The 226423-nt window shown below is 68.1% G+C and carries 207 protein-coding genes, 1 tRNA gene and 1 pseudogene (1 of these 209 cut by a window edge); 95 read left to right on the forward strand and 114 right to left on the reverse strand.

The window, feature by feature from the left end:
* Window positions 1-373: 373 nt before the first annotated feature.
* Together phaP and U4Z64_RS04205 are read right to left on the reverse strand one after the other, a co-directional pair.
* Window positions 374-955 carry a TIGR01841 family phasin gene (gene phaP, locus U4Z64_RS04200; protein ID WP_044847447.1) on the reverse strand — a complete coding sequence of 194 codons (582 nt, stop codon included), beginning with the start codon at window positions 953-955 and terminating at the stop codon, window positions 374-376.
* Between the two features lie 461 nt (window positions 956-1416).
* Window positions 1417-2181 carry a ParA family protein gene (locus tag U4Z64_RS04205; protein ID WP_321819331.1) on the reverse strand — a complete coding sequence of 255 codons (765 nt, stop codon included), beginning with the start codon at window positions 2179-2181 and terminating at the stop codon, window positions 1417-1419.
* 240 nt (window positions 2182-2421) lie between these two features.
* Between U4Z64_RS04205 and U4Z64_RS04210 the strand changes: the two genes are divergently transcribed.
* Window positions 2422-2646, forward strand: a complete 225-nt coding sequence (locus tag U4Z64_RS04210; RefSeq protein ID WP_321819332.1) for a hypothetical protein — start codon at window positions 2422-2424, stop codon at window positions 2644-2646.
* Window positions 2647-3105: 459 nt separating this feature from the next.
* Here the strand turns inward: U4Z64_RS04210 and U4Z64_RS04215 are convergent, their stop codons facing one another.
* Entirely contained in the window at window positions 3106-3654 is a 549-nt protein-coding gene (locus U4Z64_RS04215; protein ID WP_059464499.1) for a single-stranded DNA-binding protein, read from the reverse strand.
* 103 nt (window positions 3655-3757) lie between these two features.
* A complete protein-coding gene (locus U4Z64_RS04220; RefSeq protein WP_044847451.1) occupies window positions 3758-4945 on the reverse strand; it encodes an MFS transporter in 1188 nt (395 codons plus the stop codon).
* A 276-nt stretch (window positions 4946-5221) separates the two neighbouring features.
* Here U4Z64_RS04220 and uvrA point away from each other — a divergent pair, with 276 nt between their 5' ends.
* Together uvrA and U4Z64_RS04230 are read left to right on the forward strand one after the other, a co-directional pair.
* Entirely contained in the window at window positions 5222-8107 is a 2886-nt protein-coding gene (gene uvrA, locus U4Z64_RS04225; RefSeq protein ID WP_044847452.1) for an excinuclease ABC subunit UvrA, read from the forward strand.
* A gap of 255 nt (window positions 8108-8362) precedes the next feature.
* Complete coding sequence (locus U4Z64_RS04230) at window positions 8363-9445, forward strand: AI-2E family transporter (RefSeq protein WP_044847453.1); 1083 nt, start codon at window positions 8363-8365, stop codon at window positions 9443-9445.
* 138 nt (window positions 9446-9583) lie between these two features.
* Here the strand turns inward: U4Z64_RS04230 and purU are convergent, their stop codons facing one another.
* From purU to U4Z64_RS04255, 5 genes are all read right to left on the reverse strand, one after another.
* Window positions 9584-10468, reverse strand: coding sequence for a formyltetrahydrofolate deformylase (purU, locus tag U4Z64_RS04235; RefSeq protein ID WP_044847454.1), 885 nt, complete (start codon window positions 10466-10468; stop codon window positions 9584-9586).
* A 115-nt stretch (window positions 10469-10583) separates the two neighbouring features.
* Window positions 10584-11441, reverse strand: a complete 858-nt coding sequence (locus tag U4Z64_RS04240) for an NUDIX hydrolase (protein WP_044847455.1) — start codon at window positions 11439-11441, stop codon at window positions 10584-10586.
* Window positions 11442-11446: 5 nt separating this feature from the next.
* On the reverse strand, window positions 11447-12061 hold the full coding sequence (locus tag U4Z64_RS04245) for a LysE family translocator (RefSeq protein ID WP_044847456.1): 615 nt from the start codon (window positions 12059-12061) through the stop codon (window positions 11447-11449).
* Between the two features lie 33 nt (window positions 12062-12094).
* Window positions 12095-12661 carry an adenine phosphoribosyltransferase gene (locus U4Z64_RS04250; RefSeq protein WP_011657958.1) on the reverse strand — a complete coding sequence of 189 codons (567 nt, stop codon included), beginning with the start codon at window positions 12659-12661 and terminating at the stop codon, window positions 12095-12097.
* Window positions 12662-12739: 78 nt separating this feature from the next.
* Complete coding sequence (locus U4Z64_RS04255; protein ID WP_044847457.1) at window positions 12740-14746, reverse strand: monovalent cation:proton antiporter family protein; 2007 nt, start codon at window positions 14744-14746, stop codon at window positions 12740-12742.
* 125 nt (window positions 14747-14871) lie between these two features.
* On the opposite strand from U4Z64_RS04255, the gene kdsD reads away from it, so the two are divergent.
* The 11 genes from kdsD (at window position 14872) to U4Z64_RS04310 (ending at window position 24103) form a co-directional block, all read left to right on the forward strand.
* Window positions 14872-15855 carry an arabinose 5-phosphate isomerase KdsD gene (kdsD, locus tag U4Z64_RS04260; protein WP_044847458.1) on the forward strand — a complete coding sequence of 328 codons (984 nt, stop codon included), beginning with the start codon at window positions 14872-14874 and terminating at the stop codon, window positions 15853-15855.
* Window positions 15855-16391 (forward strand): KdsC family phosphatase, encoded by a 537-nt coding sequence (locus tag U4Z64_RS04265; RefSeq protein ID WP_044847459.1) that lies wholly within the window; start codon window positions 15855-15857, stop codon window positions 16389-16391. Before kdsD ends, U4Z64_RS04265 begins: the two co-directional genes overlap by 1 nt.
* Window positions 16392-16394: 3 nt before the next feature.
* Window positions 16395-17009, forward strand: a complete 615-nt coding sequence (gene lptC / locus U4Z64_RS04270) for an LPS export ABC transporter periplasmic protein LptC (RefSeq protein ID WP_044847460.1) — start codon at window positions 16395-16397, stop codon at window positions 17007-17009.
* A gap of 20 nt (window positions 17010-17029) precedes the next feature.
* Window positions 17030-17695, forward strand: a complete 666-nt coding sequence (gene lptA / locus U4Z64_RS04275; protein ID WP_059464489.1) for a lipopolysaccharide transport periplasmic protein LptA — start codon at window positions 17030-17032, stop codon at window positions 17693-17695.
* Complete coding sequence (lptB, locus tag U4Z64_RS04280) at window positions 17692-18468, forward strand: LPS export ABC transporter ATP-binding protein (RefSeq protein WP_044847462.1); 777 nt, start codon at window positions 17692-17694, stop codon at window positions 18466-18468. Before lptA ends, lptB begins: the two co-directional genes overlap by 4 nt.
* Before the next feature lie 157 nt (window positions 18469-18625).
* Window positions 18626-20131, forward strand: coding sequence for an RNA polymerase factor sigma-54 (locus U4Z64_RS04285; protein ID WP_044847463.1), 1506 nt, complete (start codon window positions 18626-18628; stop codon window positions 20129-20131).
* A 159-nt stretch (window positions 20132-20290) separates the two neighbouring features.
* Window positions 20291-20650, forward strand: a complete 360-nt coding sequence (hpf, locus tag U4Z64_RS04290; protein ID WP_006477786.1) for a ribosome hibernation-promoting factor, HPF/YfiA family — start codon at window positions 20291-20293, stop codon at window positions 20648-20650.
* 169 nt (window positions 20651-20819) lie between these two features.
* Entirely contained in the window at window positions 20820-21359 is a 540-nt protein-coding gene (locus tag U4Z64_RS04295) for a PTS sugar transporter subunit IIA (protein WP_044847464.1), read from the forward strand.
* Window positions 21360-21488: 129 nt separating this feature from the next.
* Window positions 21489-22457 (forward strand): HPr(Ser) kinase/phosphatase, encoded by a 969-nt coding sequence (hprK, locus tag U4Z64_RS04300; RefSeq protein WP_006483133.1) that lies wholly within the window; start codon window positions 21489-21491, stop codon window positions 22455-22457.
* Window positions 22458-22532: 75 nt separating this feature from the next.
* Window positions 22533-23441 (forward strand): RNase adapter RapZ, encoded by a 909-nt coding sequence (rapZ, locus tag U4Z64_RS04305; RefSeq protein ID WP_044847465.1) that lies wholly within the window; start codon window positions 22533-22535, stop codon window positions 23439-23441.
* Between the two features lie 26 nt (window positions 23442-23467).
* On the forward strand, window positions 23468-24103 hold the full coding sequence (locus tag U4Z64_RS04310; RefSeq protein WP_124486506.1) for an LON peptidase substrate-binding domain-containing protein: 636 nt from the start codon (window positions 23468-23470) through the stop codon (window positions 24101-24103).
* 120 nt (window positions 24104-24223) lie between these two features.
* Here the strand turns inward: U4Z64_RS04310 and mutY are convergent, their stop codons facing one another.
* Window positions 24224-25330 carry an A/G-specific adenine glycosylase gene (mutY, locus tag U4Z64_RS04315; protein ID WP_321819333.1) on the reverse strand — a complete coding sequence of 369 codons (1107 nt, stop codon included), beginning with the start codon at window positions 25328-25330 and terminating at the stop codon, window positions 24224-24226.
* Between the two features lie 37 nt (window positions 25331-25367).
* A complete protein-coding gene (gene mutM, locus U4Z64_RS04320; protein ID WP_044847468.1) occupies window positions 25368-26195 on the reverse strand; it encodes a bifunctional DNA-formamidopyrimidine glycosylase/DNA-(apurinic or apyrimidinic site) lyase in 828 nt (275 codons plus the stop codon).
* A gap of 86 nt (window positions 26196-26281) precedes the next feature.
* Here mutM and U4Z64_RS04325 point away from each other — a divergent pair, with 86 nt between their 5' ends.
* From U4Z64_RS04325 to hisC (U4Z64_RS04360), 8 genes are all read left to right on the forward strand, one after another.
* Window positions 26282-28105 carry a tetratricopeptide repeat protein gene (locus U4Z64_RS04325; RefSeq protein ID WP_321819334.1) on the forward strand — a complete coding sequence of 608 codons (1824 nt, stop codon included), beginning with the start codon at window positions 26282-26284 and terminating at the stop codon, window positions 28103-28105.
* Entirely contained in the window at window positions 28105-28725 is a 621-nt protein-coding gene (gene lolB / locus U4Z64_RS04330; RefSeq protein WP_321819335.1) for a lipoprotein insertase outer membrane protein LolB, read from the forward strand. The genes U4Z64_RS04325 and lolB overlap by 1 nt, the downstream gene beginning before the upstream one ends.
* Before the next feature lie 27 nt (window positions 28726-28752).
* The gene (ispE, locus tag U4Z64_RS04335; RefSeq protein ID WP_321800753.1) at window positions 28753-29634 is read left to right on the forward strand and encodes a 4-(cytidine 5'-diphospho)-2-C-methyl-D-erythritol kinase; all 882 of its coding nucleotides are present in this window, start codon (window positions 28753-28755) and stop codon (window positions 29632-29634) included.
* Between the two features lie 53 nt (window positions 29635-29687).
* Window positions 29688-29764 (forward strand) — tRNA-Gln (locus tag U4Z64_RS04340).
* Between the two features lie 44 nt (window positions 29765-29808).
* Window positions 29809-30771, forward strand: a complete 963-nt coding sequence (locus tag U4Z64_RS04345; protein ID WP_044847472.1) for a ribose-phosphate pyrophosphokinase — start codon at window positions 29809-29811, stop codon at window positions 30769-30771.
* Window positions 30772-30933: 162 nt separating this feature from the next.
* Entirely contained in the window at window positions 30934-31542 is a 609-nt protein-coding gene (locus tag U4Z64_RS04350; protein WP_044847489.1) for a 50S ribosomal protein L25/general stress protein Ctc, read from the forward strand.
* A gap of 119 nt (window positions 31543-31661) precedes the next feature.
* Window positions 31662-32261, forward strand: coding sequence for an aminoacyl-tRNA hydrolase (pth, locus tag U4Z64_RS04355; protein WP_044847473.1), 600 nt, complete (start codon window positions 31662-31664; stop codon window positions 32259-32261).
* Window positions 32262-32390: 129 nt separating this feature from the next.
* Entirely contained in the window at window positions 32391-33458 is a 1068-nt protein-coding gene (gene hisC, locus U4Z64_RS04360) for a histidinol-phosphate transaminase (RefSeq protein WP_321819336.1), read from the forward strand.
* A 90-nt stretch (window positions 33459-33548) separates the two neighbouring features.
* On the opposite strand, the gene U4Z64_RS04365 is transcribed toward hisC (U4Z64_RS04360), so the two are convergent.
* From U4Z64_RS04365 to rsmD, 3 genes are all read right to left on the reverse strand, one after another.
* Window positions 33549-33815, reverse strand: a complete 267-nt coding sequence (locus U4Z64_RS04365) for a YfhL family 4Fe-4S dicluster ferredoxin (protein WP_044847475.1) — start codon at window positions 33813-33815, stop codon at window positions 33549-33551.
* Window positions 33816-33874: 59 nt separating this feature from the next.
* Window positions 33875-34372, reverse strand: a complete 498-nt coding sequence (gene coaD / locus U4Z64_RS04370) for a pantetheine-phosphate adenylyltransferase (RefSeq protein WP_044847476.1) — start codon at window positions 34370-34372, stop codon at window positions 33875-33877.
* A 111-nt stretch (window positions 34373-34483) separates the two neighbouring features.
* A complete protein-coding gene (rsmD, locus tag U4Z64_RS04375; RefSeq protein WP_044847477.1) occupies window positions 34484-35098 on the reverse strand; it encodes a 16S rRNA (guanine(966)-N(2))-methyltransferase RsmD in 615 nt (204 codons plus the stop codon).
* 202 nt (window positions 35099-35300) lie between these two features.
* On the opposite strand from rsmD, the gene ftsY reads away from it, so the two are divergent.
* Window positions 35301-36467 carry a signal recognition particle-docking protein FtsY gene (gene ftsY, locus U4Z64_RS04380; protein WP_124486514.1) on the forward strand — a complete coding sequence of 389 codons (1167 nt, stop codon included), beginning with the start codon at window positions 35301-35303 and terminating at the stop codon, window positions 36465-36467.
* Between the two features lie 104 nt (window positions 36468-36571).
* Here the strand turns inward: ftsY and maiA are convergent, their stop codons facing one another.
* On the reverse strand, window positions 36572-37216 hold the full coding sequence (gene maiA, locus U4Z64_RS04385; RefSeq protein WP_044847479.1) for a maleylacetoacetate isomerase: 645 nt from the start codon (window positions 37214-37216) through the stop codon (window positions 36572-36574).
* Window positions 37217-37419: 203 nt separating this feature from the next.
* Between maiA and ybiB the strand changes: the two genes are divergently transcribed.
* On the forward strand, window positions 37420-38394 hold the full coding sequence (ybiB, locus tag U4Z64_RS04390; RefSeq protein WP_321819337.1) for a DNA-binding protein YbiB: 975 nt from the start codon (window positions 37420-37422) through the stop codon (window positions 38392-38394).
* Window positions 38395-38788: 394 nt separating this feature from the next.
* A complete protein-coding gene (gene leuA, locus U4Z64_RS04395; protein ID WP_321819338.1) occupies window positions 38789-40435 on the forward strand; it encodes a 2-isopropylmalate synthase in 1647 nt (548 codons plus the stop codon).
* A 142-nt stretch (window positions 40436-40577) separates the two neighbouring features.
* Here leuA and U4Z64_RS04400 read toward each other — a convergent pair whose 3' ends face one another.
* Window positions 40578-40961, reverse strand: a complete 384-nt coding sequence (locus tag U4Z64_RS04400) for a nuclear transport factor 2 family protein (RefSeq protein WP_057926513.1) — start codon at window positions 40959-40961, stop codon at window positions 40578-40580.
* Between the two features lie 45 nt (window positions 40962-41006).
* On the reverse strand, window positions 41007-41576 hold the full coding sequence (locus tag U4Z64_RS04405) for an acyloxyacyl hydrolase (protein ID WP_257773600.1): 570 nt from the start codon (window positions 41574-41576) through the stop codon (window positions 41007-41009).
* A 361-nt stretch (window positions 41577-41937) separates the two neighbouring features.
* On the opposite strand from U4Z64_RS04405, the gene rpoH reads away from it, so the two are divergent.
* From rpoH to cydX, 5 genes are all read left to right on the forward strand, one after another.
* Window positions 41938-42873 carry an RNA polymerase sigma factor RpoH gene (rpoH, locus tag U4Z64_RS04410; protein ID WP_044847484.1) on the forward strand — a complete coding sequence of 312 codons (936 nt, stop codon included), beginning with the start codon at window positions 41938-41940 and terminating at the stop codon, window positions 42871-42873.
* A 330-nt stretch (window positions 42874-43203) separates the two neighbouring features.
* Window positions 43204-43479: a cytochrome oxidase putative small subunit CydP gene (gene cydP / locus U4Z64_RS04415; RefSeq protein ID WP_044847485.1), complete on the forward strand. Its 276-nt coding sequence runs from the start codon at window positions 43204-43206 to the stop codon at window positions 43477-43479.
* Window positions 43469-45049, forward strand: coding sequence for a cytochrome ubiquinol oxidase subunit I (locus U4Z64_RS04420; protein WP_321800743.1), 1581 nt, complete (start codon window positions 43469-43471; stop codon window positions 45047-45049). The genes cydP and U4Z64_RS04420 overlap by 11 nt, the downstream gene beginning before the upstream one ends.
* 31 nt (window positions 45050-45080) lie before the next feature.
* Window positions 45081-46217, forward strand: a complete 1137-nt coding sequence (gene cydB / locus U4Z64_RS04425; RefSeq protein ID WP_044847487.1) for a cytochrome d ubiquinol oxidase subunit II — start codon at window positions 45081-45083, stop codon at window positions 46215-46217.
* Between the two features lie 54 nt (window positions 46218-46271).
* A complete protein-coding gene (gene cydX / locus U4Z64_RS04430) occupies window positions 46272-46394 on the forward strand; it encodes a cytochrome bd-I oxidase subunit CydX (protein WP_006483737.1) in 123 nt (40 codons plus the stop codon).
* 258 nt (window positions 46395-46652) lie between these two features.
* Here cydX and nagE read toward each other — a convergent pair whose 3' ends face one another.
* The 13 genes from nagE to U4Z64_RS04495 form a co-directional block, all read right to left on the reverse strand.
* Complete coding sequence (nagE, locus tag U4Z64_RS04435; RefSeq protein ID WP_321819339.1) at window positions 46653-48416, reverse strand: N-acetylglucosamine-specific PTS transporter subunit IIBC; 1764 nt, start codon at window positions 48414-48416, stop codon at window positions 46653-46655.
* A gap of 87 nt (window positions 48417-48503) precedes the next feature.
* Window positions 48504-51086 carry a phosphoenolpyruvate--protein phosphotransferase gene (gene ptsP, locus U4Z64_RS04440; RefSeq protein ID WP_321819340.1) on the reverse strand — a complete coding sequence of 861 codons (2583 nt, stop codon included), beginning with the start codon at window positions 51084-51086 and terminating at the stop codon, window positions 48504-48506.
* A gap of 15 nt (window positions 51087-51101) precedes the next feature.
* Window positions 51102-52109, reverse strand: a complete 1008-nt coding sequence (locus U4Z64_RS04445; RefSeq protein WP_321800779.1) for an SIS domain-containing protein — start codon at window positions 52107-52109, stop codon at window positions 51102-51104.
* Window positions 52102-53205, reverse strand: a complete 1104-nt coding sequence (gene nagA / locus U4Z64_RS04450) for an N-acetylglucosamine-6-phosphate deacetylase (RefSeq protein ID WP_044849197.1) — start codon at window positions 53203-53205, stop codon at window positions 52102-52104. The genes U4Z64_RS04445 and nagA overlap by 8 nt, the downstream gene beginning before the upstream one ends.
* A 97-nt stretch (window positions 53206-53302) precedes the next feature.
* A complete protein-coding gene (locus U4Z64_RS04455) occupies window positions 53303-54037 on the reverse strand; it encodes a GntR family transcriptional regulator (RefSeq protein WP_321819341.1) in 735 nt (244 codons plus the stop codon).
* A gap of 306 nt (window positions 54038-54343) precedes the next feature.
* Complete coding sequence (locus U4Z64_RS04460) at window positions 54344-57559, reverse strand: error-prone DNA polymerase (protein WP_321819342.1); 3216 nt, start codon at window positions 57557-57559, stop codon at window positions 54344-54346.
* A gap of 6 nt (window positions 57560-57565) precedes the next feature.
* Window positions 57566-59071: a DNA polymerase Y family protein gene (locus U4Z64_RS04465; protein ID WP_321819343.1), complete on the reverse strand. Its 1506-nt coding sequence runs from the start codon at window positions 59069-59071 to the stop codon at window positions 57566-57568.
* Window positions 59004-59711: a translesion DNA synthesis-associated protein ImuA gene (imuA, locus tag U4Z64_RS04470; protein WP_124571326.1), complete on the reverse strand. Its 708-nt coding sequence runs from the start codon at window positions 59709-59711 to the stop codon at window positions 59004-59006. Before imuA ends, U4Z64_RS04465 begins: the two co-directional genes overlap by 68 nt.
* A gap of 252 nt (window positions 59712-59963) precedes the next feature.
* Window positions 59964-60731, reverse strand: coding sequence for a histidine utilization repressor (gene hutC, locus U4Z64_RS04475; RefSeq protein WP_321811429.1), 768 nt, complete (start codon window positions 60729-60731; stop codon window positions 59964-59966).
* An 84-nt stretch (window positions 60732-60815) separates the two neighbouring features.
* A complete protein-coding gene (hisC, locus tag U4Z64_RS04480) occupies window positions 60816-61952 on the reverse strand; it encodes a histidinol-phosphate transaminase (RefSeq protein ID WP_321819344.1) in 1137 nt (378 codons plus the stop codon).
* 134 nt (window positions 61953-62086) lie between these two features.
* A complete protein-coding gene (locus tag U4Z64_RS04485) occupies window positions 62087-62875 on the reverse strand; it encodes an amino acid ABC transporter ATP-binding protein (RefSeq protein WP_321811411.1) in 789 nt (262 codons plus the stop codon).
* Entirely contained in the window at window positions 62868-63620 is a 753-nt protein-coding gene (locus tag U4Z64_RS04490; protein ID WP_063927872.1) for an amino acid ABC transporter permease, read from the reverse strand. The genes U4Z64_RS04485 and U4Z64_RS04490 overlap by 8 nt, the downstream gene beginning before the upstream one ends.
* A gap of 9 nt (window positions 63621-63629) precedes the next feature.
* Window positions 63630-64490: a substrate-binding periplasmic protein gene (locus U4Z64_RS04495; protein WP_044848205.1), complete on the reverse strand. Its 861-nt coding sequence runs from the start codon at window positions 64488-64490 to the stop codon at window positions 63630-63632.
* A gap of 385 nt (window positions 64491-64875) precedes the next feature.
* Between U4Z64_RS04495 and U4Z64_RS04500 the strand changes: the two genes are divergently transcribed.
* Complete coding sequence (locus U4Z64_RS04500; RefSeq protein ID WP_321819345.1) at window positions 64876-66255, forward strand: FAD-binding oxidoreductase; 1380 nt, start codon at window positions 64876-64878, stop codon at window positions 66253-66255.
* Window positions 66256-66334: 79 nt separating this feature from the next.
* Here U4Z64_RS04500 and U4Z64_RS04505 read toward each other — a convergent pair.
* Window positions 66335-66655: pseudogene (locus U4Z64_RS04505) on the reverse strand (ABC transporter ATP-binding protein); the annotation flags it as partial.
* A gap of 131 nt (window positions 66656-66786) precedes the next feature.
* Between U4Z64_RS04505 and U4Z64_RS04510 the strand changes: the two are divergent.
* Window positions 66787-67095 carry a VF_A0006 family four-cysteine protein gene (locus U4Z64_RS04510; protein ID WP_321819346.1) on the forward strand — a complete coding sequence of 103 codons (309 nt, stop codon included), beginning with the start codon at window positions 66787-66789 and terminating at the stop codon, window positions 67093-67095.
* 109 nt (window positions 67096-67204) lie between these two features.
* Here the strand turns inward: U4Z64_RS04510 and U4Z64_RS04515 are convergent, their stop codons facing one another.
* Window positions 67205-68020 (reverse strand): MetQ/NlpA family ABC transporter substrate-binding protein, encoded by an 816-nt coding sequence (locus U4Z64_RS04515; protein ID WP_044848208.1) that lies wholly within the window; start codon window positions 68018-68020, stop codon window positions 67205-67207.
* 245 nt (window positions 68021-68265) lie between these two features.
* Here U4Z64_RS04515 and U4Z64_RS04520 point away from each other — a divergent pair, with 245 nt between their 5' ends.
* Window positions 68266-68556, forward strand: coding sequence for a YciI family protein (locus U4Z64_RS04520; protein WP_044848209.1), 291 nt, complete (start codon window positions 68266-68268; stop codon window positions 68554-68556).
* Window positions 68557-68714: 158 nt separating this feature from the next.
* Here the strand turns inward: U4Z64_RS04520 and U4Z64_RS04525 are convergent, their stop codons facing one another.
* From U4Z64_RS04525 to U4Z64_RS04545, 5 genes are read right to left on the reverse strand one after another with little or no spacing between them, the layout of a single operon-like run.
* Window positions 68715-69332, reverse strand: coding sequence for an SCO family protein (locus U4Z64_RS04525; RefSeq protein WP_044848210.1), 618 nt, complete (start codon window positions 69330-69332; stop codon window positions 68715-68717).
* Window positions 69333-69350: 18 nt separating this feature from the next.
* Window positions 69351-70253 carry a heme o synthase gene (cyoE, locus tag U4Z64_RS04530; protein ID WP_006477738.1) on the reverse strand — a complete coding sequence of 301 codons (903 nt, stop codon included), beginning with the start codon at window positions 70251-70253 and terminating at the stop codon, window positions 69351-69353.
* Window positions 70254-70261: 8 nt separating this feature from the next.
* Window positions 70262-71374 (reverse strand): COX15/CtaA family protein, encoded by a 1113-nt coding sequence (locus U4Z64_RS04535; RefSeq protein ID WP_321819347.1) that lies wholly within the window; start codon window positions 71372-71374, stop codon window positions 70262-70264.
* A gap of 25 nt (window positions 71375-71399) precedes the next feature.
* Complete coding sequence (locus tag U4Z64_RS04540) at window positions 71400-72026, reverse strand: SCO family protein (RefSeq protein WP_124571330.1); 627 nt, start codon at window positions 72024-72026, stop codon at window positions 71400-71402.
* A gap of 60 nt (window positions 72027-72086) precedes the next feature.
* Window positions 72087-72797 (reverse strand): SURF1 family protein, encoded by a 711-nt coding sequence (locus tag U4Z64_RS04545; protein WP_257773562.1) that lies wholly within the window; start codon window positions 72795-72797, stop codon window positions 72087-72089.
* A gap of 84 nt (window positions 72798-72881) precedes the next feature.
* Here U4Z64_RS04545 and U4Z64_RS04550 point away from each other — a divergent pair, with 84 nt between their 5' ends.
* Window positions 72882-73091, forward strand: a complete 210-nt coding sequence (locus tag U4Z64_RS04550) for a twin transmembrane helix small protein (protein ID WP_044848213.1) — start codon at window positions 72882-72884, stop codon at window positions 73089-73091.
* Between the two features lie 186 nt (window positions 73092-73277).
* Here U4Z64_RS04550 and U4Z64_RS04555 read toward each other — a convergent pair whose 3' ends face one another.
* The 8 genes from U4Z64_RS04555 to U4Z64_RS04590 all read right to left on the reverse strand — a co-directional run bounded on the left by U4Z64_RS04555 (window position 73278) and on the right by U4Z64_RS04590 (window position 80354).
* Window positions 73278-74135, reverse strand: a complete 858-nt coding sequence (locus U4Z64_RS04555; RefSeq protein ID WP_044848214.1) for a cytochrome c oxidase subunit 3 — start codon at window positions 74133-74135, stop codon at window positions 73278-73280.
* Between the two features lie 138 nt (window positions 74136-74273).
* The gene (locus U4Z64_RS04560; protein WP_006760730.1) at window positions 74274-74474 is read right to left on the reverse strand and encodes a DUF2970 domain-containing protein; all 201 of its coding nucleotides are present in this window, start codon (window positions 74472-74474) and stop codon (window positions 74274-74276) included.
* 16 nt (window positions 74475-74490) lie between these two features.
* Window positions 74491-75099, reverse strand: a complete 609-nt coding sequence (locus U4Z64_RS04565; RefSeq protein WP_321819348.1) for a cytochrome c oxidase assembly protein — start codon at window positions 75097-75099, stop codon at window positions 74491-74493.
* A gap of 37 nt (window positions 75100-75136) precedes the next feature.
* Window positions 75137-75277 carry a cytochrome oxidase small assembly protein gene (locus U4Z64_RS04570; protein ID WP_027789063.1) on the reverse strand — a complete coding sequence of 47 codons (141 nt, stop codon included), beginning with the start codon at window positions 75275-75277 and terminating at the stop codon, window positions 75137-75139.
* Window positions 75278-75368: 91 nt separating this feature from the next.
* Window positions 75369-76976 carry a cytochrome c oxidase subunit I gene (gene ctaD / locus U4Z64_RS04575; RefSeq protein WP_044848217.1) on the reverse strand — a complete coding sequence of 536 codons (1608 nt, stop codon included), beginning with the start codon at window positions 76974-76976 and terminating at the stop codon, window positions 75369-75371.
* A 43-nt stretch (window positions 76977-77019) separates the two neighbouring features.
* Window positions 77020-78615: a cytochrome c oxidase subunit II gene (gene coxB / locus U4Z64_RS04580; protein WP_321819349.1), complete on the reverse strand. Its 1596-nt coding sequence runs from the start codon at window positions 78613-78615 to the stop codon at window positions 77020-77022.
* Between the two features lie 56 nt (window positions 78616-78671).
* Window positions 78672-79193 carry a DUF2244 domain-containing protein gene (locus U4Z64_RS04585; protein ID WP_044848219.1) on the reverse strand — a complete coding sequence of 174 codons (522 nt, stop codon included), beginning with the start codon at window positions 79191-79193 and terminating at the stop codon, window positions 78672-78674.
* Window positions 79194-79388: 195 nt separating this feature from the next.
* The gene (locus U4Z64_RS04590) at window positions 79389-80354 is read right to left on the reverse strand and encodes a methyltransferase domain-containing protein (protein ID WP_044848220.1); all 966 of its coding nucleotides are present in this window, start codon (window positions 80352-80354) and stop codon (window positions 79389-79391) included.
* 83 nt (window positions 80355-80437) lie between these two features.
* Here U4Z64_RS04590 and U4Z64_RS04595 point away from each other — a divergent pair, with 83 nt between their 5' ends.
* Entirely contained in the window at window positions 80438-81250 is an 813-nt protein-coding gene (locus tag U4Z64_RS04595) for a ComF family protein (protein ID WP_321819471.1), read from the forward strand.
* Between the two features lie 106 nt (window positions 81251-81356).
* Complete coding sequence (trmL, locus tag U4Z64_RS04600; protein ID WP_321819350.1) at window positions 81357-81827, forward strand: tRNA (uridine(34)/cytosine(34)/5-carboxymethylaminomethyluridine(34)-2'-O)-methyltransferase TrmL; 471 nt, start codon at window positions 81357-81359, stop codon at window positions 81825-81827.
* Window positions 81828-81871: 44 nt separating this feature from the next.
* Here the strand turns inward: trmL and U4Z64_RS04605 are convergent, their stop codons facing one another.
* The 5 genes from U4Z64_RS04605 to U4Z64_RS04625 all read right to left on the reverse strand — a co-directional run bounded on the left by U4Z64_RS04605 (window position 81872) and on the right by U4Z64_RS04625 (window position 84797).
* Window positions 81872-82396, reverse strand: a complete 525-nt coding sequence (locus tag U4Z64_RS04605) for an O-acetyl-ADP-ribose deacetylase (protein ID WP_124486536.1) — start codon at window positions 82394-82396, stop codon at window positions 81872-81874.
* 106 nt (window positions 82397-82502) lie between these two features.
* Window positions 82503-83501, reverse strand: coding sequence for an NAD(P)H-dependent glycerol-3-phosphate dehydrogenase (locus U4Z64_RS04610; RefSeq protein WP_257773557.1), 999 nt, complete (start codon window positions 83499-83501; stop codon window positions 82503-82505).
* A gap of 26 nt (window positions 83502-83527) precedes the next feature.
* Complete coding sequence (gene secB / locus U4Z64_RS04615; protein ID WP_017334323.1) at window positions 83528-84010, reverse strand: protein-export chaperone SecB; 483 nt, start codon at window positions 84008-84010, stop codon at window positions 83528-83530.
* A 107-nt stretch (window positions 84011-84117) separates the two neighbouring features.
* Window positions 84118-84378 carry a glutaredoxin 3 gene (gene grxC / locus U4Z64_RS04620; RefSeq protein ID WP_044848224.1) on the reverse strand — a complete coding sequence of 87 codons (261 nt, stop codon included), beginning with the start codon at window positions 84376-84378 and terminating at the stop codon, window positions 84118-84120.
* The gene (locus U4Z64_RS04625; protein WP_044848225.1) at window positions 84375-84797 is read right to left on the reverse strand and encodes a rhodanese-like domain-containing protein; all 423 of its coding nucleotides are present in this window, start codon (window positions 84795-84797) and stop codon (window positions 84375-84377) included. Before U4Z64_RS04625 ends, grxC begins: the two co-directional genes overlap by 4 nt.
* 136 nt (window positions 84798-84933) lie before the next feature.
* Between U4Z64_RS04625 and gpmA the strand changes: the two genes are divergently transcribed.
* The 3 genes from gpmA (at window position 84934) to U4Z64_RS04640 (ending at window position 88353) form a co-directional block, all read left to right on the forward strand.
* Window positions 84934-85680, forward strand: coding sequence for a 2,3-diphosphoglycerate-dependent phosphoglycerate mutase (gene gpmA / locus U4Z64_RS04630; RefSeq protein ID WP_044848226.1), 747 nt, complete (start codon window positions 84934-84936; stop codon window positions 85678-85680).
* A 246-nt stretch (window positions 85681-85926) separates the two neighbouring features.
* Complete coding sequence (locus tag U4Z64_RS04635) at window positions 85927-87468, forward strand: S41 family peptidase (RefSeq protein ID WP_044848227.1); 1542 nt, start codon at window positions 85927-85929, stop codon at window positions 87466-87468.
* 132 nt (window positions 87469-87600) lie between these two features.
* Window positions 87601-88353: a HesA/MoeB/ThiF family protein gene (locus tag U4Z64_RS04640; protein WP_044848228.1), complete on the forward strand. Its 753-nt coding sequence runs from the start codon at window positions 87601-87603 to the stop codon at window positions 88351-88353.
* A 100-nt stretch (window positions 88354-88453) separates the two neighbouring features.
* On the opposite strand, the gene ptsP (U4Z64_RS04645) is transcribed toward U4Z64_RS04640, so the two are convergent.
* The 7 genes from ptsP (U4Z64_RS04645) to U4Z64_RS04675 all read right to left on the reverse strand — a co-directional run bounded on the left by ptsP (U4Z64_RS04645) (window position 88454) and on the right by U4Z64_RS04675 (window position 95879).
* On the reverse strand, window positions 88454-90226 hold the full coding sequence (gene ptsP / locus U4Z64_RS04645) for a phosphoenolpyruvate--protein phosphotransferase (RefSeq protein WP_321819351.1): 1773 nt from the start codon (window positions 90224-90226) through the stop codon (window positions 88454-88456).
* A gap of 207 nt (window positions 90227-90433) precedes the next feature.
* Complete coding sequence (locus U4Z64_RS04650; protein WP_006752075.1) at window positions 90434-90703, reverse strand: HPr family phosphocarrier protein; 270 nt, start codon at window positions 90701-90703, stop codon at window positions 90434-90436.
* 74 nt (window positions 90704-90777) lie between these two features.
* Window positions 90778-91248: a PTS sugar transporter subunit IIA gene (locus tag U4Z64_RS04655; protein WP_044848229.1), complete on the reverse strand. Its 471-nt coding sequence runs from the start codon at window positions 91246-91248 to the stop codon at window positions 90778-90780.
* Window positions 91249-91479: 231 nt separating this feature from the next.
* Complete coding sequence (gene gshB, locus U4Z64_RS04660; protein ID WP_044848230.1) at window positions 91480-92436, reverse strand: glutathione synthase; 957 nt, start codon at window positions 92434-92436, stop codon at window positions 91480-91482.
* Window positions 92437-92461: 25 nt separating this feature from the next.
* Window positions 92462-93751, reverse strand: coding sequence for a glutamate--cysteine ligase (gene gshA, locus U4Z64_RS04665; RefSeq protein WP_044848231.1), 1290 nt, complete (start codon window positions 93749-93751; stop codon window positions 92462-92464).
* 241 nt (window positions 93752-93992) lie between these two features.
* A complete protein-coding gene (locus U4Z64_RS04670) occupies window positions 93993-95507 on the reverse strand; it encodes an ammonium transporter (protein WP_321819352.1) in 1515 nt (504 codons plus the stop codon).
* A gap of 33 nt (window positions 95508-95540) precedes the next feature.
* Window positions 95541-95879, reverse strand: a complete 339-nt coding sequence (locus tag U4Z64_RS04675) for a P-II family nitrogen regulator (protein ID WP_006398175.1) — start codon at window positions 95877-95879, stop codon at window positions 95541-95543.
* 365 nt (window positions 95880-96244) lie between these two features.
* On the opposite strand from U4Z64_RS04675, the gene U4Z64_RS04680 reads away from it, so the two are divergent.
* Window positions 96245-96496, forward strand: coding sequence for an accessory factor UbiK family protein (locus U4Z64_RS04680; protein WP_006398174.1), 252 nt, complete (start codon window positions 96245-96247; stop codon window positions 96494-96496).
* A 349-nt stretch (window positions 96497-96845) separates the two neighbouring features.
* Entirely contained in the window at window positions 96846-98576 is a 1731-nt protein-coding gene (locus tag U4Z64_RS04685; protein WP_321819353.1) for a YifB family Mg chelatase-like AAA ATPase, read from the forward strand.
* Between the two features lie 334 nt (window positions 98577-98910).
* Here the strand turns inward: U4Z64_RS04685 and U4Z64_RS04690 are convergent, their stop codons facing one another.
* Window positions 98911-99483: a hypothetical protein gene (locus U4Z64_RS04690; protein WP_321819354.1), complete on the reverse strand. Its 573-nt coding sequence runs from the start codon at window positions 99481-99483 to the stop codon at window positions 98911-98913.
* A 163-nt stretch (window positions 99484-99646) separates the two neighbouring features.
* Between U4Z64_RS04690 and U4Z64_RS04695 the strand changes: the two genes are divergently transcribed.
* Window positions 99647-100183: a peroxiredoxin family protein gene (locus U4Z64_RS04695; protein WP_044846739.1), complete on the forward strand. Its 537-nt coding sequence runs from the start codon at window positions 99647-99649 to the stop codon at window positions 100181-100183.
* A gap of 109 nt (window positions 100184-100292) precedes the next feature.
* Here U4Z64_RS04695 and U4Z64_RS04700 read toward each other — a convergent pair whose 3' ends face one another.
* The 9 genes from U4Z64_RS04700 to U4Z64_RS04740 form a co-directional block, all read right to left on the reverse strand.
* Entirely contained in the window at window positions 100293-101648 is a 1356-nt protein-coding gene (locus U4Z64_RS04700; RefSeq protein ID WP_321819355.1) for a sigma-54 dependent transcriptional regulator, read from the reverse strand.
* Between the two features lie 72 nt (window positions 101649-101720).
* Entirely contained in the window at window positions 101721-103745 is a 2025-nt protein-coding gene (locus tag U4Z64_RS04705; RefSeq protein WP_044846741.1) for a sensor histidine kinase, read from the reverse strand.
* A gap of 4 nt (window positions 103746-103749) precedes the next feature.
* The gene (locus U4Z64_RS04710; protein WP_321819356.1) at window positions 103750-105039 is read right to left on the reverse strand and encodes a dicarboxylate/amino acid:cation symporter; all 1290 of its coding nucleotides are present in this window, start codon (window positions 105037-105039) and stop codon (window positions 103750-103752) included.
* 358 nt (window positions 105040-105397) lie between these two features.
* Complete coding sequence (locus U4Z64_RS04715) at window positions 105398-107083, reverse strand: cation acetate symporter (protein WP_321819357.1); 1686 nt, start codon at window positions 107081-107083, stop codon at window positions 105398-105400.
* Between the two features lie 11 nt (window positions 107084-107094).
* Window positions 107095-107400 (reverse strand): DUF485 domain-containing protein, encoded by a 306-nt coding sequence (locus U4Z64_RS04720; protein ID WP_014895931.1) that lies wholly within the window; start codon window positions 107398-107400, stop codon window positions 107095-107097.
* Between the two features lie 97 nt (window positions 107401-107497).
* Complete coding sequence (locus U4Z64_RS04725; RefSeq protein WP_321819358.1) at window positions 107498-108703, reverse strand: CaiB/BaiF CoA-transferase family protein; 1206 nt, start codon at window positions 108701-108703, stop codon at window positions 107498-107500.
* Window positions 108704-108733: 30 nt separating this feature from the next.
* Entirely contained in the window at window positions 108734-109879 is a 1146-nt protein-coding gene (locus tag U4Z64_RS04730; protein ID WP_321819359.1) for an acyl-CoA dehydrogenase, read from the reverse strand.
* Between the two features lie 14 nt (window positions 109880-109893).
* Entirely contained in the window at window positions 109894-111090 is a 1197-nt protein-coding gene (locus tag U4Z64_RS04735) for an acyl-CoA dehydrogenase family protein (protein ID WP_044846745.1), read from the reverse strand.
* A gap of 29 nt (window positions 111091-111119) precedes the next feature.
* Window positions 111120-113255, reverse strand: a complete 2136-nt coding sequence (locus U4Z64_RS04740; RefSeq protein ID WP_321819360.1) for a 3-hydroxyacyl-CoA dehydrogenase NAD-binding domain-containing protein — start codon at window positions 113253-113255, stop codon at window positions 111120-111122.
* Between the two features lie 244 nt (window positions 113256-113499).
* Between U4Z64_RS04740 and U4Z64_RS04745 the strand changes: the two genes are divergently transcribed.
* Both U4Z64_RS04745 and ggt read left to right on the forward strand, forming a co-directional pair.
* On the forward strand, window positions 113500-114462 hold the full coding sequence (locus U4Z64_RS04745; RefSeq protein ID WP_124486547.1) for a LysR family transcriptional regulator: 963 nt from the start codon (window positions 113500-113502) through the stop codon (window positions 114460-114462).
* A gap of 71 nt (window positions 114463-114533) precedes the next feature.
* On the forward strand, window positions 114534-116417 hold the full coding sequence (gene ggt, locus U4Z64_RS04750) for a gamma-glutamyltransferase (protein WP_321800686.1): 1884 nt from the start codon (window positions 114534-114536) through the stop codon (window positions 116415-116417).
* 61 nt (window positions 116418-116478) lie between these two features.
* Here the strand turns inward: ggt and U4Z64_RS04755 are convergent, their stop codons facing one another.
* The 6 genes from U4Z64_RS04755 to U4Z64_RS04780 form a co-directional block, all read right to left on the reverse strand.
* Window positions 116479-117444: an ABC transporter permease subunit gene (locus U4Z64_RS04755; RefSeq protein ID WP_321819361.1), complete on the reverse strand. Its 966-nt coding sequence runs from the start codon at window positions 117442-117444 to the stop codon at window positions 116479-116481.
* Entirely contained in the window at window positions 117444-118241 is a 798-nt protein-coding gene (locus U4Z64_RS04760) for an ABC transporter ATP-binding protein (protein ID WP_321819362.1), read from the reverse strand. Before U4Z64_RS04760 ends, U4Z64_RS04755 begins: the two co-directional genes overlap by 1 nt.
* A 28-nt stretch (window positions 118242-118269) precedes the next feature.
* Window positions 118270-119286: a taurine ABC transporter substrate-binding protein gene (gene tauA, locus U4Z64_RS04765; RefSeq protein WP_321800682.1), complete on the reverse strand. Its 1017-nt coding sequence runs from the start codon at window positions 119284-119286 to the stop codon at window positions 118270-118272.
* Between the two features lie 252 nt (window positions 119287-119538).
* On the reverse strand, window positions 119539-120531 hold the full coding sequence (gene lipA, locus U4Z64_RS04770; RefSeq protein ID WP_321819363.1) for a lipoyl synthase: 993 nt from the start codon (window positions 120529-120531) through the stop codon (window positions 119539-119541).
* Window positions 120524-121279: a lipoyl(octanoyl) transferase LipB gene (gene lipB, locus U4Z64_RS04775; protein WP_321819364.1), complete on the reverse strand. Its 756-nt coding sequence runs from the start codon at window positions 121277-121279 to the stop codon at window positions 120524-120526. Before lipB ends, lipA begins: the two co-directional genes overlap by 8 nt.
* Window positions 121280-121362: 83 nt before the next feature.
* Complete coding sequence (locus U4Z64_RS04780; protein ID WP_044846777.1) at window positions 121363-121689, reverse strand: DUF2917 domain-containing protein; 327 nt, start codon at window positions 121687-121689, stop codon at window positions 121363-121365.
* A gap of 102 nt (window positions 121690-121791) precedes the next feature.
* Here U4Z64_RS04780 and U4Z64_RS04785 point away from each other — a divergent pair, with 102 nt between their 5' ends.
* Window positions 121792-122781: a transcriptional regulator GcvA gene (locus U4Z64_RS04785; RefSeq protein ID WP_044846754.1), complete on the forward strand. Its 990-nt coding sequence runs from the start codon at window positions 121792-121794 to the stop codon at window positions 122779-122781.
* Here the strand turns inward: U4Z64_RS04785 and U4Z64_RS04790 are convergent.
* The 10 genes from U4Z64_RS04790 to U4Z64_RS04835 all read right to left on the reverse strand — a co-directional run bounded on the left by U4Z64_RS04790 (window position 122765) and on the right by U4Z64_RS04835 (window position 131869).
* Window positions 122765-123073 (reverse strand): YbeD family protein, encoded by a 309-nt coding sequence (locus tag U4Z64_RS04790; RefSeq protein WP_044846755.1) that lies wholly within the window; start codon window positions 123071-123073, stop codon window positions 122765-122767. The two genes, U4Z64_RS04785 and U4Z64_RS04790, sit on opposite strands and share 17 nt — an antisense overlap.
* A complete protein-coding gene (locus U4Z64_RS04795) occupies window positions 123073-123999 on the reverse strand; it encodes a D-amino acid aminotransferase (protein WP_321800673.1) in 927 nt (308 codons plus the stop codon). Before U4Z64_RS04795 ends, U4Z64_RS04790 begins: the two co-directional genes overlap by 1 nt.
* 48 nt (window positions 124000-124047) lie before the next feature.
* Window positions 124048-125364 (reverse strand): D-alanyl-D-alanine carboxypeptidase family protein, encoded by a 1317-nt coding sequence (locus U4Z64_RS04800; RefSeq protein WP_044846757.1) that lies wholly within the window; start codon window positions 125362-125364, stop codon window positions 124048-124050.
* A 485-nt stretch (window positions 125365-125849) separates the two neighbouring features.
* On the reverse strand, window positions 125850-126494 hold the full coding sequence (locus U4Z64_RS04805; RefSeq protein WP_321819365.1) for an alpha/beta hydrolase: 645 nt from the start codon (window positions 126492-126494) through the stop codon (window positions 125850-125852).
* 13 nt (window positions 126495-126507) lie between these two features.
* Window positions 126508-126825: a (2Fe-2S) ferredoxin domain-containing protein gene (locus U4Z64_RS04810; protein ID WP_006485233.1), complete on the reverse strand. Its 318-nt coding sequence runs from the start codon at window positions 126823-126825 to the stop codon at window positions 126508-126510.
* Between the two features lie 146 nt (window positions 126826-126971).
* The gene (locus tag U4Z64_RS04815; protein ID WP_321819366.1) at window positions 126972-128123 is read right to left on the reverse strand and encodes a VanZ family protein; all 1152 of its coding nucleotides are present in this window, start codon (window positions 128121-128123) and stop codon (window positions 126972-126974) included.
* A gap of 19 nt (window positions 128124-128142) precedes the next feature.
* Complete coding sequence (locus U4Z64_RS04820) at window positions 128143-128766, reverse strand: ABC-type transport auxiliary lipoprotein family protein (RefSeq protein WP_321800666.1); 624 nt, start codon at window positions 128764-128766, stop codon at window positions 128143-128145.
* A gap of 89 nt (window positions 128767-128855) precedes the next feature.
* Complete coding sequence (locus tag U4Z64_RS04825; RefSeq protein WP_321819367.1) at window positions 128856-129791, reverse strand: MlaD family protein; 936 nt, start codon at window positions 129789-129791, stop codon at window positions 128856-128858.
* Between the two features lie 27 nt (window positions 129792-129818).
* Window positions 129819-130748, reverse strand: coding sequence for an ABC transporter ATP-binding protein (locus U4Z64_RS04830; RefSeq protein ID WP_321800663.1), 930 nt, complete (start codon window positions 130746-130748; stop codon window positions 129819-129821).
* Window positions 130745-131869, reverse strand: a complete 1125-nt coding sequence (locus tag U4Z64_RS04835; protein ID WP_321819368.1) for an ABC transporter permease — start codon at window positions 131867-131869, stop codon at window positions 130745-130747. Before U4Z64_RS04835 ends, U4Z64_RS04830 begins: the two co-directional genes overlap by 4 nt.
* Window positions 131870-132188: 319 nt before the next feature.
* On the opposite strand from U4Z64_RS04835, the gene U4Z64_RS04840 reads away from it, so the two are divergent.
* Window positions 132189-134258 (forward strand): bifunctional 2',3'-cyclic-nucleotide 2'-phosphodiesterase/3'-nucleotidase, encoded by a 2070-nt coding sequence (locus U4Z64_RS04840; protein ID WP_321819369.1) that lies wholly within the window; start codon window positions 132189-132191, stop codon window positions 134256-134258.
* A gap of 14 nt (window positions 134259-134272) precedes the next feature.
* Window positions 134273-135118: a tetratricopeptide repeat protein gene (locus tag U4Z64_RS04845; protein ID WP_321819370.1), complete on the forward strand. Its 846-nt coding sequence runs from the start codon at window positions 134273-134275 to the stop codon at window positions 135116-135118.
* Window positions 135119-135161: 43 nt separating this feature from the next.
* On the opposite strand, the gene U4Z64_RS04850 is transcribed toward U4Z64_RS04845, so the two are convergent.
* Window positions 135162-136241 (reverse strand): hypothetical protein, encoded by a 1080-nt coding sequence (locus tag U4Z64_RS04850; protein ID WP_321819371.1) that lies wholly within the window; start codon window positions 136239-136241, stop codon window positions 135162-135164.
* Here U4Z64_RS04850 and U4Z64_RS04855 point away from each other — a divergent pair.
* The 3 genes from U4Z64_RS04855 (at window position 136240) to U4Z64_RS04865 (ending at window position 138272) form a co-directional block, all read left to right on the forward strand.
* A complete protein-coding gene (locus U4Z64_RS04855; protein WP_044846767.1) occupies window positions 136240-137160 on the forward strand; it encodes a biotin--[acetyl-CoA-carboxylase] ligase in 921 nt (306 codons plus the stop codon). The genes U4Z64_RS04850 and U4Z64_RS04855 overlap by 2 nt on opposite strands.
* Entirely contained in the window at window positions 137157-137945 is a 789-nt protein-coding gene (locus U4Z64_RS04860) for a type III pantothenate kinase (RefSeq protein WP_321819372.1), read from the forward strand. Before U4Z64_RS04855 ends, U4Z64_RS04860 begins: the two co-directional genes overlap by 4 nt.
* Before the next feature lie 84 nt (window positions 137946-138029).
* On the forward strand, window positions 138030-138272 hold the full coding sequence (locus tag U4Z64_RS04865) for a hypothetical protein (RefSeq protein WP_044846779.1): 243 nt from the start codon (window positions 138030-138032) through the stop codon (window positions 138270-138272).
* Window positions 138273-138288: 16 nt separating this feature from the next.
* Here U4Z64_RS04865 and rfaE2 read toward each other — a convergent pair whose 3' ends face one another.
* The 6 genes from rfaE2 to U4Z64_RS04895 all read right to left on the reverse strand — a co-directional run bounded on the left by rfaE2 (window position 138289) and on the right by U4Z64_RS04895 (window position 144335).
* Entirely contained in the window at window positions 138289-138774 is a 486-nt protein-coding gene (gene rfaE2 / locus U4Z64_RS04870; protein WP_044846769.1) for a D-glycero-beta-D-manno-heptose 1-phosphate adenylyltransferase, read from the reverse strand.
* Between the two features lie 162 nt (window positions 138775-138936).
* Complete coding sequence (locus U4Z64_RS04875; protein WP_321800651.1) at window positions 138937-139815, reverse strand: ferritin-like domain-containing protein; 879 nt, start codon at window positions 139813-139815, stop codon at window positions 138937-138939.
* Between the two features lie 486 nt (window positions 139816-140301).
* The gene (locus tag U4Z64_RS04880; RefSeq protein ID WP_044846772.1) at window positions 140302-141528 is read right to left on the reverse strand and encodes a patatin-like phospholipase family protein; all 1227 of its coding nucleotides are present in this window, start codon (window positions 141526-141528) and stop codon (window positions 140302-140304) included.
* A gap of 24 nt (window positions 141529-141552) precedes the next feature.
* Window positions 141553-142305, reverse strand: coding sequence for a PhaM family polyhydroxyalkanoate granule multifunctional regulatory protein (locus U4Z64_RS04885; RefSeq protein WP_321800650.1), 753 nt, complete (start codon window positions 142303-142305; stop codon window positions 141553-141555).
* A gap of 79 nt (window positions 142306-142384) precedes the next feature.
* Complete coding sequence (locus U4Z64_RS04890; RefSeq protein WP_321819373.1) at window positions 142385-143212, reverse strand: enoyl-CoA hydratase/isomerase family protein; 828 nt, start codon at window positions 143210-143212, stop codon at window positions 142385-142387.
* 130 nt (window positions 143213-143342) lie between these two features.
* Window positions 143343-144335: a fumarylacetoacetate hydrolase family protein gene (locus U4Z64_RS04895; protein WP_044846197.1), complete on the reverse strand. Its 993-nt coding sequence runs from the start codon at window positions 144333-144335 to the stop codon at window positions 143343-143345.
* A 127-nt stretch (window positions 144336-144462) separates the two neighbouring features.
* On the opposite strand from U4Z64_RS04895, the gene U4Z64_RS04900 reads away from it, so the two are divergent.
* The 6 genes from U4Z64_RS04900 (at window position 144463) to U4Z64_RS04925 (ending at window position 152194) form a co-directional block, all read left to right on the forward strand.
* A complete protein-coding gene (locus U4Z64_RS04900) occupies window positions 144463-145338 on the forward strand; it encodes an IclR family transcriptional regulator (RefSeq protein ID WP_321819374.1) in 876 nt (291 codons plus the stop codon).
* Between the two features lie 147 nt (window positions 145339-145485).
* Window positions 145486-146757 (forward strand): DUF3108 domain-containing protein, encoded by a 1272-nt coding sequence (locus U4Z64_RS04905; RefSeq protein WP_321819375.1) that lies wholly within the window; start codon window positions 145486-145488, stop codon window positions 146755-146757.
* 244 nt (window positions 146758-147001) lie between these two features.
* Window positions 147002-147259, forward strand: a complete 258-nt coding sequence (locus U4Z64_RS04910) for a DUF3567 domain-containing protein (RefSeq protein WP_006477667.1) — start codon at window positions 147002-147004, stop codon at window positions 147257-147259.
* Between the two features lie 328 nt (window positions 147260-147587).
* On the forward strand, window positions 147588-148655 hold the full coding sequence (locus U4Z64_RS04915) for a homocysteine S-methyltransferase family protein (protein ID WP_044846194.1): 1068 nt from the start codon (window positions 147588-147590) through the stop codon (window positions 148653-148655).
* A 46-nt stretch (window positions 148656-148701) separates the two neighbouring features.
* Window positions 148702-151419 carry a methionine synthase gene (metH, locus tag U4Z64_RS04920; RefSeq protein ID WP_321819376.1) on the forward strand — a complete coding sequence of 906 codons (2718 nt, stop codon included), beginning with the start codon at window positions 148702-148704 and terminating at the stop codon, window positions 151417-151419.
* Between the two features lie 148 nt (window positions 151420-151567).
* Window positions 151568-152194: a hypothetical protein gene (locus U4Z64_RS04925; RefSeq protein ID WP_321819377.1), complete on the forward strand. Its 627-nt coding sequence runs from the start codon at window positions 151568-151570 to the stop codon at window positions 152192-152194.
* 283 nt (window positions 152195-152477) lie between these two features.
* On the opposite strand, the gene U4Z64_RS04930 is transcribed toward U4Z64_RS04925, so the two are convergent.
* Entirely contained in the window at window positions 152478-152801 is a 324-nt protein-coding gene (locus U4Z64_RS04930) for a DUF1840 domain-containing protein (protein WP_044846191.1), read from the reverse strand.
* A gap of 200 nt (window positions 152802-153001) precedes the next feature.
* On the opposite strand from U4Z64_RS04930, the gene argS reads away from it, so the two are divergent.
* The 6 genes from argS (at window position 153002) to U4Z64_RS04960 (ending at window position 161137) form a co-directional block, all read left to right on the forward strand.
* Entirely contained in the window at window positions 153002-154783 is a 1782-nt protein-coding gene (argS, locus tag U4Z64_RS04935; RefSeq protein WP_044846190.1) for an arginine--tRNA ligase, read from the forward strand.
* Between the two features lie 114 nt (window positions 154784-154897).
* Complete coding sequence (locus U4Z64_RS04940; RefSeq protein WP_321819378.1) at window positions 154898-155800, forward strand: SPOR domain-containing protein; 903 nt, start codon at window positions 154898-154900, stop codon at window positions 155798-155800.
* Window positions 155801-155869: 69 nt separating this feature from the next.
* Complete coding sequence (locus U4Z64_RS04945; protein WP_044846188.1) at window positions 155870-156511, forward strand: thiol:disulfide interchange protein DsbA/DsbL; 642 nt, start codon at window positions 155870-155872, stop codon at window positions 156509-156511.
* Between the two features lie 19 nt (window positions 156512-156530).
* Window positions 156531-157304: an SDR family oxidoreductase gene (locus U4Z64_RS04950; RefSeq protein ID WP_044846187.1), complete on the forward strand. Its 774-nt coding sequence runs from the start codon at window positions 156531-156533 to the stop codon at window positions 157302-157304.
* A gap of 405 nt (window positions 157305-157709) precedes the next feature.
* Window positions 157710-159305, forward strand: coding sequence for an ABC transporter substrate-binding protein (locus tag U4Z64_RS04955; RefSeq protein ID WP_321819379.1), 1596 nt, complete (start codon window positions 157710-157712; stop codon window positions 159303-159305).
* Window positions 159306-159496: 191 nt separating this feature from the next.
* On the forward strand, window positions 159497-161137 hold the full coding sequence (locus tag U4Z64_RS04960; protein ID WP_321819380.1) for an ABC-F family ATP-binding cassette domain-containing protein: 1641 nt from the start codon (window positions 159497-159499) through the stop codon (window positions 161135-161137).
* Between the two features lie 175 nt (window positions 161138-161312).
* Here the strand turns inward: U4Z64_RS04960 and U4Z64_RS04965 are convergent, their stop codons facing one another.
* A complete protein-coding gene (locus tag U4Z64_RS04965) occupies window positions 161313-162389 on the reverse strand; it encodes an MBL fold metallo-hydrolase (protein WP_044846184.1) in 1077 nt (358 codons plus the stop codon).
* A 331-nt stretch (window positions 162390-162720) separates the two neighbouring features.
* On the opposite strand from U4Z64_RS04965, the gene aceK reads away from it, so the two are divergent.
* The 9 genes from aceK (at window position 162721) to bioB (ending at window position 173159) form a co-directional block, all read left to right on the forward strand.
* Entirely contained in the window at window positions 162721-164541 is a 1821-nt protein-coding gene (aceK, locus tag U4Z64_RS04970; protein WP_321819381.1) for a bifunctional isocitrate dehydrogenase kinase/phosphatase, read from the forward strand.
* 62 nt (window positions 164542-164603) lie between these two features.
* The gene (gene can / locus U4Z64_RS04975) at window positions 164604-165371 is read left to right on the forward strand and encodes a carbonate dehydratase (protein ID WP_321800628.1); all 768 of its coding nucleotides are present in this window, start codon (window positions 164604-164606) and stop codon (window positions 165369-165371) included.
* Window positions 165372-165614: 243 nt separating this feature from the next.
* A complete protein-coding gene (locus tag U4Z64_RS04980) occupies window positions 165615-166292 on the forward strand; it encodes an SDR family oxidoreductase (protein ID WP_044846181.1) in 678 nt (225 codons plus the stop codon).
* 39 nt (window positions 166293-166331) lie between these two features.
* Window positions 166332-166769 carry a YchJ family protein gene (locus U4Z64_RS04985; protein ID WP_321819382.1) on the forward strand — a complete coding sequence of 146 codons (438 nt, stop codon included), beginning with the start codon at window positions 166332-166334 and terminating at the stop codon, window positions 166767-166769.
* Between the two features lie 107 nt (window positions 166770-166876).
* Entirely contained in the window at window positions 166877-168136 is a 1260-nt protein-coding gene (locus U4Z64_RS04990; RefSeq protein WP_321819383.1) for a dienelactone hydrolase family protein, read from the forward strand.
* Window positions 168137-168832: 696 nt separating this feature from the next.
* Window positions 168833-170176 carry an adenosylmethionine--8-amino-7-oxononanoate transaminase gene (gene bioA, locus U4Z64_RS04995; protein WP_321819384.1) on the forward strand — a complete coding sequence of 448 codons (1344 nt, stop codon included), beginning with the start codon at window positions 168833-168835 and terminating at the stop codon, window positions 170174-170176.
* Window positions 170176-171387, forward strand: coding sequence for an 8-amino-7-oxononanoate synthase (bioF, locus tag U4Z64_RS05000; protein WP_321819385.1), 1212 nt, complete (start codon window positions 170176-170178; stop codon window positions 171385-171387). Before bioA ends, bioF begins: the two co-directional genes overlap by 1 nt.
* On the forward strand, window positions 171384-172103 hold the full coding sequence (gene bioD / locus U4Z64_RS05005) for a dethiobiotin synthase (RefSeq protein WP_321819386.1): 720 nt from the start codon (window positions 171384-171386) through the stop codon (window positions 172101-172103). Before bioF ends, bioD begins: the two co-directional genes overlap by 4 nt.
* 36 nt (window positions 172104-172139) lie before the next feature.
* Window positions 172140-173159 carry a biotin synthase BioB gene (bioB, locus tag U4Z64_RS05010; protein ID WP_321806758.1) on the forward strand — a complete coding sequence of 340 codons (1020 nt, stop codon included), beginning with the start codon at window positions 172140-172142 and terminating at the stop codon, window positions 173157-173159.
* A 187-nt stretch (window positions 173160-173346) separates the two neighbouring features.
* Here the strand turns inward: bioB and U4Z64_RS05015 are convergent, their stop codons facing one another.
* Together U4Z64_RS05015 and U4Z64_RS05020 are read right to left on the reverse strand one after the other, a co-directional pair.
* Window positions 173347-174072, reverse strand: a complete 726-nt coding sequence (locus tag U4Z64_RS05015) for a copper homeostasis protein CutC (RefSeq protein WP_044846174.1) — start codon at window positions 174070-174072, stop codon at window positions 173347-173349.
* 77 nt (window positions 174073-174149) lie between these two features.
* A complete protein-coding gene (locus U4Z64_RS05020) occupies window positions 174150-175436 on the reverse strand; it encodes an EAL domain-containing protein (RefSeq protein ID WP_321819387.1) in 1287 nt (428 codons plus the stop codon).
* 291 nt (window positions 175437-175727) lie between these two features.
* On the opposite strand from U4Z64_RS05020, the gene U4Z64_RS05025 reads away from it, so the two are divergent.
* The gene (locus U4Z64_RS05025; RefSeq protein ID WP_044846172.1) at window positions 175728-177395 is read left to right on the forward strand and encodes a Na+/H+ antiporter; all 1668 of its coding nucleotides are present in this window, start codon (window positions 175728-175730) and stop codon (window positions 177393-177395) included.
* An 88-nt stretch (window positions 177396-177483) separates the two neighbouring features.
* Here the strand turns inward: U4Z64_RS05025 and U4Z64_RS05030 are convergent, their stop codons facing one another.
* Window positions 177484-181056 carry an indolepyruvate ferredoxin oxidoreductase family protein gene (locus U4Z64_RS05030; RefSeq protein WP_321819388.1) on the reverse strand — a complete coding sequence of 1191 codons (3573 nt, stop codon included), beginning with the start codon at window positions 181054-181056 and terminating at the stop codon, window positions 177484-177486.
* A 2178-nt stretch (window positions 181057-183234) separates the two neighbouring features.
* Window positions 183235-183792 carry a sugar O-acetyltransferase gene (locus tag U4Z64_RS05035; protein ID WP_321819389.1) on the reverse strand — a complete coding sequence of 186 codons (558 nt, stop codon included), beginning with the start codon at window positions 183790-183792 and terminating at the stop codon, window positions 183235-183237.
* Between the two features lie 463 nt (window positions 183793-184255).
* Here U4Z64_RS05035 and U4Z64_RS05040 point away from each other — a divergent pair, with 463 nt between their 5' ends.
* Entirely contained in the window at window positions 184256-184870 is a 615-nt protein-coding gene (locus U4Z64_RS05040) for a glutathione S-transferase (protein ID WP_321819390.1), read from the forward strand.
* A 74-nt stretch (window positions 184871-184944) separates the two neighbouring features.
* Here U4Z64_RS05040 and U4Z64_RS05045 read toward each other — a convergent pair whose 3' ends face one another.
* Window positions 184945-185913, reverse strand: coding sequence for an ion channel (locus tag U4Z64_RS05045; RefSeq protein ID WP_124893697.1), 969 nt, complete (start codon window positions 185911-185913; stop codon window positions 184945-184947).
* A 192-nt stretch (window positions 185914-186105) separates the two neighbouring features.
* The gene (locus U4Z64_RS05050) at window positions 186106-187125 is read right to left on the reverse strand and encodes a sulfate ABC transporter substrate-binding protein (protein WP_321819391.1); all 1020 of its coding nucleotides are present in this window, start codon (window positions 187123-187125) and stop codon (window positions 186106-186108) included.
* A gap of 452 nt (window positions 187126-187577) precedes the next feature.
* Between U4Z64_RS05050 and dapA the strand changes: the two genes are divergently transcribed.
* On the forward strand, window positions 187578-188471 hold the full coding sequence (dapA, locus tag U4Z64_RS05055; RefSeq protein WP_321819392.1) for a 4-hydroxy-tetrahydrodipicolinate synthase: 894 nt from the start codon (window positions 187578-187580) through the stop codon (window positions 188469-188471).
* Window positions 188472-188492: 21 nt separating this feature from the next.
* Here the strand turns inward: dapA and U4Z64_RS05060 are convergent, their stop codons facing one another.
* The 3 genes from U4Z64_RS05060 to U4Z64_RS05070 form a co-directional block, all read right to left on the reverse strand.
* Window positions 188493-188873: a type II toxin-antitoxin system VapC family toxin gene (locus U4Z64_RS05060; RefSeq protein ID WP_044846165.1), complete on the reverse strand. Its 381-nt coding sequence runs from the start codon at window positions 188871-188873 to the stop codon at window positions 188493-188495.
* The gene (locus tag U4Z64_RS05065; RefSeq protein ID WP_044846164.1) at window positions 188873-189100 is read right to left on the reverse strand and encodes a type II toxin-antitoxin system Phd/YefM family antitoxin; all 228 of its coding nucleotides are present in this window, start codon (window positions 189098-189100) and stop codon (window positions 188873-188875) included. The genes U4Z64_RS05060 and U4Z64_RS05065 overlap by 1 nt, the downstream gene beginning before the upstream one ends.
* Window positions 189101-189196: 96 nt before the next feature.
* A complete protein-coding gene (locus tag U4Z64_RS05070; protein ID WP_321819393.1) occupies window positions 189197-190243 on the reverse strand; it encodes a LysR substrate-binding domain-containing protein in 1047 nt (348 codons plus the stop codon).
* A 107-nt stretch (window positions 190244-190350) separates the two neighbouring features.
* Between U4Z64_RS05070 and U4Z64_RS05075 the strand changes: the two genes are divergently transcribed.
* Window positions 190351-191625: an MFS transporter gene (locus tag U4Z64_RS05075; RefSeq protein WP_321819394.1), complete on the forward strand. Its 1275-nt coding sequence runs from the start codon at window positions 190351-190353 to the stop codon at window positions 191623-191625.
* Window positions 191626-191680: 55 nt separating this feature from the next.
* Here the strand turns inward: U4Z64_RS05075 and U4Z64_RS05080 are convergent, their stop codons facing one another.
* Entirely contained in the window at window positions 191681-193882 is a 2202-nt protein-coding gene (locus tag U4Z64_RS05080; protein WP_321819395.1) for a TonB-dependent siderophore receptor, read from the reverse strand.
* A gap of 305 nt (window positions 193883-194187) precedes the next feature.
* Window positions 194188-194826, reverse strand: a complete 639-nt coding sequence (locus tag U4Z64_RS05085) for a glutathione S-transferase family protein (protein ID WP_124571777.1) — start codon at window positions 194824-194826, stop codon at window positions 194188-194190.
* A gap of 111 nt (window positions 194827-194937) precedes the next feature.
* On the opposite strand from U4Z64_RS05085, the gene U4Z64_RS05090 reads away from it, so the two are divergent.
* Window positions 194938-195858, forward strand: a complete 921-nt coding sequence (locus tag U4Z64_RS05090; protein WP_321800587.1) for a LysR substrate-binding domain-containing protein — start codon at window positions 194938-194940, stop codon at window positions 195856-195858.
* Between the two features lie 15 nt (window positions 195859-195873).
* On the opposite strand, the gene U4Z64_RS05095 is transcribed toward U4Z64_RS05090, so the two are convergent.
* The 3 genes from U4Z64_RS05095 to U4Z64_RS05105 are packed head-to-tail and all read right to left on the reverse strand — an operon-like array spanning window position 195874 to window position 199870.
* Window positions 195874-198099, reverse strand: coding sequence for a xanthine dehydrogenase family protein molybdopterin-binding subunit (locus tag U4Z64_RS05095; protein ID WP_321819396.1), 2226 nt, complete (start codon window positions 198097-198099; stop codon window positions 195874-195876).
* Entirely contained in the window at window positions 198096-199097 is a 1002-nt protein-coding gene (locus U4Z64_RS05100; protein ID WP_321819397.1) for a xanthine dehydrogenase family protein subunit M, read from the reverse strand. The genes U4Z64_RS05095 and U4Z64_RS05100 overlap by 4 nt, the downstream gene beginning before the upstream one ends.
* A gap of 17 nt (window positions 199098-199114) precedes the next feature.
* The gene (locus tag U4Z64_RS05105; RefSeq protein ID WP_321819398.1) at window positions 199115-199870 is read right to left on the reverse strand and encodes a (2Fe-2S)-binding protein; all 756 of its coding nucleotides are present in this window, start codon (window positions 199868-199870) and stop codon (window positions 199115-199117) included.
* A gap of 559 nt (window positions 199871-200429) precedes the next feature.
* On the opposite strand from U4Z64_RS05105, the gene U4Z64_RS05110 reads away from it, so the two are divergent.
* Together U4Z64_RS05110 and U4Z64_RS05115 are read left to right on the forward strand one after the other, a co-directional pair.
* Window positions 200430-200714 carry a hypothetical protein gene (locus U4Z64_RS05110; protein ID WP_321819399.1) on the forward strand — a complete coding sequence of 95 codons (285 nt, stop codon included), beginning with the start codon at window positions 200430-200432 and terminating at the stop codon, window positions 200712-200714.
* Between the two features lie 54 nt (window positions 200715-200768).
* Entirely contained in the window at window positions 200769-202889 is a 2121-nt protein-coding gene (locus tag U4Z64_RS05115; protein WP_321819400.1) for a phosphocholine-specific phospholipase C, read from the forward strand.
* Window positions 202890-202943: 54 nt separating this feature from the next.
* Here the strand turns inward: U4Z64_RS05115 and U4Z64_RS05120 are convergent, their stop codons facing one another.
* Window positions 202944-203567 (reverse strand): RBBP9/YdeN family alpha/beta hydrolase, encoded by a 624-nt coding sequence (locus tag U4Z64_RS05120; RefSeq protein WP_044846156.1) that lies wholly within the window; start codon window positions 203565-203567, stop codon window positions 202944-202946.
* Between the two features lie 257 nt (window positions 203568-203824).
* Between U4Z64_RS05120 and U4Z64_RS05125 the strand changes: the two genes are divergently transcribed.
* From U4Z64_RS05125 to U4Z64_RS05145, 5 genes are read left to right on the forward strand one after another with little or no spacing between them, the layout of a single operon-like run.
* A complete protein-coding gene (locus tag U4Z64_RS05125) occupies window positions 203825-204262 on the forward strand; it encodes a VOC family protein (RefSeq protein WP_044846155.1) in 438 nt (145 codons plus the stop codon).
* A 4-nt stretch (window positions 204263-204266) separates the two neighbouring features.
* Window positions 204267-205208, forward strand: coding sequence for a 2-hydroxyacid dehydrogenase (locus U4Z64_RS05130; RefSeq protein WP_124666486.1), 942 nt, complete (start codon window positions 204267-204269; stop codon window positions 205206-205208).
* 29 nt (window positions 205209-205237) lie between these two features.
* The gene (locus U4Z64_RS05135) at window positions 205238-206170 is read left to right on the forward strand and encodes a hydroxymethylglutaryl-CoA lyase (RefSeq protein ID WP_321819401.1); all 933 of its coding nucleotides are present in this window, start codon (window positions 205238-205240) and stop codon (window positions 206168-206170) included.
* Between the two features lie 23 nt (window positions 206171-206193).
* The gene (locus U4Z64_RS05140) at window positions 206194-206700 is read left to right on the forward strand and encodes a YbaK/EbsC family protein (RefSeq protein WP_044846152.1); all 507 of its coding nucleotides are present in this window, start codon (window positions 206194-206196) and stop codon (window positions 206698-206700) included.
* Window positions 206697-206903 carry a DUF1289 domain-containing protein gene (locus U4Z64_RS05145; protein ID WP_321819402.1) on the forward strand — a complete coding sequence of 69 codons (207 nt, stop codon included), beginning with the start codon at window positions 206697-206699 and terminating at the stop codon, window positions 206901-206903. Before U4Z64_RS05140 ends, U4Z64_RS05145 begins: the two co-directional genes overlap by 4 nt.
* 218 nt (window positions 206904-207121) lie before the next feature.
* Here U4Z64_RS05145 and U4Z64_RS05150 read toward each other — a convergent pair whose 3' ends face one another.
* Window positions 207122-208024, reverse strand: coding sequence for a DMT family transporter (locus tag U4Z64_RS05150; protein WP_044846201.1), 903 nt, complete (start codon window positions 208022-208024; stop codon window positions 207122-207124).
* A gap of 113 nt (window positions 208025-208137) precedes the next feature.
* On the opposite strand from U4Z64_RS05150, the gene U4Z64_RS05155 reads away from it, so the two are divergent.
* The gene (locus U4Z64_RS05155; protein ID WP_321819403.1) at window positions 208138-208629 is read left to right on the forward strand and encodes an Lrp/AsnC family transcriptional regulator; all 492 of its coding nucleotides are present in this window, start codon (window positions 208138-208140) and stop codon (window positions 208627-208629) included.
* A gap of 57 nt (window positions 208630-208686) precedes the next feature.
* Here U4Z64_RS05155 and U4Z64_RS05160 read toward each other — a convergent pair whose 3' ends face one another.
* Window positions 208687-209583 (reverse strand): alpha/beta hydrolase, encoded by an 897-nt coding sequence (locus U4Z64_RS05160; protein WP_321819404.1) that lies wholly within the window; start codon window positions 209581-209583, stop codon window positions 208687-208689.
* A 279-nt stretch (window positions 209584-209862) separates the two neighbouring features.
* Between U4Z64_RS05160 and U4Z64_RS05165 the strand changes: the two genes are divergently transcribed.
* Complete coding sequence (locus tag U4Z64_RS05165; protein ID WP_321819405.1) at window positions 209863-210822, forward strand: nitronate monooxygenase family protein; 960 nt, start codon at window positions 209863-209865, stop codon at window positions 210820-210822.
* Window positions 210823-210934: 112 nt separating this feature from the next.
* On the opposite strand, the gene U4Z64_RS05170 is transcribed toward U4Z64_RS05165, so the two are convergent.
* From U4Z64_RS05170 to U4Z64_RS05180, 3 genes are all read right to left on the reverse strand, one after another.
* The gene (locus U4Z64_RS05170; RefSeq protein WP_044846148.1) at window positions 210935-211897 is read right to left on the reverse strand and encodes a LysR family transcriptional regulator; all 963 of its coding nucleotides are present in this window, start codon (window positions 211895-211897) and stop codon (window positions 210935-210937) included.
* 175 nt (window positions 211898-212072) lie between these two features.
* Window positions 212073-213149, reverse strand: a complete 1077-nt coding sequence (locus U4Z64_RS05175) for a porin (RefSeq protein WP_044846147.1) — start codon at window positions 213147-213149, stop codon at window positions 212073-212075.
* A 369-nt stretch (window positions 213150-213518) separates the two neighbouring features.
* Window positions 213519-214016, reverse strand: coding sequence for a hypothetical protein (locus tag U4Z64_RS05180; RefSeq protein ID WP_044846200.1), 498 nt, complete (start codon window positions 214014-214016; stop codon window positions 213519-213521).
* 358 nt (window positions 214017-214374) lie between these two features.
* On the opposite strand from U4Z64_RS05180, the gene U4Z64_RS05185 reads away from it, so the two are divergent.
* From U4Z64_RS05185 to U4Z64_RS05210, 6 genes are all read left to right on the forward strand, one after another.
* Window positions 214375-215418 carry a bile acid:sodium symporter family protein gene (locus tag U4Z64_RS05185; protein ID WP_321819406.1) on the forward strand — a complete coding sequence of 348 codons (1044 nt, stop codon included), beginning with the start codon at window positions 214375-214377 and terminating at the stop codon, window positions 215416-215418.
* Window positions 215419-215747: 329 nt separating this feature from the next.
* Window positions 215748-217586, forward strand: a complete 1839-nt coding sequence (locus tag U4Z64_RS05190; protein WP_321819407.1) for a phosphodiesterase — start codon at window positions 215748-215750, stop codon at window positions 217584-217586.
* 352 nt (window positions 217587-217938) lie between these two features.
* Window positions 217939-218958, forward strand: a complete 1020-nt coding sequence (locus U4Z64_RS05195) for a LacI family DNA-binding transcriptional regulator (protein WP_044846144.1) — start codon at window positions 217939-217941, stop codon at window positions 218956-218958.
* Window positions 218955-220235 (forward strand): AGE family epimerase/isomerase, encoded by a 1281-nt coding sequence (locus tag U4Z64_RS05200; protein WP_321819408.1) that lies wholly within the window; start codon window positions 218955-218957, stop codon window positions 220233-220235. Before U4Z64_RS05195 ends, U4Z64_RS05200 begins: the two co-directional genes overlap by 4 nt.
* The gene (locus U4Z64_RS05205) at window positions 220232-221140 is read left to right on the forward strand and encodes a carbohydrate kinase (protein ID WP_321800559.1); all 909 of its coding nucleotides are present in this window, start codon (window positions 220232-220234) and stop codon (window positions 221138-221140) included. The genes U4Z64_RS05200 and U4Z64_RS05205 overlap by 4 nt, the downstream gene beginning before the upstream one ends.
* 98 nt (window positions 221141-221238) lie before the next feature.
* Entirely contained in the window at window positions 221239-221460 is a 222-nt protein-coding gene (locus U4Z64_RS05210) for a hypothetical protein (RefSeq protein ID WP_044849082.1), read from the forward strand.
* Between the two features lie 103 nt (window positions 221461-221563).
* Here U4Z64_RS05210 and U4Z64_RS05215 read toward each other — a convergent pair whose 3' ends face one another.
* Together U4Z64_RS05215 and U4Z64_RS05220 are read right to left on the reverse strand one after the other, a co-directional pair.
* Window positions 221564-221758 (reverse strand): DUF2905 domain-containing protein, encoded by a 195-nt coding sequence (locus tag U4Z64_RS05215; protein ID WP_044849083.1) that lies wholly within the window; start codon window positions 221756-221758, stop codon window positions 221564-221566.
* 12 nt (window positions 221759-221770) lie between these two features.
* A complete protein-coding gene (locus tag U4Z64_RS05220) occupies window positions 221771-222961 on the reverse strand; it encodes a class I SAM-dependent methyltransferase (protein WP_124520617.1) in 1191 nt (396 codons plus the stop codon).
* A 13-nt stretch (window positions 222962-222974) separates the two neighbouring features.
* Here U4Z64_RS05220 and U4Z64_RS05225 point away from each other — a divergent pair, with 13 nt between their 5' ends.
* The 4 genes from U4Z64_RS05225 to glmU all read left to right on the forward strand — a co-directional run.
* Window positions 222975-223718: an SDR family oxidoreductase gene (locus U4Z64_RS05225; protein WP_321819409.1), complete on the forward strand. Its 744-nt coding sequence runs from the start codon at window positions 222975-222977 to the stop codon at window positions 223716-223718.
* Window positions 223719-223796: 78 nt separating this feature from the next.
* Entirely contained in the window at window positions 223797-224201 is a 405-nt protein-coding gene (locus U4Z64_RS05230) for a dihydroneopterin aldolase (RefSeq protein WP_044849086.1), read from the forward strand.
* Window positions 224198-225193, forward strand: coding sequence for a tRNA 2-thiocytidine(32) synthetase TtcA (ttcA, locus tag U4Z64_RS05235; protein ID WP_124486623.1), 996 nt, complete (start codon window positions 224198-224200; stop codon window positions 225191-225193). Before U4Z64_RS05230 ends, ttcA begins: the two co-directional genes overlap by 4 nt.
* Window positions 225194-225328: 135 nt before the next feature.
* On the forward strand, window positions 225329-226423 hold the 5' portion of the coding sequence (gene glmU / locus U4Z64_RS05240; RefSeq protein ID WP_321819410.1) for a bifunctional UDP-N-acetylglucosamine diphosphorylase/glucosamine-1-phosphate N-acetyltransferase GlmU. It continues 267 nt past the right edge of the window; 1095 of the gene's 1362 nt are visible here — the first part of the coding sequence; its start codon is at window positions 225329-225331; its stop codon lies beyond the right edge, outside the window.

Genomic DNA, 226423 nt, shown 5'->3' on the forward strand with positions numbered 1-226423 from the left:
GCCCAGCTCCGGTGCCGCGATCTTCGCGAGCGAGCCGCCGAATTTGCCGACCGCGGTCCGCGCGGCCGATACGATCACTACGTCCGTCATGTTTTGTTCCTGCATCGAAATCAGTGGGTCGATCCGTGTTGCATGCTGTATCGCGTGCCGGGGCCGGGCGGCACGGCGGCCGACGTCGGCGCTTGAGCGCCATACGGCCCGCGATGCGGCTCAGGGCTCGCGCCTTCATGCGCGCCACCCGTTCGCCCGCTCCAGCCGGGCCCGGACACGCTGCGGCGAGCCGGACGCCGCCGGCCACCACGCGGCACACGCGGCGGCCGGCGCCCGCCGGCGCCGTTCGATCAATGGTGTCGCGCCTGCGCGCGACACGCGCTCATGCAGCCGATTCGCGCGAAGCGGCTTCCTTGCGTGCGGCAGCCGCCGTCTGCTTGGCACCGCGCGTCGCCGTTTCGCTGACCGCGTCGAAACCGCTTTGTGCGGCTTCGATTGCCTGCCCCGTCGCTGCGCGCACGGAGTCTGCCGCGGCAGTCGCCGCGGACAGCGCCGAATTCAGCGCGGCGACCACCGCGCCCGAACCGGCCGGCGCATGCTTCGTCAGCTCGCCGACCACCTCCTTCACGCGCTTGTCGTTCTGCTCGTATTGCGCCTGCGCGACCTTCGCCCACTCGGCCTGCGTCGACACCGCGATGTCGAACAGATGGCGACCGTACGCGACGGCCTTGCCGGCCGCTTCCTGCGGTGCGGCGACTTGCTGCGCGAAGCCCGCAGCCGGGTTGCTCGCGTTGAACGCGTTCTTCAGCTTGTCCTCGTATTCCTCGAGCGCCGTCTTGGCCGCTTGCAGGTTGAGTTCGACGACGGCCTCGAAACCATTAATTGCCGGACGGGCAATCGCGAACCAGGCGGCAATTCCGGACTGATAATCGGCGGCGAATTTTTCGGGGGCAAATACGGACATCGGGCACGCTCCTGTTAGCAATGCGAGAGACGAACGAAAAAAATGGAAGCCAGATCAAGGTCCGCTTCCTTATTCACAACCCGCAGGCACGATTGACTGCGGGGAGTTGAAGATTGCCATTCTAGATGGATTAATTGTCAATTAAATGGCATTAATACTAGGTGAAAACCCTGATCGATCGGGTTGATCTCCTCGCAATCTGCGCCCGCACACAATGGGGCCGCGTCGCAACGCCTTGTCCCGAAATGATTTTTACTTTTTTACGGCATGGCGCACCGCGACGTCCGTAACATTTACCCCGTTATTATTCCGGTTATATGAAAAACAGGTGCGCATTGGAAAATAGGGCGGATTCCCCTGTAATCGTTTTTCCAGATTTATTTTGAAATCGTTACCGGGATTATTAATGACGAATTCAATGATCGTATATAAACCGCCGGGCCGGGCCAGCGGCGACACTCTCACCCGACCAGTTCGCGATGCAGCGCGCGAAACTCGTGCGCGAGCTTGTGTGCCGGCTCGAGATGGATCACCGGCGTCGACTGCTGATGCGACTCGCGGATCTTCACCGATGCCGAGAGCCGCGACGCCAGCACCGGCAGCCCTTCCTCGACGAGTTCGTCGACCAGCCGCTGCGGCAGGCTCGCGCGCGGCTGGAACTGGTTGATGACGATCCCTTCGACCTCGAGCGCCGCGTTGTGGTCCTGCTGGATTTCCTTCACGTTCTCGAGCAGCGTGTACAGCGCGCGGCGCGAGAAGTCGTCGCAGTCGAACGGAATCAGGCAGCGCTCGACCGCGATCAGCGCCGAGCGCGTGTAGAAGTTCAGTGCGGGCGGCGTGTCGATGTAGACGGCATCGTACGTGTCGAGCTCGTTGAGCGCGTCGCGCAGCTTGTAGATCTTGTAGCGCGACTCGAGCTTGCCGTGCAGCGTGTCGAGGTCCGGATGCGCGGGCATCACGTCAAGCCCGTCGAACGGCGTCGGATGGATGAACGATGCGACGTCGACCGGCCGGAAGTTGAACGTCAGCGCGGTCTCGAAGAATTCGGCGACGCCGGGATGCGCGTCGGTCGCCCGGTCGCCGAGCAGGTAGTGCGTGGAATTCGCCTGCGCGTCGAGGTCGATGACGAGCGTGCGCAGCCCTTCGCTCGCGCTGATCGCCGCCAGGTTGCAGACGATCGTCGACTTGCCCACCCCGCCCTTCTGGTTGAATACGACCCGCCGCATTGTGTCTCCTTCGATCGAAACGTCGAAAAATCGAGCTTAGCCGGTCAATCGTGGCGGCCGCGTGACATCGATCAGATACACGCGCCGCCCGGGAGATTTGCTGAGCGGCGCGACGAACGACTGGAAATCACGACGGAAGACGCGCGCACGAGGAACGGGCACAAGGGCTAATGTTGCGACGCAACATCCGAACTGTTAAACTAGGGAAAACCCGTAGTTCAAGCTTGCGAAGGAGCAGTCGTGTACCCCGTATTTTCGTTCCTGATGGATCTGCTGCCGGGCCGCAGCGCGGCGTCGTTTTCGCCGTCGGCAAAAGTAAACCGTGTCACGTTCACGGGTGCCGTGGACCGCAGCGATGGCGTGATCCTGTCGATCAACGGTAGCGACGCGCTGGTCCGTTGGCCGCAGGGTGGGAAATCCGTCGAGCGCGTCAGCAATCTGGTCGCGATCGTCACGGAAGCGTAAGCGGTTCTGTTCTGCGGCGGCCACGGCGCCGCTCTTGTCATGGTTCGCACCGTCCGAAGCAGGTGACTCGGGTGTGAATGCCACGGCCCCCATGTCGGGAATGCGCCGTTGCAGGGCTTCAGGAAACCTGCTCACCGGCGCGGTTGCGTCGGTTGAAGTTTGCGGTCGGCATGCTCGCCACGTAAGCACAACAGACGTCAGGGCCATCGCGCCCGCGACGACGAACGTCCGCTGACGGGGAGTCCATTCTCAAGTCTCGCCCATCCGACGCGGCCGGCGCCAGCGGCTTCTCCCCGCCTTGCACGACGCCACCACGACGCTCCTCACGCCCGATCGGGCACGTTCCGCCCAAACCCCAAAAAAACGCGTAAACGAAAAAAGGACCCGAAGATCCAGGCTGAACCAGTGATTCAGCGTGGAGATTCGGGCCCCTCTTTACATCGGGAACCGGCGTTCTGCTTAGAACGGAATATCGTCGTCCATCTCGTCGAAGCCGCCGCCTGCCGGCGCGCTCGGACGGCTCTGGCCACCGCCTGCACCGCCGCGCGGCGCGCCGCCGGCACGACCGCCGCCGCCGCCGCGTTCCATCTGTTCGCCGCCGCGGCCGCCGCCACCACCGTAGCCGCCGCCGTAACCGCCTTCGTCACCGCCGCCACCGCCGCCGCCCGAACCGCCGCGGCCGCCGAGCATCTGCATCTGGTCGGCGACGATTTCGGTCGAGTAGCGATCCTGGCCGTCCTGGCCCTGCCACTTGCGCGTGCGGATGCGGCCTTCGATATAGACCGACGACCCCTTCTTCAGGTACTCGCTGACGATTTCGGCGAGACGGCCGAAGAACGCGACGCGGTGCCACTCGGTCATTTCCTTGAAATCGCCGCTTGCCTTGTCCTTGTAGCGATCGGTCGTCGCGAGACGGATGTTCGCAACCGCGTCGCCGCTCGGCAGGTAACGGACTTCAGGATCGGCGCCGAGATTGCCGACGAGGATGACCTTGTTGACGGATGCCATGTGTTTCTCCAGTAAATTCGATGCCGGGCCGCCCGCGAATGTCGTCGGAGCGGCCCGCCGGGCAAGCCGGCGAGCGCCGCCGGTGCCTGCCCGAAAAGAAGGTTCAGGCCTTGCGCGGCGGCGCTTTCATGCTGGCCGCGATTATAAGCCACGCCGCCACGAGCCCCGAGCACGCGTAGAAGACGGTGTTCGCGCCGCCGTGCTTCAGCAGCCAGCCGCCCACGATGCCGCCGAGCGCGAGCCCGATCGATTGCGTGGTGTTGTAGACGCCCGTGGCCGCGCCCTTGCGCGACCCGGGCGCGAGCTTCGACACGAGCGACGGCTGCGACGCTTCCAGGATGTTGAAACCCAGGAAGTACACGAACAGGATCGCCGCCACAATCAGGATGGTATGCGGAGCGCTGCCGAGCAACAATTGGCCGATCAGGATAGCCAGAATGCCGCCGAGCAGCACCGGCTTCATCTTGCCCCGTTTTTCCGCGACGATGATCGCCGGGACCATCATCACGAACGCGAGCCCCATCACCGGCAGGTAGACCTTCCAGTGCGCGGCGACCGGCAGCCCGCCGTCGACCAAGAGGCGCGGCACGACGAGGAACAGCGCCGTCTGCGTCGCGTGCAGCACGAGCACGCCGAAGTTCAGGCGCAGCAGCTCGCCGTTGTGCAGCACCTCGCCGAACGGCGCCGGCACGTGCACGGGCTTCGCCGCGTCCGGCACGATCCACACGACGACCCCGATCGCGAGGATCGACAGCACGCCGACGATCGCGAACAGCCCGCTCATCCCGACCCAGTGGAACACGATCGGCGCGCCGACGATCGCGACCGCGAACGACACGCCGATCGAGCCGCCGACCATCGCCATCGCCTTCGTGCGGTTCTGCTCGGAGGTCAGGTCGGCGATGAACGCGAGCACCGCGGACGACACGGCGCCCATCCCCTGGATCACGCGGCCGACGATGATCCACGTGATGTCGTGCGCGAACGCGGCGACGAAGCTGCCGAGCGCGAAGATCAGCAGGCCGGTGGCGATCACGGGCTTGCGGCCGAACTTGTCCGACGCCCACCCGTAGAAGATGTACAGCAGCGACTGCGTGACGCCGTACGCCCCGAGCGCGATGCCGACGAGCAGCACGTTGTCGCCGCCCGGGATGGTTTTCGCGTAGACCGAGAACACCGGCATGATCATGAACAGGCCGAGCATGCGCAGCGCGAAGATCGCCGCGAGCGACGTGGTCGCGCGCAGTTCGGGCGCACTCATGCGGGAAGACGTGGCGGACGGATTGGACATCGGGAATGAATTTCGAATGATCGGAATGTCCGCCCGGCGGCGGGCGGCGGAAGATCAGGGCCACCGGCCCGGCAGGCCTGGCAGGCGCTTTCCGGGGCCGCTTTCCGGGACGTCGGGCAGGCAGCCTGCGGGCCGCCTCGCGCCGTGCGGCGCGGCCGCCTTCCCGGCGTGGACACCGCCTTGCTGCCAGCTGCTGCAAAGGCTGGGGGCCCCCAACGACGGCCTCGAAAAGCCGTTATAGTAGCAGGTTTGGTTCCCTCCATTTTCGCCAGGTTCATGGAACAGATCCGTATCCGTGGGGCACGCACCCACAACCTGAAAAACGTCAATCTCGACCTGCCGCGCCACAAGCTGATCGTGATTACCGGGTTGTCCGGGTCGGGCAAGTCGTCGCTCGCGTTCGACACCCTTTATGCCGAAGGCCAGCGCCGCTACGTCGAGAGCCTGTCCGCGTACGCCCGCCAGTTCCTGCAGCTGATGGAGAAACCCGACGTCGACCTGATCGAGGGCCTGTCGCCCGCGATCTCGATCGAGCAGAAGGCGACGTCCCACAACCCGCGTTCGACCGTCGGCACGGTCACCGAAATCCACGACTACCTGCGACTTTTGTTCGCACGGGTCGGCACCCCGTACTGCCCCGACCACGACATCCCGCTCGAGGCGCAGAGCGTGTCGCAGATGGTCGACGCGGCGCTCGCGCTGCCCGAGGAAACCAAGCTGATGATCCTCGCGCCGGTCGTCGCGAACCGCAAGGGCGAGCACGCCGAGCTGTTCGAGGACATGCAGGCGCAGGGCTTCGTGCGCTTTCGCGTGCGCTCGGGCGGCGGCACCGCGAACGAAGGCGTCGCGAAGATCTACGAGGTCGAGTCGCTGCCGAAGCTCAAGAAGAACGACAAGCACACGATCGACGTCGTCGTCGATCGTCTCAAGGTGCGCCCGGACATGAAGCAGCGCCTCGCGGAATCGTTCGAGACCGCGCTGCGCCTCGCCGACGGCCGCGCGATCGCGCTGGAGATGGATACCGACCACGAACACCTGTTCAGCTCGAAGTTCGCGTGCCCGATCTGCTCGTACTCGCTGCAGGAGCTCGAGCCGCGCCTGTTCTCGTTCAACAACCCGATGGGCGCGTGCCCGGAATGCGACGGCCTCGGCCAGATCACGTTCTTCGACCCGAAGCGGGTCGTCGCGCACCCGTCGCTGTCGCTCGCCGCGGGCGCCGTGAAGGGCTGGGATCGCCGCAACCAGTTCTACTTCCAGATGCTGCAGAGCCTCGCGGCGTTCTACGAATTCGACATCGACGCCGCGTTCGAGGACCTGCCGGAAAAGATCCGCAAGGTGCTGCTGTTCGGCTCGGGCAAGCAGACGATCCCGTTTTCGTACATCAACGAGCGTGGCCGCACGACGATCCGCGAGCACGTGTTCGAAGGGATCATCCCGAACCTCGAGCGCCGCTACCGCGAGACCGATTCGGTCGCGGTGCGCGAAGAGCTCGCGAAATACCAGAACAACCAGCCGTGCCCGTCGTGCGACGGCACGCGGCTGCGCCGCGAGGCGCGCCACGTGCGGGTCGGCACCGGCGACTACGCGCGCGGCATCTATGAAATCAGCGGCTGGCCGCTGCGCGACGCGCTCGGCTATTTCGACGGCCTGTCGCTCGACGGCGCGAAGCGCGAGATCGCCGACAAGGTGATCAAGGAAATCGTCGCGCGCCTGACCTTCCTGAACAACGTCGGCCTCGACTACCTGTCGCTCGAGCGCAGCGCCGAAACGCTGTCCGGCGGCGAGGCGCAGCGGATCCGGCTCGCGTCGCAGATCGGCTCGGGCCTGACCGGCGTGATGTACGTGCTCGACGAGCCGTCGATCGGCCTGCACCAGCGCGACAACGACCGCCTGATCGCGACGCTCAAGCACCTGCGCGACCTCGGCAACTCGGTGATCGTCGTCGAGCACGACGAGGACATGATCCGCACGGCCGACTACGTCGTCGACATGGGCCCGGGCGCCGGCGAGCACGGCGGCGTGATCGTGGCCGAAGGCACGCCGAAGCAGGTGCAGTCGAACCCGCAGTCGCTGACGGGCCAGTATCTGGTCGGCAAGCGCACGATCGAGTATCCGGACGAGCGGCTCGCGCCCGATCCCGAGCGGATGCTGCGCATCGTCGACGCGCACGGCAACAACCTGAAGCACGTCGATCTCGAACTGCCGGTCGGCCTGCTGACCTGCATCACCGGCGTGTCGGGCTCCGGCAAGTCGACGCTGATCAACGACACGCTGTATCACGCGGTCGCGCGCCACCTGTACGGCTCGTCGGCCGAGCCGGCGCCGCACGAGGCGATCGAGGGCCTCGAGCACTTCGACAAGGTGATCAACGTCGACCAGTCGCCGATCGGCCGCACGCCGCGCTCGAACCCGGCCACCTACACGGGCCTGTTCACGCCGATCCGCGAGTTGTTCTCGGGCGTGCCGACCGCGAAGGAGCGCGGCTACGATCCGGGCCGCTTCTCGTTCAACGTGAAGGGCGGCCGTTGCGAGTCGTGCCAGGGCGACGGCGTGCTGAAGGTCGAGATGCACTTCCTGCCGGACGTCTACGTGCCGTGCGACGTGTGCCACGGCAAGCGCTACAACCGCGAAACGCTCGAAGTGCAGTACAAGGGCAAGAACATCAGCGAAGTGCTCGACATGACGGTCGAACACGCGTACGAATTCTTCAGCGCGGTGCCGGTGATCGCCCGCAAGCTGAAGACGCTGCTCGACGTCGGCCTCGGCTACATCCGCCTCGGCCAGTCGGCCACGACGCTGTCGGGCGGCGAGGCGCAGCGCGTGAAGCTGTCGCTGGAGCTGTCGAAGCGCGACACGGGCCGCACGCTGTACATCCTCGACGAGCCGACCACCGGCCTGCACTTCCACGACATCGCGCTGCTGCTCGAGGTGATCCACCGGCTGCGCGACCAGGGCAACACGGTCGTGATCATCGAGCACAACCTCGACGTGATCAAGACGGCCGACTGGGTGATCGACCTCGGCCCCGAAGGCGGTGCCGGCGGCGGCCAGATCATCGCGCAGGGCACGCCCGAGCAGGTCGCGAAGACCAAGGCGAGCTTCACCGGCAAGTACCTCGCGCCGCTGCTCAAGCGCCCGGCCCGCAAGGCGGCGGCCGGCTGACACTTTCCGTTCCCGCGCGCGGCTGCCCGGCCGCGCGCGCCCGGCAGCGGGGCGGCGCCGGCCTCCTCGTTTTCCCTTCTGCGGTTTTCCCCTCTGCGTTTACACCACGAGCCAAACAGCCCCGTGGCGGACCATAATGGCAGCTATACTTTACGGTCGTAAGGTTCGCCATCCGCACCAATCCGGTGCGGCGCCGGGCGATCGCCGCCGTGTCGCCCACCGCGCGGCACGGCACACGAACGACAGGAATCCATGATGGAGAAGCAACAAGAGTCGCGCGACGCGCAGAACCGCGAGCCGCACCTGCGCAGCGTGCGGCTGACGAGCGACTTCAGCCTGCCGAAGCTGTCGGCGATCGAGATCGGCAGCTACCTGTTCGCCCTCGTCGCGATGGTGCTCGTCATCGAACTCAAGCTGCTGGGCGGGCTGCTGGCCGGCATGCTGGTCTATCAGCTGATCCACACGATCGCCCCGGTGATCGAACGCCACACCACGAGCATGCGCGCGCGCTGGGTCGCCGTCGTGCTGCTGTCGATCGCGATCGTCGGCGGGCTCACGGGCCTCACGATCGGCATCATCGACCACTTCGAGCACACGGTGCCGAACCTGCAGAGCCTCCTTGGCCAGCTGATGCAGATCGTCGAGCAGACGCGCGCCCGCACGCCGGCCTGGATCGCGAACCTGCTGCCGGTCGACGTCGAACAGATGAAGACCAAGGCGGCGCTGCTGATGCACTCGCACATGGACCAGCTCCAGCAAGGCGGCAAGAGCGTCGCGCGCGGCTTCGGCCACGTGGTGTTCGGGATGATCATCGGCGCGATGATCGCGATCGGCGTCGAGCACGGCAAGGTGCGCCGGCCGCTGTCGACCGCGCTCGTCACGCGCGTGTCGCGCTTCGCCGAATCGTTCCGCCGGATCGTGTTCGCGCAGATCAAGATCTCGGCGATCAACGCGACCTTTACCGGCATCTACCTGCTCGTCGCGCTGCCGATCTTCCACCAGCGGCTGCCGCTGTCGAAAACACTGGTGCTCGTCACGTTCATCGTCGGCCTGCTGCCGGTGATCGGCAACCTGATCTCGAACACGCTGATCGTCGCGGTGTCGCTGTCGGTCAGCATGGGCACCGCGATCGCGTCGCTCGCGTTCCTCGTCGTGATCCACAAGCTCGAATACTTCCTGAATGCAAAGATCATCGGCGGCCAGATCGAGTCGCGCGCGTGGGAGCTGCTGCTCGCGATGCTGATCATGGAAGCCGCGTTCGGGCTGCCGGGCGTGATCGCCGCGCCGATCTTCTATGCGTACATGAAGCGCGAGCTGTACATGCTGCGGCTGATCTGACGCGCCGTACCCGACGCAACCCGATCCCCGCGCATCACGCGATAAAAAAACGCCGCGCCCCGTCAAGGGCGCGGCGTTCTTGTTTGCGGCAACCGACGGCCTGCGCAGGCCGGCCGGCGCGCGTCACCGATCAGCCGATCAGCGGAACACGACGGTCTTCGTCCCGTTCAGCACGATCCGGTGCTCGACGTGCCACTTCACCGCACGCGCGAGCGTCACGCACTCGACGTCGCGGCCGATCGCGGTGAGCTGGTCGGGCGTCATGCTGTGGTCGACGCGCTCGACTTCCTGCTCGATGATCGGGCCTTCGTCGAGGTCGGTCGTCACGTAGTGCGCGGTCGCGCCGATCAGCTTCACGCCGCGGTCGAACGCCTGGTAGTACGGCTTCGCGCCCTTGAAGCTCGGCAGGAACGAATGGTGGATGTTGATCGCGCGGCCGGCGAGCTGCTGGCACATGTTCGGCGACAGGATCTGCATGTAGCGCGCGAGCACGACGAGATCGGCCTGGTGTTCGTCGATCACTTCCAGCACCCGCGCTTCCTGCGCGGCCTTCGCCGCATCGGACGAACCGCCGACGAGCGGGAAATGATGGAACGGGATGTTGTAGCTGGCGGCGAGCTGGTAGAACTCCTTGTGGTTCGACACGATCGCCGGAATCTCGATCGGCAGCTGGCCGGTGCGGTAGCGGAACAGCAGGTCGTTCAGGCAGTGGCCGATCTTCGACACCATGATCACGACGCGCGGCTTCACGGCCGCGTCGTGCATTTCCCAGCGCATCCCGAACTGCTCGGCGAGCGGCGCGAATTCCTCGCGCAGCGTGTCGAGCGCCGACGCGGCATCCGCACCGTCGCCGTCCTGCACGAAGTGCACGCGCATGAAGAACTCGCCGGTGCGGCTGTCGCCGAACTGCGCCGAATCGAGGATGTTGTTGGCGCGCTCGAACAGGAAGCCCGAGACCGCGTGGACGATGCCATGCCGGTCGGGGCACGACAGTTTCAAGATAAAGCTGTGATCGGTCGACATGACCGCTACTCCCTTCGTTTCGGTATTCGTCAAATAGGCCGTTCGTCCGGCCTCACCCTGGGGCCCGAGCCCGGGCAGGCAGGCGGCGCCTTCAGGTGGCTCGCCAGGTGGCGCGTCAGGCGGCCGGCGCGAACAGCGCGTCGATGCCCGCGGCGTCCGCCGCCGATAGCCAGCGGTGGCGCAGCAGCGTGTCGAGCATCGCGAGGCTCGCATCCATCGTCGCGCGGCCTTCGCGCAGCCAGCCGATCACCTCGGGCACGCCGGCCAGCAGGTGCTCGGCCACTTCGCCGTCCTGGTTGTGCGGCGCGAAGTCGCGCGGCAGCGGCAGGTCGTACACGAAGATCAGTTCGGACTGCGTGCCTTCCGGCAGCGAACACAGTACCTGCACCGCGCGGCCCGCGATCGCGCGTGCCGCCAGTTCGGCCGGCATGCCGGCCTCTTCCCAGCATTCCTTCGTGAGCGTCTCGTGAACGCCCAGGCCCCAGCCGATGCCGCCCGCGACGACGTTGTCGAGCATGCCGGGGTCGGTGGCCTTGGTCGCGCTGCGGCGGCCGAGCCACATCTGCGGCGCGGCGGGCGAACCCGGCGCAGCCGCATATTCTACGATGCCGTTCAGGTGCACCGCATAAGTCTGCGTGCCGAAGAAGCGCGACGCGGCGCGCTCGATGTACGCGAGCGGCGGATCGTCGAAGCGGTTGCGGATCGCATAGATCTCGTCGCGCCAGCCGGGAATCGCGCCTTCGGCCGCCAGCGCGCCGATCGCGCTCGCGAGCGCCATGCTGCGCGCGTCGACCGTGTCATAGCGCGCCGACAGCACGACGCGCGCGTCCGTCAGCTCGAACACGTCGGGCCAGCGCGCGAGCTTCGCGATGTCCTGGCGGCGCACCCAGCCCACGGCCACGCCGGCGATCTCGAAACGCAGGTGCGCGGCCGGATCGAAGCGGCGCGCGGCCGCAATGCACGGAAACGTCATCGGGCTCAGTCCTTCAGCGCGACGCGGATGCCGATCGCGATGAAGGTCGCGCCGGCGATCCGGTCGAGCCACACACCGGCCTTCGGGCGGCGCTTCAGCCATGTGCCGATCGCGCCCGCGCCGACGCCGAACAGCGAGAAGATCGCGGCCGTCTGCAGCATGAACAGCGCGCCGAGCTCGAACATCTGCAGCGTCACGCCCTGCACGCCGTGCGGATCGACGAACTGCGGCAGGAACACGACGAAGAACAACGTGACCTTCGGGTTCATCAGGTTGCCGATCACGCTCTGCCGGAAGATCGCGCCAAGCGGCTGCGGCGGGCGCTCGTGCGCGTTCGCGAGGCCCTGGCTGCGCAGCGCCTTGATGCCGATCCACACGAGGTACGCGGCGCCCGCGAGCTTCAGCGTCTGGAACGCGACCGGCGACGAGCGCAGCACCGCCGCGACGCCGAGCGCCGCGAGCGTCGTATGGAACAGGATTCCGGCCGTGAAGCCGAGCGCGGCGACGAAGCCGGCCGCGCGGCCCTGCGAGATGCCGCGCGCGAGCACCTGCAGGTTGTCGGGACCCGGCGCGAACGTGATCGCGATCGACGTGGCGAGAAACAGCATGAAGTTGGGCATCGTGACCTCGCGGCGTGGGCCGGCTCCGGTGGTTCAGTGGCCGGCGAATTCGGTGACGGTATAGACGGGCAGCCCCGCGTTGCGCAGCAGCGTCGAGCCGCCGAGATCGGGCAGGTCGATGATCGCCGCGCCTTCGACGACGACCGCGCCGAGCCGCTGCAGCAGGTTGCGCCCCGCCATCATCGTGCCGCCGGTCGCGATCAGGTCGTCCATGATGATCACGCGGTCGCCGGGGCGGCACGCGTCTTCATGGATCTCGACGGTCGCGCTGCCGTATTCGAGGTCGTACGATTCCGAGCGCGTCTTGTACGGCAGCTTGCCGACCTTGCGGATCGGCACGAAGCCGACGCTCAGCTCGTACGCGACGATCGGCGCGATGATGAAGCCGCGCGCGTCGAGCCCCGCGACGTAGTCGAGCTTCGCATCGACATAGCGTTCGACGAACAGGTCGACGAGGATGCGCAGCGCCTTCGGGCTCTGCAGCAGCGTCGTGATGTCGCGGAACTGCACGCCCGGCTGCGGCCAGTCGGGCACGGTGCGGATCTGGCTGTGGATGAAGGCGACCGGATCGAGCGGTGCGCCCGGCGACGAATGCGGCATGAAACTCTCCGAAAAAAACGGTGCGCGAAGATCGGGCACCGTTTCGAATAAATACGGGTCAGGTTATCGAAGCGCGACTCAGGCGAGCGCGGCCGGCGGCTCGCGCCGATGCCGCGACAGCCGTTCCTCCGCGAGCGCGAGCGCTTCGGGCAGCCCGCGCAGCACGACGATGTCGCTCGCGCGCAGCTTGGTCTGCGGGTCGGGTTCGACGCCGCGGATGCCGTGCCGGCGGATCGCCGTGACTTCCAGCCCGAGCGCATACAGCCCGAGTTCCTCCAGCGAGCGCCCGACCGCATCCGCGCGTGCGTCGACCGGCACCGATTGTAGCCGCACCTGCTCGTGATCGTCGTCGTCCGTGTCGTCGGCGCCGCGGAAATAGCCGCGCAGCAGGCTGTAGCGCTCGTCGCGCATTTCCTCGACGCGCCGCACGACCTTGCGCATCGGCACGCCGACCAGCACCAGCGTGTGCGACGCGAGCATCAGGCTGCCCTCGACGATCTCCGGAATCACCTCGGTCGCGCCGGCCGCGAGCAGCTTCTCGAGATCGGCATCGTCGACCGTGCGCACGATCGCCGGCAGCGTCGGCTCGAGCTCGTGCACGTGGTGCAGCACGCGCAGCGCCGACGGCGTGTTCGCATACGTGATCGCGACGGCCGCCGCGCGATGGATACCGGCGGCGAGCAGCGACTCGCGGCGCGCCGCGTCGCCGAACACGACCGATTCGCCGGCCGTCGCGGCCGCGCTCACGCGATCGGGGTCGAGGTCGAGCGCGACGTACGAAATGCCTTCCTGCTCGAGCATGCGCGCGAGGTTCTGCCCCGCGCGGCCGTAGCCGCAGATGATCACGTGGCCGCGCTGCTTGAGGCTTTGCGTCGCGATCCGCGTCATCTGCAGCGACTGCTGCATCCATTCCGTCGACGACAGCCGCATCACGATCCGGTCGGCGTTCTGGATCAGGAACGGCGCGGCGAGCATCGACAGCAGCATCGACGCGAGGATCGCCTGCAGCAGCGTCGAATCGACGAGATGCCGGTCGAGGATCAGGTTCAGCAGCACGAAGCCGAATTCGCCGGCCTGCGCGAGGCCGATGCCGGTGCGCATCGCGACGCCCGGCGTCGCGCCGAACAGCCGCGCGAGCCCCGCGATCATCGTCCCCTTGAACAGGATCTGCCCGACGAAGAAGCCGAGCACCAGCAACGGATGCTCCCAGATCACGCGCGGATCGAGCAGCATCCCGGTCGTCACGAAGAACAGGCCGAGCAGCACGTCGCGGAACGGCTTGATGTCCTCTTCCACCTGATGCCGGAACGGCGTCTCGGAGATCAGCATCCCCGCGATGAACGCGCCGAGCGCGAGCGACAGGCCGAAGCGGTCGGTGATGAACGCAGCGCCGAGCGTGACGAGCAGCAGGTTCAGCACGAACAGTTCCTGCGAGCGGCGCCGCGCGACGACGTTGAGCCAGCGCGTCATGAAACGCTGGCCGACGATCAGCAGCAGTGCGAGCGCGATCACGATCTTGACGGCCGCGAACCCGAGCGTGAGCGCGAGATCCTTCGACGACTCGGCGCCGAACGCGGCGATCACGATCAGCAGCGGCACCACCGCGAGATCCTGGAACAGCAGCACGCCGAAGATGTTGCGGCCGTGCGCGGTCTCGATCTCGAGCCGCTCGGCGAGCATCTTCGACACGATCGCCGTCGACGACATCGCGAGCGCGCCGCCGAGCGCGACGCTGCCCTGCCACGTGATGTGCACCCAGCGCTCGAACAACGCCCCGAGCACGACCGCGAGCGCGAGGGTCGCGACCACCTGCAGCAGCCCGAGCCCGAACACGAGCCGCTGCATCGCCCGCAGCTTCGCGAGCGAGAATTCGAGGCCGATCGAGAACATCAGGAACACCACGCCGAATTCCGCGAGATGCTCGGCCCGTTCGAGGTCCGCGGCGATGCCGAACGCGTGCGGGCCGACCAGGATGCCGACGGTCAGGTAGCCGAGCATCGGCGGCAGGTTCAGCGAGCGAAATACGACGACACCCACTACCGAGGCCAGCAGCAGCAGCAGGGTCATTTCGAGCGGGGAAATCACGGGCGAAGCGTCCTCGTTCGTCGGGGCCACGGCAAGGCGGGCGCGGGTGGTGGCGGTGGGCAAGCGGCATCGGACGTGTCCGAAGGCGCGGCGCGGCGAACAAACGCCTTTGCTATACTCCGCGCATGATAGCGAAAATCAATGATGACCGGGCGCTCGCGCTCGCCCGCGACGTGCTCGACATCGAGGCGGACGCCGTGCGCGCGCTGCGCGACCAGCTCGACGGCGACTTCGTCCAGGCCGTCGCGCTGCTGCTCGGCTGCCGCGGCCGCGTCGTAGTATCCGGCATCGGCAAATCGGGGCATATCGCCCGCAAGATCGCGGCCACGCTCGCCAGCACCGGCACGCCGGCCTTCTTCGTCCATCCGGCCGAGGCCAGCCACGGCGACCTCGGCATGGTCACGTCGGACGACGTCTTCATCGGCATCTCCTATTCCGGCGAGTCGGAAGAACTCGTCGCGATCCTGCCGCTCGTGAAGCGGATCGGCGCGAAGCTGATCGCGATCACGGGCCGTGCGGAATCGAGCCTCGGCACGCTCGCCGACGTGAACCTGAACGCCGCGGTGTCGAAGGAAGCCTGCCCGCTGAATCTCGCCCCCACCGCGAGCACGACCGCCGCGCTCGCGCTCGGCGACGCACTCGCCGTCGCGGTGCTCGACGCGCGCGGCTTCGGCTCCGAGGATTTCGCGCGCTCGCATCCGGGCGGCGCGCTCGGCCGGCGCCTGCTCACCCACGTGCGCGACGTGATGCGCTCGGGCGACGACGTGCCGCGCGTCGGGCTCGACGCGACGCTGTCGGACGCGCTGTTCCAGATCACCGCGAAGCGGCTGGGCATGACCGCCGTGGTCGAGCCCGACGGCCGCGTGGCCGGCATCTTCACCGACGGCGACCTGCGCCGCGTGCTCGCGCGCGACGGCGATTTCCGCACGCTGCCGATCGTCGACGTGATGACGCGCGAGCCGCGCACGATCGGCCCCGACCATCTCGCGGTCGAGGCCGTGGAACTGATGGAGCGCCACCGGATCAACCAGATGCTGGTGGTCGATGCCGACGGCGCGCTGATCGGCGCGCTGAACATGCACGACCTGTTTTCGAAGAAGGTGATCTGATGAGCGCAGCGCTGACTGCGGCCGAACGCGCGAGCCGCGTGAAGCTGATGATTTTCGACGTCGACGGCGTGCTGACCGACGGCGGCCTGCTGTTTACCGCGGCCGGCGACGCGATGAAGTCGTTCAATTCGCTCGACGGCCACGGCGTGAAGCTGCTCGGCGAGGCCGGCATCGCGACCGCGATCATCACCGGCCGCCGCTCGGAAATCGTCGCGGCGCGCGCGAAGGAAATGAAGATCGCGCACCTGTTCCAGGGCGTCGAGAACAAGCTCGCCGTGTTCGCCGACCTGATCGCATCGCTCGGCATCACCGCCGACGCCTGCGGCTACATGGGCGACGACTGGCCCGACCTGCCGGTGATGCTGCGCTGCGGCTTCGCGACGGCACCGGCCAACGCGCACCCCGAGGTGATCGCGCGTGCGCACTGGGTGGCCGAGGCCCGCGGCGGCCACGGCGCGGTGCGCGAGGTCTGCGACGCGATCCTGCGCGCGCAGCGCCGCTACGACGCGCTGCTCGCGGCTGCCTGCGGAGCCTGACGGATGAACACGCATTTCCGCTGGACCCAGCTGCTGCCGCTCGTCGCGGTCGCCGCGCTCGCGGGCATCACGTGGTGGCTGCTGCAGGCGACGCTGCCGCCGCCCGGCGAAGGCGCCGTACGGCCGAAGCGCCACACGCCCGATTATTTCGCGGACAACTTTTCCGTCACCGAGCTCGACCAGTCCGGCTCGACGCAATACCGGCTGACGGCCGCGAAGCTGATCCACTACGAAGACACCGACAACAGCGACCTGACCGATCCGGCCATGCGCGCGTTCCAGCCCGGCAAGCCGGTCGTGACGACCACCGCGAAGCGCGGCACCGTCAACGGCGACGTGTCGATCGTCGACTTGTACGACGATGCGCGCATCCTGCGCGTGGCCGGCGGCGGCGATCCGCAGATGCAGGCCGATTCCCAGCATTTCCGGATCTTCGTCAATGACGATGTGATCCAGACCGAAAAGCCGGTTAAACTTCAGCGCGGCCTGTCGCTCGTCAACGCGACCGACGGCATGAAGTACAACAACGTCACCCGGGTCATCGAGCTTTACGGCAACGTGCGCGGCACGATCGCCGCGGCGGACACGTCCGGCGGCTCGAAAGGTCAATCCAGGTGACGCATCCCTCACGTGACTGCATGAACGAACCGTTCCCTCGACAGAATTCCGGCGGCGCTGCGCGCGCCGTCCGCGCCGCGCTCGCCGCGACGCTCGTGGCGCTCCCGCTCGTCGGGCTGGCGCCGCTCGCCCATGCCGAGAAGGCCGACCAGAACAAGCCGATCAACGTCGAGGCGGACAACCTGACCTATGACGACCTGAAGCAGGTGACGGTCGCGACCGGCAACGTCGTGATCACGAAGGGCACGATCATCATCAAGGGCGACCGCGTCGAAGTGCGCCAGGATCCAGAAGGCTATCAGTACGCGACGTCGTTCGGCAGCGGCAAGAAGCACGCGACGTTCCGCCAGAAGCGCGAAGGCCTCGACGAATACATCGACGGCGACGCCGAGCGCATCGACTACGACGGCAAGCAGGACCTGACGACGCTGACGACCGCCGCGACCGTGCGGCGCCTGCAGGGCACGTCGACGATCGCCGACACCGTGCACGGCAGCGTGATCACGTACGACGGCCAGCGCGACTTCTACACCGCGAAGGGCGGCAAGGACGTCGCGGCGCCGGGCAACCCGAACGGCCGCGTGCGCGCGATGCTGTCGCCGAAGAACGGCGGCCCCGGGCAGCTGAACGGCGCGCCGGCGAAGCTGTCGCCGTCGACCACGATCCAGGGAGCGCCGGGCCAATGAACGCGCTTCCGAACCGCCAGCCGGCCGGCACGACGAGCTCGCTCGTCGTGCGCAACCTGAAGAAACGCTACGGCTCGCGCACCGTCGTCAAGGACGTGTCGCTCGACGTGAAGAGCGGCGAGGTCGTCGGCCTGCTCGGCCCGAACGGCGCCGGCAAGACGACGTCGTTCTACATGATCGTCGGCCTCGTGCCGACGGATGCCGGCGAAATCTCGCTGAACGGCAGCTCGATCAGCCTGCTGCCGATCCACAAGCGCGCGTCGCTCGGCCTGTCGTACCTGCCGCAGGAAGCGTCGGTGTTCCGCAAGCTGACCGTCGAGGAAAACATCCGCGCGGTGCTCGAGCTGCAGCACGGCGAAGACGGCAAGCGGCTGTCGAAGGACGCGATCGCGTCGCGCACCGAGGCGCTGCTCGACGAACTGCAGATCGGCCACCTGCGCGAGAACCCGGCGCTGTCGCTGTCGGGCGGCGAACGCCGTCGCGTCGAGATCGCGCGCGCGCTCGCGACCAATCCGAACTTCATCCTGCTCGACGAGCCGTTCGCCGGCGTCGACCCGATCGCGGTGCTCGAGATCCAGAAGATCGTCAAGTTCCTGAAGCAGCGCAACATCGGCGTGTTGATTACCGATCACAACGTCCGCGAAACGCTCGGCATCTGCGACCACGCTTACATCATCAGCGACGGTTCGGTGCTCGCCGCCGGCGCGCCGAGCGAAATCATCGAAAACGAAAGCGTGCGCCGCGTGTACCTCGGCGAACACTTCCGCATGTAAATCCCCCGTGGCTGGCCGCCCCCGCCCGGCATCGCCGCGCGGGGCGCGCCCGCGTGTCCTGCGGCCCTGCCGCGGCCGGGCGCCGCGCCGCGCGTAATCGCGGATGGCTCAAGGCGCCTGGGTCGTGGCAAACTGCCGGTATGACTCCCTCTCTGCCATGAAAGCCAGCCTTCAACTCCGCCTGTCGCAACACCTGGCGCTGACACCGCAACTGCAGCAGTCGATCCGGCTCCTGCAGCTGTCGACGCTCGAACTGCAGCAGGAAGTCGCGATGGCCGTCGCGCAGAATCCGCTGCTCGAGAACGATGACGAATGGATCGCGAGCCCGCTGCGCGTCGCGGCGGACGGATCGCTGATCGCGCAGACGCCGCCCGGACAGAACACCGAACCGGGCATCACGAACGGCAGCAGCCAGTCGAGCGAACGCGCCGAGCGCGACGAGCCGGCCGGCGCCGACGAATACGACGGATACGCATCGGGCGACGCCGGCGACGGCCCGCAGTGGAATCTCGACGAGTTCGGCCGCTCGAGCGGCGCCTCGGACGATGACGATCTCCCGCCGCTGCAGGTGCAGGAAGCCGCGACGTCGCTGCGCGACCACCTGTCCGCGCAATTGCGCGTCACGCAGGCCGGGCCGCGCGACCGCGCGCTCGTGATGTTCCTGATCGAATCGCTCGACGACGACGGCTACCTGACCGCCACGCTCGACGAAGTGCTCGCCGACCTGCCGCCCGAACTGGAAATCGACTGCGACGAACTGAATGCGGCGCTCGCGCTGCTGCACAGTTTCGATCCGGCCGGGGTCGGGGCCCGCTCGGCGTCCGAATGCCTGAAGCTGCAGTTGCTGCGCCTCGATCCGTCCCCCACCCGCACGCTCGCGCTGGAGATCGTGTCGCAGCACCTCGAACTGCTCGCCGCGCGCGACTTCACGCGGCTGCGCAAGCAGCTGAAGGCGAGCGACGACGCGCTGCGCGACGCGCACGCGCTGATCCGCTCGCTGGAGCCGTTCCCCGGCGCTGCCTACGGCAAGGCCGAGGCCGACTACGTCGTGCCCGACATCATCGTGAAGAAGGCTGGCCAGGGCTGGCTCGCGGAACTCAATCCGGAAGTGATGCCGCGCCTGCGGATCAACAACCTGTACGCGAACATCCTGCGCAACAGCCGCGGCGACCCGTCGGCCGGATCGTTGAAACAACAGCTCCAGGAAGCACGCTGGCTGATCAAGAACATCCAGCAGCGATTCGACACGATCCTGCGTGTCGCGCAGGCTATTGTCGAACGTCAGAAGAACTTCTTTGCGCATGGCGAAATTGCCATGCGCCCCTTGGTTTTGCGGGAAATAGCTGATACGCTGGGCCTACACGAGTCGACTGTCAGCCGTGTGACAACCGGGAAGTACATGCTGACCCCGTTCGGGACGCTGGAATTTAAGTACTTCTTCGGATCACACGTTTCGACCGACACCGGAGGCGCCGCATCGTCGACCGCCATCCGAGCCCTGATCAAGCAACTGATAGGAGCTGAAGACCCAAAATCGCCACTTTCGGACAGCCGCATTGCCGAGCTGCTGGCAGAACAGGGATTCGTGGTTGCGCGCCGCACGGTTGCCAAGTACCGCGAAGCCCTCAAGATCCCGGCAGTGAATCTGCGCAAGTCTCTTTAAGCCTGCTGCCTGCCCGGCGGCAGGCGTGTTCCGGCCACCGCGCACTCGGGGAACAGGCCGGGCGACTTGTCCGCGAATTTGCCGCGCCATGCGGCAGGGGCAAGTCGACCGGAGCGCCGCCTCGATGCGGCCGCGTGGTCACTCGCTTGGAGAAGCACTATGAACCTGAAGATCAGTGGACATCATCTCGAAGTCACGCCTGCAATTCGCGAATACGTGATCACCAAGCTGGACCGGGTGCTACGGCATAGCGATCAGGTGATCGATGGCACTGTGATCCTCTCGGTCGACAATCACAAGGAAAAGGACAAGCAGCAGCGCGCGGAAATCAACCTGCATCTGAAGGGCAAGGACATCTTCGTCGAAAGCGCAAACGGCAACCTGTACGCTGCGATCGATCTGCTGATCGACAAGCTGGATCGCCAGGTCGTCAAGCACATGGAGCGTCTGCAGACCCATGCGCACGACCCGATCAAGCTGCAGCCGTCGATCGACCAGATCGAACTGCCGCCGCAATAACGTTCACCGCAACACACACGCCGCCCGGTTCGCCGGGCGTTTTTTTTGCGTCCACGCGGCAGTGGTGCGACCGGTCCGTCCATGCCGCGCCACGCACGCGGCTGTGCTCTATAATGTTCCGGTTATCGCCGGGGGGCGTTGGGTGCGGTAGCTGTCGTGCAGGTTTCCGATGCCGAACGCCTTGATATCGCCGAACATGGAAAATCAGTCTGCCGCCGCAAGGAGACCCCAGGCCGCCCAATCGCCTGCCAACATGAATCGCCTAGCCAAAATCCTGCCCATAGAGAACGTCGTCATCGACCTCTCCGTCACCAGCAAGAAACGCGTCTTCGAACAAGCCGGGCTGATGTTCGAGAATCAGAACGGCATCGCCCGCAGCACCGTCACGGACAACCTGTTCGCGCGCGAGCGCCTCGGCTCGACCGGGCTCGGCGAAGGCGTCGCGATTCCGCACGGGCGCATCAAGGGGCTCAAGCATCCGCTCGCCGCCTTCGTGCGGCTCGCCGACGCGATCCCGTTCGAAGCGCCCGACGGCCAGCCGGTCGGTCTCCTGATTTTCCTGCTCGTCCCCGAGCAAGCCACCCAGCAGCACCTCGAGATCCTGTCGGAAATCGCGCAACTGCTGTCCGATCGCGACGCGCGGGAGCGTCTGCACAACGAAACGGATCTCGCCGAGTTGCATCGCCTGCTCACTCAGTGGCAACCTTGAGTTGATCCGGGCGGATTATTTTCCCGAACGAGGCGGCACACGCCGCCGACCAGGGCCGCCCGGCGCCGGTCCGGCATGGCGACGCCCGTCGCCGCGCGCATGCACCGGCTCATTGGAGTGACGAGAGTCATGGATACGTCCAGCATCAACGCCCAGAGCATCTTCGACGACAACGCGGCCACGCTGAAGCTGAGCTGGCTGACGGGGCATGAAGGCTGGGAGCGCGGTTTTTCGGCCGACACCGTCGGCAACGCGACGTCGAGCGCCGACCTCGTCGGCCACCTGAACCTGATCCACCCGAACCGGATCCAGGTGCTCGGCGAAGCCGAAATCGACTACTACCAGCGGCAGACCGACGAAGACCGTTCGCGCCACATGGCCGAGCTGATCGCGCTCGAACCGCCGTTCCTCGTCGTCGCCGGCGGCGCCGCCGCGCCGCCCGAGCTCGTGCTGCGCTGCACGCGCTCGTCCACGCCGCTGTTCACGACGCCGATGTCGGCCGCCGCCGTGATCGACAGCCTGCGGCTCTACATGTCGCGCATCCTCGCGCCGCGCGCGACACTACACGGCGTGTTCCTCGACATCCTCGGAATGGGCGTGCTGCTCACCGGCGACTCCGGGCTCGGCAAGAGCGAACTCGGCCTCGAACTCATCAGCCGCGGCCACGGCCTCGTCGCCGACGACGCCGTCGACTTCGTCCGACTTGGCCCCGATTTCGTCGAAGGCCGCTGCCCGCCGCTGCTGCAGAACCTGCTCGAAGTGCGCGGCCTCGGCCTGCTCGACATCAAGACGATCTTCGGTGAAACCGCGGTGCGCCGGAAAATGAAGCTGAAGCTGATCGTCCAGCTCGTGCGTCGCCCGGACGGCGAATTCCAGCGGCTGCCGCTGGAAAGCCAGACGGTCGACGTGCTCGGTTTGCCGATCAGCAAGGTCACGATCCAGGTCGCGGCCGGCCGCAACCTCGCGGTGCTGGTCGAGGCGGCCGTGCGGAACACGATCCTGCAGTTGCGCGGCATCGACACGTTGCGCGATTTCATGGATCGGCAACGACTCGCGATGCAGGATCCCGACAGCCAGTTCCCCGGCAAGCTCGTGTAACCGCCCCGCGCCGGCCTCGCAGCGCCGACGCGTCGAGCCGGTGCTATGATGAAACGTCAGGATTCTCTGCTTCCCATGCGCATCGTCCTCATCACCGGCATCTCCGGCTCAGGCAAGTCCGTCGCGCTGAACGCGCTCGAAGACGCAGGCTACTACTGCGTCGACAACCTGCCGCCGCACGTGCTCCCCGAACTCGCCCGCTACCTGGCCGACGGCGGCCAGCACCGGCTCGCGGTCGCGATCGATGCGCGTTCGAGCGCATCGCTGGACGAAATGCCCGGCCTGATCCGCTCGCTGTCGCTCGAGCACGATGTCCGCGTGCTGTTCCTCAACGCAAGCACGCAGGCGCTGATCCAGCGCTTCTCCGAAACGCGCCGGCGCCACCCGCTGTCCGGCTCGCCGTCGCACGACGCGAACGTCGGGCTGCTGTCGTCGCTCGAGGAAGCGATCGAGCGCGAACGCGAGCTGGTCGCGCCGCTCGCCGAATTCGGCCACCAGATCGATACGAGCACGCTGCGCGCGAACGTGCTGCGCACGTGGGTCAAGCGCTTCATCGAGCAGAAGAACAACGACCTGATGGTGATGTTCGAGTCATTCGGCTTCAAGCGCGGCGTGCCGCTCGATGCCGACCTGATGTTCGACGTGCGCGCGCTGCCCAATCCGTACTACGACCATGAGCTGCGCCCGCTCACCGGGCTGGACCAGCCGGTCATCGCCTTTCTCGACGCACTGCCGATCGTCCACCAGATGATCGACGACATCCATGCGTTCCTGATGAAATGGCTGCCGCACTTTCGTGAAGACAACCGCAGCTACCTGACCGTCGCCATCGGCTGCACGGGCGGTCAGCATCGCTCGGTGTTCATCGCGGAAACGCTCGCCGCGCGCCTCGTGCACGATGCGAACGTGATCGTGCGGCATCGTGACGCGCCGGTGGATGTCGACGCGTCGTCGCGGCTCGTCACCGAGGTCGAACGACCTTAGCGACACCGCCCTCTCGCCGGCGCGCCATGTCCACCCTATCGACCACCCTGATCGACCTGCCGCTGTTTCCGCTGCATACGGTGCTGTTCCCCGGTGGCTTGCTGCCGCTCAAGGTATTCGAGGCGCGCTATCTCGACATGTCGCGCGCGTGCCTGCGCGACGACGCACCGTTCGGCGTGTGCCTCCTGAAGAGCGGGCCCGAAGTCGCGCAGGACGGCGCCGTGTCGGTGCCCGAGACGATCGGCTGCATGGCGCGCATCACCGAGTGCGACACCGGCGAATTCGGGATGCTGTACCTGCAGGCGATCGGCACGCAGCGATTCGAGTTGCTGTCGTATCGCGTCGAAAGCAACGGGCTGCTGGTCGGGATCGCGGAGCCGCTGCCCGACGACATCCCGCTCGAAGGCGAACAGGCGCTCGCGCAATTCGGCTCGTGCGCCGAGGTGCTCGAGCGCATCATCGAAGCGCTGAAGAAGTCCGAACCGGACAAGATGCCGTTCGGCGAACCGTTCCGCCTCGACGACCCGAGCTGGGTGTCGAACCGCCTCGCGGAACTGCTGCCGCTCGACCTGCGCGCACGGCAGAAGCTGATGGAGTTTCCGGATGTCGGCGCGCGGATCGACGCCGTGCACCACGTGCTCGACCGGCACGGCTGGCTGTAAGGCGCGGCCGGCCAGCCGCGTCGCACCGGCGTCGCCGGGCGGATCATCCTGACGGGCGAGCCGACCGCGTCGGCGCGGCACTTCCGTAAGCACGGCCCGCGCCGCGCCCTTTCCCCATCGTTACAGCAGCGACCCGCTCAGCGCATCGAGCAGCTTGCGCACGGGCGCCGGTACGCCGTACGCATCGAGCCCGGCGAGCGGCACCCACGCCGTCTCGGCATCCCGTGCATGCGCGAGCGGAAGGCCGCCGTTCGTCATGTCGCTCAGCCGCGGCTCGATCTCGAGCCGGAAATGCGTGAACGTGTGCGTGAACGGCGCGAGCGGCACCGGGCCGCCGCCGCCGAAGCCACGCGCGAGTTCCGCGAGCGCCGCATCGCCGTCCGCCTGCGGCAGGCACCACAGGCCGCCCCAGATGCCGGCCGGCGGACGCCGTTCGAGCAGCACGGCGTCGCCGTCGCGCAGCACGAGCATCCAGGTCTTGCGCGTCGGCACGGCCTTCTTCGGCCGCGCGGCCGGCAGTTCGCGCTGGCGGCCCGTCGATTGCGCGACGCAGTCGCCCGCGAACGGGCAGCGCGCGCAATCCGGCTTGCCGCGCACGCACAGCGTCGCGCCGAGATCCATCAGCCCCTGCGTATAGGCACTCACGTCGGCCGCGTTCGCGGCATCCGGCAGCAGCGATTCGGCCAGCGCCCACATGTCGTTCTCGACGCGCTTCTCGCCCGGAAAGCCTTCGACGCCGAACACGCGCGCCAGCACGCGCTTCACGTTGCCGTCGAGGATCGTCGCGCGTGCACCGTATGCGAACGACGCGATCGCCGCGGCTGTCGAACGGCCGATGCCGGGCAGTTCGGCGAGCGCTTCCGGCGTCGACGGGAATACGCCGCCATGCTCGGCGACGACGACCTGCGCGCAGCGGTGCAGATTGCGCGCGCGCGAGTAGTAGCCGAGCCCGGCCCACAGCGCCATCACGTCGTCGGACGGCGCGGCCGCGAGCGCGGCGACGTCGGGAAAGCGCTCGAGAAAGCGCGTGTAATAGGGGACGACGGTCGAGACCTGCGTCTGCTGCAGCATGATTTCCGACAGCCAGATCCAGTAGGGATCGCGGGTGTTCTGCCACGGCAGGTCGTGGCGGCCGTGCACGCGCTGCCAGGCGATCAGGCGCGTGGCGAACGTGCGATGCAGCGGCGTGACTGGGAACGGAGCGGGGGCGATGCGGGGCGGCTTCAAGTGTTCGAATCTTCGGAAAAAGGTTGCAACGCGGGGCTCAACGCTGGCAGGTCGGGCAGTAATAGGTCGAACGCTGACCCTGCACGATCTGGCGGATCGGCGTGCCGCAGACGCGGCAAGGCAGCCCCGCACGGTCGTAGACGAAGCAGTCGAGCTGGAAATAGCCGCTTTCGCCGTTGCTGCCGACGAAATCGCGCAGCGTGCTGCCGCCGCGCTCGATCGCGTCGGCGAGCGTCGCGCGCACCGCGTCGGCCAGCCGCTCATAGCGTGGCAGCGACACCTTGCCGGCGGCGGTCGTCGGCCGGATGCCCGCGCGAAACAGGCTCTCCGACGCATAGATGTTGCCGACGCCGACGACCATGTCGCCCGCGAGCAGCGCCTGCTTGACCGACACCGTGCGGCCGCGCGTGCGTGCGTGCAGCAGCGCGCCGGTGAACGCCGGCGAGAACGGCTCGACGCCGAGGCTCGCGAGCAGCGGATGCGCATGCACGTCGCCGGCTTCGCGCGGGTGCCACAGCACGGCGCCGAAACGGCGCGGATCGCGGAACCGCAGCACGAATTCGTCGAAGATCCAGTCGATGTGGTCGTGTTTCGCAGCCACCGGCACGCCGGCCGCGGGCAGCACGCGCAGCGTGCCCGTCATCCCAAGATGGACAATGAACCAGCCTGCGTCGACCTCGAACAGCAGATACTTGCCGCGACGCTCGACGGCGAGCACCTCGCGCGCGCGCAACTGCTCGGCGAGCCCCGCCGGCACGGGCCAGCGCAGCATCGCGGTACGGACGTCGACACGCTCGACGCGGCGGCCCGCGACAAAGGGCTCGATGCCCCGGCGCGTGACTTCGACTTCTGGCAACTCTGGCATGTTCTACGGGTCTGAAACTGGATTCACGATCGTGCGTGTATTGTAGCGAGCGCGTTACAATCGGTTGAAACATCGAACGGATTTCCATGACCCTGCCCTCGAAGCTGCTTCTGAAGCGCCCCGCCGCCGAGCGCGGCGTGCGTGCCTTCCCGGTCCGCCGTGCGCTCGGCGCCGCGCTGTTCGCCGCCTGGACCCTCACCGCCATCCCGGCTCACGCGCAGGATCCGGCATCGGACGACGCGGAGCCGCAGGGCGCGTTCGAGCACGTGATGCCGGACGAGCAGAAGAATCTCCCGGGCGTCCCGCTGACGAGCCAGATCGTCTACCAGGTACTGGCCGCCGAAGTCGCGCTTCAGCGCAACCAGCCGGCGCCTGCCTACCAGACCTACCTCGCGCTCGCCCGCGACACGCGCGATCCGCGCATGGCGCAGCGTGCGACCGAGATCGCGCTCGGCGCGCAAAGCCCGGCCGACGCGCTGTCCGCGGCCAATCTCTGGCGCCAGTACGCACCGGATTCGAACCGCGCATCGCAAGTCGACGCCGCGCTGCTGGTGCTCGCCGGCAAGCCGGCCGACGCGCAGCCGATGCTCGCGCGCGAACTGGCCCGCGCGACCGGCGAAACGCGCGGCCCCGCGATCCTCGCGCTGCAGGCGCTGCTGGTGCGCGGCGCGGACCGCGTCGGCGGCCTCGCGGTGCTGAAGGACATGCTGAAGAACGACATGAGCCGTCCCGAGGCGCAGCTCGCGATCGCGCGGCAGCAGCTCGCGGTCGACGACAAGGAAGGCGCCGCGCAGTCGCTGAAGCAGGCGCTGCAGATCCGCCCCGACTATCTGCCGGCGGCGCTGATGCTGTCGCAGATGGGGCCTGCCGAGCGCGCGGCCGGCATCACGTCGTTCGAGAAATATGTTCAGCAGAATCCGAAGTCGCGCGATGCGCGCCTCGCACTGTCGCAGCTCTACCTCGCCGACGACCGCCTCGACGACGCGCAGAAGCAGTTCGAGACGATGCGCAAGCTCGACGCGAAGGACCCGACGCCGCTGATGGCGCTCGCGCTGATCAAGATCCAGCAGAAGAAACTCGACGACGCGAACGCGTACCTGAAGCAGTACGTGCAGCTCGGCAACAAGCAGCCGAACCTCGACGTCGGCCAGGGCTACATCTACCTCGCGCAGATCTCGATCGAACAGGGCAATGACGCGCAGGCGTCGCAATGGCTCGACAAGGTCGACCAGACGAGCCAGCACTACCTGCCCGCGCAGATCACGCGCGCGCAGCTCCTGCAGAAACAGGGCAAGACCGACGAGGCCCGCAAGGTGCTCGACGACCTGCCGATCAGCGATCCGCGCGATGCGGCCGTGGTCGCACGCACCGACGCGTCGATCCTGTTCACCGCGAAGCGCTATCCGGAAGCCGAGGCGCGACTCGCGCAGGCAGTCCAGGACTTCCCGGACGATCCCGACCTGCGCTACGACTACGCGATGGCAGCCGAGAAGACGGGCCACTACGCTGCAATGGAAAAGCAGCTGCGCGAGCTGATGCGCACGCAGCCCGACAACCCGCAGGCGTACAACGCGCTCGGCTATTCGCTGGCCGATCGCAACCAGCGCCTGCCCGAAGCCAGCAAGCTGATCGACAAGGCGCTGTCGCTCGCGCCGAACGACGCGTACATCATGGACAGCCTCGGCTGGGTGAAGTACCGGATGGGCGACGCGGCCGGCGCGGCGAAGGTGCTGCGGCGCGCGTACGAGCTGCAGCCGAACGCCGAAATCGGCGCGCACCTCGGCGAAGTGCTGTGGAAGAGCGGCGCGCAGGACGACGCGCGCACCGCGTGGCGTGCCGCACAGAAGCTCGAGCCCGACAACGACACGCTCGTGCAGACACTCAAGCGCCTGCAGATCAACGGCCTCTGATGCGAATGTTCCCGATGCTTTCCCTGTCTTCCCGCGCGCTGCGCACGCTGGCCGCGGCCGGCGCCGCGCTCGCGCTCGCCGGCTGCGCGAGCACGCCGCCGTCGGCGAATGCGCCGGCGGGCGCGGTGCTGCAGACGGCCGCGACGCACGCGTACCACGGCCGTTTCGCGGTGCAGTACAACGATCGCCTCGGCCGACCGCAGAACGTGTACGGCAACTTCGACTGGCAGGAGTACGGCGACGACGTGTCGCTGGAGCTGCGCAGCCCGCTCGGCCAGACGCTCGCGGTCGTGAAATCGACACCGCAGGCCGCGTCGCTCGAACTGCCGAACCGTCAGCCGCAATACGCGACGGACGTCGGCGAGCTGATGCAGAACACGCTCGGCTTCTCGCTGCCGCTGGCGGGCCTGCGCTACTGGCTGCTGCCGACGCCCGCGCCCGCGACGCCCGCGCAGACGGTGCGCGACCCGGCCGACGCGACGCACGTCAAGCAGATCCGCCAGGACGGCTGGACGATCGACTATCTCGCCTACGCGGACGCACCGGCCACGGGCGTCAAACGCGTCAACCTCGTGCGCGCGACGCCGCCGCTCGACATCAAGCTCGTGCTCGACCAGTAAGCACGTGAACCTAGCCCCGACATACGCATGACCGATTCGACCCGCTCGCTGCGCAACTGCCTTGCGCCCGCGAAACTCAACCTGTTCCTGCACATCACCGGCCGCCGCCCGAACGGCTATCACGATCTGCAGAGCGTGTTCCAGCTGCTGAACTGGGGCGACACGCTGCATTTCACGCTGCGCGACGACGGTCGCGTCGCACGCGTCACCGACGTGCCGGGCGTGCCCGAGGAAAGCGATCTCGTCGTGCGCGCGGCCAACCTGCTGAAAACGCACACGGGCACCGCGGCCGGCGTCGACATCGAGATCGACAAGCGCCTGCCGATGGGCGCGGGCCTCGGCGGCGGCAGCTCGGATGCGGCAACGACGCTGCTCGCGCTGAACCGCCTGTGGCAACTGAACCTGCCGCGCGCGGAACTGCAGTCGCTCGCTGTGAAACTCGGTGCCGATGTTCCGTTTTTTGTTTTTGGAAAAAATGCGTTCGCAGAGGGTATCGGAGAAGAATTAGCTGAGGTAGAATTGCCGACTCGCTGGTTTTTGGTTGTGACGCCGCGAGTTCATGTCCCCACCGCTGAAATTTTTTCAGATGAGTTGTTGACAAGAGATACAAAGCGAGTCACAATTACAGACTTTCTTGCACAGCAAAACAGCGATGCGGGATGGCCAGACAGCTTCGGCCGGAACGATATGCAGCAAGTTGTGACAAGTAAGTACGCGGAAGTTGCGCAGGTGGTCAAATGGTTGTATAATGTGACCCCCGCGAGGATGACCGGCTCCGGAGCAAGCGTGTTTGCAGCGTTTCATAGCAAGCATGAGGCAGAAGCGGCGCAAGCCAAGCTGCCCACCGGTTGGAACGGTGCAGTTGCCGAGAGCCTGAACGAGCATCCGCTCTTCGCTTTCGCGTCATGAAGTTTTGCTTTGCCGGATGGCCTACAAGTCCGGTGAAGTTATCAGTTGAGTGTAGGGGAGTCGCCAAGTTGGTCAAGGCACCGGATTTTGATTCCGGCATGCGAGGGTTCGAGTCCTTCCTCCCCTGCCAAAAATTTTCCCGCATTTCCCGCCTAAGCCTGAAGCAGGTGCACGATGAGCAGCCACAGCCATGATGGCTTGATGGTCTTTACTGGCAACGCGAATCCCGCGCTCGCCCAGGAAGTCGTCAATATCCTTGGAATCCCCCTCGGCAAAGCAATGGTCAGCCGTTTCTCCGACGGTGAGATCCAGGTCGAGATCCAGGAAAACGTGCGCGGCAAGGACGTCTTCGTCCTGCAATCCACGTGCGCGCCGGCCAACGACAACCTGATGGAACTGATGATCATGGTCGATGCGCTCAAGCGCGCATCCGCCGGCCGGATCACCGCTGCCATCCCCTACTTCGGCTATGCCCGCCAGGACCGACGCCCGCGTTCGGCGCGCGTCGCGATCTCGGCGAAGATCGTCGCGAACATGCTGGAAATCGCCGGCGTCGAGCGGATCATCACGATGGATCTGCACGCCGACCAGATTCAAGGCTTCTTCGACATCCCGGTCGACAACATCTACGCAACGCCGATCCTGCTGGGTGACCTGCGCAAGCAGAACTACTCGGATCTGCTCGTCGTGTCGCCGGACGTCGGCGGCGTGGTCCGCGCCCGGGCACTCGCGAAGCAACTCAACTGCGATCTCGCGATCATCGACAAGCGTCGCCCGAAGGCGAACGTCGCCGAAGTGATGAACATCATCGGTGAAGTCGAAGGCCGCACCTGCGTGATCATGGACGACATGGTCGATACGGCCGGCACGCTCTGCAAGGCCGCGCAAGTGCTGAAGGATCGCGGTGCGAAGCAGGTGTTCGCGTACGCGACGCACCCGGTTCTGTCGGGTGGCGCCGCCGAGCGTATCGCCGCATCGGCACTCGACGAGCTGGTCGTCACCGATACGATCCCGCTGTCGGCCGAGTCGCTGTCCTGCTCGAAGATCCGCTCGCTGACGAGCGCGAGCCTGCTGGCAGAAACGTTCTCGCGGATTCGCCGCGGCGACTCGGTGATGTCGCTGTTCGCCGAATCCTGATCGCGGAACGACACGATATAGCATGCGCAGAAAGCGAAGCGGCAACGCTTCGCTTTTTGCACAATCGGACGGGATAGACGAAACCCCGTCCGTTTCATCGGGGGCCGCCATTTCGCCGGCCCCGTTTTACTGCCTGGTCGCGGGCAGCAAATGGAGAATCACATGAAAGTCGTCGCTTTCGAGCGCCAACAGCAAGGTACGGGTGCGAGCCGCCGCCTGCGCAACGCCGGTAAGACCACGGGTATCGTCTACGGTGGCGAAGCAGCCCCGCAAAAGATCGAACTGGATCACAACGCGCTGTGGCACGCCCTGAAGAAGGAAGCCTTCCACTCGTCGATCCTCGACCTGGAAGTCGCTGGCCAGTCGCAACAGGTTCTGCTGCGCGACGTGCAATACCACCCGTTCAAGCAACTCGTGCTGCACGTGGACTTCCAGCGCGTCGACGCGAAGAAGAAGCTGCACACGAAGGTGCCGCTGCACTTCCTGAACGCTGAAGTCAGCCCGGCAGTGAAGCTGTCGAGCGCAATCGTCTCGCACGTCGCGACGGAAATCGAAGTCGAGTGCCTGCCGTCGGCTCTGCCGGAATTCCTCGAAGTCGATCTGTCGAAGATCGAAGCAGGTCAGTCGCTGCACGCGAAGGACATCGCACTGCCGAAGGGCGTGACGCTGGTCGCGCACGTCGACGCGGAAAACCCGGTTGTCGCATCGGCGACGGTCCCGGCCGGTGCCGTGTCGGACGCAGCAGGCGAAGGCGAAACGCCGGCTGCCTAAGCGGCTGCCCACGCGCCATTCGATCCGTTTCGCGAAACGGTCGATGCAACCCGCCGCGGCTTGCCCGGCGGGTTTTTCTTTTTCTGCGCCCAGGCGGGCGCTGCCGCCTACGAAACGTCATGATCAAACTGATCGTCGGCCTCGGCAATCCCGGGGCGGAATACACCGCGACGCGCCACAACGCCGGCTTCTGGCTGATCGACCAGCTCGCCCGCGAAGCCGGCACGACGCTGCGCGACGAGCGCCGCTTTCACGGCTTCTACGCAAAAGCGCGCCTGCACGGCGAGGAAGTCCACCTGCTGGAGCCGCAAACCTACATGAACCGCTCCGGCCAGTCGGTCGTCGCGCTCGCGAATTTCTTCAAGATCCTGCCCGACCAGATCCTCGTCGCCCACGACGAACTCGATCTGCCGCCCGGCACGGTGAAGCTGAAGCTCGGCGGCGGCAGCGGCGGCCACAACGGCCTGAAGGACATCTCCGCGCATCTGTCGTCGCAACAGTACTGGCGCCTGCGCATCGGCATCGGCCATCCGCGCGACCTGATTCCGGAAGGCGCGCGCGCCGGCGCGAAACCCGACGTCGCGAACTTCGTGCTGAAGCCGCCGCGCCGCGAGGAGCAGGACGTGATCGACGCATCGATCGAACGCGCGCTCGCCGTGATGCCGATGGTCGTCAAGGGCGAACTCGACCGCGCGACGATGCAGCTGCATCGCAACTGAACCCGCGCTGCACCGGTGCGGTGCAATGTGCCGCCGGTTGCGCCGGCCAGCGCCGCCCTGCCGCGCAATTGCGCACTGCAACGCCCACATGCGGTAATCTGGTCGCTTTTGCCCGTCAGGAGCCAAGCGGTGAGCCGTTACTGGAGCGACGTCGTTCAGCAACTCGTGCCTTACGTGCCGGGCGAACAGCCCGCGCTCGCACACCCCGTCAAGCTGAACACCAACGAGAATCCCTATCCGCCTTCGCCGCGCGTCGTCGCGGCGATCGCACGCGAACTCGGCGATACCGGCGACACGCTGCGCCGCTATCCCGATCCGCTCGCGCGCGCACTGCGCGAGACGGTCGCGGCCCATCACCGCATCAAGCCCGAACAGGTCTTCGTCGGCAACGGCTCCGACGAAGTCCTCGCGCACGCATTCCAGGCCCTGCTCAAGCATGACCGGCCGCTGCGCTTTCCCGACATCTCGTACAGCTTCTACCCGACCTACGCGCGCCTGTATGGCGTAGAAACTTCGATCGTGCCGCTCGCCGACGACTTCTCGATCCGGGTCGAAGACTATCTCGACGACGCGGGCGGCGTGCTGTTCCCGAACCCGAACGCGCCGACCGGGCGCGCGCTGCCGCTCGCGGACATCGAGCGGATCGCGGCCGCGAACCCGTCGTCGGTCGTGCTGATCGACGAGGCGTATGTCGATTTCGGCGCGCAATCCGCGATCGCGCTGATCGACCGCCATCCGAACCTGCTCGTCGTGCACACGACGTCGAAGGCGCGCTCGCTCGCTGGCATGCGCGTCGGCTTCGCGTTTGGCGATGCCGCGTTGATCGACGCACTGAACCGCGTGAAGGACAGCTTCAATTCCTATCCGCTCGACCGGCTCGCGCAGGCCGCGGCGCAGGCGGCATACGAAGATACCGACTATTTCGGCGCGACCTGCCGGCGCGTGATCGACAGCCGCACGCGGCTCACGCACGCGCTCGAGGCGCTCGGTTTCGAGGTCGTGCCGTCGGCCGCGAACTTCGTGTTCGCGCGCCATCCCGCGCACGATGCGGGGACGATCGCGGCAAGGCTGAAGGATCGGGAAATTTTCGTGCGGCACTTCCGGGCGCCGCGCATCGACCAGCACTTGCGCATCACCGTCGGTACCGACGCCGAATGCGACGCGCTCGTCGCGGCATTGCGCGCGCTGATCGGCTGAAACGGTAGCGGAAGCTGAAATGGAACCGGCGCCGAACGGCGCCGGCCAAGGAAATCGTGACGTCGTGACGCGCGCGACGTCACCAGCGCGTCACTGCGCGTCGTCGCCCTTCGCGGCGGTCAACGCGTGATACTTCGCCATCAACTGCGCGTGCGATTCGTCGTGCTGCGGATCGCGCGGAATGCATTCGACCGGACACACCTGCTGGCACTGCGGCTCGTCGAAATGGCCGACGCACTCGGTGCACTTGTTCGGGTCGATCACGTAGATATCCGGGCCCATCGAAATCGCGCCGTTCGGGCACTCGGGCTCGCACACGTCGCAATTGATGCACTCGTCGGTAATCATCAAAGACATACTGATCTCACTTCTTCAGGCCGGCGGCCGGCTTCACGACGAAACCGGCCGGCGCCGCGTTACGCGGCCGGGCCTCCCATCGCAGTGACTTTCTCGGTCAGCCACTTCTCGACGGACGGGAACACGAACTTGCTGACATCGCCGCCCAACTGCGCGATTTCGCGCACGATCGTCCCCGAGATGAACTGGTACTGATCGGACGGCGTCATGAACATCGTCTCGACGTCGGGCAACAGATAGCGGTTCATCCCCGCCATCTGGAACTCGTATTCGAAATCGGACACGGCACGCAGGCCGCGCACGATCACGCGCGCGTTGTTGATGCGGACGAAATCCTTCAGCAGGCCCGTGAAACTCATGACCTTCACGTTCGGATAATGACCAAGCACCTCGTTCGCAATCGTCAGACGTTCTTCCAGCGAGAAGAACGGCTTCTTCGCGCGGCTGTCGGCGACACCCACCACCAGCGTATCAAAAATGCTCGACGCACGCCGCACGAGGTCTTCGTGCCCGCGCGTCAGCGGATCGAACGTACCGGGATACACGGCGACTACCATGTCGCTCCTCCTGTCATCACGCAAACGGGGTGGCAGCCGTGCGACGCGCACGCCACTGCCGAGATGGGCATGCGTCGCCTTTGCCGCGCGCCGCCTCGTATGGAACGCGCATTATTCATCATTTTCGCGCCGCAGCAAATGATAGTGAACCGCACCGGCCTTGCCGTGCTTCACCACCTGCCAGCCGGCCAGTGCGTCGTGCGCGGCCGGGTCGAGCTCCGCCCCCGTTTCGACGTACAGCGCGCCATCCGGAGAGACGAGCGGCGCCGCCAGCGCGATCGCGCGATCGAGCACGGCCGGCTCGCCGAACGGCGGATCGAGGAACACGACGTCGAACGCGCCCGGGGTCAGCCCGGCCGCGAGCCGCAGCGCGTCGGCTTCCGCGACCTCGACCGAGCGTGCGCCGAGCTTGTCCTTGATCGTGCGCAGCTGCTGCGCCGCGCGCGGGTGGCGCTCGACCATCACGACGCTCGTCGCGCCGCGCGACGCGGCCTCGAAGCCGAGCGCGCCGGTGCCCGCGAACAGGTCGAGGCAGCGCCGGCCTTCGAGATCCTGGCCGAGCCAGTTGAACAGGGTCTCGCGCACGCGATCGGGCGTCGGCCGCAGGCCGTCGAGATCGAGCACGGCGAGCGGCGTGCGTTTCCAGTCACCGCCGATGATGCGGATCGTGTGCGGCTTGCCGCGGCCGGCGGGGGCCGCCGGGCGGCCGGAAGAGGAACGGGACATACGGAATATCGACAACGGAGGGAACGGGTGCGCACGCGGGCGCACCGCCAAACAGGCGCACGTTACCACAGCGGCGGCACCGACTGACGCGAGTGCCTCGCCGCACTGATAAAATGCACGGTTTCGGCCGCCGTGCGCACGCGCGACGGCCTCTCCGGCGCTCCGCCCTGGCGGCGCCCCGCCCTCTTCCCGACGTCAGACCATGTTCAGCTTCTTCAAACGATTCAAGAAAACGCAGGAGCCCGACTCCGCGGAATCGCAATCAGCCGACGCGCCGCAACCGGACGAGCCGTCCGACGCGCCCGCGCCCGCCCCCGAGCCCCGCCGGGCGGTCGAAGCACCGCAAGCGCCCGCGCAGCCGCGACAGGCCGCGCCGGCCGTCGTGATGACGGTCACGCCGACCAACGACGGCAGCGACGAAGTCGTCGAAGCGGTCGAGATCGTGCCGCCGCCGACGCAGGACGCGTCCGCGAAGAAGTCGTGGCTCGCGCGCCTGAAGTCGGGGCTCGCGAAGACCGGCTCGAGCATCACCGGCGTGTTCGTCAACACGAAGATCGACGAGGATCTGTACGAGGAGCTCGAAGCCGCGCTGCTGATGTCCGACGCCGGCGTCGACGCGACCGAGTACCTGCTCGGCGCGCTGCGCGAGAAGGTGCGCGCGGGCCGGCTGACCGATCCGCAGCAGGTGAAGGGCGCGCTGCACGACCTGCTCGTCGAACTGCTGACGCCGCTCGAGAAGTCGCTGATGCTCGGTCGCGCGCAACCGCTCGTGATGATGATCACGGGCGTGAACGGCGCGGGCAAGACCACCAGCATCGGCAAGCTCGCGAAGCACCTGCAGAGCTTCGACCAGTCGGTGCTGCTGGCCGCGGGCGACACGTTCCGCGCGGCCGCGCGCGAACAGCTGGCGGTCTGGGGCGAGCGCAACAACGTGACGGTCGTCCAGCAGGAAAGCGGCGACCCGGCCGCGGTGATCTTCGACGCGGTCAGCGCCGCGCGCGCCCGCAAGATCGACGTGATGATGGCCGACACGGCCGGCCGCCTGCCGACGCAGCTGCACCTGATGGAAGAACTGAAGAAGGTGAAGCGCGTGATCTCGAAGGCGCACGACGGCGCGCCGCACGAGGTGCTGCTCGTGATCGACGCGAACACGGGCCAGAACGCGCTCACGCAGGTGAAGGCCTTCGACGATGCGCTCGGCCTCACGGGCCTGATTGTCACGAAGCTCGACGGCACCGCCAAGGGCGGGATCCTCGCCGCGATCGCGCGGCAGCGCCCGGTGCCCGTCTACTTCATCGGCGTCGGCGAGAAGGTCGAGGACCTGCAGCCGTTCAACGCAGTGGAATTCGCGGACGCGCTGCTCGGCTGAACGCCGCCGGCCCGCATCGCACGGGGCGCCTCCGGGCGCCCTTTTTTCATGCGCGGCCGGCAGCCGTCAGCCGGAAGCCGGCGGCCCCGCGACGTCATTCGATGTCATTCGGCGTCGGGCTGCACGCCAGGCTCGGCGGCCTTGAACGCATCGAGCGTCGACGCATGATCGGCGATCCGCTGGATCGTCGGAAAGCGCGTCGTGTCGATCGAGAAACGGTTCGCGTTGAACACCTGCGGCACGATGCAGATATCGGCGAGCGTCGGCGTGTCGCCGAAACACAGCTTGCCGGTGCGCGGATCGCTCGCGAGGCGCGTCTCGAGCGACGCGAAACCCGCCTCGATCCAGTGCCGGTACCATTCGTTCTTCGCTTCCTCCGGCACCTTCAGCGTGTGCTTCAGGTATTTCAGCACGCGCAGGTTGTTCAGCGGATGGATCTCGCACGCGACCTGCAGCGCGATCGCCCGCACATACGCGCGGTCGACCGGCGCCTTCGGCAGCAGCGCGGGTTCGGGATGTGTTTCCTCGAGATATTCGATGATCGCGAGCGATTGCTGCAGCGTGGCATCGCCGTCGATCAGCGTCGGCACGACGGCATCCGGATTCACCGCGCGATACGCGTCCTTCAGTTGCTCGCCGCCGTCGCGCAGCATGTGCACGGGGACCGTGTCGAACGGCAGCTGCTTCAGGTTCAGGGCGATCCGCACGCGGTACGACGCGGAACTGCGGAAATAGCTGTAAAGCTTCATGGGTGTCTCTCTGTTGGTCGTATTCGGCCGGTAACGGCGCCTGCAGCGCACGCACGGCACCGTCGGGAACCCGAGTTTAGCGCGCCGCGCGGCGGCGGCGGCGCGCGCAGCCGCGCTTGGGCGAGCCGCGCCCATGCGATACTCGGGGCATTCCTTACCGCTCACCGCGCGGCCCGATGCCCGGCCGCCCGCCCCACGCCCCGATGACCGCTCCCCACGACTCCGCCGCCTCGCCGTTCCCCTGCGCCCGCTTCATCAAGGAAATCGGCCGCGGCCCGAACGGCGCACGCGCGCTGTCCGCCGAAGACACGTTCGAGCTCTATCGCGCGATGCTCGACGCGCGCGTGTCGGACGTCGAACTCGGCGCGATCCTGATCGCGTATCGCCTGAAGGGCGAAAGCGCCGACGAACTGTCTGCGATGCTCGCCGCCGCACAGGCGTCGTTCGAACCGGTGCACGTGCAGGACGCCGCCTTCCGCCCGGTGTCGATCCCGAGCTACAACGGCGCGCGCAAGCAGCCGAACCTGGTGCCGCTGCTCGCGCTGCTGCTCGCGCGCGAAGGCGTGCCGGTGCTCGTGCACGGCGTCGAGCGCGATCCGGGTCGCGTGACGAGCGCGGAGATCTTCTCGGCGCTGTCGATCGCGCCGTCGAAGTCGCACGACGCGATCGAGGACATGCTCGCCGAGCGCCGCGTCGCGTTCGCGCCGATCGACGCGCTGGCGCCGCGCATCGGGCGCCTGCTGGCGCTGCGCGGCGTGCTCGGCGTGCGCAACTCCACGCACACGCTCGTGAAGATCCTGCAGCCGTTCGCACCGGCCGGGCTGCGGCTCGTCAACTACACGCATCCGCCGTACCGCGACAGCCTCGCACAACTGTTCCGCGATCATCCGGACGCCGCGCTCGGCGGTGCGCTGCTCGCGCGCGGCACCGAAGGCGAAGCGGTGGCCGACACGCGGCGCCAGGTGCAAGTCGACTGGCTGCACGACGGCGTGTGCGACACGCTGATCGAGCCCGAGCGCTCGTCGAGCGACGCACCGCCCGTCGCGCTGCCCGAATCGCGCGACGCGGCGACCACGGCCGCGTGGACGGACGCCGTGCTGCGCGGCGAAGTTCCGGTGCCGGACGCGCTTGCGCGGCAGGTCGACACGATCGTGCGGATCGCCCGGATCGCACCCTGACCGGCATCCCGGGCCGGCGTGCTGTCGCGCCGGCCTTTCAACCGACCATTTGACACGCCCCCGCATCCTGGCATAGAGTTGTCGCCATGCGTTCCTTTCCGAACACCCTCCGAATTACCTCCGGCCGCCTAGCGCGGTCGCTATCGCTACGACTAGCCTAAGGCTGTCCTAGCGCCGTGTGCTGTCCGCACGGTCCCTCCCTGCAGTTCCTCGCAGCACCCTTCTCGCAGTTTTTACAACCCGAAGTCGTCAGCATTCGTCCGTCTATCCGTCGGTCGATTCGCGAAGATCATCCGCATCCGCAGCGCGTTTCCGGCGCCACGGTGCGAGGCAGCGCCTACCGTCGCCCATGCCGCCCGTCTTCGCTCGCGACTTGAGACCCGAGGTCCAGAAGATGAAGCGCAACCCGCAAGACAAGTATCGTCCGTTCGAACCCGTCCGCATCAATGGCCGCCGCTGGCCGACCCGCACCATCGAGCGTGCGCCGGTCTGGATGAGCACCGACCTGCGCGACGGCAACCAGTCGCTGATCGAGCCGATGAGCATCGAACAGAAGCTGGAGTTCTTCGACATGCTGGTCGCGATCGGTTTCAAGGAGATCGAAGTCGGGTTTCCGTCGGCGTCGCAAACCGACTTCGATTTCGTCCGCAAGCTGATCGACGAGAAGCGGATCCCCGACGACGTGACGATCGAAGTGCTCGTGCAGTCGCGCGAAGACCTGATCGCGCGCACCTTCGACGCGCTCGACGGCGTGCCGCGCGCGATCGTGCACCTGTACAACGCGATCTGCCCGTCGTTCCGGCGCATCGTGTTCGGGATGTCGAAGGACGACGTGAAAGCGCTCGCGGTCGACGGCACGCGACTCATCAAGGAACACGCGGCGGCCCGCCCGGACACGCACTGGACCTATCAGTACTCTCCTGAAACCTTCAGCATGACCGAGCTGACGTTCGCGCGCGAAGTATGCGACGCGGTCGCGCAGGCGTGGCGTCCGACCCGCGATCACAAGATGATCGTCAACCTGCCGGCGACCGTCGAAGCCGCGAGCCCGAACGTGTTCGCCGACCAGATCGAGTGGATGGACCGCAACCTCGCGTATCGCGACAGCATCGTGCTGTCCGTGCATCCGCACAACGATCGCGGCACCGCGGTTGCCGCCGCCGAACTCGCGCTGCTCGCGGGCGCCGACCGCATCGAGGGCTGCCTGTTCGGCAACGGCGAGCGCACCGGCAACGTCGACCTCGTCACGCTCGCGCTGAACCTCTATACGCAGGGCATCGACCCGGGCCTCGATTTCTCCGACATCGACGCGGTGCGCCGCGTGGTCGAGCGCTGCAACCAGATTCCGGTGCATCCGCGCCATCCGTACGCGGGCGACCTCGTGTTCACCGCGTTCTCCGGCTCGCACCAGGACGCGATCCGCAAGGGCTTCGCGCAGCAGCGCCCCGACGCGGTGTGGGAAGTGCCGTACCTGCCGATCGACCCGGCCGACCTCGGCCGCAGCTATGACGCGGTGATCCGCGTGAACAGCCAGTCCGGCAAGGGCGGCGCGACTTTCCTGCTCGAACGCGGGATGGGCTTCACGCCGACGCGCCGCGTGCAGATCGAATTCAGCCACGCGGTGCAGACGCTCGCCGACGCATCCGGCGAGGAAGTGACCGGCGACGCGATCTGTGCGCTGTTCGCGCGCGAATTCTTCGAGACCGACGGCCCGGCCGCGCGCCACGGCAACGGCGCACGCTGGCAGAACCGCGACATCGCGAGCGCGCCGCCGGCCGATGCGACGCCCGAAGACGCCGTGCAACGCGTGGCCGCTGCCTTCGCGACGGCAGCCGGCGCGACGATCGACGTCGCCTCGTGCGAACACGCGCGCACGACGGACGGCCGGATCGCGGTATCGGTCGGCTGCCGGGTCGGCGACGCGCCGCTGCGGCATGGTGTCGGGGTGCACGACGACGCGGCGAGCGCCGCGCTCGATGCGGTCGTCAGCGCGATCAACCGCTCGGCCTGGCATTGCGCCGACCGCCGTGCGGCGGCCTGACGGCAGATTTCGCTTCAGGGTTCGAACGTCAGCGAGCGGTGCGTGACCGCCCGTGCGCCGCGCGATCCGCGCCGCACGGGCCAATGAAAAGCGGCCCAGAAGGCCGCTTCGGTCGGGACATGAAAAGGAGCGCCAGGCGCGCTCATGTCTCGGTCGCGCACCGCGTCGCCTGCCACGCGAGCAGGCGCCAGTGGCCCTGCTCATGCGTGTGGACGGCCGTATAGGCGATCGGAAACACCAGCCCGCCGTTGTTCGTTTCCATCTCGATCAACGCGCGCCCGGTGACGACGCAGGTCGCGTCGCCGACGGGCAGCAGGTCCTGCGACTGGATTTCGATCTGGCGATAGCGGCGGCGGCCGGCGACGATGGCGTCGATGAACTGCTGCTTGGTTTCGCGTTTGCCGTTGGTGTGCACGAAGAACACCTTGTCCGACAATTGCGCGTCGAGCGCCTCGCCGTCTCCGTCGACCATCGCCCGGAACCGATCGCGCTCGAGTGCGCGAATCGCATCGACCACCTTCGCCATCGCCTGACTCCTCGGCAACGCGCCCGCCATGCGCCGGCGTGCGGATCAGAAGTTGTACTGCACGTAGAACTGGTGGAAATTTATACCAGGATTCGGCTCTTTGATACCCGCGTTAGACACATGTTGAAAACGGTAACCGACCTGATACTGTTGCCGTTCTCCGAACTGGGCGCCAACGCCGGCGATGTCCACGAACTGGAACGACGTCGCCAGCGACAGATTGTTGGAGATCGTCGGGGAAGTCAGGAAGCGGATGCCGGCACCGGCCTCGATGAACGGACGCACCTGGCCCGCGCTCTTGATGAAGCGGAACATCGGCTGCGCGCCGAATTCGCCGATGCTGCCATGCACATTGCCGCCCGTATGCCAGTAGCCGGCGTGCCCTTCCACCACGAACGCGAAGTGCCAGCCGCCGATTTCCCACCAGTTCCAGCCCGGATCCCACACGACGCCGAGATCGCCCTTGTCGATCCCGTGGCGATCGGAAAACCCGCCGCCGGCCTGGATTCCCCATCGATCCGCGAACGCGGCACCCGATCCGCCCAGCAGCGACGCCGCCAGCAGCGCGTGCAGCGCAAGCCGACTATGGGGCCGGCGATTCTTCTTATTGTTCATCTGACACTCCAACTTTGTGGGTTGAATGGAGCCTTGCCGCAGCGGCCGGGCCCGAGCGAACTGAATGGTATGGTAAAGGACTTTTCGGATCGGCATCGCGAAGCGAAATTGTTTGCTTCCAAAACTACAAAAATCGAAATCGTCTACTGATTACCATCAGAAACAATGGCTTACGGAACTTCCCCCCGCCAGCCCGGTCGCAAATTAGACTATCGACTCGACAAGTTCGATAGAAAACCGGGAACTTGGATGCCCCCGTGCCCTCTAAGGAATTAGCACTCGGATTACGGGAGTGCTAAGATGGGCCCCGGAATCTCATCCGAGACCAGGGGTTTGTCCCTGATTCCAAAGGAGTTTTTTAGTGAGCCACGCCCTGACCCTTCCGAATACCCTGAGCCCGACGCCGGCCAAGGCCGAATCGGCAGGCTCGCTGGCGCTCGCGACTCAATCGATGTTGCCGGGCCAGCTTGGCAACATCGACGCGTATATCCAGGCCGTCAACCGGATCCCGCTGCTGAGCGCCGAAGAGGAACGCCAGTACGCGACCGAATTCCGCGAAGACAACAACCTCGACTCGGCACGCCGCCTCGTGCTGTCGCACCTGCGGCTCGTCGTGTCGATCGCGCGCAACTATCTCGGTTACGGCCTGCCGCACGGCGACCTGATCCAGGAAGGCAACATCGGCCTGATGAAGGCAGTGAAGCGTTTCGACCCGGCGCAAAACGTGCGTCTGGTGTCGTACGCGATCCACTGGATCAAGGCCGAGATCCACGAGTACATCCTGCGCAACTGGCGGATGGTGAAGGTCGCGACGACGAAGGCTCAGCGCAAGCTGTTCTTCAACCTGCGCAGCCACAAGAAGAGCATGCAGGCGATGACGCCGGAGGAAATCGACGGCCTCGCGCAGGAGCTCAACGTCAAGCGCGAAGACGTGACCGAAATGGAAACGCGCCTGTCGGGCGGCGACATCGCACTCGAGGGCCAAGTGGAAGACGGCGAGGAGTCGTACGCGCCGATCGCTTACCTGGCCGATTCGCACAACGAGCCGACCGCCGTGCTCGCCGCGCGTCAGCGCGACATGCTGCAGACGGACGGCATCGCGCAGGCGCTCGAGGCGCTCGACGCACGCAGCCGCCGAATCATCGAGGCGCGCTGGCTAAACGTCGACGACGACGGCTCGGGCGGCTCGACGCTGCACGATCTCGCGGCCGAGTTCGGCGTATCGGCGGAACGCATCCGCCAGATCGAAGCGAGCGCCATGAAGAAGATGCGCACCGCACTTGCCGAATACGCCTGAATCCGCGATTTAGAGCGCTTCACCCAAAACCGCTGCCCGCCCGGCAGCGGTTTTTTTTCGTCTGTCGTTTTTAGCCTCGATCGCGTCTGATTAATCGACCTTGTTGATCGGGTATCGGGCGAATTCCGGCCCCTTCCGCATAACCTTGATCTGCCTCAAGTTTCGACACGCGCTTCGCGACGGTCTGCCGCATCGCCGCACTCGGCATCGGAAAGCCGGCATTTTAAAATTGGCATGTCGGCTCAAAAGGATTAAAACAGCTTAACTGCCGTCATAAATCCGACGTAAAGTCGCCCCAAAACCGATGTAAATCGATTCAGGATAATCACCTTGATCTCGATCAATAAAGCGCCTGCGCCGCGTCCCCCGCAGGCCACAGGCTGCGGCTGGCGCGCACGCATCGCCGCGTGGGCGCGCGGGCCGACCCTCATGCGCGACATCACGCTGGTGCTGATCGTCAAGCTGATCCTCCTGATGTCGCTCAAATACGCATTCTTCAATCATCCGCAGGCCGAGCACATGTCGCTGCCGCCTGCCGTCGTCGCCGAGAAGCTGCTCTCGGTGCCGGCGCCTGCATCCACCGAGGGAGACCACCATGATAAGTAGCGAAGTCGTCGATCTGTCGCGTCTGCAGTTCGGCATCACGGCGCTCTACCACTTCCTGTTCGTGCCGCTGACGCTCGGCCTGTCCTGGCTGCTCGTCATCATGGAAGCCGTCTACGTGATGACCGGCAAACAGGTCTACAAGGACATGACGCAGTTCTGGGGCAAGTTGTTCGGGATCAACTTCGCGATGGGCGTGACGACCGGCATCACGCTCGAATTCCAGTTCGGCACGAACTGGTCGTACTACTCGCACTATGTCGGCGACATCTTCGGCGTGCCGCTCGCGGTCGAGGGCCTGATGGCGTTCTTCCTCGAATCGACGTTCGTCGGCCTGTTCTTCTTCGGCTGGAACCGCCTGTCGAAGGTCAAGCACCTGATGGTCACGTTCCTCGTCGCACTGGGCTCGAACCTGTCCGCGCTGTGGATCCTCGTCGCGAACGGCTGGATGAACAACCCGGTCGGCGCCGAGTTCAACTACCAGACGATGCGCATGGAGTTGACGAACCTGTTCGACGTGCTGTTCAACCCGGTCGCGCAGGTAAAGTTCGTGCACACCGTGTCGGCCGGCTACGTGACGGCCGCGATGTTCGTGCTCGGCATCTCGTCGTGGTATCTGCTGAAGAAGCGCGACACCGATTTCGCGCTGCGCTCGTTCGCGGTCGCGGCCGGCTTCGGTCTCGCGTCGACGCTTTGCGTGATCGTGCTCGGCGACGAGTCGGGCTATACGACCGGCGAAGTGCAGAAGATGAAGCTCGCCGCGATCGAATCGGAATGGGAAACCCAGCCGGCGCCGGCGTCGTTCACGCTGATCGGCATTCCGAACCAGAAGGAAGAGCGCACCGACTACGCGATCAAGATCCCGTACGCGCTCGGCCTGATCGCGACGCGCTCGATCGACGAGCCGGTGATCGGCCTGCGCGAGCTCGCGAAGCGCAGCGAGGAGCACATCCAGAGCGGGATGGTCGCGTACGGCGCATTGCAGAAGATCAAGCAGGGCGACACGAGCGACGCGACCCGCGCATTGTTCGACCAGCACAAGCAGTATCTCGGCTACGGGCTGATGCTCAAGCAGTTCACGCCGAACGTGGTCGACGCGACGCCGGAGCAGATCCAGGCCGCCGCGAAGAAGACCATCCCGCCGGTCGCGCCCGTGTTCTTCTCGTTCCGGATCATGGTGTTCCTCGGCTTCCTGTTCCTCGCGACCTTCGTCGCCGCGTTCTGGTTCTGCGCGCGCCGCGAGCTGCTGCAGGACAACCGTCGCTGGTTCCTGCGCTATGCGGTGTGGGCGATCCCGCTGCCGTGGCTCGCCGCGGAATTCGGCTGGGTCGTCGCCGAGCTCGGTCGCCAGCCGTGGACGATCGCGGGCATCCTGCCGACGCATCTGTCCGCGTCCAGCCTGACGTCGACGGACCTGTACCTGAGCCTCGCCGGTTTCATCGCGTTCTACACGGCACTGTTCGTCATCGAGATCAAGCTGATGTTCAAGTACGCGCGCCTCGGCCCGTCGTCGCTGCATACCGGCCGCTATCACCACGAACTCGCCGCAGCCGGCGAGCGTGCCGCGGTTTGAGCACGCCCCCGCAACGGAACAAGGAATCGCTATGGACTATGCAACTCTCAAGCTGATCTGGTGGCTGCTCGTCGGCGTGCTGCTGATCGGCTTCGCCGTCACCGACGGCTTCGACATGGGCGCGACCGCGCTGCTGCCGTTCCTCGGCAAGACCGACGAGGAACGCCGCATCATCGTCAACACGGTCGGCGCGACGTGGGAAGGCAACCAGGTGTGGCTGATCACGGCCGGCGGCGCGATGTTCGCCGCCTGGCCACTCGTCTATGCCGCATCGTTCTCCGGCTTCTACTTCGCGATGCTGCTCGTGCTGTTCGCGCTGTTCTTCCGGCCGGTCGGCTTCGACTATCGCAGCAAGCGGCCCGACCCGCGCTGGCGCGCGGGCTGGGACTGGGGCCTGTTCGTCGGCGGTTTCGTGCCGGCGCTGGTGTTCGGCGTCGCGTTCGGCAACCTGCTGCAGGGCGTGCCGTTCAAGTTCGACAGCGACCTGCGCGTCACCTACTACGGCGGCTTCTGGGCGCTGCTGAACCCGTTCGCGCTGCTCTGCGGGCTCGTCAGCCTCACGATGCTGGTCGCGCACGGCGCGGCATTCATCAAGATGAAGACCGACGGCGTGATCGCACGCCGCGCGTCGATCGCGCTGCGGGTGTCGGCGCTCGTCGCGGTCGTGCTGTTCGTGCTGGCCGGCGTGCTGATCGCGTCGACCATCGGCGGCTTCCACATCACGCACGCCGCGCCGACCGACACGGTCGCGAACCCGCTGCTGAAGGACGTGGCGGCCGGCTCGGGCCTGTGGCTCGCGAATTACGGCGAGTATCCGTGGATGATCGCGGCGCCGGTCGTCGGGATCGCGGGCGGCCTGCTCGCGCTGCTGCTCGCCGGCTCGAAGCAGGAAAAGACGGCGTTCTTCTGCACCGGCCTGATGATCGCCGGCGTGATCCTGACCGCGGGCTTCTCGATGTTCCCGTTCATCATGCCGTCGTCGCTCGACCCGCGCAGCAGCCTGACCGTGTGGGATTCGACGTCGAGCCACATGACGCTGCAGGTGATGCTGTTCGCGGTGATCGTGTTCCTGCCGATCGTCCTGCTCTATACGAGCTGGGTGTACCGCGTAATGCGCGGCAAGGTCACGCACCAGTCGCTCGAAGAGAACAAGCACTCGATGTATTGAACCCGGCCGGGGCGCGCACGCGCCCTCGCCCACCGTTTCGCAAGGAGTCGGATCATGTGGTACTTCAGCTGGATTCTCGGTATCGGCGTCGCGCTGTCGTTCGGCATCGTCAACGCGATGTGGCTCGAAGCGCGGCAGAAGCCGCAGGAAGCGCCGGTGCGCGCACGCCGCGACTGACCGCTCATATGCGGCGGCGGTTGATCGCCCCGCCGCGCGCCATCGGGAACGAACCTCGCTACGTGCGAGGTTTTTTTCGTCCGGACATTCGTTCGGCACGCGCGGCACGTCGAAGCCAATTGAGCGCGATGCCGATGCACGCATCGCAATCGCGCGCCGCCAAAGAAAAACGGCTTGCGACACACGCGTCGCAAGCCGTTTTCGTTTTACCGACCGGCGGCCCGCATCCGCGACGCGGATCGGGCCGATCTCATCGCATCATGCCGGTTGCACGGCCGCACCACCGCCCGTCGACGTCAGGCGGGCGCCGATCTGTTCCGCATAGCGCGCCGCCGCGTTGCCGCAGACGATATGGAACGTGTCCGGCGTCACCCATGCGACATCGAGCGCGCCGAGCCGATCGCGATCGACCGCCGCTGCATCGCGCACGACGACGCGCAGGCGCGTGGTCGCGATCGCGTCGAGCGATGCGACGTTGGTCGCGCCGCCGAACACCGCAAGCCAACGCAGCGGATCGGGATCGAGCGGACCGGCCGCTGCGCCCGTGACCGGCTGCGCGGCCGCGACCGGGGCCGCCGCAGCGGCACCGGCCGCACCGCTGCCGATCGCCGAACGCATCTCGTCGGCGATGATGTCCGCCTCCGGCCCGATGATCACCTGCACGCTGTTGCCGCCGCGCTTGAGCACGCCGCGCGCGCCGATCGACTTCAGTTCCGGCTCCGACACCTTCTCCGGATCGACGACGCTCAGGCGCAGGCGCGTCGTGCAGGCGTCGACGACCGTCAGGTTGCCCGCGCCGCCGAGCGCGGCGATGTAGCGCTGTGCACGCGGCGCTGCCGCGGCGGCACCGGCCGCCGGTGCGACGAAACCGCCCGACGCGAACGACTCGATTGCCGAGTCGGGCGAGGCCGGCTCGCGACCGGGCGTCGCCATGTTGAACTTGCGGATGAAGAAACGGAACAGCCCGTAGTACGCGACGCCGTACGCAATGCCGAGCGGCACCGCGATCCAGCCCTTCGTCGACAGCCCGTAGTTCAGCACGTAGTCGATCGCGCCGGCCGAGAACGTGAAGCCGAGCTTCACGCCGAGGATCTGGCAGATCGCGAGCGACAGCCCGGTGAGTACCGCGTGGATCACGTACAGCACCGGCGCGAGGAACATGAAGCTGAATTCGATCGGCTCGGTCACGCCGGTCAGGAACGACGTGAGCGCCATCGAGAACAGCAGGCCGCCGACCATCGCGCGGCGCTCCTTCGGCGCTTCGTGCAGCATCGCGAGACACGCGGCCGGCAGGCCGAACATCATGATCGGGAAGAAGCCGGCCATGAAGGTGCCCGCGGTCGGATCGCCCGCGAAGAAGCGGTGCAGGTCGCCGTGCACGAGCTCGCCGCCGGCCGGCGGCGTGAAGTTGCCGAACACGAACCACGCGAGCGAGTTGATGATGTGGTGCAGGCCCGTGACGAGCAGCAGGCGGTTCAGGAAGCCGAACACGAACGCACCGATCGCGCCCGCCGTCGTCAGCCACTGGCCGGCCGCGTCGATCAGATGCTGGACCGGCTGCCACACGTATCCGAACACGATGCCGAGTACCACGCACACGAGCCCGGTGATGATCGGCACGAACCGCTTGCCGCCGAAGAACGCGAGGTAGTCGGGCAGCTTGATGTCCTTGTAGCGGTTGTACAGCAAGCCCGCAACGACACCCGCGATGATCCCGGACAGCACGCCCATGTTCAGCTTGGGATCGATGTCCTTCATGATCGCGGTTTCGATCAGGTAGCCGATCGCGCCCGCGAGTGCCGCCACGCCGTTGTTGTCCTTCGCGAAACCGACCGCCACGCCGATCGCGAACAGGAGCGGCAGGTTGTCGAAGATCGCGCCGCCGGCGTCGGCGATCATCTTGATGTTGAACACGTCCGGCTGCCCGAGCCGCAGCAGGATGCCGGCGACCGGCAACACCGCGATCGGCAGCATCAGCGCCCGGCCCAGGCCCTGTATCTTCAGAAACGGATTCCCGTCCATTCAATCCTCCAATCCATGTCTCGTCATTAAGCGTCGTTGACCTAATTGCTTGCGTAGTGAAACGGGTCGCGCGCCCGCCGTCGACGTTCAGTCGAGCGGCCAGACCTCGCGGCTTGCTGCCCTTACCGCCTGTGCCGAGTCGAGTGCGAGCAGATCCTGCGCACGCTGGCGGCACAGCTGGTAATCGAGACGGCGCACGCGCGCCTTGATGCCCGGCACCGACACCGGGTCGACCGACAGTTCGGTCACGCCGAGGCCGACGAGAATCGGCACCGCGAGCGGATCGCCGCCCAGCGCGCCGCACACGCCGACCCACTTGCCGTGCTTCGCGGCGCCGCGCACCGCGATGTCGATCAGGCGCAGCACGGCCGGATGCAGGCCGTCGGACTGCGCGGCCAGATCGGCCTGGCAGCGGTCCATCGCGAGCGTGTACTGCGTCAGGTCGTTGGTGCCGATCGACAGGAAATCCGCGTGCTGCGCGAGCTGGTCGGCGAGCAGCGCCGCCGACGGCACCTCGATCATCACGCCGACCTCGATCGGCTCGGTGCGGCCCTGCGCCCGCGCGAATTCGTCGATGCGCTGGCGCAGCCGCACGAGTTCCCCGGCATCCGTCACCATCGGCAGCAGGATGCGCACCGCGCCGAACGGCTTCACCGCGAGCAGGCCCTGCAGCTGATCGTCGAGCAGATCGGGGCGCACCTGCGCGAGGCGGATGCCGCGCAGGCCGAGCGCCGGGTTCGGCTCGGGCGGCAGCGTCAGGTAGTCGACTTCCTTGTCGGCGCCGACGTCGAGCGTGCGGATGATCGCCGTGCGGCCCTGCAGCGCATCGACGATCGACTGGTAGCTCTGCTGGTGCTCGACGACGCTCGGCGCGGCCTGGCGATGGATGAACATCAGCTCGGTGCGCAGCAGGCCGACCGCGTCCGCGCCGTTGTCGACCGCGGTGTTCGCGTCGTCGAGCGTCGCGATGTTCGCGGCGACCTCGATCGCGCGGCCGTCGACCGTCGCGGCGGCGGCGCCGGCCAGCTGCCGGTTCGCTTCGCGCACGCCGTCCAGGCGCTGGCGCTCGTGGCGCGCGCGTTCGACGTCGAGTGCGGTCGGTGCGTGTTCGAGACGGCCCGCGCTCGCATCGACGACGACCTGCGTGCCGTCGGGAATCGCATACAGCGCGTCGCCGACCGCGACGAGCGCCGGAATGCCGAGCTGGCGCGCGATGATCGCCGCATGCGACGTCGCGCCGCCGCGCGCCATCACGAGCGCGGTCACGCGCTGGCGATCGAGCGACGACAGGTCCGACGGCGTGAATTCCTCGGCGGCGAGCACGGCCTCGGCCGGCAGCGTGCGGGTCGCGCCGCTGGTGTGGCCGAGCGCGCGCAGCACGCGCTTCTCGATGTCGCGCAGGTCAGCCGCGCGCTCGGCGAGCAGCGCATCGTCGAGCTTCGACAGCGTGTCGATCTGCGCGCGGATCGTCGCGCGCCACGCGAAGCCCGCGCTCTTGCCGAGGCTGATCTGGTCGCGCGCCGCGTCGACCAGCGTCGGGTCTTCGAGCAGCACGCGATGCACCGCGAAGATCCCCGCCTCGCCGACCGCGCCGCGCGCCGATGCGTTGCGCACCGTTTCGTCGAGTTCGGCGTCGACCGCCGTCAGCGCCTGGTCGAGCCGGCGGCTTTCCGATGCCGGCGTGCCGGTTGCCTGTTCGGGCGGCACGATGTCCGCATCGTCGAGACGCACCAGCGTGCCGACCGCGATGCCGGGCGCCGCACACACGCCAGCGAGCGTGTTCGGATCGAGTGTCGCGCCGGTGTCGTGCACGATCGGCTGCGGTGCGGGCGAACGCAGCCGCGCCGGCTTCTCCTCGACTTCGCCGTGCGCTTCGCGCAGCAGCTCGTGCTCGACCGCGTCGACGGCCTGCTGCGCGTGCGCGCCGCGACCGATCAGCTCGATCGTCGCGCCTTCGCCGGCGCCGAGGGCGAGCAGGCCCACGACGCTCGCGATCGACGCCTTGCGGCCGTCGAACTGCACGTCGACCGTCGCGTCGAAGCCGCGCACGGACTCACGTGCGCGTGCGGCCGGGCGGGCATGCAGGCCGCCCGGCTGCGTCAGCACGAGTTCGCGACGCACTTCGTTCATCGCCGCGGCGCCGGCCTGCGCCGCCTGCGCGGCCGCTTCGCCCTTGCCGCGCAGCGTCAGGAGCGGCGTCTCGCCGGCCGTCGCGAAACCGCTCGCGCGCTCGACGACGTCGAACGCGTCGGAGTTCGCGATCGCGATCACCGAAACCAGCGAATGCGCGCTGCGCGCGACCGCGTCCTGGTCGAACTCGATCAGCAGGTCACCCGCGTCGACGCGCGCGCCGGCTTCGACGTGTGCGGTGAAGCCCTGCCCGTTCAGCTCGACGGTGTCGATGCCGATGTGCAGCAGCACTTCCGCGCCTTGCGGCGTCGTGATCGTCACCGCATGCCCGGTGCGCGCGAGATGCGACACGACGCCGGCGCACGGCGCGACGAGCTGGCCCGCGAGCGGGTCGATGCCGATGCCGTCGCCGAACATCCCGCCGGAGAACACCGGATCGGGCACATCGGCCAGCGCGACGATCGGCCCGGTCAGGGGGCTGAGCAGGACGATCTGATCATGGGTGGAACTCTTCAACTGGGACTCCTCGGCGCGTCTCATCGGCTGTCTCGGCTATCAGTGCGTTTCGGTGACTTTGTTCAGGTGGCGCGGCGTGTCGGGATTGCGGCCGCGCGCGACGGCGAGCTCCGCCGCCATCACGTAGAACGAAAGAATGGCGGCGATCGGGTCGAGCGCCGAATGGGCGGACTGCGCGAGCGGCAAGGTCGCGCCGGGCGTGCCGGCCGGCGCCGCGAGCAGCACGGCCGCGCCGCGTGCGCGCATGTCCTGCGCGAGCTGCAGCAGCCCGGCCTGCTCGGGCCCCGGCGGCGCGAACACGAGCAGCGGATAGTCGCGGTCGATCAGCTCCATCGGGCCGTGCCGGACTTCGGCGCTCGAGAATGCCTCGGCCTGGATGCCGGAGGTTTCCTTCAGCTTCAGCGCGGCTTCCTGCGCGATCGCAAGCCCGAGGCCGCGGCCGATCACGATCATCCGCTCGATGCCCGCGAGCGCGGCGACGGCCGGCGACCAGTCGAGCCGGCCGGCCTGCGCGAGCACGTCGGGCAGGCCGCGCAACGCCGTCATCAGCGCGGCGTCGCGCTGCCAGTACGCGACGATCTGCGCGGACAGCGACAGCATCGCGATGTAGCTCTTGGTCGCGGCGACCGACAGCTCGGGGCCGGCCAAGAGCGGCAGCTGGTGCTCGCACGCGTCGGCGAGCGGCGACGGCAGCACGTTGACGGCGGCGACGGTGCGCGCGCCGGCTTCGCGCAGCGCGGCCATCGTGTTGACGAGATCGGGGCTCTTGCCCGACTGGGAGAATGCGAGCGCGAGCTGGTCCTGCACCTTCAGCGGCGCCTGCTGCAGCGTCGCGACCGACATCGGCAGCGACGCGACCGGCACGCCGAGGCGGCTCATCGTCAGGCTCGCGAAATAACTCGCGGCGTGATCCGAGCTGCCGCGCGCGACCGTCAGCGCGACGGCCGGCGGGTGATCGAGCAGTTGCGCGGCGAGCGTTTCGACGCGCGTGGTGTCGGCGAGTTGCGCGGCGACGACCTGGGCGGACTCGCGCGCTTCCTTAAGCATATTCGACAATCGATTCTCCTTCGACGTAGGTCGCGGTGAGGTTCAGGTCGCGATCGAACACGACGAGGTCGGCCCATGCGCCGCGCTCGAGGCGGCCGCGATCGGTGACGCCGAGGTAGTCGGCCGCATAGCGCGACATCCGGTTCGACACATCGGCGATCGGCAGGCCGAGCGACACGAGGTTGCGCAGCGCCTGGTCCATCGTCAGCGTGGAGCCGGCGAGCGTGCCGTCGGCGAGCCGCACGCCGCCGAGGCACTTGGTTACGTGCTGGCTGCCGAGCCGGTATTCGCCGTCGGGCATGCCGGTGGCGGACGTGCTGTCGGTCACGACGTACAGGCGCGGAATCGCGCGCAGCGCGGCACGAATCGCGCCCGGATGCACGTGCAGCAGGTCGGGGATGATTTCCGCGTACTCGGCATGCGCGAGCGCGGCGCCGACGAGGCCCGGGTTGCGGTGATGCAGCGGCGACATCGCGTTGAACAGGTGCGTGAAACCACACGCGCCGTGCTTGAGCGCGGCGACGGCGTCGTCGTAGGTCGCGAGCGAGTGGCCGAGCTGCACGCGCACGCCGCGCGCGGCCATCTCGCCGATGATCTCGATGTGGCCGGCGATTTCCGGCGCGAGCGTGACGACGCGGATCGGCGCGATCGACAGGTACTTCAGCACTTCGTCGAGCACGGCCGACACGGCCGCGTCCGGCTGCGCGCCGAGCTTGCCGGGGTTGATGTACGGCCCTTCGAGGTGCACGCCGAGTACGCGCGCGCCACCCTGCGTGCGAGTGCGGGCGACGGTGCCGAGGTTCGCGACGACCTGCATCAGTTCGTCGCGCGGCGCGGTCATCGTCGTCGCGAGCAGGCTCGTCGTGCCGAACTGCGCGTGCGTGCGCGCGATCGTCTCGATCGCGTCGCCGCCTTCCATCACGTCGGCGCCGCCGCCGCCGTGCACGTGCAGGTCGATGAAGCCGGGCAGGATGTACGGCGCGTCGTTCTTCGCGGGATCGGCGGGCGTGCCGTCGAGCGTGGTGATGCGGCCGTTCTCGCTGTCGAGCGAGCCGTGAATCCAGCCGTCGGGGGTGAGGATGTTTCCAGTCAGCATGACGTTTCTCTTGATGATCTGGTGACGCGGACATCCGCGTCGCGATTTGCAAATGCGTTGTGCTTCGTTGCACGTGGCGCGCGGGCAGTCTCGCGCGTCAGCGTTTCAGTTCGGCGACGAAGTCGTAATAGTCGTCGCGGCAATACGTTTCGGTCACTTCGATCGCGCGCTGGTCGACGCCGTAGCCGATGCGCGTGATCACGAGCAGGGCCGAGCCCGGCTTCACCGCCATCCACTTCGCGATGTCGTGCGTCGCGTTCGACGCGCGAAAGTGCTGCAGCGCGCGCACGACGGTCATCCCGCGGGCGTCGAGGTATTCGTACAGCGACGCGCCGAGCGCCTGCGGATCCGGCACCGCCGCGGCCGGCAGCGTCGAATGCTCGACGGCCATCACGATGCCGTCCGCGCGGCGCAACCGCTCCAGCCGCGCGACCGTCGCGCCCGGCGCGAGGCCGAGACGCGTGATCTCGTCGCGGCGCGCGGCGCGCAGCGTGCGCGACAGCCACACCGAATCGGGCACGAAACCGCGCTGCTGCATCTTCGCGGTGAAGCCGACGAGACACGACAGCGGATCGGCGACGCGCGGCGTGATGAAGCTGCCCGCCCCGCGCGCCCGCTTGATCAGCCCCTGCTCCACCAGCAGCGCGAGCGCACGGCGGGCCGTGATCCGCGACACGCCGACCGACCCCGATAGCAGCCGCTCCGACGGCAGCGCCTCGCCGGCGCGCCACGCGCCGGCGTGAATCGCGCGCGCCAGGTTGCGGGCGAGCTGCAGATACAGCGGCGTGTCGTCGAGGGGATCGGGCGCCAGTTCGGACCAGCCGGTTTCCATGTGCCTCCGGGTGTCGGACGACGATCTCGGACCGTCGAAAGTGAACGCATTATATAACCACAATAATACCAGTCAACGAACTGGTATTAGAGAGGTGAAAATCGCCGGAAGCCTTGCCAGGCAAGCGGTTTAGTAGCGGGAAAGCCTTTGTTTACAACATGATGCAGGATAGGGATTTACCCGGATTGGTATGCAAGGGGACAGTTCCGGTGCCGGATTTGACGGGTTTGGGGCGCTGAAAACGATACCTGAATAGAACCAGTTCGGCCGACTGGTATGCATCCGGCGGCGTGCCGGCGCGCCGCGTCAGTGGAACTCGCGGCTCGACGTGCGCAGGCCGCCGAGCAGCGGCGTCAGGTCCTCGAAATGCTGCGCGACGAGGTGCCGCACGTCGCTGACGACCTGCCACACGCCCGACGCCGCGAGCAGCCGCGAATCGAGCGTTTCGCGGCGCTGCCGCGCGAGCAGTTCGGGCCGCACGATCACGTTCACGCAGCCCGTCTCGTCCTCGAGCGTCATGAACATCACGCCCTTCGCGGTGCCCGGCATCTGCCGCGCGATCACGAGCCCGCACGCGCGCGCGAGCCGGCCGTCGGGACGGTCGCGCAACTCGGCCGCGGACGACAGCCGCTGCGCGCGCAACGTGGGCCGCAGCAGCGCGACCGGGTGGCGGTTCAGCGTGAGGCCGGTGGTGTGATAGTCGGCGAGGATGTCGTCGGCTTCCGACGGCGCGCCGAGCACGGGCTGCTCCGTTTCGTCGATCGGCGCGGCGGCGAGCAGGTCGCGTTCGGGGGCCGCGGCGACGGCTTGCCATAATGCATCGCGGCGATGGCCGGCGAGCGTCGCGAGCGCGTTCGCGGCGGCGAGCGCTTCGAGATCGCGCCGTTCGAGCTGCGCGCGGCGCGCGAGCGCGTCGACGTTCTCGAACGGGCCGGCCGCGCGCGCGGCCTCGATGCGCCGCGCGGCGGCCTCGCCGAGACCGCGCACCAGCGACAGGCCGAGCCGCACCGCGGGCTGGCCGTGCGGCGGCGGCTGGCCGGGCAGCGCTTCGAGCGACGCTTCCCAGCCGCTGCGCGTGACGTCGGCCGGAAACACCTTCACGCCGTGACGCTTCGCGTCCTGCACGAGCTGCGCGGGCACGTAGAACCCCATCGGCTGGCTGTTCAGCAGCGACGCGACGAAGATCGCGGGTTCGTGGCATTTGAGCCAGCTGCTCGCGTACGCGAGTTTCGCGAAGCTGGCCGCGTGGCTCTCGGGGAAGCCGTATTCGCCGAAGCCCTTGATCTGCTCGAAGATCTGCTCGGCGAATTCGCGCGTGTAGCCGCGTTCGAGCATGCCGTCGACGATCTTGTCGTGATACGGGCCGAGATCGCCCCTGCGCTTCCACGCCGCCATCGCGCGACGCAACTGGTCGGCCTCGCCTGGCGTGAATCCGGCCGCGACCATCGCGATCTGCATCACCTGCTCCTGGAAGATCGGCACGCCGAGCGTGCGAACGAGCACTTCCTTGAGCGCCTCGCTCGGATACGTGACTTCCCCCTCCTCTTCGCCGGCCACGATCCTGCGCCGCTTCAGATACGGATGCACGGCGCCGCCCTGGATCGGCCCGGGCCGCACGATCGACACCTGGACGACGAGGTCGTAGTAGTTGCGCGGCTTCAGCCGCGGCAGCATCGACATCTGCGCACGCGATTCGATCTGGAACACGCCGACCGTATCGGCGCGGCAGATCATGTCGTAGGTTGCTTCGTCATCCTGCGGAATATGCTTCAGCGTGAATGGCTCGCCGTCCTGCTCTGGCCCGCGCCATGCGGTGCGCATGTCGAACGCGCGATGCAGCGCCGACAGCATGCCGAGCGCGAGCACGTCGACCTTCATCAGCTTGAGCGATTCGAGATCATCCTTGTCCCACTGAATGACGCGCCGCCCGTCCATCGCCGCGTTTTCTACCGGCACGAGCCGCGTGAGCTTGCCGCGACTGATCACGAAGCCGCCCGAATGCTGCGACAGGTGGCGCGGAAAGTTGAGCAAGCGCCCCGCGAGTTCGGCCCATGCGCGAATGATCGGCGTGGCCGGATCGAGCCCGGTCGACGCGAATTGCTGCAGCAGGTCGCGGCTGCCGTCGAACCAGCGATGCCCCTTCGCAACGCGATCGACCAGCATCGGATCGACGCCGAGCGCCTTGCCGATTTCCCGCAGCACGCCGCGCGGGCGATACGTCGAAACGGCCGCCGCGAGCGCGGCGCGATGCTTGCCGTATTTTTCGTAGATATGCTGAATGACTTCCTCCCGGCGCTGATGCTCGAAGTCGACGTCGATATCGGGCGGCTCGCCACGTTTCTCGCTGATGAAGCGCTCGAACAGCATCGTGCTCTGGTCGGGATCGACTTCGGTGATGCCGAGGCAATAGCAGACGACCGAGTTCGCCGCAGAGCCGCGTCCCTGGCACAGGATGTTCTGGCTACGTGCGAACTTGACGATGTCGTACACCGTCAGGAAGAACGGTTCGTAGCTCAGCTTCGCGATCAGCGTCAACTCGTAGCCGATCCGCTCCATGACATGAGCCGGCGGCTCCCCGGCATAGCGACGGCGCGCGCCCGCCAGGGTTTCCTGTTCCAGATAGCTCGTCGGCGTATGACCTTCAGGCACGATCTCGTCCGGATACTCGTAGCGCAGCGAGTCGAGTTCGAAATCGCATGCATCGAGAATCGCGCAGGTCTCCGCGATCTCGTCCGGCGCAAACAGCTTCGCAATCCGCCCGCGCGCACGCAGATGCTGCTCCGCATTCGGCGCGAGCGCATAGCCGCATTCCGACACCGGCATCCCGACGCGAATCGCCGTCATCACGTCCTGCAGCGGCTTGCATGAACGCCGATGCATCGTCACGTCGCCGAGCGCGACGACAGGTACGCCGCGCCGCTCGCCTGCGTCCCGAATCTCGTCGCGCTGCGGGCCGTCCAGCGCGCGCTGCAACTGCACGAGCCCGAGCCGCGCACGCTCGCCGAAGGTCGCGCGAAACCATGCGACCTGCGCATCGAGTACCTCCGCACGCACCGGATACGCGGGCACGAGAATCGCGAAACAGTCGGGCATGCCGCGCAGATGAGCGAAAACCTCGGGCGGCCTCGACAACATTCTCGACGTCAGCCGGTAGGTTCCCTTCGGCGCCTCCATCCGCCGCCATGAAATCAGCTCGGACAGGTTGCCGTAGCCCTCGCGGTTCTGCGCCAGCAACACGAGTCCGAACGCCCCGGGGCCCGGATCGTGACCCGGGGCGACTTCATCCGGCGTGACGTCGAAATACGAACCGATGACGAGCGGCAGCCCTTGCGCTTTTGCCGCGACATACATGCGCGGCGCGCCGGCGAGCGAGCATTCGTCGGTAATCGCGATCCCTCGATAGCCGAGTTCCACCGCGCGCTCGACCAGTTCCTCCGCATGCGACGCGCCATGCAGGAACGAGAAGTTCGAGCGGCAGAACAACTCCGCGTAATCGGGCAGCAAACCGAATTCCGCAACCATCGCCGCTCACCCGAACAGGCCGTGCAGGAACCAGTGCGGTTCGGCCTCGCTCCCCGTCCGCTCCCTGAACACCCAATAGCACGCGCCCTCTTCGTCCTGCGCGACGCAATAATCGCGCGCCACGTGCTGACCGTCGAACCACCCTGCCTCGATCCGTTCGGGCGACGACATCATTCTCAGCGGCGTATGAAATACCGGCCGCTCCCCGCGCATCAGCAACGGCAGCGGCTCGGCCAGCAGCCACGCGGGACGCGGCGGCGCAGCCGGCAGTCCGTCAGCCGGCTTGCCCGCCGGCGCATCGAACGGCAGCCAGCGGTTCGCGGCTTCGGGCCGATAGTCGGCCACCGGCGCCGCGCGCAGCACGTTATCCGCACCGAGCCGCGCGACCAGCAGTTCGAACAGCCGCGCGCGCGTCTCGCGCGTGCCGCCCGGCTCGGGGAAGAGATCGTCGGCCGGTGGTGCGACCGATTCGACGCGCGTGGCCTTCAGCCGCACCGCGATCACCGCGGCCGGCAATTCGACGCGCGCGAGCCGCTCGCCGAGCAGCCGCATGAAGTGCGTCTCGTCGCGCACGGGCGCGGCGAACGCGAGTTCGAGCGGCGTCGGCGGCACGGCCTGGCGGCCGCGCTCGTGTTCGAGCTCGAACGTCATCGCGGCCAGCGACAGCTGCCGCGCGGCCAGCCATCCGCAGAGCTGCACGACGAGCCGCCGCGCGGCGAACAGCACGGCTTCCGCGTATTCGACGCGCTCCGGCAATTCGAGCCGCACGTCGAACACGGGCGGCACCGCCATCCACGCGAGCGGCTCGACCGCATCGCCGTACGCACGATCGAGCGCGGCCAGCAGCGCGGGACCGCAGCGCCGCTGCAGCCCCGCGCGCGGCAGGCGGCGCAGATCGGCGAGCGTGCGGCAGCCGAGGCCGTCGAACCAGCCCGCATACGGGCGCGCGTCGGGCAGCAACACGCACGGCAAGCGATCGAGCGTACGAACGAGCGAAGCCGGCCCGGCCACGCGGCGCCGGATACGCGCACGCGCCGACATGCGCGCGAGCAGCCACGCGCCGCGCCCGGTCGGCGCGGCGGACAGGCGCGCCGCATAGCCGAGCGCCGCGAGCGTCGCGCGCACCCGGCGGCACAGCGACGGCAGGCCGCCGAACAGGCGCAGACTCGGGCCGACGTCGACGATCAGCGTCGCTTCGTCGTCGAGCGCGACGCACGGCGAGAAGCGCAGCAACGCGAGCGCGACCGCGCGCAGCGCATCGGCCTCGCGGGCGGGATCGCGTTCGACGAGCCGCGTGTCGGGCGAAAGCGTCAGCACGCCGCCGCGCTTCATGCCCGCGCGCACGCCCTGCCGGCGCGCCGGCGCGTCGGCAATCAGCACGACACCCTGCTCGAGCACCGCGCAGCCTGCGTCGTCTGCGTCGCCTGCGCCGTCCGCCGCGCCGTCAGACGGCGGCGGGGCGCACACGTCGAGCGGCAGGCGCGGCAGATGGATGCCGAGCAAGACGCGCATAGCGGCTCTCCACGATGGGCGACGGCAAATCGAGCGCGAGCGGCTCGCCGCGCGCGGGCCCGCGACGCTTGACGATGTCGAGCGACACGCCGCCCGGCACCGGATGCAGCGCGACGCGCAGCACGGCCGGCGACGGCTGTTTGGCCGCCGACAGCGGGCGCAGCATCACGAACAGCGTGTCGCCGGTGCGCGCGGCCGCGAGATGCAGGCGGCGCAGCGCATCGGGCCGCGCGTCCTGCCAGAGCAGCAGCGCACCGCAGCAGCCGGTCCTGAGCGCCTGCTCGGCGGCCCACAACGCATCGGTGCGGCTGCCCGCGCGCAGCCACAGCAGCGCGTCGGCCGGCACGCCGAGCGCGGCCAGCGCGGTCGCATGCGGCGACTGCGGCGGCGCGACGAGCGCGAGCGGCCGCCGCGCGCTGACGGTGCGCGCGAGCGCCGGCGCGAGCAGCCGCATCTCGCCGCAGCCCGGCTGCGCGGCCAGCAGTTCGACGAGCCCGCCGACCGGCCAGCCGCCGCCCGGCAGCTCGGCGGACAGCGGCGCGAAACCCGTGTCGATCGTGCGCGAATCGCCGCGCGCGAGCTGCGAGCCGCGCCAGAGGGACGGATGGAGGGATTCGGGAGAAATGGAGGATGCGAGCATGACGCCACCCACAACTGTATGGATATACAGTATATGGCAATGCGTTCATGTCGCACAGTACTAGTACGAAACGGGGGTTTTGTCAGAGGGAAGCATGGAGGCGGCCAGGACGTTCATCATGATCCGGCGCGCCCGCCGCACAAACGCGCACGGCGTGAGCTTGATGCGGGCCTCGGGCACGCGATCGCCGACCGGATGCGGCAGCCTGCGGCGCAAACCGTCCGCTCGAATCCGCCGCCTGCTGCATCCCTTTCACTTCGAAACATCGGGCTGCCGGCCTGTCGCCCGCGCTTGCGGGTTCAATGGGCCAGGCCTGAATCGCGATCCCAGGCTATAGCGATGGGCCGGATGAAAAAAGCGTGCGAACGTGACGGGAACGCCAGCAGTCCAGGTTCGGCGCGTAAGAATGAGACACGGTTCGTTGACCTCGATCTCCAGCAGAAGCGCCTGCGCCTCCGACGGATGTGCCGCATCGACAACGTGCTCGATCTCGAGTTCGTGATGGGAAATATTGTTGAACAGATATTCCGACGGCGGCTCGACCGTAAAGTCCTGCGCGAGAAACGCCGGCGCGGCAGCCGGGTTCACATAGCGATCTTCGAGCTGAAGCGGTCGGCCATTGTCCAGGTGCACGCATATCAAGCGAAAGATCGGCGCGTTGGGCTCGATACCAAACGCGCCGGCGATTTCGGGAGGTGCGAATTCCGGCCGCTGCATCACGACGCGACAGGAATAGTCGTGCCCGCACGCCCGAATTTCGTCACGGATGTGCGTAATCACCAGCAGGTTCAATTTCGGCTTGCTCACCGCGACAAACGTGCCGATGCCCGCCACGCGCTCGAGCACGCCCTCTTCGGTCAGTTCCCGCAACGCCCGGTTGACCGTCATGCGTGCGACTCCATACGTCGTCGCCAAGTCGACCTCGGATGGAATGCGATCACCTGTATTCCATTCGCCTGCCCTCACCTTATCCCGGACAATCGTCTTGATCTGCTGAAACGGCACGCCTGCTTTAAGCATTGTGTTGTGAAATCCCGTCTGGATGGTCAACGTAACCGGTTGTCGCAGTGCCGACCCGCCGGCGGCGGCGTACGGCGTCGGCATTCAATCGCTTCGCTCGCCGAACAGCGCGTCGAGGAAGATGCGATTCTCCTCGTCCGTTCCGATCGTCACGCGAATGAAATCGTCGAGCCGGTACGCGCCAAGCGGCCGGACCACAACGCCCTTCTCAAGCAACCGCTGCGTCGCGGATTTCGCATCGGGAAGACGAATCGCGATGAAGTTTGCGTGCGTCTGAATGTATTCGAGTTCGCGCGCCTCGAGCGCGCCGGCAATCTGTGCGATCCCGGCGCGATTGCTCTCCTGCGTGCGACGCAGAAATTCGCGGTCCGCGAGGGCCGCCGAAGCGGCGCGCTGTGCCAATGCATTCACGCTGAATGTCGGCCGGATACGCGCGACCATATCGGCCATGTCCGCGCTCATCACACCATAGCCAATACGCAGCGATGCGAGTCCATAAGCTTTCGAGAACGTACGAGCGACGACCAGGTACGGATAACGCGCGACGAGCGACGTCGCATCGACCCGCAAGGACGGCGCCACGTAATCGATATACGCTTCGTCGAGTACGACGAGACGATCCTTGCCGGCCGTCGCGACGATTCGCTCGACGTCAGACGGCGTCATCAAGGTTCCCGTCGGGTTGTTCGGATTGCAGAGATAGACGAGGCGAATCAGCCTCTCCCTGTCGGCCTCGAGTTCCGCACACATTGCATCGACATCGTGCGCATAGTGCCGCGCGTCGACCGCCCATGCCTCGGCGCCACGCATCCGGATACTGATCGGATACGCCTGGAACGCATACTGCGAATACAGCCCCACGCGCCCCTCACGCAGTACGAGCGCCGCGCACAGATCGATCAGCTCATGCGAACCGTTCGTCACCGCGATCTGGTCCGGCGACACGCCGTGATAGCGGCCGAGTTCCGCCCTCAAGTCCGGCGCGTCGCTTTCCGGATAGCGCGCCAGACTTGCTTCGTCCCGCGACGCCAGGTCCGTCAATACAGCCGCGACGCGCGGGCTGCACCCCAGCGGATTTTCGTTCGACGCAAGCTTGATGATCCGCGACAGGCCATATTCGCGGGCAACCGATTGCGCCGAGCGTCCCGCGACGTATATCGGCAAGCTCCGGATATACGGTGGCACGCCGTCCACGTTCGTTTGAATATGAGTGTTGCCCATCGATTCTCCTGTCGTTGCACGGGCTTACGGTTCACGACGATACGCATCGCATCCACCGAAAACGCGCCCCCTTGTGGGCGCCAGTCGCCCAATGACCGGTCCGGCGATACCTGGCCGCCGCCAACGGTGCGTCGTCAGCGCTCGACCGCGCGCAAAAACTGGCCGATTCGCCCTCGCACGTCATGATCGACCGCGAGAATCATGTCGGGCGCCCCCGATTCGAGGATGACGCCGTCGGCGACGAAATGAATCCGGTCGGCGAGCTTGCGCGCGAAACCCATCTCATGCGTGACGATCGCCAGCGTCATGCCGGCTTCCGCCAGCGTCCTGATCGTATCGAGTACGCCAGCGACCAGTTCCGGATCGAGCGCCGACGTCGGCTCGTCGAACAGCACGACCTTCGGCTCCATCGCGAGCGCACGAGCAATCGCAACGCGTTGCTTCTGCCCGCCCGAGAGCTGATCCGGATAGTGATCGAGGCGCTGGGCGAGACCGACTTCGGCGAGAATCGCTTCGGCATCCGCTATCGCCCGATCACGCGCGCGGCCGAGCACATGAATCGGTCCTTCGATCACGTTCTCGAGAACGGTGCGATGTGCGAACAGATGGAACTGCTGGAACACCATCGGCATCTTGCGGCGCGCGGCGCGTAGCCGCGCCTCCGGCTTCACCCGGAACGAGCCGCCGTCGCTCCCGCACAGCGCTTCACCGTCGAACCGAATCTCTCCGCCGGTCGGCACGTCGAGGAAGTTGATACAGCGCAGCAGCGTCGATTTCCCTCCGCCGCTCGGCCCGATGAAGAAATTGATCTCGCCGGTCCGGATGCTGAGGTCTACCCCTTTCAGCACCGCGAGATTCCCGAACGATTTTTCCAGACCGCGCACCTCGATGATCGGCGTCGAACCGTCAGTCATGTCAGCCATCAAGAGTCACCCCCGCGCCGCGCTTCGTCCCGAACGTGCCGATTGCGCCTGCGGACGGGACGCGCGGCACCATGCGCAGGCCCCCACGATGCGCGGGGGTAAACTTCCGTTCGACCCATCGCACCGCGCGCGCTGCGGCAAAACTCATTGCGAAGTAGATGATCGCGACCATCAGATAAACCTGCATGCTCGCGAAGGTCTCCGCGATGACGATCGTGCCGTGCCGAAGCAGCTCGTTGACGGCGATGAACGACACGAGCGACGAGTCTTTCATCAGCGATATGAAGTAGCCGCCGACGGTCGGTAGCGCGACCTTCATCGCCTGCGGCAGGATCACGCGCCGGTATATCTGCGCGTTCGACATGCCGATGGTCATGCCAGCCTCACGCTGCCCCGTGTCGATCGACTGGATCGCCGCCCTGAACACCTCCGACAGATAGGCGCCGAGATTGAGCGTCAGGCCGAGCACGCCGGCCCAGAAGCCCGGCAGTGTCAGTCCAATCTGAGGCAACGTGAAATAGATCACGAGCAGCTGGACGACCAGCGGCACATCACGCCAGATCTCCACGTAGCAATTCAGTGGCCAGACGATCCAGCGGCGCGGCGACAACCTGCCGATCGCAACGACGAGCCCCAGTGCAATCGCGCAAAGCATGCTGATCAGGGAAAGCTCGATCGTGATCAACGCACCTTTCAACAGAAACGGGAAGTACCGCGGGATCATGTGAAAGAGGAACTCGTTCATGTCACCGCCCTACTTCGTCAACGATGCCTGTTCGGCCGACCATGCGCCGTATTGGCTCAGAATGCGCTGCCGCGTCCCGTCCTGGTCCATCGATTGCAACGCGTGATTGACCGCGTTGAGCAGGTCCGCGCATTCGGTCCGAACGGCGACTGCGCTGGCCCCGAACCGGTAGTTCGCTTTCGCCTCGGCATCGACCCATTCGGGTTTGGGATGATAGAAAATCGGCTGGCCTACCACGCGGAGATTCTTCATTTTCTCGCGCTGACCAAGCAGCGTGCCTTGATCGAGCAGGACCGCGTCGACCTGATTGTTCTGCAGCGCGACGAACGGCTCGCCGAACGAGTTGAAATCCATCACATCGCCGATCTTGCCCTCGTCCATCAGGCGATGCGCATTCACCGAATCGTTCGTACCAAGCGTCGTGCCAACCTTCTTCCCCTTCAGATCGGCCGGCGACCGGATCGGCGAATCGTTCTTCACGATGATCTGGTCATAGAGCAGGAAATACGGGCGGGAGAACTGCACGTTCGCCATCCTGATGCGTTCCTGCGTCGCCGACATCGACGAGAAGATCACGTCCCATCGCTTCGACTTCAACCCCGGAATCAGGGTGCTCCATTCGGTGACCACGTACTCCGTCCTGGGCACGCCGATGCGCTTGCCGACCTCCTTGAACAGTTCCGCCTCGAAGCCGCCATAAGAGCCGTCCTCGTTCTGCCAGACAAACGGGCGCGTTCCCATCAGGCCATTGCCCGAGCGCAGCACGCCAGCGGATCTGACATCGTCGAGACATCCCGCGTGGGCGCCCGGCACGGCATTCGGTAGCAGCGTGACGGCAGACAGGACGAGCAGACGCTTGATGGCTTTCATGGCAAAGACTCCGAACGTGAGGATAGACGGGCGTCAAAAGGGGTTCACCGCATGCGACGTCGCGTTCGCCTCTGCCGGGTGACTCTGCAAGCGGTCTAGACCAGACTAGACCACGGCCGCTTATTTTCAAGATCGTTTCCTTTGCAAGCCCCTCATAAAACCTTAAAAAAATCTCAACGCACTGATTTATATGCATATTTTCAGCATTGGTAATTTCACCAATAGGGCCTTCACCCATATCCAAACCGGACTAGACTGTCAGATCGTACCGGCACTGCACGCCGGACCGGCCAGCATCACCGTACGCGGGAGCCGAGATCGGAATACCGTCGCGATGGCGATGCATCGAGCCAGTCATCCTTGCCGCGAGGACGAGCGATCACTTATGGAAACGATCCTGCACACCCTGATGTCCACACTCGGTAACGACGCGATACGGACGGGCGCGGCTATCGGCGACCGTTATCTTGGTGACTGGAGTCGAAAGTCCGCGCATCGTCCACTTGCGGTCGTGCTCCCCCGAACGACCGAGCAAGTCGCGACGACGCTGCGGCTATGCAACGACGCACGCCAGAGCGTCGTTCCCCAGGGCGGACTGACCGGCCTCGCGGGCGGAGCCGTACCGACCATGCGGGACATCTGCATTTCGCTGGAACGGATGACAGGCATCGAGGAGATTGACGCGTCTGCGTCGACGATGACGGTACTTTCGGGAACGACGCTTCAAACGATTCAGGAAGCCGCATCAGAGGCTGGCTTCGAATTCCCGCTCGATCTCGGCGCTCGCGGTACCTGCCAGATCGGCGGCAACCTTGCCACGAATGCGGGCGGCATTCGCGTCATCCAGTCCGGAATGGTCCGAGACCAGGTGCTCGGGCTCGAGGTCGTCCTGGCGGACGGCAGCGTGCTGAGCGGAATGGGCAAGATGGTCAAAAACAATACGGGCTACGATCTACGCCATCTGTTCATCGGATCCGAAGGCACGCTCGGCATCATTACGCGTGCGGTATTGCGTCTCGCGCCGCGCCCGACGCATCGCAACACCGTGCTGTGCGCACTGCCCGGCTATCGCGGCGCGGTCGATCTGTTGCAGTTGCTGAGAACGCGCTTCGGCAAGGAACTCAGCGCGTTCGAACTGATGTGGCCGGACTTCTTCACGCTGGGTGTATCGCTGTCACGCAGCAAGCACAGCCCGCTTTCCGCTGCGTATCCGCTGTACGCATTGATCGAACAGACCGGTCACGCCGATGGCAACGATGAGCGACTCGCCGACGTGCTGGGCGAACACCTCGAATCGGGCCTCGTGCTCGACGCCGTGCTCGCGCAATCCGATACGCAAGCACACGCGCTTTGGGAGATCCGTGAGGCAACGTCCGAATTTCCGGTCAAGCTCGCCCCGATCAATTTCGACATCAGCATACCGATCGGCGCGATCGGCCAATTCGTCGACACATGCCGCGGCGTGCTCGCGCAACGCTGGCCAAGCAGTCGGGCCTATTTCTTCGGCCACATCGGCGACTCGAACCTCCATATCACCGTCGACGGGCACACAATCCCCGATGTGCCGCCCGACGCGGTAGAAAGCGCGATCTATGAACTCGTCAGAAACTTTCAAGGCTCCGTCTCAGCCGAACACGGCATCGGCACGCACAAGCGCGCATTTCTCGGCTATACGCGAAGCAATACGGAACTCGCATGCATGCGGGCGATCAAGCATGCGCTCGATCCGAACGACATCCTCAATCCCGGCAAGCTCCTTTCTTGAGTCCGCATCGGACATCAGCGCCGATGAATGAATCCGGCGCGATGCAGCCCCTGCATCGCGCCGGTCCACCTGCAGCACATCAGCCGAGCAGCAACGCGTCGTCGTCGAACTGCTCGTGCCGCACCTTCTCGAACATCTGCAGCAGGTCCGGCACGTCGAGCCCGCGGCGCTGGTCGCCCGACACGTCGAGCACGACCTGCCCCTGGTGCAGCATCACCGTGCGGTCGCCGTAGTCGAGCGCCTGCCGCATGCTCGTCGTGAGCTTGCTCTCGGTGACGATGCGCGCCGTCAGCTCCAGCACGAACGCGGCCGTCTTCGGGTCGAGCGCGGCCGTGTGCTCGGCGAGCAGCAGGATCCGCGACGGCCGCAGCGACGCCATCAGCAGGCTCACCGCATGCCGCCGCGCCGCCGCGAAGCGCGCGCGACGCCCGGCCGGCGGCGCTCCGCGCCGATCCCGCCGCAACGCACCAGCCGCCCTTGCCGCTTTACGTTATGCTGTCCGCCGACCCGATCCACACCAACGGAGGGCGCATGAAACGGGGGATCCGTGCGATTACATGTGCGGCCGTCGCGCTAACGCTGCCGGGTGCGGCATTCGCGCTGACCGACGGCTACGCGCAATACGACGACTGCATGCTGGGCGCGCTGCGCGAGAGCCGCAACGGCGTGGCCGCGCAGCTGATCCAGCGCTCGTGCGACGCGCTGTACCGCAACAACGCGATGCTGCTGCCGCGCGAGCGGCGCTTCCACGAGTGCGTCGTGCAGTCGCTGCCGGGCGTGCGCGACAACTACGCGATCCAGCAGATCATGGCGATCTGCTCGCGGCGCGGCGAGATGTGAGCCCGCGCTGAACGCCGCGCGCCGCGCAATGGTCTGCCGGCCGCACCAACGAAAAAGGCCTGCGCGATGCAGGCCTCTTCGTTTCAACGGTCCGACCGGTGTGCGGCGTTCAGAACGACGCAACCATCGAGCCCTTGAACTGCTTCTTGATGAACTCCCGCACTTCCGCCGACTGGTACGCCTTGACCAGCTTCTTCACCCACGGCTGATCCTTGTCCTTCGCGCGCACGGCGATCAGGTTCGCATACGGGCTCGTCAGCGATTCGAGCGCGATCGCGTCCTTGGTCGGCTGCAGGTTCGCGGCGAGCGCGTAGTTCGTGTTGATCACGGCGGCGTCGACGTCCGACAGCACGCGCGGCAGTTGCGCGGCGTCGAGCTCGGAGATCTTCAGCTTCTTCGGGTTCTCGGCGATGTCGAGCACCGTCGCGTTGTTGCCGCCCGTGCCGGCGCCCGTCTTCAGCTTGATCACGCCTTGCGTCTGCAGCAGCAGCAGCGCGCGGTTCTCGTTCGACGGATCGTTCGGCACCGCGAGCTTCGCGCCTTGCGGCAGGTCCTTCAGCGCCTTGAACTTCTTCGAGTACACGCCGATCGGCGAGATGTAGGTCAGGCCCGCGCTGACGATCTTGTAGCCGCGCTGCTTCACCTGGCTGTCGAGGTAGGGCTGGTGCTGGAAGCTGTTCGCGTCGAGGTCGCCCGAGTCGAGCGCCGCGTTCGGCTGCACGTAGTCGTTGAACTCGATGACCTTCACGTTCAGGCCTTCCTTCTCCTTCGCGACCTTCTGCACGACCTGCCACACTTCCGCATCCGGGCCGGCCACCGTGCCGACCTTGATGACCTTGTCCTCGGCGTGCGCGCCCGCCGACAGCGTCAGCGCGGCACCGGTGGCCAGCACGGAAAATACCTTCAGGAGACTGCGACGCTTCATCTGTTTCTCGCTTTCTTGCTAACTGAAAATGGGGCGCGATACGGGTATCCCCGGACTCGCAGGAAGGGGCAAATGGTGTCACAGGATCGGCCGGAAGTGAAATACATCCCGCTCATATGGGTATGCACCGCGGCGGTGCTGGTGGACGATGCGCGACGACGGCCGGCACGACAGGGAACGGCCGCTGTGCTAAAAAGACCGGCCGACCGGCACACCACGCGCCGGCGACAATTCCAGGGCCATCCATGTACGTCATCGACATCCACTACAACGCATCGCTCGAGCGCATCGACGATGCACTCGAACGCCACCGCGCGTATCTGCAGCCGCTGTTCGAGCGCGGCATCTTCATCGCGGCGGGGCCGAAGGTACCGCGCGAAGGCGGCGTGATCCTCGCGGCCCGCATCGACCGCGACGAACTGGACGCGATCCTCGAGACCGATCCGTTCGTGACCGAAGGGCTCGCGACGTATCGCGTGACGGAATTCCGGATCACGCGTGCCGCGCAAGGCTTCAACGTGCCGGCGCTGCCGTAACGCGCGCAAGCGCGTCAGCGCACGAATGTTCATACGCAGCCGCCCCGCGAGGCGGCGCATGCAGATCGAGGAGAAGAAGGAGGAATGCGTGACGGCGCGTCGCGGCCGTCACGCGTAGCGCCAGGCGAGCGCCCGGGCGAACCTGCGGCGTACGCCGTTCAGTCGACCAGCAGCTTCAGGTCGTGGACCCACGGGCCGGGGCCCTGGCCGTCGCGCACGAACAGGCGCAGCTTGCCGTCGCGATCGAACACGTAGCTCGCGGCGGTGTGATCCATCGTGTAGCTGCCGGGCGTCTTGCCGGGCACCTTCGCGTAGTACACGCGGAAATCCTTTGTAACCTTCTTGAGCGCCGCCTCGTCGGCCGGCCGCAGCCCGATGAACGACGGATCGAACGCGGGCACGTACTGGCCGAGCAGCGCGGGCGTGTCGCGCTCCGGATCGATGGTGACGAACAGCACCTGCACACGCTTCGCGGCATCGGGGCCGAGCTGCTTCAGCGCTTCGGACAGTTCGGCCATCGTCGTCGGGCATACGTCCGGGCAGTGCGTATAGCCGAAGAACACCACGACCGCCCGGCCCTTGAAGTCGCCGAGCGTGCGCACCTTGCCCGCCGTATCCGGCAGCGAGAAATCGCTGCCGAACTGCGTGTTGCCGGTGATGTCGAGATTCTGGAATTTCGGCGCGTTGTCGCAGCCGGCGAGCAGCGTGGCTGCCGCGAATGCGCACGCGAGCATCCAGCCTTGGCGCGCGCGGCGCCCGAACCATGAATGGAGCATTGCGTTCAAACCGTGCGGTTACACGCCGAGCAGCGGGCGCGCATAGTGATCGACGAGCAGCGCGGCGAACAGCAGCGACAGGTAGACGATCGAGTAACGGAAAGCCTTGCGGGCGAGTTCGTCCGAATAGTCGCGATGGATCTTCCACGCATACGCGAGGAACACCGCGCCGAGCAGCACCGCGCTCGTCAGGTAGACGGCGCCGCTCATCCCGGAGATGAACGGCATCAGCGTGACCGCGAACAGGATCACCGTGTACAGCAGGATGTGCAGCCGCGTGAACTTCTCGCCGTGCGTGACGGGCAGCATCGGCAGGCCCGCGTTTTCGTAGTCCTTGCGGCGATAGAGCGCCAGCACCCAGAAATGCGGCGGCGTCCACACGAAGATGATCAGCACGAGGATCCACGCGTCGCCGGGCACCGCGCCGGTGACCGCGGCCCAGCCGAGCGCCGGCGGCATCGCGCCCGATGCGCCGCCGATCACGATGTTCTGCGGCGTCATCGGCTTGAGCAGCAGCGTGTAGATCACCGCGTAGCCGACGAACGTCGCGATCGTCAGCCACATCGTCAGCGGGTTCGTGAAGGTATAGAGCGTCCATGCGCCGACGCTGCCGAGCACGGCCGAGAACAGCAGGATCTGCGGCGTCGTGATCTCGCCGCGCGCGGACGGACGCCACGCGGTACGGCGCATCATCGCGTCGATCTTCTGCTCGACGAGGCAGTTGATCGCGAACGCAGCGCCGGCCAGCAGCCAGATGCCGACCGTGCCGCCGATCAGTACATGCCACGGCACCATGCCCGGCGTCGCGAGAAACATGCCGATCACCGCGCAGAACACCGCGAGCTGCGTGACACGCGGCTTCGTCAGCGCCATGTACTGCGAGAACCGGCTACCGGGCGATTGGGAAAGGGTGCTTTGCATGGGGACGGTCACGCCGGGGCGGCGTCGCGCGCGGGCTGCACGACACGGCCGGGGCGGCTTGAAAGGATGCGAAAGTTTAACATGACGACGAGCAGCAGCAGGATCGCGGCACCGCCGTTGTGCGCGACGGCGACCGGCAGCGGCCACTGCAGCACGATGTTGGTCAGGCCCGTCAGGAACTGCAGCAAAACCACCAGCAGCACGCCGTTCGCGGGCCGGCGCAGCGACTCGAAGCGGCGCATCTTCAGCGCGAACGCGACCAGGTATGCGACGACGACGAACGCGAACGTGCGGTGGGTCCAGTGGATCGCGACCAGCGCGTCCTGCGTGATCGCGTCGCCGTCCTTCGTCATGCCGAGCGCGCGCCACAGATGGAAGCCCTGGCCGAAGTTCATCGGCGGCATCCACTGACCGTTGCAGGTCGGGAAGTCGGTACACGCGAGCACCGCGTAGTTGGTGCTCACCCAGCCGCCGAGCGCGATCTGCACGACCAGCAGCACCAGCGCCGCGAGCGCGGCCGCGCGGTAGCGGCCGGCCTCCGGGTCATGCGACGGCAGCGGCGTCTGCCGCGCCGCGAGCCAGCCGAGCGTGCCGAGCAGCATGAGGCCGAGCAGCAGGTGGGTCGTGACGATCACCGGCTGCAGCTTCATCGTGACCGTCCACGCGCCGAACACGCCCTGCACGACGATCAGCAGCAAGAGGCTCGTCGGCCACCACGGCGACACGTGCAGCGGGCGGCGGCGCAGCCGCGCGGACCAGGCGATCACGACCTGCGCGATGATCAGCACGCCGATCGCCATCGCGAAATAGCGGTGGATCATCTCGATCCACGCCTTCGTCATGCTGACGGGGCCGGTCGGCATCGCCTGGTGCGCGGCCGTGATCGCGGCGTGCGCGATGAACGGCGACGACGTGCCGTAGCAGCCGGGCCAATCGGGGCAGCCGAGACCCGAATCGGTCAGCCGTGTGAAGCCGCCGAACATTACCAGGTCGAGGGTCAGGAACGTGGTGATCCACACCAGCTTGCGGAACTTGTTGTCGTCGGCCTTCACCCACACGTACGACAGCGGCAGCAGCGCGATGCAGAGGCCGATCAGGCCGAGTTGCAGTAGATACGACATCGAATGGTTGCCTCGTCGTCTCGCCTTAGCCGATGCTCGACCACTTCAGCAGCTTGGTCACGTCCGACTTGATCTTGCTGGGATTCGGGTCCTTCGGGAAACGCATCATCAGGTTGCCGTTCGGATCGACCATGTAGAGGTGGTCGCTGTCCTTCGTGCCGGCGTCGGCCGGCAGCCATGCAGCCACCGCGGCCGGATCGGCGACCAGCCGGCGCGTGTCCGGATAGGCTTCCAGAACCTTCTGCGGAATCGCGTCCGCATCGCTGCGCAGCCACACCATCGTGATCCGGTGCCGCTCGCCCGCCTGCGTGACGCGGATCTGGCGCATGAAGTAGAGCTTTTGCGCGCATGCATCGTCGCACGCGCTGCGGTCGGTCATCACGAACAGCCACACGCCGCGCAGCGACGACAGCGGCACCGTCTTGCCGGTTTCGTCGGTGACCTGCAGGTCGGCCGGGATCGGCCGCTGCGGCTCGATCAGCGTGCCGTAGTTGGTCGAGCCGCCCTTCGGCTTGATCACGTAATAGGTGAAGTACGACGCGATGATCGGCGCCGCGCACACGAGACCCAGCAGCACGAGCATCCAGCGGCCGCGCTTGCGGGCCGCGGGCGAGATCGGCGCAGCGGCCGGACCCTGACGGGAAGATTGCATGGACAAATCAGACCTCTCGAAACGAACCCGCGGCGCGCGCGCCGCGTCCTGCCATGGCGCTCACGCGCCGGCCGACTTCTTCGCCGCACGCCGCGCGGCGTACAGGCCGAAGCCGAGCGCGACCGCCGCCATGGCCCACCACTGAAACATGTAACCGTAATTGCGCTCGACGCCGGTCGTCGCCGCCGGCCAGTCGCGCACGAGCTTGTCGCCGTCGTCGCTCGTCTGCTGGATCACGAACGGCTGCAGCGGCAGCCCCGTTTCCTTCGCATACGCGGCGACGTCCAGGTTCTGCCGGATCTTCTGGTGCGCGGCCGAACCGCCTTCGCCGAGCTCGAACGCGCGCGACGCGTCGGCGCGCGCGATGCCTTCGATCTCGATCTCTCCGTCGGGCGTCGGGAACGGCTCGATCGCCGTGCGATCTGCGATGTTGCGCGGCAGCCAGCCGCGGTTCACCAGCACGGCGCCGCCGCCCGAGAGTTTAAACGGCATCACGACGTAAAAACCCGGCTGGTCGTTATACGGCCGATTGTCGAGGAACACCGCCTGCTCCGGCAGGAAGCGGCCCTTCGCCCGCACGCGGTGGAACTCGATCGACGCGAGCGGAATCGGCTGCGCGCCGACGTCGACCGGCGCCGCATGCTCGTAGCGCACGACGTTCGCCTGCAGCGCTTCCTTCTGGTGCGCGCGGTCGCGCTGCCAGAACCCGAGGCGAATCGTGACCGCGACGACGACGAGAATCAGCAGCGCAGGCAGCCAGCGGATCTTCATCGGGCCACCCGCGAGGCGCATTCGCGAAAGCGAAGTGCGATAATTATCCTCTTCCTTTCGAATTGCCGTCGTCCGGTTCGTGTCATGCACATCCTCGTTCCCATCGCCTTCGTCCTCATCGTCGCCAGCATGGGCTCGGCGCTCTACTTCATGATGCAAGACCGCGGCCATACGAAACGCATGGTGTGGTCGCTTGCCACCCGTGTCGGGCTGTCGATCTCGCTGTTCCTGTTCATCCTGTTCGCGAACTGGATGGGCTGGATCCATTCGACCGGCCTGCCGATCGGGCGTTGATGCCTTCACCGCGCCGGCCTCTGTAATCGCTGTGACATTTCGCCGCACAGCGGCGCTACCAAGCAAAAGCGCCGCCTGACTGAGTCGCGGCGGCGCCGGATTGGCGTTGAGCGCAAGCAGCCGGCCGCTGCCCCGTCCCCGCCAATGAAAACGGCCCGCGCATCGCTGCGCGGGCCGTTGTTGCATTTACAGCCAGTAGACGACGACGTACAGGCCGAGCCAGACGACGTCGACGAAGTGCCAGTACCACGCGGCGCCTTCGAATGCGAAGTGGTGATCCGGCTTGAAGTGGCCGCGGATCATCCGCACCAGCACCACCGCGAGCATCGTGCCGCCGAGGAACACGTGGAAGCCGTGGAAGCCCGTCAGCAGGAAGAACGTCGAACCGTACACGCCCGAGTTCAGCGTCAGGTTCAGTTCGTTGTACGCGTGGTAGTACTCGAAGCCCTGCGTGAACAGGAAGCAGACGCCGAGCACGAGCGTCGCGGCCAGCCACGCGATCGCCTTGTTGCGATGATTGTCGCGCAGCGCGTGGTGCGACACCGTCAGCGTCGCGCCCGACGACAGCAGCAGCGCCGTGTTCAGCGTCGGGATCGGCCACGGGCCCATCGTCTTGAAGTGACCGGCGAGCGCGGCCGGGCCTTCGTTCGGCCACACGGCGGAGAAATCCGGCCAGATCAGCTTGTAGTCGAGGCTGCCGAGCTGGTGCAGCGCGATTTCACGCGCGTAGAACAGCGCGCCGAAGAATGCGCCGAAGAACATGACTTCGGAGAAGATGAACCAGCTCATGCTCCAGCGGTACGACTTGTCGACGTTCTTGCCGTAATGACCGCCTTCCGATTCGGCGATCGAATCGCCGAACCAGTGGTACAGCGTGAAGAGCAACCACAGCAGGCCAAGCAGCGCCGTGTACGGAGCCCAGTCGTGACCGTTGATCCACAGCGCCACCGACGCGAGCATGACCAGCAGGCCGCAGGCCGCGCTGATCGGGTGCTGCGACGGATGCGGCACGAAATAGTACGGGGTCTGGTTTTGACCGCTCATGCTTGATTCTCCACTTCAGTCCAATTTGTGTACCGGAAACCGCTCCGGCTTTATTTCTTGCACGGCACGACCGCCGCCGCTCTTTCCCGCACGCAGCGCCCGGGCGCTACGCACTGCATTCTTTCGTGGCCGCGAGCCTCAGCCCACGACCGCACGCACGATCAGGATCAGCACGCCGATGAACACACCGGCCGCGATCAACGCGACGATCAGCACGTGCAGCGGATTGAGCTGCGTCGCGTCGGCCTCCAGGTCGCGCCGCTTGCGCACCCCGAAGAACGACCACAACACCGCTCGCAACGCCTGGCCGAACGACCCGCTCCGCTTGGTCTCTGTCACTGCCCCGTCTCCGTCGTCATGCGTCCGGCTTCGCGTCGCCCTGCGCCGCCGTCTTGCGCGGTGCCGGCGCCGGCGCGGCCGGCGTGTTCAGCTCGAAGAACGTGTACGACAGCGTGATCGTCTTCACGTCCTTCGGCAGCTTCGGATCGATCACGAACACCACCTGCATCTTGCGCGACTCGTTCGCAGCCAGCGTCTGCTGCGTGAAGCAAAAACACTCGATCTTCTTGAAGAACTCCGTCGCCTGCTTCGGCGCGTAGCTCGGAATCGCCTGCGCCACCACCGGCCGGCCCTGCCCGTTGGTCACGTCGTATACGATCGTCGTCAGCTCGCCCGGATGCACGTCGAGGCTGTTGCGCTCCGGCTTGAAACCGAGCGGGCCGCGCGCATTCGCATCGAACTCGACCGCCACCGTGCGGCTCATGTCGACCTGCGAGTTCTTCACCTCGCGTTCGCTGACATCGCGCTGCACCAGGTTGTTGATGCCGGTGATCTGGCAGATCGCGCGATACATCGGAATCAGCGCGAAGCCGAAGCCGAACATCAGTCCGGCCACGACGAAGAGCTTCACCAGCATCGAACGATTGAATGCGCGATCGACGGCGCCCTCTTCCGGCTTCGACATACGACGACTTCCTCGCTACTGCGTCAGTTACTGCATCTCAGTGAGTGGACAGCCACCACTGCTTGATCACGACACCCACAAAAAAAACGGCGGCGATGACGAGCAGGATGAGGCCGAGCCGCTTGTTGCCCGCGCGAATCTGCTCGGGCGTTCGTCTTTGTTGTGGATTCCGGTTCATCTGAAACTTCGCTGAAACTTCGCTGATACATCGATCCGGCGCCCGCCGCGCCTGCCTGCGCGGCAGGCAGCGGCGGAACGCCGGGTGAAACTTATTCGACGTGCGGCGGTTGCTCGAACGTGTGGAAGGGAGCCGGGCTCGGCACCGTCCACTCGAGGCCCGTCGCACCATCCCACGGCTTGTCCGACGCCTTTTCCAGGTCGCCGCCGCCACGGTAGGCCGGCAGCGCGACCGCGAACAGGAAGTACACCTGCGCGAGGCCGAAGCCGAATGCGCCGATCGTCGCCACCTGGTTGAAGTCCGTGAACTGCGCCGGGTAGTCCGCATAACGACGCGGCATGCCCGCGAGACCGACGAAGTGCATCGGGAAGAACGTCAGGTTGAAGAAGATCATCGACGACCAGAAGTGGATCTTGCCGCGCGTCTCGTTGTACATCCAGCCCGTCCACTTCGGCGCCCAGTAGTACCAGCCCGAGAACAGCGCGAACAGGGAGCCTGCCACCAGCACGTAGTGGAAGTGCGCCACCACGAAGTAGGTGCCGTGGTACTGGATGTCGAGCGGCGCCATCGCCAGCATCAGGCCCGTCAGGCCGCCGAACGTGAACACGAACAGGAAGCCGATCGCGAACAGCATCGGGGTTTCGAACGTCATCGAGCCGCGCCACATCGTCGCGAGCCAGTTGAACACCTTCACGCCCGTCGGCACCGCGATCAGCATCGTCGCGTACATGAAGAACAGCTGGCCGGTGACCGGCATGCCCGTCGCGAACATGTGGTGCGCCCAGACCATGAACGACAGGATCGCGATCGACGCCGTCGCATACACCATCGAGCTATAGCCGAACAGCGTCTTGCGTGCGAACGCCGGGATCACCTGCGACACGATCCCGAACGCCGGCAGAATCATGATGTACACCTCGGGGTGGCCGAAGAACCAGAAGATGTGCTGGTACATCACCGGGTCGCCGCCGCCTGCCGCGTTGAAGAACGACGTGCCGAAGTGGCGGTCGAACAGCACCATCGTGATCGCGCCTGCCAGAACCGGCATCACGGCGATCAGCAGGTACGCGGTGATCAGCCAGGTCCATGCGAACATCGGCATCTTCATCAGCGTCATGCCCGGTGCGCGCATGTTCAGGATCGTCACGACGATGTTGATCCCGCCCATGATCGACGATGCACCCATGATGTGGACCGCGAAGATCGCGAAGTCCATGCCCGGGCCCATCTGCGTCGACAGCGGTGCGTACAGCGTCCAGCCTGCAGCCGTCGCGCCGCCCGGCGCGAAGAACGAACCGACCAGCAGCACGGCAGCGACCGGCAGCAGCCAGAAGCTGAAGTTGTTCATCCGCGCGAACGCCATGTCGGACGCGCCGATCTGCAGCGGAATCATCCAGTTCGCGAAGCCGACGAACGCCGGCATGATCGCGCCGAACACCATGATCAGGCCGTGCATCGTCGTGAGTTCGTTGAAGAACTCCGGACGCATGATCTGCAGGCCCGGCTCGAACAGCTCGGCACGGATGCCGAGTGCCATCACGCCGCCCGACAGGAACATGATGAACGAGAACAGCAGGTACAGCGTACCGATGTCCTTGTGGTTGGTGGCGAACAGCCAGCGCCGCCAGCCGTGCGGCATTTCGTGCGCGTGGTCGTCGTGCGCGTGGTCCGCGGCTACGTCGTGCCCGATGCTAGACATGAGAATCTCCTAATGCGAATACGTCGACTAACTCAGCGACACGTCAAGCCGCCGGCCCGATCTCGACCCGCCGGGCTTCCTTCGCGTCAGCCCCGCCCGTGATCGTTTCCGGCTTTTTGAGAATAATGTGGTCTTCCGCCACGCCTGCTGCCTTCAGCGCGTCGCGCACGGCCTGTGCACGATGCTTGGCCAGTTCGGCGTTCGCGTCGGCCGAGCCCGTCTTGTCGGTGAAACCCGACAGCGCGAGCTTCGCGTCCGGATGTGCCTTCGCATAGTCGGCCGCTGCGGCGATCGCCGCCTTCGCGTCGGCCGGCAGCACGCTCTTGCCCGTTTCGAAGTAGATCGTCGACACAGCCGCCGATGCCGACGCTGCCGCCGGTTGCTCGACCGCACCCGACGCGGCTTGCGCCGGTGCCGAGGCCGCTTCGGCCGGCGCCGCGGCGCCCGCCACGTCTTCCGGCATCTTGCCGTTGCGCGCGTCGGTCACTTGCTTCGGCTGCAGCAGGTCGTTCTTGTGGTTGCCCCACGAGTTGCGCTCGTACGTGATGACCGATGCGATGTCGAGGTCCGACAGCGACGCCCACGACGGCATCGCACCCTTGCCGTGCAGCACGCGCTCGACGTGGCCGGCGATCGGGCCGTTCACGATCGGGCTGCCGTCCATCGCCGGGAAGGCGCCGAGGCCCTTGCCGTTCACCTGGTGGCAGGCCGCGCAGTTCGCCTTGTAGACTTCCTCGCCGTGCGCGACGAGTTCGGCCATCGTGTAAACCTTGTTCGGATCGACCGACGCGCTGGCCAGCTTGGCCTTCTGCGCGCTCACCCACTTCGCGTAGTCGTCGTCCGACAGCACGACGACCACGACCGGCATGAACGCGTGTTCCTTGCCGCACAGTTCGGTACAGAAGCCGCGGAACGTGCCGACCTTGTCGGCCTTGAACCACGTATCGCGCACGAAGCCGGGGATCGCATCCTGCTTCACGCCGAACGCCGGCACGTACCACGAGTGAACGACGTCGTTCGCGGTCGTGATGATGCGGATCTTCTTGTTGACCGGCACGACGAGCGGGTTGTCGACTTCCTGCAGGTAGGTCTCGGTGATCGGCTTCTTGCCCATCACTTCGTCACGCGGGGTGCTGAGCGTCGACAGGAAGCTGATGCCCTCGCCCGGCCCCTTCACGTAGTCGTAGCCCCACTTCCACTGGTAGCCGGTGACCTTGATCGTGAGATCGGCGTTGGTCGTGTCCTTCATCGCGACGACGGCCTTCGTGGCCGGCAGCGCCATCAGCACGACGATGATGAACGGCACGATCGTCCAGATGATTTCGACGGTCGTGCTTTCATGGAAATTGGCGGCCTTGTGGCCTTTGGATTTGCGGTGCGCGAAGATCGAATAGAACATCACGCCGAACACGCCGACGAAGATCACCGTACACAGGATCAGCATCATCGTGTGGAGATCGTAGAGCTCCTCGGCGATCTTCGTGACAGGCGGCTGAAAGTTGATCTCGTTGACGCGGGGGCCGCCCGGGCTATCACCGACCGCCAGAGCCGCGCCGGCAAAGAGCAATCCGCTGCATGCCAGCACGCCCGTGAGGGCTCGCTTGATTGTTTTCATAGCATCCTTACCCAAAATTTCCATTCAAACCCTCCCCCGTCGCAAGGCGCCGGCCTGTTCCGGCCGGTGCCCGCGCCTCGTCAGCCGCAGCGCCTGAGCGACACGCGCAGTTCGTCGGCGAACTGCGCACGCTTGTGCTGCGCGAGATGCTGCCCGATTACGACGGTCTGCCCGCGCGATACCAGTCGAATCGGATCGCGTGGCGTCGCACCCGGCTCGACCCGCACCCAGCGCGGATTGAATTCGATCTGCGTGAGCCGCTCCGCATCCATCCGCTCGATCACGAGCCGGTGCGGAAACAGCCTGATGCGCTCGTAATCGACCGCATGACGGGCATGGATCGCAAACGCGACGCCGACCGCCAGCAATTCGATTCCCGTGAAGGGCATGACGAGCCAGGCCCCCCGCCACATCAGCACTGCCGCGATCACCAGCGAGAAGCCCGCGAGCGACGCGTAAAACAGCACGAACTGGCGCGGCGACACCGAACAGTTGCGTTTCATGAGCCAGTCTTCGAGGACCGGTTCATCGTTCGTCTCCGCCGACACCCTTGCTGCTTCCATCGCCGCCTCACGCGAATGGCATGCGATGCATGCCTGCATCGGACTCGTCGGCCCGTATTGCGGGGACCCCGGGACGACAAGCTGACGCATTATAGGCGGGTTCAATGGCATCCACAAGCAAGCGGCTATCGGCCCGCGAGCCAAGCGCCACAAGCTTCCCGGCCGTTTTTGGCGTCTATTCGACCCCGCTTTGCGCCGCTAATTTCAGACATAACAAAACCCCTCTTTACCGCTTTACCGATTCTTCGGACGCCCCTTTCCGATATCTTCGATGCGCACGATGCCGTGCCCCTCGGCGGTCGTGCGCGGCACGGCCTTCCATGCGTGGCCGTAGATCACCTCGAACGTCAGGGCAATCGTGCCGTCCGCGCGCCGGCGCGCTTCCAGCGCGTCGCCGAGCGCCGCGCGAAAGCGCCGCGCCGCATGCTGCGGCACCGCGCGGTCGAACGGATAGGCGCCCCAGCGGCGCACGTCGGCCAGCAGGGAATCGGGGGTCTTGTACGTGACGGTCAGCACTTCCTGGTCCATCACCGGAATCTCGAAGCCGCTCTCGACGAGCATGTCGCCGAGGTCGTGCATGTCGACGAAATCGACGACGCGCGCGGCCGGCGGTGCGATGCCGAGCGCCGCTTCGGCGTCCGCGCAGGCCGCGCGCAGCTCGCGCAGCGTGTCGGGGCCGAGCGTGCTGAACATCAGCAGGCCGTTCACGCGCAGCACGCGCTGCCATTCAGGGAACACCGTATCGGGACGCGAATGCCAGTGCAGCGCGAGATTCGACCAGATCAGGTCGAACGCGCCGGCCGCGAACGGCAGCACCGAGAAGTCGGCCTGCGCGACGCGCGGGCCGCGCTGGCCCAGCGCCCGGCCGAGCGACGCGGGCAGCCAGCGGCGCCAGCTCGCCTGCTCGACCTCGCGCTGGCCCGCCCGCGCGAGCATCGCGCCGGACAGGTCGACGCCGAACACCGGGGCTTCGGGAAAGCGCGCGCGCAGCGCCGGCAGGTCGTCGCCCGGGCCGCAGCCTGCGTCGAGCACGGCCGCGGGGCTCACCTTGATGTATTCGAGGCGCTCGTTCATCCGCTGCGCGATCTCGCGCGGCAGGAACGCGACCGCGTCGAACGTGGCGGCGCGGCGATCGAAGATCCGCCGCAGACGCCGGGCGTCATTGGCCGGACGGCCGGTTGAAGTCGAAGCTGGGGACATGTCGGGCACACTGGCGAAGAGCCCGAAGTATACTCGCTCGCCTCGTAGCCTTCATCGAGACGGGGCCGCCAGGAGTGTTCGCGATGGATCGCAGTTCCGCCCCGCGCCCGATGCGCGTCGTTTTGTCGCAGGTTCGCGCGCTGGCCGTGCGCGTCATCGCACTCGCCTTGCCGAATCGGTGCGCGCTGTGCGGCAATTTGTCACATCCGGTGATTTGCAGCGCCTGCGACGCCGCGTACTGGAACGAAGCGCGGCTGCGCTGCGACGTCTGCGCGGTGCCGCTGGGCGTCGGGCGGCCGCGGCCGCGCGGAACCCGCGGCCGGCACGGCGGCGCCGGTTCGGCGTCCGCGTACCGGTGCGAAGCATGCCGCGCGACGCCGCCGCCGTTCGATGCGACGCTCGCGCTCGCCGATTACCGCGCCCCGCTCGACGGGCTCGCGCGCGGCCTGAAGTTTCATGCGCGGCTCGCGCTCGGCGCGGAATTCGCGGCCCGGCTCGCACAGCGGATCGACGACACGGACGCGCTGCGCGCCACCGGCGGCTTCGACGTGATCGCACCGGTGCCGTTGTCGCACGGACGGCTCGTCGCGCGCGGCTACAACCAGGCGTGGGCGATCGCGCGGCCGCTCGCGCGCCGGCTCGGCGTGCGCGCCGACGCGGCGCTGCTGGCGCGCGTGGCCGAAACCGCGCCGCAATCGCGGCTCGACCGGCGCGCGCGGCGCGACAACGTGCGCGCGGCGTTCGCGGTGGCGGGCGACCTCACCGGCCGCCACGTGGCACTCGTCGACGACGTGATGACGTCCGGCGCGACGCTCGCGGCGGCCGCGCAGACATTGAAGGCGGCGGGCGCCGCACGCGTGACGAATCTGGTTGCGCTGCGCACCGCCAGGGATTAATTAGATAGAGAAGCCGGCCGCCCGCGCGCGGCGCCGGCCGTCACGAACCGGCCGGCCGGGACGAGTGCACGTCGCTTCGTCCCGGCCGGCCCAGCCAGACCCAACCATGTTCAACGTCGTCCTCGTCGCCCCCGAAATTCCGCCGAACACCGGCAACGTGATCCGCCTGTGCGCCAACACCGGCGCGCGCCTGCACCTGATCGAGCCGCTCGGCTTTCCGCTCGACGACGCGAAGATGCGCCGCGCGGGCCTCGACTATCACGAGTACGCGGAAATGTGCGTGCATCGCGACTGGGACGCGTTCGTCGCGACCGAAGCGCCCGATCCCGCGCGGATGTTCGCGTTCACGACCCGTGGCTCGGGCCGCTTCCATGACCATGCATTCGTGCCGGGCGACTGGTTCGTGTTCGGCTCGGAAACACGCGGCCTGCCGGCCGAGGTGCTCGAACGCTTCGCGAACGAACAGCGCGTACGCCTGCCGATGCGGCCGGGCAACCGCAGCCTGAACCTGTCGAACACGGTGGCGGTGGTCGTGTTCGAGGCGTGGCGCCAGGCCGGCTTCGAAGGCGGCGCCTGACGCGCCCGCCCGGGCCACGCTGCGCGGCCGGATCCGCTCACGCGCTAGATACGCGCGAGCCGCGCGCGATACAGGTCGTAGATGTCGGATGAAAAGCACGCGAACACCACGCGTGCGAGGTTCGGCGCCTGCGGCAGCATTTCGGCGACCGTGCCGACCGCGATGTCGACGGCCTCCTCGGCCGGATAGCGGTACACGCCGCAGCTGATGGCCGGGAATGCGATCGAGGTTGCCGCAACCTCCTCGGCCAGCTCGATCGCACGCCGGTAGCATGCCGCGAGCAACTCGGGCTCGCCGCGCCCGCCGCCGTGCCACACCGGGCCGACCGCATGAATCACGTACCGGGCCGGCAGCCCGTGGCCGCGCGTGAGCTTCGCGTCGCCGGTCTCGCAGCCGCCGAGCGTGCGGCACTCGGCCAGCAGGCCCGGGCCGGCCGCGCGATGGATCGCGCCGTCGACCCCGCCGCCGCCGAGCAGCGAACCGTTCGCAGCATTGACGATCACGTCGACGTCGAGCGTCGTGATGTCGACGCGTTGCGCGTCGAGCGTGGTGGAACCGATCTGCAGCATGACACCCTCCCGAAACGCCGGAGACGGTTCAAGCGTAGTGCGCTTTGGCGCCGCCCGCTTTGCGCGAGCGGGCCCGGCCGCAAAAAATCGGTGTGATTCGTCGGCGTTATTCGGCGCGCGCGTCGCGCCGCAGCAGGCCGCTGACCGCATCGCGCGGTGCGACGCCGTCGAACAGCACACCGCACACGGCTTCGGTGATCGGCATTTCGATCGCCTGTGCGCGCGCGAGCGCGAGCACGGCCTGTGCGCAGCGCACGCCTTCGGCCACATGGCCGAGCGCGCCGAGGATGTCGTTCAGCGAGCGGCCGGCCGCCAGTTGCAGGCCGACCGTGCGATTGCGCGACAGGTCGCCCGTCGCGGTGAGGATCAGGTCGCCGAGGCCCGTGAGGCCCGTGAAGGTCTCCGCGCGGCCGCCGAGCGCGACGCCGAGGCGCGACATTTCGGCGAGACCGCGCGTGACCAGCGCGGCGCGCGCGTTCAGCCCGAGCCCGAGGCCGTCGGCGATGCCGGTCGCGATCGCCAGCACGTTCTTCACCGCGCCGCCGACCTCGACGCCGACCACGTCGTCACCCGTATAGATCCGCATCGCGCCGTGATGGAACGCGGCGAGCGTGCGCTCGCGGCATTCGGCGGACGTGCTCGCGACCGTCAGCGCGACGGGCAGCGCGAGCCCGACCTCGCGGGCGAAGCTCGGCCCCGACAGCACGCCGTTGCTGTGCTGCCCCGGCAGCTCGGCCGCGATCACCTGGTGCGGCAGCAGATGCGTGTCGGCCTCGAAGCCCTTGCAGACCCACACGACATGCGCGGGCACGCAGCCCGCGTCGCGCATCGCGCCGAACAGCGTGCGCAGCCCGGCCACGGGTGCGGCGATCACGCACAGCGCGTCGTCCGCGGCGCCGTGCGCGAGCGCGACGCCGAGATCGGCGTCGTAGCGCAGCGCATCGGGCAGCGCGATGCCGTCCAGATAGCGGGAATTTTCGTGCCGGGCCTGCAGCCCGGCGATCAGCGCGGCGTCGCGCGCCCAGAGAAGCGTATCGTGCCGCGCGGCCAGATGGCCCGCGAGCGCGGTGCCCCAGGCACCGGCGCCGAGAACGGCTACTTTCATACCCAGCACCGGTCCGGAGTGAAACGTCAGTTCAGCGTCGAGCCGTTCGGCGCGCCTGCCGCACCGGCCTGCTGCTGCTGAAGCTGCGCGAGACGCTGCTCGTACAGCGCCTGGAAGTTGATTTCCGCCAGGTGGATCGGCGGGAAGCCCGCACGCGTGATCGCGTCGGCGATGTTCGAGCGCAGGTACGGGAACAGAATCGTCGGGCAGGCGATGCCGACGAGCGGGTCGAGTTGTTCGTCGGGAATGTTGCGAATGTCGAAAATGCCGGCCTGCTTCGCTTCGATCAGGAACGCGACCTTGTCCTTCACCTTCGCGGTGACGGTGCCCGACACGACGACTTCGAAGACGCTTTCCGCGAGACGTTCGGCCTTGACGTCGACTTCGACTTCAACCGACGGCATGTCCTGCTCGAGGAAGATCGCCGGCGAATTCGGCTGCTCGAGCGACATATCCTTCAGGTAGACGCGCTGGATGTTGAAGAACGGTTGGTTTTCGACGTCGGACATGGTGTTTCCCTAAAAGTGGTGACGCGGCGGCCCGGCTTCACGCCGGCCGCCTCGGTTGAATCCTGCGCGCTCATGCCGCGGCGCGGCCGGCGGCCATTCTGCCCTAATCAGGCCGCTTGCAGAAGCGGCACGAGCCCGCCTTCGCGGTCGAGCTTCGACAGATCGTCGTAGCCGCCGACGTGCGTGTCGCCTATGTAGATTTGCGGGACCGTGCGACGGCCGGTGCGCGTCATCATTTCCTCACGGCGAGCCGGATCGCGGTCGATCAGCACCTTTTCGATCTGCTCCACGCCGCGCAGCTTCAGCAGGCGCTCGGCCTGAATGCAATACGGACACACCTGCGTGCTGTACATCAAAACCTTGCTCACTTCGCCACTCCTTGTTTGACGACCGGCATCCCGGCCTGCTGCCAGGCGGCGACGCCGCCCTCGAGCACGTGTACCTCGGCATAGCCTGCCGCCTCGACCTCGCGCGCCGCCTTCTGCGACTGCTGGCCGTTCTGGCAGACGAGCAGCACGGGGGTGCTCTTGTTTTTCGCGACCTGCGCAATTTTCGCGCCGATCTCGCCGGCGGCGAGCTGGCGTGCCGACGGCAGGTGGCCGGCGGCGAAGTCGGACGCGGTACGCAGGTCGATCACGACCGCGTTGCGGCGATTGATGAGCTGCGTCGCCTCCGCGGCCGACAGGCCGCCGCGGCCGCGGCGCAGGGCCGGCCATGCGAGCAGGCCGCCGGAAACCAGAAGGATCGCGATAAGGGCCAGGTTCGTGTAATTGGTAAAGAACGTCACGGAATGCCGCCGGAAAAAGAGAAATCGGATGAGGACAATCGCGCCATTATAAAATAACCGCCTTGCGCGATGGCGGACCCGGGCCGGGTACCGCGCGACGCGCCCCGCTTCCCTATCACTACCGACCGCAAGATCCATGTACAAACTCGTTCTCATCCGCCACGGCGAATCGACGTGGAACAAGGAAAACCGCTTCACCGGCTGGGTCGACGTCGACCTGACCGAACAGGGTCGCAACGAGGCCTACCAGGCCGGCGAATTGCTCAAGGAGGCCGGCTACACGTTCGACATCGCCTACACGTCGGTGCTCAAGCGCGCGATCCGCACGCTGTGGCACGTGCAGGACAAGATGGACCTGATGTACCTGCCGGTCGTCCACTCGTGGCGCCTGAACGAGCGCCACTACGGCGCGCTGTCGGGCCTGAACAAGGCGGAAACGGCCGCCAAGTTCGGCGACGAGCAGGTGCTCGTGTGGCGCCGCAGCTACGACACGCCGCCGCCGGCGCTCGAGCCGACCGACGAGCGCGCGCCGTTCGACGATCCGCGCTACGCGAAGGTGCCGCGCGAGCAGCTGCCGCTCACCGAATGCCTGAAGGACACGGTCGCGCGCGTGCTGCCGCTGTGGAACGAGTCAATCGCGCCGGCCGTCCGTGCGGGCAAGCAGGTGTTGATCGCCGCGCACGGCAACTCGCTGCGCGCGCTGATCAAGTACCTCGACGGCATCTCGGACAGCGACATCGTCGGCCTGAACATCCCGAACGGCGTGCCGCTCGTGTATGAGCTCGACGAGAACCTGAAGCCGATCACGCACTACTATCTGGGCGACCAGGACGCGATCGCGAAGGCGCAGGCCGCCGTCGCGAAGCAGGGCAAGGCGGGCTGATACCCGTCGTGCCGGGCGGGCCGCCTCGCGCGCGGCCTGCCCGGCTGCTCCGGCGCGCGGGCGCGAACCTTCGCGGCCCCGGTGCTGTCGAACCCGCTTTCGAATCCGCTGCGCATCCGGCGCCCCCGCCGGGACCGGGCTCCCGGACCATTTCGCACCGGTCCACTGAGCAATCGGGCGAACAGTTATACTTGTCCGCTACATCCCCGCTACCGCCACGCGCTTCCCGACCGCACCAGACTCTCTATGCGAATGAAATTGAAGAACATCGGCCTGATTGCCGCGGGCCTCGCCACGGGCGTATTCGCCACGCTGCAGGTTTCGGCATCGGCCGAGCAGACCGCCACGGCACCGCTTCCCCTCGACCAGCTCCGCCTGTTCGCGGAAGTGTTCGGCCAGATCAAGCGCGAGTACGTCGAGCCGGTCGACGACAAGAAGCTGCTGACGGCGGCGATCAAGGGCATGGTGTCGAGCCTCGACCCGCACTCGTCGTTCCTCGACAAGACCGACTACGACGAGCTGCAGGAGCAGACCAAGGGCCGCTTCGCGGGTCTCGGCATCGAGATCTCGCAGGAAGACGGCCTCGTCAAGGTGATCTCGCCGATCGAAGATACGCCCGCGTTCCGCGCCGGCATCCGTCCGGGCGACCTGATCACGCGCATCAACGACAAGCCGGTGCGCGGCATGACGCTCGACAAGGCCGTCAAGCAGATGCGCGGCGAGCCGGGCACCAAGGTCACGCTGACGATCTTCCGCAAGAGCGACGACCGCACGTTCCCGATCACGGTCACGCGCGCGATCATCAGGGTCCAGAGCGTGAAGATGAAGCTGCTCGACCCGGGCTACGCGTATATCCGGATCACGAGCTTCCAGGAGCGCACGACGCCCGATCTCGCCGCGAAGCTGCAGGACATCGCGCGCCAGCAGCCGAACCTGAAGGGCCTGATCGTCGACCTGCGCAACAACGGCGGCGGCCTGCTGCAGAGCGCGGTCGGCGTCGCCGGCGCGTTCCTGCCGCCCGACTCCGTCGTCGTGTCGACCAACGGCCAGATCCCGGATTCGAAGCAGGTCTACCGCGATACCTACGACAATTACCGCCTGCCGTCCTTCGACGGCGATCCGCTGAAGAGCCTGCCGCCGATCTTCAAGACCGTGCCGATGGTCGTGCTGACGAACGCTTACTCGGCGTCCGCGTCGGAGATCGTCGCCGGCGCGCTGCAGGATTCGAAGCGCGCGCAGATCATGGGCAAGACGACGTTCGGCAAGGGCTCGGTGCAGACGGTCCGTCCGATGACGGCCGACACCGCGCTGCGCCTGACGACCGCCTACTACTACACGCCGAGCGGCCGTTCGATCCAGAACAAGGGCATCACGCCCGACGTGCCGGTCGATCAGTATGCGGACGGCGATCCGGACGACGTGCTCGTGACGCGCGAGGTCGACTACACGAACCACCTCGCGAACACGCAGGATCCGAACGAGAAGAAGGAACAGGAAGAGCGCGAGCAGCGCCGGATGGATCAGCTGCGCGTCCTCGAGGAGCAGAACGACAAGAAGACGCCGGAGCAACGCCAGAAGGACCGCGATCGCAAGCCGATCGAGTTCGGCAGCGCCGACGACTTCATGATGCAGCAGGCGCTCAACAAGCTCGAGGGCAAGGCGGTGCAGGAATCGAAGTCGCTGCTCGCCGAGAGCACGACGAAGAGCCCTGCGACCAAGGCCGCGTCCCCCGCGAAGGCGTCGGGCGCGAAGGCCGCCGCACCGAAGCCCGCGTCGGCACCGCAGTAAGCGCCGGCCGGCATCCGACGGGCCATCGCGGGAAGACCGCGATGGCCCGTTTTTCATGTGCGCCTAGAATACGCAGATGGACGCAGAGGCGTCCGCGCCGCCGCCGGCGGCATGCCTCACCCGACCTCTCCCATGAACGACGATCAACTCCTCCGCTACTCCCGCCACATCCTCGTCGACGAAATCGGCATCGAGGCGCAGCAGCGCTTCCTCGACGCGCATGCGATCGTCGTCGGTGCCGGCGGTCTCGGCTCGCCGGCCGCGATGTATCTCGCGGCGTCCGGGGTCGGCACGATCACGCTCGTCGACGCCGACACGGTCGACCTCACGAACCTGCAGCGGCAGATCCTGCACGTGACGGCCTCGGTCGGCCGCAGCAAGGTCGAATCGGGGCGCGACGCGCTCGCGCAGCTGAACCCCGAAGTGACCGTGCATGCGGTCGCGGCGCGCGTCGACGATGCATGGCTCGACGCGCACGTGCCGCAGGCGACCGTCGTGCTCGACTGCACCGACAACTTCGCGACGCGCCATGCGATCAACCGCGCGTGCGTCGCGCACGGCGTGCCGCTCGTGTCGGGCGCCGCGCTGCGCTTCGACGGCCAGATCAGCACGTTCGACTTCCGCGACCCGGCCGCGCCCTGTTACGCGTGCGTGTTTCCGGAGGACCAGCCGTTCGAGGAAGTCGCGTGCGCGACGATGGGCGTGTTCGCGCCGACGGTCGGGATCATCGGCGCGATGCAGGCCGCCGAAGCGCTGCGCGTGATCGGCGCGATCGGCACGACGCTCAACGGGCGGCTGATGATGCTTGATTCGCTGCGGATGGAATGGACGACGATGAAGATCGCGCGCCAGGCCGACTGCCCCGTGTGCCAGGGCCGGCACTGACGCGCGCGGGATGCATGAACGCATGCGCCGGGCGGCGCATGCGCGACGTTTCGCTACCTTCGCGACGCCCGCGACGGTTTCGCCGCGCAGTCCGCGCCGCCTAGGCGGCCGCGTCCGCGCGCGGTTCCGCGACCGACAGGCGCTTGAGCGCGGCCTGCACTTCCTCCGGCTCGAACGCGGCCAGCACGTCGGCCGTCGGCTTCTCGAGCGCCTTCAGGTGCGCGCGCAGGATCTCCTGCTTCACGACCAGCAACTGGCTCGGGTGCATCGAGAACTCGGTGAGCCCCATCCCGAGCAGCAGGCGCGTGAGCGCCGGATCGCCCGCCATCTCCCCGCACACCGACACCGACACGCCCGCGCGCTTCGCTTCGCGCAGCGTATAGGCGATCAGGTGCAGCACCGCCGGATGCAGCGGGTCGTACAGATGGGCGACCGCGTTGTCCGCGCGGTCGATCGCGAGCGTGTACTGGATCAGGTCGTTCGTGCCGATCGACAGGAAATCGAAGCGCTTCAGGAACAGCGGCAGCGCGATCGCCGCGGCCGGGATCTCGATCATCGCGCCAACGCGCACGTTCGTATCGTATGCGAGCCCCGCGTCGTCGAGCTGGCGCTTCGCCTCGCGGATCAGGTCGAGCGTCTGGTCGATCTCCTGCGCGTGCGCGAGCATCGGGATCAGGATCTTCACCTGCCCGAACGCGGACGCGCGCAGGATCGCGCGCAGCTGCGTGAGGAACATCTGCGGCTCGGACAGGCTCCAGCGGATCGCACGCAGGCCGAGCGCCGGGTTCGGCGCCGTCTCGTAGCCTTCGTCGAGCGCCTCGAGCGGCTTGTCCGCGCCGACGTCGATCGTGCGGATCGTCACCGGCATGCCCTTCATCCACTCGACCGCGCGCTTGTACGCGGCGAACTGCTCCTCCTCCTCGGGCATCTCCTTCTGATGCATGAACAGGAACTCGGAGCGGAACAGCCCGACGCCGACCGCGCCGGCCTCGACCGCCGCCTTCGCGTCGTCGGGCAGCTCGATGTTCGCGTAGAGGTCGATCTTCGTGCCGCACAGGGTTTGCGTCGGCGAGAACTTCAGGCGCTGCAGCTTGCGCTGTTCGAGCAGCTTCTCGGACTGGCGGTACGAATATTCCTCGAGGACGATCGGCGCGGGATCGACGATCACGATCCCCTGGTCGCCGTCGACGATGATCAGGTCGTCCTGGCGGATCAGCGAACTCGCATGCTGGACGCCGACCGCGGCCGGAATGCCGAGGCTGCGTGCGACGATCGCCGTGTGCGACGTGCGGCCGCCGAGATCGGTGACGAACGCCTGGAACGACTGCGTCTTGAACTGCATCATGTCGGCCGGCGCGATGTCGTGGGCGACGACGATCATCTCGTTCGTACCGTTCTTGGCCGCGCGATCGAGCGCCTGCGACGCCGACGGCGCACCGGCGAGCGCCTTCAGCACGCGCTCGACCACCTGCTCGATGTCGGCCTTGCGCTCGCGCAGGTATTCATCCTCGATATCGTCGAAGTGGCGCGTGAGCAGCTCGAGCTGCTCGGTCAGCGCCCATTCGACGTTGTAGCGTCGCGTGCGGACCAGGTCGATGGTTTCCTGCACGAGCATCGCGTCGCTCAGGATCATCGCGTGGACGTCGATGAACGCGCCCACTTCGGTCGGGGTGTCGTCGGTCAGGTCGGCGCGCAGCGCCTCGAGTTCGCGATGCACGACCTCGCGCGCCGTGCTGAAACGCTCGACCTCGGCGTCGATCTGGTTCGCCTCGACCAGGTAATGGGCGACGTCGAGCGCCGCCGGCGCGATCAGATACGCTCGCCCGATCGCGATACCACGTGAGACGGGAATGCCATGCAGCGTGAAGGACACGCGCACCTCCTCTGTACATGTAAAGCCGCGGCACACTGCTGCGATGCGCTTATGACCCCGGTTAGCGATTATAAATTCCGCACCTCCGTGCTGGCTGCATGCAGCGCAGCATTGCGATTTCCGCATCAATGCTACGGACGAAAAAAATGCCGCGACATACGCGGCATTCTGCTTCGAAACGGCAACGATCGCGGGGCAGGCCCCGGATCACTGACCTTCGCCGAACTTGTCCGCGATCAGCTTGAGCAACGCGTCCATCGCCTCGCGCTCGTCCGGACCTTCGGTCTCGATCGTCACGCTGCTGCCGATGCCCGCCGCGAGCATCATCACGCCCATGATGCTTTTCGCGTTGATCTTGCGTCCGTTGCGCGTCATCCAGACTTCCGACTGGAAGTTGCCGGCCAGTTGCGTAAGCTTGGCCGATGCGCGCGCATGGAGCCCCAATTTGTTGACGATGGTGGTTTCTTGTTGAAGCATGATTCTCGGTCGGGTCGGTCGAGTCCGCCGGCGACGTGCGTCGGCGGGTCGGTCTAAAACGGAAAACGGGACGGTCAGTGCGATTCGGTGCGCGGTTGCGGCTCGGGCGGAATCGGCGCGCACTGGCCGCAGCCGGTTTCCGAAGGCGGCGGCGGCGTGCCGGCCGACACCTCGTGGACGCCCTTCGCGCCGCCGGACAGCGCCTTGTCGACGAGCTTGTCGAGCGGCACGGTACGGTAGCAGACGGCGCGCACCAGCATCGGCAGGTTCACGCCCGCCAGCACGCGCACGTTGTCGAGCTTCGCGAGCTGGCCCGCGATGTTCGCGGGCGTCGCGCCGTACATGTCGGTCAGCACGACGACGCCGTTCTCTTCCCTGAGCCGCGCGAGCTCCGCGTGCGCGAACGCCATCACCTGGGTCGGGTCGCTGTCCGCCAGCACGTCGATACAGCCGATGCGCGCGGGCACGCCGCCGTAGATGTGCGCGATGCAGTCCCGCAGCGCGGTGGCGAGCGGCGCGTGCGCGATGATCAGAATCCCGGCCATGTCAGACTGCCCCCGGCCGCCCTTGGCGGGCCGACGCCCCGCAGCGGGGCAACGAGCATAGCGAGTATGGGAAACGTTTCATGTTCAGCCTTGCAACGGTTTCGGCCCGACCGCCGGGCCTTCGGCGCGCTGGTCGCGGCACCGGGCAAGCGGGCATTGTAGCAGGCCGGTCGAACCGCTCCGGCGACGGGGGGCCTGCGCGGCCGCCGCCGGGCTTGCGCGGAAAGCGGGCTACGCGGCCGCCCGCTCCAGCGCGTCGATGAACATCGCGGCGACGTCGAAACCCGTCTGCTCCATGATTTCGCGGAAGCACGTCGGGCTCGTCACGTTCACCTCGGTCAGCCAGTCGCCGATCGCGTCGAGCCCGACCAGCAGCAGCCCGCGCGCGGCGAGCACCGGCCCGAGCGTCGCGGCGATCTCGCGGTCGCGCGGCGTCAGCGGCTGCGCGACGCCGAGCCCGCCCGCGGCGAGATTGCCGCGCACCTCGCTGCCCTGCGGAATCCGCGCGAGCGAATACGGCACCGGCTCGCCGGCGATCAGCAGAATGCGCTTGTCGCCCGCCGTGATCTCCGGAATGAACTTCTGGATCATCAGCGAGCGCGTGCCGTCGTGGCCGAGCATCTCGATGATCGCGCCGAGATTCATCCCGTCGGCCTTCACGCGGAACACGCCCATCCCGCCCATGCCGTCGAGCGGCTTCACGATCACGTCGCCATGCTCGGCATGGAACGCACGCAAGCGCGCGGCGTCGCGCGTGACGAGCGTCGGCGCGACGAACTGCGGAAACTCGCCGATCGCGAGCTTCTCCGAGTGATCGCGGATCGACTGGGGCTTGTTGAACACGCGCGCGCCCGCCCGTTCGGCAAGCTCGAGCATCCAGGTGGCCGTCACGTATTCCATGTCGAACGGCGGATCCTTGCGCATCAGCACCGCGTCGAACGACGTCAGCTGACGCGATTCGTGCGCGGCCGCCTCGAACCACGGATGGCGATGCAGGTCGGCCGTGTCGCCGACGATCGTCACGCGCTGCACGTCCGCCTCGACGCCCGAGCCCGTCCATGCGAGCTGGTGCGGCTGGCACGCGTACACCGCATGCCCGCGCCGCGCGGCCTCCGCCATCATCGCGTAGGTCGAATCCTTGTAGATCTTGAAGCGCTCGAGCGGGTCGGCGATAAAGAGAATGTCCATGCGGGTCCTGTACGTAGCGAAGCCGTTACACCTGGATGGCTTCGGGATCGGTCTTTTCCAGTTCGATCGACGACGCGATCAGCGACAGGCGCGCGACGACGCCGTACATGTAGAAACGGTTCGGCGGCGCGGCGCCCGGCTTCGCGCCGGCATCCGGCAGCGCGGTGTGCTCGAAGCCGAGCGGCACGTAGTGCATGCCGGGCGCGTTCAGGTTCTGGTCGCGCTCGCGGCCGCCGTGCGTGCGGTAGAAACCGCCGACCACGTAGCGGTCGATCATGTACACGACCGGCTCGGCCACTTCGTCGCCGACGCGCTCGAACGTGTAGACGCCTTCCTGGACGATCACGTCGCGCACCGCGAGGCCGGCCTTCGACTCGGCCATCTGCGCGCGCTCGGCCTTCGACATGCGGCCGATCTCGGCCGCGTCGTGCACGGTCATCACGCCGCGCCCGGCGGTGCCCGCGTCGGCCTTCACGACGACGTACGGCTTTTCGCTGATGCCGTATTCGCGGTACTTGCGCGCGATCTTCTTCAGCACGCCGTCGATCGCGTCGGCGAGCGCCTGCTCGCCTTCATGCGCCTGCCAGTCGACGCCTTCGACGTGCGCGAAATACGGATTCACCATCCACGGATCGACGCCGACCATCTTCGCGAACTTCTTCGCGACGTCGTCGTAGCACGAGAAGTGCGTCGACTTGCGGCGCACGGCCCAGCCCGCGTGCAGCGGCGGCAGCAGGTACTGCTCGTGCAGGTTCTCCAGCACGGCGGGAATCCCGGCCGACAGGTCGTTGTTCAGCAGGATCGAGCACGGATCGAAATTCTTCAGGCCGAGGCGGCGCTGCGAACGCTCGAGCGGTTCGAGCACGATCTTCTGGCCGTCGGCCAGCGTGATCGGCGTCATGTCGGTGATGCTCGGGTCGAGCGAGCCGAAGCGCACGTTCAGGCCGGCCTGGCGCATGATCGTCGCGAGCCGCGCGACGTTTTCCAGGTAGAACGCGTTGCGGGTCGGCAGCTCGGGAATCACGAGCAGGTTCTTCGCGTCCGGGCAGATCTTCTCGATCGCGGCCATCGCGGCCTGGACGGCGAGCGGCAGCACTTCGGACGGCAGATTATTGAACGCGCCGGGGAACAGGTTCGCGTCGACGGGCGCCAGCTTGAAACCGGCGTTGCGCAGGTCCACCGAACAATAGAACGGCGGGGTGTGTTCCTGCCATTCGAGCCTGAACCAGCGTTCGATCGCAGGCGTCGCGTCGAGGATCTTCTGCTCGAGCTCGAGCAGCGGACCGTTCAACGCGGTAACGAGGTGGGGAACCATGAATCACTCGCGAGCGGGAGAATGAAGATTGTAGAGCAATTGCCTTGCCCATTTGGGGATTGTTCCCGGCTTCACAAGGATATGGAGGAAGTTTTCGGCTATTGACCCGATAGCCTGAAGGGTTATGCGCTACGGCAGCACGCGGCAGGAGAAAAAAAGCCCGCCGGGTGGCGGGCCGAAGTCGCTGCGCTCATTCGTGGCGGGCGCCGTCTGCGCGGCGGCCCGCCGTCATCCTTGTGACTTATTCGACATGTTCGCCATGCAGGATCACGTCGAGGCCCTCGCGCTCTTCCTCTTCGGACACGCGCAGGCCAATCGTCAGGTCGATCAGCTTCAGCAGCACGAAGCTCAGCACGCCGCTGTAGACCAGCGTGATCAGCACGCCCTTCGCCTGCAGCAGCAGGCTGCCGTCGGCGCCGCCGATGTCCTTGACCGCGAACACGCCCGTCAGCAGCGCGCCGAGAATCCCGCCAATGCCGTGCACGCCGAACGCGTCGAGCGAATCGTCGTAGCCGAGCTTCGACTTGAGCCACGTGGCCGACCAGAAGCAGATCACGCCCGCCGCGATGCCGATCACGAGCGCACCGGCGACGCCGACGAAGCCGGCAGCCGGCGTGATCGCCACGAGACCCGCGACCGCGCCCGACACGATGCCGAGCACCGACGGCTTGCCCTTCGCGACCCATTCCGCAAACATCCAGCCGAGCGCCGCGCAGGCGGTCGCCACTTGCGTGGTCAGCATCGCGAAGCCGGCACGGCCGTCGGCCGCGACCGCGGAGCCCGCGTTGAAGCCGAACCAGCCGACCCACAGCATCGAGCCGCCGATCATCGTCAGCACCAGGTTGTGCGGCGCCATCGATTCGCGGCCGTAGCCGACGCGCTTGCCGAGCACGAGGCACGACACGAGGCCCGCGATACCGGCGTTGATGTGCACCACCGTGCCGCCCGCGAAGTCGAGCACGCCGTCGGCCGACAGCCAGCCGGTCGGCTCCCACACCATGTGCGCGATCGGCACATAGACGATCAGCGACCAGAGCGTCATGAACACGAGCATCGCCGAGAACTTCATGCGATCGGCGAACGCGCCGCAGATCAGCGCCGGCGTGATGATCGCGAACGTCATCTGGTAGACGAAGTAGACCGATTCCGGAATCGTCGTCGCGAGATGGCTGACGGTCAGCGTGGTCGCCTTGTCGCCCTTGATGTAGTTCATGCCGTGCAGGAACACGCGCGACAGGCCGCCGATGAAGCCGTTGCCCGGCGTGAACGCGAGGCTGTAGCCCACCACCGTCCACAGCACCGTGATCGCGGCGGTGATCGCGAAGCTCTGCATCACGGTCGCGAGCACGTTCTTCTTGCGGACCATGCCCGCGTAGAACAGTGCGAGGCCGGGGATCGTCATGAACAGCACGAGCGCGGTGGACGTCAGCATCCACGCGGTGTCGCCGGCACTGATCTTCGACGAATCGACGGAGAACGGCTCGGTCGGGGCGGCGGGTGCGGCCGGCGCGGACGCGGCGGCGGCCGATGCGTCGGAGGCGGCGCCCGAAGCGGGTGCGGCGGCAGCGGCAGGTGCCGATGCGTCGGTGGCGGCCGGCGCCGAAGCGGCGGGAGCCGCGGCTGCCGATGCATCGGACGCCGTGGCGGCGGGCGCGGACGCTGCCGCGGCGGAGGCCGCGTCGTCGGCGAGCGCGGGACCGACGCCAGCCGCGATCAGCGAGCCAGCCATCAGCAGGGACATCAGAAGTTTGCGCATCTCGGGTTTCCTCTTGTCGCTTGTCTTGGTCTGTTACAGCGCGTCTGCGCCGGTCTCCCCGGTCCGGATCCGGATCACTTGCTCGATCGGCGTGACGAAGATCTTTCCGTCGCCGATCTTGCCGGTGCGGGCCGCACGCTCGATCGCCTCGACCGCCTGGTCGACGAGATCGTCGGACACGGCCGCCTCGATCTTCATCTTCGGCAGGAAATCGACCACGTATTCGGCGCCCCGGTACAGCTCGGTGTGCCCCTTCTGGCGCCCGAAGCCTTTCACCTCAGTGACCGTGATGCCCGAGACGCCGAGCGCGGAGAGCGCTTCGCGCGTCTCATCGAGCTTGAACGGCTTGATGATTGCGGTAATCAGTTTCATGGAGTCCTCTCGCAGGTTGATCCCGTCGAATTGGTTGGAATGGTGTGACCGTCTCTCCTCAGCAACTCGCATGCCATGTTCGCGCGAGCACCGCCTCGAACGGCTCCGAAACGGGGTTGCATCGCGTGCTGAAAGGTACGGAAAGATGCGGAAGCCCGGCCGAATGGCCAACGTGGCCCAGGTTTGCTGGCGCGCCGAAAGGATCATTGCTAGAGTGCACGCACGTCCCGGATCTCCGGGCCATTCACCCATGCGGGCGCCATGCCCGGAATTCGCGCCGCGCGCGCACCATTTCCGGTCATGCGTGCATCATGGGCACGTACGCAACTGAAGATGCACACTTTTTGTGCAAGGAAGGAAATCTCATGAAGCAACCCAGCGATGTTTTCAACGACCTGCAGTCGCGCGTCAGCGACCTGCTGAAAAACTCGCCGGCCAAGGATGTCGAGCGCAACGTGAAGGCCATGCTGTCGCAAGGCTTCTCGAAGCTCGATCTCGTCACGCGCGAGGAGTTCGACACGCAGGCACAGGTGCTCGCCCGCACCCGCGTGCGTCTCGAGGAACTCGAGAAGCGCGTCGCGGAACTCGAGCAGAAGCTCGCAGCGTCCCAGGCCTGACGCCCAACCCGACCGACAGGTCCGGGCGCGGGCCGCCTCGTGCGGCCCGCGCCTGACATCCGAAGTCGGCCGGTCAGCCGTTCCGTCGTTCCTCGCAATCCCCCGCTCTTCGCTGTTCCTCGTTCTTCGCTGTTCCTCGCTCTTCGCTGTTCTTCGCTCTTCGCTGTTCTTCGCTCTTCGCTGTTCTTCGCTCTTCGCTCTTCGCTCTTCGCTGTTTTAGCGCTTCGCTGTTTGTCGTTCCTCGTTCTTTTCCGCGCCACGCCGGCAAGCGCGCACCGATTCCTCCGATTCCCGCGGCATGCGGCCCGAATGGCCGTTGCCCGTCCGATTCATTTAAAGGAGCCTCGCCATGTCGCTCGCCGTGGTGCGCAGTCGCGCGCCGGCGGCCGGCCGCGCGCCGGACGTCACCGTCGAAGTCCATCTTGCCAACGGATTGCCGTCGTTCTCGATCGTCGGCCTGCCCGATCTCGAAGTCCGCGAAAGCCGCGAGCGCGTGCGCGCCGCGCTGCAGAACTGCGGATTCGACTTCCCCGTCAGGCGCATCACCGTCAATCTCGCGCCGGCCGACCTGCCGAAGGAGTCCGGCCGCTTCGACCTGCCGATCGCGCTCGGCATCCTCGCCGCGAACGGCCAGCTCCCGGCCGACGCGCTGGCCGGCCGCGAATTCGCGGGCGAACTGTCGCTGACCGGCGCGCTGCGGCCGATGCGGGGCGCGTTCGCGATGGCGTGCGGCGCGGCACGGGACTGGCGCGCCGCGGCGACTGGAGCGGGCTTCGGGTCCTGCGCCGCGCAGACCGGATCCGGCTTCGGGCCCGCCGCCGCGGGGCCCGGCGCGGGCTTCGGGTCTCGCGCCGCGCAGACCGGATCCGGCTTCGGGCCCGCCGCCGCGGGGCCCGGCGCGGGCTTCGGGTCTCGCGCCGCGGCCGTCGCGCCGTCCGGGCCGGCGGCCGCAGCCCGTCCGCCCGAGCTGTACCTGCCGCTCGACAGCGCGGCCGAGGCCGCGCTGGTGCCCGGTGTCACCGTGTTCGGCGCGCCCGACCTGCCCGCGCTGTGCGCGCATCTGGCCGGTGCGCCGGATGCCCGGCTCGCGCCGGTCGAGGCGCCCGGCCTCGACGGCGTGCCGGCGCCGGCCGCCCCCGATCTCGCGGACCTCGTCGGCCAGCGCGGCGCCCGGCGCGCGCTCGAAGTCGCCGCCGCGGGCGGGCATCACATGCTGATGATCGGGCCGCCCGGCGCCGGCAAGTCGATGCTCGCCGCGCGGCTGCCCGGCCTCCTGCCGCCGCTGACCGACGACGAGGCGCTGGCGTCGGCCGCGCTCCTTTCCGCGAGCCGCATCGGCTTCTCGCCCGCGCACTGGCGGCGGCGCCCGTTCCGCGCGCCGCACCACTCGTCGAGCGCCGCCGCGCTGGTCGGCGGCCGCAACCCGCCGCAGCCGGGCGAGATCACGCTCGCGCACCTCGGCGTACTGTTTCTCGACGAGTTGCCCGAATTCGACCGGCACGTGCTGGAGATGCTGCGCGAGCCGCTGGAAGTCGGCCGCATCACGATCTCGCGCGCGGCGCAGCAGGCCGACTTCCCCGCCGCGTGCCAGCTGATCGCCGCGATGAATCCGTGCCCGTGCGGCTGGCATGGCGATCCGTCCGGGCGCTGCCGCTGCACCCCGGAGCTCGCCACGCGCTATCTGCGCAAGCTGTCGGGGCCGTTGCTCGACCGCATCGACATCCAGATCGACCTGCCCGCGCTATCGCCGGCCGAACTCGCGTCGCGCGCGACGGCGCCCGGCGAGCCGAGCGCCGCGGTCGCCGCGCGGGTCGCCCGGGCGCGGGCGCTGCAGCTCGACCGGCAGGGCAAGACCAATCACATGCTGAGCGGACGCGAGACCGACGACCTGTGCCGGCCGACCGACGACGGTGAGCGGCTGCTGCGCGAGGCCGGCGAGCGCTTCGGCTGGTCGGCACGCGCGTATTTCCGCGTGTTGAAGGTCGCACGGACGATCGCCGACCTGGCCGGCGACCCGTTGCCGACGGCCGCGCAGATCGCCGAGGCGATCCGCTACCGGCGTGCGCTCACGGCACTGTGAATGCCCGCGGAGGACAAAATACGACTGTCAAGACTTGACTTATGCACAATTTCGCGAATCCGGCCCCTGATCACCCGGCGCGGGCACTCCTTCGTCACGAGATTCGTATCCCTTTGTTTTTATTGATTTTTCCGAAATTGATGGCCAACCGTCAAATGCGCCGGAAGGCCGTCCGGCGCGGCTTTGCGGGCGATTCGGTCAACTTTTCAACAAAGTTATCCACATGCGCTGTGGATAGCCGAAAAATCCCCGCAAAATCCGGCGATTAGCGTCGAAAGCTGCGAATGAACTTTCAATTGTCATGAAGTGTCCGAGCGCCCGCGCCGGCCGCTGTTCAGTCGAGTTTGAACGAGCCGAAAAACTGGTCGAGCTGCTCCTGCTCGAGCGGCCCGTCGGCGATCGCGACGGCCTGGTACGCGTGCCGGCCGCGCGCCACGAGCCGCGCGACGATCGTCTTGCGCGAGCGGTCGCCGCCGCTCGCCGCGCCCGCGATGCGCAGCTCGAGCCCGTTCACCGCGCCGCCGGCCGCGAGCGGCACCGGCACCGAGGCCGTCTGCGGCACGCCTTCGAGATTGCGCGACAGCCCGGAACGCAGGAACTCGAGCGCCGCGCGGCGCGTGTCGTCGCGGTCGTCGGGCAGTGTCAGCGTGCCGACCGCGAACACCGCGCCGTCGACGTGCGCGGCCTGCATCCGCATCGGCATCGACGCGCCACCGACCGCCACCGGCTGGTTCTCGACGGTCGGCTTCGCCGGCAGGTCGATCGTGTAGCCGGCGTCGTTGTGCAGCGTACGCCAGTCATATGACGGCGAGCACGCGGCCAGCGCCGCGCTCACGCACGCGAGCGCGGCGAAGTGTCGCAGCGGACGAAAAAGGGGGCGCAACGGATCGATGACTTCCTTCGGCATGGCAGTGATGGGGACAGGCAAAAGGCTCATTATCCGCCGAAGCCGACACCCGGGATGTGTGGCGGCCGCCGGTGCGCGCGCCGCATTCGCGCTAAAATAACCGCCGAATTTCGACGTCCTTTGCATCGACCCGCGTCATCGACCGACTCCGAGAGCACCGCAGATGAACACCACGCCTCCCGCCCAGCGCCGCACCGGCCCCGCCCGCTATATCGTCGCGGCCGTCGTCGTCGCGGCCATCGCCGTTGCCGGCTTCTTCGCGTTCAACGGCAAGTCCACCGTGCCGGACGCCACGTTCACGCTGCTGTCCGGTCAGAAGGTGTCGACGGCCGGCGACCTGAAGGGCAAGGTCTACCTCGTGAACTTCTGGGCGACGAGCTGCGCGACCTGCATGCAGGAAATGCCGCAGATGGTCGATACCTACAATCGCTTCAAGGGTCAGGGGCTGGAGTTCGTCGCGGTCGCGATGAACTACGATCCGCCGATGTACGTCGCGAACTATGCGCAGACGCGCCAGCTGCCGTTCAAGGTCGCGCTCGACGACGGCAGCGTCGCGAAGCAGTTCGGCAACGTGCAGCTCACGCCGACCACCTTCGTCGTCGACAAGGACGGCAAGATCCTGAAGCGCTACGTCGGCGCCCCGCAATTCGCGGAACTCGACGCGCTGCTCAAGAAGGCGCTCGACGGCAACGCGGCCTGAGCGCCGCCGGCCGCACCGCACGACAAGGCTCGCAGGGCCGCCTACCGCGCCCTGCTCCGCATGACGGACCGCACGACCGGCCAGCCCGGTTCCGCGGTCCGTCTCTTTTTCAGCGCTCGGTTTCGCCTTTCGCCGACAGCCCGTAGCGCTTCATCTTCTCGTACAGCGTCGCCTTGCCGACATGCAGCCGGTCGGCGGTCGCGGCAACCGCGCCGCCCGTCTGGTTCAACGCCTCGGCAATCACCGCGCGCTCGAACTGCTCGATGCGCTCCTTCAGCGTCTGGTCGCTCTCGGCGTCGTCGCCGCTCGCACCGGCTTCCTGCGGCATGTCGGCGACGCCGAGCACGAAGCGGTCGGCCGCGTTGCGCAGCTCGCGCACGTTGCCGGGCCAGTCGCGCTGCATCAGGCTCGCGCGCTGCCGGTCGGTCAGCACGGGGGCCGGCCGCCCGTAGCGCACGGCCGCGTCGAGCATGAAGTGCTCGAATAGCGGCACGATGTCCTCGCGGCGCTCGGAGAGCGGCGGCAGCGCGATCGTCACGACGTTGAGCCGGTACAGCAGGTCGCGCCGGAACGTGCCGGCCGCGACGAGTTCGCTCATGTCGCCTTTCGCGGCCGCGACGACGCGGCAGTTCACGCGGATCGGCTGATTCGAGCCGAGCCGCTCGAGCACGCCGTCCTGCAGCACGCGCAGGAGCTTCACCTGCAGCGCGAGCGGCATGCTTTCGATTTCGTCGAGGAACAGCGTGCCGCCGGACGCATATTCGAGCTTGCCGACGCGGCGCTTCGCGGCGCCGGTGAACGCGCCGGGCTCGTAGCCGAACATCTCCGACTCGAACATCGGCTCGGGCAGCGCGCCGCAGTTCACCGCGATGAACGGCTTGTCGCGGCGCGGCGACAGCTCGTGCAGGCTGCGCGCGATCAGTTCCTTGCCGGCGCCCGTGTCGCCGTTGATCAGCACCGATGCGTCGGTGGGCGCGACGTTCGCGATCAGCTTGCGCACCTGTTCGATCGCCGGACTGCGGCCGATGATGCGCGGCGCGACGATGTTCTGGCCGGCCAGCTCGCGCCGCAGCGCATGGTTCTCGAGCACGAGCTCGCGCCGCTCGAGCGCGCGGCGCACCGTCTCGATCAGCCGCTCGGCCGCGAACGGCTTTTCGATGAAGTCGTACGCGCCGTCGCGCATCGCCTGCACGGCCATCGAGATGTCGCCGTGGCCGGTGACGAGGATCACGGGCACGTCGGGCACGCGCTCGCGGCACTGCGCGAGCAGGTCGAGCCCGCTTGCGCCGGGCAGCCGGATGTCGCTGACGATCGCGCCCGCGGTTTCCGCGACGATCGCCTTGTCGGCCGCCTCGGCCGATTCGAACCCGACGACGTCGAACCCGGCGAGCTGGAGGCTCTGCACGCTCGCCCGGCGAACGAGCGCATCGTCTTCGATATAGATCACTTGCAGCCGGTTGGCCATCGTAGTCACTTGCTCCTGACAGACCGCGCGGCGGTGGTGCGCGCGGCTCTCGTTGATGCGGTCGTGCGGTGCCTAGCGCGAGCCCGCCGGCTCGGACACGGCGTCCGGATGATGCGTGCGCGCGCGTCGCAGCGTCAAGACGAACAGCGCGCCGCCGGACGGCGCATTGCGCGCGGTCAGCGCGCCGCCCGCGTCGCTCGCGATCGACGACGAGATCGCGAGCCCGAGCCCGAGCCCGCGCCCCATTTCCTTGGTCGTGAAGAACGGTTCGAACAGCCGCGGCAGCAGCTCGGGCGCGATGCCGGAGCCGTTGTCGCGCACCTCGACCGCGAGCGTCGCGACCGACACCGCGATCGTCACTTCGATCGCCGGTGCGGCGACGCCCGCGACCGCGTCGAGCGCGTTGCCGAGCAGGTTGATCAGCACCTGTTCGAGGCGCAGGTCCTCGCAGCGGGCGACGAGTTCCGGATAGTCGCGCGCCAGGTCGAGCGGCGCATCCTGCGCGGGCGACACCGTCGCATCCTGCAGCGTCAGCGTGAGCGCGACGCCGCGCAGCCGGTCGCCGAGCAGCGACAGCACGCTGCGCAGCGCGCGCACGACGAGCGCCTGTTCGTTGCGCGGCTTCGCGCGGCCGACGAACAGCTTAAGCTGGTTGGTGATCTTGCCCATCCGCTCGGTCAGCGCGGCGATCGCCTCGAGGTTCTCGCGCGCGGCCGCCTGCTCGCCGCGATCGAGCAGCACGCGCGTGTTGTCCGAGAAGCTGCGCAACGCCGCGAGCGGCTGGTTCAGTTCATGCGTGATGCCGGCCGCCATCTGGCCGAGCGCGGCGAGCTTGCTCGCCTGGATCAGTTCGTCGTGCGCGGCGCGCAATTCCTGCTCCGCGCGGATCCGGTCGCCGACTTCCTTCTGCAATTGCTCGTTCGCTTCCGACAGGTCGGCCGTGCGTTCCTCGACGCGCCGGTTCAGCTCCGCATACGCCTGCTGCAGCAGCGCGCGGCCGCGGATCATCTCGCGCACGCGCGCGCGGCGCATGCGCCAGTAGAACGCGAGCAACGCGACCGACACGAAGCCGAAGCCCGTGACGATCGTCGCGTTGCGCGCGTCGGCGTCGATGGGCGCGATCGGCGCGAGCGTGACGAGCAGCCAGTCGGGCTCGCCGATCCGCCGCTTGCTGGCGAGGAAACGCGGCGCGCGCAGGCCGGGGCCTACGCCGGCCGCACCGAGGCGCACGATCTCCGCATCGGCGCCGAGCACCTGCTCGACGCGCAGCGGCAGCGGCGTGACGGGCTGCTGAGCGTACTGGCGCGTCTCGTAGATCGACGCGGCGACGGGCCCCGTCAGCGGATGCAGCGTGTGGTACTTCCAGGCGGGCACGGACGACAGGAACACGACGCCGTGATCGTCCGCGACGACGAGCGGCTCGGACGCATCGGCGCCCTGGAACCATTCGAGATTGAGCTTCACGACGACGACGCCCGCGATCCTGCCGTCGCGCCACACCGGCTGCGAGATGTAGTAGCCGGGGTCGCGCGAGATCGTGCCGATCGCGAAGAAGCGGCCGACCCGGCCGTTCATCGCGTCGATGAAATATGGACGAAACTGGTATCCGTTCCCGACGAAGCTGTCCGGCGCGCGCCAGTTGCTGGCGGCGACGCACAGGCCGTCCGCGCCGATCACGTAGGTGACGGTCGCGTGCGCGTGTTCGTTGAGGTCTTCGAGATAGCGGTTCGCGCGCGCGGTGAAATCGGCGCGCTTCGGCTCGGCGAGCAGGTCCAGCACGTACGGATGGCTGCCGAGCAGATAAGGCAGCGATTCGTAGCGGTCGAGCGTGCTCTTGAGCGCGTTGGTGGTGCGGTCGACCCGCACCGCGGCGTTGCGCTGCAGCTCGGCGACGCCGCGCTGCCACGTGATGGTCCACGTCAGCGCGCACGCCGCCGCGAGCGCGGCGGCAAGCACGACGAGGATGAGCAGGCGGCGCTTCACGGACGTGACTTCCTGGCGATGCGGATCGCCTATTGTGTCATAGGGCGCCTCGTCGCTGCCCCGGCCGCCGCGCGGCGCCCCGCCCGCGGGCGGTGCCGCCGCCTGCTCCTTCATGACGTCAGACGCCGGCCGTCTCGGTCGACGTGACCTCGCCGCCGCCCTTCAGCGCCTGGCGCAGCTTGTTGCGGTCGAGTTCCTTCTCCCAGGCCGACACGACGACCGTCGCGACGCCGTTGCCGACGATGTTGGTCAGCGCGCGGCATTCGCTCATGAAGCGGTCGATGCCGAGGATCAGCACCATGCCCGACAGCGGGATCGTCGGCACGACGGCGAGCGTCGCGGCGAGCGTGATGAAGCCCGCGCCCGTGACGCCGCTCGCGCCCTTCGACGTCAGCATCGCGACCGCGAGCAGCGTGAGCTGCTGCATCCACGTCAGTTCGATGTTGGTCGCCTGCGCGATGAACAGCACGGCCATCGTCATGTAGATGTTGGTGCCGTCGAGGTTGAACGAATAGCCGGTCGGCACGACGAGGCCGACGACCGAACGCGAGCAGCCGGCCTTCTCGAGCTTTTCCATCAGTTGCGGCAGCGCGGCTTCCGACGAGCTCGTGCCGAGCACGATCAGCAGCTCTTCCTTGATGTACGACACGAAGCGGATGATCGAGAAGCCCGTGAAGCGCGCGATCGCGCCGAGCACGACCAGCACGAACACGACCGACGTCAGGTAGAACGTGCCGATCAGCTTGAGCAGCGGCACCAGCGAGCCGACGCCGTACTTGCCGATCGTGAACGCCATCGCGCCGAACGCGCCGATCGGCGCCAGCTTCGTGACGATGTGCACGATGCCGAACAGCACGCGCGTGAGGCCGTCGATGAAGTCGGTCACGACCTTGCCGCGCTCGCCGAGGTGCGCGAGCACGCTGCCGAACAGCAGCGCGATCAGCAGGATCTGCAGGATTTCACCCTGCGCGAACGCATCGACCATCGTGTTCGGGATGATGTGCATCAGGAAGTCGACCGTCGACTGCCCGTGCGCCTTCGCCGCGTACGATGCGACTTCCTTGCCGTTCAGCGTCGCCGGATCGATGTTGAAGCCGACGCCCGGACGCAGGATGTGCGTGGCCGCGAGGCCGAGCAGCAGCGCGAAGGTCGACACGATCTCGAAGTACAGCAGCGCCTTGCCGCCGACGCGGCCGACCTTCTTCATGTCTTCCATGCCGGCGATGCCGGTGACGACCGTACAGAAGATGATCGGTCCGATCACCATCTTGATCAGCTTGATGAAGCCGTCGCCGAGCGGTTTCATCTCGGTGGCGAGCGACGGATAGAAGTGGCCGAGGATCACGCCGACGATGATGGCGAAGATCACCTGCACATAGAGCACTTTGTAGAAGGGTTTCTTCTTCACGATGGTTCCTGCTGAAGTAGATGAGCCGGTGGAAACGGCGTCACGCGCGCAGGCGAATGTCTCAGGGGAGAAGGCATTCGCCCGCGCGGCTGCCGTGCCGCAACAAGCGATGCCTCAGGACATCCGGAGGGGGAGGAAGGCATTGGTCATCGGTTGTCTCCTTGCTTGCTGTAGTAGTTCGGCCGGGGGATGGCCGTGCGCTTTATATCGCAAGGTCGATGCCAGGTTTCCGGAACCCCTCAAGCCGTTGTTTTCATTGTATTTCTCATAATGCGGCAAGCAAGGAAATCCGGGATTCCGGATTTCCGGAAAATATCCGTCCGGCGATCCGGACGGAGCGATCGTTTCATCAGACGAATCAATGCTGCACGGCTTCACCGGCCAGCACGCCCGTCTGCGCATAGAACTCCTGCTGCGCGAACGCGTCGCGCTCGCGCCGCGCGCGCTCGCCGCGGTCCGCGAGCGAACCGACGACGATCCCGACGAACGCGAGCGGCACCGACACGAGCGCCGGATTGTCGAGAAACACCGGCGCGTGCGCGTGGTGCAGCACGTCGACCCACACCGACTTCGACAGCACCGTCAGCGCCACCGCCGACGCGAGGCCGAGGCCGCCGCCGAGCACCGCGCCGCGCGTCGTCATCCCGCGCCAGAAGATCGACATCGCGAGCACCGGGAAATTGGCGCTGGCGGCCACCGCCGCGACGAGGCCGACCATGAACGCGACGTTGACGTGCTCGAACAGGATCGACAGCGCGATCGCGACCGCGGACAAGCCGATCGTCGCCGCGCGCGAGATGCGCATTTCCAGCCGCTCGTCGGGCTTGCCGCGCGCCCACATCTGCGCATACAGGTCGTGCGAGATCGTGGTCGCGCCGGCGAGCGTCAGCCCGGCGACCACCGCGAGGATCGTCGCGAACGTGACGGCCGCGATGAAGCCGTAGAACCAGTTGCCGCCGACCGCCTGCGCGAGCTTCACCGCGACCATGTTCGAGCCGCCGAGCAGGTCGTGCGTCAGGTTGAAGGTGCCGTTCGCGCCGAGCCGGAAGAATTCCGGATGCTGCGCGAGCAGCACGATCGCCGAGAAGCCGATCACGAACGTCAGCAGATAGAAATAGCCGATGAAGCCGGTCGCGTAGAGCACCGACTTGCGCGCCTCCTTCGCGTTCGGCACCGTGAAGAAGCGCATCAGGATGTGCGGGAAGCCGGCCGTGCCGAACATCAGCGCGATGCCGAGCGACAGCGCGTTGGCCGGATCGCGAATCAGCTTGCCGGGCCCCATGATCGACAGCGCGCCCGGATGCACGGCCACCGCGCGACGGAACATCTCATCGACGCTGAAGCCGAATTCGGCGAGCGCGAGCAGGACGAGCAGCGTCGCGCCGCACAGCAGCAGCACGGCCTTGATCACCTGCACCCAGGTGGTCGCGGTCATTCCGCCGAAGAACACGTAGACGACCATCAGCACGCCGACGATCAGCTCGGCCGTGCCGTACGACAGCCCGAACAGCAGCTGGATCAGCTTGCCCGCGCCGACCATCTGCACGACCAGGTACAGCACGACGATCGTCAGCGCGTTCGCGGACGTCAGGAGCCGGATCGGCCGCTGCGCGAAGCGGTACGCGACCACGTCGACGAACGTGAACTTGCCGAGATTGCGCAGCGGCTCGGCGATCAGGAACATCACGAACGGCCAGCCGACCAGGAAGCCGATCGAGTAGATCAGCCCGTCGAAGCCGAACATGAACACCATCCCGGAGAGCCCGAGGAACGACGCGGCCGACATGTAGTCGCCCGCGATCGCGAGCCCGTTCTGCAGCCCGGTGATGCCGCCGCCGGCCGTGTAGAAGTCGCGCGTCGAACGCGTGCGGCGCGCGGCCCAGCGCGTGAGCGCGAGCGTCGCGAACACGAACGCGAAGAACATCGCGATCGCCACCGGGTTCAGCTCGACCTTGTCGGGCATCGGGCCCGCGACGCCGGTCGCGTGCGCGGCGGAGGAAACGAGAACGGCCAGCGCGCCGAGCGCGCTCGAAGTGCGTCGCATGTCGGCCTCCGTCACGAACGCTGCAGGATCGCGTCGACGCGGCGGTCGAACGCACGGTTCGCGCGCAGCACGTAGCACGCGGTCAGGCCGATCGCGACCAGGATGATCGCGACGCCCGCGGCGATCCCGACCGTGGTCGTCGCGCCGCGGTACAGCGGCGCCGCAAGCACGTGCGGCGCGAGCGCGACGAGCAGGATGAAGCCGTAGTACGTGGCGATCATCAGTGCCGTGAGCGTGAAGCTGAAGCGGCGCCGTGCGCGCACGAGCTGCTGGTAGTCACGGCGCGCCGTGACCGATTCGATGACGGAAAGCTCCATGGTGTCTCCAATGTCTCCTCGTCGTTTCGCGAGAAGTGTCTTGTGGATGGCCGGCGCGCCAATCGATCCGCCCGCGCCGTGGCGGCACGTCAATGCGTTACACGACGCGATCCGCGCGCAGTCGCGCGACCTCGTCGGCCGACATCCCGAGCCAGCCGCCAAGCACCGCGTCAGTATCCGCGCCGAGCACCGGCGGCGCGCCGCGCACCGGCAGTCGCTCGCCATCGAAACGGTACGGCGGTGCCAGCACGTCGACGCCGCCCGCGACCGGGTGCGGCTGCCGCGTGACGAGCCCCGCCCGGGTCGCGCGCTCGGATGTCAGCGCCTCGTGCAGCCCGAGCACTTCGCCGCACGGAATGCCGCCGGCGGCGAGCGCCGCGAGCAGCGTCGCGCGCGGCCGCCGCGCAAGTTCGCCGCGAATCTCCGGCAGCAGCGCGGCGCGGTTCTCCGAGCGGCCGAGATTGGTCTTGTAGCGTTCGTCCGCGGCGAGGTCGGGCCGCTCGATCGCATCGCAGAAACGCGCGAACTGCGGGTTGTTGCCGACCGTGATCACGAGCGGGCCGTCGGCCGCGTCGAACACGCCATACGGCACGACCGACGGATGGGCATTGCCATAGCGCGGCGGATCCTCGCCCATCAGCAGCGCATCGAGCCCGTAATACGCGGTGATCATCAGCCCGCAGTCGAACAGCGCCATCTCGATGCGCCGCCCGCGCCCCGTCGCATGACGCTCGTACAGCGCGGCGAGGACCGCCTGCGCCGAATACATGCCGGTGAACAGGTCGACCGCCGCGACACCGAATTTCAGCGGCGGCTGGCCGGCCTCGCCGTTCAGCGCCATCAGCCCGGCCTCGCCCTGCACGACGAGGTCGTAGCCGGGCCGCGCGGCTTCCGGGCCCGAGCGGTCGTAGCCGGAAATCGCGCAATGCACGAGCCGCGGATTGAGCGCGGCCAGCGCGTCGTAGCCGAGCCCGAGTTTTTCCGCGCCGCCGAACTTGAAGTTGTGCAGCACCACGTCGGCCTGCGCGGCCAGCTCGCGCGCGAGCCGCCGCCCTTCGCCGGTCTGCAGGTCGAGACAGATCGAGCGCTTGCTTCGGTTCACGCTGTTGAAGTAGGTCGTTTCGGTGTCGCCGATCCGCAAGCCCCAGTCGCGCGTGTCGTCGCCGCGCGCCGGATGCTCGACCTTGATCACTTCCGCGCCGAAATCGGCAAGCACCATCGCGCACCACGGGCCTGCCAGCACACGCGAGAAATCGAGCACCTTCACGCCGGCCAGCGGCAACGCGCGCGATTCGTTCGTCATCCTTGTCTCCTCCATTCGCGTCGTTCGTCTTTATTGTTTCGACAGCGCGATGTAGCGCGCGAGATGGTGATCCTCGTCGCCGAGCTGGTGATCGATCATCACGAGCCGCTTCGCGTAATGCGACAGCGGCAGCTCCCACGTCATCCCGATCCCGCCGTGCAGCTGGATGCTCTCCTCGGCGACCAGCGTGCCGATCCGGCCGATGGTGTACTTGGCCGCCGCGAGCGCGCGTTCGCGCACCGCGCGCGGCGCATCGAGCTGCGCGGCCGCGTTGATCACCGCCGAGCGCGCCTGCTCGACTTCGAGCAGCAGGTCGGCCATCCGGTGCTGCAGCGCCTGGAAGCTGCCGATCGGCATGCCGAACTGCTTGCGCGTGCGCAGGTAGTCGAGCGTCGCTTCCTTCGCGACGTCCATCGCGCCGAGCGCCTCCGCCGACAGCGCGAGCAGCCCGTAGCCGAGCACGCGTTCGAGCAATGCGGCGCCTGCTTCGTGATCCTGAGTTTCCGGCACGCCGAGCGCCGCATCGCCCGGCAGCACGACGCGCTCGAAGCGCACCTCGGCCGCGCGGCCGCCGTCGATCTTCTTGTAGTCCCGCAGCGACACGCCCGGCGCGTCGGCCGGCACGACGAACAGGCCGATGCCGGCCGCGTCGTCGTCCTGACCGGACACGCGCGCGCTGACGACGAAGAACGCCGCCTGCGCGGCCTGGTCGACGACGCCCTTCGCGCCCGTCAGCACCCAGCCGTCGCCGGTGCGCTCGGCGCGCGTGCGCACGGTCGTCAGTTCGTAGTGCGAGCCCGGCTCGTCGTGCGCGAACGCGGCGCTCGCGCTGCCGTCGATCAGCGCGGCCAGCCGCGCGCGATGCGCGTCGCCGCCGGCCAGCGCCAGCGCGCGACCCGCGAGCAGCGTGCCGAGGAACGGCTCGACCACGAGCCCGCGGCCGAGGCATTCGAACACCACGGCGATGTCGAAACCCGCGCCGCCGAAGCCGCCATCGGCTTCGGCAAACAGCGCGCCGACCGCGCCGAGTTCGGCGAAGCGCCGCCACATCGCGCGATCGAAGCCTTCGGCCGACTGCGCGATGCGGTCGCGCACCGGGAACGCGTACCGTTCGGCGATGAAGCGGTTCAACGTGTCCGCCAGCATCCGGCGGTCTTCTGTGTGCTGGAAATCCATCGTCGCGTCCCTCGTTACAGCCCGAGCATCATCTTCGCGATGATGTTCTTCTGGATCTCGTTCGAGCCGCCGAAGATCGACAGCTTGCGGTTGTTGAAGTACTGCTGCGCGGCGCTCGCGGCCTCGTCCGGGCCGACCGGCTCGCCGTCGTAATCGGCATCGAGCGCTGCGTCGACGAACGGCTGCGCGTACGGCCCCATCGCGCGGCGCATCAGCGCGGTGATCTCCTGGCGGATCTGCGTGCCGCGGATCTTCAGCATCGAGCTTTCCGCGCCCGGCACGCCGCCGCCCGCGACCGCCGCCAGCACGCGCAGGTTGGTCGTGCGCATGTTCTCGAGTTCGATCTCGACGCGCGCGATGCGCGCCGCGAAGAACGGATCGTCGGCGAGCGGCCGGCCGTTCTTCGTGACCTTCGCGGCCACCGCGCGCAGCCGCTCGAGCGCGGCCGTCGAGAAGCCGATCCCGGCGATGTTGGTCCGCTCGTACGTGAGCAGGTATTTCGCGCAGGTCCAGCCGCGGTTCTCTTCGCCGACCAGGTTCGCCACGGGCACGCGCACGTCGGTGAAGAACACTTCGTTCACCTCGTGCTCGCCGTCGAGCGTGATGATCGGGCGCACTTCGACGCCGGGCGTGTTCATGTCGATCAGCAGGAAGCTGATGCCCTCCTGCTTGCGCACGTCGGTCGCGGTGCGCACGAGGCAGAAGATCATGTTCGCGTAGTGGCCGAGCGTGGTCCACGTCTTCTGGCCGTTCACGACGTAGTGATCGCCATCGCGCACCGCGCTCGTCTTCACCGATGCGAGGTCGGAACCGGCGCCCGGCTCCGAATAGCCCTGGCACCACCAGTCGGTGCCGTCGAGAATGCGCGGCAGCCAGTGGCGCTGCTGCGCTTCGCTGCCGTACTTGATCAGCACGGGCCCGAGCATGTTGACGCCGAACGGCACGATGCGCGGCGCACCGGCGAGCGCGCATTCGTTGTCGAACAGGAACTTCTGCGCGACGCTCCAGCCGGGGCCGCCGTATTCGCGCGGCCAGTGGCTCGCGAGCCAGCCGCGGGCGTTCAGGATTGCGTGCCATTCGCGCATGTCGTCGCGCGTCAGGTGCAGGCCGCCCTTCACCTTGCGCGCGGTGCGCGCGGGCAGTTCGGCGGCGAGGAAGCGCTGCACTTCGGTGCGGAACGCTTCCTCTTCGGGAGTGAAATTGAGGTCCATCGTGGGTCCGTTGCGAATGCGGTGGGCGTTCAGTCGATACGGTTCAGGCTCGCGAAATCCGCGCCGCGCCCGACCAGCTCGACGAGCAGCGGCGACGGTTTCCAGAACAGCGGATCCTCCTGCGCGAACGCGCGGATGTCGGCGAGCACGTTCGCGAGGCCGACGGTGTCCGCGTAGTGCATCGGGCCGCCGCGATGGCGCGGGAAGCCGTAGCCGTACAGGAACACCGCGTCGACGTCGAGCGGGCGCAGCGCGATCTTCTCGTGCACGACGTTCGCGCCTTCGTTGATCATCGCGGCAAGGTAGCGGCGCAGGATTTCGTCGTCGGTGAACGTGCGCGGCGTGATGCCCTTCTTCGCACGCTCCTGCGCGACGATCGCCTCGACTTCCGGGTCCGGCGTGCCGACCCGCGCGCCGTCCGGATACAGGTAGTAGCCGCGCCCCGTCTTCTGGCCGAACCAGCCGCACTCGCACAGCCGGTCGGAAATCTCCACGTAGCGCGCGCGCGGGTCGCGCGTGGCCGCGCGGCGCTTGCGGGTCGCCCAGCCGATGTCGCCGCCCGCGAGGTCGACGACCTGGAACGGCCCCATCGGGAAGCCGAATTCGCGCACCGCGCGATCGATCTGGTACGGCGACGCGCCGTCTTCCATCAGGTAGTCGGCCGCGGTGCGATAGACGGCGAGGATCCGGTTGCCGATGAAGCCGTCGCACACGCCGGCGCGCACCGGCGTCTTTTTCAGCTGTTTGGCCAGCGCGAACGCGGTCGCGACGACGTCATCGGCGACGCGCGCCGGCACGACGATCTCGAGCAGCTTCATCACGTTCGCCGGCGAGAAGAAATGCAGGCCGATCACGTCGGCCGGCCGATCGATGCCGGCGGCCAGCTCGTCGATGTCGAGATACGACGTGTTGGTCGCGAGCACCGCGCCCGGCTTGCACACGCGCGCGAGCTCGGCGAACACCGCCTTTTTCACGGCCATGTCCTCGAACACCGCCTCGATCACGACGTCGGCCTGCGCGAGCGCGTCGTACGACGTGCTGCCCTTGAAGCGCGCGAGGCGCGCCGCGTGCGCGGCCGGCGTCATCCGCCCCTTCGCGACGAGCCCGTCGTACACCTTCCCGACATGCGCGCGGCCGCGCGCGAGCGACGCTTCGTCGCGTTCGATCATTGTCACCGGCAACCCGGCGTCGAGTGCCGCGACCGCGATGCCCGCGCCCATCGTGCCGCCGCCGACCACGCCGATCCGCTCGACCGGGCGCGCGCTCGCGCGGCGCGCCTCGGGCGCCTTCGCGGCCTCGCGTTCCGCGAAGAACGCGTGCACGAGGCCCGCGCGCTGCGGGCTGTCGACGCATTGCAGGAACAGGCTGCGTTCGAGCTTCATCCCCGCGTCAAACGACAGCGTGAGCGCGGCCTCGACCGCGTCGACGATCTTCGCCGGCGAGAACAGGCCGCGCGACTTCTTCGGCAACTCGGCGCGCGCCGCGTCGATCGCGGCCTGCGCGGCCGCGCGGTCGGCGAGGCCCTGCGCATCGCGGGTGCGCCGAGCCGGCGCGCCGAGCGACACGAGTTCCTGCGCATAGGCGAGACCTTCGGCGAGCGTGTCGTCGCTGTGCGCGACGCGATCGACGAGGCCGAGCGCGAGCGCTTCGTCGGCGCTCGCGTGACGCCCCGTCAGCATCAGGTCGAGCGCGGCCTGCGCGCCGATCAGGCGCGGCGCGCGCTGCGTGCCGCCCGCGCCGGGCAGCAGGCCGAGCGTGACTTCGGGCAGCCCGAGCTTCGCGCCGGGCACCGCGAGCCGGTAATGCGCGGCGAGCGCGACTTCGAGGCCGCCGCCGAGCGTCGCGCCGTGCAGCGCCACCACGACCGGCTTCTCGCTCGACTCGATCCGCTCGCAGACCTCGGGCAGCGACGGCGGCACGGGCGGCTTGCCGAATTCGCGGATGTCGGCGCCCGCGATGAAGTTGCGGCCGGCGCCGACGATCAGCACCGCGCGGATCGCGGCGTCGGCCTGCGCGGCGTCGAGCGCGTCGACGAGGCCGCGCCGCACATCGGCGGACAGCGCGTTGACGGGCGGATGGTCGATCGTGACGACGAGCACCTTGTCGCGCCGTTCGCGCGTGACGGTGCCGGTCTGGGCGGGTTCGGGGGAAGCGGTTGAATTCATCGTGTCTCCATTGCGGTGCGCCATGCGGGCGAGACCGGTCGCCGGGCCGGCGAGCGGCGCCGCTTCCCGATCCCGCGCGGCGGGAAACGATCCGGCGCATGTGCCGGGCATGACTCGATTCTCGATTGATCGAGATTCATTGACAATTCCCGCTCGACTTTACAAGCTGTCAAGTCTGACTTGACATTGAATGCTTTCGGACCGCTTCGGGTCCTTAAGCGGGACGGATCAGGAGACACCGGGCATGGACCTGAACGCGCTGACGCTGCTCGTCGAGATCCTCGACGCGGGCAACCTGAGCAAGGCCGCGCAGCGGCTCAAGATGAGCCGCGCGAACGTCAGCTACCGGCTGAACCAGCTCGAGCGCTCGATCGGCCAGCAGCTCGTGCGCCGCACGACGCGCCGCATCGAGCCGACCGAAATCGGGCTGAAGCTGTACGAGCACGGCCGGCGCATCCGCAACGAGCTGCTCGCCGCGCAGGAATCGGTGACGACGCTCGGCCAGGACCTGCAGGGCCGCGTGCGGCTGTCGGTGCCGAGCGGCTACGGGCAGATGGTGATGTCCGACTGGCTGCTCGCGTTCAAGCGGCTGCATCCGGGCATCGTGCTCGACGTGGTGTTCGAGAATCGCGTGGAGGACCTGATGCGCGACGAAGTCGACATCGCGATCCGCGTGATGTCCGAGCCGCCGCAGAACCTCGTCGCGCGCGACATGGGCGCGGTGCGCTACGTCGCGTGCGCGTCGCCCGCGTTCGCGGCCGCGCACGGGATGCCCGCGAGCCTCGGCGCGCTGGCCGCCGCGCCGGTCGTCACCGCGACGGTACTGGGGCGGCAGCTGCGGATCGCGGCGTACCTCGGCGACGAACGCCACGAGGTGCTGCTCGAGCCCACGCTGATTTCGGAGAACTTCCTGTTCCTGCGCCAGGCGATCCTCGCCGGGATCGGCGTCGGCATCGTGCCCGACTACGTGATGCAGGACGACATGCGGCGCGGCACGGTCGTCACGTCGCTCGACGCGTATCGTCTCAGCATCTTCGGCACGCACATGTACATGCTCTACATGCCGAACCGGCACCACACGCGCGCGACCGCGACGTTCATAGAGTTCATCCTCGAACAGGCCGGAAAGGCCGGCCGGGGCGGGCCCGGCGGGATGCGTCAGGGTTTCCTGTCGGATGACAATCCGCCGGCCGCACGGCGACAATAGCGCGCCGTCCGTGCGGAGCGCGTGCCGCGCACACGCCGCCTCCTTCGAATTCACTGTTGCCGAGGGTTTCAATGTTCGACCGGATCCGTCCGCATTCGCGTCCCCGGACGCTCGTCGCCACGCTCGCGCTCGCCGCGCTCGTCACGTTCGGCGCCGGCTGCACATCGCCGTCCGCGCCGTCGGGCGCCGTCGTCCCGGTCGCTGCCGCATCGGGCGCCGCGGTGCCGCTGCCCGGCGTTCACGCACCCGAACTGTCGTCCGGCTGGACCGACAAGCCGGGCTGGACCTCGCAGCGCTTCATGATCGCGGCCGCGAACCCGCTCGCCACGCAGGCCGGCTACGAGATGCTGAAGGCCGGCGGCACCGCGATCGACGCGGCGATCGCCACGCAGATGGTGCTCGCGCTCGTCGAGCCGCAATCGTCGGGGCTCGGTGGCGGCGCGTTCATGCTGTACTTCGACGGCCGTGCGACGCAGGCGTACGACGGCCGCGAGACCGCGCCGGCCGCCGCGACGGACCGGCTGTTCTACGGCCCGACCGGCCAGCCGATGGGCTTCTACGAAGGTGTCGTGGGCGGCCGTTCGGTCGGCACGCCGGGCGTGCTGCGGATGCTCGACGCCGCGCACCGCGCGCACGGCAAGCTGCCGTGGCGCCGGCTGTTCCAGCCCGCGATCCGGCTCGCCGAGCACGGCTTCACGATCAGCCCGCGCCTCGCGATGCTGATCGCGAACGACAAGTACCTGATGAACGACCCGGCCGCGCGTGCGTACTTCTACAACAAGGACGGCACGCCGAAGGCGGCCGGCACGGTGCTGAAGAACCCCGCGCTCGCGACCGTGCTGCGCCAGGTCGCCGATCGCGGCGCGAATGCGTTCTACACCGGCGCGATCGCGCGCGACATCGTCACGAAGGTGCGCAAGCACCCGACCAATCCGGGCCTGCTGTCGCTGCAGGATCTCGCGCGCTACAAGGCGAAGGTGCGCGCGCCGCTGTGCACCGACTACCGGCGCTCGGTGGTGTGCGGGATGCCGCCGCCGTCGTCGGGCGGCCTCGCGATCGCGCAGATGCTCGGCATCCTCGAGGCGATGCCCGACTGGCAGCAGATCGGCGCGCAGAAGCCGGTGCGCAACGACGTCGGCTACGAGCCGACGCCGTTCGCCGCGCACCTGTTCAGCGAAGCGGGACGCCTCGCGTATGCGGACCGTGCGCGCTACGTCGCCGATCCGGATTTCGCGCCGCTGCCGGGCGGCAGCTGGGCGAGCCTCGTCGACCGGGCCTATCTCGCGCAGCGCGCGCGCCTGATCGGCGACACGAGCATGGGCGTCGCGCAGGCCGGCACGCCGCAGGGCGCGACGCTCGCGCTGGCCGACGACCGCAGCCCCGAATTGCCGTCGACGTCCGACATCGCGATCGTCGACCGCTACGGCCAGGCGCTGTCGATGACGACCAGCGTCGAGGACGCGTTCGGTTCGCGGCTGATGGTGCGCGGGTTCATGTTGAACAACCAGTTGACCGATTTCTCGTTCGTGTCGAACGAGAACGGGCGGCCGGTCGCGAACCGCGTGCAGCCGGGCAAGCGGCCGCGCTCGGCGATGTCGCCCGAGCTCGTGTTCGACCAGAAGACGAAGCAGGTGACGATGATCGTCGGCTCGGCCGGCGGCCCCGCGATCATCAACCACGTCGCGAAGACGATGATCGGCGTGATGGACTGGGGAATGACGATGCAGCAGGCGATCGCGCTGCCGAACGTCGGGTCGATGAACGGGCCGACGCAGCTCGAACGCGGCCGCGTGTCGGACGCGCTCGTCGACGGGTTGAAAGGGCGCGGGCACGACGTGCGGGTCGTCGAGATGAATTCGGGACTGCAGGGAATCCAGCGGCTGAACGTGCAGGGGCAGACGGTGTGGTTCGGCGGGGCCGACCCGCGGCGGGAAGGCGTCGCGATGGGCGAATGACACGACCGGCACGGGCGGCGCGCATGCCGCCCGCGGGCCTCATCCTGGCCTCATCCGGGCATCACCCGCGGCCCTTCCACGGCACTACCCGCCGCTCGACCCACCGCATCGCGAGATCGAACAGCCATGCGATCGCGCCGATGATCAGGATCCCCATCACGACGAGATCGGTACGCAGGAAGCTCGACGCGTTGAGCACCATCTGCCCGAGCCCGGCCGTCGCGGCGACCATTTCGGCCGCGACCAGCGTCGTCCAGCCGAACCCGATCGCGATCCGCAACCCGGTGAGGATTTCCGGCAGCGCGGCCGGCAGCACGACATGCCGCACGATCTGCGCGAAGCTGCCGCCGAGCGAATACGCGGCGTTGATCTGCTCGACGGTTGCCGCGCGCACGCCGGCACGGGCGGCCATCGCGATCGGCGCGAAGCACGCGAGGAAGATCACGACCAGCTTCGCCGTCTCGTCGATGCCGAACCAGATCACGACAAGCGGCAGATACGCGAGCGGCGGCAGCGGCCGGTAGAACTCCAGCAGCGGATCGAGCACGCCGCGCGCGATGCGGCTCACGCCCATCAGGATCCCGGCCGGCACGCCGATCGCAGTGGCGAATACGAAGGCGCCAAACACGCGCGCGGCGCTCCACAACAAATGCTCCGACAACGGCAGGCCGCCCTGGATGCGGCCATGCCACGCGTCGACGAACGCGGCCCACACCGCTTCCGGCGCCGGCAGGAACAGCGGCGGCAACCACTGCCGGTACGTCGCGACCCACCACAGCACGGCCAGCACCGCGACCGTCGCCGCGCTGAGCGCGGCCGTCCTGCCCTGCCCCGGCAACCGGTAACGATGCGATGCGCGAGCCGGCCGCACCGCGTGACGCCGTTGCGTCGCGCGTTGATCCTGCCCGACCTCCGCGGCCGCTCGATCGGCTGCCAACGAATCCTGGGTGCTCATGTCGTCCTGCCTGTGCAAAGTACTGATCCGGCCGCGCCCGACGGACGCGCCCTGTCGCGCGAACTCATGCATCACGCGCGCTCCGCCACCGCCTCGTCGCGATGCAGATACGCGATCAGCCGCTCGCGCCATGCGATGAAATCCGGTGACGACTTCACCGCGCGCGCATCGCGCGATTCGACATAGCGCCGCGCGAACGGCAGCTCGAACGTTTCCGCGATCCGGCCGGGGCCCGGCGTCATCACGACGAGACGCGTCGCGAGGAACAGCGCCTCCTCGACGTCGTGCGTGATGAAGAACACCGTCTTGCCGGTGCGTGCCCACACGTCGAGCACGAGCGCCTGCATCGTGCCGCGCGTCATCGCGTCGAGCGCACCCATCGGCTCGTCCATCAGCAGCACGCGCGGATCGCTCGCGAGCGCACGCGCGATGCCGACGCGCTGCTGCATCCCGCCCGACAGCTCGTACACGCGCGCGTGCGCATGCTTGTCGAGCCCGACCAGCGCGAGCATCTCCCGCGCCCGCGCTTCGCGTTCGGCCTTCGACACGCGTGCGAAGCGCAGCCCGAGCGCGACGTTCTCGAGCACGTCGAGCCACGGCAGCAACGCGTATTTCTGGAACACGACGCCGCGATCGGCGCCGGGGCCCGTGACCGGCACGCCGTCGACGCGCACGTCGCCGGTCGTCGGCGCGACGAAGCCGGCCATGCAGTTCAGCAGCGTCGTCTTTCCGCACCCGGACGCGCCGAGCGCGACGACGAATTCACCGGCTTCGATGCGCAGGTCGACGCGCGCGAGCGCCTGCGTCGTCGGCCGGCCGCGTTCGCCGGGATAGTCGACCGATACCTGACGGACTTCCAGCGTGCTCATGCTCGGGACTCCGCGATGATCGCCGCGTTCAGCGCGCGGCCTTCTGCACGAACTGCGGATCGACGCCGACCGAATAGTCGGCGAGCACCGTCTGGATCGTGCCCTGCGATTTCAGGAACGCGGCGGTGGCCGCGAGCGACTTCGCGGCGCCCGACTGCGCGCCGCCGCCGAGCCACGTCGGCGACGCCTGCTCGGCCGGCGTCGGGAACGCGTAGAGCGCGAGGCTCGCGGGCACGTCCTGCGCGTCCGCACCCGACACCTTCGCGACCGCCGCGACCTGCGGCGAGCCGACCTTCCACGTCGCCGCATGCGCGCGGTAGTCGGCGTCGGCGGCCGCGAGCACCTTCACGAAGCGCGCGACGAACTCGGGGTTTTCGCGCGCAAACTTGCGGCTCACGACGAAGCCGTCGAAGGTCGCCTTGCCACTTTCTTTCGCAACCTTGCCGGACGTCGTCAGCACGGTGCCCGACTGCTTGACCTTCGCGAGCACCGGATCCCAGATGTAGGTCGCGTCGATGTCGCCGCGCGTCCACGCGGCCGCGACCTCGGGCGGACGCAGGTTGACGATCTTCACGTCGTTCGGGTTCACGCCGGCGGCCTGCAGCGCGACGAGCGTATGGAAATGCGACGTCGACACGAACGGCACGCCGATCTTCCTGCCCTTCAGCGCGGCGACGCTGGTCACGCCCGAGCCGTTGCGCGCGACGAGCGCCTCGGCGTCGTTGATGTTGTCGAGCACCCAGAACAGCGAGATGTCGAGCCCCTGCGACAGGCCGGCCGCGATCGGGCTGGAACCGGCCTCGCCGAGCTGCACGGAGCCCGACGCGAGCGCGCGGATCACGTCGGCACCGCTGTCGAGCTTGCGGAACGTGACCTTGTAGCCGGTCGCCTTTTCGACTTCACCGCTCGCCTGCGCATAGCGCCACGGCACGACCATGTCCTGGTACGCGATCACGACCTCGCGCGATTCGGCATGCGCCGCGCCGAGCGCGGCAAAGGCGGTCAGCGCGACGACGGCGCGGCGGACGAAGCTGAAACGGGACATGCGGCTCTCCTTCGGAATGCGGGCATTGCTGCGGGAGAGCCGACTTTACGAGCTTTGCGCGCGGCGGGAGCGAACTTATCCTGCGAAGCTATCGATGCCGTTTCAGCTTTGCTTTCCATGCTCGACCGGATTGCGTGTCCGGTCGGGTGACGATTGCCGTGCGCATGCGCGGCTGGCCGCCGCGCCAACGAAAAAGCCCGCATCGCTGCGGGCTTTTTTCAACTGCGCGAGACAATCGCGGCATCGCGACGCTCAGACCACCCCGGCCCCATGCGCCTGCAGATCGGCGTGATAGCTCGAACGCACCATCGCGCCGACGGCCGCGTGCGTGAAGCCCATCTTGTACGCCTCTTCCTCGTACATCTTGAACGTATCCGGATGCACGTACGCACGCACCGGCAGGTGGTGCTCGGACGGTTGCAGGTACTGGCCGATCGTCAGCATGTCGACGTCGTGCGCGCGCAGGTCGCGCATCACCTGCAGGATTTCCTCTTCGGTCTCGCCGAGGCCGACCATCAGGCCCGACTTCGTCGCGACGTCCGGATGCTGCGCCTTGAAGTCCTTCAGCAGCTTCAGCGAGTGCGCGTAGTCCGAACCCGGGCGCGCTTCCTTGTACAGGCGCGGCACCGTTTCGAGGTTGTGGTTCATCACGTCGGGCGGCGCGGCGTTCAGGATCGAGATCGCGCGGTCGAGACGGCCGCGGAAGTCCGGCGTCAGGATCTCGATGCGCGTCTCCGGCGACTGCTCGCGCACTTCACGGATGCACTCGACGAAGTGGGCGGCGCCACCGTCGCGCAGGTCGTCGCGGTCGACGCTCGTGATCACCACGTACTTGAGCTTGAGCGCCGCGATCGTGCGCGCGAGGTTCTTCGGTTCGTCCGCGTCGAGCGGATCGGGACGGCCGTGGCCGACGTCGCAGAACGGGCAGCGGCGCGTGCACTTGTCGCCCATGATCATGAACGTCGCGGTGCCCTTGCCGAAGCATTCGCCGATGTTCGGGCAGCTCGCTTCCTCGCACACGGTATGCAGGTTGTGCTCGCGCAGGATCGTCTTGATCTCGTTGAAGCGCGAGCTGCCGGTGGCCGCCTTCACGCGGATCCACTCCGGCTTCTTCAGCTTCTCGATCGGAACGACCTTGATCGGGATGCGCGCCGTCTTCGCCTGCGCCTTCTGCTTGGCGGTCGGATCGTAGGCAGCGGTCGCGGCCGAGTCGGCCGGTGCGGGGGAAGCGGTAACGTCAGTCATTCGAATGTTCCAGTGCCTGCGGCTTGTCGGCGGCCGCGGATGCGCCATCGAGGTTGGCAATCAGACGACCCACCAGCGTGTGGGCGACGTCGTTCCAGTCGGCGGCAACCTCGAGGCTCGCCATGTCGACGGTTTCCAGTCCGGCATAGCCGCACGGGTTGATCGCGAGAAACGGGCGCAGATCCATCTTCACGTTCAGGCTCAGCCCGTGATAGCTGCAGCCGTTGCGGATCTTCAGGCCGAGGGCCGCGATCTTCGCGCCTTCGTGCACGCCGGATGCCACGTAGATGCCCGGCGCGCCCGCCTTGCGGACCGAAGCGAGATTATACGCCGCGAGGGTTTCGATCACGGCCTCCTCGATCTTCGTCACGAGCGTGCGCACCATCAGCTTGCGCCGGCGCAGGTCCAGCAGCAGGTAGGCGACGATCTGGCCGGGGCCGTGGTAGGTGATTTGCCCGCCGCGGTCGACCTTCACGAGCGGCACGCCGCTGTCGGCCACCAGCAGGTGGGCCGGGTCGCCGGCCTGGCCGAGCGTGTAGACGGGCGGATGCTCGACGACCCAGATTTCGTCGCCGGTGTCGGCCGTGCGGGTGTCGGTGAACGCGCGCATCGCGTCGAAGCTCGTCTGGTAGGCCTCGCTGCCCCGCCAGCGCACGGTGACCGGCACGACGGGCTGAACCGGAGACCCGGCGGGCGATTCGGAAACAGCGACAGGCGTGGACACGATGGCAACCGGTGAGACGGACATGGGCGCTAGTTTACCGAAAACCCATGCGTCTCGCCGGCCCGGGAAGGGGACGGATCGCGAGCATCCGTCAGAGGAAAGGTCGGTCAGACGGTGCGCCAGCCGTCGTGGAACAGCGCGTTCACGCGGTTGCGCAGGCGCGCCAGCGCGCCGCGCGCGACTTCCCCGGCCGGCCGCGACACCGAGAACGCGACCTGCGCGCCCTGCCGGCCTTCCGCGCTGAGCCACAGCCGCTCGCCGCGACGCAGCCGGAGCGTCTCGCCGTCGACCAGGAAGTAGTCTTCGACGTCGTTGCTGCGCGTCGCCCACACCGGCCCGCATTGCACCGTCAGACGCGTGCTGCGCTGCACCTTCATCGGCACGGTCTCGCCCGCGGGGATTTCGAACGTGATGCTTGAAGAAATTTCTTGCATGATCGACTCCGCCAATAAATGCTTCGATGGCTACAATCGTAGTCACTTCAAGGCACCCGACCAAACGACCAATTTTCACGTCGATGTGAGGAAAATTAGCAAATGGACCTCCGCCAGCTGCCTGCGCTGAACGCGATTCGCGCGTTCGAAGCCGCCGCCCGTCACGAGAATTTCTCCCGCGCCGCCGACGAGCTGTACGTCACGCACGGCGCGGTCAGCCACCAGGTTCGCGCGCTCGAGGAGGAGCTCGGCGTGCAGCTGTTCACGCGCAACGGCAAGCGGCTGTGCCTGACCGACGCCGGCATGCGCTACGCGCAGCAGGTGCGCACCGCGCTGATGCAGATCGCCGATGCGACGCGCGAGGTGCGCGCGAGCGACCGCGGACGGCGGCTGGTGGTGTCGATGCTGTCGTCGTTCGCCGCGCGCTTCATCACGCCGCGCATCGGCACGTTCATCGAGCGGCATCCGGAAATCGACGTCGAGCTGCAGTCCACCAACTCGCTCACCGACTTCGCGCGCGACGACGTCGATCTCGCGATCCGCTTCGGCTCCGGCAGCTATCCGGGGCTGCACGTCGAGCCGCTGTTCGAGGAAGTGTTCTTTCCGGCGTGCTCGCCGACGCTGAACGGCGGCAAGCTGCCGCAGACGCCCGCCGATCTCGTGCACTACAACCTGCTGCGCTCGGACGACGAGCTGTGGCGGCCGTGGTTCGACGCGGCGGGGCTCGATACATTGACCGAGCCGAAACGGGGGATTCTGTACCAGGATTCGTCGAACCTGCTGCTGGCCGCGATCGACGGCCAGGGCATCGCACTGGTGCGCCGCTCGCTCGCGGTGCACGACCTGCTGGACGGGCGCCTCGTGCGCCTGTTCGACATCGACGGGCAGAGCCCGTGGCACTATTTTTTCGTGTGTCCGCCGCCGCTCGTGAACACGCCGCGCGTGCAGGCGTTCAGGACCTGGCTGCTTCAGGAAGTCGCCGAGTACCAGCAGCTGTGCGACGAGCTGGACGCGCGGCGCGCGGCGGGGAAGACCCCCGCCGAGTGCGCGCAGGAAGGAGGATGGAAAGCGGCGCTCAGAGCACGACCTTGACCATCGGATGGCCGGTCAGTGCGCGGTAGATGTCGTCGAGCTGTTGCTGGCTCGTGGCGCGCACGGTGATCGTGAGGCCGGTGTAGTTGCCGCCGCTCGAGGCACGCTCCTCGATCTTCTCGACGTCGATCTCGTTGTCGTGGACGGCCACGACCTTGAAGATCGTATCCTTGAACTCCGGGTGCGCCTTGCCCATGATCTTGATCGGGAAGTCGCACGGAAACTCCAGCAGCGACTCCTTCCGGGCATCGATCGCACCGGTGACCTCGATGGTTTTGGTCGGTTCGCTCATCACTTTCTCCGGGTTAGGTCAAACTGTTCAAACTCGCGTGCCTTCGCACGCTGGTACGCGTCGTACAACGCCGCGAACACGGGGCCCGGCTTGCCGCCCTGCACGGGCAGGTCGTCGAGCGACGTGACGGGCAAAATCTCCTTCGTGGCCGACGTGATCATGATCTCGTCCGCCGAGCGCAGCTCGGCTTCGCTGATCTCGCGCGCGACGAACGGAATGCCGCATTCGTCGGCCAGCTGCTCGACCAGCGCGTAGCGGATCCCTTCGAGGATCCTGTTGCTGCGCGGCGGCGCGTACAGCTCGCCGTTCTTCACGATCCACACGTTCGACGACGAACCTTCGGTCACGTTGTCGTCGCGCAGCTGGATCGTCTCGAACGCGTCGCGTTCGGCCGCATGCTGCGCCATCAGCACGTTGCCGAGCAGCGAGATCGACTTGATGTCGCAATGCAGCCAGCGGCGATCCTCGGCCGTCACGCAGCGCACGCCCTGCGCGCGCTCCTGGTCCGACGGCAGGCGCAGCGGGCTCGTCATCGCGAACACCGTCGGCACCGTATTCGCCGGGAACGCGTGGCCGCGCTTCGCGACACCGCGCGTCACCTGCAGGTAGACGAGCGCATGGCCGTCGCCGAGGCCTTCCGCATTCGCGGCGACGACGCGCTCGATCAGCGCGCGCCAGCCGGCCGCGTCATGCGGATTGTCGATGCCGATCTTCTTCAGGCTGCGCGCGAGCCGCTCCAGATGCTGTTCGATCCGGAACGGCACGTGCGCGCCGTCATGCGCATAAACGGGGACGACTTCATACACGCCATCGCCGAAGATGAACCCGCGGTCGAGCACCGGCACGCGGGCTTCCGACAGCGGCACCAGTTCCTCGTGCGACGACACGCTGAGGTAGACGATCGGTTCGAATTCGGCTTGGCTCATGGCAATGACAGATGGGGATGAAGTCGTAAAAACAAAGGCCCGTCGCGCTTACTTCTTCTTGCTGAACATCAGCAGGATCGAGTCCCAGATACGGCCGAAGATACCCGCTTCCGGCACGGCCTGCAGCGCGACGACCGGGAACTCCGACAGCGTCTTGCCGTCGGCGACGATCTTCACGGTACCGACCTGCTGGCCTTCCGCGAGCGGCGCGATCAGCGGCGCGTTGACCTCGACTTCCGGCTTGACCTTGTCGCCCAGGCCGCGCGGCACGGTCACCCACTGGTCGCCCTTCACGCCGACCTGCACGGTGTTTTCCTTGCCCTTGTAGATGCGCGGCGTCGACATCGCCTGGCCGCCCTTGAACAGGCGCACCGCGTCGAACGCGCTATAGCCGTAGTTCAGCATCTTCATGCTGTCCTGCGTGCGCTCGCCTTCCTTCTGCTCGCCCATCATCACCGACACGAGACGGCGCTGGCTGTCGACACCCGGGATCGCGCGCTTCGCCGACGCGATCAGGCAGTAGCCGGCCGCCTGCGTATGGCCCGTCTTCAGGCCGTCGACCGTCGGATCCAGCCACAGCAGGCGGTTGCGGTTGCCCTGGCGGATGTTGTTGTACTTGAACTCCTTCTCCGAGAAGATGCTGTAGTACTGCGGAAAATCGCGGATCAGGTGCGCGGACAGCTTCGCGAGGTCGCCGGCCGTCGTGTAGTGGTTCGGGTCGGGCATGCCGTTCACGTCGGCGAAGTGGGTGCCCTTCATGCCGAGGCGCGCCGCCTCGTCGTTCATCAGCGTGACGAACTGCCCTTCGCTGCCGCCGACCAGTTCGGCCAGCGCGATCGCGGCGTCGTTGCCCGACTGGATGATCATCCCGTACACGAGGTCGTGCACCGACACCGGCTTGTTCGCCTCGATGAACATGCGCGACTCGTCGGTGCCGACGCGGCGTACCGCGACGCTCGGCGTGACGATCTGCTCCATCGAGATCTTCTTCTTGTCGAGCGCCTCGAACACCAGGTAGGCCGTCATCAGCTTCGTCAGCGATGCGGGCTCGACGCGTTCGTCGGCGTTGCCCGATGCGAGCACCGTGTTGCTCGTCGCATCGACGAGCACCCACGAGCGCGCGTTCACGCCCGGCGGCGGCACCGCGCCCGGCATGAAGGTCGCGGGCGCGCCGGTGAACTGCTCGGCGGCGGCGGCCGGCGCGGCATGCGCGGCCTTGGCCTTGGCGGCCGGCTTCGCCTCGGCGACGACGATCGTCGACGCGAGCGCGACGGGCAGCATCACGCCCAGCGCGACGTTGCGCGCGGCGGTGCCGAAGGCGATGGAAGAAGCGAGGGACTTGAGGCCTTGGGGAGACAGACGCATGATCGATTCAGGCTGATGGCAGAAAGTGCGGCGCGAAACGCGCAAGGGTTGAACGGCAAGGCGGCGGGCGTTCCGGCGTTCGTCCGACTGCGTCGGACGGCGCGAAACGCGCCGGTTGGACTCGTGCGGACGCGTTCGGTTCGCGGCCGTCGCGAGCGGGCGGACAGGCGGCGAAACGAGCGCCGCATGGGCCCAGCCGGGCCGCGGGCGACGCGAATTGCGGCCATTATACGTGGCCGCGAACGACGTTTTCGGGAACCGTGGCCCGGGTGGCCGCACACCGGCTTCGAGAGGATGGCGTGGCTTCGCTGCGAGAGAGGGTGATCGAAGCCGCGCGAAAGGCGTGCGCAGGCGCCGTGCAAGTCGGGCTGCACTGCGCCGGAGCGGGCATGGGCGACCGTGCCGTGACACGATGCGGCGCGATGTCGCGCGAGCGGCGACATCGCACGCGTGCGGCAGCGGCGCCGCACGCCGGGTTCAGCGCATCAACGCCACGCGTCGACGATGATGCGCTTCAGCACGTGCAGCTTGCGATGGAAGAAATGCTCGGCGCCGGGGATCACGACGACCGGCAGTTCCTGCGGCCGCGCCCAGTCGTAGACCGACGCGATCGGCACCGTGTCGTCGGTTTCGCCGTGGATCACGAGCGTGTTCTCCGGCACCTCGGCGACCTGCCAGCGGCTCGCGGCCGTGCCGACGAACACCATCCGCTCGATCGTCTCGCCCGCGTCGCGCAGCCGCTTCGCGACATGCGACAGCACGAAGGTGCCGAACGAGAAGCCCGCGAGCACGAGCGGCAGGTCCGCATACGCGGGCTGCGCGCGCATGTGCGCGAGCACGGCGAGCAGGTCGTCGGCCTCGCCGATGCCGTTGTCGTGCACGCCCTCGGTCGCGCCGACGCCGCGGAAGTTGGACCGGTACACCACGTAGCCGAGCTGGACCAGCGTGCGCGCAAGGGTTTGCGCGACCTTGTTGTCCATCGTGCCGCCGAACAGCGGATGCGGGTGCGCGACGAGCGCGATGCCGCGCGGCGCGGCGCTGCCGTCGCGCATGGCGTCCGGCAGGTCGACCGCGATTTCGATCTGCCCGACCGGGCCGGCGATCAGCGACTTCTGCGTATGAACGTTCATTCGGCCGGCCCGCTCAGATCTTCAGGCGGTCGACGACCTTGCCGTCGCGCAGGTGCGATTCGACGATCTCGTCGATGTCGGCCTGGTCGACGTACGTGTACCACGTGCCTTCCGGATACACGACCATCACGGGCCCTTCCTCGCAGCGGTCGAGGCAGCCGGCCTTGTTGATGCGGACCTTGCCGGGCCCCGCGAGGCCGAGTTCCTTCACGCGCTTTTTCGCGTATTCCTGCATGGTCTGCGCATCGCATTGCGCGCAGCTCGGACGCTCGGCGCCCGGGTCGCGCTGGTTCAGGCAGAAGAAGACGTGGTGCTGGTAGTAGGAATCCATGATGGTGACGAGCGGCCCGGCGCGGTGCCGGGCGGAAAGAGGGGCGATCGCCGTTGCGCGCGGCAACGGATGTGCGGACGATTATAACGAGCGGCGCGCGCCGCTGCCCGCGACCGAACCGTGGCCGCCCTGCCCGGCGTGCCGCGTCAGCGCCGCGGCGCGGCCGGCAGCCACGCGCGCTCGACCCGCTGGCCGAGCAAGATCAGCGCCGCGTAGGGCCAGATCCACGCGAGCCAGCGCGCGATGCTGTTGAAGTGCACGTAGCGGCCCTGCCGCCAGCCCGACAGCGTGAAGTCGAAGAACGGGTTGACGGGCAGCAGGTTGACGAGTGCCACGCCGGCCAGCAGCGCGAGCGCCGCGAGCAGCGCGCGCCACGCGGCCGGCACGCGCAATGCGAGCAGGGCCGCCGCGAAGCCGAGCTCGATGCCGAGCCGCGCACCGGGCGTTGCCCACACGACGACGAGGCCGGTGCTCGACTGCATGAAGGTCGCGGCCGCCTTCAGCGCGAGCGTCGCGACGACGAACCCGATCAGGAGCCGCACGCGCGGCGCGCGCTCGCGCATCGCGAGCGACGCGATCGCCAGCGCGGCGAACAGCATCAACCCGCCGAGCGCGGCTTCCCACGCGGAGTCGGACAGCCAGCCGTCGACACGCTCGGGCCATTCGCTCACGCGCCACGCGGCCGGCAGCCACGCGAGCAGCGCGTCCTGCATCGAGCCGTCGGCGCGTTCCCACAGCGCGGCCGGCCAGTCGCCGATGCCGAACAGGAACGGCGACGGAAACAGGATCGCGAACGGCCACAGTCCGGCGAGCAGCAGCGGCGTCGCGCCGTCGGGCTCGAACCACGCGAAGCGCAGCCGGCGCAGCGCGCCGCGCTCGAGCAGCGCGCCGGTGGCCGGTGCGGCGAGCGCCGCGCCGAGCAGCGCGCCGAGCGCGTTGGCCGCGAGGTCGAGATTCGACGCGACACGCGTCGGCAGGTAGGTCTGCAGCGCCTCCATCGCCCCCGACAGCAGCACGCCGAGGCCGCCGACGATCAGCGTCGCGGCCACGCCGCGCCAGCGCGGATGCAGCGCGAGCACGCCGAGGGCGCCGAACGGCAGGTAGCCGAGCACGTTGGTGACCACGTCGAACGCGGTCACATAGCGCTGCATCGGCGCGAACAGATAGTCGAACGGCCCGATGCCGAGTGACACCCAGCCGTCGAACGGATACAGCGATGCATAGACGACGAGCGCCGCATACGCGGCGAACGCCTGCCGCGCCAGCGACGACGCGCGCGACGTGCCCGGCGCGCTCATCGCGGCTGCGCGCGGTGCGTCACGGGTTGCCCGCGTACGCCTGCACGCCGACCCACGCGGCGATCTGCGACACGAGCTCGTCGCTCGCTGCCGCGAGCGCACGCGCGCCGCCTTCCGCATCGGGCGTGCTCGACGGCGCGCGCGCGACGAAGGTGCGCTGGCCGAGCACCTTGCCGTCCTGCATCAGCGTCGCGCGCGCGGTGACCGCGCCGTGGCTCTGCGACTGCCCGTCGAACACCTGCTCGAATTCGTTCAGGTCGACCTTCAGCGTCGGCGCGCGCACGCCGTCGGTGCCTTCGAGCACCGCGCCGCGCGACGACAGCGCGCCGCGCAGCCGCTGCGTGAGCAGTTGCGCGGGTGGCGCGGTCCAGCGGCTGTCGCGATAGACGGCCATGCGCTGCGCATCCGCATACGCGAGGCGGTAGACGAACTTGTCCGTGTCGAGCGCGTCGGGCGCGGCGACGTCGAGCACCTTCAGCGCGGGCCCGGTGCCGGCCGTGACGACCGATGCGGCCGGCCCGAGGTCGTAGCGGACGTTCGACAGCGCCGCGGCGTTGCCGGCGCAGCCGGCGGCACACGCGAGCGTCAGCACCGCGAGCGCGGTCGCGGCCGGACGCAGCGCGCGGTCAAGGATTCGTGGCATGGCATGTTCCTGCATGATGTTTCCGGTTTCGATGGCGTCATGGCCCGGTCTCGCACCGGGGCGGTCGAGCGGCGGCCTGGCGATGCGCTTCATTTCCCGGCCGCGGCACCCGCCCCCGGCCAGACGAAGCCCGCCTCGCCGGGCCCGGGCGCGGAACCGGGCGAGCCGAACAACAGACTGCGCGGGTTGCGGCCGAGTTCACCGGCGACGTCCTTCAATTGCCGCGACGCATCGCCGACGCTGCCGGCCAGCGCGTTGAAACGCGGCAGCGTGTCGTACTGGACCCGCGCGTTCAGGTCGTTCAGCGCGACGCCGACCTGCTCGGCAGCCGAGCCGGCCTTGTTCAGGTTCGACACGAGCGGCCCGTTCGGCTGCAGCAGCGTGTTCGCCGATGCCATCGCGCGATCGACCTGGTGCATCGTCTCCGGCAGCGCGGCCACCGCCGGCGCGAGCTGCTTCGACAGCGTCGCCGCGCCGTCCGCCGCATGCTGCAGGCTTTCGGCCGTCGCGCGCAGCTGCTCGCGCATCTCCGGCGACATCAGCGCGTTCGCGCTTTTCGCCGCCAGTTCGAGCTGCCGCAGCAGCACGTCGCCGCGCTCCTGGATCTGGTCGAACAGGCTCGGCCGCATCGGGATCTGCGCGATCGCCTTCGGCGACGACGGCAGCGGCGCCAGGTCGCGCCCCGTATCCTCGAGCTGCACGAACGCGATGCCCGTCACGCCCTGGAAGCCGAGGCTGCCGTAGGTCGACTGCGTGATCGGCGCGTCGAGATCGACGAGGATCCGGATCCGGATCTGGCCCGGATGCGCGCGATCGAAGCCGATCGACTGCACCTTGCCGACGTCGAGGCCGCGAAAACGCACGGCCGCATCGGGGAACAGGCCCGTCACGTTGGTGCGCGCGAGCAGGTCGTACGGCACGCGCACGGTACGGTCGACGTTGAACCAGAACACGGTGCCCGCGATCGCGAGCGTCAGCGCGATCGTGAACAGGCCGGCCCAGAACGCATGTGATTTGTTTTCCATTCGCGGGTTCCTTGCTTCTTGCCTTGCTTACAGATCGACGCTCGACGGCGCCGGTTCGAGGGCCGCCTTCGGCAGCTTCGCGCGCCGCTCGGGCGGCAGCGCCTGCAGTGCGCGGCGCCCGCGCAGCCCCAGGAAATATTCGTGGATGAACGGATGGTCGACGTTCGCGGCCTCCTCGACGGGGGCCGCGACCAGCACCTTGCGGTCGGCCAGCACCGCGACGCGCGTCGACAGCGCGACCATCGTGTCGAGATCGTGCGTCACCATCACGACCGTCAGCCCGAGCGTGCGGTGCAGCGTCGCGATCAGCTCGACGAATTCGTCGGACGCCTGCGGGTCGAGGCCGGCGGTCGGCTCGTCGAGGAACAGCAGCTCCGGCTCGAGCGCGATCGCGCGCGCGATGCCGACCCGCTTCACCATCCCGCCCGACAGCGCGGCCGGCATCTTCGACGCGTGCTTGCACGGCAGCCCGACCATCTCGAGCTTCAGCATCACGATGTCGTGCAGCAGGTCGGGCGGCACGCGGCCGAGCTCGCGCAACGGCTGCGCGACGTTGTCGAACACCGTCATCGACGAGAACAGCGCGCCCTGCTGGAACAGCATCCCCGAGCGCGTGCGCATCATCCGCGCGGTCGCGTCGTCGATCTTCGACGTGTCCTCGCCGAACACCTTGATCGTGCCCGACGTCGGCCGCTCGAGGCCGAGGATCTGCCGCACCAGCGTCGTCTTGCCCGAGCCCGAGCCGCCGACGATCGCCACGATCTCGCCGCGCCGCACGTCGAAATCGAGCTTCTGGTGAATGATGTTGCGCCCGTAGCGCTTCGTCAGGTTGCGCACCTCGATCACGAGGTCGTCGCCGGGCCCGGCGGCGCCCGGCGGCGTGCCGACCGAGCCTGCGCCGATTGCCGCGGCATGCGCGCTGGCGGCACCGGCCGCCGGTTCGTTCGACGCGTTCATCCGAGCCCCACGTTCTGGAACAGGATCGCGAACACGGCGTCGGCGAGGATCACGACCGTGATCGACGAGACGACCGAGGTCGTCGTCCCTTCGCCGAGGCTCTGCGAGTTCGCCTTGATCCGGAAACCGAAATGACAGGCGACCAGCGCGATCAGCATGCCGAACACGACACCCTTGCCGATGCCGATGTACAGGTTCGCGATCGGCACGACGCCCGGCAGCGAGCGCACGAAATAGTTGACGTCGATGCCGAGCACCAGCTTCGCGGCGAGCGCGCCGCCGGTGAGCGCGATGATGTTGGTCCACATCACGAGCAGCGGCATCGCGACGCCGAGCGCGAGCACGCGCGGCAGGATCAGCCGCAGCCCGTGCGGGATGCCCATCACGCGCATCGCGTCGAGTTCCTCGGTCACGCGCATCACGCCGATCTGCGCGGTGATCGCCGACCCGGAGCGGCCCGCGACGAGGATCGCCGACAGCACGGGCCCCAGCTCGCGGATCACCGACAGCCCGAGGATGTTCACGATGTAGCGGTTCGCGCCGAACATCTGCAGCTGCTGCGCGGACAGGTAGCTCAGCACGATGCCGATCAGGAACGCGACCAGCGCGGTGATCGGCAGCGCCTGCGCGCCGGCGCTGTAGATGTTCGCCGAGGTTTCCTTCCACGGCATCGTCTGCGGGCGGCGCAGCACCGACAGCGCATCGAGGATCACGAGGCCGAACATCGCGATGCCGCCTTGCAGGTGTTCGGCGAACGAGAAAATCGCCTGGCCGAGGCGCGTGACGGGATCGAACCGCACGACGCGCTCGGGCGCCTCGCGCTGGCTGTCGAGGCGTTCGATCCGCTCGAAGATCGTGCGCTGCGTGGCGGACAGCTCGACGCCGGCCGGCAGCTTGCGGCCCCACACGCGCCACAGCGCCTGGCCGCCGACGTGGTCGAGTCGCTCGATGCCGGACAGATCCCATTCGTTCACGCGCCCGGACGCGATGCCCGCGATGCGGCGCGCGACCGCGCCGCGGTTGCGCGCAAGCGCGAGTGCGGTCCATTGGCCGTACAGGCGCACCGTCTGACCCTGGCCGCCGGCGTCGACCGACAGGCCGGGAGGAGTCTCGAAGTCCAAGGGCGGATTGTTTGCAAAAGGATGACAGCGGCCATTGTAGCGAACCGCCCGGCGCCGCGACGTGAGGATTGCCGTCGGGGCGCGCAGCCGGGCGCGCGTGGCCGGGGCGTCGGGTCGGCGGCATCCGGTTGCGGGTGCCCGGCCCGCCACGGCGCACCGTTCGCCGCCGGATCGGCATGCCGGGCGCACGACCTTTCATTCTTCCGTCACGTTTCCTTTCGATACTCTCACGCGCCGCACGTCAGGCCGTCGGCGCCCGCGCCGCCATCTCGCGGCGCGCCTCGCGATTCATAGAACAGAACACCGAACAGGACAATCGATGCGTCTTCCCCCGCTTTCCCGCCGCCGCGCGAGCGCCGCCGCCGCGCTCGCCAGCCTCGCCTTCGCCCTCGCCGGTTGCGGCGGCGACGACGTCACCGCTCCGCCGTCATCGCAGACGCAGGCCCAGGCGCCCGCCGGCACGACCACGACGCTCGCGCTGCTCGAAACGACCGACCTGCACACCAACGTGCTGTCGTACGACTATTTCAAGCTCGCCGCCGACAAGTCGCTCGGTTTCGAGCGCGTGTCGACGCTGATCGCGCAGGCGCGCGCGCAGTACCCGAACACGCTGCTGCTCGACAACGGCGACACGATCCAGGGCACCGCGCTGTCGGACTACCAGGCGCTCGTGAACCCGATCGGCTGCGACCAGACGCTCGCGATCTACAAGGTGATGAACGCCGCGAAGTTCGACGGCGGCGGGATCGGCAACCATGAGTTCAACTACGGGCTGCCGTACCTGTCGCAGGTGACCGGCAACACGTTCGACGTCGACGGGCTGCCGGCCCCCGCGCAGCAGAAGAAGTGCGCGGGCCCGAACTTCCCGCAGGTGCTCGCGAACGTGATCAGCGCGAGGACCAACGCGCCGCTGTTCACGCCGTACACGATCCTGACCCGCACGGTGACGGCCGTCACGCCCGACGGCAAGACCGTCAGCGCGCCGGTGAAGATCGGCATCATCGGCTTCACGCCGCCCGCGATCATGAGCTGGGACAAGCGCTGGCTCGACGGCAAGGTCTACACGACCGGCCTGAAGGAAGCGGCCGAGAAGTACATTCCGGAGATGCGCGCGAAGGGCGCCGACCTCGTCGTCGCGATCTCGCACGGCGGCCTCGACAACACCGCGTACTCGCCGACGATGGAGAACGGCAGCTGGTGGCTGTCGAAGGTGCCCGGCATCGACGCGATGCTGATCGGCCACTCGCACCAGGTGTTCCCGGACGCGAACAGCACCGTGGCGCAGTTCAACCTGCCGGGCGTCGACAAGGCGAAGGGCACCGTCAACGGCGTGCCGACCGTGATGGCCAACTACTGGGGCAAGCATCTCGGCGTGATCAAGCTCGGTCTTAAGTTCGACGGCAAGACTTGGAGCGTCGACAAGTCGCAGACGACCGTCGAGGCGCGGCCGATCCAGAACGCGGACAAGAGCTACGTCGCCGCCGATCCGTCGGTGTCCGCCGCGATCGCCGCCGAGCACCAGGCGACGATCGACTACGTGAAGACGCCGATCGGCTCGACCGACTACCGGATGAACTCGTACTTCGCCGACGTCGGCGATCCGGGCGCGATCCAGATCGTCAACGAGGCGCAGGCCGACTACGTGAAGACCTACGTGCAGGCGAACCTGCCGCAATACGCGTCGCTGCCGGTGCTGTCGGTCAGCGCGCCGTTCAAGAGCGGCTTCGGCGGCGGCAGCGACTACACCGACGTCGCGCCCGGCGCGCTCGCGATCAACAACGCGGCCGACCTGTACCTGTATCCGAACACCGTGTACGCGGTGAAGGTGAGCGGCAGCGACGTGAAGAACTGGCTCGAGACGGCCGCGAAACGCTTCAACACGATCGACCCGACCCAGGCGACCGTGCAGCCGCTCGTCAGCAGCTTCCCCGGCTACAACTTCGACATGTTCACGTCCGCCGATCTCGCGTACGAGATCGACGTCACGCAGCCGGTCGGCAGCCGGATCAGGAACCTGACGTACAAGGGCGCGCCGATCGACCCGAACGCGCAGTTCATCGTCGCGACCAACAACTACCGCGCGAGCGGCGGCGGCAATTTCCCGGGCCTCGACGGCAGCAAGACGATCTTCGCGTCGCCCGACGCGAACCGCGACGTGCTGATCGCATTCATCAAGAAACGCGGCGCGATCACGCGCGCGGCCGACGGCGCGCAGCGCAGCTGGCGCTTCACGAAGCTCGCGAGCTCGGTCGCGCACGTGCGGTTCACGTCCGCGCCGAACCGGCTCCGCGACGCGGCGGCTGCCGGCCTGAGCGGCCTCACGCAGGTCGCGGCCGACGACGGCTCGGGCAAGAACCTCGCCATCTACGAGATCGACCTCACGCAATGACCACGAGACCCGCGATGCAACCGATCCGGACGATGCGGCCGGCCGAGGCCGGCTTCACCGCCGCCGCGCGGCGCCTGCTGCGCGCGAAACTCCCGCCGGCCGCGTTGCTGGCGGCGGCGGCCGTGACCGTCGCGGCCGTGGTCGCCGCGACCGGCTGGCGCGCCGCCGGCCCCGCGCCGAGCGCCGCGCAGCTCGACGAATGGCAGGCGATGGTCGCGCAGGCCGTCGAGCCGCATGCGCTCGCGCAGTTGCGCGCCCTCGCGCGCCGCGGTTCGGGCGACGCGCAGGCGGCGCTCGGCATCGCGCTCGTCGATGCGCGCGAGCCGGGGCTGCGCGACGAGGGACGCGGCTGGCTCGAAACCGCCGCGCAGACGGACGGCCGTGCCGACACGCCGGCCGCGCGGCGTGCACAGCTGGCACTCGGCAAGGCTCTGCTGCTCGGCAGCGGCGACATCCCGAAGGATTACGCACGCGCCCGCGCGCTGCTCGGCGAAGCGGCCGGACAGGGCGATCCGGCCGCCGCGTATTACCTCGGGCTGATCTATCGGAGTGGCTACGGGATCGCGGCCGATCCGGTGCAGGCTGCGCACTGGTTCGAGCTCGCGTCGCGCGCGGACCTTCCGGCCGCGGACTTCATGCTCGCGAACGCGTACCGCGAAGGCAGCGGCGTGCCGCGCGACGAAGCGCGCGCGCTCGCGCTGTATCGCCGGGCGGCGGAACACGAGCTGCCGGAAGCCGTGCAGACGCTCGCGATGGCGTATCGCAACGGCGAGCTGGGGCTCAAGCCCGACGCGGACGAATTCCACGCGCAGTGGATCGAAACCGCGCATGCGCTGAAGCACCCGGTCATCGCGCCGTGATGCGCGCGAGCCGCCTGGCCGGGTGCCGTCGCGGCATCCGGCGTCAGGCGGCGCCGCTCCGCGCGGGTCGTTCCAGGCGCATGTACGAGTCGGACACGATCAGTCCGAAGACGATGTGATCGAGCGCGCTCACCCAGCCTCGCGCGTCGGCGAACCACGGGAACAACTGCGTCATGCCGTAGTAGTTGACGACGTACAGCAGCACGCCGAATACGGCCCCCGCCACGCTGGCCATCCCGATGCTCGAATCCAGGCTGAAACACGCGATGATCACGGCCAGGACCAGCGCAAACACGATCGACAACGCGAAGTGCACGCCCAGCGCGGCCAGCAGCGTCCCCACTTCGACCGTGGCCGACGGCGCGAGCGCGTCATCGCCGAAGTAGATGGCCGCGATCATGCGCAGCGGCGCCCACGCGTCGTGTCCGATGATTGCCGCCGCGACGACCTGGACGACGAGGAAAACCGCACCGGCCACGCACCCGCCGATCACGGCGGCTCGCCACACCGGAATGCGGCGCACGTAATGGTGCGAATGCATGTGGAGTTGCATGGCCACCTCCTTGAAAACGGTCGGCCGCCGCATCAGCGCCGGTGCGTATGCGACGTACCCGCTCGCACCGCCGACCATGCCGACTCGAGCGAGTCCATCAGCCGGCGACAGGCACACGTCGTCGGGAGCCCGGCGGCAGCGGCGATCCGGCGCGTCTTGCGGTGAAGGCGCGCGAACAGGCTGCACGGGCTCGAACCCGAATGAAGCGGGTTCATCGCCATTTCCGTCGATGCGGCAACGACGAGGACGCGCCGGCGCGCGCCGATTCGTCTGCGTTACTGCCGGCAACACCGTCGAACGCGCCGCCAGAGCGGATACTTCGAACGTAGTCGTGCCGGTCGCCAAATTCAAGATGCCGGCCGGCGGCGGTACGCGACTGTGCCGGGTTCGGCAGGCGCAAGCGGCAACTGGCCCGCGGTCAAGCAGGACACCGACCGCGAGCATTCGCGCATCCGTGCAAGCCGAGCCTGAAAAACAGGTAGCCGCGCCGGATGCGCGGCCATCATCGTCGATATTGCTGCCGGTGCTTCCACGCGCCCCTTGCGCCCCTGTCGCTACAATAGCCACCATGAACGCCCCCACCTCCTCCGACACGCCCGATTCCGGCGACGCGCACATCGCGCGCAACCGGCTCGAGGCGCACCTGGATGCCGCGCCGCGCGCGTGGCCGCTCGACATCGTTGCCGCCACCGGCTCGACCAACGCCGACGTCGCGACGCGCCTCAAGGCGCTGCCGCGCGCCGCGAACGCGCTGCCCGCGCCGCTCGTGCGCGTCGCGTTCGAGCAGACGGCCGGCCGCGGCCGGCAAGGCCGCCCGTGGTTCGCGCAGCCCGGCAACGCGCTGCTGTGCTCGGTCGGCTGCATCGTGCCGCGCCCCGTGGACGCGCTCGGCGGCCTCAGCATCGCGATCGGCGTCGCGCTCGCGGAAGGGCTCGCCGCGCTGCCGCTCGACGCCCGCACGCGCGTCGCGCTCAAATGGCCGAACGACCTGCTGCTGACGGTCACCGACGACGGCACGCCGCGCATCGTCGGCAAGCTCGCCGGGATCCTGATCGAAACCGTCTGGACCACCGCCGACGCGACCGCCGTCGTGATCGGCTTCGGCATCAACGTGCGCGGCGCGGAAGCCGTCGCCGCGCAGGTCGACGCGCTGCGCGCGCGCGAAGCGACGCTCGCGAGCGGGCTGCCGCCGGCCGCGCTGTCGGCCGCGTGCGCATCGGCCAACCTTACCGATACGCTCGCCGCCGCGCTGAACGCGCTCACCCCCGCCCTCGCGCAGTTCGGCACCGACGGGCTCGCGCCGTTCCTGCCGCGCTGGCACGCGCTGCACGCATACGCGGGGCGCGAAGTCGTGCTGCTCGAACAGGGTGTCGAACGCGTGCGCGGCATCGCGACCGGCATCGACGCGACCGGCCAGCTGCTGCTCGACACGCCCGATGGCGTGCGGGCGATCGCGGCCGGCGACGTATCGCTGCGCGAAGCGCAATGAACGAACCGCATCTGCTGATCGACGCCGGCAACAGCCGGATCAAGTGGGCGCTCGCCGACGCGCAGCGCACGCTCGTCGACACCGGCGCGTTCGGCCATACGCGCGACGGCGGCGCCGATCCCGACTGGTCGGCCGTGCCGCGTCCGCGCGGCGCATGGATCTCGAACGTCGCGGGTGCCGACGTGGCCGCCCGGCTCGACGCGCTGCTCGACGCCCGTTGGCCCGGCCTGCCGCGCACGACGATCCGCTCGCGGCCCGCGCAATGCGGCGTGACGAACGGCTATACGACGCCCGAACAGCTCGGCAGCGATCGCTGGGCCGGTTTGATCGGCGCGCATGCGGCGTTTCCGGGCGAGCATCTGCTGATCGCGACGTTCGGCACGGCGACGACGCTCGAAGCGCTGCGTGCGGACGGTCGTTTCACCGGCGGGCTGATCGCGCCGGGCTGGGCGCTGATGATGCGCGCGCTCGGCACGCACACCGCGCAATTGCCGACGCTGACCACCGACATCGCGAGCGGGCTGCTCGCGGGCGCGCAGGCCGAGCCGTTCCAGGTCGATACGCCGCGCTCGCTGTCGGCCGGCTGCCTGTACGCGCAGGCGGGGCTGATCGAACGCGCGTGGCGCGATCTCGCCGATGCGTGGCAAGCCCCCGTGCGGCTCGTGCTGGCAGGCGGTGCGGCCGACGACGTCGCGCGTGCGCTGACGCTGCCGCATACGCGGCACGATGCGCTGATCCTGTCCGGGCTTGCGCTGATCGCCGCGGAAGCGGCGGCGCAGGATTGACGTAAAACCGGCCGGCATCGCGCCGACTGAACGACCGAACGACCGAACGACTGAACGACTGAACGACGACGAGGAGTGTCGACGATGCTGCGCTGGCTGATCGCTGTTCTCTTTCTCGCGAACCTGCTCGCGTTCGTCGCCGTGCGCGGCGTGTTCGGGCCGCTGCCGGCGGCCGGTCCGCGCGAACCGGGCGTGCTGTCCCGGCAGGTGCGGCCCGAGGCGCTGCATGCGATGCCGCTCGCGCAGGCGGCCGATCAGCCGGTGATCGGCGGCCCGATCGGCGCGCCGGCCGTCCCGGCCGAGCCGTTCGCGGCATCCGCGCCCTGACGGCGCGGCACCCGCATCAGGACTGCTGCGCGCGCACCTTCTTCAGCAGCGCGGTCGTCGAGCGGTCGTGCTCGAACGGAATCGCGAGCGCCCGCCCGCCCCAGCCGCGCACGAGCGCCGATTCCGGCAGCGCGTCCATGTCGTAGTCGCCGCCCTTCACGAGAATGTCCGGACGGACGGCCTCGATCAGCGATACCGGCGTCTTCTCCTCGAACTTCACGACCCAGTCGACGCTTTCCAGCGCCGCGAGCAGCGCCATGCGGTCTTCCTCGCGGTTGATCGGCCGGTCGTCGCCCTTGCCGAGCATGCGCACCGACGCATCGCTGTTCACGCCGACGATCAGGCATGCGCCGAGGGCCTTCGCATCGGCGAGATAGGTGACGTGGCCACGGTGCAGGATGTCGAACACGCCGTTCGTGAACACGACGGGCGAAGGCAGCGAAGCGCGCAGCGCAACCAGGGCGTCACGGGTGATCAGCTTGCGTTCGAAGGTAGCGGGCATGATGGATTTCGGATGGCGTGAGCGGCGCGCGGTGCACGTCGCGACGGAACACGGCGGCGCCAGATAAAAAGCCCGCCGGATCGCCGGGCGGGCTTCATGCGGGAATACGGGGCGGCGAGCGCGGCCGGCGGCGCTTCACGCCGGCTGCGACGCCGCGCGGCCTCAGGCCGGTTGCGCGGCCGACGACGGGCCGCCTTCGGACTGCAGGCGGCCGGTGACTTCCTTGCGATAGCGGTTCAGTTCCTGCGCGGTCGCGAAGGTTCGCTCGAACAGGATCGACAGGTTGTGCAGGATCCGCTCGACGACCTTCTTTTCCCACTCGCCGTCGAAACGGATCTGCTCGTCGAGCCAGCGCTCGAGCCATTCCGGATCGGGCAGGCGCGACTGCACGGTGTCGCGCGGGAACAGCGCCTGGTTCACGTGCAGGTTGGTCGGGTGCAGCGGCTTCTCGGTGCGGCGCGCCGACGCCATCAGCACGCCGATCTTCGCGAACGCCGCGCGCGCGACGTCGCCGCAGTTGTTCAGCGCCTTCTTCATGTAGCGCAGGTAAGCGCCGCCGTGGCGCGCTTCATCGCGCGAGATCGTTTCGTAGATGTGCTTGATGACCGGCTCGGTGTGCCAGTCGGCCGCGCAGCGATACCAGTGGTTCAGGCGGATCTCGCCGCAGAAGTGCAGCATCAGCGTCTCGAGCGGCGGCGCCGGGTCGAACTCGAAGCGCACCGCGTGCAGTTCCTCTTCGGTCGGCACCATTTCCGGCCGGAAGCGGCGCAGGTATTCCATCAGCACGAGCGAATGCTTCTGCTCCTCGAAGAACCACACGCTCATGAACGCGGAAAAGTCGCTGTCGTGCTGGTTGTCGCGCAGGAACATTTCCGTCGCGGGCAGCGCCGACCATTCGGTGATCGCGTTCATCTTGATCGTCTTCGCCTGCTCGTCGGTGAGCAGCGAAGCGTCGAACTTGTCCCACGGAATGTCCTTCTCCATGTCCCAGCGGACAGCTTCGAGCGACCTGTAAAGTTCCGGATAAAGCATGGTGTTCATGATGGTCCCACCCCTGTTCTGCGCAATGCGACTTCTCTAAACGTGACTGTTGCCGCGCGGGCGCGCGAACGCGCTTTTTGCAGCCAAGACTCTAATTTTACGCGTGAATCCAGCCCCCGGACGCAGATTCCGCGTTCGGCAGCCGGGCGGCCGCGCCGCCGCCTTGAAGCACGCCGCGACCCCGCTCCGCTCGAACGGAACCGACCGCGCGTGCCTGATGTGGGGGCCGGCGCAGGCCGGCTCGGTGGCGAGCCCGCCCGGCGCCACGCGGTCCCCGGACGGGTTCCCGTGCGACCGCCGGACCGGCGGGCTGCTCGATATGGTGTATACGGCGGCGGCCATGATAGCACGCACACATGACGGTTCCGAGACGCGGAACCGGTCGCGGGCCGCCAACGGCGGTGCGGCGATCGGTCGCAGGCCCCGTCGCAAAAACGCAACCGAAATGTAAGCTGGGTCGCTTTCGGGCCTGCCCGCGCCTGTCGGTCAGACCCGTATTTCGCCTGTCGCGAGACCGCCTTCGGGCGGCGTGCCGGCCGCCGGCGCACTGCCGCCGTCGGCCCGGGCGATCCAGTCCGCCAGCGTGTCGCGCTGCGCGCGCCCGTCGCGGTAGCCGAGTTCGATCAGCTCGCGCGTGAACGCCTCCTCGAACAACAGGTAGCTCGCGAACGACGCGCCGGCCGGCTGGCTGCCGCCGATCGCGCCGAGCAGCCCGCGCATCGTCGCCGGCATCTGCTTCAGGTGTTTCGCGGCGATCAATTCGATGCGCTCGGACGGCGCGATCGCGAGCACGTCGACGTGCCGCCAGCCACTGTCGACTTCGACCTGGTGCGGCAAATGCTCGATCATCCGGTTGATGTGCTCGATCCGCTCGATGTCCGAGCCGATCGAGTCGAGAAACACGCTCGCGAGCACCTGCTGGCCGATCTGCGCGGGCGTCGGGTAACCGCGCACCAGCCCCGAGCCGTTCGCGGCGGGAATTTCGGGCCGCGGATCGGCCGCGCCGACGACGACGATCCGGTCCGCGCCGAAGTGGATCGCCGGCGACAGCGGCGCGACCTGGCGGATCGACCCGTCGCCGAAGTATTCGATCTGGCCGTCGAGCACGAGCGGCACGGCCGGGAACACGAACGGAATGGCCGACGACGCGAGCAGGTGCGACGCCGACAGATCGACGAGCCGTGCGGTGCGCTGCGCGCGCCGCCATGCCTGGATCGGCTCGGCGGCCTGGTAGAAGGTCAGGTGCCGGCCGCTCGAATAGCTGAGCGCCGTCACCGACAGCGCATGCAGCAGGCGGGCCTCGAGCATCTGCTCGATCCGGTGGAAGCTCAGCTCGCGCTGCAGCAGGTGCGCGAGCGGCGCGTTGTCGAGCAGCCCGCGCGGCGAGCGGCGCGCCGCCCAGCCGAAGGTCATCGTCGCGAGCCAGCGTGCGCCCGCCGCGGCGATGCCGAGCCAGTCGGTGCGATACACGTAGTCCGCGCGCAGCGGCTCCCAGAATTCGAGCAGGCGCCGCACGCCGTGCGAAAAGTCGTCAGCATGGCTTGCGATCGACGTCGCATTGATCGCGCCGGCCGATGACCCGCAGACCACCGTGAACGGCACCGTCTGCCGGTTCGGATCGGCCTCGCGCGCGATTTCGGCCAGCGCCTTCAGCACGCCGACCTGATAGGCGGCGCGTGCGCCGCCTCCCATCAGCACGAGCGCGAGCCGCATGATCGACCTGCTATCCGGTTCGCATCACGTCGAGCGCTTCGGCGGACGCGTTTCGGGCGACGAAGCGGCTGCCGCGCGCGCCGCGGCCGAATCGGCCGGCTTCGCGCGCTTCGCGGCCGGCTTGCGCGGCGCGGCGGCCGCGGCCGGCGCGGGCTGTGCCGCCCGCGCGGCCGGTGCGGCCTGCTCGGGCGGTGCGGCGTCGTCCGGTGCCGCGGGCTGCGCCCCCGGCTGCGTCATCGCGAGGCTCGCGAGCTGGTTGAACTGCGCCTGCAGCAGATTCCACCAGCCGGCCGGATCGAACGCCTGTTGCGCGGCGTCGCCAGCCGGCGGCGCGTCCGCGGCGGCGGCGTCCGGTGCTTGCTGCGCGTCGGCGCGCGGCGCGGACGCCGCTTGCGCGGCCGCAACCGCGGCCTCCTCGGCCGCCGACATCGAGCTTTGCGCGAACGCGCCGAACGCGCGCAGCGTCGCGAGCGTCGCGCGCTGCACCTCGAGTGCCTGGATCGCGGACTGCAGCATCCCGAGATTGAGCTTGAGCCATTGCTCGACCGCACGCAGATCGGTGATCCGCTTGTCGAGTTCCTCGACGCTCGTGAGCGGCGCCATCATGTCGGACATGCTCGACAGCGAAGGCGGCAGCCCCGACGCGGTGCCGGGAAACGACGCCATCCCGCCGAACGGCGTCATCCGCATCATGTCCCACATCCGGTCGAGCATGTCGGCAGGCTTGAAACCGGCAAAGCCGGCGAAAGGATTGGAGCCGGGGGCATCGGTCGTCATACGGGCGTCCTGGTTGACTGGGGGAGCGAAGCGGCCGGCACGGATCGAGCGGCCGCCTTTGGTTCGATCATAACGCGCGTCAGAACGGTGCGTCGCCGGGGAAGTCGGGCGGGCGCCGCTCGCGCAGCGAGCGGATGCCTTCCTGCACGTCGGGCCCGGAGAAGCCCGTGAATTCGAGCGCGAGCGACGTATCGAACGTCGGCCCGGCGCTGCGCAGCCAGTTGTTCAGCGCGTACTTGGTCCAGCGGATCGCCGACTGCGATCCGTGCGCGAGCCGCTCCGCGACTTCGTACGCCTTCGGCAGCAGGTCGGCCGGCTCGACCGCGAGCGACACGAGGCCGATCCGCTCGGCCTCCTCGCCGCTCACCGGTTCGCACAGCAGCAGGTAGTACTTCGCCTTCGCCATCCCGCACAACAGCGGCCACACGATCGCCGCGTGATCGCCGGCCGCGACGCCGAGCCGCGTATGGCCGTCGATGATGCGCGCGTCCTTCGCGGCGATCGAGATGTCGGCGAGCAGCCCGGCGACGAGCCCCGCGCCGACGGCCGGGCCGTGCATCGCGGACACGATCGGCTTGCTGCAGTTGATCACGTTGTAGACGAGGTCGCGCGCCTCGCGCCACACGCGCGCGCGCACGTCGAAGTCGTTCGCCATCGCCTCGACGAGCGCGAGATCGCCGCCCGCCGAAAAGCCCTTGCCCTCGCCGCGGATCACCGCGACGCGCGTGTCGGGATCGCGGTCGACGTCGCGCCAGATGTCGGCGAGCTCGCGATGCATGCGCTCGTTCGCAGTCGCGAGGCCGCTGCGGTTCGCGCCCTCGCCGCTCATCACGATGTCGAGCACGCCGTGATCGCGGCGTGTCACCTTCAGTGCTTCGTAACCGCCGTATGCGGCGAGATCGGCCATGCGCAGCTCCCGGGTTCTCGAGACGCCTGAAGCGCCTGAATCGAGTGTAGCCAAGCCCGCGCGGGCAAACATCAGGCGAAACCCGGCGCGCGGGCCGGGGCCGGGTTTCGCGTCGGCTGGCGCGTCTGCGTCAGGCCGCGCCGTCGGGCGGCGCGACCGCCTGCTCGATCGCGCCGAAGATCGACTTGCCGGCCGCGTCGAACATCTCGATGCGCACGGTGTCGCCGTAGCGCATGAATTCGGTCTGCGGCGCGCCGTGCTCGATCGTCTCGAGGCAGCGCTTCTCGGCGATGCAGCAGTAGCCGCGCTTCGCGTCCTTGTTCGACACCGTGCCCGAGCCGACGATCGAGCCGGCACGCAGGTTACGCGTCTTCGCCGCGTGCGCGATCAACTGGCCGAAGTGGAACACCATGTCGGTGCCCGCGTCGGGCTGGCCGACCTTCCTGCCGTTCCAGTGGACGATCATCGGCCGGTGCACGCGGCCTTCGCGCCATTCGTCGCCGAGCTCGTCGAGCGTCACCGCGACCGGTGCGAACGCGGTGGCCGGCTTGCTCTGGAAGAAGCCGAAGCCCTTCGCGAGTTCGGCCGGAATCAGGTTGCGCAGCGACACGTCGTTCACGAGCGTGACGAGCCGCACGGCCTTCAGCGCGTCGTCCGGCGACGCGCTCATCGGCACGTCGCCGGTGATCACCGCGACTTCGGCCTCGAAGTCGATGCCCCATTCCTCGGACGGACACATGATGTCGTCGCGCGCGCCGAGGAAATCGTCGCTGCCGCCCTGGTACATCAGCGGATCGGTCCAGAACTCCGGCGGCATCTCGGCGCCGCGCGCGCGCCGCACGAGCTCGACGTGGTTCACGTACGCGGAGCCGTCGGCCCACTGGAACGCGCGCGGCAGCGGCGCCATGCAGTTCGCCGGATCGAACGCGAACGCGTTGCGTGCGCGGCCGTGGTTCAGCGCGTCGTACAGGTCGCGCAGTTGCGGCGCGTAGAACGCCCAGTCGTCGAGGACGCGCTGCAGCGTCGGTGCGATCGCATCGGCGATCGCCGCGGTGTGCAGGTCGCGCGACACGACGATCAGCTGGCCGTCGCGCGTGCCGTCCTTCAGCGATGCAAGTTTCATGGGGTATCTGCCGTTTTAGTGACGATGGAGGGAATCTATTTTACGATGGTGAATCCGTGCGGCGCGCCACGATCGTGCGCGCCGTTTTCGTCCCGACCCTTGCCGCCTTGTCGCGCCCCCGTTGCCCATGCCTGCCAGCCCGCTTCCCGACGACGACCCCGCCGATTCCGACACCGACGACGCCGGCGCCGGCGAGCACGGTGAAGGCGGCGAGAAGCTCCGCTCCGGCATCCAGTCGATCGAGGTCGGCTTCCGCCTGCTCGATGTGCTGACGAGCGAGCCGCGCGCGATGATGCTGCGCGACCTCGCGCAGCGCGCGGGCATGAGCCCGGCGAAGGCGCACCGCTACCTGGTCAGCTTCTCGCGGCTCGGCGTCGTGTCGCAGGATCCCGTGTCGGGCCGCTACGAGCTCGGCGGCTTCGCGCTGCAGATGGGGCTCGCGCGGCTCGCGCGCGTCGACGGCGTGAAACTCGCGCGGATCGCGCTGACCGAGTTGCGCGACCGCGTCGACCAGACGGTCGGCATCGCGGTGTGGGGCAACCAGGGGCCGACGATCGTGCACTGGATGGAATCGAGCCATCCCGCGAAGGCGTCGCTGAAGCTCGGCGACGTGATGCCGCTGCTCGGCTCCGCGACGGGCCTGCTGTTCGCCGCGTACCTGCCGCGCAGCAAGACCGCGGCGATGCTCGAACGCGAGCTCGCCGACACGCGCCGCTCGCCGCATCACGGCGGCCCGCGCACGCTCGACGAGGTCGAGGCGGTGCTCGCCGACGTGCGTGCGCATCAGGCCGCGCGCGTCGAAGGGATGCTGCTGCCGACGATCCACGCGTTCTGCATGCCGGTGTTCGACGCGGTCGGCGAACTCGCGCTCGCGATCGTCGCGCTCGGCCAGGAAGGCATGTTCGACATCGCGTGGGGCGGCGAAATCGACACCGCGCTGCGTGCCTGCGCGCAGAAACTGTCTTACGAACTCGGCTATAGTCCGGACGCGCGCGACGCCTGACACGCCTGACACGCCTGACACGCCGGGCGCGCTACACACGTGCGACACCCGCGCGATGTACCGCGAACGCGCGGCGCATCCGGCGGTCCGACGGCTGTGACGCGCGCTGCGCGCCGCGACCGCCCCAACCCTTGTACCGTTTCGCCGATGCCGCCTGCCGACACCCGTCCTCGTCACGCCCCGCCCCGCCGCTGGCTGCGCGTGGGCATCGCGCTCGTGGTCGTGCTGGTGCTGCACGCGCTCGCGGCCTTGTGGCTGACGCGCAGCCGCGACGCGTTCACGCCGCCCGCGCCCGCCGCGATACCGGTGCAGATCGAATTGCTGAAGCCGCAACCGATCGAGCGCCAGCCTGCGCCGAAGCCGGCCGAACATCCGGCCGAGCCGGCGCCGGCGAAACCGGCTCCCGCCACGCCGAAGCCTGCACCGAAGGCCGCGCCGTCGCCCGAGCCGGTCCTCACGTCGACGCAGACGGCCGAGCACGGCGAGCCGCCGCCGGCCGCCGCCTCCGCCGCGAGCGGCACGACAGGCGCATCCGGCGCGCACGCGGCATCGTCCGGCGATGCCGCCAGTGGCGCCAGTGCCGCGACGCCGGGCCCCGCGACGAGCGGCGTGAAGTTCGCGGCGCCGCCGCCCGGCGACCTGCAGTACGACACGTTCTACAACGGGATGCAGAACATGATCGGCACGATCCACTGGCGCACCGACGGGCGCACCTACGATCTGTCGGTGTCGATGCCCGTGCCGTTCGTCGGCCCGTTCTCCTACCGCAGCGAAGGCCGCATCGACGCGTTCGGCGTCGCGCCCGACCGCTATGTCGAGAAGCGCGGCAAGCGGCCCGAGGACATCGCGATCTTCAACCGCGAGATCCGCCAGGTGGTCTTCACGCGCACGCCGAACAACGCGCCGCTGCCCGACGGCGTGCAGGATCGCTTCAGCATGCTGATGCAGCTGTCGGGGCTCGTGCGCGGCAATCCGGCCGCGTACAAGCCGGGCGTCACGCAACAGTTCTTCGTGATCAACAACAACAGCGGCGAGACCTGGCCGATCACGGTGATCGGCGACGAGGACGTGCAGACGCAGGCCGGCATCATCCGGGCACGCCATTTCATGCGGCTGCCGCGCCGCGACGGCGACACGCGCCGCATCGACATGTGGCTCGCGCCGTCGCTCGACTGGTTGCCCGCGAGGCTCGTACAATCGGAACCGAACGGTTCGCAGATCGAGCTGCTGTGGCACGGCCGGCTCGCCCCGCCGGATGCACCGACCGCCGGCGCGACGCAAGGCGCAACGAAGGAAGGCGCAACCAACGCGCCTGCCAGCGCACCGGCCGCGGAGCCGGCACAACCCACGCCGCCGCCCGCCGTGCAACCGCCCGCGCCAGCGTCTGCACTGCCGGCCTCGGCGCCGGCCGCGCCGTGACGATCGACCAATCGGCAATTTCGACCGATTAAAGGACTCGCCGAAATGGCCGATGACACTCTTTAACAACTATTTCAGTCCACCGGATCACAATAAGAAACGTTTGATAGACATTGGTTTCTAACCGATACACCCCACGCAAACGGGAGAACGGGGTGTGCAGCGCAAGCCCCTTGAAACCGGCACAGCCCGCCCCACCTACGGGACAACAAGGCCAGATGCCACTGCGAAGAGGAGTGCCGCCATGCAAATGATCTACAACAGCCCCAACTACTGCGTCGTCGAATTTGCGCCGCAGGCCGGCCACCATCTGATGAATGCCGGCGGATACGAAATCGTCGACAAGAACGCCCAGCGCGAGATCTTCATCGACGGCGAGCTCGCCGAGCGATTCCGCGCGCACGTGAAACAGCTGATCGAGGATGAACCGTCGCTCGACGAAGTGGACGAATTCCTCGGACAGTTCGACAGCCTGATGATGATGCCCGTCGTCCTGCACTGACGACCCGCGGCCCGGCGCACCGCCGGGCCATTCGCCGCACTAAGCGGCGCCGCGAGCACTCCGATCCAAGCCCCCGTCCGGTTCGCCGGGCGGGGGTTTTCGTTTGGTGCCACCGGTGCGCGCCTCGCACACAGGTACGCGCAGGTACGCGCGTTCATTGCGCGCAGACCGCACGCACGCAGGCATCGGGCCCGCACCGTTGCCTGCACCACGACCGTGCGCGCCACCCGCATGCCGCGCCGGCCGGCTCCGCGCCGCGCGAGGCCGGGCGGCGCCCCGGCGCACCGGCTACAATGACGGTTTTCCCGTCTTCGCCGGTCTCTCGCCCATGTCTGCGACTCCTCTCGCCGCTTCCGCCCCGCTCGACGCGCCCTACACGCGTGGCGCCGCACTGCCCGCGCTGCTGAAATCGCGCATCCTGATCCTCGACGGCGCGATGGGCACGATGATCCAGCGCTACAAGCTCGACGAGGCCGCGTATCGCGGCGAGCGCTTCAAGGATTTCCCGCGCGACATCAAGGGCAACAACGAGCTGCTGTCGCTCACGCAGCCGCAGATCATCAGCGAGATCCACGACCAGTACTTCGCGGCCGGCGCGGACATCGTCGAAACCAACACGTTCGGCGCGACGACGGTCGCTCAGGCCGACTACGGGATGGAAGACCTCGTCGTCGAGATGAACGTCGAATCGGCGCGGCTCGCGCGCGAATCGGCGGCCCGCTACGCGACGCCCGACAAACCGCGCTTCGTCGCGGGCGCGATCGGGCCGACGCCGAAGACGGCGAGCATCTCGCCGGACGTCAACGACCCGGGCGCGCGCAACGTCACGTTCGACGAGCTGCGCGACGCGTATTACCAGCAGGCGAAGGCGCTGCTCGACGGCGGCGTCGACCTGTTCCTCGTCGAGACGATCTTCGACACGCTGAACGCGAAGGCCGCCCTCTTCGCGCTCGACGAACTATTCGAAGACACCGGCGAGCGCCTGCCGATCATGATCTCGGGCACCGTGACCGACGCATCGGGCCGCATCCTGTCGGGCCAGACGGTCGAGGCGTTCTGGAATTCGCTGCGCCACGCGAAGCCGCTCACGTTCGGCCTGAACTGCGCGCTCGGCGCGGCGCTGATGCGCCCGTACATCGCCGAGCTCGCGAAGCTGTGCGACACCTACGTGTCGTGCTACCCGAACGCGGGCCTGCCGAACCCGATGAGCGACACCGGCTTCGACGAGACGCCGGACGTCACGTCGGGCCTCCTGAAGGAATTCGCGCAGGCCGGGCTCGTGAACCTCGCCGGCGGCTGCTGCGGCACGACGCCCGAGCACATCGCCGAGATCGCGAAGGCGCTCGCCGACGTGAAACCGCGCCGCTGGCCGAGCCAGTACAGCGACGCCGCCTGACCGACCGCATCAACGCCCGCCCTACCTCATACGAATTCGCACCGCCATGACCGATCACATGATGCGCCTTGCCGGCCTCGAGCCGTTCAACGTCACGTCCGGAACGCTCTTCATCAACGTCGGTGAACGCACCAACGTCACCGGCTCGAAGGCATTCGCGCGGATGATCCTCAACGGCCAGTTCGACGAGGCGCTCGCGGTCGCGCGCCAGCAGGTCGAGAACGGCGCGCAGGTGATCGACATCAACATGGACGAGGCGATGCTCGATTCGAAGGCGGCGATGGTGCGCTTCCTGAACCTGATCGCGTCCGAGCCGGACATCGCGCGGGTGCCGATCATGATCGACTCGTCGAAGTGGGAAGTCATCGAAGCCGGCCTCAAGTGCGTGCAGGGCAAGGCGATCGTGAACTCGATCTCGCTGAAGGAAGGCGAGGACGCGTTCCGCCGCCACGCGAACCTGATCCGCCGCTACGGCGCGGCCGCGGTCGTGATGGCATTCGACGAGACGGGCCAGGCCGATACCTACGCGCGCAAGACCGAGATCTGCAAGCGCTCGTACGACTTCCTCGTGAACGAAGTCGGCTTCCCGCCGGAAGACATCATCTTCGATCCGAACATCTTCGCGGTCGCGACCGGCATCGAGGAGCACAACAACTACGCGGTCGACTTCATCGAGGCGACCCGCTGGATCAAGCAGAACCTGCCGTACGCGAAGGTGAGCGGCGGCGTGTCGAACGTGTCGTTCTCGTTCCGCGGCAACGACCCGGTGCGCGAGGCGATCCACACCGTGTTCCTGTATCACGCGATCCAGGCGGGCATGGACATGGGTATCGTGAACGCAGGCCAGCTCGGCGTGTACGCCGATCTCGACCCGGAGCTGCGCGAGCGCGTCGAGGACGTGATCCTGAACCGCCGCGACGATTCGACCGACCGCCTGCTCGAGATCGCCGACAAGTTCAAGGCGGGCGGCGCGAAGAAGGAAGAGAACCTCGAGTGGCGCAACCAGCCGGTCGAGAAGCGGCTTTCGCATGCGCTCGTGCACGGCATCACGAACTTCATCGTCGAGGATACCGAGGAAGTCCGCGCGAAGATCGCCGCGGCCGGCGGCCGTCCGATCAACGTGATCGAAGGCCCGCTGATGGACGGGATGAACATCGTCGGCGACCTGTTCGGCCAGGGCAAGATGTTCCTGCCGCAGGTCGTGAAGTCGGCGCGTGTGATGAAGCAGGCCGTCGCGCACCTGATCCCGTTCATCGAGGAAGAAAAGCGCCTGCTCGCGGAAGCGGGCGGCGACGTGCGCGCGAAGGGCAAGATCGTCATCGCGACCGTGAAGGGCGACGTGCACGACATCGGCAAGAACATCGTGTCGGTCGTGCTCCAGTGCAACAACTTCGAAGTGGTCAACATGGGCGTGATGGTCCCGTGCAACGAGATCCTCGCGAAGGCGAAGGTCGAGGGCGCGGACATCATCGGGCTGTCGGGCCTCATCACGCCGAGCCTCGAGGAAATGGCGTACGTCGCGTCCGAAATGCAGCGCGACGACTACTTCCGCGTGAAGAAGATCCCGCTGCTGATCGGCGGCGCGACGACCTCGCGCGTGCACACGGCCGTGAAGATCGCGCCGCACTACGAAGGCCCGGTCGTCTACGTGCCGGACGCGTCGCGCTCGGTGTCGGTCGCGTCGAACCTGCTGTCGGACGAAGGCGCGGCGAAGTACCTCGACGAGCTGAAGTCCGATTACGACCGGATCCGCGACCAGCACGCGAACCGCAAGGCGCAGCCGATGGTCACGCTCGAGCAGGCGCGCGCGAACAAGACGAAGACCGACTGGGCGGGCTACCAGCCCGTGAAGCCGAAGTTCATCGGCCGCCGCGTGTTCAGGAATTACGACCTGAACGAACTCGCGAACTACATCGACTGGGGCCCGTTCTTCCAGACCTGGGATCTCGCGGGCCCGTACCCGGCGATCCTGAACGACGAGATCGTCGGCGAATCGGCGCGGCGCGTGTTCTCCGACGCGAAGTCGATGCTTGCGCGCCTGATCCAGGGCCGCTGGCTGACCGCGAACGGCGTGATCTCGCTGCTGCCGGCGAACACGGTCAACGACGACGACATCGAAATCTACACCGACGAATCGCGCTCGGAAGTGCTGATGACGTGGCGCAACCTGCGCCAGCAGAGCGTGCGTCCGGTGGTCGACGGCGTGATGCGCCCGAACCGCTCGCTTGCCGACTTCATCGCGCCGAAGGAATCGGGCGTCGCCGACTACATCGGCATGTTCGCGGTGACGGCCGGCCTCGGCGTCGACGTGAAGGAAAAGCAGTTCGAAGCCGACCACGACGACTACAGCGCGATCATGCTGAAGGCGCTCGCCGACCGCTTCGCGGAAGCGTTCGCCGAAGCGATGCACGCGCGCGTGCGCCGCGAGCTGTGGGGCTACGCGAGCGGCGAGACGCTCGACAACGACGCGCTGATCGCCGAAAAGTACGCGGGCATCCGCCCGGCGCCCGGCTACCCGGCCTGCCCCGACCACCTCGTGAAACGCGACATGTTCGCCGCGCTGCACGCGGACGAAATCGGCATGAGCGTGACGGATTCGCTGGCGATGCTGCCGGCGGCGAGCGTGTCGGGCTTCTACCTCGCGCATCCGGACAGCCGCTACTTCTCGGTCGGCAAAATCGGGCAGGATCAGCTCGACGACTACGCGCAACGGATGCAGCTGTCGCTCGACGACGCGCGCCGCGCGCTCGCGCCGCAGCTTTAACCGCATCGACCGCGGCGCCATCCGCGGCTTCCATCGCAACGCGCCCCGATCAAGGGGCGCGTCGTACAACGATACGATTCATCAGGACACCTAATCTCAATAACCGGAAGCGAAGTCGCGACAACGCCAAGCCTCGGGGCTCGCGCGCGTGGGCGGCACGGCACCCTTCTCCCAAAATCGTTCCCGCATGCCGACCTTCGAAATCCGGATCACCGAAACGCCAGCTGACAGCGCGAGCTCGTTCCCGCCGACGATCTACCGCGGCGAGCGCTGGGATCTGAGCCATTTGCGCCCGCTGACGTTCATCTGCGATCTGGAAACCGGATTCGACGTGACGGTCCTGGTGCTGTTCTCGTGCCACTGCTTTACGCGCAGCTTCAAATGGGACCAGCGTGATCGCGACGCGATCCCGGATGACGAAATCTACGACGACGGCCGCGAGACACGTGTGCTGTGCGCCGACCGGTATCACGCGTCGCGACGACTGTTGCGCGACGTGATCGTCGGGCTGCCGGCACGCCGGATCGTCGTCGCGGACGAACGGCAACCCAATTTCGTCACGGTGGAAACGGTGTTGTCGGACGGTACGCAGCGCGTGTACGCGGTGTTTTTCGAGGTGTCGAAGGATCGGACGAGAAAGCGCAGGCTTGTCCTGCGGGTCCAATCCACCTATCTGCTGGAGGGCGACCTGACGAAACGCCAGCGGGACGCCCGGAAGGTGGCGTTGCGCACCTTGCTGCGCGCGAGCCTGGAAGGCCGGAAGATTCGTGCGTAGAAAAACCAACGGCCGCCTTTCGGCAGCCGTCGCATGCGGGATTCTCTTTTCGTCCATCGACGAAATACCCACTCCAGGTGGGACCCGGTTGCCCGGGCGGCACTATGTTTTCGCACCCGCTTTCACATAGTCTTGCGTTGAATTATAAGGAATTTCCCTTGCCGGTCAAGGCGAGCGGCCAGCCGCCCGGCCCGAATTTCATCAGACAAAAGAAAAGCCTGCATCGAGCAGGCTCGTTGTTGCCTTGCCGACCTCGCGATCCGCGTCGGCCGGACTACGGAGTTCAGAAGCCCCAGTGCACGTCGGCCTGACCGGCCTTCGCTTCGCGCAGCATCGTCAGGAACGGTGCGACGCGCTGCGCCAGGCTCGGCGGCACTTCGTGGTGCGCGTGGTCGTCTTCGTCCTCGTGGAAATGGCCGGCGTGCTCGGCACGCTCCTGCTTCGCCTGCGCGACCGCGCCTTCCAGCTTCGCGATCGCGTGGTCCAGTTCGTCGTGCGTAATGACACCGCGTTCGCCCAATTGCTTGCCGACGAGGCCCAGCACGTATACGGCGAAATCCTTCAGCACGTCGAGATCCTGTGCCGCCTTGCTCTTGAACGTAATCATGACTATTCCCTTTTCATCTTGTTGTGCCTGCGCGGCGCGGTTGGGGGACGCCGGCAGGCCGGCGTCCGGCCTCGCGGACGCGGGGCGCCTGAGCGGCATATTAGCACCTGTTAAAATTCTGCGATCCCTGAAACGCGCGCTTAAAAAGCGCGCCGGCCGGCCGGCGTTTCCGGCCGCCACCAACGAAGCCTTCTACCAGCATGCTGCCAGCTCACAAACAGACCCTCGAAGCCCTGCTCGCGGATAGCGTCACGCAGGTCGCACACGCGCTGAAAGGCGCCGACGCAGCGTTCGTCGCCCCGGCCATCACGCTCGAGCGCCCGAAGGTCGCCGCGCACGGCGACGTCGCGTGCAACGTCGCGATGCAGCTCGCCAAGCCGCTCGGCACGAACCCGCGCCAGCTCGCCGAGCAGATCGTCGCCGCGCTCACGGCCCAGCCGGCCGCGCAAGGGCTCGTCGACGCGGCCGAAATCGCCGGCCCCGGCTTCATCAACCTGCGCCTGACGGCCGCCGCGAAGCAGGCGGTGATCGCCGCCGTGTTCGACCAGGGCCGCGCGTTCGGCACGTCCGATCGCGAAAAGGGCAAGCAGGTGCTGCTCGAATTCGTGTCGGCCAACCCGACCGGCCCGCTGCACGTCGGCCACGGCCGCCAGGCGGCGCTCGGCGACGTGCTCGCGAACGTGATCGCGAGCCAGGGCTACGCGGTGCACCGCGAGTTCTACTACAACGACGCCGGCGTGCAGATCGGCAACCTCGCGATCTCGACGCAGGCGCGCGCGCGCGGCCTGAAGCCGGGCGACGCGGGCTGGCCGGAAGCCGCGTACAACGGCGAATACATCGCCGACATCGCACGCGACTACCTGAACCGCGAGACGGTTGCCGCGAAGGACGGCGAGCCGGTCACCGGCGCGGGCGACATCGACGATCTCGACGCGATCCGCAAGTTCGCGGTCGCGTACCTGCGTCACGAGCAGGACATGGACCTGCAGGCGTTCGGCGTGAAATTCGACCAGTACTACCTCGAGTCGTCGCTGTACAGCGAAGGCCGGGTCGAGAAGACGGTCGACGCGCTGATCAAGGCCGGCATGACCTACGAGCAGGACGGCGCGCTGTGGCTGCGCACGACCGACGAGGGCGACGACAAGGATCGCGTGATGCGCAAGACCGACGGCACGTATACGTACTTCGTGCCGGACGTCGCGTACCACGTGACGAAGTGGGAGCGCGGCTTCTCGAAGGTGATCAACATCCAGGGTTCGGACCACCACGGCACGATCGCGCGCGTGCGCGCGGGCTTGCAGGGCCTGCACATCGGTATCCCGAAGGGCTATCCCGACTACGTGCTGCACAAGATGGTCACCGTGATGCGCGACGGCCAGGAAGTGAAGCTGTCGAAGCGCGCGGGCAGCTACGTGACGGTGCGCGACCTGATCGAATGGTCGGGCGGCGCGACGCCGGGCCAGGAAGCAGCCCCCGACCTGATCGACGAGGCGACCATCACGCGCGGCCGCGACGCGGTCCGTTTCTTCCTGATCTCCCGCAAGGCCGACACCGAATTCGTGTTCGACATCGACCTCGCGCTGAAACAGAACGACGAGAACCCGGTCTATTACGTCCAGTACGCACATGCGCGGATCTGCTCGGTGCTCAACGAACTGAAGTCGCGCTACAACGTCGACGCGGCGCAGTTGCCGGGTGCCGACCTGTCGCAGCTCACGAGCCCGCAGGCCGTGTCGCTGATGCAGAAGCTCGCCGAGTATCCGGACATGCTCACGCACGCGGCGAACGAACTGGCGCCGCACGCGGTCGCGTTCTACCTGCGCGATCTCGCTGGTGAATTCCACTCGTTCTACAATGCGGAGCGCGTGCTGGTCGACGACGAAGCGCCGCGCAACGCGCGCGCCGCGCTCCTCGCCGCGACCCGGCAAGTGCTCGAGAACGGCCTGGCGGTGCTCGGCGTGTCCGCGCCCGCCAAGATGTAAGGCGGCCCGGACCGGGCAGCGAATGGCTGCGGCAGGCGCGCCTGCGACGGGAGCACCCGCCGCCGGATGCCCGTCGCAGCCTTTTCACGATTCTTTTTGCAGGTGACTCAAGCAATGGCACAACCACGCCGAACTTCGAAGCAATCGAAACAAGCCGGAGGGACATTTCTTGGAATCGTGCTGGGCCTGATCGTCGGCCTCGCGATCGCGGTGGTGGTGGCGCTCTACATCACGCGGTCGCCGTCGCCGTTCGTGTCGAAGGTCGCGCCGCCGCCGGCCGACAACGCCGCGAGCCAGCCGCAGCAGTTCGACCCGAACCGCGCGCTGCAAGGCAAGACGCCCGGCCAGCCGGTGCCGCAGGCCGCGCAATCCGCGCCGCCCAATACCGCGCCGGGCCAGGCCGCGAACCAGACCCAGGGCGGCCTGCTGCCCGAACCGCAGATCGTCGAAGTGCCGCCGTCGGGTAACACGAACGGCTCCGGCAACACTAGCGGCTCGAGCAACACCACCGCATCGAACAACGCGTCGTCGGGCAATGGCGTCGCCGTCGCGCCGAAGCCGGCCGACAACCCGCCGCCGCCGAAGAAGACGCAACAGGCGCAGCAACAGCAGCAGCAAGGCGGCGACGACGACCTCGCGCGCTTCGCCGCGCAGAAGCAGGCGCAGCAGGCTGCCGCGCAGAAACAGCAGCAACAGCAACTGGCCGCGAACACGCCGAAGCCGGCGCCGTCCGCGACGTCCGCCGCGGCAGCGAAGCCGCCGACCGCAAGCGACGCGAACACCGGCTACTTCCTGCAGGTCGGTGCGTACAAGACGGAAGGCGACGCCGAGCAGCAGCGCGCGCGGCTGGGCTTCCAGGGCTTCGAGTCGAAGGTGTCGAAGCGCGATGTCAGCGGCGTGACCTATTTCCGCGTGCGCGTCGGCCCGTTCTCGAAGTTCGAGGATATGAACTCGGCCCGCCAGCGCCTGTCCGATGCAGGTGTCGACACGGCGGTGATCCGTTTCACGAAGCAGTAAGCAACCGGCCGCGCCCACGCAGAACCCGTTACGTTTCGTAACCCGAGCAACTGATTCGACGTCCACAACATGAAAAAACTGCTTAGCACGCTCCTTCTGTCCCTCGGCCTGGCCGCAGCCGGCTTCGCCCAGGCTTCGCCCGCGGCACCGGTGTCCGGCAAGGACTTCGAGGTGATGAAGTCGCCGCAGCCGGTGTCCGCGCCGGCCGGCAAGGTCGAAGTCATCGAGTTCTTCTGGTACGGCTGCCCGCACTGCTACGAATTCGAGCCAACCGTCGAGGCCTGGGTGAAGAAGCAGGGCAACAACATCGACTTCAAGCGCGTGCCGGTCGCCTTCCGCGACGATTTCCTCCCGCACTCGAAGCTGTTCTACGCGGTGTCGGCGCTCGGCATTTCGGAGAAGGTCACGCCGGCGATCTTCAACGCGATCCACAAGCAGAAGAACTACCTGCTGACGCCGCAGGCGCAGGCCGACTTCCTGGCGACGCAGGGCGTCGACAAGAAGCAGTTCATGGACGCGTACAACTCGTTCAGCGTGCAGGGCCAGGTGAAGCAGTCGGCCGAGCTGCTGAAGAACTACGCGATCGACGGCGTGCCGACGATCGTGGTCCAGGGCAAGTACAAGACGGGCCCGGCTTACACGAACAGCATCCCGGGTACCGCGCAGGTGCTCGACTACCTCGTGAAGCAGGTTCAGGACAAGAAGCTCTGATCCCCGCCCGCGCGCCGGCATGACTACTCCGCTGAAGGTCTTCATCACCGGCGCGTCGAGCGGGCTCGGCCTCGCGATGGCCGAGGAATACGCCCGCCAGGGCGCCACGCTCGCCCTCGTCGCGCGCCGCACCGATGCCCTCGATGCGTTCGCGCGACGCTTTCCCAAGCTGTCCGTCTCCGTCTATTCCGCCGACGTGCGCGACGCCGACGCGCTCGCGACGGCCGCCGCGTCGTTCATCGCCGCGCACGGCTGCCCCGACGTCGTGATCGCGAACGCGGGCATCAGCCAGGGCGCCGTCACGGGCCAGGGCGATCTCGCCACGTTCCGCAACGTGATGGACATCAACTACTACGGGATGGTCGCGACGTTCGAGCCGTTCGTCGGCCCGATGACGGCCGCGCGCCACGGCACGCTGGTCGGCGTCGCGAGCGTCGCCGGCGTGCGCGGCCTGCCCGGCTCCGGCGCGTACAGCGCGTCCAAATCGGCCGCGATCAAGTATCTCGAGGCGCTGCGCGTCGAACTGCGCCCGGCCGGTGTCGGCGTCGTGACGATCGCGCCCGGCTACATCCGCACGCCGATGACCGCGCACAACCCGTACCGGATGCCGTTCCTGATGGACGCCGACCGCTTCGCGGCCCGCGCCGCGCGCGCGATCGCGCGGCAGCACGCGTTCCGCGTGATTCCGTGGCAGATGGGCGTCGTCGCGAAGGTGCTGCACGTGCTGCCGCGCTGGCTCTACGACCGCCTGTTCGAGAAGGCACCACGCAAGCCGAAGGCCGGCGCGCATTGAGTGCGGCGCCAACGTCGCACGCACCGCTCCTCCTTCCACACGACTCGCCGCAGCCGGCGCGGCGATTCTGGTGATTCGGTGATTCGGCGATTCGGCCGATTCGCGTCGATCGGCACCGATCCTCGCCGATCCGCTTTGGCCTGCGCTCTCCCCGCCCCCCCCAATCTCGGCTGCCGGTCGTTCGCCGTCGCGCCTGTCTCATCTCCCCGCCGCTGCGCCGCCCCAGCACGCATTCCGTCGCGAACGCAGCCGTTTCTCGCTCAATTCGCTGCGTTCCGGCGCCTTTTTTCACGCACCGCGCGCTTTGACGGTATGCTATCCGCCAGCCGCGCCGGCCCCGCCTGTTACCGGGCCACGCCCGCATTCCGACACCCAGCAAAAATCACAAGCAACGTGGGAGAACCTATGCACGTCAAGCTGTTCGCCGCGGCCGCCGTCGCCGCCGCCCTCGCCACCCCCGGCCTCGCCGCCGCCAAGCCGCTCACCGTCTGCACGGAATCGAGCCCGGACGGCTTCGACGTCGTGCAGTACAACTCGCTCGTCACGACCAACGCATCGGCCGACGTGATCTTCAACACGCTCGTGTCGTACGACGAAGCGGCGAAGAAGGTCGTGCCCGCGCTCGCCGAAAAATGGGAAGCGAGCGCCGACGGCCTCACGTACACGTTCCATCTGCGCCCGAACGTCGCGTTCCAGACCACCGACTACTTCAAGCCGGGCCGCCCGCTGAACGCGGACGACGTCGTGTTCACGTTCTCGCGGATGCTCGACGATGCGAACCCGTGGCACAAGGTGGCCGGCGCGAGCGGCTTCCCGCACGCGCAGTCGATGGGCCTCGTGAAACTCGTGAAGTCGGTCACGAAGGTCGACGACAACACGGTGAAGTTCGTGCTGAACGAGCCGAACGCGACGTTCGTGCCGATCCTGACGATGGGCTTCGCGTCGATCTACTCGGCCGAATACGCGGACCAGCTGCTGAAGGCAGGCAAGCAGGCCGACCTGAACGCGAAGCCGATCGGCACCGGCCCGTTCGTGCTGAAGAGCTACACGAAGGACGCGCTGATCCGCTACGACGTGAACCCGGCTTACTGGGGCGCGAAGCCGAAGGTCGACCGGCTGATCTACGCGATCACGCCCGACCCGTCGGTGCGCATGCAGAAGGTGAAGGCCGGCGAATGCCAGATCGCGCTGTCGCCGAAACCGCAGGACGTGCTCGCCGCGAAGGGCGAAGGCGCGCTGAAGGTCGTGCAGACGCCCGCGTTCATGACCGCGTTCGTCGCGCTGAACACGCAGAAGAAGCCGCTCGACAACGACAAGGTGCGCGAGGCGCTGAACCTCGCGTTCGATCGCTCGACCTACCTGAAGGTGGTGTTCGACAACACGGCGACGGCCGCGAACAACCCGTATCCGCCGAACACGTGGAGCTACGCGAAGGACGTCGCGCCGTATGCGTACGATCCCGCGAAGGCGAAGCAACTGCTCGCGTCGGCCGGATTCCCGAACGGCTTCTCGACGACGATCTGGACGCGCCCGACCGGCAGCGTGCTGAACCCGAACCCGAAGGCCGGCGCGGAACTGCTGCAGGCCGACCTCGCGAAGATCGGCGTGAAGGCCGAGGTGAAGGTGATCGAGTGGGGCGAGCTGATCAAGCAGGCGAAGCTCGGCCAGCATGACATGCTGTTCATGGGCTGGGCCGGCGACAACGGCGATCCGGACAACTACCTGTCGCCGCTGTTCAGCTGCAACGCGGTGAAGTCGGGCATCAACTTCGCGCGCTTCTGCGACGCGCAGCTCGACAAGCTGATCGCCGACGGCAAGTCGACCGCCGACCAGGGCAAGCGCGCGAAGCTGTACGAATCGGCGCAGAAGATCATCCACGACGAGGCGCTGTGGATTCCGCTCGGCTACCCGACCGCGGCCGCGCTCACGCGTTCGAACGTGAGCGGCTATCACGTCAGCCCGTTCGGCCGGCAGAACTTCGCGGCAGTCGCCATGCAGTAACCGCGCGTGGCGCGCAAGCGACGGCGCCCCGGCCCGTCGCTTGCGGCCCGCGCGCCGCGCTTGCTACACTGCGCGCTCATTCCTCATACCGGACGCCAGCCGAAGTGAACAACTAAGCCTTCCAAAAATGTTTTCGCCGCCGTGCCTCGCACGCCGCGCGCGAAGGGTTTCACGCATTTTCGGAGGTGCTTATGGCTGCTGCCACGCCGACCGGCGCGCTCGTCGCGCTTCATCACGTTTCCTTCCGCTTCGACGACGGCGTCACGCTGTTCGATTCGCTCGACCTTTCCATCGACCGCACGCCGACGGGCATCGTCGGCCGCAACGGCGCCGGCGAGAGCCTGCTCGCGCAACTGATCGCCGGCCGGCGCACGCCGAGCGCGGGCGCGATCGACCGGCAGACGTCGGTCGCCTACGTCGCGCAGCAGCACGACGACGCACCGGCCGGCACGCAGACCGTCGCGGCCATCGCCGCGCTCGATGCGCCGCTCGCGGCCCTCGCGCGCCTCGCGGACGGCCGCGCGAGCGCACACGACTTCGACCTGATCGGCGATCGCTGGGACCTCGCCGAGCGGCTGCGCGCGGCGCTCGACGCAGCCGGCCTGCACGACGTGCGCGCCGATACACCGGCACATGCGTTGAGCGGCGGCCAGATGGCGCGCGTCGCGCTGATCGGCGCGTTGCTGTCGGAGGCCGGGCTGCTGGTGCTAGACGAACCGACCAACCACCTCGACGCGCCGGGCCGCGCGTGGCTGCGCACGGCGCTCGACGGCTGGCGCGGCGGCATCGTGATCGTCAGCCATGACCGCGCGCTGCTCGCGCACGTGCAGCGCATCGTCGAGCTGACGCCGCACGGCGTGCGTACCTACGGCGGCAACTATGCGCTGTATCGCGCGCAACGCGACGCGGAACAGGATGCCGCGCAGGCCGCGCTCGAGCATGCGCGCACCGAGCGCGGGCGCGCCAGGCGCCGGCTCGAACAGGAACACGACACGATCCAGCGCCACGCGGCCGGCTCGCTGCGCGATGCGAAGACGGCCAACCTGTCGTCGGGCGCGAAGCAGCGACGCAAGGGCGCCGCGCGCAACATCATGGGGCAGGTGCGCCGCGACCAGAGCGCGTTCAAGGCGACGCTCGACGAACGCGTGCAGGACGCAGCCGCGCGCGTCGAAGCCGACGCGCCGGTGCTCGTGTCGCTGCCGGGCACCGAGGTCAGCGCGCGCCGCCAGCTGTTCACGCTCGAGCGCGCCCGACTGCCGTGGCGCACCGCCGGGCGCGCGGACGCGATCACGTGGTCGGCCAGCGGCCCGGTGCGCATCGCGCTGACGGGCCCGAACGGCTGCGGAAAATCGACGCTGCTGCGCATGCTCGCCGGCGAACTCGCGCCGCGCTCGGGCGCCTGCGCGACGCACGTGAGCGCCGCGTATCTCGACCAGCGGCTCGCGCTGCTCGATCCCGAGCGCTCGATCGTCGAACAGCTGGGCAGCCTCGCTACGCCGCTCACCGAAGGCGAGCTGCGCAGCCGGCTCGCGCTGCTGCAGCTCGATGCCGCGCGCGCGACGCAGCCGGTGCAGCGTCTGAGCGGCGGCGAGCGGTTGAAAGCCGCGCTCGCGTGCGCATTGTGGCGCGCCATACCCGCGCAGCTGCTGCTGCTCGACGAGCCGACCAATCACCTCGATCTCGAATCGGTGCGCGCGATCGAAGCCGCGCTGGCCGGCTTCCCCGGTGCGCTCGTGGTCGCGTCGCACGACGCCGCGTTTCTCGCAGCGCTCGCGCCGACGCACACGATGCAATGGCAGCGCGACGGGTGGCGTTACGAACCCGTCGCGTGATTGACGCTCACGGTCGTTCGTCGTTTCGCGTGATGTCCGATTCGACGAACCGCTGCCTGACGAGCCGCTCCGATTCGAGCAGGCCTTTGCCGATCGGGACGACGGATTTCGCGTTGTTGGAACGGCACGGACCGGGTTGAACGCTGAAAACGAGGGAACGTCGGGCCGGCAGCGCTCAGGCCCGCGCGAAGCGAATCACGCCGTCGTCGCCCTGCTCGCGCACGAGCTCGCCCGCGAGCCACAGCAGGTTCAGGTGCGCGAGCGCCTCGCCGAGCGCGAACGTCATCTGATGGATGTCGAGCTCGCGGCGGCGGAACATGATCGGCACGATGTCGGCGGCGCTCGCCGGCTTCTCCGCGCAGGCGACGCGCACTTCGTCGAGCCGCGCGTCGTGGTGCGCGCGCAGTTGCGCGATGCGGGTGCGCACGCCGCGGAACGGCTTGCCGTGCGACGGCAGCACGAGCGTGTCGGGCGCCATCGTCTCGTAGCGGCCGAGCGATTCGAGGTACAGCGCGAGCGGGTTCGCTTCCGGTTCGAGATCGAACACGGACACGTTGGTCGAGATGCGCGGCAGCACCATGTCGCCGGAGATCAGCACGCCGTCCGCTTCGCTGTAGAGCGCGCAATGTTCAGGCGAATGGCCGTAGCCGGTGACGACGCGCCACGTGCGCGCGCCGATCGTCACCGGGTCGCCTTCGCGCAGGCGCCGGTAGCGCGGCGGCACGGCCGGCACGAGGTCCGAGTAATAGCTGCGACGGTTGCGCAGCTTGTCGAGCGCGGCCGGATCGGTCAGCCCGTGACGCGCGAAGTGATCGGCGGCGGCCGCGCCGCCGGCATTCGAGCCGTTGCCGGCCGCCATCAGGCAGCCGAACATGTATTCGCCGAGCGTCATCCACAGCCGCACGTTCCAGCGGCGCCGGTCGCCGCCTTCGCAGATCCAGTTCGCGAGGCCGAAGTGATCGGGATGGCAATGCGTGACGAGCACGCGCAGCACCGGCAGCCCGTCGAGATGCGTGTCGAAGATCTGTTCCCAGTGCGTACGGATCGCATCCGACGAGATACCGCAGTCGACGATCGTCCAGCCGGCCTGTCCGTCGATCTCGTCGCGCAGCAGCCAGAGATTGATGTGATCGAGCGAAAACGGCAGCGGCATGCGCAGCCAGCGCACGCCGGGCGCGACCTCGAACGTGTCGCCCGCGGCGGGCAGCGTGTCGGCGAAGGGATAGTCGAGTTGGTGTTCCAGTGCGTTCATCGGTGGGGTGTCTCGTCGTTATCGGTGCGAATGCGGGTGCGGGCGCGAATGCAAGTGCAGGTGCGCGCGGCATGCCGCGGCGGGCATCGCGTCGATTCTATCGCCGTCACGCGAAACGCGTGCCGGCGCGCGCCGGACGGTCAAAAAAAGTTCGTGCCAGAATCGGTTCCGTACCCGTATCTTTACGCGAAGATGCACCGAACGGCGTGCAACGGCGAGCAACCCGCCCATTGACGGCGCTTGGGCGCCGGACCCCGAAAGTCATTGAAACGCCGACTTGGGCGCTAAAATGGCGAGTGCTTACAGCCCCTCTTCAACGAGCCTGCACGCGATGAATCACTTCCCCAAACTGCTGTCGTCGCAAATCGGCTTCGACGTCGCGCAGACGATGCTCGAATACTTCGACCGCCACTACCGGATCTTCCGGGAAGCCGCCGTCGAGGCGAAGACGCTATTCGAGCGCGCCGACTGGCACGGCCTGCAGCGGCTCGCGCGCGAGCGGATCACGTCGTACGACGATCGCGTCCAGGAGTGCGTCGAGCTGCTGGAGGACGAATACGACGCGGAGAACATCGACGACGAGGTGTGGCAGCAGATCAAGCTGCACTACATCGGCCTGCTCACGTCGCACCGCCAGCCCGAGTGCGCGGAAACGTTCTTCAATTCGGTGTGCTGCAAGATCCTGCACCGCTCGTATTTCAGCAACGATTTCATCTTCGTGCGGCCCGCGATCTCGACCGAATACCTCGAGAACGACGAGCCGGCCGCGAAGCCGACCTATCGCGCGTACTACCCGGGCACCGACGGGCTCGCGGCCACGCTCGAGCGCATCGTCACGAACTTCCAGCTCGAGCCGCCGTTCGAGGATCTCACGCGCGACATCGGCTGCGTGATGCAGGCGATCAGCGACGAATTCGGCCAGTTCGACGCCGCGCCGAATTTCCAGATCCACGTGCTGTCGTCGCTGTTCTTCCGCAACAAGAGCGCGTACATCGTCGGCCGCATCATCAACGCCGATCGCGTGCTGCCGTTCGCGGTGCCGATCCGCCACGTGCGCCCGGGCCTGCTCGCGCTCGACACCGTGCTGCTGCGCCGCGACCTGCTGCAGATCATCTTCAGCTTCTCGCACTCGTATTTCCTCGTCGACATGGGCGTGCCGTCCGCGTACGTGGATTTTCTCTGCACGATCATGCCGGGCAAGCCGAAGGCCGAGATCTACACGTCGGTCGGCCTGCAGAAGCAGGGCAAGAACCTGTTCTACCGCGACCTGCTGCACCACCTGTCGCATTCGAGCGACCGCTTCATCATCGCGCCCGGGATCAAGGGCCTCGTGATGCTCGTGTTCACGCTGCCGTCGTTCCCGTACGTGTTCAAGATCATCAAGGATCAGTTCCCGCCGCCGAAGGAAACGACGCGCGCGCAGATCATGGAGAAGTACCAGCTCGTGAAGCGCCACGACCGTCTCGGGCGGATGGCCGATACGCTCGAGTATTCGAGCGTCGCGCTGCCGCTGTCGCGGCTCGACCATGCGCTCGTGCGCGAGCTGGAAAAGGAAGTGCCGTCGCTGCTCGAATACGAGGACGACAACCTCGTGATCAAGCACCTGTACATCGAGCGCCGCATGACGCCGCTCAACCTGTACCTGCAGAACGGCACCGACGCGGACGTCGAGCACGGCGTGAAGGAGTACGGCAACGCGGTGAAGGAGTTGATGAAGGCCAACATCTTCCCCGGCGACATGCTTTACAAGAACTTCGGCGTCACGCGCCACGGCCGCGTCGTGTTCTACGACTACGACGAGATCGAGTACCTGACCGACTGCAACGTGCGGCGCGTGCCGCCGCCGCGCAACGAGGAAGACGAGCTGTCCGGCGAACCGTGGTATACCGTCGGCCCGCACGACATCTTTCCGGAAACCTACGGACCGTTCCTGCTCGGCGACCCGCGCGTGCGGACGGTCTTCATGAAGCATCACGCGGACTTTTTCGAACCCGCGCTGTGGCAGGCCAGCAAGGACAAGCTGCTGCAGGGCGAGTTGCCCGATTTTTACCCGTACGACGTGTCGCTGCGCTTCAGCGTGCGCTACCCCGAGCGCTTCGACACGACGCCGGACGCCGGTGACGTCGCAAGCGACGCACAGCGCGCCGCCTGACGCACCGTCCGATCGAACCAAACCCGTTATCGACCTGACTTCCGCCAACGGAATCCACACCGATGAATACCCAAGACAATCCGCTTTCACACCTGTTCGACAACAACGACGCCTGGGTCAAGCGCCAGCTCGCCGACGATCCCGATTTCTTCGCGCGTCTCGCCGACCAGCAGGCGCCGGAATATCTGTGGATCGGCTGCTCGGATTCGCGCGTGCCCGCGAACCAGATCATCGGCCTGCCGCCGGGCGAAGTGTTCGTGCACCGTAACATCGCGAACGTCGTCGTGCACAGCGACCTGAACTGCCTGTCGGTGATCCAGTTCGCGGTCGACATCCTGCGCGTGAAGCACATCATGGTCGTCGGCCACTACGGCTGCTCGGGCGTGAACGCGGCGCTGCACAACCGCCGCGTCGGCCTCGCGGACAACTGGCTGCATCACGTGCAGGACGTGCGCGAACGCCACGCCGCACTGCTCGACGAATGGCCGGTCGGCGAAGCGCGCTATCGCCGCCTGATCGAGCTGAACTCGATCGAGCAGGTCGTCAACGTATGCCGCACGACGATCGTCAACGACGCGTGGGCGCGCGGCCAGTCGCTCACCGTGCACGGGCTCGTGTACGGCGTGCACGACGGGCGGATGCGCAACCTCGGGATGGCCGTGTCGAGCTTCGACGCGCTGGATGCAACCTACAAGCGCTGCGTCGCGGCGCTGACTGCGCGCGGCCAGCACGCGCCCGACAACGACATGGTCGCGGCGGACGCCGCGCGGCTCGACGACGTCGCGCAGGCGGTCGCCGACACGCTGAAGCCGTGCGACGACGCGAAGTAACCGACTCGAAGTAGCCGACGCGCGCGGCCACGCGGGCGCGGCACGCCAGCGCCCCGCCGCGCGCCATCCGGCTGAAGGCGCATCATGATGGCGGGGCCGCGCCCCCTGCATCCCGTCGCCCGACGGGTGCGCCGTGCGCACACGCCAGCCGGCGCGACGGCGCTCATGCGGCCGCGACGGCCGTCGAACTGGTCTGACACCGGCACTGCCGCGACGGCGGTGCAATGCAAAGGAGCGGCGAACATGAAAACCGTACTGATCGTCGGCGCATCGCGCGGCCTCGGACGCGAATTCGTCCGGCAATACCGGCGCGACGGCTGGAACGTGATCGCGACCGCGCGCGACGACGCATCGCTCGCCGCACTGCGCGAACGCGGCGCGCACGCGCATGCGCTCGACATCGCGCAGCCCGAACAGATCGCGGCGCTCGGCTGGAAGCTCGACGGCGAACGGCTCGACGCGGCGGTGCTGGTGTCGGGCGTGTACGGGCCGCGCACCGAAGGGGTCGAAACGATCGGCGCCGAGGATTTCGACACGGTGATGCATACGAACGTGCGCGGGCCGATGCAACTGCTGCCGATCCTGCTGCCGCTCGTCGAGGACGCGCGCGGCGTGCTGGCGGTGGTCTCGAGCCGGATGGGCAGCATCGCCGAGGCGACCGGCACGACCGGCTGGCTGTACCGCGCGAGCAAGGCCGCGCTGAACGACGTGCTGCGCATCGCATCGCTGCAGACGCGCCACGCCGCCTGCATCTCCCTCCATCCCGGCTGGGTGCGCACCGACATGGGCGGCGCGCAGGCCGCGATCGATCCGGAGACCAGCGTGACCGGCATGCGCCGCGTGATCGCGGAAGCCGGCGCGGACGTGTCGCAGGCCAACGGCCGTTTCTTCCAGTACGACGGCGTCGAGCTCAGCTGGTGAGCCGGCATGACAACCCGGCGTCGTTAATTCCCGAATCGCATGATTTTGAACCGACCTGACGCGTGCCCGTGCGGCGGCGCGTCCCCCGTCCCTGCCGGCAAAGCCCCGGCGCCACGCTATGCGGCCTGTTGCGGCCGCTTCATCGACGGCGGCGAAGCCGCGTCGACCGCGCTCGAATTGATGCGCTCGCGGTACAGCGCGTACGTGCTCGGCGCGACCGACTACCTGCGCGCGACCTGGGACGCGCGCACCTGCCCGGCCGATCTCGATGCGGACCCGAATGCGCCCGACGCGCCTCGCTGGCTCGGCCTCGCCGTCAAACGCCATGCCCGGCTCGACGAACAGCACGCGGAGGTCGAATTCGTGGCCCGCTACAAGGTCGGCGGGCGGGCGTACCGGCTCCACGAGACGAGTCGTTTCACACGCGACGAGCACGGTTTCTGGCGTTATGTCGACGGCGAAGTAAGTGAACGCTGACAAATAGTTGCCATGTCAGACGCCGGGTAATTCCCGCATTGCACAACCTGAATTTGTCGGGCTAGGATGGCCGTCAGATTGGTCATGTTGCATGGCAGGGCTTACGAATGGCGTTCAGCAAGGTATTGGTGGGATGGATGGCGGCCTGCGCGCTGTCGGCCGCTCAGGCCGGTACGGCGCCGAGCGCGCAATCTGGCGCGGCCACGGCCAGCGGCTCGCTCGCCCATGCCGAGCGCTTCGATTACGGCGATTCGGGCCTCCCGCAGGTCGCCGCGAACCTCAACGAACAAATCGTCAGCATTCCGGCCGATGCTTCGGGCGCCGTGATGCTCGAGGCCACGCTGTTCAAGCCGAACGGCCCCGGCCCGTTCCCGCTCGTCGTCTTCAACCACGGCAAGAACACCGGCGATCTTCACCAGCAGCCGCGCAGCCGGCCGCTCGCGTTCGCGCGTGAATTCGTGCGCCGCGGCTATGCGGTCATCGCGCCGAACCGCCAGGGCTTCGCCGGTTCGGGCGGCGCGTACCAGCAGGAAGGCTGCAACGTCGGCAAGAACGGCCTCGTGCAGGCCGCCGACGTCGACGCGACGGTCCGCTACATGTCGCGTCAGTCGTACATCGATGCGTCGCGCATCGTCGTCGCGGGCACGTCGCACGGCGGCCTCGTGTCGGTCGCATACGGCACCGAGGCGGCGCCCGGCGTGCGCGGCATCATCAACTTCTCCGGCGGGCTGCGCCAGGACCTCTGCGACGGCTGGCAGCGCAATCTCGTCGACGCGTTCGACCAGTACGGCGCGCATACGGCCGTGCGGTCGCTGTGGCTGTACGGCGACAACGATTCGGTGTGGACGCCCGCGCTCGTCGCGCAGATGCACGACGCCTACGTGTCGCACGGCACGCAGGCGCAGTTCATCGATTTCGGCCGCTACAAGGACGACGCGCACCGGCTGATCGTCGATCGCGACGGCGTGCCCGTGTGGTGGCCGGCCGTGCATGCGTTCCTCGCGGAACTGAACCTGCCGACCTCGGTGCGCTATGCGGTCGCGAACCCGCACGAGCCGAATGCGACCGGCTATGCGTCGATCGATGCGGTCGAGGCGGTGCCGTTCCTCGACGCAGCCGGCCGCGAAGGCTATCGCCGTTTCCTGAGCCAGCATCCGAGCCGTGCATTCGCGGTGTCGGCTGAAGGCGCGTGGTCGTGGGCCGAAGGCGGCGACGATCCGATGGCGCTCGCGCTCGACAACTGCTCGAAGCAGGGCGCAGGCGCATGCAAGCTGTATGCGGTCAACGACCGCGTCGTGTGGAACGCGAACGCGACGCAGACGGCCGACAACGGCGACGCCGACGCGCGCGCACTGGCTTCGCGCTGACGCGCGCGGTCGCGACGCGCGTCAGGATCGCGGTCTACCCGCGTCTCTTTCCCCTCTTCCGTTTCGTGAGCGCGCGGTCCGCAACGGCGTTCGCATGCCCGTTCTCGCGCTCTTGTGAGTCCGCGGGCTGAGCACCCCGCTCGTAACATCCGCTGAGAGCCTTTGCGGGACTTTTCCCGCCTTGTCCGAACGCGAGCGGCGCCTGATTCAACGCACCATTTGCCGGTCGCCGGTCGCCGGTCGCCGGTCGCCTGTCGCCTGTCGCCTGTCGCCTGTCGCTAGTCGCTAGTCGCTAGTCGCTAGTCGCCATTCGCCATTCGCCATTCGCCATTCGCAGGTCGCCGGTCGCCGGTCGCCGGTCGCCGGTCGCCGGTCGCCGGTCGCATTGCGCCACACTTCGCACCCCTTTCCCTTCCCGCCCCGATTTTTTCACCCCTCCCGCGCCCGCCTGCCCGACGATTTTTTCTGTCGGGGGGTGTCACTCGAACGTCGTCATCTGCGGTCATTTCGGGGCATCTGGCGCGTACCGTCCCGAGCACCCCGGATCTGCGCCGAACTCCCACCCGGCAAGGCTTTGCGGTGTTTGTAACCGGTAGTGCAACGCGCGGCGGAACACGCTAATCTCAGCGCGTTTTCCGTCTGTCGCCGCGCGGTATGCCGTTCGTACCCGCCGCCGTTTTACTCCCCGGAGTCGCCTTGAGTACGCCAGCCACCGATGACTGGGTCGCGCGCAGCCTGCGCGCGGTCTGGCATCCCTGCACCCAGATGAAGCACCACGAGCGCCTGCCGCTCATTCCCGTCGCGCGCGGCGCGGGCCTGTGGCTGTACGACCGCGACGGCCGCCGTTACTTCGACGCGATCAGCTCGTGGTGGGTGAACCTGTTCGGCCACGCGAACCCGGACATCAACGCGGCGCTGAAGGACCAGCTCGACACGCTCGAGCACGCGATGCTCGCCGGCTGCACGCACGAGCCGGCGATCGAGCTCGCCGAGCGGCTGCACGCGCTCACCGCGCGCACGCTCGGCCATGCGTTCTTCGCGTCGGACGGCGCGTCGGCGGTCGAGATCGCGCTGAAGATGAGCTTCCACGCGTGGCGCAACCGCGGCCGCGCGGACAAGCGCGAGTTCGTGTGCGTCGCGAACAGCTATCACGGCGAGACCATCGGCGCGCTCGGCGTGACCGACGTCGCGCTGTTCAAGGACGCGTACGACCCGCTGATCCGCAACGCGCACGTGGTCGCGTCGCCCGACGCGCGCGGCGCGCTGCCGGGCGAGACGGCCGCCGACGTCGCGGGCCGCGCGCTCGACGACGTGCGGCGCCTGTTCGCCGAACGCGCCGACCGGATCGCCGCGCTGATCGTCGAGCCGCTCGTGCAATGCGCGGCCGGCATGGCGATGCACGATCCGTCGTACGTGCGCGGGCTGCGCGCGCTGTGCGACGAATTCGGCGTGCACCTGATCGCCGACGAGATCGCGGTCGGCTGCGGCCGCACCGGCACCTTCTTCGCGTGCGAGCAGGCCGGCGTGTGGCCCGATTTCCTGTGCCTGTCGAAAGGCATCAGCGGCGGCTACCTGCCGCTGTCGCTCGTGCTCACGCGCGACGACGTGTTCGCGGCGTTCTACGACGACGACACCACGCGCGGCTTCCTGCATTCGCATTCGTACACCGGCAACCCGCTCGCGTGCCGCGCGGCCGTCGCGACGCTCGACCTGTTCGCGCGCGACGACGTGCTCGCCGCCAACGCGCGCAAGTCGGCCGCGATGCGCGCCGCGCTCGCGCCGCTCGGCGCGCACCCGCAGGTGCGTCACCTGCGCGAGCGCGGCACGCTGTTCGCGCTCGACGTCGCGCTCGACGGCGACGCGGCACGCGGCTTCTCGCGACGCTTCTTCGAGCGCGCGCTCGAACGCGAACTGCTGCTGCGCCCGATCGGCACGACCGTGTACCTGATGCCCCCGTACGTGATGAGCGACGACGACATCGCGTGGCTCGCACAACGCACGCGCGACACGCTCGACGCGACACTCGCGGAGGCGGCGTGATGAAACAGCCGTCACCGAAAACGACCACGCCGCTGCTCGACACGCTGCAGCGTGGCCTCGCCGAACTCGATGCGCAGGGCCTGCGCCGCGTGCGCCGCACCGCCGACACCGCGTGCGACGCACACATGCGCGTCGACGGCCGCGACATCGTCGGCTTCGCGAGCAACGACTATCTCGGCCTCGCCGCACATCCGGCGCTCGTCGCCGCGTTCGCGGAAGGCGCGCGGCGCTACGGCTCCGGGAGCGGCGGCTCGCATCTGCTCGGCGGCCATTCGCGCGCGCACGCGACGCTCGAGGACGAGCTCGCCGGCTTCGCGGGCGGCTTCTCCGATGCACCGCGCGCGCTGTACTTCAGCACCGGCTACATGGCGAACCTCGCCGCGATGACGGCCCTCACCGGCAAACACGCGACGATCTTCTCCGACGCGCTGAACCACGCGTCGCTGATCGACGGGATCCGGCTGTCGCGCGCGAACGTGCAGGTCTATCCGCATGCGGACATGGCGGCGCTCGCCGCGCTGCTCGATGCGTCGGACGCCGACACGAAGCTGATCGTCAGCGATACGGTGTTCAGCATGGACGGCGACCTCGCGCCGCTCGCCGAACTCGTCGCGCTGGCCGAACGCCACGGCGCGTGGCTCGTCGTCGACGACGCGCACGGCTTCGGCGTGCTGGGCCCGCAGGGCCGCGGCGCGCTCGCGGCCGCCGCGCTGCGCTCGCCGAACCTCGTGTACGTCGGCACGCTCGGCAAGGCCGCCGGCGTCGCAGGCGCGTTCGTCATCGCGCACGAGACCGTGATCGAATGGATGATCCAGCGCGCGCGCAGCTACATCTTCACGACGGCGGCGCCGCCCGCGGTCGCGCATGCGGTATCGGCAAGCCTGAAGGTGATCGCCGGCGACGAAGGCGATGCGCGACGCGCGCACCTCGCCGCGCTGATCGAGCGCACGCGCGCGCTGCTGCGCATGACACGCTGGCAGCCGGTCGACTCGCACACGGCCGTGCAGCCGCTCGTGATCGGCAGCAACGACGCGACGATCGCGGCGATGCGTTCGCTCGACGCGCACGGCCTGTGGGTGCCCGCGATCCGGCCGCCGACGGTGCCCGCCGGCACGTCGCGGCTGCGCATCTCGCTGTCGGCCGCGCATTCGTTCGACGATCTCGCGCGGCTGGAAACTGCACTCATCGAAGCCAGCGAGCAAACCGCATGAACGCACCGCTTTCCCTCTTCGTCACCGGCACCGACACCGAGATCGGCAAGACCTTCGTGTCGGCCGCGATGCTGCACGGCTTCGCACGTCACGGCCTGCGCGCGGCCGCGCTGAAGCCCGTCGCCGCCGGTGCGGTTGAACGCGACGGCGTCTGGCGCAACGAGGACGCCGACCAGCTCGACGCGGCCGCGAACGTCGCGCTGCCGCCCGAGCTGCGCACGCCGTTCCTGCTGAAGGCGCCGGCCGCGCCGCACATCGTCGCCGCGCAGGAAGGCGTGACGATCGACCTCGACACGATCGTCGCGAGCCACCGCGAGGCGCTCACGCGCGCGGACGTCGTCGTCGTCGAAGGCGTCGGCGGCTTCCGCGTGCCGCTGAACGACACGCAGGACACGGCCGATCTCGCGGTCGCGCTCGGCCTGCCGGTCGTGCTCGTGGTCGGCATGCGGCTCGGCTGCATCAGCCACGCGCTGCTGACGGCCGACGCGATTCGCCAGCGCGGCCTCACGCTCGCCGGCTGGGTCGCGAACCACGTCGACCCGGCAATGTCGTACGCCGACGAGAACGTCGCGACGATCCGCGACTGGCTTGCGCGCGAACATCGCGCGCCGCTCCTCGGCCGCATCGCGCACTTGGCGCCGGCCGCCCCCGAATCCGCCGCGGCGATGCTCGACATCGCCGCGCTCGTCGACACGCTGCGCCGCGCGCAGCATTGACGCCCCGATCCCCGCATTCACGACAGGAAAACCACCATGACCCAAGCCCAGACCGCCGCCGTGCAACCCGACGCGATCCCCGTGGCCGCTCCGGCGCCGCAGCGCTGGCGCGTCGCCGACGTCGTCGCGCTGTTCGAGCTGCCGTTCAACGACCTGATGTTCCGCGCGCAGCAGGTGCATCGCGAGCACTTCGACGCGAACGCGGTGCAACTGTCGACGCTGCTGTCGATCAAGACGGGCGGTTGCGAGGAGGATTGCGGCTACTGCTCGCAGTCGTCGCACCACGAGACGGGCCTGAAGGCCGAGAAGCTGATGGACGTCGACACGGTGCTCGATGCCGCGCGCGCGGCCAAGGCGAATGGCGCGAGCCGCTTCTGCATGGGCGCCGCATGGCGCAACCCGAAGGAGCGCCACATGCCGGCGCTGACCGAGATGGTGCGCGGCGTGAAGGAACTGGGCCTCGAGACCTGCATGACGCTCGGCATGCTGGAGGACGAGCAGGCCAAGGAACTCGCCGACGCGGGCCTCGACTACTACAACCACAACCTCGACACGTCGCCGGAGTTCTACGGCCAGGTGATCTCGACGCGCACCTACCAGGATCGTCTCGACACGCTCGACCGCGTGCGCGACGCGGGCATCAACGTGTGCTGCGGCGGCATCATCGGGATGGGCGAATCGCGCCGTGAACGCGCGGGCCTGATCTCGCAGCTCGCGAACCTGAACCCGTATCCGGAGTCGGTGCCGATCAACAACCTCGTCGCGATCGAGGGCACGCCGCTCGAAGGCACCGCACCGCTCGACCCGTTCGAGTTCGTGCGCACGATCGCGGTCGCGCGCATCACGATGCCGAAGGCCGTCGTACGGCTGTCGGCCGGCCGCGAGCAGCTCGACGACGCGATGCAGGCGATGTGCTTCCTCGCGGGCGCGAACTCGATGTTCTACGGCGACCAGCTGCTGACCACGAGCAACCCGCAGACGCAGCGCGACCGCGCGCTGTTCGAGCGCCTCGGCATCCGCGCGAGCCAGGCCGACGCGCTGGCGGAGAACGCGTAAGCGCCGGCCTCGCGTCGTTCGGCGAAGGTTGCAGACAAAAAAACCGGGGCATGCCCCGGTTTTTTTTCGTCCGATCGTCTGCGCCGGGCCGGCCTGCGCGTCGCGCATCGCGGTCTTGCCCGCGTGCCGGATCGAAGCGTCGAGCCCGCCCGTCGGCGTGCGCTTCGGCGCAACTTCCGCCCGCGCGTCACACGTGTGCGGCCGCGCCGTCGAGCGCCGCGCGCACGCGCGCGACGCGCTGTTCGTCGACCGGCGCCAGCACCTCGCCGCGCGGCCGCACGCCCGAGCCGAAGTGCACCGCGCGCACGCCGGTCGCGCGAACGAAATCGCCGACCGCGTCGATCGTGAGGCCCGAGCCGGCCAGCACCGTGCAGGTCGAGCCTGCCGCCTGGCGCACCAGCCGCGTGATCGTCGCGACCGCGTCGAGCACCGACGGATGGCCGCCCGAGGTCAGCACCGACGTGACAGCCGGCACGCGCAGCAGCGCGTCGAACGCGGCATTGAGGTCGCGCGACACGTCGAACGCGCGATGGAACGTCAGGTCGCGCCCGTCCGCGGCCGCCGCGATGCGCTGGAGCGCATCGAGATCGACGTCGCCGCGCGCATCGAGCGCGCCGAACACGACGCCGTTCGCACCAGCCGCGACGGCCGCGCGCACGTCGCGCTCGATCACGCGCAGGTCGTCGGCGTCGTAGACGAACGCGCGGCTGTGCGGGCGCACGATCACGTTCACCGGGATCGCCACGGCGGCCACGACGGCCTCGATCAGGCCGACGCTCGGCGTGAGCCCGCCTTCGCTGATCGCGGTCACGAGCTCGAGCCGGTCGGCGCCCGCGCGGGCAGCGGCCTTCGCGTCGCCGACGGTGGTGGCGATCACTTCGAGGAGAACGGAGGAAGCGGCGGTGCGGTTCATCGGCGGCTCGCGAATCGTCAGGACAATTCGCGCATCCTAGCCGAGCGGCATGAACCGCGCCAGCATGCCGGCCGTCGCTATGCGCCGCCCGCTTCCTCGTCGATCCAGTCGATATCGCCGCACAGCACGTGCTGCGCATCGCCGATGCGCACCGCCACCGACAGCGTCACGCACGGCTGCGCCTCGTTGATCGACAGGTACGGGCGCGTCACCTGCACGCGTCCGGGCTCGGCGATCGCCGTGCGGAAATACGGCCGGCGCAGCCAGTTCGCACCTTGCGCATCCGACAGCGGCGAGAAGCGCGCCTCGGCGAGCGCGCGGTCCGCGCGCAGCACGACGTTGCGGCCGGCCTGCCGGCCGCGCGCGTCGAGCAGGAAGCAGCGCGCGGCATCGTCGAGCGCGAGGAAGTTCCAGCACACCTCGTCGAGCGGCTCGCCGGCCGCCACCCGCTCGGCCGCGCGCTCGAACGCGCGCAGGTATGGCGCGAGCCGCTGCGCGTCGCGCCGCTCGCGCGCTTCGGTCTGCTGGCGAAAGCGCTCGGTCAGCTCGCCGATGCAACCGGTCGCGGCCGCGCTGTCAGGTAGCCCGGGGGCCGGGCGGCCGAAGAAATAGCCCTGCACGAAATCGGCCTCGCACGACAGCGCGATCTGCGCGTCGTGCTCGGTCTCGATCCCCTCGACGAGCACCAGCTTGCCGGCCTCGTGCAGCAGCGTGACGAGCCCGTGCAGGATCGCGGTGAGCCCCGTGCGGTGCGCGGCGTGGGACAGCATGATCCGGTCGAGCTTCACGATGTCCGGGTTCAGCTGCCAGATCCGCTCGAGGTTCGAGTGTCCGGCGCCGAAATCGTCGAGCGCGATCAGGAAACCCTGCGCGCGGAATTCGCGCACGGCCTCGGCGAGCCGCTCGACGTCTTCCGCGCGCTGTTCGAGCACTTCGAGCACGACGCGGCGCGGCGGCATGCCGATCCGCTTCAGGTTCGCGAATAGCGCGGCGGCCTGGAACGGGTCGGTCAGCACGCCCGGATGCACGTTGAGGAACAGCCAGTCGCGCTCGGCGCCGAGCAGCGCGAAGTTCTCGAGATGCAGCGCCTGCGCGAGCCGGTCGAGCTGCAGCAACTCGCCCTGGCGCGCGGCCTCGCCGAACACGTCGAGCGGCGACACCGCGCGGTCGAGCGCGTCATGCGCGCGCAGCAGCGCCTCGTAGCCCACCGCGCGCTGGTGCGACAGGCTGAAGATCGGCTGGAACACGGTCGTGAGCGACAAGTCGTGATGCTGCGTCGCCAGGCGCTCGAGGCCGGAGCTCATCTCCCGCTCGAAACGATACGGCGATGCGGTGGCCGGACGCTCCTGTTGCGCGATCGTCATGGCGCCCTCCTGGTGATGCAGCCGAACGCGGCGGTTGGTTGAGACGGCGCGCGCAATGTCATGGTGGAATCCTCGGTTGTCCGGCCGGTGCCGGACGGTAGGCAAGCATCAAGCAAGGTCCGTGCAAGGGCCGAACACGCGCGCCGCGCCTGCGTGCGGCGCCGCCGCACCAGCATGGCGCAGGCCGGATGCACCGTTCACGTGCATGCGCACCGGCGCACTCGAACGCACCCGCCGCGTCGTCACGCTAAACTCCGTACGGTCGTTTCATTCTCCGCAATCGCCGTCTCGATGGAAATCGTCTTCACAGTCCTGATCCTGCTGCTGACCGTCGCGCTGTCCGGCGCGGTCACACGCATCCTGCCGTTGCAGCTTCCGCTGCCGCTGATGCAGATCGCGTTCGGCGCGATGCTCGCGTGGCCGAAGCTGAACCTGCACGTCACGTTCGATCCCGAAATCTTCATGCTGCTGTTCATTCCGCCGCTGCTGTTCGCGGACGGCTGGCGGATTCCGAAACGCGAGCTGTACCTGCAGCGCCGCGCGATCCTGATGCTCGCGTTCGGGCTCGTGTTCATGACGGTACTCGCAGTCGGCTACTTCGCGCACTGGCTGATACCCGAGTTGCCGCTGCCGATCGCGTTCGCGCTCGCGGCCGTGCTGTCGCCCACCGACGCGGTCGCGCTGTCGGGCATCGCCGGCAAGGGGCGGATCCCGCCGCAACTGATGCACATCCTCGAAGGCGAGGCGCTGATGAACGACGCGTCGGGCCTCGTCGCGCTGAAGTTCGCGGTCGCGGCCGCGCTCACCGGCATGTTCTCGCTGCGCGATGCGTCGATCACGTTCGTGATCGTCGCCGCCGGCGGGCTCGCGACGGGCGCGCTCGTGTCGTGGGGATTCAGCGCGCTGTCGACGCGCTTCCTGAACGCCGAGCAGGAAGGCGATCCGGCCCCCGGCATCGTGATGACGCTGCTCGTGCCGTTCGCCGCCTATCTGTTCGCCGAGCATCTCGACCTGTCGGGCGTGCTCGCGGCCGTGTCGGCCGGGATGATGATGAACTACACGAGCTTCTCCCGCAAAAGCACCGTCGCGTCGCGCGTGCGGGCCGAAAGCACGTGGGCGATGATCGAGTTCGTGTTCAACGGCATGGTGTTCATCATGCTCGGGCTGCAGTTGCCGCACATCATCGGCCGTGCGCTCGTCGACGCACACCACACGAGCGACGCGCTCGTCGGCCGGATGATCTTCAACGTGTGCGCGATGATGATCGCGCTGTATGCGATCCGCTTCCTGTGGGTCTGGCTGCTGCGCTGGATCGCGAGCCGCCGCGCCGCGCGCCAGGGCCTCGCGGGCACGATGGCCGGCGTGCGCACGATCGCGGTGATGACGGTCGGCGGCGTGCGCGGCGCGGTCACGCTCGCGGGCGTGCTGTCGATCCCCGTCGCGCTGTCCGACGGCGCGCCGCTGCCCGGGCGCGACACCGCGATCTTCGTCGCATCGGCGGTGATTCTCGGTTCGCTGATCGTCGCGGTGATCGGCCTGCCGCTGCTGCTGCGCGGCGTGCGCTCGACGCGCAACCCGCTCGCCGACGAGGAGCGCACCGCGCGCGCGGCCGCCGCGCAGGCCGCGATCCGCGCGATCGACTCGTCGCACGACGCGATCTCGGCCGATCTCGACGAATCGGGCGCCGCGCGCTGCGCGGACATCTCGGCGCGCGTGATGGACCAGTACCGCCGCCGCCTCGCCGCGCTCGCCGACGACGGCCCGACCCCGCGCGCGCAAGCCAAGCAGGCGGAGACGATGGAACTGCAGATGCGGATCGCGGCGGTGCGCGCGGAACGTTCGGTGCTGTACCGGCTGCGCAGCGAAAGCAGGATTTCCGACGAGACGCTGACGAAGCTGATCCGCGAGATCGACCTGTCGGAAACGGCGCTGTCGACGCGCAAGAAAGGACTCGTCTGAGCGGCTGCGCCGCGGTGCGATCGCACGGCCGCTCAAAAAAAACGGCGACGCACGAGCGTCGCCGTTTTCACATCCGCCCGCCGCGGCGTTACTTCGCGACGACGACCGGAATCCCCTTCAGCATTCCCGCGCCCTTCATCTCGTCGAGCGCGTGCTGCACTGCCGCACTCGTCGCCGCGTCGATGCCGAGCTGCAGCGCGAGCTCGCGTTCCGCACGCTTCACGCCCGCGAGGTTGCGCACCTTCACGTGACCGAAGCCGCGCACGCGGGCATGCAGATCAGCCAGCTGCGTGACCTGCGCCGCATTGCCGGCGGTCACCGCGGCGAGCGCGCGCGTGAGCGTCGTCTCGTAGTCGTCCGCGAGCGCGCGCTCCATCCTGCGCTCGGCCGTGCGGCCGAACGGATCGAGCCACGTGCCGCGCAGGCTGCGCACGCGCGCGAGCGTGCCGAGCACCGGCCACATCCACTGGCCGAACACGCGCTTCTTCGGCACGCTGCCGTCGCGGCCGGCCTTCGCGACCGTCGGCGGCGCCAGGTTGAACTTCACGCGATAGTCCTGCCCCGGCACGCCTTCGAACTGCGCTTCGAGCGCCGTGCGGAACGCGCCGTCCGCATACAGCCGGGCAACCTCGTATTCGTCCTTCACCGCGAGCAACCGGTAGAACGTCGTCACGACCGCGCGCGTCAGCGCATCGTCGCCCTTCGCGCGCGCCGCGTTCACCAGTGCGCGGTAGCGCTCGACGTAACGCACGCCTCCGTAGGCGTCGAGGCGCGCTTCGCGATCGGCGATCAGCTCGGCGAGCGTCTCCGGCGCGGCGTGCACGGCCACCGCGTGACGCGCGTTCCACAATGCGTCGAGGCCCGCCGCGTCGCCGGCCGCCATCCGGCCGATCGCGAACGCAAGCTTGTTCATCGGCACCGCGACGTTGTTCAGCTCGATCGCGCGCATCATCGCGGCGAGCGACACCGGCACGAGGCCGAGCTGCCACGCGTAGCCGAGCATCAGGATGTTCGCGCCGATCGAATCGCCGAGGAATTTCGCGGCGAGCGCCTGCGCGTCGCAGCTCGACAGGTAGCCGTCGCCGGCCGCGTGATGCATTTTTTCGAGCAGCGCATCCGCGTGCAGGTTCGCGTCGGGGTTCTGCACGAACGACGCGTTCGGAATCCGGTGCGTGTTGACCACGATCCGCGTGCGCTCGTGGCGCACCGTCTGCAGCGCCTCGGCGCTCGCGCCGACGACCATGTCGCACGCGAGCAGCACGTCGGCCTGCTGCGTGTCGATGCGCACCTGGTTCAGCCACCGGTCGCTCGACGCGATCCGCACGAACGACAGCACCGAGCCGCCCTTCTGCGCGAAGCCCATGAAGTCGAGCACCGACGCGCTCTTGCCTTCGAGGTGCGCGGCCATGCTGATCAGCGCGCCGACCGTCACGACGCCCGTGCCGCCCACCCCCGTGACCAGCATGTCGTACGGCGCCGCATCGAGATGGGTCGCGGGCACCGGCAGCGCGTCGACGCGCACGGCGAGCGCGGCTTCGTCGAACGCCGCGCCCGCGGCCTTCTTCAGCGCCGCGCCTTCGACCGTCACGAAGCTCGGGCAGAAGCCGTTCACGCACGAGTAGTCCTTGTTGCACGACGACTGGTCGATGCGGCGCTTGCGGCCGAGCGGCGTCTCGAGCGGCTCGACCGACAGGCAGTTCGACTGCACGCCGCAGTCGCCGCAGCCTTCGCATACCGCGTCGTTGATGAACAGCCGCTTGTCCGGGTCGGGGAATTCGCCCTTCTTGCGGCGGCGACGCTTCTCGGCCGCGCAGGTCTGGTCGTAGATCAGCACGGTGACGCCCGGCGTCTCGCGCAGCTCGCGCTGCACCGCGTCGAGTTCGCTGCGGTGATGGAACGTCGTGCCCTTCGGGAACAGCCCGTGATGGCCGTCGTACTTCTCCGGTTCGTCGGACACCACGACGAAGCGCGACACGCCTTCCGCCTCGACCTGCCGCGCGATCTGCGGCACCGAGATGCTGCCGTCGACCGGCTGGCCGCCCGTCATCGCGACCGCGTCGTTGTAGAGGATCTTGTACGTGATGTTCGCTTTCGCGGCGACCGCCTGGCGGATCGCGAGAATGCCCGAATGGAAGTAGGTGCCGTCGCCGAGGTTCTGGAACACGTGCTTCGTGTTGGTGAACATCGCGTGCGCGGCCCAGTCGACGCCCTCGCCGCCCATCTGGATCAGGCCCGTCGTGTCGCGCTCCATCCACGACGCCATGAAGTGGCAGCCGATGCCGGCCTGCGCGATCGAGCCTTCCGGCACCTTCGTCGACGTGTTGTGCGGGCAGCCCGAGCAGAAGTACGGCGTGCGCTTCACCGCGTCGGCCTCGTTCGACAGGATCTGCGGCGCGACGAGATCGACGACGCGCTCGCGCCGGTCGAGCGCCGGCTTGTGCCGCGCGAGCCAGGTGGCGAACACCGGCAGGATCCGCGACGGGCGCAGTTCGCCGAGCTCGGACAGCAGGCACGCGCCTTCGGCGTCGTGCTTGCCGAGCACGCGCGGGCGCGCACCGTCCGCGCGGTTGTACAGGTAGTCCTTGATCTGCTGCTCGATCACCGGGCCCTTCTCTTCGATGACGAGCACTTCCGACAGGCCGTCGACGAAGGTTTCGATCCGTGTCATCTCGAGCGGATACGACAGGCCGACCTTGTAGATCCGCACGCCGGCCGCTTCCAGGTCGGCGACGGTGAGGTCGAGCCGGCGCAGCGCCTCCATCAGGTCGAGGTGCGCCTTGCCGCACGTGACGATGCCGACGTTCGCGTGCGCGCTCGGCGCGATCCATTTGTCGATGCTGTTGGTGCGCGCGAAGTGGCGCACCGCGTCGAGCTTCGCGGCGAGGCGCGCTTCGATCGTGAGGCTCGGCAGGTCGGGCCAGCGGTTGTGCAGGCCGCCCGCCGGCGGCGCGAAGCCCGCCGGCGCCGGCCATTGCGTCTGCAGCGCGTCGAGATCGACGGTCGAGCCCGATTCGACGGTCTCAGAGATCGCCTTGAAGCCGACCCATGCGCCCGAGTAGCGCGACAGCGCCCAGCCGTACAGGCCGAACTCCAGCATGTCGGCGATGTTCGACGGGTTCACGACCGGCATGTGCCACGCGATCATCGCGAAGTCGCTCTGGTGCGGCATCGACGACGACACGCAGCCATGGTCGTCGCCGGCCACCACCAGCACGCCGCCGTGCGGCGACGAACCGTATGCGTTGCCGTGCTTCAGCGCGTCGCCGGCGCGGTCGACGCCGGGACCCTTGCCGTACCACATCGCGTACACGCCATCGACGGTGCGCTCCGGGTCCGCCTCGACGCGCTGCGTGCCGAGCACGGCGGTGCCGCCGAGTTCCTCGTTGATCGCGGGCAGGAAGCGCACGCCGCTGCCGTCGAGCAGTTTCTTCGCCTTCCACAGCTGCTGGTCGACCATCCCGAGCGGCGAGCCGCGGTAGCCGCTGACGAAGCCGGCCGTGTTCAGGCCCTGCGCGGTATCGGCTGCGCGCTGCATCAGCAGCAGGCGGACCAGCGCCTGCGTGCCGGTCAGGAAGATCCGGCCGCGCGTGGCGGTCAGGTTGTCGGTCAGGCGGTAGTCGGATAGAGCGGGCGTGCCGTCGACGGGCAGGCGGGCGGTCATGGGGATGTCTCCTGATTGTGTGTTCTGGGCCGCGCACGGGGCGTCGGGAGACGCCGGCCGGGGCTGCGGCTGGATGGCTCTATTTTTTCGCGGGGAGACGAGAAAGTTTTTTCTCATCTTGCTCGGATGACGCCGGAGCGAGAAAAACTGCGCAGGTTTCGGTCGGAAATCGAGAGATTTTTCGCGCGGGGTGGCGGGCGGCTGTTCGGGGCGTGTCGGGGTGGGCAGGCGGGTTGCCTCGAAAAGGCCGGAATGCGCGGGAGGCAGCCCGCGGGCGCGGCGGCAAGCGCTCGCAGGCCGTGCGGCAAGGGCTCGGGTGGCGGAACGGGCGAGCCCTCACCCATCGAATGCACAGCGTTCGGATTGGTCGCGGGTGCGGGATGTCCACAATGCCGGGGCGGCGTTTCGGGCTGGCCCGCGCGCTCACCATTCGGTTGCACAGGGTTTCGAGTCGAGCCGGAGGCCGGATGTCCACACCTCGATCGGTCCGCGGTTCGAGCGGATGCCGACGCTCACCGTCGAAATTCACAGCGCGGCGAGTCGATGTTGGCGGGAGATATCCACACCGTCGGATTCCTGCCCCGATGAGGCGGCGTTCGTCCTCACCTGTGGGATGCACAGGTTTGCGAGTCGATTCGGCAGCGCGATATCCACACCGCCGTCCGCCCTCGCGACGTTTCGGAGCGTCCGGGCGACGCGGGACAGCGCGCTTCAGTGTGGATGGGCCCGCCTCCGCAAGCGCCCGCACGGCCTTGGCGTTCGTCGGCGCATGCAGTCGCGTCGCCGGACGAGGTGCCAGCACGGGTGGGGATATCGTCCCAACCAGGCGCTGAAAATCCAGTGAATTTCGATGATGAGCATCGGCACGCAATCGAACAAGGATGCCGATCCGGGTGTGGACAGCCCAACCCGCGACGACTCGAAACGCTGTGCATTTCGACGGTGAGCGCTGATCCGGATGCGAACAGGCCGCCCCACGACAACGCCAAACGCCGTGATTTGCAACGGTGAGTGACGGCACGGCGATCGAATGAGGGTGCCGATTCGGGTGTGGATAGTTCGATCCGCGACCACTCGAGACGCTGTGACTTGCAACGGTGAGCGACGGCACGGCAGTCGAACGAGGGTGCCGATTCGGGTGTGGACAGCTCGATCCACGACCACTCGGAACGCTGTGAAATTCAACGGTGAGCGACGGCACGGCAGTCGAACGAGGACGCCGATTCGGGTGCGGATAGCTCGATCCGCGACCACTCGGAACACTGTGAAATTCGACGGTGAGCGACGGCACGGCAGTCGAACGAGGGTACCGATTCGGGTGTGGATAGCTCGATCCTCGACCACTCGGAACACTGTGAAATTCGATGGTGAGCGAAGGCACGGTGTCGCACGAAAGCGCCGATTCAGGCGTGACCGGCAGCACATGCAAACCACGCCGAAGCCCACGCATCCGCAGTCGCACCGACGCGGCAGAGCAGCACGCGTGCGCCCTCTCCACCGAAAGACACAGCACGTCGACTGCTTTAGGCGACCGGATATCCACATCGCGGCAAGCACGCGAATGGCACGCGCGATCGCGTGTGCGGTTAGAATGCGCGACCCCGAAGCCGCGTCGAAGATCGGGAACGGGCACGCAAGTCGACACCTGGCCCGTCCGGGTACCGACGCTCACCATTGAAATACACAGCGCTTCGAGTGAATTCCACGGCAGGATATCCACACCGCGATGAGCGCGCGGCTCTATCGCCGCTCCGCACTCGCCGTTAGAATGCGCGGCGCTCCGGATTTCGTGCGACGCCCGGAAGTCCGCACCAGGCAAGTCTCACGCGCGATCGGTCGGCGGCGCTCACCGGTCAAAGGCACAGCATTTTTCGTCGTCGCGATTCCCGGTTGTCCACACCCTGCATCGCGCATCCGGCCGCACTCACCGGTGAAATGCACAGTCTGCCGAGTGGTTTCGAGGCCGGGATATCCACAACCGACGCGACGAAAAAATCCACCGCGGGCGCTGCGGCAACGTCGGTTCACGCACCTGCCCGCGATCGGCGCCGGATGCCGGAAAGCCCCGCAAATTCGGCCTCCTGACGCACGCTCACCGTTCGAATCCACAGCATTTCGAGTGGGCGGAAACCCGGTTGTCCACATCCGCGCCGAAGCGGACGGCGCCCGCAAGCGCCGTCATTCGGCAATCGAACGGATGATCCGCGCCGGGTTTCCGCCAACCAGCGTATTCGGCGGGACGTCGCGCGTCACGACGGCACCCGCGCCGACAACCGAGTTCTCGCCGACCGTCACGCCGCCGATGATCGTCGCACCCGCGCCGATCCACACGTTGCTCCCGATCACGATCGGCCGGGCGACGACGGCGTCGCGCCGGCGGGACGGCTCGACCGGATGGCCCGACGTGATGAGACTGACGTTCGGCCCGATCATCACGTCGTCGCCGATGTCGAGGCCGCCGAGGTCATAGAACGTGCAGTTCTGGTTGATGAACACGTTGCGGCCGATCCGCGTATCGGCGCCGCCCGTCGCATAAAACGGCGGGATCAGCAGAAAACCGTCGTCCATCGCCCTTCCGATCAGTTCTCCGAACAATGTCAGGACGTCCTTCGCATCGTCGAACGTCAGACGGTTGAGCCGCGCGGTGATCGCCATCGTCCGCTCGAGCTCGGCGCGCATCGCGGCCGATTCCGGCGTGCGCCGGGGAATGATCGTGGTGCGATCGTCGTTCGCCATTCGTTGCCGTTCTCCGTGCGCGCTCGAACCGGCACGCCGCGCATCACGCAGCGCCTGACTCGCCGAATACGATCGCATCGCCTTGAATTCAGTCATTCGGTCGACCCGCGCAGGGTCACCCGGTTTCCACGTTTCGCGCCCCGCCGACGGCCATCGTCCGGGCTCGTGCGGGCAGCCGACGACGCTGCTGCAAAGCCGTGGAACAGCACGGTCGTGATCGCTTCAGCCGAGCACGCATACGTCAATCTCAAACTAGTCGTTTCATGACTAGTTAATTCATGAACTTCCGCCATACAAGGCTTTGCGGGAAATTCCCTACCCGCCCGCATCCGCCCGGACACGCACGACACGCGCCCGCGCCAGGCTCCGCCATTCTCGCCGTCCGCCCCTGTCCGAACCTCTCCCGCTCGGGTACGCTTGAGCATCCACCGACCCGACACGCACACCCATACGCGGAGGCGCGATGAAGCTCTACTACTGGCCGAAGACCCGGGCATTCCGGGCGCTGTGGATGCTGGAGGAAATCGGCGCCGTCTACGAGCTCGTGCCGATCGACTTGCGATCGCACGAACAAGGCAGCGACGCGTTCGTCCAGGTCAATCCGATGGCCAAGCTGCCCGCGCTCGACGACGGCAGCGAACCGTTCGCCGAATCCGGCGCCGTGCTGCTCTATCTCGCCGATCGCTGTCCGCGCGCCGGGCTCGGCATTGCACCGGACGATCCGCTGCGCGGCCGCTTCCTGCAGTGGATGTTCTTCACGCCCACCTGCCTCGAGCCGGCGATGGCCGAGAAATTCACCGGCGCGTCGGGCAATCCGGTCGCCTTCGGCTGGGGCAACATCACGCGCGTGCAGCGTGCGCTCGCACAAACGCTCGCCCACAGCCGCTGGCTCGTCGGCGATCACTTCACCGCGGCCGACCTGCTGCTCGCCAGCACGCTGAAGATCGCGTTCGACGCGCACCTGCTGCCGCACGAAGGCGTGCTCGGCGACTACGTCGCGCGCGCCGAGGATCGCGACGGCCATCGCCGCGCGGTCGCGGTCGAACAGCGCGAAGCGGCGCGCCTGCTGCATGCGTGACGCGGGAACGGCACGGCCTTCCGTCGCGGCGGCCGCGCCCGAAGGCCGGCGCCCGTTCGCGCCGTTCACGGCCGTCATGCAGCCGGCCCGGGCGTCTGCGCGGCCGTGCCGGCCTCGACCACCACGCCCGGCGAGCCGCGCTCGTCCGTATCGGTGTCGACCGGCACGACTTCGTGAAAATGCGTGTAGTCGATGTGCGTGATGCCGCCTTCGTCGTGCATCAGGTCGACATAGCGATGACGCCAGCGGATCTCCGCATGCGTCCATGAGTAGCGCGCCTGCATGACTTGCGCGGTCGTCTCGTCGGAGCCCTCGATCGTGATCAGCAGCGACGCGTCGCGCGCGGCGAGCGACTCGGCCGTCTCGCCGAACAGCGGGCTCGTTTCGTCGATCACGTGCATCAGGTTCCAGCCGAGCAGGAAGATCGGATGCTCGTTGCGCACGAGCGGCAGGTCATGGATCTTGCGCAGCATATAACCCTCGTGCGTGCCTTCGACGCGCATCAGCCGCAGTTTCGCCTGCGCTTCGGCGATCACGTTCTGGCGCGCATTCGCGGCGCGCACCATCAGCGTCATCCGCCCGTTCAGCGGACGCACGATCGCGTAACGCGCGAACAGGATCTTCGCCTGCGGCCGCGAGAAGCGCGCGAACACGAGGCCGGTCGCGAGCGCGATGCCCGACATCCCGATGAAGATCTCGAAGGTCGAGACGACGTGCGCGTAGACGGTCTGCGGATGCATGTCGCCATAACCGACCGTTGCGAGTGTCTCGACGCTGAAGAAGAACGCGCCGGCGAACCCGGCCGGCGACTGGTTCGCGATCGGCGCGTGGCCAAGCAGGTAGAGCGTCGCGAAGCCGCCGTTGAGCAGCAGGAACAGCACCGCGAGCGACAGGAAGAATACGGGCCAGCTCACCGTCAGCGCGCGGTGATAGAGGTCGCGCCAGCCGAGCGGCGGCATCCCGTACGCGATCACGGGGCGGGTGCCCGACCAGATCTTGCGGCCGCGGCCGCGGGTGGCTGGGGAGGACGAATCGACGTTCATCGCGCAAGGGCCTGGAGCAAGGAGGCGATGAGCGTAGCACGCGCGGGCGGCGGCCGGGAATGCGCAGCGATGCGGAGCGGGCTCGCGCGTGCGGCGCGAAAAAAAGCCGGCCGCATCGGCGGCCGGCTTCGCGGTCGTTCGGCGTGCTCGCGGCGCGGCCTGGGGCTTGCGGCTTGCGGCCTGCCGCCGAACTTACTTGCGGTCGACGATCACGCGGTCGAACGTGCCGCCGTCGGCGAAGTGAGTCTTCTGCGCGTTCGCCCAGCTGCCGAAAACCTGCTCGACGCTGAACGTCTTCAGCGGCTTGAACTCGGCCGCATGCTTCTTCAGCACGGTCGCGTCGCGCGGGCGCAGATGGTGCTGCGCGATGATCTCCTGCGCCTGCGGCGTGTACAGGTAGTCGAGATACGCCTGCGCGACCTTGCGCGTGCCCTTCTTGTCGGCAACCTTGTCGACGACGGCGACGGGCGGCTCCGCGAGGATGCTCGCCGACGGGTACACGGCGTCGAATTCCGCGCCCGACGCGCCGGTGTCCATCAGCGCGACTTCGTTCTCGAACGTGACGAGCACGTCGCCGATGCCGCGCTGCGTGAAGGTCGTCGTCGCGCCGCGGCCGCCCGAGTCCAGCACCGGCACGTTGCGGAAGATCGCCTTCTCGAAGTCGAGCGCCTGCTGGTCGGTCGCGCCCTTCTGCTTCTGGTAGCCCCACGCGGCGAGGTACGCGTAACGACCGTTGCCCGACGTCTTCGGGTTCGCGATGATCACCTGCACGCCCGGCTTCGCGAGATCGCTCCAGTCCTTGATCGCCTTCGGATTGCCCTTGCGCACGAGGAACACCATCGTCGTCGAGTACGGCGAGCTGCCGTCGGGGAAGCGCGCGCGCCAGTCCTTCGGCAGCAGCTGGCCGCGCTCGGCGAGCAGGTCGATGTCGTTCGGCTGGTTCATCGTCACGACGTCGGCCTGCAGCCCCTGCAACACCGACAGCGCCTGCGCGCTCGACGCGCCGTGCGACTGCTTGATCGTCACCGTTTCACCCGTCTGCTGCTTGTAGGCGGCGGCGAAGCTCGTGTTGATGTCCTTGTACAGCTCGCGCGTCACGTCGTACGACACGTTCAGGATCGACGTGTCCGCATGCGCGGCCGTGGCCACCACGACCAGCGCCGCCGCGGCGCCCGTGTGCAGCCAGCGGCCGATCCCCTTGATGCTTGCCATCGTGATATGCCCCGTTTCCAGTGGTGGTGAATAGGCGTGACGGCACGCGTACGCGCTGTCATCGAAACGTAAGCGGGCATTCTAACGGCCGGGCGCGACGCACTTTCCAATCTGTCGTGGAAAGCAAATCTCTAATTCTGCTAAGCGGCGCGCGTCGCTCGCGTACGCGCCGGATCCGGTGTTAAGATCGCCGTTCAGCCCCTTTCACGGTTCATCCATGTCCGTTGCCCCGCGTTCGCCGTCGATCCTTGCCGCCATCGCGGCAGGCGCGCGCGCGGCCGGGCTGAAACTGAAAAAACGACACCTCGACTGACGGGGGCGTCGCGTCCCGTCAGGCGAATGCCGGACGGGATGCCCGCAGGTCGTTTCTTTCTCCTTGCTCGCACGCCTCGCTCCGGCACCCCGCCGGCGGAACGGTTCCTTCCCACTCCGTTTCCACCATGAGGCTTTGCATGCACACACGTTTCGAAGGTATCTGGCTGCCGCTCGTCACGCCGTTCCACGACGGCGAGGTCGACCACGGCGCGCTCGCGCGGCTCGCGCGTCACTATGCGGCGGCGGGCGTCGCCGGGTTCGTCGCGGGCGCGACGACCGGTGAAGGCGTGCTGCTCGACGCGCACGAACAGGACGCCGTGTTCGCGACGCTGCGCGATGCGGTGCCCGACCTGCCGATCGTCGTCGGGCTCACCGCGAGCGCGACGCACTTCGCGGCCGCCCGCGCACGCGAACTCGCCGCGCTGCGGCCCGACGGGCTGCTCGTCACGCCGCCCGTCTACGTTCGGCCGACGCAGGACGGGATCCGCCGCCACGTCGAGGCGATCGTCGAGGCGGCCGACCTGCCGGTCCTCGTCTACAACATCCCGTATCGCACCGGCGTGAACGTCGAACTGGAGACGCTGCAGGCGCTCGCGCGCGATCCGCGCGTCGCGGGCATCAAGGAATGCGGCGGGACGCTCGACCGGATGAGCCGGCTCGTGCACGAGACGCCGCTCGCGATCCTCTCCGGCGACGACAACCAGAACTTCGCCGCGCTGTGTGCCGGCGCGCATGGCGCGATCGCCAGCAGCGCGCACGTGCTGCCCGGATGGCACGTGCGCATCCACGCGCTGCTGCGCGACGGCCGGCTCGCCGACGCGAGACGGCTGTCGGTCGCGCTGCAGCCGCTCGTCGCGGCGCTGTTCGCGGAGCCGAATCCGGCGCCGGTGAAGGCGGTGCTGGCTGCGCAGGGGTGGTGCGAGGACGGGCTGCGGTTGCCGTTCGTGCCGGCGAGCGCGGGGTTGCGGGAGAGGCTCGGCAAGCTGTGCGCGGCGCTGGAGGCGTCGGCGCAGACGGTCGCGGCAGCGTAGGATTTCGCTCCCGAAACTGTTTCAGACCGTCAGAATCCGCGACGCGCCATACTGCGCAAGATGGCCGTCGGCGGTGATGAGCAGCATCGGTTCGGACCAGGCCTGTGCGACCAGCAAGCGGTCGAACGGATCGCCATGGTAATGGGGAAGATGACGTACGGCCGCACCGTGTGCGGCCCGAACCGGCAGTTCGCGATATTGGCTCGCGTTCAGTTTGTCGACCAACCGATCCACATCGACGTCCAGCTTCCCTTTCCCGGCCTTGATCGCGACTTCCCAGATGCTCGCGCTGCTGATGAACACTTCGTCGGCTGCGACGATCAGCTTGCGCGCCCGAGCGCTCAACTTCGGATCATTCGCCACCGCCCAGAGAAAGATGTGCGTGTCGAACAGCAGCCGCATTACTCACCTTCGAACGCCGCGAGCTCCTCGGCGGAAAGCGGTGCATCGAAATCGTCCGCAATCCAGATCTCGCCCTCGAGGGCGCCGAATGGATGAATCGGCTTGAGCGGCACGAGCCGGACCGACTGCTTGCCGTCCTGCATGATCACGACGCGTTCGCCGGCGATCGCGGCATCGAGAAGCCGCTGAAGATCGAGCGCGGCTTCCGGGACAGTGGCAACTTGCATGATGGCCTCCGTTGAGTGATCCACCATTGTCACGACATTCGCCCCGTCCCACCAATAGGCCGAACGCCCAGCCGGGCGCAGGCGTGTCGATCGCCATCACGCCGCCAGCGCCCCCGCGTCCCCTCGCGTCGCGTCCCGCACCGCCTGCGTGACGATCCGCGCGAGCCGCTCGACGGTCGGCGTCGCCGACGACGTCCGCCGCAGCAGCATCAGTGGCAGGCCCGGCAGTGCCGGCAGCCCGGACGACACCGCGTCGAGCACACGCACCGACGCGGGCAGCCCGTAGTGCGAGCGCACGGTCAGCCCGAGGCCGGCCGCCGCCGCCGCCCACAGCCCGGCCAGGCTCGGCGTCGTGAACGCGACGCGCCACGGCACGCCCGCGCGGTCGAGCGCATCGGTCGCCGCGCCGAAGAAGCGGCACGGCCGATCGAACACGACGAGCGGCAACGGCTCGCCCGATGCGCGCATCGCACACAGACGCGCGGCGCCGTCGTCGACCGCATCCGCCGGTCCGTCGGCGTCCGGCACGCCGAAACCGCTCGCGCCGCTCGCCGCGATCCACTGCATCGGCACCTGCGCGATCGCGTCGCTGTCGATGCCCGCGCGCGACACCAGCGCCGCCGACGCCGGGTCGCCCCACACGAGCGCGAGATCGAGCTGGTTCGCGTCGAGCCGCTCGAGCAACTCGGCATTGCGCGCGACGCGCGCCTCGATCCTCACCTTCGGATGCGCACGCGCGAAACGCCCGAGCACGTCGGGCAGGATCGCTTCGCCGAAGTCCTCCTGAAGGCCGACCCGCACCCAGCCGTCGAGATTCACGCCGCGCACGGCCGCGGCCGCTTCGTCGTTCAGCTCGATCATCCGCCGCGCATAGCGCAGCATCGCGTCGCCGGCGTCGGTCAGCGCGAGCCCGCGGCCGGCCTTCACGAACAGCGGCGTGCCGGCCTGTTCCTCGAGCTTGCGGATCTGCGCGCTCACCGCCGACGACGAACGCGCGACGCGATCGGCGGCCTTCGCGAAGCTGCCGAGATCCACACCCGCGACCAGGCTGCGCAGCGCCGCGACGTCGAAGTTCGGCCGGGCTAGCGTGGCGTCGGGCGCCACGAGCGACGCCTCGCCGGGGGCAGGGTCTTGTCCGGACATCTCAATCATCCCGTTTTATCGAACGATTCATCAAAAACTTTCCGATTTTCAGGATGAATGTAGGTCGCCACACTGGCGATGTCAATTTCCACACGGGCCCTGTCGCCATGGATACCTCCTGCCTAGCATCCCCGTCCCCGTCCTTGCCAGCGCGCGACGCGCGCGGCCCGGCCCATCGCTGGCGCGTGCTCGCGGCCGGCGTCGCCGCGAACATGAGCTTTTCCGCCGCCGCGGCGGGCATTCCGACCACCGCCGTGTGGATGCGCTCGGCCTATCACCTCGACAACGGCGCGCTGGGCCTCGTGCTCGGCGCGCTCGGCTTCGGCGTCGCGCTGTCCGAACTGCCGTGGGGGATCGCCGCCGACCGCATCGGCGATCGCCGCGTACTGCTCACCGGCCTCGTCGCGACCGCCGCGATGCTGGCGCTGATGGTGGCCACGATCGTCCCGGCCGCGCACGCGGTGCCGCCGCTCATGCGCGTCGTCGCGGCGATGTGCTGCGTCGGCCTGCTCGGCGGCAGCGTGAACGGCTCGAGCGGACGCGCGGTGATGCGCTGGTTCGGCGAGCGCGAACGCGGGCTCGCGATGAGCATCCGCCAGACGGCCGTGCCGCTCGGCGGCGGCGTCGGCGCGGCGCTGCTGCCGTCGCTCGCGTCGCATGCGGGCTTTGCCGCGGTGTACGGCGCGCTGATGCTGCTGTGTGCCGGATCGGCCGCGCTCACGTGGCGCTGGCTGCACGAACCGCCCGACACGGCGGCCACCGCGCCCGCCGACGCGAACCGCGCCGTCGGGCACCAATCGCCGGCCGCGCCCGCGCGCAGTCCGCTCGCGAGCGGCCGCGTCTGGCGCATCGTGCTCGGCATCGGCGCGCTGTGTGCGCCGCAGTTCGCGGTACTCACGTTCGCGACCGTGTTCCTGCACGATTTCGGCCGGCTCGGCCTCGCCGGCATCAGCGCGGCGATGGTCGCGCTGCAGTTGGGCGCGATGGTGATGCGCGTGTGGAGCGGCCGCCATACCGACCGGCACGGCAACCGGCGTGCGTACCTGCGCGGGTCGGTCTGCGTCGCGTCCGGATCGTTCGCGCTGCTCGCGGCCGCGACTGCCGGCAGCCCGCACGTGCCGCTCGCCGCGATCGTCGCGATCCTCGTGTTCGCCGGCATCTGCGTGTCGGCCTGGCACGGCGTCGCGTACACCGAACTCGCGACGCTCGCGGGCGCGAACCACGCAGGCACCGCCCTCGGGATGGCGAACACGGTCGTCTATCTGGGGCTGTTCGCGACGCCGCTCGCGATTCCGCCGCTGCTCGCCGTCAGCTCGTGGAGCGTGGTGTGGCTCGCGACCGCGCTGATCGCGGCGGCAACGTACCCGTTGTTTGCCCGCTAGCCAGCAAGCGGGCGCCAGCGGCGACGCCCGTCCTGCCGACCGCATGGCGCGGCATTCAGAACTTGTACACGGCCGACAGCATCGCCGAGCGGCCATCGCCGAACTCGACGGCCGACGATTGCGATGCGTTTCCCACCACCTGCCGCACGCGTTCGACATAGGCGCGATCGAACAGGTTGTCGACGTTCAGCTGGAAGCGCAGCCTGCGGCTCACGTCGTACGACGCCATCAGGTTGTGCACCCAGTACGCGCCGAGCTTGCCGTCGCCTTGCGACGTCACGTTGCGCCGGCCGACGAAGTGCGAACCGTAGCCGACCGTCCAGCCGGCCGGCAACCGATAGGTCGTCCACAGGTTGAACGCGTGCCGCGGCGTGTTGCCGAGCGCCTGTCCGTCGCGGCGCGGCGTGGCCGGTGAACTGAGCGTGACGCTCGCGAGATACGTGTAGTTGGCAAACACGTCCCACTGCGGCGTCACCTTGCCCGCGGCCCCGAGCTCGATGCCGCGAACGCGCTGCCGGCCCACGAGCGCGTAGCTGCCGTCGGCCATGCGTTCGCGTGCGTTGTTCTTTTCGGTCTGGAACAGCGCGCCGTTCAGCGCGACGCCCGCGAGCCCCTCCCATTTCGCGCCGAGCTCCAAACTCTCGTTCTTCTCGGGCGCGAGCGCACCGGTCGCCGCGCTCACGCCGGAGCCGGAGGTCACGAGAAATTCGGCGGACGGGTTGAACGACGTGCCATACGCGAAATACACGCGACCGTTGTCGGTCGGCTTGAACACGAGCCCCGCGCGCGTGCTCAGGTGACGGTCGGAACTGTCCGCGCGCTCGGCGGGCTTGCCGGCCGCGGCCCCTTTCGCCCAGCCGTCGATCCAGTCGTGCCGCAGCCCGACGTCGATGTCCCAGTAGCGGCCGACCGAGATCGTGTCGAACGCGTACAGCGCCTTCACGACCAGCGCGGTGTCCTGGCGGGCACTGTCCTCGCGCTGCGCCGGGCCGCGCCACACGCCGGGCGGCGCCGCGAGCGCAAAGCCGTCGGCCGGGTAGAACCGGTTGAGCCCGTACGAATAGGTCGTGCGGCCGTACGTTTCGCGCGAGATCTCGAAGCCCGTGACGAGCGTATGCCCGACGCCGAACGTCGTGAACGTGCTCGTCACGTTCGTCTGGTTCGCCCACATCGCGGTCGACGCGTCGCGGCCGTAGCCTTGCGGCCCGGCCGGCTTGTAACGCCCGGGCGGCAGCCCTTCCAGGCTCACGCGCGCTCCCGAAATCACCGTATCGCGATTCAGGTGCGCGTAGCGGCTCAGGTTCTGCACCTTCAGGCCGGACGACACGTCGTGCTCGGCCTTCACGGTGACGGCATCCGCAGCGATCCGTTCGCGATCCAGATTGCGCCAGCCGAAATAGCGGTCGCGCGACATGCCGGCCAGCACCTGGCCGTTGTGCGCAGGCAGCCCGTAGTCGGGCAGGTTGTTGTCGTACTGGTGAAAATAGCCGAGCGTGACGCGCGTCGGCGTGCCGACGCCAAATGCGAGCGACGGCGCGACGCCCCAGCGGCGCTTGCGGATGTCGTTGCGGCCCGGCACGTCGTTCACATGCGCCATCGCGTTCAGGCGGAACGCGGCCCGGCCTTCGGTGCCGGGCACCGGCCGGTTCGCATCGAGCGTCACGCGGCGGTAGCCGGACGTTCCGAGCATCGTGCCGGCCTCCGTGAGCGCGCCGGCTTTCGGCGTCTTGCTGATCAGGTTCACCGAGCCGCCCGTCGTGCCCGCGCCGCCGAATACCGAGTTCGGCCCCTTGATCACCTCGACCGCCTCGATGTTGAACAGGTCGCTGCGATTGTTCTGCGCACTGTCGCGCAACCCGTCGAGCTGCATATTCGCGTTCGCGCCGAAGCCGCGGATATTGAACATGTCGCCCGACCCGCCGCCGCCTTCTCCCGCGTTGAACGTGATGCCCGCGACGTTCGACAGCGCGTCGCGCAGGCTCAGCGCCTGCTGTTCGTCGAGCACCGCGCGCGGCACGACGGTGATCGTCTGCGGCACGTCGAGCAGCGGCGTCGCGTATTTGGCGGAACCCGACCGGTCGACGCGCGTACCGGCGTCGCGATTGCCGTGGACGAAGATCGGGCTCAGGTGCGGCGCGTGGCGCGGCTCGTCCTCTTCCGCGCACGCAGGCGCGGCGGCACAGGTCACCATCGCGAACGCAACGGACGCGGTCGCGCGACGCGGCGGCGTCGCGCTCGACAGAATGCAACGACTCATGTTCACTCCACCCCATTAACGAGAATGGTTCTCATTCAATAGAAATGGAGTCGACGTGGCAATTGGACACGTACGAACTTCGGGATCCGAATGAATCGTCGAACGACGCGGGCATGGCGCAGGCCAGCATGACGCAGTGTGGCGTCTCGATCATTCGCACGGAGCGTGCGACAGCTGGCTGCGTGCGGTCTTCGCGTTCAGGAGGCCGCCGACGCTGTACACGCCACCGATGCGCGGCACCGTGAAATGGCAGCCGTTCGTCACACGCGGGCGGCGCAGCACGCCCCACGGCGCCCGCGCATCCGTCAGGCCGCCTCGCGCGCCAGCGCGCGCCGCGCGGCCGGCCGCTCGGCCTCGCGCTGCGCGTGGGCTGTCCACGCCGCATGCTGCGTCATGTCGAGTCCGATCGCAACACCCCAGCGATACAGCACCAACAGGAACGGATCGACGATCGAATGCGCACCCGGTTCAGCCCACGTTCGGCCATCGGCGAGCGCGGCCTCGATCGAGGCGTTCGCGGCTTCGATCGTGCCGCGCCCGTGTGCGCTGACCGCGCCGTGCAGCGCCGGATCGCCGATGAAGCGGCCCGGTCGCCACAACGCGCCGTAGCCGACGCCGTGCACCCAGCCGACCAGCCAGGCGAGCCATTCATGACACCGCGCCTCGCGCAGCGGTTCGCCGAGCGGCAGCAATTGCGCATCCGGATAGCGGTGCGCGAGATACGTGAGGATCGCAGGCGTTTCGGTCAGCACGCTCGGCTCGCCCGGAATCGCGAGCACGGGCACGCGCGCCTTCGCGTTGATCGCCAGATAGGGCGCTGCGAGGTTCTGCTGCTTCTGCACCGAGACGATCTCGACGTCGAACGGCGCGCCGGTTTCCTCCAGCGCGATATGAGCGGCGAGCGAGCAGGCGCCCGGCGAAAGATAGAGACGATATGCGTTCATGGTGTGTGGCCCGACGGCGCTGTGGAAGACGGAACCGAGTGTAGGAACGCATCCCGATGCGCGGCAAACGAAGAATTGTCGTGCTTGAACATTAGTGTTACTAATACCCGCATGCGACGCATCCACCTCCCCCCGCTCCAGACGCTGCGTGCGTTCGAAGCCGCCGTGCGGCTGCAGAGCTTCACGCGCGCGGCCGATGCGCTTGCGCTCACGCAAGGGGCCGTCAGCCAGCACATCCGCGCGCTCGAGGCGCAGCTCGGCTACCCGCTCTTCACGCGCGAACGCAACGGCGCAACGCCAACGCATGCCGCGCATGCGCTCGCGCTACAGGTGCGCCAGGGCCTGAGCGTGCTCGAACGCGCGTTCGAGCCGGCGCTCGCCGTACGCAGCCGCCCGCGTACCTGCGACGTGACGCTGAACGTCAGCGTGCTGCCGAGTGTCGCCGAGCGCTGGCTCGCACCACGCCTGCCGCGCTTCACGGCCGCGCATCCGCACATCGCGATCGCGCTGCACCCGGACGTGGCGCTCGCGCCGCTGCGCAAGCGCGACCGCATCGACGTCGCGCTGCGCTACGGGCCCGGCAGCTGGCCGGGCGTCGTCGCCGAAAAGCTGATGAACGAGACGATCTTCCCGGTCGCGAGCCCCGCGTACCGCAATCGCGACGGCATTGCGCCGCGCGTGCCGGCCGATCTCGTGCGCGCGACGTTGCTGCGCCATCCCGCGCAGCCATGGGAACCGTGGCTCCAGGCTGCGCGGCTCGACCTCACCGAATCCGCTCGCGCGCCGCGTTTCGCCGATGCGAATGCGCTGATCGACGCGACGCTGAAAGGGCGTGGCGTCGCACTCGCGCGCCGCTCGCTGATCGAGCCCGAGCTCGCGGACGGCACGCTCGTGCGCGTATCGACGGTGCGCGTGACCGACGTGTATGCGCACTACGTCGTATGGCGCCCCGGCCATCCGCAGGAAGCGGCGATCCGCACGTGGCTCGACTGGCTGCGCAGCGAAGCGCGGCGCAGAACGCCGCGCCGCTGACGCTGCGGCTGACGCTCACGCGCGCGTCGGCATCGCCACCTTGTCGAGCGTGATCGGCAGATCGCGCACGCGCACGCCCGTCGCGTGATAGATCGCATTCGCGATCGCCGCCGGCACGCCCGTGATCCCTATTTCGCCGATGCCGCGGATGCCGAGCGGGTTGAAATGCGTGTCGCGTTCGTCGACGAAGCTCACGTCGAGATCGCCGATATCCGCATTCACGGGTACGTGATATTCGGCGAGGTTCGCATTTGTGAAGCGGCCATGCCGCACGTCGAGGAACGAGCCTTCCTCGAGCGCGGTGCCGAGCCCCCACACCATCCCGCCGATCAGCTGGCTGCGTGCGGTCTTCGCATTCAGCAGGCTGCCGACGCTGTACACGCCGACGATGCGCGGCACCCGGATCGTGCCGAGTTCGGCATCGACGTGTACTTCGGCGAACACCGCGCCGAACGAATGAGATGCATAGCGCGACTTCTCGTCGCCCGGCTTCGCGGTCGCCTGCGCTTCGAGCGGCCGTCCGCCCGCGCGCGCGATCACCGCGGCGGCCGGATCGCGCCGCGACGGCTCGCCGCGATGCACGAGCCAGCCGTCGTCGACCGTCACGTCGTGCGCCGCGACGCCGTGCAGCGGCGAGCCCGAATCGGCGATCGCCAGCGCGATCAGCATCGCGCGCGCCCGCAGCGCGGCGTCGCGCACGGCCGGCGCGACGCTCGCCGCCGATTGCGAGCCGCCCGACACCGGCGCGCGCGGCAGGCTCGAATCGCCGAGCACGAAGCGCACGTTCTGCGGCGCGAAGCCGAGCGCGTCGGCGGCGACCTGCGTCATGACCGTGTAGGTGCCGGTGCCGATGTCCTGCGTGCCCGACGCGACTTCGGCCGTGCCGTCCGGCAGGATGCGCGCACGCGCAGACGCCTCGCTGCGATTCGCCGGATACGTCGCGGCGGCCATCCCGAGACCGACCAGCGTGTCGCCGTCGCGCATCGTGCGCGGCCCGCCGGTGCGCCGCGACCAGCCGAAGCGTTGCGCGCCGGCCTGGTAGCACTCGCGCAGCTTGTTGCTCGACCACGGCTTGCCATCCTCCGGGTCGACCTCCGCGTAATTCGCAAGCCGCAGCGCGACCGGATCCATGCCGAGCCGCCACGCGAGCTCGTCCATCGCCGATTCCAGCGCGAACGAACCGGACGCCTCGCCGGGCGCGCGCATGAACGTCGGCGTGCCGACGTTCAGCGACACGATCCGGTGCGTGGTCGCCTGGTTCGGCACCGCATACATGATCCGCGACGGCATCCCGCACATCTCCGTCCAGTCCTCGAACGTCGACGTGGTGACGATCGAGTCGTGGCGCAGCGCGGTCAGCGTGCCGTCGGCGCGCGCGGCCAGCACGACGCGCTGCTCGGTGAACGGGCGGCCGCCGACCGGGCCGAACATCTGCGGCCGCGTCAGCGCAAGGCGCACCGGGCGCCCCACCTGGCGCGCGGCCATCGCGCACAACGACACGTGCGACCACGACGATCCCTTGCAGCCGAAGCCGCCGCCGAGGAACGGCGAGATCACGCGCACCTGCTCCGGCGCGATGCCGAATACCGCGGCCACTGCCGTGCTGGCGCCCGACACGCCCTGCGTCGCGTCGTGCAGCGTGAGCGTCGGGCCGTCCCAGTGCGCCATCGTCGCGTGCGGCTCGAGCGGATTGTGATGCTGCATCGGCGTCGTGTAGGTGGCGTCGATGCGCACCGCGCCCTCGCGCAGGCCTGCATCGACGTCGCCGCGCTGCGTGTCCATCGCGCGCCCCTGCTGCTTCGGCGGCACGCGCGCGCCGCGCTTCGCGCGCGCGAAATCGAGCGTGGCAACGCTCGCGCGATAGCGCACCTGCACGGCATTCGCGGCGTCGGTCGCCTGCTCGAGCGTTTCGGCGACGACGACCGCGACAGGTTCGTTGCTGTAGCGCACCGTGTCGTCCTGCAACAGCGTGAGCCCGCGCCCGGCCGGCGGCGACAGCGGCGTGCGGCCGCCGTTGGGCAACCGCATCGCGTTCTCGTGCGTCATCACGAGCAGCACGCCGGGCATCGCGCGTGCGCGTGCCGCGTCAATCGATTCGATGCGCCCCGCTGCGATCGTGCTCGTCACGAGCACCGCGTGCGCGAGGCGCGTATCGGCGAATTCGGCCGCATAGCGCGCGCCGCCCGTCACTTTGAGTACGCCCTCGACACGGTCGAGCGGCTGTCCGGTCACCGTGTTCATACCGCATCTCCCGTCGTGCCAGCGGCCGCATGCACCGCACGGACGATCGCGCGCTGCGCGAGCGCGACCTTGAATCGATTGCCGTCGAGCGGCCGCGCGTCGCGCAACGCGAGCGCAGCCGCCTCGCGCAGCGCCGCATCCGTCGGCGCGCGGCCGACGAGATGCCGTTCCGCAGCCGTCGCGCGCAGCGGCTTGTGCGCCACGCCGCCGAGCGCGATGCGCGCCTCCGTCACCTGCGCACCGTCCAGCCGCAACGCGGCGGCCACCGCGACCAGCGCGAACGCGTAACTCGCGCGGTCGCGCACCTTCAGGTAGTGCGCATGGTCCGCAAAGCGCGGCGGCGGCAGATCCACCGACGTAATCAGTTCGCCCGGTTCGAGCGTCGTGTCGAGGTCGGGCCGATCGCCGGGCAACCGGTGAAACGACGCGAACGGAATCTGCCGCGCGCCGCGTGGGCCGCTCACCTGTACGACCGCATCGAGCGCCGCGAGCGCGACGCTCATGTCCGACGGGTTCACCGCGACGCACTGCTGGCTGGCGCCGAGAATCGCGTGCATCCGGTTGTGCCCGCCGATCGCCGCGCAGCCGCTGCCCGGCTCGCGCTTGTTGCATTGCGCGAACGCGGGATCGTAGAAATACGGGCAGCGCGTGCGCTGCATCAGGTTGCCGCCGACGGTCGCCATGTTGCGCAATTGCGCGGACGCGCCGGCGAGCAGCGCCTGCGACAGCAGCGGATAGTCCGCGCGGATACGCGGATGAGCGGCCGCATCGCTGTTGCGCACGAGCGCACCGATTCGCAGTCCGCCATCCGGCAACGCGTCGACCGTATCGAGCCCCGCGATGCGCGTGATGTCGATGAGCGTGACGGGCCGCGCGACGCCGCCCTTCATCAGGTCCAGCAGGTTCGTGCCGCCGCCGATGAAGGCCGCGCCCGGCCGCTGCGCCGCCCGCACGGCGCCCGCGACGTCGGTTGCCCGTTCGTAGGAGATCGCTTCCATGGCCGGGTCCTCCCGCGCTAGCCGTTCGCCGCGTGCGCGGCGCGCACGGCGGCGACGATGTTCGGGTACGCACCGCAGCGGCACAGATTGCCGCTCATGCGCTCGCGGATCTCGTCGTCCGACAGTTGTGCGGGCCGGCGTCGCACGTCGTCGGTGACGGCGCTCGCCGCGCCCGCCGAAAACTCGTCGAGCAGCGCGGTCGCAGAACACAGCTGGCCGGGCGTGCAGTAGCCGCACTGGAATGCATCGTGATCGACGAACGCACGCTGCATCGGGCTCAGCACGCCGCCGCGCGCGAGCCCCTCGACGGTCGTGATCCGCTCGCCTTCGTGCATCACCGCGAGCGTCAGGCACGCATTGATGCGCCGCCCGTCGACGAGCACCGTGCACGCGCCGCATTGCCCGCGGTCGCAGCCTTTCTTCGTGCCGGTAAGGCCCGCGTATTCGCGCAGCGCGTCGAGCAGCGTGACGCGCGGTTCGAGCTGCAGCGTGTATTCGCGCCCGTTGATGTCGAGCCGCACGGGCTGCGCCGGGACCGTATCGCGATGTGTCGCCGCAGGCGTGAATGTCGTGTGCGGCTGCTGCGGATGAACGTGCGATGCGGCGCCGACGGTCGCGGCCGCCGCCGCCGATTGCAGAAAGCGGCGCCGTGCGGCGCTGGACGGCGTATCGTGCGTCAACGGCGGGGACGCTGCATGGCCGGCCGCGAGCGGCGACGGGGCAGCATCGCTCGCGGGTCCGGTGGACGGGGGGATGGATCGATCGCTGGACATGGCTTCTGCTCGCTCCCTGGTTGATGGATGCGGATACGCCGCCCGTGCCCGGTTGGCCGCGCGGGACAGCGCGTGCATCGGCGCTGCGAGCAATTCCGGTGCCGCAAGCCGACACGGGTCTTCGCCTGCGCCGGGCAGATTGCGTTCATGCGTTGCGAACGGACCGCACGCAGGTATCGGTTACCGCTCCTGTCACGTGCGTGCCGCTACGCTGGCGCGTGGCTGACCGCCGGCTGTCGATGCGGTAAAAAACACGCATTCGGCAGTCGCGCTGGCGACACATCGACCGACGCTGGCCAAAGGCGTCCGCACCGCCGTGCACGACACGTCGCATCGCGTGCATGGTTCGTCGCGTTGCACGCGCGTGTAAATGCGCGCGGCCACTACATCCGCCATGAAAATTCGGCGGGTCGACCCGGCTCCGCCGCCGTGAAAGCGCATGGTCAGCATCACGAAAGCCGTTCGCGATCACGCGCCGGTCGCAAACGATTCACCGAATCGTCGCATCGCACGGGCATACTCGAAAACGTTTCCCGATCCGCCTGCCAGGAGAAAAGTGATGCGTCGTGTTGCCCTCGTGGTCGTTCTATGTGCCGCCGCCTTCGCCGTCGCCTGCAGCGACGACGCGCCGCACGACGCGCACGCAACCGACGCCTCGCAACAGGCCGGCGCATCGTCCGGCGCCGCGAGCGCGTTCAACAGCGCTGCCGGTGCGAGCACCGCCGCGTCCGATGCCGCGCCGCTCGCGCCGCCCGTCGTCCACTACCCGCCCGACGATGACGACGACGCGAAGCCCGCGACGAACGCGGGCGCGTCCGCCATCGCCGCGTCGTCGCCGCACTGATCCCGCCGTTCCTGGTGTCCCCAGTCCCCGATCGCAGAACCGAGGTGAAATAACATGACGTCATCCAGCCGCCGCCGTTTCCTGCATACCGTCGCACAATCAGCGGGCGCGGCCGTCGCGCTCAACGCGTTCCCCGAATCGATCCGCCGCGCGCTCGCGATTCCGGCCGCGCGCGGCACCGGCACGATCCGCGATGTCCAGCACATCGTCGTGTTCATGCAGGAGAACCGCTCGTTCGACCATTACTTCGGACACCTGCGCGGCGTGCGCGGCTACAACGACCGCTTCCCGATTCCGCTGCCGAACGGCAAGCCGGTGTGGTACCAGCCGTCGAAGGAAGACCCGGCGAAGCCCGTGCTGCCGTTCCGGCTCGACACGAAGACGACCAGCGCGCAGTGCCTGGGCGCGCTCGACCACTCGTGGGCGAAGACCCACGCGGCGATCGACGGCGGCCGCTACGACCAGTGGCCCGCGAACAAGACCGACATGACGATGGGCTATCACGTGCGCGAGGACATCCCGTTCCATTACGCGCTCGCCGATGCGTTCACCGTGTGCGACAACTACTTCTGCTCGCTGCCGGGGCCGACGCATCCGAACCGTTCGTACCTGATGACGGGCACGGTCGACCCGACCGGCAAGTTCGGCGGCCCGCTGCTCGACAACGCCGACTACGTCGACGGCGACCTGCCGCCCGCGTACCAGCTGCTGTCGTGGACGACCTTCCCCGAACGGCTCGAGGCGCACGGCGTGTCGTGGCAGATCTACCAGCAGGGGCTCACGTGGGCCGATCCGTACAACGGCAACTACGGCACGAACATCCTGCAGAACTTCACGAACTTCATCAATGCGAAGCCGGGCTCGTCGCTGTACCAGCGCGCGCAGACGGTGCGCACGCTCGACAACCTGAAGGACGACGTGATCAACGACCGGCTGCCGCAGGTGTCGTGGCTGCTGCCGCCCGCCGTGTTCTCCGAGCATCCGAAATACACGCCCGCGTACGGCGCGAACTACACGTCGCAGATCCTCGACGCGCTGACGTCGAACCCCGACGTGTGGGCGAAGACGGTGCTGTTCATCATGTACGACGAAAACGACGGCTTCTTCGATCACGTCGTGCCGCCGCAGCCGCCGACCTCGGCCGCGCAGGGCGCATCGACCGTGACCACCGACGGCGAGCTGCATACGGTCGTGAATCCCGGCCGCGGCGGCAGCTACACGGCCGACGGGCTGCCGTACGGCCTCGGGCCGCGCGTGCCGATGACGGTCGTGTCGCCGTGGTCGAAGGGCGGCTTCGTGTGCTCGCAGGTGTTCGACCACACGTCGGTGATCCGCTTCATCGGCGAGCGCTTCGGCGTCGACGAGCCGAACATCACGCCGTGGCGCCGGACCGTCTGCGGCGACCTCACCGCCGCGTTCGACTTCCGCTCGTCCGACGCGACGTTCCCGACGCTGCCCGATACGAGCCAGTACCGCTCGATCGCCGACCAGCAATGCACGTCGCAACCCGCGCCGAGCGTGCCCGCGACGCCGTCGCCGATCGACCCGCAGGAACCGGGCGTGCGCCCGGCGCGTGCGCTGCCGTACGAACTGCACGTGAACGCGAGCCTCTACGGCGGCAACACGCTGCGCATCGAGTTCGCGAACCGCGGCAACCAGGGCGCGCACTTCCAGGTGTACGCGACCAACCGCACCGACGGCCCGTGGCGCTACACGGTCGGCGCGCGCCGCGTGCTGCACGCGGACTTCGACCTGACGGAGACGAACGGCGCGTATGCGTTCTCGGTGTACGGGCCGAACGGCTTCGTGCGGATGTTCGCGGGCAACGTGTCGGCCGCGGCGGCGCGCCGCCGCAATCAGGCGCAGCCGGAGGTGAAAGCCGGCTACGACATCGCGAACGGCAACCTGTACCTGAAGCTGCGCAACCACGGCAGCGGTCACGTGACGCTGACGCTGACCGACAACGCGTACGGCACGCCCGCGCGCCAGGTGACCCTGCACGGCGGCGACGAACGCGTCGAGCAATGGGCGCTCGCGTCGAGCCACCACTGGTATGACGTGACGGTGAGCGACGGCGTGAACGGCACGTTCTCGCGCCGCTTCGCGGGCCACGTCGAGAACGGCCGGTCGAGCTACTCGGATCCGGCCGCGGTGCGCCCGGTCTCCGCGTCGTAAGCGCGGCGGCACGACGGTGCGCGGCGTCGGCCGCGCGGCGCGTGCCGTCGAATCTCAGATCGCGTGCGCGAGCGCGCGCTCGACGGGCGCGACGTCGAAGCCGTCGTCCGCGTCGCGAAAGCGCAGCGGCGCCGCGCAATGCACCAGCGTGTCGATGAAATACTTCGCGCGCGGCCACGGCCCGAAGCCGGCCGCGGTGTTGATGTGGCCCGCGTCGCCGAGGTTCACGAATGCGCTGCCGAGCCGCTGCGCGAGCGTGCGCGCATCGGCGAGCGGCATCCACGGGTCGGTTTCGCTGCCGATCACGATCGACGGCACCGCGAGCCGGCGCGCGTCGAACGGCCCGGCGAACGTGAATTTCTTCGGACTGGCGGGCGCGACGAGCAGCACGCCCGCGACATCGGCCGCCTGCGGCCATTGCGCGAGCGCATGCGCGGCCGCGAGGCAGCCGAAGCTGTGCGCGGCCAGCACGAACGGGCCGCGCTCGCGTTCGAGCAGCACGCGCACGGACTGCGCCCAGCGCGCGAGATCGGGGGCGTCCCAGTCGGCCTGCTCGACCCGCAGCGAACGCGGGAACTGCCGCTCCAGCCAGGTCTGCCAGTGGGCGCCTTCGCTGCCGTGCAGGCCCGGAACGGTCACGAGCCGCGGCGGCCACGCCGATTTGCTGCATGCGCGCATGATTGCCCTCGCTTGCTTTGCTTGGAGACGAGGTTCGATTGTGGCGTGGCGTGCGCGGCGGCCGAACCAATATTTTGTGCTTTGCTTTTGCGCGCGACGGTAGCCGGGCGACCGCCGGCGCGGGCCCCGCGGTGCGGGCCGGCAGCCTCGCGGCGGCGCAATGCGCCGCGAAACCGTAGAATGTGGGCTTCCCGCTTGCCTTGCATCGGATCGAACCGGGGCGCCCCGCGCCGGTTCCGATCGACAGGAGACGCCCGATGTCCGCTACGCCCGCCGGCGCGCTGCGCCCGTTCCATCTCGCCTTCCCCGTGTCAAGCCTCGCCGGCGCGCGCGCGTTCTACGGCGGCCTGCTCGGCTGCCCCGAGGGCCGCAGCTCCGAGCACTGGGTCGACTTCGACTTCTTCGGCCATCAGCTCGTCGCGCACCTCGCGCCGGACGAAACCGGCAAAAGCGCGGTGAACCCGGTCGACGGCGACGACGTGCCCGTGCGCCATTTCGGCGTCGTGCTGTCGATGGACGAATGGCATGCGCTCGCCGACAAACTGAAGGCTGCGCATACGCGCTTCGTGATCGAGCCGCATATCCGCTTCAAGGGCGAGGTCGGCGAGCAGGCGACGATGTTCTTCCTCGATCCGTGCGGCAACGCGCTCGAGTTCAAGGCGTTCGCCGACATCGGCCAGCTGTTCGCGAAGTAAGCGCATGAAGATCCTGTTCTACTCGCCGCACCAGGAAGCCGGCGCCTGGCGCGACGCGATCGCGCAGGCACTGCCCGAGGCCGAGCTGCGCGCATGGCAGCCGGGCGACACGGCTGCCGCCGACTACGCGCTCGTGTGGCGCGCGCCGCGCGAGCTGTTCGCGCCGCGCGACGGCCTGCGCGCGATCTTCAACCTCGGCGCGGGCGTCGATGCACTGCTCGCGCTCGATCGCGCGCATCCCGGCACGCTGCCGCGCGACGTGCCGCTGGTGCGCCTCGAGGATTCGGGCATGGCGCGGCAGATGATCGAATACGTGACGCACGCGGTGCTGCGCTACCTGCGCCGCTTCGACGAATACGACGCGTTGCAGCGCGAGCGCCGCTGGCAGGTGCTGGAGCCGCATCCGCGCGCGAGCTTCACCGTCGCGGTGCTCGGCCTCGGCGTGCTCGGCGCGCAGGTCGCGCAGGCGCTCGCCGCGCTCGGCCTGCCGGTGCGCGGCTACAGCCGCAGCCCGAAACGGCTCGACGGCGTCGCGACCTTCGCGGGCGACGACGCGTTCGACGCGTGCGTCGACGGCGCGAAGGTGCTCGTCAACCTGCTGCCGAGCACGCACGATACCGACGGGATCCTGTCGGCGCGGACCTTCGCGAAGCTGGCGCCGGGCGCATACCTGGTGAACGTCGCACGCGGCGCGCATCTCGTCGAAGCCGACCTGCTCGACGCGCTCGCGAGCGGCCAGGTCGCCGCCGCGACGCTCGACGTGTTCCAGCACGAGCCGCTGCCGGTCGACCACCCGTTCTGGCACGCGCCGCGCATTACGATCACGCCGCACAGCTCGGCCGAGACGCTGCGCGACGAAGCCGTCGAGCAGATCGCCGGCAAGATCCGCGCGCTCGAGCGCGGCGAGCGCGTCGGCGGCATCGTCGACTACGCGCGCGGCTACTGAATTCCACCTACACGAGACCGGAGACAACCATGACGTTCCCCACCGCCGTCAAGATCGTCGAAGTCGGCCCGCGCGACGGGCTGCAGAACGAAAAGACCTTCGTACCGACCGACGTGAAGATCGCGCTCGTTGACCGGCTGTCGCGCGCCGGCTTCCGCAATATCGAGGCCGCATCGTTCGTGTCGCCGAAATGGGTGCCGCAGATGGCCGACGGCGCCGACGTGATGGCCGGCATCGAGCGTCGCCCGGGCACCGTGTATTCGGTGCTCACGCCGAACCTGAAAGGCTTCGAGAACGCGCTCGCCGCACGCGCCGACGAAGTGGTGATCTTCGGCGCGGCGAGCGAGGCATTCTCGCAGCGCAACATCAACTGCACCATCGCCGAGAGCATCGCGCGCTTCGAGCCGGTCGCGAAGGCCGCGAAGGATGCCGGCCTGCGGCTGCGCGGCAGCGTGTCGTGCACGCTCGGCTGCCCGTACCAGGGCGAGGTGCCGGTCGCGTCGGTCGTCGACGTCGTCGAACGCTTCGCCGCGCTCGGCTGCGACGAGATCGACATCGCCGACACCATCGGCGTCGGCACGCCGAAGCGCACGCGCGAAGTGCTGTCGGCCGTCACGCGCGTGTTCCCGCGCGAACGGCTGTCGGGCCACTTCCACGACACCTACGGCCAGGCGCTCGCGAACATCTACGCGGCGCTGTTCGAAGGGATCGAGATCTTCCACGCGTCGGTCGCCGGCCTCGGCGGCTGCCCGTACGCGAAGGGCGCGACCGGCAACGTCGCGACCGAGGACGTGCTGTACCTGATGCAGGGCCTCGGCATCGACACCGGCATCGATCTCGCGCAGGTGGTCGCCGCCGGCGACTTCATCTCGAACGCGATCGGCCGCGCGAACGTGTCGCGCGCCGGTCGCGCGCTGCTCGCCAAGGCGCAGAGCGCGGCCGACGCGCCGAGCTGCGCGTGACCCCGACACTCACCGGACTCCCCATGACGACACCCGCTTCATTCGACTCTCTCCCCGATTCCGCGCGACGCGTCGCGCTGCTGCTGCGCGAACGCGGGCATGCGAAAGGGATCGTGATGCTCGCCGAAACCGGCAAGACCTCCGCCGAAGCCGCGGCCGGGCTCGGCTGCTCGGTCGCGCAGATCGCGAAGTCGATCCTGTTTCGCCGCGAATCCGACGGCCTGCCGGTGCTCGTCGTCGCGAGCGGCGTGAATCGCGTCGACGAGAAGAAGGTCGCCGCCCAGGTCGGCGCGGTCGGCCGCGCCGATGCGAAGTTCGTGCGCGACCATACCGGCTACGCGATCGGCGGCGTGTGCCCGATCGGCCATCTCGTCGAACCGGTCACGCTGATCGACGCCGACCTGCTCGAGCTCGACAGCCTGTGGGCCGCCGCCGGCCATCCGCACGCGGTGTTCAACCTGTCGCCGCAGGAACTCGTCGCGCTGACGGGTGCGCCGGTCGCCGACGTCGCATTGCGTAACGACGCATGAGCGACGTGCCGGTACCGGTCGGCACGGTGGCCTCGCCGTGCACCGACGTCTGCAGGATCGATCCGCGCACCGACTGGTGCGCGGGCTGCCTGCGCACGCGTGACGAGATCAAGGGATGGCGCGCGTCGGACGACGACGCGAGACGCAAGTTGCTCACGCGGCTCGACGCGCGGCGGCGCCTGCTCGCGCGGAGCGGCGCATAAAAAAATGCCGTTCGGCCTGCTTGGCGAACGGCATGAGATCGGAATCCTGTGAACGTGATCAACGTCACAGCCGCATCATACGAGCGACGCTGCAGCGTCGCATCGGGTGTTTCCCTACAACTCCTTACGGCCTGTCTGGCGCGCAATCCGCGTGCCCGGAGGCGACGCCGACGGGCCTGGCGGCAAGCCGTAGCGGCAAGCCGAATCGCACAACCGTTTCAGTTGCCGACCGCCGCGCGACGCGCGGGCACGATGCGCCAGCCGAGGTTCACGCCGGCCGCCGCGAGCAGGATCAGCAACGCGCCGAGCACCTGCGTCCACGCGAGCGTCTGCCCGAACGCGATGCGATCGACGATGATCGCGACGACCGGATAGACGAACGACAGCGCGCCCGTCATCGCGACCGGCAGCTTCTGGATCGCGCCGTACAGCAGCACGTACATCAGGCCGGTGTTGACGACGCCGAGCACGACGAGATCGAGCCACTGCGCGGCCGTCGCCGGCAGCGTGTCGAAGTGCGCGAACGGCGCGAGCAGCACGATGCCGAGGCCGGCCTGCAGCAGCGCGAGCAGATGCGGCGGCGTGCCTTTCAGGTGCTTCGTGACGATCGACGACACCGCGTACAGGAACGCCGCGCCGAGCGACAGCGCGACGCCTTCGAGATATTCGCCGGGCACCGCGAGCACGGCCGGCTCGACCCGCACCACGCAGACGAGCCCGATGAAGGCGAGCGCGAGCCACGCGATCGTCGACGCGCTGATCCGTTCGCGGAACACGAGCGCGCCGAGCGCGACGAGCATGAACGGCTGCGTGTTGTAGACGGCGGTCGCCATCGAAATCGACGCGCGCGAATACGCGGCGAACAGCAGCAGCCAGTTCGCGACGATCGCGACGCTGCCGAGCGTCGCGAGCGCGAGCATGCGCGGCGAGAACAGCGCGCGGCGCAGCAAGCCGAGCGCCGCGCAGACGATCGCGAGCGTCGCGGCGCCGAACAGGCAGCGGAAGAACACGACATTGGTGAGCGGTTGCTGCGACGACATCACGAGCCAGCCGATCGTGCCGGACATCAGCATCGCGACGACCATCTCGGCGGCACCGCGGCGGATTTCGTTCGAGGCCATCATGGACTCCGTTTGGCGAGAGAAGATGACTTCGATTCTAGAAACTTGCTTTCCGTGCATCCACGGCTAAACTGAAGCGAAACGACCGATTCACCTTCGAAAGCAAAGCGATCATGTCGAAACGCCTTTCCCCGCCCGCCGTCGCGTCGCTGGACGCGACCGACCGCGCGATCCTCGCGGCGCTCGCCGAGGATGCGCGTGTCGCCACCAGCGAGCTGGCGCGACAGATCGGGCTGTCGGCGCCCGCGACCGCCGATCGCGTGCGGCGGCTCGAGGCGCAGGGCGTGATCGCGGGCTTCACCGTCGAGCTCGACCCGCGCGCGCTCGGCTACACGCTGCAGGCGATCGTCCGCGTGAAGCCGCTGCCGGGGCAACTGCATCTGGTCGAGGAGGTGCTGCGGCGGATTCCGGAATTCGTCGAATGCGACAAGGTGACCGGCGAGGACTGCTTCATCTGCCGGCTCTACCTGCGCACGATCGAGCACCTCGACGACATCCTGTCGAAGGTGACGGAGCGCGCGGAAACGAGCACGGCGATCGTGAAATCGACGCCCGTGCCGCGCCGCCTGCCGCCGCTGGTCGAAGACGACGCCGCGCGCCGCTGATCCTCGAACGCTGGCGGTCGACGCACAGCAAACGCCGCGAGCCGCGGCCGGCACCGCTCACGCGGCCGCGTCGCGCGCTTCGAAGAACGCGAGCAGCTCGTCGATCAGCGCGACGGGCGCCTCTTCCGGAATGTAGTGCCCGCAATCGAGCGCGCGGCCGCTGACGTCGCGCGCGACGCGCCGCCATTCGTCGAGCGGATCGAAGCAGCGGCCGACGATCCCGTGCTCGCCCCACAGCACTCGCAGCGGGCACGCGACCTTGTTGCCGCGCTCGAGATCCGCGCGGTCGTGTTCGAGATCGATCGTCGCCGATGCGCGGTAGTCCTCGCACATCGCGTGTACGGCGCCCGGCTGCGCGAGCGCGGCGCGATACGCGGCGAGCGCCTCCGGCGCGAACGGCGCGAGCCCGGCCGAGCGATTGCCCATCACGCGCTCGATGTACGCATCGGTGCGGCCTTCGATCAGCGTTTCGGGCAGCGGTGCCGGCTGGATCAGGAAGAACCAGTGGAAATACGCGGTCGCGAACGCACGGTCGGTCTGCTCGTACATCGCGAGCGTCGGCGCGATGTCGAGCAGCATCATCCGCTCGACGGCCGACGGATGATCGAGCGCGAGCCGGTGCGCGACGCGCGCGCCGCGATCGTGCGCGCACACATGGAATTGCTCGAAACCGAAATGGCGCATCACGGCGACCTGGTCGGCCGCCATCGCGCGTTTCGAATACGGCGCATGCCGCGCGTCGCTCGGCGGCTTGCCCGACGCGCCGTAGCCGCGCAGGTCGGTCGCGATCACCGTGAAGTGATTCGCCAGCGTCGCGGCGACGCGATGCCAGATCATGTGGGTCTGCGGGTGGCCGTGCAGCAGCAGAAGCGGCGGCCCCGCGCCTCCTTTGACACCGAAGATGTCGGTGTCCTGCACCGTCACGCGAAACGGAGCAAACGCCTCAAACGACATGGTTTGTTTCTCGTTGGTTTGTTATGGCGGATATTGTAGGAGCGCCCGGCCGGCTGCTGCGCGCGCCAGATGCCCGAATACGTAGAAAGAGAACACTCACTCGATTGTCGCCACGCCGCGCAGTTTGTTAAGCTCGCGTAGAATCGCACGACCGTTCGTATTAATATGAACGCGCGGCTGTACCGCTACACTCGAAGCACCGTTCGACCGCCAAGCATGCATGCCGGCGTCGGCGCGCCCGCGCCGGGCCCGGCCGCCCCTCGAGACTGGAGACATCACATGGCATTGCCCGCCGTCCTGCAGAACCTGACGCTGCCCGTCATCGCGTCGCCGATGTTCATCGTCAGCTACCCCGAACTCGTGCTCGCGCAATGCAAGGCGGGTATCGTCGGATCATTTCCCGCGCTCAACGCCCGTCCGGCCGAACTGCTCGACGAATGGCTCACGGAGATCCAGTCCGAACTCGCCGACCACAAGGCGAAGCACCCGGACGCGGTGATCGGCCCGATCGCGGTCAACCAGATCGTCCACCAGTCGAACGTCCGGCTCGAGCACGACGTGCGCGTGTGCGTCGAGCACAAGGTGCCGATCTTCATCACGAGCCTGCGCGCGCCGGCGCGCGAGATCGTCGACGCGGTGCACAGCTACGGTGGCATCGTGCTGCACGACGTGATCAACCTGCGCCACGCGCAGAAGGCGCTCGAAGCGGGCGTCGACGGGCTGATCCTCGTCGCGGCCGGCGCCGGCGGCCACGCGGGCACGACGTCGCCGTTCGCGCTCGTGGGCGAAGTGCGCAAGATGTTCGACGGCCCGATCGTGCTGTCCGGCGCGATCGCCAACGGCGGCTCGATCCTCGCCGCGCAGGCGATGGGCGCCGACTTCGCGTACATGGGCACGCGCTTCATCGCGACGCAGGAAGCGCACGCGGTCGAGGACTACAAGCACGCGATCCTCAACGCGAAATCGTCCGACATCGTCTACACGAACCTCTTCACCGGCGTGCACGGCAACTACATCCGCGAGAGCATCGAGAAGGCCGGCCTCGATCCGGACGCACTGCCGGAATCGGACAAGTCGAAGATGAATTTCGGCGGCGACAAGGCGAAGGCGTGGAAGGACATCTGGGGTGCCGGCCAGGGTGTCGGCCTGATGGACGACCTGCCGAGCGTCGGCGCGCTCGTCGAGCGCCTGAAGCGCGAGTACGACGACGCGAAGGCACGACTCGGCATCGCGCGCTGACGCGGGCGGCGGGTTGCGCCACCGGCGCGCACGACGTCGGACCAAACAAAAAAGCGCGAACCGCAACGGCTCGCGCTTTTTTCATGTCCGCCACGCGGGCGGCCGGCGCCGGTCAGCCCGCGCGCTTGATCCGCGTGATCGGCAGCACGCGCAGGCGCGACTCGATCGACGGGCACAGCGACTGCCCTTCGAATCGTGCCGCGAGGAAGTCGACGAACGAGCGCACCTTCGCGGACACGTGGCGACGGCTCGCGTACACCGCATAGATCGGCGCCTCGTGCGGCGGCACGGCGTCGAGCAGCACCGGCACGAGCCGGCCGGATTCGATGTCGTCGCCGACCACCTCGGTGCCGAGCAGCGCGATGCCCGCGCCCGCGAGCACGGCCGCGCGCAGCCCCTCGAGATGGTTCACGATCAGGTTGCCGTTCAGGTTCACGCGCGACGCGGCGGCCGCGTCGATCACCAGCGAATCGAGCATCGTCGAATTCGAATCGCGGCGCAGGTAGTTGTGGTGCGCGAGATCGGCGATCGTCTGGGGCGTGCCGTGCTTGTCGAGATACTCGGGCGACGCGACCAGCAGGATGTGCGCGGTCGCGATCTGCCGCGCGACCAGCGACGACGATTTCAGCCCGTTCGGCGCCGCGCGCACCGCGACGTCGTAGCCTTCCTCGATCAGGTCGACCACGCGATCGGACAGCGTCACGTCGACGGTTACGTCCGGGAACCGACCCGCATAATCGGTGACGGCCTGCATCACGTGCCGCAATCCGAACGCGGACAGCGACGTCACGCGCAGGCGGCCCTGCGGCACCACGCTCGCGGCGCCGACCGCCTGTCCGGCTTCGTCGAGTTCCGACAGCGCCTGCACGAGGCGCTCATAGTATTCGCGTCCCGCCTCGGTCGGCGCGACACGTCGTGTCGTGCGATGCAGCAGCCGCGCGCCGAGCTGCTGCTCGAGATGCATCACGTGCTTGCTCGCCATCGCGGCCGACATCTGCATGCGCTCGGCCGCGCCGACGAAGCTGCCCACTTCGACGACGTAGCGAAACACATTCATGCTGACGAGGGTATCCATCGAACTAGCTCGCAATTCCTGGGAATTATGCAATTACGAGATAGGGTAACAAAGGCGAGGAAACAAAAAGGTCAACAAAGGCAAAACGGCGCCGCGAATAGCGGCGCCGCTTTTTTCGGGGCGCAATGCCGGCACATGCGACGCGCGTTGTGTGCGCGTCCGAACCGACGAATCGTCAGAACTTCGCGCGGATGCCTGCGCCGAACGTATTGCCGCTCGACAGGCCGCTGATGTGGTCGTTCATGTACGCAGCGTAGACGTCGGTGCGCTTGGACAACGGATAGTCGTAGCCGACGGCCCAGGTCTGGCGCGTCTGGTCGAGGCCGCCGCCGTCGCGCGAGTACGCGTACGACGCCATCGCGTTGCCGACGCCGAGCGGCACCGACACGCCGCCCTGCGCGGTGTTCACGTGCCAGCTGCCGGCGACCTGGTCGTTCTTCGTATACATGTACTGGCCGAACAGCTTCACGTACTTCAGGTCGTAGGTCGCGCCGACCAGCCCAATGCCCTGGCTTTTCATGCCGGTCACGAGCGAGCTCAGGTCCTGCGGGCCGTTGTTGAAGTTCACGTACTGGTAGACGGCGGTCGCCGCGAACGGGCCGTTCGCGTAGTTGAACTGCGCGCTCCACTTCTTCGAGCGGTTGTCGCCGGCCGTGTTGCCGAGCGCGTACATCGCCGCGAAATTCAGGCCCCCGAACGAAGGCGACGTGTAGGACAGCGCGTTGTTCCAGCCCGAATCGCCGACCGCGCCCTGGTCGCTCGGATAGGTCGGGAACGTGCCGAGGCCCAGGAACACGTGGTACACCATCGGCGAGAAGGTGTACGAATCGTAGAACGGGTTGAACAGGATCGTCGACAGGAACAGGTGCGTCGTCAGGCGGCCCGCCGTCACCGTGCCGTACGGCGAGCTGACGCCGACGTATGCGTTGCGCGCGAAGAACGTGTCGCCCTGGAAGCGGCCGAACTGGCCGTTCTGCGCACGGAAGAAGCTCTCCAGCGTGAAGATCGCCTTGTAGCCGTCGCCGAGATCCTCGGCGCCGTGCAGGCCCCAGTAGGACGTCGACATCCCGCCGCCCGACACGTTCCATGCGCGATCGCCGCCCGGGAACTTGGTGGCGCCGACCCATTCGTCGACCTGACCGTAGAGCGAGACGCTCGACTGCGCGTGAACGGGTGCGGTTGCGGCCACGCAGGCGGCCGCGGCGATCAGCTTGACGGACGTGCGCGACGCACGGCGAGCGAATGCTTTCATGGGATCTCCAGGGTTTTGTCGAATGTCGATAAGTGGCGCGAGCGTTGTTGTTTGGAGCCGATTGCTTGCGTCGTATGGGGCGCAGCCATCTTTACGGAACCTGCGTCCCGTCAAAATTGCGCACACTTATTGCGGGTATAGCGGCAGCATTAACTTCGCGGAATCGGCACATGGCCAGGCGCGCCGCAGCGGCCCCGCGCGGTGCGGGCACGCGACGGGACGGCCACGGGGGGCGCGCGTGCCGGGCGCGAAAGATAGCGCAATGCGACGGGAAAATCAGCGGAAATCTATGCGCGACTGTGGCGAATTCGCATCACAGCCGGCGGGGGAACGAACGCGCGAGGCGCGCTCGGCGAACGCGCGGGGCGCTCAGTTGCGGTAGAACGGGGAGAAAAACGGCGAGTGGGAAGGCTCTTCCTGCGCGCGGGGCGGCGGCATCGGACGGCCGCCACGCTCTTCGTTGTAGCGCGCGACGTCGGCGCGGATCGAGCCGGCCCGCAACGGAACGTTGCCGCCGCCCGGCGGGCGCGGCATCTGGCGGGACTCGGCGCTGATCGGACGATACGGGCTCTGCGCGGCGTAATGCCCGTAAGACGGCGTCGGACGCAGGCCCCAGCGGGAACCATAGCCGCTCACGCCGCCGGCACGCGCGCCGCCCGGCGGCAGCGCCCGGCGCCATACCTGCGCGTTGCCGGCCGGCTGGCCGTACATGCGCATGTCGCCGCCACCGAAACCGTGACCGAAGCCATGACCGCCGCCGAACGCCTGACCGCCATGCGGCGGTTGCGCGAGCGCGAGCGGCATCAGCAGCGCGCCGAGCACGCCTGCCACCCATCGTCCGACCTTCAGTTTCACCCGTTCCGTCATCATTCAGTGCCTGTTGCCGCTCGCCGCCGGCTGTTTCCGGCCGACGCAAGCCTTTCAGCAGTAATTTATGAGCGGTCCCAAACGGTGTCGAGCCAAAAAGTGTTATGTCGCGGGCATCGGTGTAACACCATGTTACTGCTAGGTTTTTTCACTTCAGGGTGGGATCGCGACAGAACATTCTTCTGCCGCTTCGCGCGTCGCCGGGCCGCCGCGGGCGTGCCGTGTTGCGCAGCCGCATCATGCAATCGATTCATCAATGGATTCGTACAATGAATTTGTTTATTGAATGACCAACCGGGACAATACCGGCTTCGCGCGCGCGACATGTGCGCCCGCCGTTTCCGAATCGAGTTCCCCGATGGCCCGTCCCCGTTTCCTTCCCGACAACTTCACGCTCGCGCTCGTCGGCACCGTCGTGCTCGCGAGCCTGCTGCCGTGCCGCGGCCCGGCCGCCCATGCGTTCAATTGGGCGACCAACATCGCGGTCGGCCTGCTGTTCTTCCTGCACGGCGCGAAGCTGTCGCGCGAAGCCGTCGTCGCGGGCGCGACCCACTGGCGGCTGCATGCGGTCGTGCTGCTCAGCACGTTCGCGCTGTTCCCGCTGCTCGGCCTCGCGCTGAAGCCCGTGCTGCAGCCGCTTGTCACGCCGACGCTGTATGCCGGCGTGCTGTTCCTGTGCACGCTGCCGTCGACCGTCCAGTCGTCGATCGCGTTCACGTCGATCGCGAAGGGCAACGTGCCGGCCGCCGTGTGCGCGGCATCGGCGTCGAGCCTGCTCGGGATCTTCGTGACGCCGGCGCTCGTCGGGCTGATGATCACGTCGCAGTCGGCCGCGGCCGCGTCGCCGTGGAGCACCGTCGGCAGCATCGTGATGCAGTTGCTCGTGCCGTTCATCGCCGGCCAGCTGCTGCGGCCCGTGATCGGCGGCTGGATCGAACGCAACCGCGGCGTGCTGCGCTTCGTCGACCAGGGCTCGATCCTGCTCGTCGTCTACGTCGCGTTCAGCGAGGCCGTGAACCAGGGGCTGTGGCACCAGATTCCGGCGCGCGCGCTCGGCGGCCTGCTGGTCGTCAACGTCGTGCTGCTCGTGATCGCGCTGGGGCTGACCGCGTTCGTCAGCAAGCGGCTCGGCTTCAACCGGGCCGACCAGATCACGATCATCTTCTGCGGGTCGAAGAAGAGCCTCGCGGCCGGCGTGCCGATGGCGAAGGTGATCTTCTCCGCGCAGGCGGTCGGCGCGATCGTGCTGCCGCTGATGCTGTTCCACCAGATCCAGCTGATGGCCTGCGCGGCGCTCGCGCAACGCTGGGGCGCGCGCGACACGAGCGGCGAGCGCGACGGCGACGCGGGTGCGGCCGGTGCCGCACGCGGGCGCGGTGCGCTGAGCGCGGGCAAGCGCTGACGCGGGAGGCTGCGCGGCCGGCATGGCTGGCCGCGCTGGGGTGTTCGTCTTGTTCCTTTCGTCCCTGCCTCTCGCCTCTCGCCTCTCGCCTCTCGCCTCTCGCCTCTCGCCTCTCGCTTCTCGCTTCTCGCTTCTCGCTTCTCGCTTCTCGCTTCTCGCTTCTCGCTTCCCGCTTCCCGCTTCTCGCTTCTCGCTTCCCGCTTCCCCGCCGCGCAGCCCGCCGCGACGCATGCACCATCGACGCGCATCGCGTCACGAAATCTTCATTCAATTCTCCGCGCGCACTGCCGTTAAAGTCGGGCGTCCCGTCGTCTCGGCCGCCTTCGTCCATGCCCGCGCCCCATCCCGACTCGCCCGCCGCCCCCACCGCCCGCCTGATCGCGGAACGCGCGCTCGCGGCCGTGTTCCAGCCGATCGTCGATCTCGGGTCGGGCACGGTCGTCGGTTACGAAGGCCTGATCCGCGGCCCGCGCGGCACCGACCTCGAGCCGCCGGCCGCACTGTTCGCGCAGGCCGCCCGCGACGGCACGACCGTCGCGCTCGAACAGGCGGCCGCGCGCACCTGCCTCGACGCATTCGCGGCGCTCGGCCGCGACGGCAAGCTGTTCCTCAACTTCAGCGCGGGCACGATCCTGCAACTGGCGCGCGAACGCGAGCGCGCGCGGCAACTGCTCGTGCGCGCGCGGATCGGCGCCGAGCGCATCGTGATCGAGCTGACCGAGCAGACCGCGCTGCCGGACGTCGCGCGCATCGGGCCGGCGGTCGCCTCGCTGCGCGACGCCGGCATCCAGTTCGCGCTCGACGACTACGGCACCGCGAACGCGAGCATGAACCTGTGGCTGCGCCTGCACCCGGATGTCGTGAAGATCGACCGCTTCTTCATCCACGACATCGCGCGCGATCCGCTCAAGTTCGAGGCGGTCAGGGCGATGCAGCACTTCGCGCAGGCAAGCGGCGCGCAACTGATCGCGGAAGGGATCGAGAACGAGTGCGACCTGCTCGTCGTGCGCGACATGGGCATCGGCTGCGTGCAGGGCTTCCTGCTCGGCCGGCCGGACGCGCAACCCTCGCCGGTCGTCGCGCCGGCCGCACGCGACGCGATCCGCGCCCCTCACATCGCGGTGTTTCCCGGTGCGACCCGCGCCGTGCGGCCGGCCGGCACGATCGCGGCGAAGATGCTCGTCGCCGCGCCGGCGCTGCCGCGCGACGCGACCAGCAACGACGTGCTCGACCTGTTCAACCGGATGCCCGCGCTGCACGCGGTCGCACTCGTCGAACGCGACCGGCCGGTCGCGCTCGTGAACCGGCGCGGCTTCATCGACCGCTTCGCGCTGCCGTACCACCGCGAGGTCTTCGGGAAGAAGCCGTGCCTGCAGTTCGCGAACGACGCGCCGCTGATGATCGACAACGCGACGACGGTCGAGCAACTCGCGACGCTGCTCGCGAGCCACGACCAGCGCTACCTCGCGGACGGCTTCGTGATCACCGAACACGGCCGCTACGTCGGGCTCGGCACCGGCGAAAGCCTCGTGCGCGCGGTGACCGAAATGCGCATCGAGGCCGCGCGCTACGCGAATCCGCTGACGTTCCTGCCCGGCAACATCCCGATCAGCGCGCATATCGAGCGCCTGCTGGCGCGCGACGCCGGCTTCCACGCGTGCTACGTCGACCTGAACCAGTTCAAGCCGTTCAACGACCAGTACGGCTACTGGCAAGGCGACGAAGTGCTGAAGTTCGCGGCGACGGTGCTGGCCGGCGTGTGCGATCCGCAACGCGACTTTCTCGGACACGTCGGCGGCGACGATTTCCTCGTGCTGTTCCAGCGCGACGACTGGCACGCGCGCGCGGCCGACGCGATCGCGCGCTTCAACGACGGCGCGCAGCGCTTCTATACGCAGGCCGACCGGCTGGCGGGCGGGCTGCGCGGCGAGGACCGCTACGGCAACCCCGCGTTCTTCGGCTTCGTGACGATGGCGATCGGTGTGGTCGGCGTGCCGGCCGGCGCGAACGGCGCGATACGCTACGGCAGCGACGAGATCGCATCGGTCGCGGCGCTCGCGAAGCGGCGCGCGAAACAGCAGCCGGGCGGGCTCGCGGTCGTCGATCTGGACGCGGGCCGCGCGGCACTGCGCGATCGCGGCGAGCCGCCACTCGAGGCGGCAGGTTGAGTGGCGGGCGGTTGCCGGTCGCAGGCAGGTCGCCAACCTGCCCGAGCGACGTTGCCGGTGCCGCGCCGGCCCGGCCGGGCCGCGCCCCGGCAAGCGCCGGCCGATCGCCCCGCCGGCCCCGTTCACGCCGGGCAGCGGAACGTGCCCCGACGCTCCACCTGCCGGCACCGCCACATTCCGCGTGATCACCTTGCCTTTTCCGCGTTTTGTTTAGTATTTTTAGTAACGGCGTTTTCGCAGATTAGCTCGCAAAAACCCGCTATTTCCGGGTATTCCCCGGTTATCCGGCCCGAATTAGGCGCCGCGTTTACTATACAATCGCCGTCACCCTAAACAAACCGGATCCCGAACGATGGGCACCACCATTCGCGACGTAGCGCGGGCGGCAGAGGTCTCGATCGGCACCGTCTCCCGCGCGCTGAAAAACCAGCCGGGCCTGTCCGAAGCCACGCGAGCGCGCATCGTCGAGATCGCGCAGCGGCTCGGCTACGACCCGGCCCAGTTGCGGCCGCGCATCCGCCGGCTCACCTTCCTGCTGCACCGCCAGCACAACCGCTTTCCCGCCAGCCCGTTCTTCTCGCACGTGCTGCACGGCGTCGAGGACGCGTGCCGCGAGCGCGGCATCGTGCCGACGCTGCTCACGGTCGGCCCGAACGACGACGTGCTGCGCCAGATGCGCCCGCACGCGCCCGACGCGATCGCGGTGGCCGGCTTCATCGAGCCCGAGACGATCGAGGCGCTCGCCGCGACTGGCCGGCCGCTCGTGCTGATCGACCTGTGGGCGCCCGGCCTGCGCTCGGTGAACATCGACAACGCGACGGGCGCGGCGCTCGCGATGCGCCACCTGCTCGCGATCGGCCGCTCGCGGATCGCGTTCATCGGCGGCTCGGCCGCGCACTACAGCATCGCGCAGCGCGCGATCGGCTACCGGCGCGCGTTCTTCGAGGCCGGGCGGCTGTTCGATCCCGCGTACGAAGTGACGATCGACGCCGGGCTCGACCCCGACACCGGCGCCGCGCGGGCGATGCAGCAGCTGCTCGACGCGCCGGGCCCGCGCCCGGACGCCGTGTTCGCGTACAACGACGCCGCCGCGCTGGCCGCGCAGCGCGTGTGCCTCGCGCGCGGCGTGCGGATTCCGGAAGACATCGCGATCGTCGGCTTCGACGACATCCCGGCCGCCGCGCACGCGAACCCGCCGCTCACGACGCTCGCCGTCGACAAGGAAGCGCTCGGCCGCCGCGGCGTCGAACTGCTGCTCGCGGAAGCCCCCGAGCGCACCGAGATCTCCCTGCCCGTCGAGCTGATCGTACGGGCCAGCAGCCAGCCCGCCGGCTCACCGGCGCTCGATACCGCCACGGTCACCGAATCATGAACATGCCCCCGGCCCAATCCCGCACGGCCACGCCGGCCAACCACGCGCAAGCGGCACCGTTCGTCGCGAGCTTCCGCGATCCGTCGTTCCTGCTGTCGCACGTCGAGGACACGCTGCGGTTCTACGCGACAAACGCGTTCGACCCGACGGGCGGCTTCCACCACTATTTCCGCGACGACGGCAGCGTCTACAACCGCACGTCGCGGCATCTGGTCAGCAGCTGCCGGTTCGTCTTCAACTACGCGATGGCGTACCGGCATTTCGGCGATCCGCGCCATCTCGACTACGCGCGCCACGGGCTGCGCTTCCTGCGCGACGCGCACTGGGACGAAGCGCTGCAAGGCTACGACTGGGAGCTCGACTGGCGCGACGGCACGAAGCACGCGACGCTCGACGGCACGCGCCATTGCTACGGGCTCGCGTTCGTGCTGCTGGCCGCCGCGCACGCGACGATGGCCGGCATCGACGAAGCGCGCGCGCTGATCGCGTCGACCTACGAGCTCGCCGAACACCGCTTCTGGGATGCGGCCGCCGGCCTCTACGCGGACGACGCGACGCCGAACTGGATCGTGTCGTCGTACCGCGGCCAGAACGCGAACATGCACATGACGGAAGCGTTGCTCGCGGCATACGAGGCGACCGGCCACCTCACCTACCTCGATCGCGCGGAAAAGCTCGCGACCCACATCACGCAGCGCCAGGCCGCGCTGTCGGGCGGCCTCGTGTGGGAGCACTACCACGCGGACTGGTCGGTCGACTGGGACTACAACAAGGAAGACAGCTCGAACATCTTCCGTCCGTGGGGCTTCCAGCCCGGGCACCAGACCGAATGGGCGAAGCTGCTGCTGATCCTGGAGCGGCACCGTCCGCTCGACTGGCTCGTGCCGCGCGCGGCCGAGCTGTTCGACGCGGCGCTCACGCACGCGTGGGACGCCGATCACGGCGGCCTCTGCTACGGCTTCGGCCCCGACTTCACGATCTGCGACCACAACAAGTATTTCTGGGTGCAGGCGGAGACCTTCGCGGCGGCCGCGATGCTCGGCGCGCGCACCGGCAGCGAGCGTTTCTGGGATTGGTACGACGAGATCTGGCGCTACAGCTGGGCGCATTTCGTCGATCACCGCTACGGCGCGTGGTACCGGATCCTCACCTGCGACAACCGCAAGTACAGCGACGAGAAAAGCCCGGCCGGCAAGACCGACTATCACACGATGGGCGCGTGCTACGACGTGCTCGCGACCCTCGCGCGCGCGGCGCGCAGCGAGCCGACGCAATGAGCGGCGGCACCTTTCCGGCCTTCGTGTCGGCGGGCGACATCCTGACCGACATGGTGCGCGCAGGCGACGCGCAGTGGACCTCGGTGCCGGGCGGCGCCGGCTGGAACGTCGCGCGCGCGGTCGCGCGGCTCGGCCTGCCGAGCGCGCTCGCGGGCGCGATCGGCGAGGACTGCTTCTCCGACGTGCTGTGGCGCACCAGCGAGGCCGCCGGGCTCGACCTGCGCTTCCTGCAGCGGGTCCCGCGTGCGCCGCTGCTGGCGATCGTCCATGAGACGCGGCCGCCCGCGTACTTCTTCATCGGCGAAGCGAGCGCGGACCTCGCGTTCGACCCGGCGCGGCTGCCGGCCGGCTGGGCCGGCCACGTGAAATGGGCGCACTTCGGCTGCATCAGCCTGGTGCGCGAGCCGCTCGCGGGCACGCTCGTCGCGCTCGCGGCCGACCTGCACGCGCGCGGCGTGAAGATCAGCTTCGATCCGAACTACCGGAACCTGATGACGGCCGCGTACCGGCCGACGCTGGAGAAGATGGCCGCGCTCGCCGACCTGATCAAGGTCTCCGACGAGGACCTGCGCCATCTGTTCGGCGGCGACGGCCCCGACGCGGTCGCGGCGGTGCGCGCGCTGAATCCGCGCGCGGCCGTGCTCGTCACGCGCGGCGCGCAGGCGGCGACGCTGTACGCGGACGGCGACGTGCTCGAGGCCAGCCCGCCGCGCGTCGAGGTGGTCGACACCGTCGGCGCCGGCGACGCGTCGATCGGCGGCATGCTGTTCAGCCTGATGGCCGCCCCGCAGCGGTCGTGGCGCGAGCATCTCGCGTTCGCGCTCGCGGCGGGCGCCGCCGCATGCCGGCACACGGGCGCGCACGCGCCGACGCTCGACGAGGTCGTCGCGCTGCTCGAAGGGTGACGGGATGATGACGGCGCGCTGATCGGTCGCCGATATGCGGCGCTGTACATGCTGCGCCGCAGTGCTACGATGAAGTGTCCTATTGCGGGAGAGGCACGATGGACACGAACACGTTCACGAAGGGCATCTACACGGCCAAGGCGCATACGCAGCACGCCGCCAACGGACAGTTCCAGGGCTACGTGATCCTCGCCCGGGACGACGGCGACGAGACGGAGAACGTGCGCTACGACGTCCACACGACGAGTCCGAGCGAGGAAGAGGCGTTCGACGAGGCGAAGGCGCTCGCGCACCGGATCCTCGGCGAAATAGAGCTGTGATGCGCGAGCTTAAATGCACGAGCCGTCATGCACGAACTGCCCCGCGCCGAACCCGTCACGTGCGCGCCGCGGCCGGACCGCGACGCGCCGTCTTCGGCGCGACTCAGAGCAGCCGCGCCACCACCGACACCAGCATCGTCAGCACCAGCGTCGACATGAACGGGAACGGATAACGCCGCCCGCCGAGCGTCAGCGTGACGTCGCCCGGCATCCGCCCGATGCCGAACTTGCCGAGCCACGGCCAGCAGCGCGTCAGGATCATCACCGCGACGAACGACGCCATCAGCCAGCGCAGCATCCCGTGCTCCGGTCAGAGCGCGTGCGAGCGGTCGCCGCGCGCGAACGCGTCGAGCGTGCCGTCGATGCCGCGCGAGAACGCGATCACCTTGAACAGCTCGCCCATCTCGGCTTCCGAGATCAGCTTCTGCACCGCGTTCGCGGCCGGCAGGAACTGGTGGATGTCGGACGGATCGATCGCGGCGAGCGCGTCGGTGATGCCCGCGTTCAACAGGAAACGCGCCTGCGACGTGTAGCCGAGCAGGTCCGCGCCGGTCGCGACGCCCGCGTCGTAGATGCCGGTGAATTCGACGTGCGCGGTGATGTCCTGCAGGCCCGGGTACAGGAAGGCGTCGTCGTGCGCGTGGTGGCGGTAGTGGCACATCAGCGTGCCGCGGTCGCGCTGCGGGTGGTAGTACTCGTGCGCGGGGAAGCCGTAGTCGACCAGCAGCACCGCGCCGCGCCCGAGCATCGTGCACACGGTGCGCGTGAACGCCAGCGCGGCTTCATGTGTTTCGGTCACGTAGCCGTCGTCGACGTCGAGCGTCGCGAGCACCGGCGGCAGGCCGGCCGCGCCCACGGGCCGGTCGTCGAACACGAACGCGTGCCGCGCGTCGAGCGCGACGCCGCGCTCGCGCCACGCGCCGCCCGCCTTCGCGAAGAGGCGCACCGGCATCGCGTCGAGCACCTCGTTGCCGACCACGACACCGTCGAAGCGCTCGGGCAGCGCGTCGAGCCAGCGTACTTTCCCGGCGAGCGCCGGCGCAGCCGCCGCGATCGTGTCCCGCTGCCGTTCGCGCAGTTCGCCGGACAGGTCGACGATCAGGTATTCGTCGAGCTCGACGCCGAGCGCATCGAGCGCCGCGAGCAGCCCGGCCGCGAGCTTGCCGGTGCCCGCGCCGAATTCCATCACGCGGCGCGTGCCGCTCGCCGCGAGCGCGTCGGCGACGGGATTCGCGAGCGTCTGCGCGAACAGCGGCGACAGCTCGGGGGCCGTCACGAAGTCGCTGCCGTCGTCGGCGCGGCGCCCGAACTTGCGCGCGCCGCCGCTGTAATAGCCGAGGCCGGGCGCGTACAGCGCGCGCTCCATGAAGCGGTCGAACGGCAGCCAGCCGCCGGCCGCCGCGATCTCGTCGCGCAGTTGCGCGGCGAGGGTTTCGGACTGCGCGAGCGCGTCAGGGCCGGGAGCAGGTAAACTAGCGGGTTCGTGAGCTTTCGGGTTCATCCCGGCATTGTAAATGACCGTTTCAGCCGATACGTCGCCCCCGCGCATCGCGCTCGTCGCGGGCGCGCTGGGCAGCGCGGCCGACGCCGCGTCGCTCGGCCGCGCGCTCGCGACCGGATTCGCGCAGCGCGGCTGGGACGTCGCGCTGCAGCGCAGCCCCGGCGCGCCGCGCGCGGCTGGCGACGCGCTGGTCGCCGAAGTCGCCGCACTGGGCCGCCGCGCGGCCGTGCTCGACGCCAATCTGGCCCTGGAAGCCGATGCGGCCGCGCTCGTTGCCGCGTGCGGCGCGGCGCTCGGCCGGCCCGCCTGTGCGGTGTTCGTGAGCGCTTGCGCCGGCACCGACGACGCGCATACCGTGGACGGCGCGTCGCTCGCCGGCGCGCTCGCGCGCAACGTGACGGCGCCGCTCGCGCTGGCCCGCGCGCTCGCCGACGCGACGCCCGATGCCGCGCGCGACGACGAATCGCTGCGCGCCTGCGCGATTCACGTGCTGGATCAGGCCCTGTTTCACCCGGCGCCGGCGCAGCTGTCGCACGCGCTGATGCAGGCCGCGCTGAACCGCGCGACCTCGGCGCTCGCGCTGGCGCTGGCGCCGAAGGTGCGCGTCGCGGCGCTCGTGCGCGGCCACGCGCCGCACGCGAATGACATCGCGGCGGCGGCCTGCTATCTCGCGAGCGCGCCCGGCGTCACGGGCGCGACGCTGACCGTCGACGGCGGCGAGCACCTGGTGCCGCCCGCCGCCGGCCCGAATGACTGAACTGCGCGGAGCGCGCGGCCCGACCGCCGCCGCCCGCGCCGCTTTGCGTGCGTGCACGCCAATTTGACTGGGACGACCATGTTTTCCGCTCTCCTGCACCCCCGCCTCGCGGACTGCCGCAGGCTCTACCTGCGCGACTACGAGGTGCACATCAACATCGGGGCCTTCGAACACGAGAAGCGCGGCGAGCAGCGCGTCGTCATCAACATCGACCTGTTCGTGCCGCTCGCGCTGTCCACCCCCGTCGACGACCGGCTGCATGAAGTCGTCGACTACGACCTGATGAAGCAGAGCGTCGCGCAGTGCCTGGCGCGCGGCCACATCCACCTGCAGGAAACGCTGTGCGACGCGATCGCCGCGAACCTGCTGGCGCACGACACCGTGCGCGCGGTACGCGTCTGTACCGAGAAACCGGACGCCTATCCGGACTGCGACGCCGTCGGCGTCGAAGTCTTTCGCATCAAGGACGAGGAGCGCGCATGAACGCCCCCCACATGAACGACACGGCGGCCGATGGCGCCGCCATCGAAGCCACCGTCGCCGACACCGGCCGCCGCGCGCTGACGCGCCGCGAGCAGAAGGAAGCGTACGAGAACAACAAGCTGTTCAAGCGGATCGTGCGCCAGGTCGGCCAGGCGATCGGCGACTACAACATGATCGAGCAGGGCGACAAGGTGATGGTGTGCCTGTCGGGCGGCAAGGACAGCTACGCGATGCTCGACGTGCTGCTGCGCCTGCGCGAGCGCGCGCCGATCGACTTCGACATCGTCGCGGTCAACCTCGACCAGAAGCAGCCGGGCTTCCCCGAGCACGTGCTGCCCGAGTACCTGACGCAGGTCGGCGTGCCGTTCCACATCGAGAACCAGGACACCTACAGCATCGTCAAGCGGCTCGTGCCCGAAGGCAAGACGACCTGCTCGCTGTGCTCGCGGCTGCGCCGCGGGATCCTGTACCGCGTGGCGGGCGAGCTCGGCGCGACCAAGATCGCGCTCGGCCACCACCGTGACGACATCCTGCAAACCTTGCTGCTCAACATGTTCTACGGCGGCAAGCTGAAGGGGATGCCGCCGAAGCTGCAATCGGACGACGGCCGGAACGTCGTGATCCGCCCGCTCGCGTACGTGAAGGAAACCGATCTCGAGAAATACGCGGAGCTGCGCGAATTCCCGATCATCCCGTGCAACCTGTGCGGCAGCCAGCCGAACCTGAAGCGCGCGGAAATGAAGGCGCTGATCCGCGAATGGGACAAGCGCTTCCCGGGCCGCGTCGACAACATGTTCAGCGCGCTCGCGAACGTTGTGCCGTCGCACCTGATGGATACGACCCAGTTCCCGTTCGCGTCGCTGCGCGCGACCGGAGAAGCCGATCCGCAGGGCGACATCGCGTTCGACGAGGAGCCGTGCGCGTCCGGAGAAGACACCGCCGTGCCGGGTGCCGCGAAACCGATCTCGATCGTCCAGTTCGACGACCTGTGAGCAGGGCGGGAACATGCGCCGGCGCGGGGGCGCAAGCCCCCTTTCCGGCACTGTCGCCCCGTCACGACAGGCCCGGAACGCCAGGGGCCGCATGCTAAAATGGACGGCTTCGAACTCCTCTGACAAGCTGGCGCCATGAATATCGTGATTTTGGCGGCAGGCACCGGCAAGCGCATGCGTTCCGCGCTGCCGAAAGTGCTCCACCCCCTGGCCGGCAGGCCGCTCCTCTCCCACGTCATCGCCACCGCGCGCACGCTGCAGCCGTCGCGGCTCGTCGTCGTCGTCGGTCATGGCGCCGAGCAGGTCCAGGCCGCCGTCGCCGCGCCCGACGTCCAGTTCGCGGTACAGGCCGAGCAGCTCGGCACCGGCCACGCGGTGCGCCAGGCGCTGCCGCTGCTCGATCCCGCGCAACCGACGCTGGTGCTGTACGGCGACGTGCCGCTCACCCGCGCGTCGACGCTGCGGCGTCTGGTCGACGCCGCGCGCGAGGGCCGCTACGGGATTCTGACGGTCACGCTCGACGATCCGACCGGCTACGGCCGCATCGTGCGCGACGCGTCCGGCTTCGTCACGCGCATCGTCGAGCAGAAGGATGCGTCGCCCGAGCAACTGAAGATCGCCGAGATCAACACCGGCATCATCGTCACGCCGACGGCCCAGCTGTCGATGTGGCTCGGCGCGCTGAAGAACGAGAACGCGCAGGGCGAGTACTACCTGACCGACGTCGTCGAACTCGCGATCGAGGCCGGCTTCGAGATCGTCACGGCGCAGCCCGACGAGGACTGGGAAACGCTCGGCGTGAACAGCAAGGCGCAGCTCGCGGAACTCGAGCGCATCCATCAGCGCAACGTCGCCGATGCGCTGCTCGTCGACGGCGTCACGCTCGCCGATCCGGCGCGCCTCGACGTGCGCGGCACGCTCCGGTGCGGCCGCGACGTGTCGATCGACGTGAACTGCGTGTTCGAAGGCAACGTGACGCTCGCCGACAACGTGACGATCGGCGCGAACTGCGTGATCCGCAACGCGTCGATCGGCGCGGGCACGCGCATCGACGCGTTCACGCACATCGACGGCGCCGAACTCGGCGCGAACACCGTGATCGGCCCGTACGCGCGGCTGCGCCCGGGCGCGCAGCTCGCGGACGAAGCGCACGTCGGCAACTTCGTCGAGGTGAAGAACGCGGTGATCGGCCACGGTTCGAAGGCGAACCACCTGACCTACATCGGCGAC

The organism is Burkholderia sp. BCC1996 (assembly GCF_905339955.1).
Classification (GTDB): Bacteria; Pseudomonadota; Gammaproteobacteria; order Burkholderiales; family Burkholderiaceae; genus Burkholderia.

Bases quoted from the DNA above. Each gene is read 5' to 3' on its own strand.
- U4Z64_RS05100 (WP_321819397.1), bottom strand. From the start codon at position 199,097: ATGGAAGCGATCTCCTACGAACGGGCAACCGACGTCGCGGGCGCCGTG.
- U4Z64_RS04755 (WP_321819361.1), bottom strand. From the start codon at position 117,444: ATGCATGAGTTCGCGCGACAGGGCGCGTCCGTCGGGCGCGGCCGGATC.
- U4Z64_RS04965 (WP_044846184.1), bottom strand. From the start codon at position 162,389: ATGAACGCACTGGAACACCAACTCGACTATCCCTTCGCCGACACGCTG.
- U4Z64_RS05195 (WP_044846144.1), top strand. From the start codon at position 217,939: ATGGGCACCACCATTCGCGACGTAGCGCGGGCGGCAGAGGTCTCGATC.
- coxB (WP_321819349.1), bottom strand. From the start codon at position 78,615: ATGGAAATTTTGGGTAAGGATGCTATGAAAACAATCAAGCGAGCCCTC.
- U4Z64_RS04795 (WP_321800673.1), bottom strand. From the start codon at position 123,999: ATGAGCCAAGCCGAATTCGAACCGATCGTCTACCTCAGCGTGTCGTCG.
- rfaE2 (WP_044846769.1), bottom strand. From the start codon at position 138,774: ATGCCCGCTACCTTCGAACGCAAGCTGATCACCCGTGACGCCCTGGTT.
- U4Z64_RS05070 (WP_321819393.1), bottom strand. From the start codon at position 190,243: ATGTCCGGACAAGACCCTGCCCCCGGCGAGGCGTCGCTCGTGGCGCCC.
- secB (WP_017334323.1), bottom strand. From the start codon at position 84,010: ATGTCCGACGTCGAAAACCAACCGTTCTTCAACATCCAGCGCGTCTAC.
- U4Z64_RS04760 (WP_321819362.1), bottom strand. From the start codon at position 118,241: ATGAGCACGCTGGAAGTCCGTCAGGTATCGGTCGACTATCCCGGCGAA.
- U4Z64_RS04540 (WP_124571330.1), bottom strand. From the start codon at position 72,026: ATGCAATCTTCCCGTCAGGGTCCGGCCGCTGCGCCGATCTCGCCCGCG.
- ispE (WP_321800753.1), top strand. From the start codon at position 28,753: ATGACCGATTCGACCCGCTCGCTGCGCAACTGCCTTGCGCCCGCGAAA.
- U4Z64_RS04295 (WP_044847464.1), top strand. From the start codon at position 20,820: ATGCCGAACGCCTTGATATCGCCGAACATGGAAAATCAGTCTGCCGCC.
- U4Z64_RS04705 (WP_044846741.1), bottom strand. From the start codon at position 103,745: ATGAAGGAGCAGGCGGCGGCACCGCCCGCGGGCGGGGCGCCGCGCGGC.
- U4Z64_RS04860 (WP_321819372.1), top strand. From the start codon at position 137,157: ATGAACGAACCGCATCTGCTGATCGACGCCGGCAACAGCCGGATCAAG.
- U4Z64_RS05085 (WP_124571777.1), bottom strand. From the start codon at position 194,826: ATGAACGCATATCGTCTCTATCTTTCGCCGGGCGCCTGCTCGCTCGCC.
- rsmD (WP_044847477.1), bottom strand. From the start codon at position 35,098: ATGTCCCGTTCCTCTTCCGGCCGCCCGGCGGCCCCCGCCGGCCGCGGC.
- U4Z64_RS04400 (WP_057926513.1), bottom strand. From the start codon at position 40,961: ATGGCGAAGGTGGTCGATGCGATTCGCGCACTCGAGCGCGATCGGTTC.
- U4Z64_RS05075 (WP_321819394.1), top strand. From the start codon at position 190,351: ATGGATACCTCCTGCCTAGCATCCCCGTCCCCGTCCTTGCCAGCGCGC.
- U4Z64_RS04845 (WP_321819370.1), top strand. From the start codon at position 134,273: ATGCAACCGATCCGGACGATGCGGCCGGCCGAGGCCGGCTTCACCGCC.
- U4Z64_RS05170 (WP_044846148.1), bottom strand. From the start codon at position 211,897: ATGGATACCCTCGTCAGCATGAATGTGTTTCGCTACGTCGTCGAAGTG.
- U4Z64_RS04510 (WP_321819346.1), top strand. From the start codon at position 66,787: ATGAAACGGGGGATCCGTGCGATTACATGTGCGGCCGTCGCGCTAACG.
- ftsY (WP_124486514.1), top strand. From the start codon at position 35,301: ATGTTCAGCTTCTTCAAACGATTCAAGAAAACGCAGGAGCCCGACTCC.
- U4Z64_RS04650 (WP_006752075.1), bottom strand. From the start codon at position 90,703: ATGCTTCAACAAGAAACCACCATCGTCAACAAATTGGGGCTCCATGCG.
- U4Z64_RS04680 (WP_006398174.1), top strand. From the start codon at position 96,245: ATGAAGCAACCCAGCGATGTTTTCAACGACCTGCAGTCGCGCGTCAGC.
- U4Z64_RS04605 (WP_124486536.1), bottom strand. From the start codon at position 82,396: ATGCTGCAGATCGGTTCCACCACGCTCGACGCGCAACGCGTCGACATC.
- U4Z64_RS04700 (WP_321819355.1), bottom strand. From the start codon at position 101,648: ATGGCCAACCGGCTGCAAGTGATCTATATCGAAGACGATGCGCTCGTT.
- ctaD (WP_044848217.1), bottom strand. From the start codon at position 76,976: ATGTCTAGCATCGGGCACGACGTAGCCGCGGACCACGCGCACGACGAC.
- metH (WP_321819376.1), top strand. From the start codon at position 148,702: ATGACCGATCACATGATGCGCCTTGCCGGCCTCGAGCCGTTCAACGTC.
- U4Z64_RS04810 (WP_006485233.1), bottom strand. From the start codon at position 126,825: ATGGATTCCTACTACCAGCACCACGTCTTCTTCTGCCTGAACCAGCGC.
- U4Z64_RS04805 (WP_321819365.1), bottom strand. From the start codon at position 126,494: ATGAACGTTCATACGCAGAAGTCGCTGATCGCCGGCCCGGTCGGGCAG.
- ttcA (WP_124486623.1), top strand. From the start codon at position 224,198: ATGAACGCCCCCCACATGAACGACACGGCGGCCGATGGCGCCGCCATC.
- U4Z64_RS04685 (WP_321819353.1), top strand. From the start codon at position 96,846: ATGTCGCTCGCCGTGGTGCGCAGTCGCGCGCCGGCGGCCGGCCGCGCG.
- gshB (WP_044848230.1), bottom strand. From the start codon at position 92,436: ATGGACATTCTCTTTATCGCCGACCCGCTCGAGCGCTTCAAGATCTAC.
- U4Z64_RS04990 (WP_321819383.1), top strand. From the start codon at position 166,877: ATGGCGTTCAGCAAGGTATTGGTGGGATGGATGGCGGCCTGCGCGCTG.
- U4Z64_RS04245 (WP_044847456.1), bottom strand. From the start codon at position 12,061: ATGCCCAACTTCATGCTGTTTCTCGCCACGTCGATCGCGATCACGTTC.
- tauA (WP_321800682.1), bottom strand. From the start codon at position 119,286: ATGTCCCGTTTCAGCTTCGTCCGCCGCGCCGTCGTCGCGCTGACCGCC.
- U4Z64_RS04675 (WP_006398175.1), bottom strand. From the start codon at position 95,879: ATGAAACTGATTACCGCAATCATCAAGCCGTTCAAGCTCGATGAGACG.
- U4Z64_RS04240 (WP_044847455.1), bottom strand. From the start codon at position 11,441: ATGACGTTTCCGTGCATTGCGGCCGCGCGCCGCTTCGATCCGGCCGCG.
- U4Z64_RS04825 (WP_321819367.1), bottom strand. From the start codon at position 129,791: ATGGAAAACAAATCACATGCGTTCTGGGCCGGCCTGTTCACGATCGCG.
- U4Z64_RS04525 (WP_044848210.1), bottom strand. From the start codon at position 69,332: ATGCTCCATTCATGGTTCGGGCGCCGCGCGCGCCAAGGCTGGATGCTC.
- U4Z64_RS05205 (WP_321800559.1), top strand. From the start codon at position 220,232: ATGAGCGGCGGCACCTTTCCGGCCTTCGTGTCGGCGGGCGACATCCTG.
- U4Z64_RS04590 (WP_044848220.1), bottom strand. From the start codon at position 80,354: ATGTCCCCAGCTTCGACTTCAACCGGCCGTCCGGCCAATGACGCCCGG.
- U4Z64_RS04715 (WP_321819357.1), bottom strand. From the start codon at position 107,083: ATGCGACGCACTTCGAGCGCGCTCGGCGCGCTGGCCGTTCTCGTTTCC.
- U4Z64_RS04900 (WP_321819374.1), top strand. From the start codon at position 144,463: ATGCCTGCCAGCCCGCTTCCCGACGACGACCCCGCCGATTCCGACACC.
- aceK (WP_321819381.1), top strand. From the start codon at position 162,721: ATGAATCACTTCCCCAAACTGCTGTCGTCGCAAATCGGCTTCGACGTC.
- U4Z64_RS04265 (WP_044847459.1), top strand. From the start codon at position 15,855: ATGAGCGCAGCGCTGACTGCGGCCGAACGCGCGAGCCGCGTGAAGCTG.
- U4Z64_RS04500 (WP_321819345.1), top strand. From the start codon at position 64,876: ATGGAAACGATCCTGCACACCCTGATGTCCACACTCGGTAACGACGCG.
- purU (WP_044847454.1), bottom strand. From the start codon at position 10,468: ATGTCGACCGATCACAGCTTTATCTTGAAACTGTCGTGCCCCGACCGG.
- U4Z64_RS05030 (WP_321819388.1), bottom strand. From the start codon at position 181,056: ATGACCGCCCGCCTGCCCGTCGACGGCACGCCCGCTCTATCCGACTAC.
- U4Z64_RS04840 (WP_321819369.1), top strand. From the start codon at position 132,189: ATGCGTCTTCCCCCGCTTTCCCGCCGCCGCGCGAGCGCCGCCGCCGCG.
- U4Z64_RS05095 (WP_321819396.1), bottom strand. From the start codon at position 198,099: ATGAACACGGTGACCGGACAGCCGCTCGACCGTGTCGAGGGCGTACTC.
- kdsD (WP_044847458.1), top strand. From the start codon at position 14,872: ATGATAGCGAAAATCAATGATGACCGGGCGCTCGCGCTCGCCCGCGAC.
- U4Z64_RS05140 (WP_044846152.1), top strand. From the start codon at position 206,194: ATGACGACACCCGCTTCATTCGACTCTCTCCCCGATTCCGCGCGACGC.
- can (WP_321800628.1), top strand. From the start codon at position 164,604: ATGAATACCCAAGACAATCCGCTTTCACACCTGTTCGACAACAACGAC.
- U4Z64_RS04905 (WP_321819375.1), top strand. From the start codon at position 145,486: ATGCCGCCTGCCGACACCCGTCCTCGTCACGCCCCGCCCCGCCGCTGG.
- U4Z64_RS04550 (WP_044848213.1), top strand. From the start codon at position 72,882: ATGCACATCCTCGTTCCCATCGCCTTCGTCCTCATCGTCGCCAGCATG.
- U4Z64_RS04725 (WP_321819358.1), bottom strand. From the start codon at position 108,703: ATGACGAACGAATCGCGCGCGTTGCCGCTGGCCGGCGTGAAGGTGCTC.
- U4Z64_RS05155 (WP_321819403.1), top strand. From the start codon at position 208,138: ATGTCGAAACGCCTTTCCCCGCCCGCCGTCGCGTCGCTGGACGCGACC.
- U4Z64_RS04950 (WP_044846187.1), top strand. From the start codon at position 156,531: ATGACTACTCCGCTGAAGGTCTTCATCACCGGCGCGTCGAGCGGGCTC.
- bioF (WP_321819385.1), top strand. From the start codon at position 170,176: ATGAAACAGCCGTCACCGAAAACGACCACGCCGCTGCTCGACACGCTG.
- U4Z64_RS05025 (WP_044846172.1), top strand. From the start codon at position 175,728: ATGGAAATCGTCTTCACAGTCCTGATCCTGCTGCTGACCGTCGCGCTG.
- U4Z64_RS04880 (WP_044846772.1), bottom strand. From the start codon at position 141,528: ATGCGGCTCGCGCTCGTGCTGATGGGAGGCGGCGCACGCGCCGCCTAT.
- U4Z64_RS04780 (WP_044846777.1), bottom strand. From the start codon at position 121,689: ATGCAAGAAATTTCTTCAAGCATCACGTTCGAAATCCCCGCGGGCGAG.
- U4Z64_RS04285 (WP_044847463.1), top strand. From the start codon at position 18,626: ATGAAAGCCAGCCTTCAACTCCGCCTGTCGCAACACCTGGCGCTGACA.
- U4Z64_RS04205 (WP_321819331.1), bottom strand. From the start codon at position 2,181: ATGCGGCGGGTCGTATTCAACCAGAAGGGCGGGGTGGGCAAGTCGACG.
- U4Z64_RS04515 (WP_044848208.1), bottom strand. From the start codon at position 68,020: ATGAAGCGTCGCAGTCTCCTGAAGGTATTTTCCGTGCTGGCCACCGGT.
- U4Z64_RS04830 (WP_321800663.1), bottom strand. From the start codon at position 130,748: ATGAACGCGTCGAACGAACCGGCGGCCGGTGCCGCCAGCGCGCATGCC.
- cydX (WP_006483737.1), top strand. From the start codon at position 46,272: ATGTGGTACTTCAGCTGGATTCTCGGTATCGGCGTCGCGCTGTCGTTC.
- U4Z64_RS05225 (WP_321819409.1), top strand. From the start codon at position 222,975: ATGACCGTTTCAGCCGATACGTCGCCCCCGCGCATCGCGCTCGTCGCG.
- pth (WP_044847473.1), top strand. From the start codon at position 31,662: ATGATCAAACTGATCGTCGGCCTCGGCAATCCCGGGGCGGAATACACC.
- U4Z64_RS05090 (WP_321800587.1), top strand. From the start codon at position 194,938: ATGCGACGCATCCACCTCCCCCCGCTCCAGACGCTGCGTGCGTTCGAA.
- hisC (WP_321819344.1), bottom strand. From the start codon at position 61,952: ATGGGCAACACTCATATTCAAACGAACGTGGACGGCGTGCCACCGTAT.
- U4Z64_RS04955 (WP_321819379.1), top strand. From the start codon at position 157,710: ATGCACGTCAAGCTGTTCGCCGCGGCCGCCGTCGCCGCCGCCCTCGCC.
- U4Z64_RS05185 (WP_321819406.1), top strand. From the start codon at position 214,375: ATGGCCCGTCCCCGTTTCCTTCCCGACAACTTCACGCTCGCGCTCGTC.
- U4Z64_RS05215 (WP_044849083.1), bottom strand. From the start codon at position 221,758: ATGCTGCGCTGGCTGATGGCGTCGTTCGTCGCGGTGATGATCCTGACG.
- U4Z64_RS05060 (WP_044846165.1), bottom strand. From the start codon at position 188,873: ATGCGGCTGCTGTTCGACACGCACATCTTTCTCTGGGCGGTGGCGAAT.
- U4Z64_RS04735 (WP_044846745.1), bottom strand. From the start codon at position 111,090: ATGGACCTCAATTTCACTCCCGAAGAGGAAGCGTTCCGCACCGAAGTG.
- U4Z64_RS05200 (WP_321819408.1), top strand. From the start codon at position 218,955: ATGAACATGCCCCCGGCCCAATCCCGCACGGCCACGCCGGCCAACCAC.
- U4Z64_RS04910 (WP_006477667.1), top strand. From the start codon at position 147,002: ATGCAAATGATCTACAACAGCCCCAACTACTGCGTCGTCGAATTTGCG.
- U4Z64_RS04820 (WP_321800666.1), bottom strand. From the start codon at position 128,766: ATGCCACGAATCCTTGACCGCGCGCTGCGTCCGGCCGCGACCGCGCTC.
- U4Z64_RS05220 (WP_124520617.1), bottom strand. From the start codon at position 222,961: ATGAACCCGAAAGCTCACGAACCCGCTAGTTTACCTGCTCCCGGCCCT.
- U4Z64_RS04495 (WP_044848205.1), bottom strand. From the start codon at position 64,490: ATGAAAGCCATCAAGCGTCTGCTCGTCCTGTCTGCCGTCACGCTGCTA.
- lipA (WP_321819363.1), bottom strand. From the start codon at position 120,531: ATGACTGACGTTACCGCTTCCCCCGCACCGGCCGACTCGGCCGCGACC.
- U4Z64_RS05175 (WP_044846147.1), bottom strand. From the start codon at position 213,149: ATGAAAGCATTCGCTCGCCGTGCGTCGCGCACGTCCGTCAAGCTGATC.
- gpmA (WP_044848226.1), top strand. From the start codon at position 84,934: ATGTACAAACTCGTTCTCATCCGCCACGGCGAATCGACGTGGAACAAG.
- bioD (WP_321819386.1), top strand. From the start codon at position 171,384: ATGAACGCACCGCTTTCCCTCTTCGTCACCGGCACCGACACCGAGATC.
- U4Z64_RS05040 (WP_321819390.1), top strand. From the start codon at position 184,256: ATGAAGCTCTACTACTGGCCGAAGACCCGGGCATTCCGGGCGCTGTGG.
- U4Z64_RS04365 (WP_044847475.1), bottom strand. From the start codon at position 33,815: ATGTCTTTGATGATTACCGACGAGTGCATCAATTGCGACGTGTGCGAG.
- coaD (WP_044847476.1), bottom strand. From the start codon at position 34,372: ATGGTAGTCGCCGTGTATCCCGGTACGTTCGATCCGCTGACGCGCGGG.
- U4Z64_RS05160 (WP_321819404.1), bottom strand. From the start codon at position 209,583: ATGTCGTTTGAGGCGTTTGCTCCGTTTCGCGTGACGGTGCAGGACACC.
- maiA (WP_044847479.1), bottom strand. From the start codon at position 37,216: ATGAAGCTTTACAGCTATTTCCGCAGTTCCGCGTCGTACCGCGTGCGG.
- U4Z64_RS04885 (WP_321800650.1), bottom strand. From the start codon at position 142,305: ATGACGACCGATGCCCCCGGCTCCAATCCTTTCGCCGGCTTTGCCGGT.
- cyoE (WP_006477738.1), bottom strand. From the start codon at position 70,253: ATGCAAAGCACCCTTTCCCAATCGCCCGGTAGCCGGTTCTCGCAGTAC.
- nagA (WP_044849197.1), bottom strand. From the start codon at position 53,205: ATGCTGACTGGAAACATCCTCACCCCCGACGGCTGGATTCACGGCTCG.
- U4Z64_RS05150 (WP_044846201.1), bottom strand. From the start codon at position 208,024: ATGGCCTCGAACGAAATCCGCCGCGGTGCCGCCGAGATGGTCGTCGCG.
- U4Z64_RS04460 (WP_321819342.1), bottom strand. From the start codon at position 57,559: ATGGTTGCGGAATTCGGTTTGCTGCCCGATTACGCGGAGTTGTTCTGC.
- ggt (WP_321800686.1), top strand. From the start codon at position 114,534: ATGTTCGACCGGATCCGTCCGCATTCGCGTCCCCGGACGCTCGTCGCC.
- uvrA (WP_044847452.1), top strand. From the start codon at position 5,222: ATGGAACAGATCCGTATCCGTGGGGCACGCACCCACAACCTGAAAAAC.
- ptsP (WP_321819340.1), bottom strand. From the start codon at position 51,086: ATGAGACGCGCCGAGGAGTCCCAGTTGAAGAGTTCCACCCATGATCAG.
- U4Z64_RS05035 (WP_321819389.1), bottom strand. From the start codon at position 183,792: ATGGCGAACGACGATCGCACCACGATCATTCCCCGGCGCACGCCGGAA.
- U4Z64_RS05120 (WP_044846156.1), bottom strand. From the start codon at position 203,567: ATGCGCGCATGCAGCAAATCGGCGTGGCCGCCGCGGCTCGTGACCGTT.
- U4Z64_RS05145 (WP_321819402.1), top strand. From the start codon at position 206,697: ATGAGCGACGTGCCGGTACCGGTCGGCACGGTGGCCTCGCCGTGCACC.
- U4Z64_RS04545 (WP_257773562.1), bottom strand. From the start codon at position 72,797: ATGAAGATCCGCTGGCTGCCTGCGCTGCTGATTCTCGTCGTCGTCGCG.
- U4Z64_RS04890 (WP_321819373.1), bottom strand. From the start codon at position 143,212: ATGGCCGATCTCGCCGCATACGGCGGTTACGAAGCACTGAAGGTGACA.
- U4Z64_RS05230 (WP_044849086.1), top strand. From the start codon at position 223,797: ATGTTTTCCGCTCTCCTGCACCCCCGCCTCGCGGACTGCCGCAGGCTC.
- trmL (WP_321819350.1), top strand. From the start codon at position 81,357: ATGTTCAACGTCGTCCTCGTCGCCCCCGAAATTCCGCCGAACACCGGC.
- nagE (WP_321819339.1), bottom strand. From the start codon at position 48,416: ATGGACGGGAATCCGTTTCTGAAGATACAGGGCCTGGGCCGGGCGCTG.
- U4Z64_RS05115 (WP_321819400.1), top strand. From the start codon at position 200,769: ATGACGTCATCCAGCCGCCGCCGTTTCCTGCATACCGTCGCACAATCA.
- U4Z64_RS04595 (WP_321819471.1), top strand. From the start codon at position 80,438: ATGGATCGCAGTTCCGCCCCGCGCCCGATGCGCGTCGTTTTGTCGCAG.
- U4Z64_RS04875 (WP_321800651.1), bottom strand. From the start codon at position 139,815: ATGAACACCATGCTTTATCCGGAACTTTACAGGTCGCTCGAAGCTGTC.
- gshA (WP_044848231.1), bottom strand. From the start codon at position 93,751: ATGGTTCCCCACCTCGTTACCGCGTTGAACGGTCCGCTGCTCGAGCTC.
- U4Z64_RS04535 (WP_321819347.1), bottom strand. From the start codon at position 71,374: ATGTCGTATCTACTGCAACTCGGCCTGATCGGCCTCTGCATCGCGCTG.
- imuA (WP_124571326.1), bottom strand. From the start codon at position 59,711: ATGCTCGCATCCTCCATTTCTCCCGAATCCCTCCATCCGTCCCTCTGG.
- U4Z64_RS04980 (WP_044846181.1), top strand. From the start codon at position 165,615: ATGAAAACCGTACTGATCGTCGGCGCATCGCGCGGCCTCGGACGCGAA.
- U4Z64_RS04215 (WP_059464499.1), bottom strand. From the start codon at position 3,654: ATGGCATCCGTCAACAAGGTCATCCTCGTCGGCAATCTCGGCGCCGAT.
- U4Z64_RS04485 (WP_321811411.1), bottom strand. From the start codon at position 62,875: ATGGCTGACATGACTGACGGTTCGACGCCGATCATCGAGGTGCGCGGT.
- U4Z64_RS04785 (WP_044846754.1), top strand. From the start codon at position 121,792: ATGGACCTCCGCCAGCTGCCTGCGCTGAACGCGATTCGCGCGTTCGAA.
- mutM (WP_044847468.1), bottom strand. From the start codon at position 26,195: ATGCCAGAGTTGCCAGAAGTCGAAGTCACGCGCCGGGGCATCGAGCCC.
- leuA (WP_321819338.1), top strand. From the start codon at position 38,789: ATGAAGCGCAACCCGCAAGACAAGTATCGTCCGTTCGAACCCGTCCGC.
- hutC (WP_321811429.1), bottom strand. From the start codon at position 60,731: ATGCTTAAAGCAGGCGTGCCGTTTCAGCAGATCAAGACGATTGTCCGG.
- U4Z64_RS04610 (WP_257773557.1), bottom strand. From the start codon at position 83,501: ATGAAAGTAGCCGTTCTCGGCGCCGGTGCCTGGGGCACCGCGCTCGCG.
- U4Z64_RS04850 (WP_321819371.1), bottom strand. From the start codon at position 136,241: ATGGTGGCTATTGTAGCGACAGGGGCGCAAGGGGCGCGTGGAAGCACC.
- lptC (WP_044847460.1), top strand. From the start codon at position 16,395: ATGAACACGCATTTCCGCTGGACCCAGCTGCTGCCGCTCGTCGCGGTC.
- U4Z64_RS04960 (WP_321819380.1), top strand. From the start codon at position 159,497: ATGGCTGCTGCCACGCCGACCGGCGCGCTCGTCGCGCTTCATCACGTT.
- U4Z64_RS04490 (WP_063927872.1), bottom strand. From the start codon at position 63,620: ATGAACGAGTTCCTCTTTCACATGATCCCGCGGTACTTCCCGTTTCTG.
- U4Z64_RS05110 (WP_321819399.1), top strand. From the start codon at position 200,430: ATGCGTCGTGTTGCCCTCGTGGTCGTTCTATGTGCCGCCGCCTTCGCC.
- U4Z64_RS04815 (WP_321819366.1), bottom strand. From the start codon at position 128,123: ATGAGCGCGCCGGGCACGTCGCGCGCGTCGTCGCTGGCGCGGCAGGCG.
- U4Z64_RS04985 (WP_321819382.1), top strand. From the start codon at position 166,332: ATGATTTTGAACCGACCTGACGCGTGCCCGTGCGGCGGCGCGTCCCCC.
- U4Z64_RS05180 (WP_044846200.1), bottom strand. From the start codon at position 214,016: ATGACGGAACGGGTGAAACTGAAGGTCGGACGATGGGTGGCAGGCGTG.
- U4Z64_RS04800 (WP_044846757.1), bottom strand. From the start codon at position 125,364: ATGCGTCTGTCTCCCCAAGGCCTCAAGTCCCTCGCTTCTTCCATCGCC.
- U4Z64_RS04325 (WP_321819334.1), top strand. From the start codon at position 26,282: ATGACCCTGCCCTCGAAGCTGCTTCTGAAGCGCCCCGCCGCCGAGCGC.
- U4Z64_RS04520 (WP_044848209.1), top strand. From the start codon at position 68,266: ATGTACGTCATCGACATCCACTACAACGCATCGCTCGAGCGCATCGAC.
- U4Z64_RS04695 (WP_044846739.1), top strand. From the start codon at position 99,647: ATGAACACCACGCCTCCCGCCCAGCGCCGCACCGGCCCCGCCCGCTAT.
- U4Z64_RS05125 (WP_044846155.1), top strand. From the start codon at position 203,825: ATGTCCGCTACGCCCGCCGGCGCGCTGCGCCCGTTCCATCTCGCCTTC.
- U4Z64_RS04445 (WP_321800779.1), bottom strand. From the start codon at position 52,109: ATGCTTAAGGAAGCGCGCGAGTCCGCCCAGGTCGTCGCCGCGCAACTC.
- U4Z64_RS05105 (WP_321819398.1), bottom strand. From the start codon at position 199,870: ATGTCCAGCGATCGATCCATCCCCCCGTCCACCGGACCCGCGAGCGAT.
- U4Z64_RS04745 (WP_124486547.1), top strand. From the start codon at position 113,500: ATGGACCTGAACGCGCTGACGCTGCTCGTCGAGATCCTCGACGCGGGC.
- U4Z64_RS04720 (WP_014895931.1), bottom strand. From the start codon at position 107,400: ATGGAGCTTTCCGTCATCGAATCGGTCACGGCGCGCCGTGACTACCAG.
- U4Z64_RS05135 (WP_321819401.1), top strand. From the start codon at position 205,238: ATGACGTTCCCCACCGCCGTCAAGATCGTCGAAGTCGGCCCGCGCGAC.
- U4Z64_RS04585 (WP_044848219.1), bottom strand. From the start codon at position 79,193: ATGCAGGCATGCATCGCATGCCATTCGCGTGAGGCGGCGATGGAAGCA.
- U4Z64_RS04230 (WP_044847453.1), top strand. From the start codon at position 8,363: ATGGAGAAGCAACAAGAGTCGCGCGACGCGCAGAACCGCGAGCCGCAC.
- U4Z64_RS04865 (WP_044846779.1), top strand. From the start codon at position 138,030: ATGCTGCGCTGGCTGATCGCTGTTCTCTTTCTCGCGAACCTGCTCGCG.
- lptA (WP_059464489.1), top strand. From the start codon at position 17,030: ATGAACGAACCGTTCCCTCGACAGAATTCCGGCGGCGCTGCGCGCGCC.
- hpf (WP_006477786.1), top strand. From the start codon at position 20,291: ATGAACCTGAAGATCAGTGGACATCATCTCGAAGTCACGCCTGCAATT.
- U4Z64_RS04555 (WP_044848214.1), bottom strand. From the start codon at position 74,135: ATGAGCGGTCAAAACCAGACCCCGTACTATTTCGTGCCGCATCCGTCG.
- U4Z64_RS04730 (WP_321819359.1), bottom strand. From the start codon at position 109,879: ATGGATTTCCAGCACACAGAAGACCGCCGGATGCTGGCGGACACGTTG.
- U4Z64_RS04930 (WP_044846191.1), bottom strand. From the start codon at position 152,801: ATGATTACGTTCAAGAGCAAGGCGGCACAGGATCTCGACGTGCTGAAG.
- phaP (WP_044847447.1), bottom strand. From the start codon at position 955: ATGTCCGTATTTGCCCCCGAAAAATTCGCCGCCGATTATCAGTCCGGA.
- U4Z64_RS05210 (WP_044849082.1), top strand. From the start codon at position 221,239: ATGGACACGAACACGTTCACGAAGGGCATCTACACGGCCAAGGCGCAT.
- U4Z64_RS04740 (WP_321819360.1), bottom strand. From the start codon at position 113,255: ATGAATTCAACCGCTTCCCCCGAACCCGCCCAGACCGGCACCGTCACG.
- U4Z64_RS04570 (WP_027789063.1), bottom strand. From the start codon at position 75,277: ATGAACCGGAATCCACAACAAAGACGAACGCCCGAGCAGATTCGCGCG.
- argS (WP_044846190.1), top strand. From the start codon at position 153,002: ATGCTGCCAGCTCACAAACAGACCCTCGAAGCCCTGCTCGCGGATAGC.
- U4Z64_RS04220 (WP_044847451.1), bottom strand. From the start codon at position 4,945: ATGTCCAATCCGTCCGCCACGTCTTCCCGCATGAGTGCGCCCGAACTG.
- U4Z64_RS04940 (WP_321819378.1), top strand. From the start codon at position 154,898: ATGGCACAACCACGCCGAACTTCGAAGCAATCGAAACAAGCCGGAGGG.
- U4Z64_RS05165 (WP_321819405.1), top strand. From the start codon at position 209,863: ATGGCATTGCCCGCCGTCCTGCAGAACCTGACGCTGCCCGTCATCGCG.
- U4Z64_RS05130 (WP_124666486.1), top strand. From the start codon at position 204,267: ATGAAGATCCTGTTCTACTCGCCGCACCAGGAAGCCGGCGCCTGGCGC.
- lipB (WP_321819364.1), bottom strand. From the start codon at position 121,279: ATGTCCGTCTCACCGGTTGCCATCGTGTCCACGCCTGTCGCTGTTTCC.
- U4Z64_RS04915 (WP_044846194.1), top strand. From the start codon at position 147,588: ATGTCTGCGACTCCTCTCGCCGCTTCCGCCCCGCTCGACGCGCCCTAC.
- U4Z64_RS05065 (WP_044846164.1), bottom strand. From the start codon at position 189,100: ATGCAAGTTGCCACTGTCCCGGAAGCCGCGCTCGATCTTCAGCGGCTT.
- U4Z64_RS04420 (WP_321800743.1), top strand. From the start codon at position 43,469: ATGATAAGTAGCGAAGTCGTCGATCTGTCGCGTCTGCAGTTCGGCATC.
- lptB (WP_044847462.1), top strand. From the start codon at position 17,692: ATGAACGCGCTTCCGAACCGCCAGCCGGCCGGCACGACGAGCTCGCTC.
- U4Z64_RS04250 (WP_011657958.1), bottom strand. From the start codon at position 12,661: ATGCCGCATTCGTCGCCGGGCGCACCGCTCGATCCGGTCGCCTTCATC.
- U4Z64_RS04455 (WP_321819341.1), bottom strand. From the start codon at position 54,037: ATGGAAACCGGCTGGTCCGAACTGGCGCCCGATCCCCTCGACGACACG.
- U4Z64_RS04670 (WP_321819352.1), bottom strand. From the start codon at position 95,507: ATGCGCAAACTTCTGATGTCCCTGCTGATGGCTGGCTCGCTGATCGCG.
- U4Z64_RS05020 (WP_321819387.1), bottom strand. From the start codon at position 175,436: ATGACGATCGCGCAACAGGAGCGTCCGGCCACCGCATCGCCGTATCGT.
- U4Z64_RS04405 (WP_257773600.1), bottom strand. From the start codon at position 41,576: ATGAACAATAAGAAGAATCGCCGGCCCCATAGTCGGCTTGCGCTGCAC.
- hprK (WP_006483133.1), top strand. From the start codon at position 21,489: ATGGATACGTCCAGCATCAACGCCCAGAGCATCTTCGACGACAACGCG.
- U4Z64_RS04690 (WP_321819354.1), bottom strand. From the start codon at position 99,483: ATGCCGAAGGAAGTCATCGATCCGTTGCGCCCCCTTTTTCGTCCGCTG.
- U4Z64_RS04895 (WP_044846197.1), bottom strand. From the start codon at position 144,335: ATGAAACTTGCATCGCTGAAGGACGGCACGCGCGACGGCCAGCTGATC.
- bioB (WP_321806758.1), top strand. From the start codon at position 172,140: ATGACCCAAGCCCAGACCGCCGCCGTGCAACCCGACGCGATCCCCGTG.
- ybiB (WP_321819337.1), top strand. From the start codon at position 37,420: ATGACCGCTCCCCACGACTCCGCCGCCTCGCCGTTCCCCTGCGCCCGC.
- U4Z64_RS05050 (WP_321819391.1), bottom strand. From the start codon at position 187,125: ATGGCAAGCATCAAGGGGATCGGCCGCTGGCTGCACACGGGCGCCGCG.
- U4Z64_RS05080 (WP_321819395.1), bottom strand. From the start codon at position 193,882: ATGAGTCGTTGCATTCTGTCGAGCGCGACGCCGCCGCGTCGCGCGACC.
- rapZ (WP_044847465.1), top strand. From the start codon at position 22,533: ATGCGCATCGTCCTCATCACCGGCATCTCCGGCTCAGGCAAGTCCGTC.
- U4Z64_RS05015 (WP_044846174.1), bottom strand. From the start codon at position 174,072: ATGAACCGCACCGCCGCTTCCTCCGTTCTCCTCGAAGTGATCGCCACC.
- U4Z64_RS04310 (WP_124486506.1), top strand. From the start codon at position 23,468: ATGTCCACCCTATCGACCACCCTGATCGACCTGCCGCTGTTTCCGCTG.
- U4Z64_RS05190 (WP_321819407.1), top strand. From the start codon at position 215,748: ATGCCCGCGCCCCATCCCGACTCGCCCGCCGCCCCCACCGCCCGCCTG.
- lolB (WP_321819335.1), top strand. From the start codon at position 28,105: ATGCGAATGTTCCCGATGCTTTCCCTGTCTTCCCGCGCGCTGCGCACG.
- U4Z64_RS04345 (WP_044847472.1), top strand. From the start codon at position 29,809: ATGAGCAGCCACAGCCATGATGGCTTGATGGTCTTTACTGGCAACGCG.
- cydB (WP_044847487.1), top strand. From the start codon at position 45,081: ATGGACTATGCAACTCTCAAGCTGATCTGGTGGCTGCTCGTCGGCGTG.
- U4Z64_RS04350 (WP_044847489.1), top strand. From the start codon at position 30,934: ATGAAAGTCGTCGCTTTCGAGCGCCAACAGCAAGGTACGGGTGCGAGC.
- U4Z64_RS05045 (WP_124893697.1), bottom strand. From the start codon at position 185,913: ATGAACGTCGATTCGTCCTCCCCAGCCACCCGCGGCCGCGGCCGCAAG.
- U4Z64_RS04635 (WP_044848227.1), top strand. From the start codon at position 85,927: ATGCGAATGAAATTGAAGAACATCGGCCTGATTGCCGCGGGCCTCGCC.
- dapA (WP_321819392.1), top strand. From the start codon at position 187,578: ATGCACACACGTTTCGAAGGTATCTGGCTGCCGCTCGTCACGCCGTTC.
- U4Z64_RS04465 (WP_321819343.1), bottom strand. From the start codon at position 59,071: ATGCGCGTCTTGCTCGGCATCCATCTGCCGCGCCTGCCGCTCGACGTG.
- U4Z64_RS04790 (WP_044846755.1), bottom strand. From the start codon at position 123,073: ATGAGCGAACCGACCAAAACCATCGAGGTCACCGGTGCGATCGATGCC.
- U4Z64_RS04655 (WP_044848229.1), bottom strand. From the start codon at position 91,248: ATGGCCGGGATTCTGATCATCGCGCACGCGCCGCTCGCCACCGCGCTG.
- U4Z64_RS04640 (WP_044848228.1), top strand. From the start codon at position 87,601: ATGAACGACGATCAACTCCTCCGCTACTCCCGCCACATCCTCGTCGAC.
- U4Z64_RS04855 (WP_044846767.1), top strand. From the start codon at position 136,240: ATGAACGCCCCCACCTCCTCCGACACGCCCGATTCCGGCGACGCGCAC.
- U4Z64_RS04565 (WP_321819348.1), bottom strand. From the start codon at position 75,099: ATGTCGAAGCCGGAAGAGGGCGCCGTCGATCGCGCATTCAATCGTTCG.
- U4Z64_RS04945 (WP_044846188.1), top strand. From the start codon at position 155,870: ATGAAAAAACTGCTTAGCACGCTCCTTCTGTCCCTCGGCCTGGCCGCA.